Consider the following 230,686-nt stretch of genomic DNA (forward strand, 5'->3'; position numbering starts at 1 on the left):
GATTAACCAACAATAAATTAATAACTAGCATGAAAATTAATACGTTCTTGAACTTCATGTATGTATCACCTCTTAGAAATTGTGTTTAATGCCTCATATGTATGATCTTAAAAAACCTGCATTATTACTTTGGATATCTAAAACTTAAATATATACTTATAATTTCAAAATTTTAACTTCTAGTCTTGAATCAATCCATCCTTTCCTTAATTTCAAGTGAGTCTTCGTGCCTATAAAATTATTAAAAACCATTCCTTAAGACTCATCAATCATAAAGTGTAATGTATTAACAAACAATAAAAAATTTTACTTTGAATTAAATCTTCATCTTGTTATACATTACAAAAAAGCATGCCGTTGATTATCGACATGCTAAAAGTAATACACCAATATTAATCAATTGACTTGTCGCAGTCTACAGTTGAAGTGCCAAGTTCGGTCCATGAACCGTTCCACGTTTCCCTCACATTCTAACGAACCCGAGAGACACTATTCAGCATTTTTCCTGCGTTTTGAAAATCTAACGAACTATAGACTCGTTATTTACTCTTTCTTTGGCGTCATCCGCTGCAAATCGCAGTTTTCTAACCCATTAGCGTGTGTGAGATTCGTTAGATTCCCAACTAACGCCTATATTGCCAAATAAGGTGTTGCAGGTTCGTTAGCGGAAGTTGCTCCATCGGGCCCAGCGCATACTCTCACAAGTCAAAACTGTTCAGCAAGACTTCACCTCTGGTTTTATCTAACGCCGTTCCACCAGACGTGATGTCTGCTTCAGATCCTCAATCCGACCTGCACCAATGCCAAACATGACAGTACGAAGTTCAAACTCAACCTGTTCCAACCGCTCATTCAGCGCATCATCGGAAGCTACTGCGGATTCGAGAAGAGATCGACCAAAACCAGCCAGATCCGCACCGAGCGCGAGGGCTTTGGCCGCATCCACGCCAGTGTACAGTCCACCGCTGCCAATCAGGGCACCAGTAGGATTCAGCGCTCGTACTTCCTGTATACACTCCGCTGTGGGAATGCCCCAGTCGGCAAAAGCTTCAGCAGCTGCCCGGCGTACCGGGTTATTGTTGCGGTACTTCTCTACCTGCACCCAGCTTGTGCCCCCTGCTCCGGCTACATCAATGAACGCGACACCCGCTTCATATAGGCGTTGAGCCGTCACGCCATCGATGCCAAAACCTACTTCTTTCACACCAACAGGTACGTCTAGCTCACGACACAAGTTTTCAATCCGTTGAAATAATCCACTGAAGTTGGTGTTACCTTCCGGCTGGAAAACTTCCTGCAAGGTGTTCAGGTGAAGCACGAGCATGTCCGCACCCGCAATATCTACGGCGCGCTGGAAATCAGCCGTGGTAAAGCCATAGTTCAGCTGCACCGCGCCAAGGTTGGCAATGACCGGGATGTCCGGTGCCCAGCGCCGCACATCGAAGGTACTCGCCAGTTCCGGCTGTTCCACGGCAGCCCGGATCGAACCTACGCCGAGCGCCCAGCCTCTGGCGTTTGCTACTCGGGCGAGGCGCTCATTGATGGCGCCCGTTGTTTTGCTTCCACCCGTCATCGAACTGATGAGCAAGGGTGTACGTACTTTTTTGCCAATAAACGAAGTTTCCAGATGCACCTCTTCAAAATCCAGTTCCGGCAGTGGGTGATGACGAAACGCAAACCGCTCCATACCGCTGGTTACCCCTTCTCCTGCCACATTCTCCTCAAGACAGAGGCGCACGTGCTCTAGCTTCCGTTCTCCCGTAGCCACTTCGGGAAGCAGCCGTTCGCCGGCTCGCTCTTGTTCATTCATGATGAGACCTCCTATGTGAGAATCGTGCGGATCGACAGGATAACCTGCCCGTTCCTTACTTCTATGTATATACGTCTTTTGCAAAAGACAAAAACATTAATCCTATAAGCATTACAGCTCAGCAGTTTAACTCTATCCAGTATAACGTTCCAAACCGGCTATTGAAAGGATGCCCCGACACCAAATGTCTCACTTAAATCCCGGAGCACCACTATCTCATCCTACTCAAAAGCACGGATCATCTGTCGCACCTTCAAAGCTGGTTAGCACGGACGATGCACACGCACATGGATCAACAGAACACATTTCACTCCATCATCCTGCACAACGAACTATCTCAAGATTTCAGATGCCAACTGCTCACCAACAAGCTGTCCGGACAACGTTACAATCGGGGTTCCACCGCCTGGATGTGTCGTTCCGCCGACGTACCAGAGTCCTTGTACATCTTTACTTCGATTGCCCGGTCGCATGAAGGTCTGCTTCACAGAGTTGGACGAGATGCCATAGATCGACCCTTGATGCGCCAAGGTATCCCGTTCGATATCTTGCGGTGTGTACCGGATAAGCACATCGGATTGGTTCAACCCGGTAATTCCCCGCGCCGCCAATTGTTCCAGTACAAACGCACCGTAACGTTCCGTCTGCTGCTCCCAATTCCACGAATCCGACAAGTAGGGGGCATTGACCAGAATGAATAGGTTACTGGCTCCCGCCGGGGCCATGCCTGCTTCCGAATAACCGGAATAACAGATGTAGATCGTGGGATCGACAGGCATTTTACGATCACGGAAAATATGGTCAAACTCCGGTTCATACCGTTCCGGGAAAAAGACCGTATGGTGTAACAACGCATCATATTGCCTTCGCACACCCGCTAGCGTCACAAATCCCGAAATGGACGGCTCATACTTCCGTATGCGCGCATTGCTCATCTCTTTCCGATGTTCCGGTGCGAGCAGCAGTCGATTCACGCTAAGCACATCTCCATTGGCAACGACCTGTTCGGCTTCCCGAAAGCCTTGATCCGTGTCTACACCTGCCACTTTACCATTCCGAACAACAATCTGCCGGACCTCTGTGCCGGTAATGATCTGTACACCTTTTTCCCGAGCCAGCCGGGTCATTCCTTCGATCAGTTGATAGGTTCCACCTTTGACCCCGTAGATGCCGACTTCTGCTTCCACATGCCCCATCATGGCAAAAATGGAAGGCGATTGATACGGTGATGATCCCACATAGGTCGCGTACCGTCCGAACATAGCCAGCGTATGTGGATGTTGAAAATACGAACGCAGCAACTTATCCAGCTTCACCGTTGGCCGCACGCGGAGCAGGCTGCGCAGCATCTGAAGATTGTATTTGTCAGAAGGAGACAGCAGCAACTTACCGAGAAAATGACGATTGGCTTCCGCATATAGCGCAGCAGACTCATCCATAAATGCATCATAACGAGCCGCATCCTCCGGACTGTACGCTGCGATCTGCTCCTTCATCCACCCACGATTACCTGACAAATCTACCACTGTGCCATCTGCGAAAATATTACGTGTGCGCGGCTCTAACTCATATAACTGTACGTAATCTTCCATTGCTACACCCGCATGGTCGAAGACTGAACGAAAGGTCGATGGCATCGTGATTGTGCTCGGTCCCCGGTCAAAATGATACCCGTCCCGCTCAATCTGCTGCAGCTTGCCACCTACGTGCTTCTGCCGTTCCAGAATGGTCACCTGCACACCTTGTGAAGCCAGTCGTATTGCACACGACAGACCTCCAAATCCTGCACCGATTATAATGACGTTACCTCTCAACTGTACCGCCTACCTTTCCATACATACCCCTTGCCGGAGCGGCCTGCCTGCCAGGAAGCAAGTCCGATGGCAATGACACAGGCCATGCTGACCGGTTGCAGAAGGGCAAGCCACCAGGGTTGTCCGCCAGCATGATCCGCTACTCTTTTCACAGCCATACCTAATAAAGTTCCTATCAATCCATACAGAATGAACATCGAACTGCCCATAAGGAGTCCAATAATCAATCCTAGTGGAGGCACAATATACATCAGTGTATACATTAACATCGTGCCAAGCAGCAGCACGTCTTTGCGCCCCATACCTTCGTACATGTTTTTCTTATATCCGTTCCATACTTCTGCACCGTTCTGATACATGCGGGTATTTGTTACGTCATGCACGTCTGTCAGCATAACCGGATGACCTGCACGCTTGACTGCTTTGGCAAGACTCATGTCATCCACCAGATGTGCCTGAATGGCAGCATGACCACCGGAAGCCTCGTAACTGGAGCGATGAATCAGCAAAAAAGCCCCCGTAGCGGCCACAAACATCGGACTGGATGATCTGCGTATCATAAAAATGGGTAGATGACTGATGATGGTGAAGACCATCATGGGCACAACAAGCTTTTCCATCCACGTCTTTGTTACCTGATAAGGAAAACCGGTTACCACCCCCCCGCTCTGCTCACACCCTGCCGCAAGCGTCTGCCGAATGGCACTTGGCTCCAGACGCACATCCGCATCCACGAACATATACCATTCTCCCTTGGCCTCCTGAACCAGCCTGTGACACGCATGGGATTTCCCCATCCAGCCTTCGGGAAGATCAACGCCATGCAGCAAACGCACACGTGCATCGCGATCCGCAATCGCTTGTACCATGGCCGCTGTCTCATCTTCGGAGCGATCATCCAGCACCAATACTTCCATCCGGAATCCTGACGTATCGCTTGCGAGCACACTTTCCAGACATCCTTCGATATGTAGTCTTTCATTTCTGGCTGGAATCAGCACCGAGACCAGCAGATCTGGCGGTTGTATTCGATCTGCTCGGAATGAACGCACTTTGGGCAGACAGGAGACGTTCCATAGAGCGAACAGCAACTGTATGCCCAATATGCAGGTAAGCACAATCCAGAAGATTTCAGATGCATTCATGCTAACGGTTCACCCGCTTTCGTGCCGCATCGTATTTTTCACTTGTCGAACGTACATGACGAATCAGTGGAATCGCATCTGGCAAACTTCCCTGCCCCATCCGTATAAGCTCTGATCTATGATCGTCTAACTGCTGTTCCAGCACATGGCCGAGTCTGGCGGCAATCTCTTCACTCTTCAACGCCTTCCAGTCTTCCATCACAGCTGGGCCCGCCTGCATCGATATTTCCGGTAGATCATGCTGGACCATCCCATGGCACAAGGTTACCGGTACGGCGATGGCATTCGGAGAACGACGAAGCAACAATCCGATGCCTGGACGGAACTGAATTGGTCTGGCCTCCTGATGCAATATTTCTCCTTGGGGAAAAATCCAGACCCTTTTACCTGAATCCAATAATTCACTGGTGTACTGTAGAGAGGTCCGAATACCGGACGCACTCTCCTTATTGATCGAATACGCACCCAATTTACGAAAAAAAGCATATTGCTGAAGCTGTTGCTCCTCCATCATCACATAATGATCACCCCGCGATGTCTGCCTGGCCGCATGATAGAGCAGCAGACCATCCCACCATGAGCTGTGATTCATGAAATAGATCACCGGACGAGTCGCTTCAATCGGGGAGTTGTCCCTGATGTCCACCTGTGGGTCCAGTGACCCTGTGAGCGTGAAGGAGCGGAAGCGCCGACGTAGCAGATAATAGTGATTGTATAAGGCAAAAATACGATTAAACGGTTTTGATTTTACGGCGCGAATCATAGAGCCAGCTCCCTTCGGCAAGAAGCACACCAGCAATGGCGATGATAAAGCTGCCCGTAATCCCTTCCTTTAGAGCAAGCAGGCCGAACAGAAGAATAAACAGCTGATACAACCATTTTGCACGCAGCAATGAGCTACGGTCATTAGGCATGGCCGGAAGGAAAAGGGATAAGAATGCACCCATGATAAACCAGCTTATGTAATTGGTCCACGGAACACCGTAGAATCCACCTGGGGCTTGCCACTCCCAGAATCCTCTTGCATGCGCAACAGGGTCGAGCACCAGATCAAGTACAATCGCCCAGAACCCGGTCTTCACTGCTCGAAGAAATTTGCCAGTCCACGTTGAACCACCGCCACTTAACAGCGCCGAGTTACCCACCACTGCGATCCAGGCGAAACCCAGCGTAACTGGCACACTGAACAGATGAATCCCGAAGAAGTCTGAGTAAGCATACTCACCAAAGGGCCAATGCGTATGAACGCCTACCCACTCTACGCCCATACCTCCAAGCCAGATAATCACAGAGGATATCCAGAGTCCGGGTTTCAGCCAGATGACTGACTGGTCGGACAGGCCTGTCCGATTACGCCCTTGATAGATCAGATCCAGCACATACAATGCGTAGAAGATTAGAAATAAACCATTTGAAAAAGATAATACGTCAGGCACACCGATCGTTAGCATCAAGGTTGCTCCAATGACATACCACGCCCAGTAAAGCCACTGGATCATCAGGATACCGCCGTTCGGGAGGCTTGATAGGCCAGCATCGGGTAACGTTTCACAATCGCACCCAGCATCTCCAGTTTCAATTCATCGCTAACATATGCCCGCTTGGTATATACGTCATAGTCGTTGCGTTCAACGGCGTGTAGAATGGTGGAGTAAAAGGCTGCTGCCAGCTCGATGGAAAACGCACTTTCCGTTGGGTACGTATCCAGACGATCCATGCCAATACGGAACCAGTTCAATGCTGCAGCTTTTAATTCATGAACAATGGCAATAAAACGTTCGTCCACAACCCCGTCTTCAAAGTCCTGCTCGGTGTAACCATGCTTCTCCATGATTTCCAGCGGAACATACCGACGCACTCTGGCCCGATCTTCACCAACATCCCGAATAATATTAACGATCTGCATCCCTTTACCCAAAGCAATCCCGTTCATCGCTACTTCTGCGCCGTTATCATCTCTCAATACAGGCAACAACATCTCGCCTACGGTTCCGGCCACCAGATAACAATAATGCTCCAGTTCCTGCATCGTTGTATAATGTGTTACTTTAAGATCTGTGAGCTGCCCTTCCATCTGACGGAAAAATGGCCCCTTATCCAGATGAGGAAAACTGTTGAACAACCATCTCAGTGCTGGCCAGATAAAATGTCCTTCCGCGTCGTCCAACTGATCAAACAAATCATGGATCTCGTGAATCGTATAGGGCGAATGTTCCGGCTCGTCTACACTGTCATCAATCATGCGGCAGAAGGCATAAATGACATATACCGCTTCCCGACGTGGACTTGGCAGCCCTCTAAAGGCCTGATAAAAAGAGGAAGAACCCTTTTGCATCAACTCTTCACACCTGCTCAAAATCGCTTCATTCATGTTCCCATCTCCTTCATGAGTTGATTGACGGCCATCCGTGCACTCTGCATTACAATCGGCACTCCGCCACCTGGATGTACAGATGCTCCTGCGGCATATAATCCCTTTATATTAGGGAATGGTTTGGGTTGCGGTCGGTATACACCGGACTGGAACAATACAGGTGCTATACCAAAGCTTCCGCCCCCATAGAGCCCGTCTCGCTCTGCGTCAGCGGGTGTACGTACCTTTTTCCACTTGATCGCTGCACGAAGTCCCGGGAATCCACGTTGCTCCGCTTCTTCCAGTACCCGTTCTGCCAATGCTTCACTCTCCTGATCCCAGTCGACACCTTCGGCATCTGGTACGGGAATGAGGAAATATAATACACTCTGTCCTTGAGGCGCTGCAGTTTCATCCAATGCGACCGGATTAAATACGTAAAATGAGGACTTTGCCGGAATGCGTCGCTGATTGAACACTTCCTGCAAACTGCCTTCAAGACTCGGTGGCAGGAAGAACTGGTGCGTCGTTGCATCTTCCCAGGTTTTGTCCACGCCCACATAGAGCAATACACATCCGGAAGAGGGACGATACGGTTTTCTTTTACGTGCTACCTCTGGTGATTGCCCAAGCAAACCTGATAGATGGGGGAAATCACCATTGTAGATAACTGCATCCACATTTTCTGCGCCTGCTGCCGTTTCTATACCTTCACACACACCATTTTTAATCTTGAGTCCGGTCACTTCCGAATTCAGCACGACACGTCCACCACGTGATATCAGTTCCTGTTCCAGAATGGCCGGCAATGCTGCATATCCACCTTTGACCATCCAGATGCCATATTCATGCTCTGCGTAAGGTAAAAGGGAATAGATACCTGGCGTCCCAAACGGTGATCCACCAATGTATAAACTTTGCAGTGAGTATGCATCGAGCAGTTCCTCATGCTCAAAATAATCGCCTACCGCTTTCCGGACACTTTTGTGTGCACGCAATCTGCCCATGAGGGACATGAGCGAAGGGGTGAAGAAATCCCTTTTGCGTGGAAAAGCCCTTTCCAGAAAAGCTGCCCGGCCTGCCGGAAACAACGTGTCCATATCTTTCATGAATCGTGTGAATCCCCGGCTCTCTCCCGGGAACAAACGTTCAATCTCCGCCGTCTGCTCTTCACGTGAGGTCATCTTGGTCATGACACGACCACTGTGGTAATGCACTCTGTATAACGGATCACAGCGAAGTAACTCAATCTTCGAACGATCTACGCCTGCCTCCTCCATGATGCCAAGTAACATCTCCGGCAGCAGTACGATCGTTGGCCCCTGATCGATCCGATACTCGCCTTCCTGCTCATATCCAATGCGTCCGCCAACGCGGGAACCCCGTTCATACACGGTGACATCCCAGCCTTGACGGTTCAATAACAGTGCCGAAGTGAGTCCGCCAATCCCTGCGCCTACAATAGCGGCCCGCTTCATGAATGCCCTCTGGCTTCTGCCGTCTTCACATAAGAGGATGGCTTGGAACGTGTGCGTGCGTCCTCTTCCTGAATCAGTCTGACACTGATCCGTGCCGATTCGAAAATCGTGGGCAACCCGCTGCCCGGATGTGTTCCGCCGCCTACCAGCCATACACTTTTCAACTCTTCAAACTGGTTATGGGGACGCAGATACATCATCTGACCCAGATTGTGTGCCATATTAAACGTTGCTCCGCGATACACATCCAGTTCAGTCTCCCAATCAAGTGGAGTGAACAGCATACATTCTTCAATACGGCTGCGTATGTCTGCCAGCTCAGGAATGCCTTCCATGCGTTTCATCATGGCCTCCTGCACATTCTCCCGTTCTGCCTCCCAATCAATGTCTGCGGTAAGGTTAGGCGTAGGCATAAGAACATACAAAGCGGATTTCCCTTCCGGTGCCAGCGTCGAATCAAGTCTGGAAGGGTTATGAATATATAGAGATGGATCGGCTGATAACATTTTATGCTTTGTAATCTCATCAACGTTTAACCGGTAGTCCTCGGGAAAATAGATCGAGTGATGCGGCAGGTCCACATCACCATCCACGCCCAGATACAGCATTGCTGTAGAGCAGGAATACTTTTTGCGTTTCATTTTCTCCGGGGTATACTTCTTAAGCACGCCTGGTTCAAACAGATGGTTAACCGCATGTGCAAAGTCGGCGTTCACCACCACATGGTCTGCTTCGATGCGTTCACCGTTCTCAAGCAACACACCTTCTGCACGACCATTGCGAACGATGACCTGTTTCACCGGGGTGGAAGTATGTATGCGTCCTCCGTATTCTTCCACGACATCGGCCATGGCTTGGAAGATCCGATTCACGCCGCCAATGGGGTGGAACAATCCGTAGTGATGCTCAATAAACGATAATATGGTAAAGGTACCCGGACAATCCCAGGCAGACATGCCAAGGTATTTGGATTGAAATGTAAATGCCCAGCGCAGACGCTCGTCTGTAAAATAGCGGGACAAGATTCCATAGACTGTATTGTGGACATCAAGCTTAGGTAGAGCTGTTACCGCATCCTTGCGTAGATAGTCAGTCAGCTTGCCAAAAGGACGACGGAGCAGAGGCATGACTTTGCCAAACTTCACTTCTTCTTCTTGCATGAACCGAAGGTAATTGTCTTCATTGCCCGGAAACAATTCCTTAATCTGTGCAGCTGTATCTTCCCGATTACGAGAAGGCGTGAACACCTTATCACCAAAGTTCAGTGCGTACAGCGGAGTTAGCTCTTTCATATCCACATAATCGGATAATTTGCGTCCCACCACATCGAACATCTCTTCGATCAGCTGTGGCATCATCAAAAATGTAGCACCCCGGTCGAATCGATATTCACCCAGTTCCAATCTGGCAGAACGCCCCCCGATGACTGGCTGTTTCTCATACACATCTACCTCGTACCCCTGACCGGACAATAACATCGCTGCTGCAAGTCCACCCGGACCTGCGCCAATGACAGCTGCACGTTTGCGTTGTTGATTCGGTATCATGCCACTCACCTTTCTATGTAGGGAATTCCTATAGTTCTCTAGCCCCTAACCTATTATTAAACCGCCCAAGAACACTTTAAGCGGTAACTAGCAAAAACATTATACAAATATAATACAAATATTATACGAGCTTGTAAACCAAAAAATGACCCGTCGGTCAAAATACCTGGTAATCCATTTATAAACACAAAAAACACCCTTTGATCACTTTCGTCAAAGGATGTCCTTTATACACTAACCTATTCATATCATTTGAGATTATGTTTAATTATTGGCCTGTCCAAACCGTGCACCAGGTGACCGCTCGGAGAGATATTCACGCTCCATCCACGACTGCCAGTCCGCAGAACTCTCCGGCATAATCCATTGCGGATAACGCGCATGCTCTGCACGCTCATAGCCCTTTCCACCAAGTACAAAGCGAATATGCGGGAACTCGTTTTTAATCCGCTCGACGAGTTGATCACATTTAACAAGAAGCCCTGGACTTGTGATCGACAGGCAGACCAACTTGATCTTCTGCTCCCGGATAATCGGGAAGATACCTTCTTCTGGCGTGTTCGCACCGAGATACAGTACTTCCGCTCCATTTTTGCGCATAAAAAGAGAGAACAGCAGCAATCCGACCTGATGGTGCTCCCCTTCCGGACACAACGCCAGAACTTTGGGCAGATGCGGATAGATCGGGAACAGATGGAAAAACTGATAAAAGCGCTGTGATATCAGCTGTGTCATGAAGTGTTCCTGAGCCACCGAAGCCCTGCCTTGCTCCCATGCATCTCCAACCCGAACCAGAATGGGCACCAACACATGATAGAACATCGAGTCATACCCATACATGGTGAACCCAAAATCAATCAAACCATTGGCACGTTCACCCTGAAAGTTGTAGAGCGAGTCATAGATCTGATCTGCCATGCGTGCGTAGGCTTCTTCCATCGTAGGCACCGGAGCCATGATCGGCGTGGGCACAGCCTCGGGCGGATTTAATTTGTTTACTTTCAACATCCGTACCGCTTCCGAAATATTGGTCTGATGTAGCTCAACCTGTTCTTTCAACCAGCGCAGATCCGCAACATTCTCTTCGGTATACATTCGATAACCCGATTCCGTCCGCTCAGGGGTGACCGCACTATATCGATTCTCCCAAGCCCGGAGCGTCACCGTCGGGATACCGAGCATGGCAGCGACTTGTTTGATGGAATACACCTTATTACCCACTTTCTTTCCTAAATGTCCAGATTTCAAAGGTTATATCATTGGTTCCCCGTCCTTGTCAGGCATATGAAAACCCTAACATTCTACAAAAATAATACACTCATTATACACAACGCTCAGACACCTGTCGATTGCATACTGCCAATTTTGCCATATGCATTTTACCACTACATTCGTTATGCTAGCGGGTTCTTCTGCGTCAACGTTATCATCCGTGTGGTAATAGAAGTCAGCAAGTACAGAAGGGGGAGTCCACCGTTGGCCTCATTACGCCGCCATACATCAGACCGCAAGTCTTCACGCGGCAAATTTCCATACATACGAACAGGACTCGTCCTATTGGTCCTATGGCTCATCGCCGTCATGCTCTATCAGACCTACAAACCATTACCAACGGGCATTTCCTACGAAAGTCCGGAGTATCGTGTGGATCAAGTCGAGTTCCTGCATGACCTCACTTATCCTTCCTCCGACGGACAGATGGAGCACGAGCAGCAGATTTTCCAGCGCATGATGCAGATTGTGGAGGAAGCAGAGCAGTTTGTCCTGGTGGATATGTTCCTGTTCAATAATTATCAGCACAAGGGACAAAACTTTCCTCCCGTTAGTACTGAATTCACCGAAGCGCTGGTCGCCAAAAAAAATCAGCACCCGGACATGGACATTTGGTTCATTACAGATGAAGTAAATACCAACTATAACTCAGCACCCAATCCGTTGCTGGAACAAATGAAACAAGCAGGCATTCATGTGGTCATCACGGATGTGGACCCTTTGCGTGATTCAACTCCAGTATACTCTGCGGTCTGGCGGACCTTCTTCCAATGGTTTGGCCAATCTGGAGATGGCTGGATCAAGAACCTGATGGCCACGGATGGTCCGGATGTCACTGTGCGTTCCTATCTCAAGCTGCTCAATGTGAAGGCCAATCATCGTAAAGTTGTTGTTAGTGAGAAGACAGCGATTGTCTCTTCTGGCAATATCCATGATGCGAGTGCCTACCACTCGAATATTGCATTTGAAGTAACAGGTCCAATCATTGGCGATATTCTTCAGTCCGAGCAAGCTGTTCTCGACATCTCAGGCGGAGGCAAGGTTCCTGCCTACACAGCTCCTTCCTCCAATTCAAACACGGGAGATTTGCGAATACGCTATTTAACTGAAGGCAAAGTGAATGACGCTGTACTCCATGAGATCAATCAAGCTGGCAAAGGTGACACCTTATGGATGGGCATGTTCTATGTGGCCTCTCCGAAAGTATTGGAAGCCCTGCTGGAAGCGGCAAAACGAGGAACCGAGATCCGGCTTGTACTAGATCCAAATGAAAATGCTTTTGGTCAGGAAAAGATCGGGATTCCGAACCGTCCTGTCGCCGCTGAATTGCATGATAAATCCGACGGTAAAATACAGATCCGCTGGTATAACACCACCAAGGAGCAATACCATACCAAGATGATCTATCTTGCCAAAGCAACCGGAGATCATATTGTCCTAGGGGGTTCAACCAACTTTACACCACGAAACATGAATGACTACAATCTGGAGAATGATCTATGGGTTGCTGCACCTCCAGACAATAAGTTCACGCTTGATATCGCGAATTATTTTGAGCGCATATGGAATAATAATGATGCCGAGTTCACGTTAGACCTGGATGAGTTCCAGGAGAAGACTACGTTTTTGAAAGGTATCCTATATAAGTTGCAACTGATTCTGGGTCTTACGACCTTTTGATCAGAAACCACATCCATACCTGTTATATCCGCCTGTACTCTACTGTGCAGGCGGATATTTTCATCTTGACAGGTGATGTAAAGTATGGAAATATAATTACCTAACGACCGTTAGGAAGGTGATTGAATGACTGCACAATCCATTCGGGATGCAGCCCTGTTCCATTTTGCCAGAGATGGATATGAGGGAGCTTCTCTAAGAGCTATTGCTGATGAAGTCGGGATTAAAAAACCGTCCATATATGCGCATTTCAGCTGCAAGGATGACTTGTTTTTACACACACTGGACTTTGCATTTCACGAGGTAACACGGCACACACTGGAATATTTCCGTGATCATGCGGATCTGCCATTGGAGCAGAGGCTGAAAGGCTTGTTGATCTGGTTCGAACAAGAATACAATGCCCATGCTTCGGCTCGTTTGATGTTGCGTAATTGTTTTTACCCCCCACTTTCTCTGTATGGCGAAGTGATGGATCAAGTGTATCCATTTATCGATGGTATGGAACGTGCACTGACTCGTCTGCTGCAAAGGGCAATGCGTAATGAAGATATACCGCCCCTTCCCGCGGAACAAGCCGCCATTGCATTTATGACGTTTCTCGACGGTATTACCGTGGAAATTATCTATGGAAGTTCCCGTCGGTACAAGAGACGGTTGGAAGCAGCCTGGCCTGTATTTTGGCATGGCATTCATCATCTGAACGACGAGGCACACAGCGTTGTGCCGGAAGGAGATTTAACAACATGAACCGCAACTGGTTATATGTATTTATCGGTGGAGTTATTGAGATTGTCTGGGTAAGCGGGCTGAAACATGCCTCGAATGCCTGGGAGTGGACTTTAACGGGGATTGCCATCGTGATCAGCTTTGGACTGATCATTGCCGCTTCTAAAAGATTGCCTGTGGGTACGGTGTATGCCGTCTTTACGGGAATTGGTACGGCGGGTACCGTCCTTACGGAAATGGTATTGTTCGGTGAACCGTTCCGCTTGGCCAAAGTATTGCTCATCGGGCTGCTGCTCTGCGGCGTAATTGGACTGAAGCTGGTTACGGATCAGCAAGAAGCCAAAGGAGGTGCAGTATAATGGCTTGGATGGCAATTGTAGGTGCAGGGATATGTGAAATTTTCGGCGTAATCGGTATTAATGGTGCTTCCACCAAGAAAGGATGGCCATACATCGTACTTATGCTGGTGTCGTTTGTGTTCAGCTTCTCGCTGTTGTCCTATGCCATGACGTCCATTCCCATGGGCACAGCGTATGCCGTGTGGACGGGGATCGGGACGGTCGGCAGTACGTTAACAGGCATGTTCCTGTTCGGTGAACGGAAAGAAGCGAAGCGTATCCTGTTTATCGCGATGATTTTGGTGGCAGCCGTTGGTTTGAAACTGATCACATAATGGAACGAAATGAAGTTACACTTTATATCTCCGATTGCAGTACCACTTTCCAATCACCGTTATCGTGTAATTCTTAGCTTCCATTATGATATCTATTAAATCTTGTAATATAAATTAGACGACTTCGATCAGAAAGTCGTCTTTTTTGGGGAATGATATAAATAGGGAACCTCTTTATACTTTGCCACGTAAGAAAGGATGTCGTAATCATGAAAAAATTATTGGCACGCACGGGTTCTTATACAGGATATACCCTTCTGATCGCCATGGCCATTTTCTATCTCATCGCTCTAGTCGCCATTATTATACTCGCCTTGTACGCCTTCACTGGAGGAAACTAACTTAAACGTTCTTGATACCTTATCCATATCGTACATACAAGCTGCGCCTTGTTACTTGCCGTCTCTCCTTCCATTTGATCAGCCACTTTTCCCCATATACATTTTCCAATTTACTCCCATTTGAATTCCTTTAACCAGATCGTTTATACTTATTTCGACCTTAAAGTCAATTCAAGAACTCACAAGTTCCCTGATGAGGTGAATGTATCTTTAATGAACCCTATACATGAGATGAATGAGAAGAAAAAGCTCATCATTACTACAGCACTCAAGTTATTCTCATCCAAAGGCAGTGCTGCAACATCCATGCAAGAGATTGCAGAATTATGCGGGATGTCCAAAGGCAGCCTCTACATCATGTTCAAATCCAAAGAGGAATTAGAAGCCAGTACTCTGGAGTACTGCATGTACACGCTCATGGACGAGATGACACAGATTGAGCATGAAACCAGCCTTACCTCGCGTGAACGTCTTCACAAGCAGATTGAGACACTGTTGATCCATGTTGCCGAGCTCAAGGAATTTTTGCGAGTACAGATGCGCAGCATGATGATGGATGATGAACAGCAACGCAAGGAACAATGCCATCCGCTGCAAAGAGATCTGGAAGTCCGTACCTTACATTGGTTTAAGGATAAGCTGGAGGAGCAGTACGGATCGGAGATTGAACCTTATACGATTGACCTTATTTTGCTGACACAGGGGCTATTCCTTTCCTACGTCAAGATCTGGTTTACAGAGATGCCGTCCCTTACTGTTACCAAAATGGCAACAAATTTACTGCAAATGATGGATTATGCAGCGCACGGATTCCTTAAGCAGCGACCTTTGCCTTTGATTCCTTTGGAGGACTGGCCTGCATGGATTACCGAACCCCATCCGGATTCCACGGTGATGCGGCATCCTATTCATATTATCAAGCAAATGCAGGATATTGCTGCCTCCGAATTGCCTGCTGGGCAACCAAAGAATGATGTACTTGAGACCATTGCCATTCTCCGGCAGGAGATGATGGAATTCACACCGCGACGTGCCATTATTCTGGGCATGATGCACAATCTGGAGAACGTAACTGCCATTCAATCTTTGCACTCCGAGCTTCAGCATATTCTGGATGCCATGTATAGCCGGTTCATCCAGGCTGACTCGTCACACACATAAACAGGAGAAACAGAGAGGAGAAGAAACCATCGTATGAAAGGTATTATTAATTTTTCACTGAACAACAAGTTTGCGATTTGGATTCTGACGATTATCATCTCTTTCGCAGGTTTGTACAGCGGATTGACGATGAAACAAGAGACAATCCCAAACATCAACGTACCGTTTCTAAATGTCACTGCCATTGATCCGGGGGCTGCACCAGAGGGAATTGTTGAGGATGTCACGAAGCCGCTGGAAGTAAAACTACGTAATGTAGATGGCGTGAAGACAGTTACCTCCACTTCCATGGAGAACGCAGCATCGATCACACTCGAATTTGATTATGGAACAGATCTGACCAACGCAACTGCAACCGTTCGTGAGGCACTGAATGAAGTTCAACTGCCTGACAGTGTGCAGAAGCCGACCATTTCCAAGTTCAGCATTAACTCTTTCCCGGTTGTATCTCTGAGCCTGTCCGACAAGGACGGCGGTGACCTGGAACAATTGACACGACTGGTTGAATCGGATATTCAGCCTGCACTCGAAGACATTGACGGTGTAGCTCAGGTTCAGGTGTCCGGTCAATATGTGAAAGAAGTTCAATTGAAGTTTGACCAAGCCAAAATGGCCGAGCTGGGCCTAACGGAAGATACGGTAAACGGCATCGTTCAAGGTTCATCCATTCGTGTGCCCCTTGGACTGTTTGAACTGGATAAATCCCAGAAAGCCGTTGTTGTAGATGGCAACATCATCGACATCGATGATCTGAAAAACCTTGCCATTCCAGTTGTACCCGGCGGTGCCGGTGCTTCCGCAGGCAATGGTTCAAACGCAGCCCCACAAGGCTCTGGAGCACCAACTGGTGAAGCTGGTCAAGGTACCGCTCCAGGTGCTTCACAAGGAACGGACCAAGACGCTGGTGGTAATGCCGGTGTAGGTAGCCCTTCAGGTGCTGCCAATGCAGCTGGTATCCCGACAGTAAAATTAAGTGAAATTGCCAAGATCGAAGTCATCGGTCAAGCGGAATCCATTTCCCGGACAGACGGCAAGGAATCGATTGGTATTTCCATTGTAAAATCCAACGATGCCAACACGGTTGATGTCGTTAACGCAGTCAAAGATAAAGCTGAAGAGTTGCAATCGCAGTTCAAAAATGCTGATTTGACTGTATTGCTTGACCAAGGTAAGCCGATTCAGGACTCGGTGAACACGATGTTGGGCAAAGCCGTTTTTGGCGCCTTGTTTGCCATCCTGATCATCCTGCTCTTCCTGCGTAATATTCGTTCAACCATTATCTCCATTATCTCGATCCCGCTCTCCTTGCTCATGGCATTGACTGCTCTCAATATGATGGATATTACTTTGAACATGATGACGCTGGGTGCGATGACGGTTGCCATCGGACGGGTTGTCGATGACTCCATCGTTGTTATCGAGAACATCTACCGCAGATTAACACTCAAAGGTGAAAGATTGAAAGGCCGTGAACTAGTCCGCGAAGCAACTCGCGAGATGTTTGTGCCAATCCTTTCTTCCACGATCGTAACTATTGCGGTATTCCTGCCACTGGCATTGGTAAGCGGCATGGTCGGTGAGTTATTCACGCCATTTGCACTGACCATGGTATTCGCTTTGCTGGCATCCCTGATCGTTGCCATTACCATTGTGCCGATGCTTGCGCACACCCTGTTCCGTGGAGGGTTGAAGAACAAACAGAATCACGAAGAAAAACCAGGCAAAATGGCGGAAGGTTACAAACGCCTGCTGAACTGGACCCTTTCACACAAACTCATCACAGTCAGTATTGCAGTGATCTTGCTGGTCGGCAGTTTGTTCCTGTACCCGTTCATCGGTGCAAGCTTCTTGCCAGAACAACAGGATAAATACGTGACTATTACGTACAGCCCACAAACCGGAGCTTTGCGTGAAGATGTCGAAAAAGAAGCACTCGTTGCCGAGAAGTGGTTGCTGGAACAACCAGGTCTGGAGAAAATGCAATATTCCATCGGCGGAAGTAATCCACTGAGCAGCATGGGTGGCGGTGGTTCCAACTCGGCTCTATTCTATATTGAATATAACGAAGACACGAAAGACTTTACCAAAGTGAAGGAACAGCTTGTAGAAGGTCTGAAGAAAGAAGTTACCGTAGGTACCTGGAATGAGCTCGACATGTCCGGCGGTCTGGGTGGCAGTGGCTTGAGCCTGTCCATCTATGGCGATAATGTAGAGCAACTCAAACCTGTATCGGACGAAATTCTGAAACTGGTTGAAGCGGATAAGGATAATTTTGAAAAAGCAGATACAACACTTGCTGACACCTACGGGCAGTATACGCTCGTGGCAGATCAGGAGAAATTGAGTTCCCTGGGCCTGACTGCAGGCCAACTGGCGATGACGCTGAGCCCGGCACGGGAACGTCCTGTGCTTACGGAAGTCGATATCGATAACAAAACGTACAAAGTATATGTAGAGACAGACAACAAAACATTCAGCAGCATTAAAGAGATTGAGGATGAAACCGTCACTTCACCGCTTGGCATCGAGGTACCAATCAAAGATGTTGCCAAAGTGGAAGAAGGTACATCCCCGAACTCCATCATGCAAATTGATGGTAAAGTTGTTGTACAAGTCACAGCCAACATCCTGGCTTCGGATGTAACGAAAGCTTCGAGTAACCTACAGGCTGAGATCGACAAGCTGGATCTGCCTGATGGCGTTGAAGTGAAGTTCGGCGGTACAACCGAACAGATTAATGATACCTTTACTCAACTGGGTCTCGCCATGCTGGCGGCCATCGCCATTGTATACTTCGTGCTCGTTGTTACATTCGGCGGCGGATTGGCACCATTCGCAATTCTGTTCTCCCTGCCATTTACGGTCATTGGTATTATGGTAGGTCTGTTCATCGCTGGTGGTACGCTCGACGTCTCCGCCATGATGGGTGGACTGATGCTCATCGGTATCGTGGTCACCAACGCTATCGTGTTGATCGACCGTGTTATTCACAAGGAAAAAGAGGGTATGCCTACCCGTGAAGCCTTGCTGGAAGCCGGTGCAACTCGTCTGCGTCCAATCCTGATGACCGCTCTCGCGACCATTGGTGCCCTGTTGCCACTGGTAACGGGTCTCGAAGAGAGTGCGGGGATCATCTCCAAAGGACTCGGAATCACCGTAATCGGCGGTCTGATCAGCTCCACGCTGCTCACGCTGGTTATCGTACCGATTGTGTATGAGTTCCTGATGAAATTTAAAAAGAAAAGAATCGAAGATTAAGAAGTCGTTGATTGTACTCATGTAACGGTTCGAGTACAACTTAAATGCAGACTATAATATTAGCTTCTCGCCCCTTAGCGCATATTGGAATGGTTGAATTCCGATGTGATGTTAAGGGGCTTTTTTTATTTAAGCATTTTGCATAAATCCCATGAGCGTCCTCCAATCAGCAAGATATAGATCGAAATGATTCTATTCGTCTATATCTTGTACCCGTGAGCGATTGGAATCGAATTATGCAAAATGCTGATGTAAATTTACACGATACATAGACTGACATAGAAATGCTTCATTTTAATCAAAATCACAAAAAAAATAGTTATGTTTGTCATTTGAAACAAATGAGCGTGAGATTTCTGCCCATCTGTTGTAAATCAACTTATAATATGGATTAATTATGCAAGTTGACGGATTCCAGTCTCCAGATAGATCACATGTGATTGGGGAAGGATGGTGGTTGTGTGGGGGAGACAACGCTTCATATTCAAGTCAGAGACATGTTAAAACGTCCTGTGTTTCGCAAGGCAGAAGTCCTGGCCAGTGATCGTGCGCTGGAGCGGTATGTTCGCTGGGTTCATATCATGGAGGTTCCCGAGGTGGGGGACTTGCTCAATGGCGGGGAATTGGTGCTGACAACAGGCATTGGCTGGCAGGAGGGTGAGCAGCAAGGCCTGTCTTTTTTGCGTCAGTTAATTGCACGTGGGGCTGCCGGACTCTGTATGGAACTGGGGGATCACACCAAGTCGCAGCTCAGGGCTATGAAAGAAATTGCAGTAGCAGCGGATTTTCCGTTGATCTGGTTTCACGAACAAGTCCGTTATATCGATATTACGCAAGACCTGCATTTCACCCTGATTCGCAGTCATCAGCGGATGATCGCTGAACTCGATAGTCTCACCACCTCCTTTAACCAACTTCTTCTGAATGGAGATGGCGTACAACCTCTGCTTCGATTATTGTCACGAACAACCGGATGTGCTGTGGCGTTATATCCACTTGAAGGGGAAGCAAGTGCCGTTCCCTACTGCCCTCCAGAGCAGCTGGAGACTCGTCGGCAGGATTGGTTTTTGCAGCGGGAACATTTGGCGGGGGAGGATATTCCGAATTTAATGCAGCTGTCAGATAACACATTGGATGTGATCAGCATGCCTGTTCAGGCGTTGGACTACACCTTTGCCGACCTTGTGCTGATGCATCAAAAGCTGCCGGATCAAGATTCAAGCATACCGATCAAACCCTCGGATGAATTCGTCATTCAGGCACTGGAACGTTGCGCGGCCGCGATTGCCCAGGACTGGATGCGAACCAAATACATGGAAGAGAAACGCCGCTACAAAGAAGATATGTGGGTCATTGACTGGCTTAACGGACATCACTCCATGAAGGAAATCCATGAATATGTATCCACCGTTAATCCCCTTCTCGCAACGAGCAAAGCCACCATAATCTTATTCGACAGCAACCCCGCGTACACAGATAGCCTCAGACTTCAGAAGTTATTGATCCAACGCAACATCGTCGCCCGTTCCGTGTTCGCTCGGGAGAATTTCACCCTCTACAGCACCGTTCTGAACCACCAGATCATTCTTATCATTCTCGACCCACTACCTGGATCTCAGCGTAAAAGCAGTCTCTGGCGCTGCATCGAACAGCTGCAGCAGCACGAGCAGGAACAGACCCACTGCCTCTTCTCAGGCCTGGTCGGAATCGGTCATAACTGCACAGACCTCTCCCGTCTCAAGGATAGCCTGGATTCCGCGAAGGAGACACTGCGAATTCAGAAGGACATCGGTGAGATGCAGCAGCCTTTTTACAGTAACCTTCATTGTTATCGCATCATTGCCAGCATGAAACAGAGCGGTAATCTAGATGATTTTATCGAAGAATACCTGGGGCCGCTCATTCGTTACGATGTAGAGAAAGGAGGTCAGCTGCTGCGCACGCTCAAGCAATATTTGGTCCTGTGCTGCTCCAAGCAAGAGACGGCCACCGCTCTATATATCGTCAGACAGACACTGTATCACCGTTTGGACAAAATCGAAGCCCTTCTGGGAGAAGACTATATCCTCCCCGAGAAAAGGGTCGCGATCGAACTTGCCATCTACGCTTATGAATATGTTCATGGTCCAATCGCGTGAAGAGCTGGGCATGGTCTAAGCGCCCCGCTGCTCCTGAAGCTGACGAATCAGAATATGACTGAACCACTTCCGCCCAGATGCCGTGCCCACGTATTGCTCTTGTTTCTCTTCGGGAAGATCGGGGTGCCCCCATATGACGTGAGCACCCTCCAGATGTTCCCGTACCGAATAGATCCGATAACCCTGTGCAACCATTCGCTCTATGGCGATTCTCTCGGCCTCAAACACATCATGATCCGACATCAGCTTCTCCCTCCATTCACTACCGTCACAGGCTGTTTCACCGGTATGGGTGCGCCTGCATCATACTTGTTGCGCTTCACATATTGGCCTGCCCCTGCTGTTCCGGCATACTGCCGATCTCGAATGACATACTCCCCGCGGCACAACACCGTCACCGGACATCCTTGTACCTGCATACCTTCAAATGCGCTGTAATCCACGTTCATATGATGAGTTTCTGCCGAAATCACCCTGTTTACAGATGGGTCAAAAATAACGATATCTGCATCTGTCCCGACAGCCAGAGTACCTTTCTGCGGGAATAATCCAAATAACTTGCTCGCTCTTGTCGAACATAGATCGACCCACTGATTGAGCGTAATCCGCCCCTTGGCTACACCTTCTGAATACAGAATGCTGAGGCGATCTTCGATGACGGGCCCGCCGTTCGGAATTTTACTGAAATCATCCTTACCCAGATCCTTCTGCCCTTTGAAATTAAACGAACAATGATCGGAGCCAATCGTCTGCAACTGACCGCTTTTCAATGCATTCCACAACACGTCCTGATGAGCCGCTTCCCGCAGCGGTGGTGACCAGACATACTTTGCACCCTCAAAGTCCGGCTGATCCATGATCGACTGATCCAACGTCAAATACTGAGGACAGGTCTCCCCCCAGATTCGGTAACCCATTTCACGCATACGCGCAATTTGCTCCACTGCTTCCGCACAGGTCACGTGCACCACATACAGCTGTGAATCCGCAAGTGCAGCCAGACGCGCCGCACGCCCTGTTGCTTCTCCCTCCAGCATGGATGGACGAGTCAGCGCATGATGAATCGGCTCCGTGCGCCCTTCGGCGAGCGCCTGTCGAACCAGCAGGTCAATGACATCCCCGTTCTCGGCATGAACCATGACGAGTGCGCCGTACTCTTTTGCCTTTTGCAACGTCTGGAAGAGAATCCCGTCATCGGCCTGAAACTGGTTTTTATACGCCATGAACACCTTGAAGGATGACACACCCTCTTCTTCAATGATCTGCGGCAGCTCTTCTAGCACCTGATCATTCATCTCGCCAATCATGAGATGGAAACCGTAGTCGATGGCAGCTTTACCCTCGGCTTTGGCATGCCACTCCTGGAGAGATTCGATTAATGGACGGCCTTTTTGTGTCAGACAAAAATCAATGATCGTTGTTGTACCGCCAAAAGCCGCTGCTGTCGTTCCCGTCGCAAAATCATCCGCCGTTACCGTTCCACCGAAGGGCATATCCAGATGCGTATGCGGGTCGATCCCGCCCGGAATGACGTAACAGCCCGCTGCATCTACAACCTCCATTCGTTCGTCTGGCACCAGTCCGATGCCAATCTGTGTGATTTTACCCTTTTCGATCAAAATATCTGCTTCAAAGGTATCTGACGCCGTAACCAACACACCATTACGAATCAATTTGCGAGTACTCATGATATCGCCTCCTTGGTTGATTGATCTCTAACCGATTGCAACATCGCAATCGCAGACTGCCGTTCATTCCAGGTTACAGGTTCCTGCTCAGGTACAAGTTCAACCATCTCAATCGCCCCATCCACCGGGCAAACGATCGAACACAGATTACAGCCAACACAGTCCTCTTCCACCACTTCCAGATAGGAGCCGGACGGGTCGGTCAACATATCAATACATTGATGCGAGGTGTCCTCACAAGCAATATGGCATTTGTTGCAATTGATGCAGATATCGCGGTTGATGCGGGCGACGACTTTGTAGTTCAGATCAAGATTGCCCCAATCCGAGTAACGTGGAACCGTCTGACCTACCAGTTCTGCTACACTGCTCAGACCCTTTTCATCCAGATAATCGTTCAGCCCATCAATCATTTCCTCCACAATACGGAATCCATGATGCATCGCTGCGGTACATACCTGAACCCCTGTAGCGCCCATGAGCAGAAACTCTGCGGTATCCCGCCAGTCGGATATGCCACCAATCCCTGAGATCGGTACACCAACTTCAGGATTACGCGCACACTCGGCAACCATGTTCAGTGCGATGGGCTTTACCGCTGGGCCACAGTATCCGCCGTGTGCTCCTTTGCCGCCCACATGCGGCACGGTATTCCACGAATCCAGATCCACACCTGCCAGGGAGTTAATCGTATTGATCAGAGAGATCGCATCCGCGCCACCTCGTACAGCTGCCCGGGCAGTTGCCGTAATATCCGTGATATTCGGCGTGAGCTTTACAATCACCGGTGTGGTCGCCACTTCCTTCACCCACATCGTCTGGAGTTCGACCAGGTCAGGTTGCTGACCGGAGGCAGCTCCCATACCTCGTTCGGCCATGCCATGTGGGCAGCCAAAGTTCAGCTCCAGGCCGTCCACACCGACAGCCTCCACCTTTTTCACAATCTCATGCCACTTCTCCCGCGTAGGTTCCACCATCAGTGAAGCGACAACCGCACGATCCGGGAAGCGTTTCTTGGTCTCGGCAATCTCCCGCAGATTCACTTCCAGCGGACGATCGGATATCAATTCAATATTATTAAACCCCGCCACCCGTTGCCCACCAAAATGGACCGCCGCGAAACGCGAGGATGTATTGATAATTGGCTCACCCAGTGTCTTCCACACCGCGCCACCCCAGCCCGCTTCGAACGCACGCTGAACCTGATATCCCGTATTGGTCGGTGGTGCAGAAGCCAGCCAGAATGGATTGGGTGATCGAATACCTGCCAGATTAATGGATAAGTCAGCCATAACGATCCCTCCTTGGTGTTGTTTGAACATATTAGTTACACTGGACACTCCGTACCTTGTCTCGCTCACAACTCACGCCGTCTCTTCCACCTGTCCAGGTAATGCCTTCATGACTGCGCCGGCAGCCAGCTTACCCTGCTGTGCAGCCGAGACAACCATCGCCTCACCCTGGCCCTGACCAAAAATGACATCTCCTGCCGCATAGATCTGAGGATGCGAGGTACGGTACGTATGCGGTTCGATCTCAACGACGCCCCATTGGTGACGCAGCCCAAACGCTTCGATTAATGGTAATAACCGATGCTGCCCAATCGCCCGGATGACCGTATCACATTCAATCATGAACTCCGATCCCTCCACAGGCACGGGCAACGCACGCCCACCACCAGGCGGGGTAATTAGCTCCATTTTCACACATTCCACAGCTTGAACCCGACCGTTCTTGTCTCCAATGATTCGCTGCGGCATCGTAAACCAGCGGAACTCCACACCCTCCTGCTTGGCAAACGTATATTCAAACGCATAAGCCGTCATCTGGCTTTCCCCGCGCCGATATAACATCTGCACCCGCTCGGCACCAAGACGTACCGAACAGGTCGCTGCATCTACCGCCGTATTGCCCGCGCCAATAACGGCAACCTTCAGACCATTCAGCGCGGGCGGAACACCTTGCTTGGTAGACTCCACCAGTTCAATCGCATCATAGACACCTTCCAATGTCTCCCCTTCAATGCCCAGCTTAGGTACTGAACCCATGCCACAGGCCAGAATGACCGCTTCATGCTGCTCCAGCAACTGCGAAGCAGGAATATCCACACCGATGCGCACCCCATAACGGATCTGCACACCAAGTGCCTCCACCTGCTCCACTTCCCATAGCGCAACCGATTCGGGCAAACGGAAAGATACGATGCCATACGTATTCAGCCCGCCGCCTTTGGGTTTGGCTTCATAGATCGTCACCTCATACCCTGCACGCCCCAGTTCACGTGCCGCCGACAATCCCGCAGGCCCGGCTCCCACAACAGCAACGGTTCTCCCATTGGCAGGTGCTGCCTGGAATAACGGCTCATTCTTCGCCCGCGCCCAGTCGGTGGCGTAACGCTGCAAGTCACCAATGCGAATCGGCTTCGACGATTCGTTCAGAACACATGCACCTTCACACAATTCCTCTGTGGGACAGACACGTGCGCAGCTGGCTCCAACCGGATTTGCATCCATGATGGTGCGGGCCGATCCTTTCAGGTGCCCTGTGGATATTTTGCTAATAAAAGAAGGGATATTAATGTCGGTTGGACAGGCTTTGATACAAGGTGCATCGTAACAGTACAGACAGCGGTTTGACTCCTCCATCGCTTCCTTGCCTGTCATGGCGGGTTTCATCTCGGCAAAACGACTCTCCCACCCATAATCGGATAACGTTGTTCCTGAGCTGTTCATCAATGTCATGCACCTCCTGAAGTTTGATCCGCGCAGCTTCCAGCTACTTTTACAGACTAACCAGATGTTCGTACGTTTCCGGCCTGCGATCGCGGTAGAACTGCCACACATTACGCACCTCACGAATCATCTCCGTATCCATCTCGCCAATGACGACCTCATCCTGGTCCCGGCTGCCGATCGCTACCATTCTGCCTCGCGGGTCGACCAGGTACGACTGTCCATAAAATTCACCCATATTCCACGGCGCTTCTACACCGACCCGGTTGATGGCTGCAACATAATAGCCGTTAGCTACCGCGTGAGCAGGCTGTTCCAGTTTCCACAGATATTCCGATGTACCCGCAACCGTAGCGGATGGATTGAACACTATCTCTGCCCCCGCCAGCCCGAGCAATCGTGCCCCTTCCGGAAAATGACGATCATAACAGATGTACACACCCACTCTGGCGTAGGCTGTATCAAAAACCGGAAACCCAAGGTTACCTGGTTTGAAATAATACTTTTCCCAGAAACCATTCGTGCCCTCACCTGCTTCCACATGCGGGATATGATGTTTGCGGTATTTGCCCAGATACGTACCATCCGCATCTATAACGGCTGCCGTATTGTAATACGAAGCAATGCCCTCCACCTCGTATACAGGTAAAATAATCACCACCGCAAGCTCCTTTGCCAGCTCCTGAAAACGTCTGGTCGTCGGTCCTTCCGGCACCGGTTCAGCGGATGCATACCATTTGGGATTCTGCTCTGTGCAAAAGTACGGCCCATAGAATACTTCCTGCAACCCGATGATCTTGGCCCCTCTTGCAGCCGCTTCACGGACCAGCGCAATGTGTTTCTGAACCGCAGCCTCCTTATGTACCTCAACGGGAGCCGAACCTTCAATCTCATGGGAAGCCTGGATTAATCCGATGCTGATTTTGCTCATAACGTCACAACGCCTCCTCAGGTAAAATGATTGGTTGGTTCATTCCACTACACATCCTCCGAATGGTGCGATATAACACTTCCGTGCCGAGTCCAATATCCTCCGGGGAGGAATATTCGCTGGGATGATGACTGATGCCGTCTTTGCTGCGGACAAAGATCATGCCATAATCACACACAAGCGAAAGGGCCAACGCATCATGGAACGGACCACTCATCAGTTCTGGCAAAGTAACCCCGATCTCTTCCGCGGATGAACGAATCACCGACTTGATTGACTCTGCACAATACCTCGGCTCACTATTCGTATCCTCTGTCAGCGAGTAGGTTAGACCATATCGGAAACTCACGTCATCCAAAATGTTCATTAATCGGGCTTCAAGCCGGTTCCTGCGCTCCATCTCCATGTCTCGTAAATCAACCGTGAAGCTGACTTCCTCCGGAATGATGTTCCGTGAGTCTGGAAACACCCTCAAACTTCCCACCGTACCTACGGTTGGGGCTTCCGGGTCTTCTCTCACCATATCGTCAAAAGCCGCAATGACTTTGGCGCTGCCTACCAGAGCATCATGCCGCATTCCCATCGGAACGGAGCCGGCATGACCCGCCATGCCTTTCATCGTCACCGTAAGCCACAACGGACCCGAGATGCCCGTCACCAGACCTACTGGTGCATTCATCGCTTCCAGCACCGGCCCCTGCTCAATGTGCAACTCCAGATAACTGCCTATGGAACCTGGCGGATAGATCGCCTCTTCAAAATCCGAAGGAGAACAGCCAAAGGCTTCCAGTGCCTCCCGGCGGGTCACTCCATTTTTATCCTGCCGCTCCAGTTCGCCTTCTTCCAACTGACCCGTTATGCCACGTGAGCCGAAAAGGCCTTTGTTAAAACGGGAACCCTCTTCGTCGCAAAAGGCAATTATCTCAATTGACATTAGGGGCTGAATGCCATTTTCGATCAGGCATTGCACTGCTTCGAGCGCGCCTAGCACACCAATCGCTCCATCATATCGACCGCCATAAGGCTGAGAGTCGATGTGGGAACCAATCATGAGGATTGGCAGCGCCTGATCCGCACCCTCCAGACGACCAATCAGATTGCCAAACGGATCAAGTCGCGTCGTCAGACCGGCATTTTCCATCCAGAGACGAACTTGTATGATGCCATCCATATCTTCCGGGGTCAGGGCAAGTCGGCAAACACCCGTCTCCGCGATTCGGCCAATCTGTGACAACTGCTCAATGCGCTCATTCAGCCGAAGCTGATTAATGAGTTTGCCTGTTGTGGTCTGCATCCTTCCTCGCCTCCTTGCGCTTATTTTCGCGTAATGATATGAAAATTTTCATCTCGCTTGCTAAACCGTAAACGTCTGTCGTACCTGTGTATGGCAACTAACCTGCGTCCAGACTACGTAGCGCAACGAGTAAACTTCCAGCGATCAGATCCAACTCATCCTCGGTGGTAACAAACGGTGGAGAGATCGTCAAAATGTTTGCAAACCCCGGTACGGTATCGCCGTTCTTGCCAATCAGGATGCCATCCCTTTTACAACTGGCGAGTACCTTCATTACTTTATCCGCCTCCGCAGGAGATCCGTCTGCTTCAATCAATTCAATGCCACAGGCGAATCCGAATGAACGGATATCCCCCACAATGGACAACTCCAGCAAAGGTTCCAGCTTCTCACGAAGCAGGTTTCCCAGTTCCTCCGCCCGGCTGACCAGATTCTCTCGTTCCAGAATCTCCAGATTTGCCAGTGCCACCCGGCAGGATACCGGATTCCCGCCAAACGTATTCACATGGCGAAAATGGGTATCCGGGCCGGGTTCCCGGAACGTGTCGTACAGATCGGCTCGCACCGCCGTTGCTGATAGCGGCGAATACGCACTGGTCATGCCTTTTGCCATCGTCACAATATCTGGCTGTACGCCATAGTTCTGATGACCAAACTTCTGCCCAGATCGGCCAAAGCCGCAGATTACCTCATCTACAATGAGCAGCACGCCATAGCGCTGACAGATCTCTTGCACGGTACGCATATAATCCGGTGGGGGTACAATCATGCCGCCCCCTGTGATCACCGGCTCCATAATTACTGCGGCAACCGTCTCAGGACCTTCCCAACGAATCACCTCTTCATAGATGGTTGCACATTCGAGTCCGCATCCATCCTTGTTTCGTCCAAACGGACAGCGGTAACAATACGGTGGTGGAACATGAGAGAAACCTACGCCGAGTGGCTCGTATTTGATCTTGCGTGCGGCTTGCCCAGTGGCGCCCAGCGCTCCCATGGAGTTACCGTGATAGGCACGGTGACGGGAGATGAATTTGTGCCGAGTAGGCTCACCATTCTGATGGTGGTACTGACGGGCTATTTTGAAAGCCACCTCATTCGCATCTGAACCTGAGTTGGAGAAGAATATTCGATACTCCCCCTCCAGCCATTCATTCAGCTTCTCCGCCAGCAAAATCGCCGGTTCATGACTCTGCGTCATCGGTACATAAGCGAGTGCTTTCATCTGTTCGTAGGCACTCCTCGCAATCTCCTCCCGGCCATGCCCCACATTCACACACCACAGTCCCGACATCGCATCCAGATAACGCGTACCATCCTGATCGGTGATCCAACTACCCTCCCCACTCACTGCAATCATTGGATGATCGTTATGAGGCGAGATGTGATGCCATACGTATTTGCGATCTTTCTCCAGCCATTCTTCCTTCGTACCACCAAGCGGCTGAGGCTGCTGATCCACAGAACTCATTCGTCATCCTCCTCCACGCGCTTATTTCACCGCTTCTTCATAGATGCTTTTCTCCAGCGCTTCATCCAGGTTGGCGGCTTTTTTGATCAAGCCATAGTTCAGTGCAATATCCGCAGTTCGGGTAAATGACTCATCTACAAAGCTGCCGACTTGCTGCTCCGTAAACCCTTCCGGGCGAATCAGCTTTGCAATCTCTTCCAGCATCGTGACCTGATGCTCGCGGGTGGTGCTGCCATCCGTCACATTACTCATTACGATATCGACCGTCTCATCCTGTTGATCAATGGCGTAGTTCCAGCCTTTCAAAATGGCACGGGTCACTTTGACCGCAAGCTCACGGTTGCTGTCTACCCAATCCTTCTTGGCAATTAGCGTATCCTCCAACATGCCAACACCGGCATCTTCAATGTTGAACACATCCAGATCGGATTCCTTCGTTCCACTTTCCAGCACAACGTGGTATTCGTTATAGATCGTCGCCGTAGCTACATCCACCTGATCGTTGAAAAACTGATCCATTGTGAACCCTTGCTTCACCAGTTCAATATCTTTCTTCGGATCTAGGCCATTCTTCTCCATGAACGCGAGCACCTGAAACTGCTGACTGCCAAACCAGGTACTGACCTTCTTACCTTTCATCTGAGCCGGATCAGTAATGCCTAGGGACTTCTTGGCAATCAAGCGATAACTACTCTTCTGCGAGATCTGGGCGAGCGAGACGAGCGGCAGACCGTTATCCCGGCTGACCAGCAAACTGTCTACACCCGTGATTCCCACATCGGCCGCACCATTGACCACCTGCTGCTCAATCACGATATCCGGACCACCCGGAATAATCTCGGCATCAATGCCTTCATCTGCAAAAAAACCTTTTTCCTTCGCTGCATAAATCCCGGCAAATTGCGCCTGCGGCACCCATTTCAGCTGAATTTTCACTTTGGTTAAGGGTTGATCTGCTTCTCCCGCCCCTCCTGAACTCGCAGCGGCAGGTTCAGCCGTCGGCTCGGACTTCGTAGAACATGCGCTCAGCATCGTAACAACCAACAAGACCAACACCAGCAAACCCGGCTTCAACGTTTTGTACATGTACAGAACAACCCCCTGTTTATATACGATTTTTCTATCATCAGTCCGTGTTCAAAAAGTCTGCTTTTCAGTACCGTGGACTTTTTGAACAACCTCTATCAGGTATTAAGATCTATGGATGGATGGTTGTTACCCTGAAGTACGTTAGTGATCTGTGCGTGCACGATTCCATGGAATGAGTCGCTTTTCTGCCAGGACAACCGCTTCATACAACACAATGCCGAGCGCGGCTGCGATGACAATGCAGGACCAAGCCAAAGGCATGTTCGCCAGTCGAATCTGATCCGAGAGCAAGTACCCGAGCCCCTGGGAGGCGATGAAAAATTCACCCACAATGGCCCCGATAATACTGGTCGACATATTGATCTTCAGACCGGCGAAGAGGGAAGGCAGCGCATGAGGCAGTCTCAGCTTCCAAAAAAACTGCATCCTGCTCGCGGCTAGACCACTCAGCAGATCACTGTACTGCGGCTGAATGGAAGTCAGTCCTTTGAACAGGCTGACGGCCATGGCGGCCATCGTAATCACCGTGACGACTGCAATACGAGACCAGATCCCATCACCGAACCAATTGTTCATAATCGGGGCAAGGGCCACGATCGGAACAGCATTAAGTGCAGACAGAACCGTAACCGCGGCCCTGCCGCTTGTTGGAAAGAACGATGCACCCGCTGCCGCCAGAGCACCCAACAATGAACCGAGCAAAAAGCCTCCCAGCATTTCGGTTCCGCTGTACATCGCATATCGAAAGAGCATATTGGCATTTTCCTGAATGGATGCCGCAATCGCGGAAGGCACGGGCAGTTGGTAGCTTTCCAGCGAGAATATCCAATGAAACAACCTGAACTGCCAGAGGGCGAGAAACAACACACCCGCACCCCAAGGAAGCATACTCAGCGCAACCGATCGTCCGCGAACGCCAGAGCCCAATCTGGCCTTTTCGGCTTGTCCCTGTTGTCCATGAATTTCCGATCCTGGGACAGCTGCCGTCTGCGGACCATTGAGGGGCATAGCCGCGCCAGTTACAGCAGCAATCGACACACCTTCATCACTTTTCCGGCTCAACACACTACCTTCACTCATGTGGCCTGACCTCCTTTGGCCCTGAATTCAGGCTGCCAAGGGGTTAGCCAACGTTCAGCCAGACTGATGGCCAGATATGAGATCAGGCCAATACCAATGCTAAGCATGATGGTGGCCCAGAACATGCCAACTTGGGCATGACCGTAATATAACGAACTGACCATCAGGACGCCGAGTCCGTCGGGAGCGCCCATCAATTCCACAACGATGGAGGAAGTCACCGCCAGCGGAGCGGCTATTTTCATACCGGAAAATAGTCCCGGCAGTGCAGAGGGCAGCAGGCATTTGATATATCGCGCAGTCAGTGAAGCTCCACAGGAACGCATCAGTTCCAGGTGCTCTGGTGCTGCACTTTTCAATCCTTTTAACGTATGGATGATGATCGGGAAGAAAGTGACATACGCAGCCATAACAATCCGCGCCCACTCCGCGTTGTGAATGATGCCGTACACGATTGGTGCGAGACCAATAACCGGAACCATCTGTGAGGAGACAACATATGGCGATAACGTGCGCTCTAGCCAGACAGCCCCGCTCATGAGTAGAGCCAGACCCAGACCCAGCAACGTTCCCCCTGCAAAACCAATGGCTGCATTGCCAAACGTGACAGCCCCCTGCTCTGCGAGCGTACTCGAGTAACGAAACAAGGCTGCAAGAACTTCGTGCAGATAAGGAAGGCGAGACGCCGCCTGCTGAGGTGACAGGAACAATTGGAGCATCCAGGCGGCTGCTTCCCACAGTACCAATACCGCTGTAATCCAGATGACAACCCAGGAACGATAACCCGGTTTAAAGAATCGCAGGGACATGAGATTCATCACGCTCCTCGTAGAAGCAATTGCGGATGGTTGTAATCATGTGGTAGAAGGCTTCCGTTTCTCTCAGTTCACTATGACGTTCGGAAGACAGATTGACGGAATGAATGGAATGTACTTGCCCCGGATGTGCCGAGAGCACGATGATCCGGTCGGACAGAAATACGGCTTCGGGGATGCTGTGTGTGACAAAGAGGAAGGTCTTGCCTGTTGAGCGCTTGATCTCAAGCAGCTCCAATTGAAGCTTTTCTTTCGTGAATTCGTCTAAGGCGGAAAAGGGTTCATCCATGAGCAGCAATGGTGGATCAAGTGCAAGTGCACGTGCAATGGATACACGTTGCTGCATCCCGCCACTAAGCTGCCATGGATAATGGTCTGCGAAGCGGGTTAACCCCACCATTTCAAGCAGTTCACTGCTAATGCGGCGGCACTCCTTACGGCGGGTACCCAGCAGTTCCAAGGGCAATTCCACATTGTGACGAACGGTGCGCCAATCGAACAGGGCTGGTGTCTGGAAAACGATGCCGAACTGTCGCTGTAGTCGAGCCCGCTCAGGCTCCTGACCTGCAATGCGTACGGTGCCTGAGGTAGGTTGAAGTAGATCACCCACCAGCCGGAGCAAGGTCGACTTGCCACAGCCGGAAGGGCCCAGCAGAGAGACAAACTCATTGGACTGGATCTGGAATGTAACATCCGACAAGGCAGTGACTTGCTGTGTACCTGTTCCAAAAACAACGGACACATGATCTACATCAATATGGCAGGCTTCGGGGACTGTGGCTGAGGATATGGAGGACATGGGCATTCTCCTTTGTGGGAAGTTGTTTTCATTGCACACCAAGGCTGAATGGGAGATTTATATACACAAACGTAACAGGTTTTGCTTGTTAGATAATACTATATCGCTTTGGGCGGGGATTACATTATACAGTGTGTTTTGAGTATGGGCCTGTTCATGTTACACAATGTAAAATGAGACGGATTCTCAGATACATACATGTGAGTTTTCTTCGTAGATAGCTAACATACATTTCACCTAACAACAAGCGCACGATCATTTGTATTTATTGATTAAATATTCGGAAAATATGACATATCCCCTCGTATTCTTGCTCATTTTCTTGTATAAAGATTGAATAGAGAATCCAGAAATCGGGGTGGTCATGATGTTTGATTGGCTGGGATGGAGAAAAGGATTGCCACTGTGGCGATCGTATCGGTTGAACGCACATATGAAGGAAGATGTGGAACAGATTTTTGAGGGAATTGCCGAAACGAGACGGCAGCTTATGATGGACTGGGCAGATGAACAATGGAACCACCTGGATCGTTTGCTTCAACAGATACAGTCGGTCCAATTAGAGGATGTATTACAAGGTTCACAGCAACTTAGCAAACTAGATGCATGGTTTCAATCCAGTTATATTCGAGCCGTAGACAGTACGGAGCTATTCATGCTGAACGAACAGAATCAGGTGGCATTCTCTACATATAAGAAACATATTGGACAGATCTATGCAGATTACGAAGCTTTGATTGGACCAGGATTGAAGTACTCCAGAGCAGATCGTCATGGCAAAAAATGCTTGTATGGTCCATATTCTGATCCACTGACGTTGGATATTGGTCCACGCTCGTCCGCTTTTCACGATGATGTCACCTTGCTGTTTATCTCCCCAATCCTGCAGGAAGGTCGATATGTCGGTTCATTATGCAGCCGTGTTCCCGGGGATGTACTCGGTGACCTGATCCAACGAGAATCAGGTCATATCTATCCCGATTCCGGTGACAATTACCTCTTTATGGCTGAGTCGATATTACGGCCCCATCTGCAACCCGGCACCGCCTTATCCCGAAGTCGATTCGAAGACCGTACCTTTACACATGGGGAAAATCTCAAAGATGGCGTCACCACCGAATGGGGTATCGTTTCCGTCAAGGAGCATACCGAACTGGAACTCATGTTCACTGATCCGTCGACCGGAGAACTACACCCCGGAGTAGCAAACACCATTCAGAATGGTTCCAATCTGTTTGTAGCTTTTCCCGGCTACTCGGATTATCGCCATATTTCTGTGATCGGCAAAGGCATCACCTTCCAGCTGCCACACTGTCCTGATCGCTGGGGCATGATGTGTGAAGGGGATCTGGAGGAAGTGTATCGGATACGAAGCATCGGCTGGCGCCAGTTCAAGCAACACAGTCTCTTCATGCTTTTGTCAGGCGTTGCAGGAGCAGCTCTTGTCTATGCCTTCACTGGTAGTGGTTGGAGCGCGGTAGCAATGGCCGCTTTTAACGTGTTATTCGGATTCTTCTCTGCATTACAGCTGCATCGTAGCCAATATCAACGAGTTCATGAAGACTTGCGTCGCATCAGCCGATTTATTCGAATTAACGCCGAAGGCAGGGGTGATCTGACCCAGCGCCTGAACACGTCTGCTTTTGCCCAAGATGAATCAGGTGAACTGGCGAAGTGGATCAACAACATGATTGATTCTCTCGAAGGCATTATGCTGAAGGTACAACTTGCCACGGTAGACGTTATGGACAACCAGTATCAGATGCGAACCTCAACAGAGACAACCCAAGGCACGACTGAACGTGTGAACTACAAGCTTGGTTCGATGATTCAGGCCATTCGCACCCAACTGGAAGATCTCGACCAGGCCAAGATCGCTGCTGATCACATGCGCATAACGCTGCAACAACTGGAGACCTCTGCTACCGAACAGATCAGCGTGGCCCAGCAGGAAGTGGAACGAATCGGCGATAAAATGACCCAAATCTCAGGAGCGGTATCCGATACTAACCGTACCATCCTGTCCTTCATGGATACCATGAAAGAGATTTACCGTGCACTGGCTGTCATTGATGAAATTTCAGCTCAGACCAACCTGCTGGCTCTGAATGCTACAATTGAAGCCGCACGCGTGGGCGAACATGGCCAAGGCTTCTCGGTCGTGGCAGGGGAAATCCGCAAGCTAGCCGAGTTATCCCGCTCTTCAACTGAAAATATTCATCAGATTCTGGACCGAATCTCAACGGCAGCAGGAGCTGCATCCCAATTAATCACAGAGGGTGATCAGGTGCTGGCTGAAGGAACAACACTGGTTCAGGCCGCTTCGCAACTTCTGCAAAATGCTACCGCCGAAGAACCTGAACGCACTCAAGTCGTGGATCAAGTGGTCATGTTGATGGAGAATATTGCTGCAATCAGCCATCAGAATCGGGCGACTTCCGCCGAGGTAGAAGCAGAGATGATGGAGCTGATCCGGGATATGTTGCAGGTTCAGCATTCTTCGCATAACGTGGAAGCCATTACGGTTTTTCTGCAACAACTCGTGGGACAATTCCATCTGAATCACCCCGCCAAAAATGCTGTCATCTGACGTCATCGTTGACGCGGATTGGAGAAATAGCTAAAATTTGATGCAACTGTTCCTTTTGAAATTGTCGTATCATTTATAATAGAAGATTTCCAATCTGAACCGATGAAAGGGTGGTCTGCATGGAACTGCTTCAGGATTCATTTGGCCGGATACATGACTACATCCGTATTTCTGTTACGGACCGCTGTAATTTACGCTGTGTGTACTGCATGCCTGCAGAGGGCATGGAGTTTGCTCCACATGATGAGATTATGAGCTACGAAGAAATAGCACAGGTGCTGAAGGTACTTGCCCCGATGGGCATGCGCAAAGTCCGACTCACCGGGGGCGAACCATTGGTACGCAAGGATCTGCACAAGCTCGTCAGCATGATCTCGGCAATTGACGGGATTGACGATATTGCCCTGACTACCAACGCTCTTCTGCTGGACAAACAAGCTCAGGCGTTGAAAGATGCTGGGTTGAACCGGATTAACATCAGTCTGGATTCCCTGCGCGCTGATCGCTTCTCCATGATTACCCGCGGCGGAGATGTGAACAAGGTGCTGAAAGGCATTGAAGCTGCAACAGCTGCTGGCCTTGCTCCGATCAAGCTGAATGTTGTGCTGATGAAGGGTATCAACGATGATGAAATCAAAGATTTTATTGCAATGACGATTGATCAACCTCTTCATGTGCGTTTTATTGAATATATGCCGATTGGACAGGCTTCGGATTCATGGCGCAAATCTTATTTGCCACTGGAAGCCGTGACTGATGTATGTGCTGAAGCAGGCTGGACGGTAGAAAATACAAAAGGCCCTGCGGGCAATGGCCCATCACGAAATATGAAAATTGTGGGCTCCGAAGGCACATTTGGATTGATTCATCCCGTAAGCGATCACTTCTGTGACAATTGCAACCGACTTCGGCTGACCGCTGACGGACATATCAAAGCCTGCCTCTACTGGTCCGATGAGTATAATGTTCGCCGCTTTGTGGATGATCCGGACGCTATGGCGGCACTTTTCCTCAAAGCGCTGGGTACGAAACCAAAGAATCATGAGATGGCTCTGGCTTTGGAACAAAAAATGCAATCGCACACGCCGACGGTACGCCGCATGTCCCAGATTGGCGGATAACAACAGTACGCAATATAACTCAACCGCGTATTCCTGCATATCGATATATATCTTTACCGTCAGGATGACCTCTTCACACAACGGATGAGGTAACGCTGGCGCGGTGACCCCTTACGTAAATCAGCTTTCATAACGTGAAGTGGAGCGTGTCATAAGGCATAGGTGGATAGCCAAAGCAGACAAGAACATGATGTTCTTGTCTGCTTTTTCGTTATATTTTCATAAATTTCTGAAAATCATCAATTCCCCTGTTTCATTTGTTAAAAATTTAATTAATATACGTTATGCCCTTATCAGGCCTTCAAGATTAACCTCATTCTGACGATGTATACAATACATCTAGATGATACACATACATTATAGGAGCTGAACCTTATTGAACATCGTTGAAGCACTCGTTGCAGCAAGTCCATATTTTAAAATTATGCTGAAAGAACACGATATCATGATTGCAGTAACCGATACCGAGAAGTTCTGGTATTATGTACCGAGCAATGAACTCGATCTGGGCATCAAGGCTGGAGACCCCGTTTCCCTCGATGACCCTACACTACGCCGGGCACTTATACATGGGGAAACTTCAGCGAACCGTATTGATGCGAAATTCTATGGCACATCAATCAACTCGGCGGCCACCCCACTTCGGGATGAACAAGGAAATATCGTGGGCACACTTGCCATTGGTTTCTCTCTTCAGAACGAGGAAAAACTGGAGTACTTCACTGAATTGATCGGCGGTATCAGCGGAAAATTAACAGATATGGTGCAGACGGTAGCCGCCCAATCCGAGCAATTGACGGCATCTTCCACGCAGATTTTGGATAATACCCGCATGGCTGTGCAGAACTCAGGCGAAGTCAACAAAGTCGCCGCATTCATCCGTGAAATCTCAGAACAGACCAATCTGCTCGGCCTGAATGCAGCCATCGAAGCGGCCCGAGCAGGTGAAGCAGGCGCCGGATTCAGCGTCGTTGCATCTGAAGTGCGTAAACTTTCTACAGGTACCAAAGAAGCTACGGTGAATATCGAACGTTCCTTGAAAGATGTTCAGCATTCCATTCAGCAGATGGAGCAGGAGATCACATCCATCTCACAGTCTAGCAACCAACAAGCGGTGCTGGTAACCGAGTTCAGCGAGGTCATTGATCAGTTGAACAGTGTAAGCCGTGATCTGAAAGTGTTTATTGAATCCATGCTGCTGAAGGCAGAATAGATCCGATTACGATGACCCTAATTCAAATGACCAACCATATATAAGAGACACAACACCAAAGCGTTATCGAGCACTACAGTTCCAACTCAATAACTTGATCACCAGGCATGCTGATAATCACATTCAGCATCCACATTGAACTCCCTGCGCGATAGACGTCACGGGGAGTTTTTTTATTTTAAATAAAATGCGCCCGCTACATCACGGTCCTTCTATGCATAGATGAGCTTCCACAGCATCATAACCGCCAAACCAACCATGACCACAGCGGACAACCGGTTAAACACCAGACTGATGCGTCCAGTTCGATCCGTTCTGCCAATCACCCTGCCTGCGCCTGCAAGTCCCAAGAACCATATCCACGATACAGCCGCGGCTGTTAGGGCAAAATAAATGCGCTCCACCCCTTCATACTGAAGTGAACTGGTGCCAATCACGGCAACCGTATCCAGCAGAGCATGAGGATTGAGTAAAGATACCGATGCGGCAAACGCAATCTGTCGCCCTGCTGACATTACCGTTTGCGAACCTTCCACAGATTCGGACGACCTCCAAATACTCCATGCCATATATAGCAGAAACAGGCTTCCTACTGCATACAACACATTCGCCAGCAATGGCCATTGCAGCAAAATGAGCGACACCCCTCCAACGGCTGCCCCGATCAACAACGTATCACTGACCCCTGCCGTTATTACAGCAGGCAGGGCATGTATATAACGCCTCTGGCTCATACCTTGGTTAAAAATAAATACATTCTGCACACCCAGTGGCAAGATCAGGCCAAATGCCAGAACCACTGCGTGAATAACAACCTCCATCGCGCTTCCCCCTTATCTCTGTATTCCATAGTAGGGCAGATGATGGCTGACGTAACCAACCACTTGGATGGCATCAGACCCAACCAAATGATATAGTGTTCGTTACAAAGAAAAACGGAGGTGATTCTGCCAGTTATGGAACGTTCTGATTCTCGGCTAAGCATGGGGTGGAAGCCGAACCCTTCTCTCGACTTGCCCTTATATCGCCAGATTGAAGCCTATATCCGGCAGAAAATCACAACGGGCGAATGGTCCGCAGGATATCGTCTCCCCTCACAGCGATTATGGGCTAGGTCCATGGGCGTAAACCGCAGTACATTGGTCACCGCCCTGGATAATCTGGCCGCCGGGGGGCTACTTGAAGGCAGACATGGCGGGGGAACCTATATTTCCGGCTCCGGTTGGCATGGTATGGCTCACGAAGCGATGCCCAACTGGAATGAAGCCATCGAGGAGGGCTGGTATTATCCCAACTTGCCCGAGATCCAGCAGATTAATCAGGCTGAATTCCGGCCTGGCATCATACGTCTTGGTACAGGGGAGCTTGCCCCAGAGCTGATGCCTCATGATGCTTTTAGCGATATTCTACACTCCCTGTCCCATCGTTCTCGTACACTCAACTATCTGGAACCTCAGGGAAGCCTGGAGCTTCGTGAGGCTTTATCCGTTCATTTGCAGACTACCGGCATTCAGGCCTCTCCAGATTCCATACTGATCGTGTCGGGCTCTCTTCAGGCGCTGCACTTGATTTCGGTCGGACTGCTCCCTCGCGGATCAGCAGTTCTGCTGGAAAAACCGTCGTATCTCTATTCGATTCACGCCTTTCAATCGGCAGGGTTGAAAATGAGTGGCATCCCTATGGATGACGAAGGATTGCATATTGCACGTCTGGAGGATGCTGCGCAGCATGTCAAAGATCAAGACCACATCTCGCTTCTCTATACGATCCCGAGCTTCCATAATCCCACCGGCTCTGTGATGAGTGATCACCGCCGGGAAGAACTCATGACCACCGCTCGAACAATAGGCATCTCCATACTGGAGGATGCCGCCTACAGTGATTTGTGGTTGGATAAACCTCCTCCGTCATCGCTGAAGGCGCGTGACCAGGAAGGACGGGTGCTGCATATGGGTACTCTGTCAAAGGCAGTCAGTCCTGGACTGCGCCTCGGATGGCTGGTTGGGCCAGAGCCGGTCATTCGCCGTCTGGCAGATATCAAGATGCAGACCGATTATGGTACCAGTTCACTCGCCCAAGAAGCTGCTGCCCTGTGGTTCGCAGAAGGACATCACGCTGGACATATGGAACGCCTTCGCCCTGAACTACGCAGACGCAGAGATATCATGCTGGAGTTGCTTCAACGTCACTTCCATGGGATTGCGGATTGGGAAATACCCGCTGGTGGATTTTACATCTGGCTGCAATTCACCGTATCCCCTCTCTCTATCCGCCAATTGTTCCATACCTGTCTGGAGCAAAAGGTACTTATACACCCGGGTTATCTGTATGACCGGTTAGATGCGAGTCACATCCGGCTCTCTTACGCGTATGCTTCACCTGATGAGATGGAACATGGGTTAAAATGCCTCGCAGAAGCTGTCCACAGGCTCATGGATTCTGGCTCCTGACTTCGAATGTTGGTTCCTGATTTCACAACCAAAAAACAGCCTTGACCTGGAAGGACCATGTCCTTCAGATCAAGGCTATTTGCGTAAGTTTCGAAAGTTTGGCCGAATAACACAACGGGCAAACACCAGATGCGCTGCGGGATTCCTTTGAACGTTCTATCCTTTGACCGCACCCTCCGCAATACCCTCCATGATGAACTTCTGGAAGAACGCATAGATCAGAATAACCGGAATCGCAGTCAGTACCAGGGAGGACAGAATCAATGGCCATTCCTTGTTATATTCACCAAACAGCATGTTCGTGGACAGTATCAGCGTATAACGATTCACATCGGTCAGCATGAGCAGTGGCAACAAGAAGTCATTCCAGATCCACAGGAAGTCCAGAATCGCGATGGTGACTGTGATCGGCAGCAAGAGTGGGAAGATAATCTGGAAGAATGTCTGGAACTCATTACATCCGTCCATCTGAGCTGATTCTTCCAATTCACGCGGAATGGACTTCACAAACCCGTGATAGAGGAAGATTGCCATGTTCACGCCAAGTCCGATATAGATCAGGGCCAATCCGTACGTGCTTCCCTGTACACCCATGCCTTTGGCTACCCGTGTCAGCGGAATCATGATCGAGTGGAACGGTACCAGCATGGACGCAACAAACAGGAAGAAGATCAGGTTGCTCAAACGGCCTGAGGTACGTGACAGCTTGTATCCCGCAAGTGAGGCACAGAAGACAATTCCCCCGATCCCCAGAAAGGATACAATTGCCGAGTTCATGGAACTGCCCAACAGATTGATTTTGTTAAACGCGTCCGAATAATTCTCCCAGTGCAACGTTGTTGGCAGCGCGAGAAAAGATTGGAACATCTCACCCTGTGTTTTGAAAGAGTTCACCACCGCCATGTAGATCGGCAGCATGGCGACGAGAGAGCCCAGAATCAGCAGCACTCGAATCAGATAACTGTTCAGTCGTTGCATCCTCATGCTTCCACCTCTTTCTTCTTCATGACGGTGATCTGGATGAGTGTAAAGATGAGTACGATGATGAACAGCACAACCGATTTGGCACTCGCATAGCCATATCTGAAGTTGTTGGAGAATGCTTCTTCATAGATGTTCATCGTGATCACCTGCGTGGCCCGACCCGGTCCGCCACCAGTCAGTCCATACACCACTTCGAACACTTTGAATGCTCCGTTCAGCGTCAGGAAGAAACAGATGGTCACGGCATGAGTAATCATTGGCAACACCACATTACGCAGTACCTGGAATGCGTTAGCCCCATCAATAACAGCCGCTTCTTTGAGACTTTTCGGCACACCCTGGAGAGCAGCCAGATAGATGATCATCATATACCCTACACCGTTCCAGAGCGATACGATCAGAATGGAGTAAAATGAAAACTTCGGATCACCCAGCCATTGCTGATCCAGGAACGAAAAAGCCAATTTCTGTGCGAGCTGTGGCAACACCTGAGAGAAGATGAATGTCCACATGAAAGCACTGATGATTGTACTGATCATGTTAGGCATGAAGAACAGGGTCCGGAAGAGCCCTTTGCTGCGCGTTCGTGACTCAATCAACACGGCGAGCAGCAAGGCAATTCCATTTTGCAGAATCAGCATACATATTACATATTTCATCGTGAACCACAGAGAGTTCAGAAAGTCAGGATCTTCTTTGAACAATTCCACAAAGTTGCCCAGACCGATAAAGCTATAATCCCGATTAAGTCCGTTCCAATCCGTCAGGCTATAGAACATGCCACTAAACGTGGGATACAGCAGGAAAATCGCATAGATGACAAAGGCAGGCGCAGTGAACGCGAGCAGTGACAGATACTTCTTGAACACATTCGTAGCCATTGGTTCTCCCCCTTTTCACTCGAAGCGGATGATTGTAAACGAGGGAACAAAGAACGTTCTGCCTGCCGTATCATCTGCTTGAAGACTCTGACGAAACAAAGTACCGCTCATTTGTTGTCAAAACTCTCAGACCGTTGAGATTTGCCAACAAAAGCGGATACTCCATTCCTCACAGCTCCTTACTTGTTGACTTTGTTGTAGGATTTCCACGCCTTGTCGAGCGCATCGATAACCTGCTGTTGATTTAATTGCCCAGAGTAGTAGCCTTGCAACGCTTTGCCTGACTCGTCTTTCACCGCTTGAGGGAGGGATGGGTCCTCATAAGCTTTACCTTCACTTACATATTTCTGGGCATCGTCTACCCACGGGAAGCTCTTGAAGTCATGGATTTTGGCAATCGGATTGAACTTGAGTGCTTCGAAGAATGCACTTGAATCCTTGTCATCGAGAATGTAGTTCACAAAATCGAGTGCCACTTCTTTGTTTTTGCTAGATGACGATACTGCCAGTGAAGTGGAGGTGCTCAGATTGATTTTGGTATCATCCGGATTGTCATTGATCGGCATTGGTGCTACACCAAAGTTCAAGTCCGGGTTGGACTTCAGAATGGTCTCGGCAAACCAGGGTCCCTGAATCCACATCGCGGCGCTTCCTGATGCGAAGGCTGCTGAACCATCATCTCCGCCCACTTCCAGCGCTTTGTCCGTTCCATTGGCATTGACGAGATCAAAGATATCAAACAATGCTTTCATATCGGAGAAGGAGCCCTGATCCTGATTCATCTTCTCCACGAAGTCTTTGTGCTCAGACTGAGTTAATGCACCCACGGTAAGTGGCAGGAATAATTGCGGAATCCAGGCTTCTTTGTAGGACAGTTCAAACGGTGTAATGTTGGCTGCTTTGAGTTTCTCCACGACCGCTTTCATTTCTGTTAACGTCGTTGGCACTTCCAGCCCTTGCTCTTCAAAAATATCTTTATTGTACAGATAGCCCCATGATACTGTTTCCAATGGAATAGCTACGATTTTACCCTCCGCATCCGTTATGGAAGGTTTAACCGAATCCAGCAGCTTATCGACAAAAGGTTGGCCCGAGAGGTCTTCCAGATATCCAGCTTTGCTGAATGGTGGAATCTCATTGACTGCATGTAGGGCGAACACATCCGGTGCATCATTGGAGGCGAGTCGTGTCTTCAGAATCTGAGGCGCATTGTCCGCTGGCGGCATCTCCAGTTGCACGTTCACCTCAATGTTTTTCTCTGCTTTCTCCTTGGCTTTGAACTGTTCTATATATTTATCGTAATGTTCTTTCAGCCGAGGTTGTGCAACGAATACTTTGAGTGATACCGTGCTGCCTGACGCCGATTCCTCCTGCCCATTTTCCGTTCCTGCATTGGAGCCGCAACCTGCGAGCAGAACACTGACCAGTACCGCACTTGCTACGCTTTTCCATACTTTCATCTCTTATGACCTCCCGGTGTGTAACTGGTTTGTCTTTCATAGGCTCATTATATATCAGTAAATGAAAGCGCTTCATTGGACAAAATTAGACTTGTGTATTGGATTATTTTAAACCTTAATCCTGCCGAAAATGCTCTATCAAACGACTCATTCCGTCCTACTGGCTGAATTGCCTGACATACGAGGCTGTCCCTTACGCATCTCCCCTGGGGAAACTCCGAAATGCTTCTTGAAAACACGATAGAAGTAGGACACATCTTCATAACCCGCCATCTCGGCAACATGCTTGAACGGAATCTGTTCATCCATCACCCATTCTTTCGCTCTCGTCATACGTAATTGGATAACATAGTCGGTTACGTTCACCTCATACTCTTTCTTGAATACCTTGCTGAGATATTCCTTGCTGACAAAAAAGATCTGGGCGAGCTGCTCCAGCGTAATCATCTCCATACAGTGCTGCTCAATGTATTGCTTCACCTCATTCAGGTTCAGCTTGTTCTTGAATTTACGCTGCGCAATCAGCTGCTCCAAAGCCTGGTAGTATGGAGTCGAAATCCATGCGATCGTGGATTCAATGGAAGCCAGTGCAGCCGCAGGAGGTAGCGCCGTTGCTTCGGGCCGCTCGTACAAGCCATTGGAGACGCACAACTCATCCAGCAAAGCCTGTAATTCATGAGCCACCCTTCCAAGCTGCCGAGGTCTGTTAATCTCGCATCGTTCCAGCTTCTGCTGTAATTGCTGGAACCACTCACGCAGACTCTGACCGTTCAGGTCATTAAACCGCAGGCGAGCCTGCTGCTGAAACAGGGAGAACTCACCTGCGAACGAAGATGGGTACGATTCCCATGATTCAGGTGCTGATTCAACCTTTTCCAATTCCTTTGCACATTTAGCAAGTACACCATTCAGTTCATCCGGATTCACCGGTTTGAGCAGATAATCTGCAGCCCGATGCCGGATCGCATGTTTTGCATAATTGAAGTCATCATATCCGCTCACCACGATCACCTTGATCTGTGGGTATTGTCCGCTAAGCGTCTGCAACAGCTCCACACCGTCTGTGCCGGGCATGCGCATGTCCGTAATGATAATGTGAGGCTGATGCTGCTTGACCAGTTGAATGGCCTGCTCGCCATCCTCTGCCTCACCTGCAACGGTCATGCCAAGTTCATTCCAATCTCCCAGGTTACGCAAAATATCCCGGTTCCACGGTTCATCATCCACCAACAGCACTCGGTACAGTTCCTTGTTCACAAGGCTTCGCCTCCTGTATTGCAGGGGATTCGTACCGTAACGCTTGTCCCCTGTCCGTATTCACTTTCCATGCTCATCCCATATTCAGGTCCAAAATGCATTACCATTCGTGAGGCCGCATTGACCAGTCCAATACTTGTACCTGAACTCCACACCCGATCTGCCTGCCGGGTAAGCCGCTCCAGTCTGGACCGCATCTCCGTTAGTCTCTCAGCATCCATACCCACGCCGTTATCACAAATTCGAATGGTTACATCTGTAGGTTCACAGACGACCTTAATACCCAGCTTCCACTCGCCCTGTTTCTTCTCCAGACCATGCAAAAATGCATTCTCCACAATGGGTTGCAAAGACAACTTGGGGATATAACACGCCCGAAGTTCTCCGGTGATTTCCAGTGTATATTCAAGCCTGCCGGCAAAACGTTGCTTCTGAATCAGCATATAATGCTCCAACTGATCGAGTTCAGACTGCAGGGGCACCAGTCCATCCGGCGCTCGCACAATATAACGAAACATCTCGCTTAAGGCTCGAATGACCTTGTAACTGTCTGCCGGTTTTTGCGAGTAGACCATGCCGCCAATCATCTGCAGTGTATTTTGCAGGAAATGCGGATGGATCTGGGATTGCAGTGCTTTGAGCTCGGCCGTCTGCTTCTCCAGATTCATCAGGTAGTTGTCGCGAATATGTTCCCGAATACGACTAGCCATGCCGTGCAGATTTTTCTCCAGCAGACCAATCTCATCTACCCGACCGCTTCGTACCACTTCCCTGTCCTTGATCAGCTGGATACCCTTCATGGAATTTGCCAGTCTGACAATGGGCTTTGATGTACGCCAGGCCACGAACCCAGCTATTCCCACAGAAATGACGGTTGCCAGGCCACCCACAACCAGTCCATATTTCATCGTTTCCAAGGCACTTTCATTAATGACGTGGGCAGGTACAATCTTGATCACACGCAGTCCTGACGGCTCAATGGAATGAAAAAATACGTATTCCTTGGCTGTACGAATGAAACCCGAACTTTCTTTTGTGCTTGCCAATTTCTCCAGTGCTTCCGCTGAAGGCTGAATATCTTGGTTTGGCTGATAGACCGGACTCCCCGTGCTGTCAGCAATGTATACCGCATAGTCACCCCGGCTATCCAGCAGCTCCAAGGTCTGGTTGAACTCAGCCCACTTGACCTCCAGACTGATGGCCCCGATCTGTGCCTGATCCTCGAAGCGGTTCATGCTGCGGGTCATGTGAAACTTTTGCGGATCGTCCGGATCATTGATAATCGTAAAATCTTTATGTTGTGCAAAAAGCTCATGATATCCTTCCGGTATTTCCGATACCGCTTTGATGCGAGAATCCATCGAGTTGAAGGTGAACAAGGTGTCCAATTCCTTCAGGTACAGTTCAACGCCAAATACATAATTGCCGGCAGAATAGTATACACTGTTCAGCATATTGAACATGGCCTTCTGTTCATCGAATCGGCTGGCCGCCGGCGCTTCCTCGTTCAACGCCAGATATTGATGCAATTCGTCACTGATCTGAATCGAATAGATAATGTTGTTCATGCGCGCGAACTGTTCACCCAGATAGATGGAGGCCCAGTTCATATTGGCTCGGTTGGTCTCCATAATCTCCTCTTCCATGGAAGAGCGGGTATTCTCAGCAGCCATAGCGGTCATGGCAATGACGGGCAGAACGGCCAGCAGCGTCATGGTAAGAATCAATTTATTGCGAATGCTGCGTTTGAAAGGATCTATCAGCTTCCGATAACATTCGGTAAACACAGCGCATCCACTCCTAAGCTAAAATAGACAAACGCCCCAGCATGGAAGCTGAGGGCGCTTTGGTCTTTATATTCGTTTGGAAATGTTACAACTAATGCTATTTACATGGATACTTCGATGACAGAACAACCTTCGATCGCTGTTATCCCCAGATTTTTTCTGATTCCCTTTTTGAAAAGGGAAAATCCGGGGATAAAGGCGCACGCTTCGCTTCGTTAGGTTATTTCTGTCATCTCCGTTTTTGTGTAAATTTATAGTTCAACATCCATTGCCTACTCTATTATTTTCTATTATTGTTCGACAATCCGTATGCCCCATGGCTCCAGTTCGATCTTCTCTCCAGCAGCAATCGGGGTTCCTGCCAGAAGTTCCGTCCCTTTTCCATAAGCATTTACGAAGGATGTTGCCTCACCTGCATAATTGAAATAATAGCGAATCGTGTTCCCTTGATCGTTCACACCTGTCTTCACAATGATCGGAAAAGCCAGCTCCTGATCCGCTCCCCATACGCCCGCTTCCTTCATGACACGTTCCAACACCTTACGGATCACCGCAGAACTGGTATAACATCCGACATAGGTTGCTTTCCCTTTTCCATAGGCATTCTGGGTAATTGCCGCATATTCACCCCAATGTGGATGATCATACCAAGCGAGTACTTCAGCCGTTGTCGGCGTAATCAGTTCCATCCAGGTGTGAACCTGGTTCTGCTCCTCACCAACCTTGAATGGATCATCGCGCAGTGACACATGTTTCGGCTCTACAAAAAGGTTATAGCTGATCCCGCATGCCTCACTAATTAGCCCGGGCTGGCGGGTAGAGCGTACCTTGATATGCTCATTTGCAAATCCACTTTTGAACGAGTAGACGATATGTCCGCCATCCTGTACGAATTGATTTAATTTTTCCAACAGTGCATCCGAAGCAGCATACAGAGCAGGTACAACGAGTACGTCATACTCCGCATAACTCTCAACCGATGGGTCGATGAGGTCACAGCCAATGTTCATTTTATACAATTCATCGTACATCCAGCGCACCACGTCATTGTAGTTCTTGTCACTGGTGAAGTTAAAACCAAACCACTTGATGGATGTCAGTGCCTCATTGCTGAACAGCACAGCCACTCGATTCTTTTTCTTCAGATTCACGAGCTGCGGACTAAGCCGGGCGAAATCCCTGCCAATGGTCTTCGCTTCGTTATACACCGGATTCGGTTCAAAGTCATGACTGAGCAATCCTTTCCAGTACGTCTCAAACGAATTGTGCAACGAGTGCCAGTGCCAGTAAGCGACCATGTTCGCTCCTGATGCCAGATGACTGAATGCCTGCAAACGCAGCTGTCCCGGATAGGGAACCCAATGCCAGAACGCCTGCGCTTCGGTCTCCAGTACCAGATAATTCGATTGTTTGGTCGAACGCGCCACATCCCCGCCGAATGAAATCTCAATGCCGGTCAGATCATCCTGGGAAGGATGGTAGATGTCCACACTGGTGATGTCAAAAGGTTTCGATGCGGCAAAATGGTCCACATCCCCTTGAATGCCGTAGGAATATCCACGCCAATCGAAGTCAAAATTCTGGGTAACAAACTGTCCTTCCTGTTTGTATTCATTCACGATCCCCACTTGCCAAGCCAAAAAATTGGTTACCAGCAGACGCTGGAACTTGGCAAACTCAGCGCCCAGACTGCCGTTAATCGTTCCTACAACAGACGGGAAGTCTTCCCAGCTATTGATTCGATTGCTCCAGTAGTCGAGGCCAAATTCCTTGTTGAGTTCATCCAGAGAACTGAACTTGTTCCGCATGTATTTGACGAATTGCAGTTGTACATTATCTCCGGCCGTATTGTAATGCTTCGTCTCGTTATCTGTCTGATAACCGATGACCGCTGGATGTGTGCTTACCCGAGAGATCAGCTTGCGGATGATCCGCTCGGCATAGAATAGATAGGTTGGATGTGTAATGTCCATGATCTGTCTTGCGCCATATTTGCCAGGTCCCTGTGAGGTTGTAGCCAGAACGTCCGGATGTTCCTTGACCATCCACGTTGGAACAGCATACGTTGGTGTGCCAACGATAACCTGAATCCCTGCCTCATGCATGGCATCCAACACGCGGTCTACGGAAGAGAAGTCAAATACACCATTCTGCGGTTCATGGGTACTCCAGGTTGATTCTGCAATGCGGACCACGTTAATCCCTGCATCCTTCATCATCTGAATGTCTTTGTCCAATCTTTCGTAAGGCATATATTCATCATAGTAAGCTACGCCATATAATAATTTGTCCATGATTTAATCTCCTTTTTAGGTGGAAAATATAATGATCTTGACGTGTGCAAGAGTTGACATATTCCAATCCATAATGGTAGCGTTTACATTAATGTCGGTTGAAGAACTTGGATTGTTCAGCAACCACTTCAAACGCTGATGTATTCAATGGATTATCCATGCTTGCGTTAAACTGATTATAATGAAGTATACTACGGGTGCCGATTGTATAAGGCAAGTTGTTTTTACCCTTTTCCGAGGTGAATATGATGGATATCCGATCACAGCTCCGAGAAATGCCTCACCATACGCTGGCCCACTGGCTGCCTATTATCGACAGTAACATCAAATTCTATGGTGCGCACAGCCAACAAGTACCCTATGGATGGGCGATGCCGGAGGAATCACATCCGGGCTTTGAGATTATGTTGATCATCGAAGGTACGCAGGAGAGTGTGATTCATGGTTATACCTATACCGTGGAGGAAGGTTCCATTCTTCTCATTCCTCCCGGGTTCAAACATACAAATCAATGTGTATCCACGGAAGGCATGACTTATTTTAGCGCTCACTTTAATGTGGATGATCCGGTCTTCACCCTGAAGCTGATGTCACAGCACAGCCGAATCTACGCAGCAGGTACGGCTGATAATAAGAAGATGCGCGTTGTGCTGGAGAGTTGGATGGGGATGATTAACGTATCTGAAGCCTACACGTCCACTGATAAAATGATCATGCAGGCCCGCATGTTTGAACTGTTCGCCCTGTTGTCCCAAGCCGCTGACAATGAACCGGAGTCCACCACTTCCGTTGCTGCTTCACATGCACCAGCTCCAACAGCCATGCATTATGCGGGAGCTATAGCGGAGGCGATCAAGCAGGCATTCCATGCCCAGCTTCGAACCAAGGAAAGCAGTGTATCCACGGTCAAAGTAGAGCAGATTATATCTTCGTTTGGCATCAGCCCCGGATATGGTCTACAGGTCTTTCGCAAGGTGTACGGGCGATCGCCCAGGGCTTACCTGTCCAGCTTGAAGTTGCAGGAGGCCAAAGTACTGATCGAACAGCCAGAGCTGTCGCTCGGTGAAATTGCGTGGAAGCTCGGTTACACCCATCTGTCCCATTTCAGCAGACAATTCAAACGTTGGACAGGCCAAAGCCCACTTCAATATCGCAATCATCATGCAGATACATCAGGCGCTCCTGTATCCTACAGATCGGAATCGAGTCCAGAATCTTGATTACGGATACGCTCGTACTCTTCCGGCGTGTTCATATTACTCATTTGCATCGCTACTTGATGAACGCCCGCTCTTTCAAGCTCTTCCGCTTCGACATAACAGCAACCGATCTCTTCAAGCCATCGCATGACTCGAAGATGATCCTGTATCAGACGCTGCTCCAGATCAGGGAGCACTCGTATGTGGTAAGCCCCTGCAAGAGGGTGGACATGTCCATCCACGCGTGGAACGATAGCAGAATAAGAGTCATGCGACTCGGCCAGCTTTTTTATCCCATCAAAAAAGGACGTTTGCAGGAGCGGCATATCGCAGGCGCATACCAGATTCCAGTCTGTATCGGAAGCTTCCAGCGCTGCGTGAAGACCGGCGAGTGGCCCCTTCCCCGGATAGTGATCCTGAACGCAGTCGTAGCCCATTGCACCGTAAGTTGTCACATTGGGTCCGGCAGCCACGATGATACGGGATACGGCGGGTCTCATGGCCTTTGTGACATGTTGCAGTACAACGGAACCGTTCAGTTCCAACATGGCTTTGTTGGTCCCCATGCGGCTGGATAATCCTCCTGCCAATATGATGCCTGTCCATTCACGCGTGTTCATGTTGTTATCCTCCCTCCTGGTAACGATATGTGTTTGACTACATCAATTTCAAAACGTTCGCTATGCATTGAATCCCCTTTCAACAAATGATACATTGAACAATATGCATTTGAAAGGAATGGCTTAATTGGACAGACCTGCACCTTCAAGAGGCAATCCCTCATTGGTTTCTCTGAAACTATATAACTTTTTCATATATGGAGCCATCTCCATCTTCGCCGGATTCCTGCAGTTGTATCTGCAAGAGATTGGTATGACCAAACTGGAGATTGGCAGTCTCATGGCGATTGGACCCTTTGTATCCTTGTTTGCCAACCCGTTCTGGGGTTTCTGGAGCGATAAATCTCGCAACATTCGCATCATTCTGATGATTATGATGGGAGGCACATTTGTGCTCGCCCAGGGTGTATTCTATGCGCCCACTTATACATGGATCTATGTAGCCATGATTTTCTTTTATTTTTTTCAAAGTCCATTATTTGCTCAAACGAACAGTCTGATTCTTGGATATATCGATGGTACAACCCAGAAATTCGGATCATTCCGGCTCTGGGGTTCACTCGGTTGGGCGCTGACTGCCGTCGCAGCCGGACCGCTCATTGACCGTTTTGGCATCGGCAGTGTATCCATTATATTTGCGTGCATGATTGCCACCGCCTTTGTATTATCCGTATTTCTACCCAGACAGCCGATCGCTTCGGATACACCGGTGGTTACTTTTCGGCGGTTTGGCAAAGTCATGTTCAATCCGTATTTTATGGCATTTATCGGCCTGGGTGTACTCGTATCGGTGCCTAATGCCATGAACAGTACTTTTATGTCACTATACATAGTAGAGATGGGTGGCGATAAACAGATGGTCGGCTGGGCCATCTTCACCTCATCCATTCTCGAAGTCGGCGTATTCCTGCTGCTCGATCGCTTACTCAAACGCAAAATGAGCATGCTCCTGGCATCTCTCATTCTGATCAGTGTGCTGTTTGCACTTCGCTGGCAGCTCATGGCACTGGCTAACAACCCACTGGAGATTGTATTCATTCAATTGATGCACTCCATTACGTTTGGTGGGTACTTCTATGTGGGTACGCAACTGACCATGCTGTTCATTCCAAGACCTTATCGTTCTTCCGGTCAAGCGGTCTATACGATGGCCTGGGGAGGTCTCTCCGGCGTGATTGCCGGTCTGTTCGGCGGCTGGTTGTTCCAGAGCTTCGGTGCAGAAATCATGTATAGCATTGGCGTATTCTTCTCGCTCATCGGCGCTGTTGGATTTAGCATCATGTGGTTATCGAATCGACGTAACGGCTATCAGCCGGTTGTGTTGACGGAGATGGGCAATATGGATGAGGACAGATAATCTTTTGTTAGAAAAAGTTGAAAAAGATTTCCACTGGAGCACTACGAGGACAGAAGAATCTTTCGATCGCTGTTATCCCCGGATTTTTTTGATTCCCTTTTCAAAGGGTAAAATCCGGGGATAAAGCGGAGCTGTAGTTCGTTCTATCATAATATGAATATGATGCTAGTTTCTCTATAGATTTTAACTAATCATTAAACTGAACAAACACATGCATATACTTATCTAATCCTGGAAAACCGGTTGTACCTTTGATATCCAAGAAATTCAGTTTCTCTTTCCAGTCTACTCTTTCTTGATCGGAGTCATCAGTCGAGAGTTCAAAAATATATGCTAAGACAAATGCATCCATACTCGAGACCCCGTTTTTCAATTGTACCCACTCTTGAGGGAGCACAACTTGATTGTTACCCGCTGTGATTTCTTTGCCAGAGAAATTAAGAATCAGTTCTTGTCCTTCATTTTTAATCGTGGTGATTTTTTTCTTTCCATCCCATTTAAACGTTGCTCCAGATCGTTTAAAAACATCTTTCACTGGGATATAAATGGATTTATAAGTTGTTTTTGTTGCCTTTCCATCCTTTATGACACTTAGTTCAACTTTTTTTAGTGATGAATTGTACACATTCGCCGCACGTTCCTTAAAAGGTAGATCCATTAGGGATTGGTCCAAAGCAGCAGAGGCAACAGAGCCTACACAGACAGCTAAAGTTAACATCAACAATAAAGAAACAAATCGCTTCATCTTGATTCCTCCTTGAAATTATTGTTCACATTAACTTAAACGTCGAAAGTTGGAAAAATGTTCATTTAAGTATCCCGTTGTATTAATAATTATTTTTTGTGTATCCACGCATAACCAGGACTTGTACCAGTACAATCTTCTTTAGCAATTTCAGGTGCACAAGAAAAAGGCGTCTCCATTGGCTTATTGCCCTGGAGACGCCTTTTACGTTCATAGATTTAAGTTTACTGCTAACCTATCGTCCTACCTATGCGCTTCACATTACGCCTTCGGCAGTTGGAATGAGCTTTTCAGGGATACGACCCGGTTAAATACCGGACGTCCTGGCTCGGAATGTTTTGGATCTACACTAAAGTAACCGTGACGGAAGAATTGGAATTTATCCTGAGCGTTTGCTTCCTTCATCTCTTGTTCCACATACCCATTAACAATCTCAAGTGAGTTCGGGTTCAGTTGATCCAGGAACGTTTTCTCCGGTTGCTCTTCCACAACCTCAGCTTCAGCCCCAGCTACTGTCACTTCGACCTCTGCTTCTGGTGCTTCATCCAGGATCAACGGCTCATACAGACGGAATTCAGCAGGTACCGCTTGAGTCGCTTCTACCCAGTGGATTGTTCCTTTGACTTTACGGCCAGTGAAGCCACTGCCGCTCTTTGTCTCCACATCATAGGTACAATGAATCTCAGTCACATTGCCTTCTGCATCTTTGATCACATCGTTACATTTGATGAAGTATGCATGTTTCAGACGAACTTCGTTGCCAGGGAACAAACGGAAATATTTGTTCGGCGGATTTTCCATGAAATCGTCTTGTTCGATATAAATCTCACGGGAGAACGGAATTTGGCGATTACCCATCTCTGGGTTCTCCACATTGTTCTCTGCTTCAAGCCATTCCACTTGCCCTTCAGGGTAGTTGGTAATGACCACTTTGAGCGGATGCAGGACAGCCATCGTACGCGGAGCTTTCAGTTTCAAGTCTTCACGTACAAAGTGCTCCAGCGTTTGCAGGTCGATAACTCCATAGTTTTTGGAGATGCCTGTCTCATATACAAAATCACGAATAGCTTCCGGTGTATAACCCCGGCGGCGCAGACCCGAAATTGTTGGCATACGTGGATCATCCCATCCATCCACATGTCCTTCATCTACGAGCAGTTTCAGCTTCCGCTTGCTTGTTACCATCTGGGACAGATTCAGCCGACCAAATTCATATTGACGTGGTTGGTTCTCCATCTCACACTCGGCAATAACCCAATCGTAGAATGGACGTTGATCCTCGAACTCCAAGGAGCAGAGGGAATGCGTTACACCTTCAATTGCATCTTCGAGCGGGTGAGCAAAGGCGTACATCGGATAGATACACCATTTGTCGCCCGTGTTATGATGGTGTGCATGTGAGATCCGGTAAATAACAGGATCGCGCAGATTGATATTAGGTGCAGACATATCGATCTTGGCACGCAGCACTTTCTCCCCGTTCTTGAATTCACCTGCACGCATACGTGTGAACAGGTCGAGATTCTCTTCCACCGAACGATCACGGTACGGGCTGTTCTTACCAGGCTCCGTCAGCGTTCCGCGCATTTCACGGATTTCGTCGGCGCTTTGGTCGTCGATGTAGGCTTTTCCTTTTTTAATCAACAAGACAGCACGGTTGTACATCTCATCAAAATAATCGGAGGCAAAACGTTTCTCGTTCCACTCGTATCCGAGCCATTTCACGTCTTCCTGAATCGATTGAACGTACTCTACATCTTCCTTGACCGGGTTTGTGTCATCAAAGCGCAGATTCGTTTTGCCGCCAAATTCGCCGCCCAGCGTAAAGTTAATCCAGATCGCCTTGGCATGGCCGATATGCAGATAACCGTTCGGTTCCGGAGGAAAACGGGTAATAACTTCCTGGACTTTCCCAGACCGGAGATCTTCGGTAATAATATTTTTGATAAAGTTAGGTGGGGTTGTACGATTGTCCACAGGTATCAAACCTTTCATGAATGGATTGGAGCCTTAGGGAATTGCAGCAATTCCGGCTATAATTCCTTAATAACGAAGTCATTTCCTGAAAAAATCTATTTTCTTGGAAAGTTTCGTACGCGTTTCATTTAAATATACCTTTAACGGGGGAGGAGTTCAATAAAGAACGGCACCAAAGTCAGGATTAGCCGTGCATAAATAGGCCCTAAACCATTTTGACGGGTTCGCTCGAATCATGTAGCATGATAGTAAAAACAAATTAAAGGGAGGGTTTCCCATTCCATCGAACTCGCTTAAACTGACCAAAGAACAGCAGGATGAAGCCATTCGCACCATCCAGTCGTATTTCGAAGAGGAACGTGGCGAAGAACTCGGCGATCTGGCCGCTTGGGGTGTCCTCGACCTGTTCATGACACAGCTCGCTCCCTACATATATAATCAGGCACTCCGTGACGCACGCACAACGGTCAATCAACGCATGGCCTCAATGGAAGAAGACCTGTTTGCACTGGAGCAAAAGTTACCCAAGACTTCCCGCTAATCCACTACAAATACGTGTTCAAAAAATCTGGTTTCATATTCGATGCTGATAATGCCGTTAGGCATGATTCGTAATCAAAAGTGGACTTTTTTGAACAACACTATACAAAGAAAGAAGGTTGCATTCATGTTTACCTATTCATTGGATGAATATACCGAACTCCGGCCACTGGCCATGGAACATACCAAACCGCTGTTTGAACTGACGGATCGCTCGCGGGATCAATTGAGACATTGGTTGCCATGGGTGGATCATGTGACAGAAGTGGAACACACCTCGAACTTTATTACCAACGCGTTAAAACAAGGTGCCGAGAATGGCGGATTCACCGCCGGAGTATGGTCAAAAGGGGATCTAGCCGGCGTCATTGGATTCCACGAGATTAACTGGACCAACCGCTCGGTAAGCATCGGATATTGGCTTGGCAAAGGTTTTGAGGGTCAGGGCTTGATGACAAGCGCTTGTCGCGTTCTGGTTGATTATGCTCTGGTGACCCTGGATCTGAATCGCGTCGAGATTCGCTCGGCAACAAATAACAAACGGAGTCGTGCTATCCCTGAAAGACTTGGATTTGTTCTCGAGGGTGTCATTCGTCAGGCAGAGAAACTGCCTAAAGGTTACGTGAACCATGCGGTGTACGGCATGCTTCAGCATGAATGGGAACTCTTGCGCTAATTCGCTTACATAATAAATCGGAGTGATCTCTCCCAACATAATGGATCAACACGAATACCCTCGATCTCCACGTAATGTGGTGACAGAGGGTATTTTATTGTATCCATGACTTTTATAGTGCTCGGACCATGCCACCATCCACGATCAATGAGGTTCCGGTAATGTACGTATTGGCCCCGGATAACAGGAACACCACCGCTTTGGCAAACTCCTCTGGTTGACCATAACGGCCCAGTGGAATCTCTTTACGGAATTGGTCAGATACCTCTTCCTCACTGATTCCGTTCTGCTCAGCCCGTGCTGCATCAAGCTCACGTATACGGTCTGTTGCAATACGTCCCGGCGCCACCGTGTTGATCAAAATTCCGTATGGAGCAAGCTCTTGAGACAAGGTCTTCGCCAATCCAAACACGCCGGTACGGAACGTATTGGACAGCACCAGACCCGGAATCGGCTGTTTCACCGAAGTTGAAGCGATATTCACAATGTGTCCTCCGCTTTCTTTCATATAAGGAAGAGCACCGCGAATCAGCCTTACATAACTGAGCACATTTAATTCAAATGCACGTTCCCAATCTTCATCCGTCAGTGACTCAAATGAACCCGATGGCGGGCCACCCGAATTGTTCACCAGAATATCAATCTGTCCGAACATTTCTGCTGTCTTGTGAATCAGAGCCTCAATATCTTCCTTGCGTGTCACATCGGTTGCACAATATTCCACACGTCCGCCACCACCAAGCGCCAGAAGCTCCTGCTTCACTGCTGCGAGCTTTTCTTCGCTCCGGCTGGCAAGCATGACGTCAGCACCTTCTGCTGCCAATTGAGCGGCTACCGCTTTGCCCAGTCCTCGACTGGAAGCCAGCACCAGTGCTTTTTTACCTTGAAGTCCCATGTCCATCGTTGTTCCTCCTCCTCAGCTAGTTTCTATTTGGTCTGGATAAAATAACCCATAAGAATATCGTCCACATACTTGTCTTCGATATAAAACTCGGACACCAGCCTGCCTTCCGTCACAAATCCACACTGTGTATAAAACGTGATGGCTCCCGGATTGCTGGAAAGTACACGCAGCCTGAGCTTGCGAACGCCTTGTTGGGCCGCATGCTGCTTAATGGCATCCATCATAGCTGTGGCAATGCCACAACGCCGATCATGGGGATGAACTGCAATATGAATCTCGTAGACATGACGGTTGACCGGCATACCTGTGGCTGGCTGAAAGCCCACATAACCACATACCCGCTCTCCCTGCACCGCAATCAATTGACTGCCTGGCGGGCAATGTTGCAGATATTGTTGCCTGGAACGCCATTGCATCGGTGCAGGAGAGGTGTATTTGTCCCATACCAGGGCATCCAACTCCATTAGCTGGGCTGCATCTTTAATCTCGGATGGACGAATCGTAAATGTATGGCTGGTAAGCATATTGATTCAACCTTTCGTGCTATAGTCGACAACGCTGTACGTTATAACGTCGGGAGATTTAAGAAATTAAGAGAGTTAAGAAATTTAAGAAACTTAGAAATACGTTGTTCGTTTGCTTCACTGTTTACATATGTTCGTTCTATATATTGTAGCATAGCCTCAGCTTTGACTAAAATTCCACTCGGTATTGAACCTTTTCGCAAAATGAAATAAACACTTAACCTTGCCGTAACGTCATGGTTTATACTGATTCGATAAGGAGGGGGATGCATGATGAACATCAAAGAGGCAGCAAGCAGGCTTGGTATATCGGCGAGAGCCATTCGTTTTTATGAGGAAAAAGGATTAATTCTCCCCGCCAAACAGTCCAGTAACGGGTATCGCACATACACCGAGAATGATATCTGGCGGCTTCAGACCATTGCTGCGCTGCGTGAGATTGGCATGTCGCTACAGGATATTACACATGCGCTCGGAGAGATTGATCAAGGGAATCAGCAGCGGCTGGAAGAATATCTGGAGCTGCAACAGGCCGTCATGTATGCCCAGTGGATTGAGCTCAAACGTATGATGGATACAACCCAGCGCATGATTGACCTGAATCGTCAGGACGGCCCGTTGGATGTCAGCCATCTGCACGATCTCGCAGACAGTGCCCGTCGCCTGCGTGAAGCACGGCAGAACTGGCATGATCGGTGGAATTATGACATGCAGGCAGCCATCCATGATCAGCGAGTGCAGGCAGAAGGCAGAGTCAGTACTGAACACCCCAATTCAGAGGACAGGCATCATTCGGCCAACCCCTCGCCTATAAGCGATGAGAATGAAGTTTCACATCCAAACCATAATGCAGGTCATTCCACGCCGGGCGATTCCAATGATACGGTACAGTCTTCCTTTTATCTGTATCACAACTATGACGAAGCGCTCGAACAGACAGCTCATTGGATCTCTCCCGCCCTTGGTGAGAAAGGACTTGATATTGGTACAGGCACAGGTAATCTGGCTGGGAAACTGCTACAGCACGGCGCAGACATGACTGCAATCGACCAATCCCGGGAGATGCTACGCAGATGTCGTACCAAATATCCTGAGATGCATGTGAAACTTGGTAATTTTCTGGCGTTGCCTTTTACCGATCATTCCTTCGACTTTGTTGTATCCAGCTTTGCTTTCCATCATCTAAGTCCAGATCAGCAACTATTGGCTTTACAGGAGATGCAGCGGGTATTAACCTCGCGTGGACGTATCGGCCTAACCGATCTGATGTTTGTTGATGCGACTCACCGTGATTCCTATATTCGGCAGGCAGAAACCACAGGACACGAGGAACAGCTGCTCGCCTTACGCCAGCGTCACTTCCCTCTGCTGGATGAGCTATGCGGCTGGCTGGAGCAACAGGGCTACGTAACAAAACATGTGGGGCATAACGAGCTGTTACATACGTTGTTGGCGGTTCCACTGCGCTAGTGGATTATGAGCATATGCCAAAAAGGCCATCCCGCCTTGATTAAAGGAGGATGACCTTGGTATACATCATGCTATGAAATTACATATAAATATCAACAACCGTGCGCTCAGTTGCACTGCGTGCTTGTCTGAACTCATCCAGTGAGATGCTTACTCCGCCTTGACGGTAACGGTTCGCTGTACGCTCAGTACGAATGTCTTTGCCATTCACCGCTACACGGCTCACAGCACCTTCGTTCAAGTGATAGATAAACGTCACCGGCTCACCCGCATACTCGAATTCGAATTGCATGCCGTTCAGCTCAGCTGGCAATACCGGGTCAATGACCAGATCGCCGCCCTCTTGACGAATGCCAAGTGCATTAGAGATCAGCTGGTTCATGTAGATTCCAGGGCCGCTGGAGTAGATTCTCCATCCGCCTTTCACCTGTACAGTACCTTTACGAAGCTGGTCAAAATGCTCCTGTGCCTCGTAACGCGTATTAAACTTGCCGTCCGAACTACTAAAGTACGAGTTCGCTTGGCGAATCTCCGCGTTAGGTACAACCTCGCCGATACCAACCGGGTTGATCATCGCGAGACCATTCCACACCTGATCTGTCTTACCGAGCTTCGCCATCGCTTCCACATAACGGATATGAGCATGAACATATTGCAAACCAATCTCACGTCCGAAGTTGGATGCTTGCTCTGCACGTTTGAAGTGTGTGCTTACACCACCAGCATATTGAGCTGGACGATTCATCAGACGCACCCCATCCGGGCATAGGAACTGCTCACGGATCAAGGCATAATGTGATTCTGCTTGCTCCGCATTCAGCAATTCACCGATCATGCTGCGCGTCATTGGCAACAGACGATATTGAATGCCTGTCTCTGTGTCCGTTGGATGAAGCATCAGCTTCGCTTGGTCCGCTTCTTCCATGTATACAAAACCTGGAATCACATCTGTGCCCAGCATGTAACGGTTAAAGTCCTCACGGATGCCTTGAGCCAGCACGTCAAGCTCCTGTGCAAAGTCCGCATCTTTGAATTTCAGCGCTTGCGAGAGCACGTTCACGGACTGATACGTCAATGCCACAGTCCAACTGCTCACCATGTATTGCTTCAACTGTGCATTGGCTGGTTGGAGCGTATCATCCCAGTCACCATCGCCGTAGGAAGACAGGAACGTATCGTGCAGGAAGTGCGAACGGATATATTCAATCTCTTTTTTCGCGTGATCCAGTACAGTTGCCGTCTCTTCCGTGAACCCGAAGCTATGCTTGACGGTATAAGGTACTTTCTCATCCAGGATTGCATAGTCGCGAGTCGCTGTCAGGTAGTCCGCCAATACTTTCAACGGCCATACGATGATGTCGCCATGACTCTCTTCCTGTTGAATCGCAAAGTATTTATCAAACATGAACCATTGCGGCCAGTTGCCATCATCTTCATATTGGTGGGTATACACCATTTTGATGATATCGCGAACTTGCTCATATTTTTGCGTTGCCATAAAGTACTCCACCGGACCTTGGCACACATCTCGTGTACCCCAAGCCGCGCCACCGTACTGCTCCAAACCGTGAGGCACAGAATAGTGAACCAGCATATTGTGGGTGTACCACCAAGCCAGCGCATTTACTTTGAACAGATCCTCTGCACTCTGACCTTCTCCACGGCACAAACGGAACCCGTTCATCACACCTGCGAAGAACTCGCGGTATGCCTGCACTTCCTCTTCAAACGTCAGGCTTGAACCTGCTACCACTCCGCTGTCCGCTTGACCTTCCAATACCCCTTGTACCTTCAGCGTCCATTCAGCACTCGCTTCCAGACTAAGCGTAACCAGTGATGCGGAACCACTGCGGATACCACTTGCCAGCAACGTTTCGTCCCCTACATTCACAGCTGCGCCATCCACCGACATGCGGTATTGCAGATCCGGATATGTTCCAGCACTAATCGCTTGCGGATCAGCCTTGAAGATCAAAGTATCGCCATCCTGCGTCATATGCAGCGGATACTCGTATTCATTCACATTCATCGTAATCTGGTTTGTTACCAGGTAACGGTATGCTGTGCCACTTGTGGAGCGTACGTTCATGCTCACCTCGGTGGTGTGTGCCCCTGTATAGTTCGTTACGATGATCGTATCGGATGCCGTTTTGTAGATCCAACGTACATAGTTGAAGCCAATTTCGAACAGGGAAGGCATCGTCAGCAGACGATATTGTCCGTCCATTTCCACATAGATGCGTTGTCCCGCCGTTTTCGGCACGTTTAATGCATTGCGAGCATTACTGATCATTTTATTAAAATTGGTGTTACCAATAACGAGTTGTGAGTTGAAAATACCGTACATATACGATGTTGTCGTAATAACCTGTGCTCCAAGTTGCACGTTGCCTCCACTCATCAGAATGTGACCGTGCGGACGCTCTACGAGCAATTCTTTTGCTTTCAGAACGATATGTTCATAGCTGCCTGTGAAGAAGGATAACAGTTCCTCACCGCTGTGCTCTTCCTGATGACGATCAGGGAACAGATCATGAATCTCATCTTGCGTCAGATCAAGCGTAACCAGTGGTTCACCAAGGAAGGAGGACAGTTTTACCTGTTCCAACGTGTCACCATTTTCCACAGTTAGAGCCTGTACTTCATTCCATGCTGCTGTAACTTCATCTCCGAATTCCAGTGCAGAGATCCCTTCGGCATGATTAGGCTTCGCCAGTCCATAGAAGACCACCTGAGCTTCTCCGTTCAGATTCAGCAGTTCAGATTGCAATGCCGTATAGGCAAATTCATACTGATATGTCTCATTTGCCAGCGTTGGGCGATTCAAGCTCTCTGGTTGATTCGTTTCCTTGTATGACAGACCGAAGAATTGGAATCCATCTGTGGAGTAACCGACTGCTTTGGTCAGGGAACCTTGTTGTATATAAGGAAATACGCCGCCCTGAGGCTGGTTTTGACGGGAACAAACGACATAACCTTTCGCTTCATCCTCAAACACCGTGTGGTCAATGTATTGTGACAGATAAGCTTCATTACTGCGTACCGCACCTGGATCAGCAAGCCCTACATCCTGTCCGTACACCACGTCTACGTTATCTTGTTGTCCTGTGAGCTTCACATCCCAGAACCATACACCTTGAGGTGTAGCCGTAAATACGACCTGATAGCCAATGCCTTTTTCGCTACCTTCCAGCTGGACTGTGCCCTCCCAGATCAACTGGTTGCTGGATTGTGCCTTGCTTGTAATCACCTTGCTGTTCGAATGTACACCGAGCAAAGGGAACGAGCTGATATTCTCTCCCTCATGTACACGCAGGTACAGGTTGTTCAATGATCCATCAATCTGGTTGCTGAGCAACTGGTTCAACATCGTTGTACCGGATGTAGCCTGGTATAGGTCGCCACTGTTCAAAAAGGTAAAGGATAACTCTCCGGCAATTAACCGGATCGGTTCATTAATCATCGTTGTCATAAGGTTCACTCCTTGAATTAGTTAAAATCGAAACGTTTCGATAATTCTGAAAAAGAATAGGGGCCTCTTCAAACCGGCTTTTTACAGCCCGTCCGGACGATAACCCCATCATTAAACTTTCACTTCAGCATGCAGGCAGTTCTTTTTGTTCAGACTCGGTCTAAACCGAACGTACAGAGCTGCGCTCGATCATATTAATCGTTAACGTATATGAAGGGTCAACCGCTTCGCCATTGAGCATCTGGAATAACAGATGTCCGGCGAGCGACCCGGCTTCATGCTTCGGCTGGCGTATCGTTGTCAGCGGTGGATGCACATATTCGGACAACTGAATATCATCAAAACCGATCACGGAAATATCATTCGGCACCGATACACCACGCTCTTCCAATGCTTTCAGGCCACCAATCGCCATCTCATCGTTACCGTAAAATACCGCTGAGGGAAGATCGCCCTGCATGATCATCATTTTGGTTGCACTGTATCCGCCCTCACGTACAAAATTACCGTTCAGACGCCATTTGGACTTTTCTTCAAGTCCCGCTTCCCGCATCGCTCGCAGATACCCTTGGTAACGGAGCGCGTTGTCATACGAGTTGGATGGGCCACTGATATAAGCAATCTTCTGATGTCCTGCCTGAATCAGATGACGGGTAGCAAGGTAACCGCCCTGTTCTCCATCCACCAGCACGTTGACCAGATGGTCACTCGACAGCTGACGATCCATCACAATGATCGGAAAACGATGACCGGCAGATTCCACCAGAATATCATCATGGATGTTATGCGCCAGGATGATGGCTCCATCTACTCTTTTTTCACGCAAAAATCGCACTGCCGTTGAGTCCCGTCCACCCATGGAGCTACACGCAATCAGGTCATACCCGTTCGCGAGGGCTACATCCTGTACACTACGGATCAACTCCGAGTAATACGGGCCCGACAGATCGGTCAGGATCAAAGCGATCGTGTTTGTCCGGCTCCGTTTCAGGTCCATGGCAAAGCCGTTCTTGCGGTAATTCAGTTCTCGTGCTGCCTCAAGCACTTTAGCCTTGGTCTTCGCACTAACCTTGCTATCCCCGCTCAGCGCATAGGAAGCAGTCGAGAGTGCTACACCTGCCAGCTTTGCCACATCCTTAATCGTTGCCATTCCACGTTCGCTCCTTCTAAACTAAAACAAATTCAAGGTTACCCCACATTTTATACGGTACATGGTTAGAACAACCACTAAATCCTTCATTATCGTTTATTAATCTTTATACATATCATAGCGATGGATGTCAATCGAAACGTTTCGAGGTGTTCTCAAAAAAAATCCTCGTTCCCATCCTTATGGGGCCACGGTTGAATGCATCCCGTTCCAATCCATACCATTAGTGATGGTCATGACACTTCTTTCAATCTGGCGCTCTATAAACAGTTCGTGCCTAATACAATGAAACTGGCAGTAAACGCCAGATTGAAACGTTTCGACATTTTCATTATAGTCGGTGTTGATAGCGATTTCAACCACTTTATCTATTTTTCAAATAAAAAGTTGATTTGTTCAATCTGTCCATCCACGTCACTCCGTTTATAGTATATACTGCATAATAGTCGAGATCCGAGAATTACGCCAGTACACCAGGGGCATGAGACGAATACTGTCCCTGCTGACTTATGTAAGGAGACAGTTATCAAATGAATATTTCCAAGCCTATTTACCATAAAAAATCGCTGTCCCGCTCCGTTTCCTTGCAGAAGATTCAGTCCATCCCCGCTGCCCTGTTCAAGCTGCGCCATCTGGTGCAACTTCATGACCGTGAGGCGTTCTCCCGTACAGATGAGATGTGGAGCACACTTCATGTGCTATACGTCATTACTGCTGGCCAGGCCAGGCTGATCAGTGCAGAGGGTAAACTGACATTAAATGCAGGCTCTGCAGTCGTTCGACAAGCTGGAACCCTACTTCAGCACGAGAACAAACGCGGCTCCCTGTCGCCAGTACAGGGCATTGCTATTGCTTTTGATTCCACTGAAAATGAACAGCTGTTCTGGCCGTTCGGTATACCAGTTCCCATTGCGAGTCGTACTCTCACCGACAGGGCAGTAGAGCTGGTTCAAGCCAGTACGGCAGGCCGTGATTCCAGCCCCTTCAGGCCACATATGCTTTTCTATGAGTTACTGGATATTTTATGGGATCATGTGGCTCATTCTGCTCATGAAGATCACTCCTGGCTTGATGCCGTGCTTAGACATATCCATCAGATGTATACCCATCCGCTGACCCGCGAACAATTGGCTAGGGATGCAAATGTGAGTCCTGAGCATTTTTCACGGGAGTTCAAGAAACATACAGGTCTTACGTTTGTTGAATATGTGACCCGTCTCAGGATCCGGATGGCTCAGGAGCATCTGTTGTTCGCGAACCCTACGCTACAGGAGATTGCACAACTGACAGGCTACAGGGACACCTTTTATCTGAGCCGCAAATTCAAACAGATGGTTGGATCAGCACCAACACACTACCGGAAAATGCCCAAAAAGATTGTATCTTTGACTTACAATTATACGGCCTCACTTCTGGCACTGGGCCACACTCCCCACATGGGCGCCGTAGCAAGCTGGATGGAAGAAAAAATGTGTGCGCATGATCATGATGGTCATGAGCAATTTGAGCAGCATTCCGAATATGAGCTTGTTAAACATACGGATCTGATTGCACACGCTCAGCCCGATGTCATTATCGGGTATGCACCACATCCCGCTTCTGATGAACTACGTCTGATCGCACCAACCATTTTGATGCCCTTTGAGGAAATTGATTGGCAGGAGCAGCTTCTTCTTTTGGGCCGAATTACCGGGCTTGAGTCCAATGCACAGGCGTTGTTAGATCAATATCATCAACTTGAGCAAGAAGCCAATCATACGTTAGACCAACAGATGGAAGGAACACGAGGGTCCGCCGTTTGCATGTTTATGATTGGAGAAGACGGGGCTTATATCTACGGTCATGGCTGGGGCAGAGCCTCTCATGTGCTGTATCAATCGCTGGGCTTCACTCCACCCTCACGTATGGAGCAGGATGGACAGTTACTTACGGGGTACGTTCATGTTCCGTTGTCCGAGATTCACTTGTATGCCGCAGATCACATGTTTGTCGCCTTCCCTGAGGAACCTGCCAAACGAGAAATGCTGGATAACCTGCCGAATCAGGAATCCTGGGGCACCCTATCCGCCGTTCGTGAAGGACGTGTATACGAGATTGATGCCGACATGTTCTATGGATTTGATCCCTTGTCCGTTATGGAGCAGTTGCAGCATATCATGCGTCACCTCACATCATAATTGTCCATGCAGTAGTGATCATAGTTGTCCATGTACAAATATCACATCTTCCTCTATGTTATTAATGAGAATAATAATCATTATTGATTATACACAGGGGGAACAAAAATATGTTTGCTGCAAAAAAACGCTTTTCCGGCTTTCTTCTTATGCTCGCCATCATTATGATTCTGGCTGCATGTAGTAGCGGAACAGGCTCGACTGCCACTGAACAGACTTCGGCAGCGGGAACCGAAACAACAACAGCCTCTTCCGAGACGAACACAGACACGTCGTCCGGTTCAGACAATTCAAATGCTACACGGATCTACAAGTCATTAAGCGGAGATGTTGAAATTCCGGCTGAACCGAAACGAATCGTTACCGATATGTACGTAAGTGATCTGCTCGCACTGGGTGTGAAACCCGTTGGTGCTGTTCAATATTATTTGGAAAACCCGTTCTATGCAGATCAGGTAGCGGGCATAGAGAGTATTGGTGATCGGGCGGCGGTATCCATGGAGAAGGTTGTTGCCTTGAACCCGGATCTGATCATTACCTACTCTGATCAGGCCAGCGAAATTGAGAGTTATCAAAAAATCGCACCGACCGTGGTCATTCCGTATGGTACTTTCACCAATGTACACGACGAAATCCGGGGATTCGGAGAGCTGATGAACAAATCCGAAGCAGCCGAAGCTTGGCTGAAAACGTACGATGAACGGATTGAAGCCGCTCGCGCTAAGGTGAAAACAGTCATTAAACCGGAGGAAACCTTCTCCATCCTTGAAGTATCCGACAAAAGTTATTATGGATATGGAGACAATTTTGGTCGAGGAGGACAAGCGGTCTACAGTGCTTTGCAACTTGCCCCACTCGAAATCACCAAAAAAGAACTGATGGGTGATACCCAATGGAAAGAAATTTCGCGTGAAGTTGTTGGTGATTATGCAGGGGATCATATCTTCTTAACCGTTGGAGAGAACACTAAAAATTACCAAGGTGACTCCATCTGGCAATCCCTGCCGGCTGTGAAAAACAATCAGGTGTATGAGTTGCTGGAAGACCGTTACTGGTACTTCGACCCGATTGCGATTCAAGGTCAGGCTGAAGAATTTGCCGATATGATCGTAGAACGTGCCGAGCAAAACCGTAAATAACATAAGCATGAATACAGGTGTCCGGACAGGCTAATTATCCTGCTCGGACATTTATGTCATATTGAGGAGGACTTACATATGCTTCGCCGTTTTATGTCTTATTATCGTCCTTACAAAAGACTCTTTATCTTGGACTTCTCCTGTGCCATCGCTGCCGCTCTGCTGGAGCTGGCCTTTCCACTCGCCGTTAACCGGGTGGTCGATCAACTGCTTCCGGCTGGCAATTGGTCCATGATCTTAGCGGCGTGTGTTGGGTTGCTCGGCATCTACCTGCTCAGTTCCTTTTTCCATTATGCAGTGACCTATTGGGGCCACAAGCTTGGTATTAACATCGAATCCGATATGCGGCGTGAACTGTTCCAGCGTGTACAGAAACAGTCCTTCCGCTTCTTCGATAACAATAAGACCGGGCATCTGGTCTCCCGCATGACCAACGATCTGATGGATATTGGTGAGATCGCGCATCACGGACCCGAGGATCTATTCATTGCCCTCATGACACTCGCCGGAGCTTTCGGGATTATGCTGGGGATCAACTGGCAGCTCGCTGTGATGACGTTTATCATTGTGCCGCTGATGATCTACCTGTCGCTGTATTTCAGTCGCAAAATGTCCAAGGCGTTCAAGCGCATGTTTGCGGATATCGCCGATTATAACGCACGGGTTGAGAACAATGTGAGCGGCATCCGTGTGGTACAAGCTTTTGCCAATGAAAAACATGAAGTAGGACGTTTCGTTGAGAACAACGAACGTTTCCGGCTTACAAAACTAATCACCTACCGTATTATGGCCTGGAACTCTTCACTCAGTTTTATCCTGATGAAATTTGTATCGCTGTTTGTACTGGTATGTGGAACCTGGTTTGTCATTCAAGGCAGTATGACCTACGGGGAATTCATCGCTTTTGTGATGCTCTCCAATGTATTCCTCGGACCGATCGAGAAGATTAACTCCGTCATCGAGACGTATCCCAAAGGCATCGCCGGATTCAGACGTTACCTGGAGCTTCTTGAAGCTGTACCGGATGTAGAAGATACACCACAAGCGAAACCGATTCCGGATGTCAAAGGAGATATTGCTTTCCATAACGTTACCTTTTCTTATGGAGAACACAAACCTACGCTGTCTCAGGTTAATCTGGATATTCAGGCAGGCCAGACGGTTGCTCTGGTTGGACCTTCGGGCGGAGGTAAAACGACGTTATGCAGTCTGATCCCACGCTTCTACGATGTGGATGCAGGACATATCTCCATTGATGGCATTCCGGTGAAGGACATGACGCTGGAATCAATGCGCTCCCATATCGGGATTGTGCAGCAGGATATTTTCCTGTTTGATGGAACGATTCGAGAAAATATTGCATACGGCAAACTGAATGCTTCCGATGAGGAAATCTGGCAAGCCATTCGCCGGGCCCAATTGGAAGAGCTGGTACAATCCCAGCCAGATGGACTGGACACCATGATCGGTGAACGTGGCGTGAAATTGTCCGGCGGACAGAAGCAACGTTTGTCCATCGCCAGAATGATCCTGAAAAACCCGCCAATTCTCATTCTGGATGAAGCTACATCCGCTCTCGATACCGAGACGGAGGCTGCCATTCAACTGGCGTTGTCCGAGCTGGCTCAAGGCCGTACGACATTGGTGATTGCCCATCGACTGGCGACCATTAGACATGCCGATCGCATCGTGGTGGTGGAGAACGGCAGCGTAGCCGAACAAGGAAGTCATGAAGAACTGCTCGCGCGTAAAGGCTCGTACAGCCGACTGCATCAAGCCCAGTTTGGGTGAATACGTAAATACAACGACAAAACAACCTTCCCTCAAAACTAGAGGTGAAGGTTGTTTTATTCATTTCAGGTATCCTTTGGATTTCCAAAATCGTTTTGCAAATGATTCAGCAGCGTAAGGCAGCTCCCCATTCAGTAAATCCTCATTCGCTTGAATGAGCACTTTGCGTCCATGTTCCAGCAATTGAACGGCATGCAGTAACTGAGAGCCGCCGATGTAATGAAGTTCAAGCAACAATGGATCTTCTTCCTCGTCATCCTGAGCCGAGTATTCGATCAACACACTTTCCGTACCGTCCGCATGCTGATGCAGAGTATAGTAGTATTTCTCCACATGCGTCTCCCCTTGTTTATCCACATACTCTCTTCCAATACGTAGCATGGCTGGCTGAAGAACACCATCAGACATCTGACCTGCTTGTCGAAATGCATAATATAACTCTCCAATCCACAGCCCGTGCCGATCATCATCATAATAATCGTCATATGGCTCCACGACAGGCAGTGCTAATAAATCGTGGATCAGTTGATGCGAAATTAAGGAACGGGCATACTGATAATTCGATACAGACTGCAACAAGGTGCTCCATCCTTGCTCGCTTAACTGCTGAATATCAGCAGGTGAGTTCTCCGAAAATACGTTCCATTCCGACTTCTCATTGTTTAGATAACGATATGCTCCTGAGATCATCCAGACAGGTTCACCCGGTTGTACGATATGTTTATCAGGAGAGTTGGAACCTTGATCTGATGGCTCCATCTTAAGCAACAATGCACAATTGTGGTCATCCTGAAAATACAGACTACGGAAATATCCCTCCGTATGCTCATCTCCATAGACCGATACTCGGCAAAATTGCTCGTCCAACCAAAATTCATAGCTGTTCAGTAACTCATCCTCCTCTCTTACAGGTAACAAAGATGGATGAGTAAGACGCTCTATGTTCTCAGCGGTAATCCGATGATCTTCGAACCAATCCGGCGCATCTGGCTCTGATTCATCAGCATGAATGTACTTTCGGTTGATTACAGGTTGTCCTTGTTGCAGCCTCTTTAACATTTCTTCTCGCCAAGGAAACGGCTCTGTATCTTCATCAATCACACATTCAGGAACCAATAACGCCAACATGTCAAAGCCCCGCCATGGTCCGAGATCCTCCCATTCTTCAAGCTGACGCTTCACATTACGCTGTCCTTGAACCTGAATCGTATATTGATCGGTACTTACCAGCAATCCACCTTCTACATTCCCTCTCACTGTCAATTCTCCATGGTTATAATCCCCCCAGAACATATCCTCCACATAGAGATTACCTGTAATATATATTTCCTGCCCACCCACGATCATATAGGGCGTTATGAGATTCCCAAGTACAACCAGATTTGAACTGGCCGCGTCGGAACTTGTATTTCCAATATAACGATCCACTGTCAGATTTCCTTCAACTAAGATCAAAAAGGGTCCTTCATCCAACAACAGTTCACTGATATGAAGATCACCAGAATGTAACCATACTTCCTCGGCTTCAAATTCACCGTTGTGCGCTTCATTCTGAGTGTACATCCAGCTCTCCTGAGGCAACTTCGTTTTCATATCGGCAAAAGACACCTTGTGACCTATCTGATGTATGGACATGTCCTGACACTCCTCATCCATTAATATATGGATAGAATCTATCTAATCTACAGATAGGACAACTACCCATTTTCATTATACTAGAGGAAATATACACCATTCCATAACAAAAACCCTCACCCGAGTAGAATGAAGGTTGAGCTTGTGAACGACAACAGCCCCAAGTCCATTAAATGCATATATGATCTAGTCCATTCTTATAACTACCCATCCAAAATGGCATTCGCCCGTTCACGAAATTCCACCGCCGCCTGCTCAGGCGTAATTTTGCCAAACAGTAGAAGATCATACAACTCACGTAACACCGCGGTGACCTCTGGCGCACCTACGGGATCAGGCGGGTCCATCTGAGTGCTGTTATCCGCAACCCAATCAATATAGTCAAACACCTGCGCCAGCTCCGGTTCAACCACCAGCTTCATCCGCTCTTTGACACTGGATGAGACGGGCACACCCCGCTCCCCTTTGAGCAGCAGATTGGCATCCAAATCATTCACAAAAAAGCTGATGAACTTGGCCGCTTCCTCCTTATGTCTGGAATTACCCGCCATGGAGAAAAACATGCCTGGCTTCAAGAACAATCCATCCTGGCTGTTTGGCCCAGGCATTGGGGAGATGGTCAAGGGTTTGCCATAACGCTGAGCGGTGCTGATAAATTGGTTGGAATACCCCCAGCTAAACAAAGCCTCTCCCAGATAAAACGGGTCGTTATCAGGCTGGCCAATGTCTGATGTCCAGATATCCGGTGCAAAAATAAGTTTCTTTTCCGCGAGCTTCTGCATCCTGCCAAAGTATTCAATAAATAGCCCATCATCCTCATAACCCAACCTCTTGCCATCCTCCGCGTATAGCTTGGAACCATACTGTCTCAAGTAATACGCGAAAAACTGTTCCGGCGTAAAATAGGTTCCCAGATAGATGCCTTTCCCGAGTAATTGCTCGCCCATCCGGTCAAAATCCGCCCATGTCCACGTATCCGTTGGCAATTCAATATCATTGGCCTTTAACACTTCCGGATCATAGATGCTGAGCATGGCGTTAACCCCCAAACTGAGACCATAGGTTTTTCCATTCAGGCTACCACTCTCCAGCTGTTCCTTCTCAATATCTGTCGCGTCAATCAGTCCGCTCTGCATGTACGGCGTCATATCCTCCAACAGTTGCAGCGAGCTGTACTGGGACAGATAGGAGATGTCCATCTGGATAATGTCGGGCAACGCATTGCCTGCTGCATGTGGGGCAAGTTTTCTCCAGTATTCGTTGAAACTGCTATATTCGTATTCGATGTTCACATGTGGATTCAACTTCTCATACAGGTTGATAACGGCTATCGTTGCATTGTTACGGAACTCCCCACCCCACCAAGCGATGCGCAGCGTTATCGGCTCTTCCTCCACAATCATGCCTGGCCTTTGATCCAACTGGTTCACGCAGCCAGGAAGAGTCAGCATAAGGCAGAGCATGCCTATCATTCGCATCCATCTTCCCATAACTTCTCCTCCTTACCTGGTAATGGGAGTGGCAGCAGCACCGTTACTCTCGTTCCACGCCCCGGCTTGCTCTCCAGCAGAACATCATATTCTTCACCAAAAGCCAGACGTACCCGCTCCCTGATATTCAGTAGGCCAATACCTGTGCCTCTGGTTTTCACTTCACCGCGCAGCACCTGTTCCACATATTCGGGTTCCATGCCGGGACCGTGATCCTCCACGATAAGGGCCAGCTTGCCACCTGATATCTCGGCATACACTCGAATCAGACATGATCCAACCTGTGGTTCCAAACCGTATTGAATGGCATTCTCCAGTAGTGGCTGTAGGGTCAACTTGGGAATGGCACACCCCAGATAAGGAGCGGGCACATCCATACGGAAATCCAGCCGTTGCCGGAAACGGTAGGTCTGAATGGTGATGTAATGATTGACGATCTCCAGCTCTTCCGCAATGGTAATGATATTTTGTTTGAAACTGATGGAGGAACGCAGCAAATATCCGAGTGATAACACCATACTGGAGATTTGCTCCTGCCTGTTCTTTTTGGCGAGCCAATGGATCGAATCCAGCGCATTATACAGAAAGTGGGGATTGATCTGCGCCTGTAGCGCCTTGAACTCCGTTTCTTTAATGACCAACTGGCTTGCATAATTTTCTTTAATCAATGTATTAATATGTGTAATCATCAGTCGATACGTACGCTGTAGTAACCCCAGTTCATCCATGTACTGGTGCGTTGGAATGGACAGATTGGCGTCTATATTCTCCAGATCCCCATACTGAACCTCCTTCATCTGACTGATGAGCTGCCTGATCGGCCTTGTCAGACTTCGTGCGAACACCATACCAAGCGCGAGAACAACCAGAATGGCGATAAGATAAACGACGATCAGTATATTTTTCAACCATATAATGCGTTCAAAAATTTCATCATAAGAGGCCATATTATAATACACCCAGTCGGTGTATGCGGATTTCTTCTGGGAAAGAAATATCTCCCTCCCATTCAGATTTTTGATCTCATATCCCCCACTGCCTGGAAGTGGATTCAGTCCGGCGGACACCGCTTCTGGAAGCTGGCGATAAGGATACACCACATCACTACCTGCTTTTAAAATAATGTCACTGTCCTGGCTATCGATGCCCGCATACTCCTCGACGAGTCGCTCGATATTAATACGCAGAAACAGTATGCCTACTGGTTCCAGGGTCATCGGTTCATAGGCTCGCACTTGACGCACCATAACCAGCATCGGGTCATCGTCATCCGGGTATAACCAGCGCACTGCACCATTGGCCTGCTCCGCAGCCGCAATCATCCGATCATATTTTTCCTGAGATACGGTCAGTGTCTCGCCATATTTATTGACTCTTCCCCTGGAATCAATCAGATGAACGGACTGCACATATCGTGCAGCCCCACTAATATGCTCCCATAGCCGATCCGTGATCTTTTTTCGTTCAATAAAGCTTGAATATGCGCTATCGTCATCCAGCAACGACTTCAAGGCTCTTTGAATCTGCGTATCGGAGATCATGTTTAATGATAACGCTTCCAACTTCTGAAGTTCAACATCCACTGTAGACGAAGAAAGGTTCAGAAGTCGGGACGACTTATCAAACAGCTGTTTGTCATACACCGAGTACGTATAATACAAGGACCCAAACGCGAGGATGATGACAAACGCCATCATGAACATAATCATCAGAAACATTTTCATTTTGATGCTGAGTTTGCGGTAGGCTGTCATGACCAAAGCGCTCCTTTGAACCACGTGATACTACTAGGTATATCACATACAGGAAGGTTTCCCCAAAGTTTTAGCGCTCGATTTCTCACGTATTATTTGGACTGATATCGATCATACGCAGCCTGATGAACCTCAATCGCCCGGTCAATATCCATGCTCTTGATTGTTTCGGCCATCTTGTCAAATTCGGTGATCGGCTTCTGTCCGCTAATAATGGCAGTCATCGTCTCATTCAAATACGTATTCACCTGACTCATGATGGATGTACTTGTGGTCACCTCATCTGTTGACAAACGAATTGGAGGAAGCGTTAATGCTGAGCTTGCTTTCATCCATTCCGCATTTGCCGCACGCTGTCCATCGTCAAATAATAATGCATCCAGATAACGACTATCCTGATTGATTGGACCGTCCATAATGGATAAGGCATAGGAAGCCAGTGCCTGGTCATACGTTAGACCGTTCGGATTATCAATGATGGTATCTGTGAATTTGACACCTTCCCCGTCACGAACATAGCTGTCATTTTCGATACCAAAGTTGAACAGATCACTACCCTCTTCGCTATAGTTGTAGTCCATCCACTGAACAATATATTTTAATTTGTCTTCGTCTGCGGAAGCCGTAATAGCCTCACCATAAGACAACACTTTAGCGTCCAGATTAAATGTCGCATACGAAGTTCCATCCGGAGATACAGGCCATGGTACACCCGTCACGTTAAAGTTCGGATCCGTATCTCTCATCAGATTGAAGTATTTCCCCATGCCGCTGAACACACCACCCTGATATGCGCCTGCCAGATTGCTGGTGACCTTGTAATCGAAAGCTTTACCGTCATTGGTCATGATCTCGGGATCAATCAGCCCTTCTTTGTACCACTTGGCCATGGTCTCCAAGAAATCACGGTAGCCCGGCTGAATCGGTCCAAACTCCACCTTGTCTCCATTCATCTGGAAACCACCAATTACACCAAATGCCGCGGCAAAATCATGGAGCTTGGTCAGGTTACCCGGTCCCCAGTTTCCGGTGAATGGTAGCTCATCTGGCTTGCCGTTGCCGTTAGGGTCCTGTTCCTTAAATGCCTTAAGCACCGTATACCACTCATCAATGTTGGTAGGTACTTTGAGATTTAATTTATCAAGCCAGTCCTGGCGCATAATTAAACCTGAAGTGGCATTCAGCTTCAATGCATCCAGCTTCAGCAGCGGGAACATATAGATCGTTCCATCGTCGAGTGCAATCTGCTTTTTCACATCCGGATCGGATTCAATAATCCGCTTTAAGTTTGGTGCATAACTGTCGATCAATTCATTCAACCGGATGATCCGGCCGTCCTTGATCATTTTTTCCGGTCCGCCAACGGCATCCGCCCAGTTATAATAAATGACATCCGGCAGCTCCTTCGTGGAGATCAGCAGATTGAACTGGTCACGCTGTTGTCCAAGCGGAGGATGTGTGAACTTCACTTTTATGCCTGTCAGCTTCTCCTTTTCCTTATAAGCCGCCATATCGCCAAAATTGTTCAAGGAAGCTGTCAGTTTGGCATCATTGGCGCGCCAGTAATCAATGGTAAATGGCTCACTTGTAATCGGTAGCGGAATCTCGGTCAACGCCTGAACCGCAGGTTCTGTTCCTTCTGCTGGCTCTGCGGTACCTGGTTCATTATCACCCGTACAGCCCGCCAGTAAAGATATGGTAAGTAGCGATGACAACAGGATGGACCCCATTCTTTTTTTCACGTAATTCGCCTCCATAGATTACATTTTTTATTGTTTCACAGCACCGATTAGAGCGCCCTGAACAAAATAACGTTGGATGAACGGATATACCAGCATAATCGGCAGCGTGGAGATAATAATAGTCGCATATTTGATGTTCTCCCCAATGGCAAAGCCGGTATCAGCGCCAGCGCCCATGGCCTCTGTACTGCTGCTGATCAGAATATCACGCATAATAATTTGGATCGGATACAACTCCTGACTACGCAGGTAGAGCATCGGTCCGACATAATCATTCCAATGGTCAACCGCATAATACAGCATCATGACCGCCAGGATCGGTTTCGACAAAGGCAGTACAATTCGGAACAAAATCAGAAAGTCATTGGCACCATCAAGCTTCGCCGATTCGATCAGACTGATCGGAATGCCCTCAAAGTTTGTTTTCATAATGAGGAAATAAAACGTGCTGATGGCACCCGGAATAATAAGCGCAAAACGGGTATCCACCATGCCCAGATTCTGAATCAGCAGAAAAGTCGGAATCATACCCCCGCCGAAGAACATCGTGAACGTAATTAATTTCATCAGCGTTTTTCTGCCCATCAGATCACCGCGTGACAGCCCATATGCAGCCAGTGAAGTCATGAGCAGATTAATGGCGGTACCCACCACAACATAGAACAAGGTGTTCATATATCCCGTATAGATGCGAGTATCCTGAAATACCGACTTGTACGCTCCCAGCTGAAAACCTTCAGGAATGAGCATCAGTGAACGGGAACGCAGCATCTGGTCCGGGTCGCTGATTGAAGAATTGAACACGTACAGCATCGGGTACAAGCATAAAACCATGATCACCAAGAGCAGCAGTGTATTAAATACATCAAAAAGTCGTTCCCCTATAGACTGTTTCATCGCTTCACCTTCCGATTACCATAGACTGGTTGAGTTAAGCTTTCTGCTGATCGCGTTCGCGATAATGAGCAGCGCGAAATTAATGACGCCGTTAAATAGTCCGATGGCGGTTGAATACGTATAGTTCCCCTCCAAAATACCGGATCGATAAACAAAGGTGGATATGACATCCGATGTCTCATAGGTCGGTGCCGTTTGCATCAGCAATATTTTCTGAAAATCCGCGTTCATGACCGCCCCCATACGCAGAATTAACATGATCACAATCGTGGGCATAATGCCCGGCAGTGTAATATGTAACAGCTGTCTCCAGCGGCCTGCACCGTCAATTTTGGAAGCCTCATACAATTGAGGATCAATACCACTGAGCGCTGCCAAAAAGATAATCGAGGCCCAGCCTGCGCCCTGCCATATGTTGGACAGGATGTACATCGGACGGAACATATCTTTTTCCGCCAAAAACATAATCGGCTGCAGATCAAAAAAGTCACGAATGACGTTAAATAACCCACCGTCCAGAGATGAGAACGTTTTCAACATTCCAACCACGACGACAACCGAAATAAAATGCGGCATATAACTGATGGTCTGTACTGCACCTCTGAACCACTTCTTCCGGACTTCATTCAGCAACAGTGCTAGTAGAATCGGAGCCGGGAAACCAAATACAATACTGTAAAAACTCAAAATCAGTGTGTTCTTAATCAGTCGCCAGAAATAATAACTTTCAAAAAACATGGTGAAGTTGTCAAATCCAACCCATTCGCCGGCCAAGATTCCTTTGATCGGGTTGTAGGATTCCTGAAATGCCATCAGTAGCCCGTACATTGGCCCATAGCTGAAAATCAGATAGTAGGCTACCACAGGAACGAGCATCAGATAGACGTATCTGTTGCGGACAAGTTCCTTTTTCACCGAACTCCATTTGCCAGCTGGCTTCAAACGCCCAGGTTCGATCCCCCGGCTTCGATTCAGCTCCATCCACTCAACCTCCACTCGATGTTCATTACTTAACATGACACTTCTAATGATAGAATCGAGCGCCTTTTCTTCCCATGCTCATTTCCGATAAATGGATGTTCAAAACCGAGTTCCGTCCGACAAAAAAAGACCCTGCTGCCGATGAATGGCATACAGGGCCCGATCACAGATTAGATGCAGATCGGATATAAAGATTAGCTATGTGGAAGCGACAGCAACGCTGTCTTAAGGTACTTTTTTATACTCGGAAGGGGAGAAACCCGTGTATTTCTTGAACATTTTGCTGAAATACGGCCAGTTGGCACCAAACCCTGTCTGCTCGGCAAGCGAGGATACAGTGTAGTTCCCGTCCTGCTCCAGAAGCTCCAACGCTTTACGGATGCGGTAGCTTAACACATAGTTCGTAAATTTCTCACCAGTTTCTTTTTTGAACATTTTGCCGATGTAGTCTGGATTCATGTATATTTCCCCAGCGATGGACTGGAGTGTTAATGTCTCGTCCTTGTAGCGTTTCTCTACCAACTGTTTCACACTGCCTACCATCTGCGATTGTCTGGAGCGATGTTGATCATAGCGGCGCAAGGTGATTTCTTTGGCGACGGCAAGCAGAAACTGTTGAAAAGAATGCAGGGTGCTGGATTCAATCATGCCTGGCAACTGGTCCATATACCTTTTCATCTCGGCAGAACCACTAAGTCGAATCATCTCCATAAACATCTGAATAAGATAGGACTTCGTTTGGGATATATCGTATCGTAAGCTGGCAAGCAGCTGAAACATCCGGTTCAGCTCTGATCCAACTTCCTGCCAGTGTCCCGCCTTGATTGCAGTAACCATCCGCTCCGGATCGTATTCGAATTCAGGAAGAATGCGCTCTCCGGGAGAGTAAATATCCCGCTCCATAATAAGACTGCCCTCACCGAGGTAAAAGCGGTAATTGAGATACACCAGCGTCTGCATGTACAAATGGCGTGCCTGCGAAAGATCTCCTGGCTCGCTCAGCGCAATGGTGAGATCATCATGATAATATCGGGTAAATGTGGCACGAATCTCATCGATATTATGGAACAACTGCGTTTCAGACAACTTGTCCTCCATGATTAGTAGCACATGCCTTCCAACCGTGGCACTTAAGATTGGATTGTGAAAAATATCTTCGGCAATGTTCTTCACCGCGAACAAGTGCAGATACTCATGATCCCCCTCAATCTCTACCAGTAGCAACCGTACACGTTGATCCTGAAACTGTACATCGAATAATTCCTCGAAATACTTCCATTCCTTGACCCCATATGTTCTGTTCGTGACTAGCTCTTTCAGAAAATATTCCTTGGCATGTGGCAGTACACGCTCCAGATTATATTGGATCGACTGCACAAAACGCTCCTGATCGGTTAACTCTCGCTTCTCACTGACCAATTCACTGATAGCCTGTACAAGATGCTCCTCGCTGCAGGGCTTAAGCAAATAGTGCTTCACCCCATACTGCATGGCCGTTTTCGCATATTCGAACTCCGTAAAACCCGTGAGCATGATAAACGAGATATGCTGATACTTCTCTGCCACAGCTTCAACCAGCTGTAACCCATCCATTCCCGGCATGCGGATGTCCGAGATGATGATATCCGGGCGTTGCCGCTCGATTGAAGCAAGCGCTTCCAATCCATCTTGAGCAATGCCAATCAGTTCTGTTCCTAATCGGGACCAGTTCACCACACTGGAGATCCCGTCCGAGATCATAAATTCATCATCAACCAACAAAACCTTGTACATCGTGTGCATCCTCCTGCCTTTAACCAGTTCCATTCTATTATATGGGCATTATGCACAAATAGAGGGGAGGACATTGAATGACATGGAATTGCACCCTAACAAGTCTGATTGTTGAACATTCATGGCTCATCTCATCGGAAAAATCATTCGCTGGCAAGCTATTGGAGTTTGTCTCTGCAAAGACAAAACAACCCTCACCCCGCTACTGGGGTGAAGGTTAGCCTCGCTTCATTTTACAATATCATCAGGGTATGGGTACGGTACAGGAAAAGAAATTACGAAACTGCGTTACGTATCCATCCCATACTCCTTTACCTCACGATTACGGTTCAACACCGCATGCAACACAAAACCAAGTACCGCAATAGCTGCTGTGCCTGTTGCCAGCCACGCTACCGGAATAAGTCCCTGTTTGTCATACATGACCCCCATCGCATAGGGGCCGATAACCCGTCCAACCGCACCGATCCCACCCGATATCCCGATGTAAAAAGGTGCCGCCCTGCCGGCATGCTCCGAGATAAACGCAGGTGTTGCAGGGGAGATCAACATCTCTCCAAACGTGGCAAGTACCATTGCAAGCACCATGCCTGGATAGCTGTACATGGTAATCATCACAATGTAGGCCATGCCATAGAATACCGCACTCGCGGTCATCTGGGCAGTGGAGGTACGGGCCATGGTCCGTTTCACCCAGCTGGTAAAAGGTTGGCCCACAAAGATCAGCACCCCGTTCAGGGTCCAGAGCAGACCGTACATTCTTTTTTCCATACCCTCAGAGATGATATACGGGGAAACACCTGTGTTCCAGATGGAGTTGCCGAATAACAGGAAGAGTACGCCCAAGCTCATAAACAGATATAGTCGGGTATTCCCCAGCAATGCCCAGACGCCCGGCCCATCGGGGACGGTTTTCCGTTTGGTCAGATGTACTTCCCCCTGATCCGGTTCAACCCGCGACAGATAATACCAGAAGAAAATTGCAAATCCGGCTGAGGTCACCCCGTTCAGTACAAAGCTGAGGTGATAGGAAAAGTCAGCCAAAAAACCGCTCAACGCCGTACCAATCGCCACCCCGATATTGTTCGCTACATAGATAATATTGAATAATTCACCGCGTCGCTCCGCAAACCGGAAGCCAATAAAGGCTTGAATCGCTGGCAGCGACAATGAACTGAACAGCCCAATCCAGCCCATGGCACATATAAATACGACCCAATACGCACTAATCCACGGCAACGCAAACAAACCTAACGCATTAAGCGCCAGTGAACCAATGATCAGCTTCTTCACGCCCACCCGATGGTACAACGAACCACCCAGCAATTGTCCAAAGATGCCACCCAGGGACTGAATGAGGATCACAAAACCGGCGTTGGCCATCGTTCGTCCAAGCTCATCAAACACATACATGGTGGTCAGCGGCCACATCAAGGCACTGCCTGTTGCGTTAACCAGACTTGCTAATAAAAATATTCTCACTTCTTTTGGATAGTTATCCAGCCATCTCATCATCGTTAATTCATTCTCCTTAGTACCTCTGCACAAACAAATGGCCATAAAAAATAGACCTTTGCCCTGACGGCATAACCATAACCAGCCAGAGCGAAGGTTTTATGAAGTGTTGCATCTATTGCACTATAATCCTGCTCAAATTCTAGCCTTTGTTCATCTTACCTCAAAAAAATCATGCTGCAAGCACACTCATTGACGCTTCACTTCAACAGTGGTCGAGAAGAAGGTAGCACCGTTACCCATGTCCGACAACCGATTGGACGTCAGTGAATTCGCCCGTTGCTTCTTCCCGTCACCATCCCACCATAAGCCTTGGCTGATGACAGTTCCCGGCAACATGGCTTCACAAAAAAATCATTAAATGACCTTGTATTTAATATTCATGTCAGAAACGTAGATTTGAATTTTAGGCCTAACTCAAACAACGCGCACCGACTGAATATCGATACGCGCTGGAAGCAAAGGTTTTAACTTAAATTCTACTCAACAGGGTATAACTAGTTCATTAAGAAATTTTTTATTATTTTTAACATACATCCCACAGAAATCCCACTAAGGTGCATCATTTTTTTTTAACTTTTTAAACTTTTTGACTTCATGAATTAATCTAATTATAAAAGCAATTTCAAGAGGCATACAAATGATAATTGCCACCACTAAAGAGGCCTCTAACGCCATATAAAATAATATTAAGACACCAATAATATAAACAATGGACATAATGATATCTCTCTTCGCTGCCTCGTATTCGGTTAATTGCTTCATATCATCATTCCTTTATAGCTTCTGGAGTACTACATTATATACCCCGATATCAATTAATTCATCATAAGTTCTTTCATCCCCGCCATCATTCACCTGTGCTGTTTTGCCATTAAACGTAGCTTTTACTATATATCTCTCTGAGGCCAATCCTAGCATACCCTGAGAATAGACTTCCACTTGTGTTAAATATCTAGTTGCATCCATGGCACCAATCATTGAATCAACTGTAACTCCTAGAATCGTGATCCCCATTGCCTTCAAGAAGGTAGTGAACTTACCCTTAGTATAATAAATATCTATTATTGTAATTACCGTTGCTATAGCAGTCCCAGCGGATATATTCAGCTTATAATGCTTATCTTGCAGAACAGATTGCTTTTGATATATAGAACCGTATTGCTTCCAAGCCGTATTATACTTTTGCTTAACAAAGTTAAAACCTGGAGAAGCATTCAAAACAGCGCTTTGTGTTTCTACCGCTCCTGTGATTTGATTATCATATTCATTAGAAAGTGCATTACCATCTGACTCACTAATCATTTCACTTGCTTTTTGTGTAACGACCTCACCATCCGCCGTAGTAGTTACTATTTCGTCAGAACTTATATCGTAAATGGCTTCAGCTACGAGTTTATTGTCTATAAAATGCTTAACAGTACGTATTCCGTTTTCTTCTTTTATATTAAAATCTATTACCTCTCCTGTTTTAGTCTCTTCATAGCTCGCGTCAATATCAATTAACCCGTCCTGCTCAGAATAATTATAGTTCAATTCTTTAATTTGATCATCTTCTACCCCAACATTATCAGCGTAAGTGTTAGCAGAAAAGGTTGAAAGTACTAATGTTAACATCAGTGTCAGAGAAGTAATTAAAGCAATTCTTTTCATTATATACCTCCTTATTAAGTTAAATAGATAACAACAAATAATCCATTTACTGGTTCAAGTATGACATACAGAGGATATAATGGAACCCTTTTTTTGAATATTAATACAAATTAACTACATTATTTCGGGAGATTAGGTCTATTTACTTATATTTAACTTTAGGCAACTAATAAATTAATACACCTGACAAAGAACCTACCGCCCTATCGTATACTATTTTTAACACATTTAAAGTACAGCTTCTTATAAAAATAGGCCTTTACTCTGACAGCATAACAGTCAGTGCAAAGGCCATTGGAGTTGTTCATCTTACCTCAAAAAATTCACGCTGCAAGCACACTCATTGACGCTTCACTTCAACAGTGGCTGAGAAGAAGGTCGCCCCGTTCCCCATGTCCGACAACCGATTGGACGTCAGTGAATTCGCCCGCTGCTTCTTGCCATCACCATCCCACCATAAGCCTTGGCTGATGACGGTTCCCGGCAACATGGCTTCACTTACCTTGGCAGTAAGTTCGATGCGCCCGCGTTCATTCCATACGACCACTGCATCGCCATCCTCCACATTTCTACGGATGGCATCCTCGGGGTGTATCTGCAATAGAGGCATCTTTTCCAAACGTTGATGTTTGGCTGAATTGCCAAAGGTGGAGTTCAGGAAATTATGGTTTGGCGGCGACAGGAACATCAATGGATACGTATCGGCAGGTCCAGCCGGATGCTCCCCATCATATCCTTCAACCAGAGCACTATAGGTAGGGAGCGGCGGAAGCCCTCTCTGTTCCATCGTCTCGGAATACAATTCAATTTTGCCTGAAGGTGTGGGCAGCTGATCCAGATATGTAGCATGTGGCGTCATATCCAGCTTCACGAATCGGTGTTCCTTCAGTCCCTCCAACGTGACCCCATTCATGTAGGGGTTGCCTGTGCCCTGAAGTGCGTCCTCAATCATCTGTTCCGGCGTTTCTCCGAAGATTGCAGGATCGTACCCCATAGCCTGCCCAAGCAGTGAGAACAGTTCCACGTTGCTCTTGCTCTCCCCAATCGGTGCAATTACCGGCTCTTGCAGATGAACGTACTGATGCCAATAAGAGGTGTACAGGTCTGTCGCTTCAAATGAAGATGTGGCTGGCAAGACGATATCTGCATATTTCGCCGTATCCGTCATGAACAGATCATGCACAACCGTGAACAGATCCTCCCGTGCAAAACCTCGCTCCACCCGCTCGGTATCCGGTGCCACCACCAGTGGATTGCTGCAGTAGACCATCATCGCCCGGATTGGCTGCTCTGCTTCCAGCAACGCTTCACCAATCCGGTTCATGTTCACCACTCGCGGCTCCGGATTCTGCCGCAGCTCCGGACGTTCGAGCGCGTCGCTATTTGTGCTCGCGTAGCTGTTGGTGCGAACGGCACCGCCGCCTTGCTTCAGCCATTGCCCTGTAATAGCAGGCAGACATGCAACGCTGCGCACGTTCATGCCCCCATTATCATGGTGCTGGAGGCCGTTGCCGATGTGAATATGAGCTGCTTGTGCGTTGCCGTATAGTTCGGCCAGCTCCACAATGGTTTCCTCCGGCACGCCCGTAATACGTGCAACACGTTCAGGGGTGTAACTGTGGACATGATCACGTAGTGCCTCATGACCTATCGTATACTTTTGCATAAACGCTTCATCCGTTAGTCCCCGTTCGAACAGCACATGCATTAATCCTAGCGCCAGTGCACTGTCCGTGCCCGGATACAGCGGAATAAACCAGTCGCCCCATTGGGCCGTGCGATTGCGATGAACGTCGATGACGACGATCTTGGCGCCTTTCTTGCGGGCTTTCTCCGCCAAAACGACCTGGTGCATATTTGTACTGACGATATTGCCTCCCCACACCAGGATGAGATCCGCATGCTCCGTATCTTCCGGCACCGTTCCCCGATTGGCACCCATCGTATATTTCCAGCCGGTATTTCCAGCGGAGTTACAGATCGTCTGCTCCAGTACACTCGCACCAAGCGCATTGAAGAAACGCCGATCCATACCGTCTACGCCGAGAATGCCCATGTTACCGTAAAAGCTGTAGGGCAGGATGCTCTCCGGGCCGTAGGTTTCGGACAATGCGGTGAATTTGGTCGTAATCTCGCGAATCGCTTCATCCCAACTAATTCGTTCGAACTTGCCTTCACCTTTGGCTCCTACACGTTTCATCGGATATTGTAGACGCTCGGGGTGATACACCCGCTCAGTCATATTTCTAACTTTATTACAGATGGCACCCTTGGTTATGGGATGATCCGGATTGCCTGCCACCTTCACAATTTTGCCGTTCTCTTTATGTAATAACAGACCACAAGTGTCCGGACAGTCGAGCGGGCACACCGCCGCAAATATACCATTCTCCTGATCGATCATCGTAAGGCTCCCCTCTTTAAAAGCTATCCCTATATCATATCTTCTTCGAGGTTATCGCGTAAAGAGAACAGTATGTTTTTGCTTCATATTCGCCGCTATAGCGGCTTTAAATTATTTTCAAAAAAATGTTTTTGAGTTTGATTCAACTTCAGAATTCAGGGGTAAATTAAAAATAAGGCATTAGGCTAGTGTTTCCCCACTTCCTCCTCATGCCATATCATGGACCACTCCCGAAATTCGCCATGAACAGGTTTCGTTCCCCCGAACCTTGTCATGGCGAATTTATTTTGCGTTAAACTCCAACAAGAACCCCATACAAAAAAACGATCCCACCCTGCTCCATCACAGCATATTCGCCATGAACCGAGCGAGATCAGAATCGTCTTCACTTCTAATATACGTGTATCCATACCTCGCTGTGCCCTCTATGCTTGTTTGCTCAACATTACTCTAGCCTCCGTCTCCATAGGTTCGATCGACGTCGCCATCTCTGGTTTCACTTTTGGCTCGGCTTGGCGCAGGTACACCACCCAATAGGCTGCAGCTACAAACAGAGCACCACCAGTCAGATTCCCGAGCCATACCGGAATGAAATTCATCACATATTGACCCCACGAATAATGTCCTTCAAAGATTGCCGCCGGGATGAGGAACATATTGGCCACAACGTGCTGGAATCCAATCGCCACAAATGCCATCGTTGGAAACCAAATGCCCAGTACTTTGCCACTCATCGTATCGGATGCATAAGATAGCCACACGGCCAGTGCCACCAGCCAGTTACAGCCGATGCCAGAGATGAAAGCTTGCAGGAAGCCGTCATGCAGCTTATGCCCAGCCATATCCACCACTTTTGCCAGATATACACCCTCTCCGGTCAGACCAAGCACATGTCCAAACGCATACGCGACAAACAAAGCTCCAACAAAATTACCAATCGTCACTAAGGTCAGATTTTTCAACATACTACCCACGGATAATTTTCGTGCAATCGTTGCAAGCGGAACGGCCATCATGTTACCTGTCAGTAGCTCTCCACCACCGATGAGTACCAAGATTAATCCAACCGGGAACACTGCTGCTCCAATCAGATTGACCAGACTCCCCCACTCTGCTGGCGCAGAAGCAATTACCCGAATATCCAATAGAAACCCCAGCGCAATAAAAGCCCCTGCCAGAAAACTAAGCACCAGTACAGAAGACACCGGATATTGAGCCTTCTTCTTGCCTGTTTGCGCCGTATATTGTGCAACCTCAAGAGGTGTTTTTGCTGCCATATCATTCATCCTCTCCTTCATTGTTCATCATTGGATAAAACCATCTGAAATTCATTAGTTATGCGTTGAATACCACATCCTAATTGTATCTCGGTCCTAAACATAACTTTGTGCAAATTATCACAATGTTACTTAAAAAGATACTTTAAGAGTGTCTTGGTATAGTTATGACAGCAAGAGTGTAGTAAGGCCTTTTGTAGCTAAAAAAACAACAAAAAAGACTGACGATATACTCGCCAGTCTTCTCTTTCCTTTATAATCGTCCGCCTTGTTTCGTAATCTTGGCAGTTATCGCACAGCTCTTATTTACGGACAAGCATGACTTATCTTTGTATGGCGTTTATCAAGATCGCTGTTCAACCATCTATTCTGCTTCCTTACACCATTGCTGGTGCTTTTACTTCTATTGGAGGCAGTGCTTGCAGACCCGCAGTGTTCAGGAAGTTCCATGGTTTGTTGTAATGCGGCTGGAAGAAAAAGTCGATGAAGGCCAGCTCATCTACGGTCATGTTGTTTTGGATGCAGACCGAGATCGTATTAATCGATTGGGTCAGATCAACCTGAGACATCACCTGTGCTCCGACAATTCGACGAGTAGCCTGCTCATATACCACTTTAAGCAACAGTTTCTCAGCCGTTGGCATGAACTCCGGACGGTAGCTGTCTTCCAATACGACAGATTCAACAATCAGACCTTCGTCAGCCGCAGACATTTCCGTCATCCCTGTACCCGCGATATTTTGCTCATAAATTTTGATACCCGATGTTCCTTGTGTACCCATATACGGTGTCGTAGGACGAACCAGGTTACGGGCTACGAGTGTACCCATCCGCACGGCGTTGGTTGCCAGTGGAATGTACGCTGCTTTGCCTGTTGGGTTGTAATGAATAGCACAGCTGTCACCCGCAGCGAAGACGTCTTTTTGACTCGTTTGCATATATTTATCCACGATGATTGCGCCGTTTGGTAGCATATCCACTTGGCCTTTGAGCAGCTCTGTATTTGGACGGAAACCAATGCACAGAATAACCAGATCGGTTTCGAACTCTCCTTTGGACGTGATCACCTTAGTCACTTTGCCATTTTCACCAGTAAACTTCTGTACCGTTTGACCAAGAGCCAGTTTGATGCCGCGTCCAGTCAACGTATCTTCAATCGCATCCGTGAATTCAGGGTCCAAGTATTTGTTCAAAATACGGTCCACACTGTCGATCAGGGTAACTTCCTTGCCGTTCATCTGGAAAGCCTCAACCAGTTCTACGCCGATATATCCTGCACCTACAACGGTAACACGTTTGGCATCTTTGGCTTTTTCAATAATCGTGTTGGAATGATTGTAGTTTTTGCAAAGTAAAATGTTGTCCATCTCGATGCCTTCAAGCTTCGGAACGACAGGCCATGACCCCGTTGTCACGATCAGTTTGTCAAACGTATCTTCAAATTCTTCCCCGGTTTGCAGGTTTTTAGCCTGAAGGGTATGGCCCTTGGCATCTACTGCTGTTACTTCATGAAGCATCTTGGTTTCAACACCAAGCTCTGCCAGTTGATTAGGCGAAGAATAGAACAAACCGTCAGGGTCTTTCACAACCCCACCTACGTAGAGTGCAATGCCACAAGATAGGAAGGAGATATTGTCATTGCGCTCATACACCGTGATGGTAGCATCCGGGTACAATTTGGCGGTATTTACGATGGCTGCGGTTCCTGCGTGTGTACATCCGATAACTGCGATTTTCATTAAAAGTTCCTCCTCGAAATATATAAATGAGTTTGAATATAAGGTTGTTATGGTTGTGAAACATTTCACTTATTGTTCGAAACTGTGTATGTGATTTATTTCACTTTATACACTCATTATAATGTGATATTTTTCACATTGCAATAGGTTGAGCAAAAAAAGTTTGTCGAAGGAGGTCATTTCCCTGTATTTAAGCCTTTCTTCCCTTCATTGTATTGATTTCATTGTCCCCGGATTTGGGCAGGTTTATGCTATGTAATGGCTTCCGTGATCCCTGTATGAACGCAGTGTGGACGTATAAAGTTATAGGCGTCTCCTGCCTCATGTTTGACTTATACAAAAAATAAATGGCTTCAATTTTCATTACAGAGTTGATTTCATGGATCCAACTCCTACCTGTGAAGAGAATAAATCTGCGTATATAAAATAATCAAAGAAGCCCATCTTTGCTTATGCAAGGACAGGCTTCTCAAACGTTCTTGTATTAACCGAGCAATTTCTCGATATCTGCAATCATTGTCTCCGGAGATTCTTTCGGTTCAACACGACCTACCACTTCACCTTCGCGGTTAACAAGGAACTTGGTGAAGTTCCATTGGATGTCGCTTGTTTCACCTACGCCAGGTTGTTGCTCCTTCAGGTATTGGAACAGGGGATGAGTGCCCTCACCATTCACGTCTACCTTGGAAAACACCGGGAAATTCACACCATAGTTAATCTGGCAAAATGATTCTGCTTCCTCACTTGTACCTGGCTCCTGCCCTCCAAACTGGTTACAAGGGAAACCCAGTACAACCAAGCCTTGATCACGATAACGATCATAAAGCTTTTGCAATTCACCGTATTGCGGGGTCAGCCCACACTTGCTGGCTGTATTGGCAATGACCAATACCTTACCTTGATACAGATCCAGTGAGACTTCTTGGTTCGCGGTGGTTACCGCCTGATATGAATATACGGACATGACTGATTCCTCCCATGACATATGTTGGTTTGGGCTGTTGCGAGCATGTTGGCATAACCAATGAACTCACAGCCTGTCTTATTATTATAGACCTGATCCGATGCGATTACCAAATCCAGGGTCTACCCGTCCCCTTTGCTCCCATGCATTGCAAATCCCCCATGAATGCAAAAGAGCCGCGTGCGATAGCGCACAGCGGCTTCATTCTATAATGTAAGGACCACATGTGGCCCATTTCGTTAACTTCCTGTCGCTTGGACACGTGGTTCTGTCCGTCCTCCAGCATGAACCATCGCACTGTTCATGACCAGTTGCTCTGGCGTCTTCGATTGCTGACGTTCGCCTGCAAGAGCGTAAGGCAAGCAGAGCGGTACACCGGAACGCGGATCAATCACGATATCTGCTTCAATGTTGAATACTTCACGAAGTACATCTGAGTTCATAACTTCTACAGGTGAACCATGAGCGATGGCTTTACCTTTTTTGATACCAATCATGTGATGTGCGTAGCGGGAAGCATGATTCAAGTCATGCACAACCATAACAATGGTACGGTTGGCTGTGGCATTCAGTTGCTCCAGTAATTGCAATACTTCGAGCTGGTGAGCCATATCCAGGAATGTAGTCGGCTCGTCCAGGAAAAGGATATCTGTTTCTTGTGCAAGTGCCATGGCAATCCAGGCACGTTGACGCTGTCCACCGGACAGTTGATCAATCGGACGATCATGGAATTCAGTCATGGCTGTCACTTCGATAGCCCATTCAATCATACGTTTGTCTTCCGCACGCATGGAGCCAAATCCTTTTTGATAAGGAAAGCGACCATACGATACCAATTCAGTAACGGTAAGACCTTCAGGGGCTGTTGGATTCTGTGGCAAAATCGCAAGTTGCTTGGCAACTTCACGCGTGGACTGTTTATGGATGGACTTCCCGTCGAGCAATACATTACCTGCTTTTGGAGCCATAATACGTGCCATCGTTTTCAGGATGGTCGACTTCCCTGAACCATTGGCTCCAACAAGTGCTGTAATTTTTCCTTGGGGAATCTGAATATTCAGATCCTCTACAATTAGTCTTTCCTCATAAGCGATATCCAGCTTGGTCGTCTCCAGACGAAACATGCGATCATCCCTCTCTCATTTATCCCGGTTATGTAATCCGGCTATGACAACAAAAACGAAATTGTAATTCTGTGATTTCCGACGCAAATATCTTCTACACTAAAGATACTGATAATCATTATCATTTGTCAACATAAAAAACCAAATTTTCTTCTCTTTTCGTGCTTTATTTGGTCTTTCTGTAGCAGAGTTCCCGCTCTTTTCCCAAGTACACATGAGATCTTTTCTCATTCATTCCGCGCACTTTATCACTTCTGACTGTTTTTCAAACTCTTGAATCGCAAATTTTGTGTCTGAATTGTGAATGTGTGAGTTTTTTTCATGTGTTTGCTATATCCGCCATTTCAAATAAAAAAAGATGACCTTGAAATCTAAAGTTCAAGGTCATCTCACATACGCTCGTTTAATAAGGTATGAAGTCAGCATTTTTCATTATTGGGTCAAAAGACACTTTATGAATCTATGCAACATGCTCATATAAAATAACTTACAGCTTCGGCTGAGGCATCAATTGGATTACAGTCATACTGCCCTGCGTACTCTTCACACTGACAATGCTCTCGGCATCCATATTCGCTGGAAGATCAATCTGCAATCCATACGGATAGAGGCGATCCACCGCTCCAATAGACATCTGTGTAGAAGTAGTCGCATCCGCATCCTGTTCATTGGATACAGATGTGTCAGGCGATGTCGATCCTGTAGCCTGATCTGAATCGGTCCCTTGATTCGTATCTCCACTCGCAGCATTAGACGATGCATTCGTCCCTGTATCCGTTGTTGTATCGGTAGCAGGATCTGAAGTGGAATCACCCGATGTTGAAGGATCGGCCTGCTGATCGCCATCCTGCGTCTGCTCTGTGTTCCCCGCGTTTCCCGCTGAAGAACCATCCGTGCTTCCTTCGGAAGTACTTCCTGAGCCACCATCGGAGGTATCTTGGGTATCAGGCTCTTCATTCCGATTAAAACTCTCCCACTTACCTGTAGCATCCAACTCCTGCGTGTTGCCATCTTTCATCGTCAATTGCAGCGGGCCTTGCTCAAACTCAGTGCTTCCCGTATCATTCCTGAAACGGATCACCAGTTGAGCAGGTAATTCCGTACCCTCCTGTTCACTCGCAGGAATCATATAAGCAATCTGCTCCGCGAGCTGCACCTCCGGTTCAGCCGGTATGACAGGCTCCTGGGTAGATGGAGGGGATGCCGCTGGCGGCTCTACAGAATCTTTCATCCATGCATATGTACCGCCAGCAATACCCAGAACCAGGATCAAGAGGATTAATCCGAACAGATTTTTCCTTTTACCCGTTAGCATCCGCACCAGTGGAGAGGACAATTCCGTCTTCGCACGGTCATAGACCGGCTTCATTGTCTTGCTGGCTCTCACGTAATACGGTTTGAAAGCTGACTTCGACTTGAAAGCTTCACGGTCATGGGCTTTGAAATACGCCACGATGGCATCCGCATATCCTTTATGCGCATTGGAACCCCGGACAAACATCCGATGGTCTCCTGACCATTCGAAGAATGGATACAGCCCTTCAGCACGACTTGCATTGGTGCGGATGAATTCAATCAGGCCAGGATAATCCAACCGATTGCTGCCGCTTCCTCCCCTATAAAAAGCCATCGGCAAAGCTTCATATGCCGCAATCCCCGGATGAGCCTGCAGCTCTCCGGCAAGCCAGCGACGCGTCCAGCGTTGAAGTTCATTGCGTTCTGCCAGGGAAAGTGCCTCCAATGCCTCTTCTTCATTCCCCTCGCCACTAAGCCACACTCTCGCAGCCAGCATCATGTTCGTTCGAGCAGATACATCAGAACCCTGACGTGCCGCCCAATCCCGAACCTCATTACCATGCTGCAAAATATCAATGCTTAATAGCTGTTCACGGTTAACCCGCTCCAGATCCAGATCCTGAATCATAAACAGGTTAATGACATAAGCAAGCTTGTCTGCAAGGCGGGTTAACTCCTCCTGATATGCCGGATCTTGACTGGCAGACGGAGATCCCCCTTTGCGATTAGGGCGGGCTGTAGCTCCAGATTGACCAATTCGTGCCGTAATGCCTGTATCATAGGTGACATCAGCGGATACCCGATCCAGTATGTTAACACGCTGGAGGGCTTCATTCGCAGACTGTACCGGATTAGGCGCAGAACATAACCGTTCACGCAGCTCATTGGCTGTGCGCTCCTGCAAGAAGCTGTAGTGGATCGCAGATGGATGGGACGTAACCCATCTTCTTATCACTTCCACAACGTTCGCTGCCGATTCCGTGCGTTTCAGCTGATTGTCCAGATAAGGCTCGAACAACAGCTTAGTGAGCGATTCATTGGCCAGCACTTTATCAAAGAAAGCCCGATTCAGCTGCGGATCCCGATCCAGCACCGCATACAATTCCTGCACAGCACGCATACGCTTCTGGGCGCGGGCATTATTCACACCGTAGATAAAATAGTCCACAATCCGGGATTGCACCACGGGCGTGGCAACACTGAAATATTCGCCAATCCGAGCTGCGACGTCTTCTTCGGGTACGTTCTCACGCTTCACGCTGTCCAGTTCCCTGCTGAGCAAGGTCAGGAACAGCTCGTTCAGACGGGAACGTTGCTGCAATCCACCATCCGGCTTCAAATAGGTCAGCAAGCCACTCAGGACATGACTTTTGTTATCCAGATAGAGGTCTTCCATGCCTTGTTCAAGACCATAGAACACCGCAAGTTCGCCATAGGCTTCAATGGAAAGTTCCCGTCCAGGCTCCATGCCAGACAGCATCTCATCCGCAAACGTATAGAACGCATCCGCCACACCAGGTTCCTGCAATAAGGCCCAGGCGAACTCCGCATAAGGTAACTTCGCCACAGATGCATCCGCATGTGTCACTCTGCCTGATACGAGGTCAAAGGTGAAATCCTTCTCTGTATTCCGGTCTTTCGGACGTAACGTTCCTCGCTCTACAAACTGGACGTGAATGCCCTTCTTGGCCTGTGGCTCCTTGGCAAACGTCATGAATCCCAGCTGCCGCCGGAATGCGTAGGGTAAAGCCGTGTACAGCAAACGTAACAATCCTTTGGCCCCTACGGTCACTTCCTCTGCGGGAAGGTCCAGCGCAATGTATACTTTTCTGCGTGTCGCTACAGACTGCATTACCGCATAGAGCAGGCGCTTGAACAGCACTTCGTTCATTTTCAAAGCGCTCAGCACTTGGGTTGGTGATCCTACGCCAGCATCGGTCGCCCCACCCTGTCCGCTCCGAGGTGATATAGGCAATTCAGCAAGCGCCGGCAGAACTGTACCTTGTTCGATGTCATAGGACGTGGCGAACACGGCATCCAGCCAGCCGCCTTGTTTCATCTGCTCTTCCGAGCGTTCGGGAGACAAGACGTAATTATGTGCAAAAAAGGCACTGCGTAGCCCGGTGAAATCTGCAGACTGGTACACATTTTGCCCAAGAATCGTCTCTCCACTCTCCAGATGAAGCAGGTGAATGGAAGCCGGAAACTTCGTCTCGTCCTTCTCGCTACGGCCTGTTAGCTCCGCTGGAGCGTCATAGACACAGTAGGGGTGAAGCACTTTTTTGATAAAAGAAGGGTCCAGTCCCGGCGATGCCGCAATCGTATCAAACCCCTCTGTTGTGCGAAACACCCCGCGCCGCTCTCGGGTATACAACTGTTGTTCAATGGGCGGGGTTACGGAAGAACGCATCATCCCACTCTCCCCTCAATGTACTTCAGCTTGTACAATAGCCATAAGAAGGGTTCATCCACGCGAATCGGACTAACCACACCCTGCAATTTCATATCCACCGGATTGCTGCCCAGCGCAGAGACTGCGAAATAGGCTGTATCCTTGAAGTACACATCCATCGTGCCCTTGAACGGACGATCCACCTTCTCAATAAAACGCCGGATCTCCCCGTCGATATTCTCGAACTCGGTTAAGTCGAACCAATCGCGGTGCACCATGTTGCGGAAGACATTACTGTTGGATTTGATATAATCCCCCTCTTCATCCTTGAGGGAATGCAGCATGTCGCTTTTCGTGAGCACAACGGCTGTTGGAATATTCGTTTTGGCTTTGTCCTGATACGCGATAAAATCTCCGAACATCGTCAGCACCACATCACGCGGCTCATCGTATCGTGGCGTCCACTCTCCCGGCTCGTTGCCGAGGTTAATACGAATTTTGTCCCGAATCGAACGAATCTGAAGCGGGTCCACCATGAACAGGATACCTGCCGAGTTCTTGATGTGCTGCCCGTGAAGTCCGAGATAATCCTGCTCCACCATACCTTCGCCCGCAACGTCAAAGAATACCAAGGTCAGCGGCGCTTTATCTTCGTCCTTGAACACAAACTGGAAGATAAACGGCTCTTGCAACTTCTCCTTCTGTGTGGAATCCAGCAAATCGCCCCGTTCGAACAACGGTTCTTCATAATCCGCACGGAACCGTCGGCTGATCTCCGCATTCAGTGGCATGCAAGCCGCGTCAAAATGATCCGCTGTATAATGCTGCAATGTATGAATTAATGAAGTCATGTAGACGGATTTACCCACCTGGGACGCACCAATAATGGAAATGATGTTGCTCGGTGCTTTACCAGCCGTAACAGGTAGCTCGTTATGACATTGCGGACACAACCGGCGGCGTGTAACGACACCGTATCGATCGTTCAGACCCATCACGATGTTATCGGAATAAATACGATGTTCCTCCGGTACATCATGCGGAGCCAATACGGCCTCCATATCAAATACCGTGTCGAGTCCGAACCTTTCACGATACCGATTCAACTTCGCATCTTCCCCGAGTGCGTAGTCCTCATCATCATCGCGGTGATGGGCGGCGCGGAACACCACCTCTTCCGGTGAAAACTTGCTGAAACAATAAGGGCATACAATATCGTAAAACAGCGGACGTTCCTCCGGCTGTTGTCTCTTCAAAAACCGACTAAAAAAGCTCATAGCCACTCCCCTCCCCTGATCAGTCAGACTAAGGTGATTTACACTTGCACTACGATGACAGAGTAACCTTCCAATCGCTAGTCCAACTATCTAGTCTGATATAAGCCGATAGGCGACTCCATATTTCGGTCCGTCCGTGAAGAATAATCGCACATAATCATCCTTGGCAACTTCAACGGGCGGCATCTCATTTCTTCCGGGAGCAAAATCACTCACAAAAGGATACACCGTACCATCTTCCTTATTCAGCGGAACCCCGCCCTGTTTGCGAACATAACAGAGTGCTTCCTTTGGAACAGGTACTTCCGCTGTGACGGTGATCAATACACTTTTTCGTTTCTGAAAAAAACCGCTCTTGTAGCGAATGGAAAAGCGGATATCCGCCTTCCCTGCGCTTGCAATCACCATATTGTCCTCGTCTCGTTGACGGATCAGTACAGGCCCGTCTTCCTCCATCTGACACACATATACCGTGTACTTGATGGCACCAAAACCTGTGATCCGATCCGTGTAACCATTGCTCGCCTTATATTCCTCTCTCGTGTACAGCTTCAGCTTGCCCTGTGCAGGCTCTTCCCCGTTACGATCCTTGCTCATCATATCCAGCTCCAGCCGTTCCACATACACAGCTTCTACCCGTTCCGGCCAGAGCCAGCGAAGTGTACAACGCCCTTCGTCCACCGCAAGTGTCAGCTTTCGAATCAAGGGTGTCGAAGGGTCTGCATCCGTAAACCGCATTTCCATTGACCTCCCGACGTTAGAATCCTTTGCTGCGTGTATCTCTTGGTCTCTGACCAAACCCTTCGGCAGAAGAAGTTCCGCCGCCAGCTTCACGACGCCCCCTGCTCTTCCGCGGCATGTTCTCCTTAATCGGAACAATCCAGGAGAAGAGGGTCAATACGCCAGACAAAATGAGCATCGCACCGAGTCGTACAAATGTATCACCCACGTTCGAACCGTCGAGACCCCATTCGAGCAAAAACCCTGCCAGTAGACCCGACACCGCACCACCAATACCAAAGCTGAGCGCGAGATGACGGTTATCAAACACAAGTCCGAGTGACACACCCAATGCTACTCCAATCAGTAACACGGCTGCTACACGGAAAATCGCCAGATAAACGCTATGCTCCATCTTACCTGTACGCTCCGTCACAAGCGTCCGTTCATCAATCGTATCGTAGATCTGCTGGAATGCCAGATTCAGACCACCGGAATCCGGTACATCATAGTACATGCCACCCGTTTGCTGGGCAATATTACGTAGCAAATCCGTTCCTGATGGGTCCACCAGGCTTAGGCCGACTGTATTAATAGAGATCTGTTCGTTGTTATATTGGGACAAAATATCGGTCGTGTCCGCTTCACTGAAGCCATCAGATAACAAGATGACAACTGTACCGCGTTTCGGGTCCTGTTTGCCCTGAATCTGTTCCATGCCTTCCCGCAGCACGGCATCAAAATTGGTGCCGCCCGAAGTTGTAACAATGCCATCGATTTTGCTATAAACCTCATTCTTGGCCGCTTCACTATCCAGCCCAATAAACGGCTGTAACAACTGGGGTTGGTCATCAAACGTAATGACAGCTACCTGTTTGTCACTCTCCATTTGGCTAATCAGTGTCTTGGCGGCTTCAAAGCGTCCGTTATCCGGATCTGTCTCGCTCATGCTGCCCGAGTTATCGATCATCAGTACGATGTCTTTCACTTGCTTCACACCGCCTGGATTGATCTGATACAACAATTGCAGAGCCAGTCCAACAACAAACAACAGAGCGAGTGTTGCCGGAACAAGCAGTTTCCACGACAGTCCCAGATACCGGAGCTTCCATGAAGCGCCATTCAGCTTGGGTGAGATCATCTCTGCGATCAAACAGAACAATCCCACACTCAGCGCCAGTACGCCAAAGTATAATCCCATCAGCAACAGACGTGGCATCTCCCCAAGCCATTGACGCAGCATGATTTCTCCTGCCGCAAAACCCACTGCCCCGCCAATCAGGCTGAACAGGACCAGGAGAAGATTGATTTTTCGCTGCATGTCTACATGCATCCTTTCCATACCAGCCGTAAGCAGGCTGAGTTAATACAAAATTGGTGCTGGGTATAGGACACCGCCAGACGTCGTCTTAACGGATGGGTGACAACTTCTCCACCAGACCTGCGGGGTGAAGTTCATAGCCATTTTCCGTATACGAGTCGTAATATACCTTACCGTTCCGATACACCATGAGATCCTCCAGATGGAAACCTCCCATCAGATTCAGCTTCTCTACACCACTGCTGCGTTCTTCGTACACCACACCCAACTTGTAGATGCGTGACGTCTCTTCGGCATGTGCCGCGTAGTCCATGAAAGCACTATGATGATCACCAAAGAAATACTTCTCTTCATACCGATGTTCCTGCGTATAATCGAATACGCGTACCCGAATAACCGCCTGATCCTCCAGCGTGTGGTACAACCTGCGGAACAGATCATCGCGGGTTAATACATCTTTATCTCCGTAGGCAATCGTGACATTCGCCCGCTGCAACAGTTCTTCTTCAAATGGCAATCGCAATGGCTCGGCCGTAAGCAGCAACGAGTGACATACCTCCATCAGTCGTTTCAACAGACGGTCATCGCCTTCTGTGGCAAGCCGGTTCATGTCTCCCATGTAACGGTCCTCAAACCATACATCCCGTCCGCGTTTGGCTTCCAGGTCGATGATTAGCTCTTCCGTCACTTTGCCGTAGTACTCCATCACGTTCTGGCCGATGTATTCATCGGCAGCAGCGATACTTTGGGCAGCTGTCTCTCGCAGTGTGCGTTCCAGCGCTTCAAGTGCTGCTGTGACGTGGCGACTAAAACGGTGAAGTTCTTCCATCTCCGTATCGTAGATACGCAGCAGATGTAATTCATTTTCCAGTCGCAGTAATTCTACCTTTGGTACATACACTCGCTCCAGCATGCAGTCAATCAGATTGCGCACATTCTGTTTATCACGGAACAACGCTCGTTTGAACGACTGATCTTCCACTCGCTCTTGCTGACGTTGCTCCAGCAGAGCACGTGCCGATTCAAGCTGCATCGATTTATCCCGAATCAATCCGAGCAGCGCTTCACGCACACTGCCAGGCTCACTGTCACTCCAGGCCGCCCACTGGAAGTAACCAACCTCTGGATGCTCCGCGCGGGAATGTTCAGCATGACGGCGCAGGGAACCGCTAGAGCTGCGCTCGCGCACACGCTCTTCGACAAGACGGACAACGTTATCGCGGAAGTACGCTTCAGCTCCTTGTCCAAACAACGCTCTCTCCGCTTCACGAAGTGAGAGCGGCTTCAGATCAGAGAAACTGACGTTATGCGTCATGATGCCACTCATGCCACTAACCAGATCTTCATCGGGCAGCAGGCCTTCGACTTTGCGTTCCACCGAGGCTGCGTCCAGTCCAAAGAAAGCGAGCTTGTCCTTGATGCTCCAATCCGGCTCCTGCCGCATGCGTGCAAGCAGATACCGATACATGTGATATAACACCGCCAATGCAATCGGCTTGTTTGGCCGCCTGATCTCGGCAAAACCCGCGCTGGCATAACCATGCTGATCAGAGGTAGTACGAATATTGTTTTTAAAAGATGTATTGTTGTACGTGTTCGCTCCCGTGCTTGAAACGCTACCCGAGTGATCCACATCCTGCTTCCTGTTCTTCAGCAGGCAGATGCGGCAGATGATCTCGGCATTTTCGATCCAGCCACCGGGAACGCCGGTTCCACGCTCATTTTTGTCGGACAACAGATATACCAGATCAAACAACGGTGACGCGGGATGTGTAACCGGAATGGAGATCCCATCCTCCGTCACCAGCAGTTTACCGCTGAACGTGTAGTCCAGCGACTGCATATAATCCAGTTCCCGCAGAAAAGCGAGGCCTGCTGCGCTGGCATACCCGAAGGAATCCACCTGTTCCATCTCGCTGACCAATACATGCAGATCCGTCTGCACCGACTTGAAGGCTTGGGACAAAATGGTCTCCGTCAGCTTGGTGAGCTCTGGCAACAATACATTCAACGGATCATCCGCTCTGGTTACCACCGTAACGTAAATCCGATCAAATGACGAGTATAACCGTCCATATTCGGCAATTCGGTTACTGACCCGACGAAGCGTACGATTCAGATCGTAGAGCGCCTGATCCGATTCGTGGAAACTGCGGTGTACATCCTTGCGCCGTGTTTTGGACGGTCGCTCCGTCTGCCCAGCGGACAGAGGCAAGCGGTGACAAGTCACCTGCCCATCATCGGACGAGCCAATATTCCTCTTTTCACCCGGATGCTCTTTCTGATCTTCTGTACCAATCTGAACGTAGACCACACCGTCTCCGTTATCCCATTTTAGCCGATTGATCTCCTGCACAGCAGACACTGCAGGTGCAACCAGATCACCCACAAACAGGAACAGCGCCGGGTAATGGATACTGCTGCGTCCATCACCCAGGCTGCCTTGACGCTCCTGCTCTATTGCATACTGCGCTGCATACTTCTCCAGATCACGCTTCAGGGTATTGTTCGAATTGAACTCCATCCCGACCGCCATCTTACTTCAGCCTTCTGCGAATGTCGTTCAGCTTGGACGACATCGTTCTGTAGAACTGATAGATGTCTTCTCCGTTAGCCAGTTCTACCCGCTCGTATTCGAGACGATCACGCGATTCCATGAACAGGGCAGCCAGATCATCCAGCTTTGTCAGCAGTGGGGTGATATCCTCAGAAGCTGTAAGATCGTTATCGCGGCGGGAGGCTTTGCGCAGCAATGTACTGCGATCCTTCTCCGCCAGACCGCGGAAGTTGCCAAACACCTCATACTCGGCAAAGTTACGGCTCTTCATCAAGTTTGCGAACGGCTCCCATGCGTCTTCTTCCGGGTCACGGTCATAGACGTAGAGCGCACCTTTTTTGACGATGGTGTCGGTATATAACGCTTCGATGAAGCGGTCATACCATTGCTCTTCGTCCTGGTACTGGGCAAGAATGCCTTCGAGTTCGGCGACTTTGGCCGAGATGGCATTCATCTTCGCCAGTTCCTCACGTACGCGCGCGATCAGCTGCGGAGAGCGTACCAGGTTTTCTTTGGCCATATCTTCATTAATACTGCCGAAAATATCCTTAACTCCCACACGTGGCAACCCTTCGGATTGCAGACGTTTTAGCTCGATCACCGCCCGCTTCACTTCGCCGAGGTTCGGCGTGGTGGACGTGAGACGCATGTCGTAAGCTCCCAGTTTGGCAGACAAATCAAACGCTTCTGTTGTCACAATCGCATACCGATTGCTTGTATTCTCATCAATGGATTTGGCTGTCAAAATGTTGTATACAAGCGCCTGCTCAAATTCGTTACGCACACGGGCGTTATACTGCTTCACGCGGGCGTTCTCGTACACATCTCCCCATGATTTCTCCGGAATCGGAGACGGCAGATAGGTCCAGTTGTTTTTCTCCGTTTGCACCAAGTGACGACCAATGCCTTCTTTGTCCAAAATGGTACGTTCATAACTTTCCTCATATACTTTGAGCGGTGTATACACAAAGAGTGGTACCCCGTTGCGGGTGTTCAGCCAGAATATCCGGTTACGCACTTCACTTTCCTTAACGGTAAAATGAGATTTGCCTACCGCATTGTTCTGATAATTGCGAATCCCTTTCAGAATGCCCGGCGCCTGTGCCGGTACCGATACAAATCCCCATGAAGGGAAATGCAGACTGCCTGTACTGTTGCTCAGATTGAACACCGGAACAGCCTCATCATCCAACTTGCCAGCAATGAAACGTTCCACGAATTTCTCGACTGACTCATCCTGACCGTATTTGATCACCAGGAAATCTTCCATGGAACGGGTAATCAGATCACCGAATTTCTCACTCAGGAAGTCGGAGATGGAGCTGACGATATCAATCTCGTTTTCTTTCACCCATTGGCTGGAGTTTTCCAGCAATTCACGAGAGAAGTCACGGATCAGATCATCTGTATCACGCTTATCCAACAGCCCGTCCACCACACTGACGATATCCGGTACACTTACAACGTTCCAGTAATATGTTTTGTTGCCTTTGTGATCGGCTTGTTCTTCGCCACGTGTCAGGAGGTCACCGTTCTTCGTGAATATCGAGCTAAGGGCATTCAGCGTTTCGGTAAATACGTTATAAATGCGGCTGTTTTCCTGGTTCAGCAACTCATACAGATCTTCATAGAACTCGATCATCTGATCGTTGCGTTCCACGTCGGCGTGCAGCCAGTACTCATGAATTTTTGCTTCAATATAAGCATTCTTTTTCTTCTCTTTGGAGACAAAAGCACTCTTCGCATCGCCCAGTTTCTCTTCGGACTGCTCCTGAGCTGCTTCAATATCACGCGGAATGCGGAAGGCATTCTCACGCAGGGTTTCGATGTACGACTGAATCATCTTCAGTACACAGAAACCTTTTTCCGTATAAATCAGACGGGAGACATAAAACGGACCTTGTTCGGGATGCAAAAACATACGCCGGATCTGTTCGGTGAACTGACCCGCAATCTCACCAGGCAGTTGTTTCTTCGCTTTAATATATTCTTCACGAGCACGAGCCAGGAAGTTCTGCTCCAGTTCAGTATCCATATTCACAACCTGTGATTTCACCACGTTGCCATAGGATAAACGCTCGCTGTTCTGATAACCAGGTAGCGGCTCAGGAACGCGGGCTTCAAAGGACTTGACCACACTTTCGAGATCAATGCCCAGCTTGCGGGCAAACTTCTCGGTATCCTCCTGGTTTGGCGCTTTGGAGAACATGGTGTTCATTTTATCGAACATGCGATACGCCAGATATGTGGTCATCTCTTCGATCGGCAGGACAGCCGAAGATGCACCGATGATGTTGTAATCATAGTTTGCCGGGTACACCTTGTTCATCTGTGCAATGTTGGTGCGAATGTTGCTGATATAGTCATGGATCGCAAACTCCTCACCAGACTGCTTCTCCTCACTTGCCATGAAGTTGGTAATGTTCTCGGCCGTGACGTTCATGCAGTAATCGTAGGCGTTCTCCAGCAGTTTGCCTTCGGTGTTCGTCGCAGAGATCAGATGACACAGGTTAAATGGCGGCAGTGGTGAGTTAACTGTTAAAATATTGCCGTACTTCTGTGTAAATCGCTCACCGCGGCTATCCACGTTCATCCAATAATCCAGCTCTTTGAGCGCAGCATATCCATTCTTGCGAATGTATTCGCGAGTGTGTTCGCTTAAGCTTTTGTTGGACAGGTTCACGTCTGGCGTGAACAGGTATCCAAGCGTATTGACGCGGTCAATCCCGGCAGAGCCGTGATCCCGTTCGATAATACCGCGCACGATATAGGAAATATCGAGGAAACAGCCGCTGCCTGTACCGCCGGACAGACCTGTCAGCAGGAACACCATCAGTTTTTTGTTGGTGCCTACGGATAAGGTTTTGATCTTTTTGTCGATGGCCTGCACGACCTGATTAATCTTGGTGAACAGGAGCAGACGTCCAGCCTGACGCACCCCTGCGGCGCCGTTCATGCCGTCCGTAATGCTCAGTTCGGGAGACAGCCAGTCCGTAATATACGGTTCAAGCACGCTCCGGTTCTGTAGAAGTCCGCCAATCTCGGCATTGGACAGCAATACGAATTCATTGATCGGATCAAGTCCGATTCCTTTATACTTTTTGGCACGATCCTGTTCGTTTGTCTCAAAAGCCAGAAACTCCACATTGTCCGGCTTGTCCATTTTTTTCTTGGATACCGGGTCCTGTGGCAGCTTGAAACGACGGTTGATCTGATATTTGAGACGCAGCAACGCATCAATTCCCGTTCCTCCCAAACCAATAATCAGAATGGGATTATCAATCGTATCAACTCTGATCTTCTCACTGACAATACCTCCGCCAAGTGATACATCCAGTTGCTGTATATGTTCTCTAACAATCGGTTTCATTCCATGTCCTCCTTAGATTAACGCACGTATGCTTCAATCTATATAATTAAACTAAAGAATATTTACACTTGCCACTTCGTTGACAGAACAACCTTCCGATCGCTGTTATCCCCAGATTTTTTGATTCTCTTTTTCAACGGTGAAAATCTGGGGATAGCGTATGCTTCCGATGCAGCTTTCTTTCAGAAAGCTTTTAGGCGAACGCTTCGCTTCTTCAGGTTTTCTCTGTCCTCTGCGTTCTCGTGTAAATGGATTAGTTCAACTTATATAGCTTACATTCATTTAGCTATAATCCTTCACACCAAATACTCGATCAAAATGGTCTTGTCCGCCTGTTGCAGCGGGATGCTCAGTCGGTCACCGTTCTTCAGTTCAACGCCTGAGCTTGCATCGACTGCACGACCGGATTTCTCCAGCGTACCGCCTGCGGTGTTACGGATTATAATTCGATCCCCATTGCTGGGCGTAAATACATATTTTTCGGTTTCCTTCAGCTCAGGGTCCAGTTGCAACAACTGATGCAGATGGAATCTGCCCCGGAAGGATACCAGCTTTTTATATTGTGGATATGACTTGTCTCCCGTGTTCTCATCACGAATCTCCACAACCATCTGGCCTACAAATCCCCGGTTTTTGCGTTTCAGCCAGCCCATCAAGAACCAGGCACCAACACCGACCACAATCAGAGCTATAACACCCAGGATGACAGGCAACCAAGGAAACGGCTTGTCCTGTTCACCGCCTGACGTTGTTGGTTGAGATCCACTTCCGGCTGATCCACTCGCGTTGATCGTGATTGGCTCACTTTCACGGTAGAAGCTGTCTTCTTCCGCACGGATGACTAATTCATAGTTATGATTGTCTGGTACTTCAAACGTTCCGGCAAAACCAGAACCTGTGTTTTCCAGCGGTTGTTCCTCGCTTTTACCTGTATCTACATCTTTCACAACCAGCGTGGCCTTCATATCTGTATACAGATCATTATCCTGAAGTGGCTGACCGCCATTCTCCAGTTTGGCTGCAAGATCAACCTTGTCCTCTTTGGTATAGGACTTGGTCTTAATTGGGTCCACAACGAGCTGAAGATCATAGTTGAACAACAGGTTGATATCGATGCTGTCTTTCGGAGCCCCTTTTACCCGAAGTTTCCAGTCTCCTTCTTGGGGTTTCAACAGCTTCACGAGTGAATAACTCTTCGACGTCGAGAGCTTGGCTGCATCCGAGTTCAGGTCCACGGCTTGTCCGGAAGGGTCCGTCAATTGCACTTCCACCGGCTTCGAAGACATGATCGAAATGTTTGCTTCCAATACACTGTCATTCGGTACATTCACGGTAACTTCCTGATAACTGCCGTTTCCCGTTACAGAGGGCAGCTTTACCACATTCAGTTTGGCATGATCCGCGAAGATCTCACTCAGAATCTGTGGCAGATCATCCGGCGTATCGGTAATGAATGATTTACCTCCAGTCTGCTGAGCCAGGTCTGCGAGTGCATTCTTGTTCAGCTTGCCATCGGCGTTCAATCCAATCGTATACACCGGAATACCCTGATCCTGTGCTTCCTTCACGGCTTTTGCCAGGTCAGCATCAGATTGTGCCTGTGTACGGCCTTTGGTTTTGTTAAAGTCATTGTTGCCATCCGCCAGCAGCACGATCATTGGCGAGTGGGATGGGTCTGCACCATGATTCAGTATGTTCACGGCTTCGGCGACACCAACTGAGACATCGGTATATGGCCCCCGGCCAAGCTGATCAATAAAATCCTTCAGGCTGCTCTTGTCCGCATCGGACTGAATCTCCAGCATAGCCTTTTCCCGCTCTACCTGATCGGTATAAGCAACAATCCCTACCTTGTCCCCCTGGACCGGCAGCATATCAATAAACATTTTCATGGCTTCATTACTAATCTTGTCACGGTCACTTGTATTCATTGAGTTACTTACATCGGCTACAAGTACCGCATCGATTCCGCTTGTCTGTGCCTGAGCCGCTGCAGCTTGTGGCAGCAACGCTTGAGGTAACAGTAGCGTTAGAATTGCCAGCAGAACCATCGTTCCACTAAGCCAGCGTATTTTGCGTGTCCGCAGCATTGGGTGTACTCCTTCACGTTTGAGATTAAAATGGGAATAGTTTATTATAGGCGTCAAGCCTTAAGGAAATCTTAACAGTCTACTAACAAATTCTGAAAAGCACCCCTATCTTGAGTTACAGTTTTGTAATGACTGACAAAAATCGACGATTTCATGCCTTGAACTGGCACAAAAGTACCAACTATGGAAATATGATATAGTTATTGCCAGCAAACTGCAATATAACAGCGCTTGTTCACCAAGCCATAGAAGGGAACGGATTATGGTTACATACGGATGCCTCGCCATATTGTTTCTTTTTGTCATTATAAAGGTAACTGCACTCCAGCTTCATCGGCGGAAACCAATCTCCCGCGAAGACACGGATCGTACCCTCTACACTATTCTGAATGGTGAGCGTGATTAAGCATGAGTACTAAACTAGTTGTATCCATAAGACCATTTCATCGAACGACCTATGCCTATGAAAAGTTGCAAGTCTGCTCACGTTGTGGAAAGTACACCTGCCTGTGGGAAGATGAGTGCACGGCCTGTGGCCGGGGTACCCTCAATTCCGTTCAAGCGAAGGCAACTTCCCGTGTAAAACGTCGGATTGCACGCGACTTGTTCATTACGATATTGTTCGGTGTAGCTGCTACCTATTTCGGTGAGACCATAGATCAGACCATGGCGGCAGCCAGCGTTTCCCTGTTGCTTCTGGCCTTACTGATCTTCATGCAGAAACGTTCATTCGAGGTAGAGCAGCAGCGCGAGTTGAAGCGCACGTTACAACAGGATGAGGAACTCATCCGCCAGGGTATTAACCGCAATTGGGCTCTGGTCGCCGAAGCTCGAAAACAGGATGAAGCACTTGCCTATGAGATGCTCCGCGAGATCGGCTCACTCGTCTACAATGACCGGATTCGACTGCAACAGGTTGCGCTGTTACAATCCTTTGTCCTACGCAGTGATATGGATCTGCAGCTCAAGCCCTTGCTCTTACGTAGCTTCGAGCGGCTGCTGGCTGAATATATTGGTGAGATTGCTCGGCTTAAGCCCGATTTGATCCGTGAAGATGCGATTCGTTATATCGCAACCTATGAAGTGAACATTTTACAGCTCCACAATGGAATTCAGATACTTACAGCCGTAGCTGCTGCTGCCGTACGCAAGAGCAAATATATTGAGTTATTCCCTAGTCTTATTACCCGCTACGCCCGCTTTATGCCCAAGGATCGCTTCATGAGACTTTATCACACGATTGAACGCTATCCGAGCAAGGCACGCGGGGGTCTGGCGGAGTCGGTAGGCCGGGTGTATAACGAGAAATATCGGGATCAATACGCAGATGTTCAGCTGTAGGGATGATATATTGAGAAAGAAAAACGTAGTTTAGTGCAAACTCACTCCCTGTATATAGACGAATGCAATTTCATCCATCCCTGCATGCGCGTCAGCACCACAGATCGAAGGTTATGCTTCTAATGATATAAGAATTAATCCAAAAACACCCCATCCTTAGGTCTAGGATGAGGTGTTTTGAATTTTATGGCAGTCTGCCACGTGCTATACGCAGTACACGAAAAAAAGGAAAAACTACATGGGGAATACCTAAATGGCATCTTCCATGGATCAAGTAGGCACGCAAACAGGTACTCACAGATGACAAAAAGAATAAGCGGAAATGATCATCTGTCCTGGTGAAAGGGCCGCGACGTGGTTCCGTCGCGACCCTTGATCTGAAGGTTCGGTACATCTGTACCCGAACCCTCTCATATGTGCCATGCCCATCACTGTGGCATGGCATGGTGCCTGCGCAATTGCGGCTGCATCGCCGCTTGCGCCAAGGCTTTACCGTCCGCGACGAGAATCGCGACGGTCACCCTTCGCCGGTCCGCGTCCTGCGGATTCCGGACGGCGAGAGCCTTCGCTACTGCGCCCGGAGGTGCGCTTGTCGGCACTACGGCCAGCCCAGCCGCTGCTAGCTGCGCGGCCGCTTTGACCCGTTGCTCCGCGACTGCTGTCGCTGCTGCGCGCGGAACCACGACCTGCGCTGCGCTCGTCGCCACTGCGACCCGCACCGCGTCCACCTTGACCCGCTGCACCACGACTGCTGTCGCTGCTGCGGCCACCGCTACGACCACCACTGCGTCCGCCTTCACTGCGGCCACCTTCGCCACCGCGGGAACCACGTCCCCCACGTCCGCCATCTCTGCGATCGTTACGGCCTGCACCGCGACGGGCACTACCAGTTCCGGAAGAGCGTCCGCCTGAACGTTCGTCATCCCCTTGACTGTTGATGGAACGTCTAGCTGCTCCAGTTGAAGCAATTGGACCTTCGCTTGTCCACTGGATACGGGACAGCTTTTGGTCAATACCTTGTTCAATACGTGCAAGTTCCGGTCTGTCGTGCTCTGTTGCAAACGTTACAGCAAGACCTGTACCGCCTGCACGGCCCGTACGACCAATCCGGTGGATATAACTTTCCGCATCATGCGGCATATCGTAGTTAAATACATGCGTAACGCCTTCAACATCAAGTCCACGTGCAGCTACATCTGTAGCAACCAGCACTTGCAGTTTGGCATCGCGGAACGCTTTCATTACGTTCTCACGCTTGGATTGGGACAGATCTCCATGAAGTTCATCACTTGCATAACCTGCTTCACGCAGATCTTGGTTCAGCTTGGATGCACGACGTTTGGTCCGACAGAAAATAATCGCCAAGTATGGGCGATACGTATCAATCATGCCGCGAAGCGCTTCTAATTTACCACGATCCGTACATTCCAGCACTTGCTGGCGAATTTGTTTGATCGGGATAACAGATTGGGAAGATACTTTTACATCTTCCGGATCTTTCATGTAGGTCTTCGCCAGGTTGCGAATGCCCTTAGGCATCGTTGCTGAGAACAGCATTGTCTGACGTTTATGTGGTAGCTCGCTAAGAATCGTCTCCACATCGTCCAGGAAGCCCATGTGCAACATTTGGTCGGCTTCATCCAGCACCAGTTTTTTCACATTATCCAGCTTCAGCGTGCCACGGCGCAGGTGATCCAGGAGACGACCTGGTGTACCAATAACGATCTGGGTACCGTTCTGCAATTTACGCAGTTGTTTGTCCACATCCTGCCCGCCGTATACGGCAAGCACGTGCAGTTTATCGTCGTTAGCAGTAAGCTTCTTCGCTTCTTCCGTAATTTGCAGCGCAAGCTCACGCGTAGGCGCGATAATCAGCGCTTGTGGCGAACGGTCGGATACGTTAATTTTCTGAATAATCGGCAGCAAAAATGCCAGCGTTTTCCCTGTTCCTGTCTGTGCCTCAGCGATAATATCGCGTCCACCCAGCAGTACCGGAATCGAACGCTCCTGTACCGGAGTCGGCACGGCGATTCCCTGATGTTTCAGGATCTCGCACCATTCCGGGCGAATGCCCAGTTGTTCAAAGTTTGCCAATCGTTACACCTCTGTATATTCATTTAGATAAGTCCATTTCATAATGACTCAGTATCAGTATCTGCCATCAAGACTAGTTTTCCTTAGTTCAATCATGATTATGAAATGAATTTTTTAAAAAGCAATCCACTCGTTGCTCTTCTTCTCCATACCCTGTAGTTTACACGTTAGTCAAGCAAAACAAAAGGGGATACAGCGTTACACCCCCAACTTGTAGCACAAAATTCCAAGATCAGCGTAACTTGTATCGACCAAGTGAGTTTGAGGATGGTTATGAGAGAGAGTGTAAGGATGATTTTGACAGTAACCATAGGAGCCCCTCTGAAAATGATGATGAGTGGAACATCCCAAGGTGTTGGCTCGAAGTATGACTCTGATTCTGTGAATTGGTTGAGGATTGAACTGCATGCAAATCCCACGTACCACCAATTCTAACGAATCCAGGACACCCTATTACGCCAATTAAAGCCGTTTGGATTTTCTAACGAACTCCAGTCACTTAATTACTCGGAATACCCGCGAAACGGCATCAGTATGGGTGGAATCAGCAAAATAAGATGTCTGAGATTCGTTAGAATAACGAAAACATGAAATAACTCCATATAAGACGTGCCAGGTTCGTTAGAGTTTACACACACTGAAGAACACAAGCTTGAGCACAATAAGATCAGCTAGAGAAATAACAACATTTACTAGAACCAGAACACCAACTACAAATACTAGAACTAACAACAACCAGCACTACCTATACTTCTACTAGAACTATTACTACAACTGCTACTCCAACTTCTACTACAACTTCTACTTCTATTTCTATTTCTATTTCTACTACAACTACCACTACCACCATTAGAACTACTACTACTTCTTCTTCTTCGTTCTTTTTCTGTTCTCTTCTTCACTGTACACACCACACACTCTAATAAAAACAACGACGCCCTCTCCCCAATTTATTTTAGGAAAAAGTGCGCCGCTGATAGAAAGTATCTTTTTATGTTATCTACTACACAGGGCTGTCGCATGTCTACTCAACACTACTTTAGGACAGTAGCCTTCATAACTTTACTTTATTACTTGTTTAGATCCTTAATTCCAGATTTACTAAACCGTTCATTTTTCACCTTGTCTGCGTAACTACGTTTCGACATTGCACCTTTGGACAACAACCTTCGTTGCAACCAAGTTACGAACCGTGCCCTCCAGCTGTAGCAAACCCACTCCGTTCAAGAATGCGAGTGCTCTCCTCGTTCAACCCGCGCAGGTGCACGGTTTTGCCTAGCTTCGCGTATTTGAACTTCAATTTGCCGATAGCAACAACCGCAGTGTTATCCCAGATATGTGAACCTCCGAAATCAATCGTGATCTCCTTCGGATCGGCCTCTGCATCGAACTCATCCACGAATCGGGATGAAGAGCCAAAGAAGAATGGTCCGTGAACCCGGTATACCTTCTGCCCTTGTTCCTGGCTCGACTGTACGCGAATCTTGGTCTGTTTCCAGCCAAAATGCAGCACACTGAGCACAACGCCGACCATGACCCCGATCGACAGATCGTGAGTATAGACCACAATTGCCACCGTCACAATCATGACAAAGGCTTCCGCCCGCGGCACGCGAGTTATATTTTTGATGGAACTCCAGTCGAATGTTCCGATACACACCATAAACATCACACCGACGAGTGCCCCCATCGGTACCTGTTTCACCACACCGCTAAACAGCAACAACAGGATCGCGAGAAACGCACCCGCAGTAAACGTAGATAATCTTCCACGTCCGCCAGACTTCACATTAATGACCGACTGCCCAATCATCGCACAGCCGCCCATGCCGCCAAACAAACCGTTCACAAAATTCGCGATACCCTGACCACGCACTTCACGGTTCTTGCTGCTCTTGGTCTCGGTCATCTCATCCACGATGGTTGCGGTCAGCAGAGATTCCAGCAAACCAACCAGTGCCATGGTGAATGAATAAGGCAGCAGAATCATCAGCGTGTCCCAAGTCCACGCAATATTGGGCAAGTGGAACATCGGCAGAGTGCTCGTTATATTTCCCATATTGCCTACCGTTCTTACGTCCAGGTGAAACACCACGGTAATAATCGTCATTACGACGATTGCAATCAGTGGAGCTGGAATGCCTTTGAAAAACCGTGGCAAAATATAAACGATCGCCAGCGTGCCCGCTACCATCGCATACATAATCCAGTTCGCTCCCGTGAAGTGGGTTAACTGCGCCATAAAGATGAGTATAGCCAGTGCGTTAACGAATCCGGTCAGTACCGAATGAGGCACAAACGTAATAAACCGTCCAACCTTAAATATGCCCAGTAGAAACTGGATAATGCCCGTCAAAATCGTCGCCGCAAAAAGATATTCCACGCCATAATCCTTGACGAGTCCAACCATCAGTACCGCCATGGCACCGGTTGCCGCCGAGATCATGCCTGGTCTTCCACCAGCAATCGAGATCACAATCGCAATCGTAATCGAAGCGTATAATCCGACCATCGGATCAACACCCGCAATGATGGAGAACGCAATGGCTTCCGGAATTAACGCCAGCGCTACCGTAATGCCTGCCAGCACGTCTCCGCGAATGTTGCCAAACCATTGTTGTTTTAAAGTATTCATATGTTCTTGCCGTTCCTCCTACGTGTATTCCTTATAATGGACAATCCCGCTGAACAGTAACGGAAGCCGTTCACACTAACCATCTACCCAGGACAGCACAAAACAACGGATTCCTCTCCGCGTCATTCACCTATGCTCATCCCTGAGTTGCATCATTATTTACCATCCATATTGCTTTGAAGGGTTAATATGCACTCATGTCTTTTCCGTTCCAGTGTGTACCGCTGGTGTTCCATTACTGCCTCAGTTGTCTTACTCGTGCGACATCAGGAGCTGATCCTGATGCCAATAGGTTTTCCCCTCTCAGAAAAACCGGGTCCGTTAATGTACTGACCTATTATTATAGTCACAGGACCGGATATGTACTAATACAGTTAAGACGAAAAAACAGAACCTTTTCTTCTATTATCTTAATCTTTCTATAATTTACTCACCAATTCTCTATTCACAAAAAATAACCCGCAAAGATCCTTTGGAGAAAGTCTCTTTACGGGTATTCTTGTGATGTAATGCTGTTGCTAGAACCTTCCCGATTTGAATATCGAATAGAGCAGGAAAGCCACCATCAGAATCGCCACCAGGAAACCAATCTCAATGACCGGAATATCCCACAGCATCGTGGACTGATGACTGATCGACGAACCGATAATCAATCCCACCATAATGATACAGAAGGCGAGTAACACGATACTGAAAGACAGCCGATTACTAATCTGGTCCATTCTACGCATGAGTGCATCGAGTTCAGGGACACTGATCTCCAGCCTCAGCTTGCCTTTGCTAATGATGGATGATAACTGCCTTAACTGCCCTGGCAGACCAATGACACTCTCGGCCATATCAGCCGCACTGCGGAACAAGCGATTCTTGATTCTTCCTGCGCTAAAACGTTCCTTGATCAGCTTCCGCCCAAAGGGTTCGGCCATATCTACAATGCTCAATGAAGGATCGAGATGTTCGATTACACCTTCCATCGTCAGCAACGATTTACCAAGCAGTAGAATATCCGCAGGCATGACAACCCGGTGCCTCTGAGCTACGCCGAACAAGTCATTCAATGCCTGACCCACACTGATCTTGGAAAAGGGAATATCGTAATATTTGGTACGCAACTTGTCCAAATCCACATGAAGACCACGCAGGTCCATGTCATCTGGCATCATGCCGAGCTTCTCAATCGCCCGGATCATACTGTCCGTATCTTTGCGCATTAACCCAATAATAAGTGAAGCGAGCTGTTGTTTCATCTCGTCGCTCAGACTGCCCACCATACCGAAGTCTATAAAAGCAAGACGTCCATCCTTCAATACCATCAGATTGCCCGGATGTGGGTCAGCGTGAAAGAAACCCTGAATAAAGATCTGATTCAATAATGAATCCACCAGCCGCTCGGCAATGTTGTTCAGATCATGGCCGCGTCTGACCAGTTCTTCACGATCATTGAGTTTGATACCTTCGATATACTCCATAGTGAGCACACGGGACGAAGTCTGATCCCAGTAAATTGCCGGGATTTTCACCTTGTTGTCCTGTTGGTACTGCTGTGCAATCTTTTCCGTATTTCGGCCTTCGACCGTATAATCCAGCTCGGCCATCAACGCCTGAGCATATTCTTCGACCATTTGCGGAATCTGATATTGCTTCACCCAGTCCCAGCGCTTCTCGGCCATGGCTGTCAGTTCACGCAAGATATCCAGGTCACGCTGCACAATACGCGATATACCGGGACGCTGAATCTTGATGGCTACCGATTCACCGCTTTGAAGTTTGCCCAGATGCACCTGTCCAATGCTGGCCGCAGCTACAGGGGTATCCTCGAACCGGGAAAAGATCTCCTCCAGCGGTGTATCCAATTCCTGTTCCAAAATACCCCGTGCCGTCTCGGAAGAGAACGGCGGGACCTGATCCTGTAACTTCACCAGCTCACGAATGACAGACTCAGGCAACAGATCTGCCCTTGTGCTTGCGAGTTGCCCCAGCTTAACGAAAGCTGGCCCCAGCTCCTGCAGCACAAGCCTAATACGTTCACTCAGCGTTTTGGTGGTGTGTGCTTCACGCGACATCCACCGTCTGGGCAGAGCCAGCAACTGGAACAAACCCAGCTCCTCGACCATATAACCGAAGCCATGACGCACTAGCGCCATGGCAATTTCACGGTATCTGCCGACATGTTTGATTCGCACTGCCATCTACTCGATCTCGTTTCCTTTGAGAGGAGGAGGAACTTCAAGTGGAGCTGGGGATTCATCAGGTTGAAGCTGTGGTGAGTGGCCCAGTTCGGCAAGTTTTTTCTCCAGAACGGCAACGCGCTGTTCCAGACTGGTTACATCACTTTCGGATGCCACACCAGCTTCCTGAAGCACACGCTTGACCTGTTCTTGAATCACTCTCTTGAACTGGCCTTGCTCTTCATCGCCCCGTTCCAGCAGACGTTCAACCAAAGCTTTGGATTCACCGGGCGCAAGTTCCCCGCGCTTGACCAAATCATCCACGGTTTTCTCAATTTTTTCTTTGCTTACGACAGTAAGACCAAGCCCTAACGAGATCGCCTTTTTGAACAAATCGCTCATTTTTGTCATCCTCCTCTTCGTTGATCTCTATATTATACCCCTTATACTCTGCATGCAAAAATGTCAGTCCGATCAGACGTAACGCGCAGCCCATTTGCCTGCTTGCAGAAGTAACTTCCGGTACGTTTCGTGTGCAAAAGACGGCACATGGTGACCCGGCATCAGATAAACAATACGCCCAACACCATATCGATGAGCCCAAACCGCAGGCTTTGGTCCTTCTTCGGATTGATATTCAAGTAATATTTTCGTTTCGGCAAAAGAACCAAATTCGAACTGATAAGGCTCTTCTTCCATTGTGAAATTCGAAATGCCCTCCGTCACGGGATGGCTTTCCGCCGTTACAGTGAATTCAAGCGGTGCATACGCCGGATGATGCAGGAACTTGGCACCGATCATCTGTTTGAGCTCATAACGATTTTGGAGCGAAATGCCGTTATGTATAATGACCAGTCCACCCCCATTACTTACATAGGACAACAAACCTGCTGTCTGCTGTGGAGAGACTTTACCCTTCCAATCGTCCATGTATGAGATACATACATCAAACCCGGTTATATTTTCTTGCAGCAGCATATTCCGATTCTCACTGCACTGCACAGTCATAGTATCATGGAAAATTCGGCTAATCTCCGCATCCACCCCCTGAAGCGGGTGCCAATCCGGATGTGTATAATCGCCAAGTAATAATGCTTTTTTACGATGATCCATTCAATTAATCTCCTTTCTTGTTCACCTCACTGTATAAAACCAACTACCAGGGGAGCTTCTCTCCCTTGTAGTCCACATATGCGGGCTGATCTCCTTTAAACTGTTCATGGCGGTCGATAAGTACTGCGATATGCTGTGCAGATTGCTCGGGCGTGAGATCCGCAGCAACATCCAATTCGCCCCTCATATAACTCTGTACCCAACCGGGATGCACAAGCATCACTTGTCCGCCTTCATCCTTCAGACCATTGTGCACAAGACGGGCCTGCATGTTCAAAGCAGCTTTGGACATACAATAGGCATACCACCCATCCCGACTGCATTGTTCTATACTTCCAGCCTCGGAAGAGATATCAACAATCAGCTTGACCTGTCCTTGAAGAAGGAGGGGTAACAGGGAATGAGTCACACGCAGTGTACCTAAGGTGTTCACATTAAATACTTCAGCCATCTCCGCCATATTCAACGGCCCGCGGATATGATCCGTAATACTTCCTAGTATAGCCGCATTATTGATCAGCATATCCAAATGATTCGTATCCAGCTTCAATGTCTCCGTGAACAGAGCTACCGACAGGTCGTCCGCGATATCCAGTTCGATGGCGCGCAGATGGTCAGGATATCCTTCTGCAAGCATACGAATTCCCTCGGAATCTTCCACGTCCAGACCGGCCGCATACACGAGATACCCTCTCTTCAGCATCTGTGCCGTCAAAGCCAATCCCAATCCCCGGGCAGCTCCCGTTACACATACGGTTCTCATCATGATGTCCCTCCCTCGCATAATGATTCTGTCTTTTATTCATTCCACATATTCATCTGAAAACCTTTAATTCAGAATAGGATCGCCAACTTCACGACCAAAGACTCAGGAGGTAAAAGAAAGATTAGAGCCATTTTGCTTATTGAATTCAGCTATCTATTTGAGCTATAAATAGTTGTTGTTATCCCTGCATATATCGCTCCTGCCGATAGGCTAAACAATGTTCCACCCATCTTCGAGCGGCTGCCGGATAAGAGCCCAGATGAACGTGCGTATACCCCGCCACGATGTTGCCTGCGGCATATCCCTCTTGCTTCAAGCCACGCATCCCCTTGGTCTCATACGCATAAGGAATCGTTTCTTCATCACGATAGGTCATTGTCGAATAATGAAATTCATGACCCCGAAGTACTTCACCCTTTTTCAGCAAAAAGGAATCCCGAACGCTACTTGCTTCACGGTAGCCAAGCGCAGCGCGCTTCTTCTGCATCTGCACCTGTGCGGGGATAATGCCCGCCATGTCGAAAGTAACTCCCTCTCGGTCGGTCAACGTTTCTCCAAGCACCATGTAACCACCACACTCGGCAAATAAAGGCATGTTGGATTGTACTGCCTGTCGAAGTCCTTCCAAGAACCCTTGGTTACCGGCAATCTCTGCTGCAAATTCCTCTGGAAACCCGCCGCCCAAATAGACGCTATCCACATCCGTTGGAATACCTTCGCCAGCAAGAGGACTGAAGTATTGTAATCGGGCCCCGGCTGCTTCGAGCAATTCCAGATTATCGGGATAATAGAAATTAAATGCCGCATCGCGCGCAACGGCAATGACAGGCTGTACCGCATATGATACATGTCGATTATTAACGTGGATCACTGAATTGGAAAGTGAATCGTAACTTTGACCTAATTCAGCATTAGCAGGATCAGCGTGGGCAGTAGCCACAGGACTCACTTCTTCTGCATTCAAAGGCGGGGCGCTTGCCGCCAGAGCCAGAAGAAGATCCAGATCGGTGCCTTCCATCAGCACATCGGCAGCCCGCTGAAATAATGGCTCCAGTTCACCGCGCTCAATGGCAGGTACCAGCCCCAGATGTCTCTCCGGGATGGACATTTCTTCGTCCCGCTTCAGCCAGCCAACCACCGGAATTCCGCACATCTGCTCAATGGCTTTTTGCACAATGGTATAGTGACCCGCACTTCCACAACGGTTGATGATTACTCCGGCAATATTTAATTCAGGCTCCAATTGTTGAAAACCCAGGACAATCGCGGCCGCACTGCGAGCCATGCTGCGTACGTCCACAACCAGAATCACAGGGGTCTGCGTGACCAGAGCAATCTCTGCAGTTGAGCCTGTATTGTTGAGCGGATCTTTGCCATCGTAGAGGCCCATAACGCCCTCGATAATGGAAATATCATGTCCCGCCGATGCCTTCTCGAACGTATCTCTCACATACTCAGGCGATGTCATCCATGCATCCAGATTACGTGACGGTCTGTCCGTGACAGCAGTATGGTATGTCGGATCAATATAGTCCGGGCCGCATTTGAACCCTTGTACACTCAAGCCACGCTGAGCGAGTGCTCTCATTAGCCCCAAAGTTACTGTCGCTTTCCCTGCACCACTTCCGGTCCCTGCAATGATAAGTCGGGGTCTGGCATTACGATCTGAAATGGTCATCGTCATTTCCACCTTTTCGTCAATATAACAAAAGCCTCTGATCGAAGCACTATCAAGGATGTACATTCGTGTTTTAGTTGTAACGTATAAATTCTATAATCTAAACAAAACCGCATCATATAGCGATGCGGTTAAGATTAATGCACACTTTTTATTCATGAAGCGACGCCAAAAGCTTTTTGTCGAACTGATCTAAAAGCAGGCCACTAATCTCTAATCTTGGCCGCACGCCCTGCTGCAAAGTAACGCCCAAGCTCAACGATGAGTGCTCCCATCTTCTCTTCCTCCGGAATGACCAGTGCCTCAATGCCTTCTTCACGCATAGAGTTTGCTGTAACTTTACCTACAGACGCAGGAATTACACCTTGTCTGAAGGCTGCAAGCATCGGCTCAAGCTTGTCCTGGGAAGCCGCATATTGCGTCAGAAATCTAACCTGCGGTCCACTTGTGAACGCAACAGCATCTACCTCGAAATTTAGAATTTCATTTAATAACTGTTCCAGTTCTGCCTCTTCTGGCGGTACATGGCGGTAAGGAAGCACTTGTCTGACGATGGCACCTTGTTCTTCCAACCATGCAACGAGTTTGGGAGCTGTCTCCCCATGAAGCTGCAACATAACCTTTTTCCCTGCGAGATCATGTGGGGTGAATTCTCGGATGAGCCCGTCCGTGCTACCGTCATCATCTCGTACCAGCGGTGTTAACTTGCGCTTTTTGAGCGCATTCACCGTCTTGTATCCCCTTGCCGCAATTGAGGATTCTGATAATACATCCAACAATTGGCCTGCCACTTCCATATCCTCAGCCATTTCAAACAATGCATCCAATCCCATACCCGTCGTTAATACCGCCCAATCTGGCGGGTCTGAGATCCAGGATACCAGCCCATCCCTGATACTCCGATCATCCAGGAATACGGTCCCCTGTGCCGGTCGCACAAGCGGGATTCCACCCATTTTTTCAACCAGTATGGACATTTCTTTCGATTTTCGTGGTCCTGTCAATGCTACACGCACACCTGCCAAATGTTGAGCCATTCATGTTCCCCCCGTTAGTTCAGCCGAATGTTCATCAGTCTGACTACAGTATACAGGGTACTTCTGTGGAGGGAAACTGTACTTTCCCTCTTTTTGCCCGTTCATCTATAAGGATTTTTGATGGAATGCATCAGGAAGGCTGGAGTTCTCCGCCATGAGAATCTTTCCGTCTTTTCTCTCCGTCCTTCTCCGAATCAGCCGATTTTTGTTCCGGCTCATGTTTCTCTTTCTTTGACTGTTCTCCCGCTCTCTGTTGGGTAGATTCTTTTTTATCCTTTTTGCGAGGACGAAGGAAAAGAAACAGCACAATAGGGAACAGCACTTCAAATACAATGGCAACCCATGTCCATTCCCGAGTAAAACGATTGAGCTGAATGGCATTTCGGAAGAACCAGAATGCACAGACAAATCCGACGAGGGCAATCGGGCCTGTCAATACCTTCCCCGATACGTTCGGAATGATTCGCTTCAATCCCCAGCAGACAAAGTACAGGTCAAATGCAATCTTCGTGATCATGGTAGGCAAGGTTGCCGCTGCCAGCGCAAGGTCAAACCGATCCAAGAAATCACTGATTTGCAATTGTCTTGCCAGTTCATAGGAGGGATACACCAACCTTGAAGCGATAGGAACTCCAATGGAGGTAATGGTCTCCACAAGGATTAGCATCATCAGGAGCGCAGAGAGGATAATACCTGACACAACCGATTTATATCGAAAATCACTGCCTTTGATAACAAAAGGTAATGCAATCATCTCTCCGTAAAACGAAAATATGTACCAACTCCCCTTGCCCACTCCCGTAACATCAACGTGAAAATACGGCATCAAATTATCCATATTGATCTGTTGAATGAGCATGAAAGGCACAATCACGGAGTTTAAGAGAAACAATGTCACATACAACTCCGACATACCGATTAAGGAGCCGAGCCCACCTCTGACGATAAAAACTCCCATAACGATCAGTGATAACACAATGATGGAGATGGGCGTGGTCTCTAACAAAGTTATGCTGATATAATCCCCCGTTAACCGGATATCCCTCGCAAACACAAAGAAAAAAAACAAAATGTACATCAATCCTGCGAGCCTTCCCAAAAAGGGGAATCGCCCAGCAAGGGCTTGAAATAGATCCTGATCCGGAAATCTCCGCTGGACCCGACTTAACATCCACATGGATGCAAGCATCACTACGACTACAGGTATATACGAGAGATAAGCGTGTTGTTCCGCATAGTAGATAGCTTGCGCGTGAGGCTGAATTAACGTTCCTGAAATACTGAGCAGCAGCACGAGCAGGATCATCTGACGGTGTGTCACTCTCTGATTCATGATATACCTCCTTTCCCTCTCGCGATCTCGCAAACTTAATGCATCCTGTCCACAACCTAGGGCAGTGGCAGTAAGCGCTGGATAACGTGGCTTATCCATACCGACACAAATAAGGTTTTGCTTAGATTAGTCACATAGAACCAAATGCCTGTAGCCACTGCTATCAAACTATAGGATAGCCAGCGATTAATGGCAGCTGCCTGTTTTAAATGTCTGAAATCCATCAAAATGACCACGATTACCATGGCCAGGAAGGTAAATAAGAGTGGTTTAATCATGTACAACTTCATCCTCTCCGACGCCAATTGGTTTATTGCTCACCCCAACGTTTTCAATAATGACATGAGGAGTAACAGTCACCTCGACTTCAGGGTATATGTCATCCCAGCGATCCTTCATCGTGTCCCACTTGGCCGGCAGATGTTGATGAATGGATCGACCGATTCCAAGAATGTCCGCATGATATTTCCCCTGAACCAACCGGACACCTTCCTCGATATCCAATTTTATTTTCTCGTGAATGGCTTCATTTATCTTCTGAATCTCATTCTCACGTCGGTCACCATAATTGGATTCGTTATCTACGAGAACTCCCTTGGCATATAATTCAATATTCACGGTGACCTTATCAGCCTTGATACTGGGATGTAGTGAAGCGTTGTTCTCGTTTAACTTGATGAACATATCTCCATCTCCGCCAGGAGCTTTAACCATAATCTCCGGCGCATTGGCTTCGCCCATAGCAAGAATGAGCGCATCAGCTGGAGCTTTGTCAATCATGCCAACCAACTTATCTTTCTTGAAGATGGCCAATCCATCCAGCTTGATGTTTGTTTTGGCGTCCTTCCACCCTTTTGGAACATTGGTCACTTTCGAAGCGACCGGCAGGAATGGATCCACACCTTCACTAAGAATGGCATCGATAAACGTTTTAAGTGAACGTGGATTACGCATATTGAGGAAACACAGTTCCCGCACCATCTCGGATGGAAACTTCTCTATAGGTGCATCCGTATCCATGACCTCATATGCTGCACCTTTTGTGACCACTGGCAATGCAGAGAATCGGTTCAGCGGATAACGCGTAAACAGATCAAGCATGGAGGCCACGCCATCCCGGGCAAGCTCCTCACCAATAAGCATCGTACGGCGATGCGCATAATAGATTCTTCGTGAGAGTTCCTTTTGACCTTCAATAGATGTACCATGCAATGATTTGGCTGTATTGGATAACATGAACCAGGATTTATCCCCACTCGTGCCGCCTCCGCCTCCTTCACTACCGGAAGAACCGGATTGTCCCGGCAGAGCAATCTGAAGACTGGATCTGTAATTGTCCCCCTCCTTATCAACAGCAATACCAATCACAAAGGCAACATCGTTAATCTCCTTACGATCCCAGCAACCTGAAATAAAAGTGGTACATAACAACAGCGCTATCACTGCCCGGTACTTATATATGAACTGCATGGGTTCACCACCCTTCCTCAGCTTCAGGGGAACCGTTGATCTTTTCGGTCATCCGTTTCTGATCCCGATGTACCGTAGAAGGACGATTGATCATTTTCCACCATGGCACACGAATGAGAATGTCTTTGGTATCTGTTTTACTGTACGGGCTAAGACCGGAAAGATATGGGACACCGAACGAAGTCATCTGTGTCAGATGCACCGAAATCAGGACCAAACCGATTACAATCCCGTATAGTCCGAGCATACCTGCCAGTAACATGATCGGAAATCGCAGCAGACGCACCGTAATCGCGAAGTTAAATCGCGGAATCGTGAAGGAAGCTATACCTGTCATGGATACGATAATAACCATCGGTGCGGATACAATCCCCGCTTGAACTGCGGCCTGTCCGATCACGAGTGCACCGAGGATACTGACAGCCTGACCCACTGTCTTGGGTAACCTGACCCCCGCTTCCCGGAGAGCTTCGAACGACAGCTCCATAATGAGCGCCTCAACCAAAGCCGGAAAAGGAATGGCTTCCCGGGCACCTGCGATACTTAGAATCAGCGTAGTTGGCAGCATGTCCTGATGAAATGTTGTAATAGAGATATACAAGGCTGGCAGGAACAGAGCGATGGCTACGAATAGGAAGCGAATCCACCGCACCAGATTACTGATGAAGAATCGCTCGTAATAATCCTCGCTGGCTTGCAGCATCTGCCACATCGTGACTGGAGCAATCAGCGAGAATGGGGTTCCATCTACCATAATGGCAAAGCGTCCTTCCAACAGATTGCCTGCAACGGTATCCGGCCGCTCCGAGTAGTGCATCTGAGGAAAAGGGGAATACGGATGATCTTCAATCAATTCCTCGATATAACCCGTCTCCAGGATGCCATCAATATTGATTTTTTCCAGACGTTTCTTAACATCTTGAATCGTTTTTGGATCGGCAATACCTTCCAGGTAGGTCAGCACAATATCTGTCTTGGTGTCTGTTCCAAGGGTCATACTCACCATCTTGAGAGCAGGTGTTTTCAGCTTGAACCGCAATAAGGCCGTATTCACACGGAGCGTTTCGGTAAATCCCTCCCGCGGTCCCCGAATCACGGATTCTGTCTGCGGTTCCTCCACACCACGTCTGACTCCACCTTTGACATTGAACATCCAGGCTTTGTTACTTCCGTCGACCACCAGAAGGGCAGAGGATGCCAGCACCCCTTCTGTCGCAGCAGCCCAGGTATCCACTCGCTTCACCTGTGTTAGCTCAACGGTTGTATCATCCAGTGGAACATCAGGTTCATCTGTTCGCTGCTGCACCAGCCCTCGAATAATCGGTCGCAGCATGTGTTCCTGGATATCAGCCGAATTGACAATACCTTCAATATAGACGAGAAGTCCTTTCACTTCAGGCGTAATCATGACGTTGCGAAAAACCACATCAGAACAATCGGAGAATATCTCCTTTACCGCCTTAATCTGAGTTTCATGTACTGCACTAATTGGCTGCCGAAGAAAAGGCGGGGACGGCAGTCCCAAAGGAATATGTTTTTTTTCTTCTGAAGCTCGTCCCGGTTGTCCGGACTTGTCTTTCCCAGATGTTTTGTCTGCCATATGCCGCCCCTCCGTTCTTGTTTTTATACAAGGTAGCTTGTGCCAGACAGCAGGGAATTATGTGGTCTTTTTTGCAAAATTACGATTAAATTCTCTGAGTTTTCAGACAGCAAAAAGGCCTCTGTATTTAACAGAGACCTCTGGGATGTTCCAAGTTCTATAGTTACTTATAAGTTAATCCGCAAAATAATCTTCAGGCACATAACGAATCTCCGACTTCGCATAGATGCTTAGCGTGTGACTCTCCCTGTCGTATACTACCCGTTCACCATCTACGTAGTACCAGTGTTTCAAAAGGGGCTGATCCTTGCGTTGGACAAATCGAAATACGTTCAGTTCCTGTCTAAGCTCCATAATCTGTTCCACAATCTGCTCGTCCAGACCCGTAACGGTAAATATGAAACCTGTACCCTCCTGTTGGAACCGATAGGACAGCGAATCTGTTTTGCTATTAGCTAACCCTCGCCCGGTCACCGCATGTTTAACCATAAACCATTCCTGTTGCGCCATACGTGTATATCCTCCTTCATCTTGGAGTTCATTTCATCAGCCATCTACGGCAAATCAATAATCATATAGAACGTATCTTCGTTTCCTTGCAGTTCGATTGAATCCCGCTGTTCCACACGAGCCGTGTCGCCTTCGTTCAACAGGTACTCTGCGTCCAATCCCAGCTTGCCTTCGATGGAGAAAATGTACATACGACGGCCCGAATCCTGATTAAAGGTTAACGTTTCGTCTTTGGCTAATCGGCCAAGGTAGATCGTCATATCCTGATGAATGGTCGCAACTCTTGGTCCCCCATCTGGGGATACAATCGGCACGAGTGCTCCTGCCAATGCCGCTGGATCAAATGATGTCGTCTCATAGGAGGGCTCCAACCCTTTTGTCTGTGGCATGAACCAGAGCTGAAGCAAACGTACTTCTTCGGTATCGGATGCATTATGTTCGGTATGAATCATGCCACTGCCTGCTGACATCCGCTGGATACCACCAAAGCCTGTAACGGCTACATTGCCCAGATTATCTTCATGTCGCAACTTGCCGTTCAGTACGATCGATACAATCTCCATATCACTATGCGGGTGAGCTCCAAAACCGCGACCAGGCGCAATCACATCGTCGTTCGCTACCCGCATCGGTCCAAACGCCGTATTCTCCGGGTCTTGGTATTCTCCGAAAGAAAAGCTGTGACTACCACGGAGCCAGCCTCGATCGAAGCTGGAGCGGGCATCGGATGGAATGACGTTAATCATAAAATGCATCCTCCTTATTTTTTCTTAGTAGCATACTTATTCTCATTGTAACAAACCATAGGCATGTCGTCCAAACAAGGTGAAACGGCTGTCGCGTCCTCTAGCGGCTCAGCGTGTTTCATTCCGAAGAAATATAGAGAAGGATGGTGAAATAACATAACTCCCTATATTTCGAAAAAAGTTCTCTACTGATCAGCCCGGTTCGCAAATCAATTCCCGAACCGGCCTGGCCAATAAAGAACCTCGTTACAGGACTCATCCTGCACTTCATTATTTTTTAGCGATCGTTAGTCAATTCAAGCACTCACATTCTGGCGAGCGTTCCCCTGTCTGGAGAACAGATAATCCACGGCCAGGAGGCGGCTTCCTGTGAATAGCAGTGTCAGGGAACCCGCCAGCAGCAGGTAATCTAACTCGGTACCACTCAGGAACGGCTCACCCACTTTGGCTGTAAACAGAACGCCAACCATCACGATGGCAAACAGGGCAGCAAACACACGTGTTCCCAGACCCAGAATCATCGCTGCACCACCTACCAACTCAATGATGGCTACAACGGATGCAAGAAATCCGGGAATACCAATGCTTTCGAAAAAACCTACCGTACCGCTGATTCCACCTTCGAATTTACTCCAGCCGTGCAATACAAAGATCAAACCAATCATAATCCTTGAGAAAAGCAATCCAATCTCTACACTTTTATTATTCATGTTCATCTTCCTTCCTCATTATATTCGACTTCACATTTAGCCCAATTAATCTATCCGATGGACCAAACAAACAAGATAGACAGCAATAGAAAAACAGTAGCCGACATCAGAACAGCATAACGTGGCAACCTCAGCGTTACGTCCTGTTCCGGGTCCAGCAGACGTGAAATTCGGACATTCACCGACGTATCCGCAAATGAGGATTGAACGGTCAGTTCTTTGGCCCCCCAAGGTTCAGGACAAGCACGGAGCAGCTTGAGCAAAGCACTGCCAATGCCTGCCACATTGCCTGTACGCTCGATGGCCTCATTGTCTGCCAGAATTTCTCTCACAATATTGTAATGTTTCGAAGTATGCTTCAATACGGGAATATACGGCATCATGATTGCAAATACCGATAACAGTGTTGTCTTCAGTGGGTCACGGTGCCACAGATGATGAACTTCGTGGTACACAACTGCAGTCTCCTCTTCTGCATCCAGCATCGTCAGAAGTCCCGTGGAAAGTACGATACAAGGTCTCCATAAACCAATTGTAAATGCAACCGGAGAATGCTTGTCCACCACAATGAATCCCGGCTGTCCGAGATGGTGATACTTGGACTCCAGTTCACGAGACAATGCACGCACTTCCATGGAGCGAAGTTTACGTACGGCTGCTCTGGTTTTCATCATACGCACCATTAACAACCAACCTGTTCCCGCAAATGTCAGCAATACCAGTGCCAGCAGGAAATGTCCCACGGATAACCATCCCAGTCGACTCATCCAATGATTGCAGAGCCAGAGCAGGTTAAACGGGATATCCCAGCCAAAAATTTTGTACATCGCGTACATGAACATCTGCATGAACACGAGTAGCGGAATGCCAAACCCGACGGTAAACAAAAGTTTCGAGCGGGTCTTCCACATCTTAATCGCTATCCTTTTTCCATTGTTTGATCTTCTGTTCCAAGCGTTCAATCAGACCCGCATCTGCTTCGTCCAGCGCATCCAGCATATGATTCAATGCCAAAGCTCCGAATTCATCCACCAACTCATGTGACAGTTCCTTGGATTGGTCGTTCATAAACTCCTCCTTGCTCTGTACCGGTTGGTACAAAGATGTTCTGCCCTTTTGTGACTTTCCGAGAAGTCCCTTGTCTACGAGCCGGTTCATCACGGTCATGACTGTATTAAAATTGACGTCTTTGTCTTGTTCAAGTGCGGTCTGCACTTCACGGATGCTGCTGCCAGGACGAGCCCATAAAATGTCCATGATCTTGGCCTCCAGCGGACCAAAAAATCGGTTGAGCCCACGCTCACCCACTTTGAAATTGTGTATTCTCATTTTCTGACACCCCTCACACTACCCATTGTAGTGCCATCAAATGAGAAGTCAACCTCTATGTCAGCTATTTTATGTAAATGATTTGTAAATTTGTTTTCCATTTCAGTAAAAAAGGCCAAAGACCGGGAGTTCCGCACGTTCGCGGTTCTGCCCGGTCTTCAACGAATATTAGTCCGTATGATGTTGTAGAACATGGTCAGAATGTGCTTTATTTTCCATCCTGTGACGGCATATGTGCAGAAATATCCACGCCGAGTCCATGAGCCAAACGTCCGCCAAGCTGCCCATCCGCCCGGAAGAAGTGGCACAGGGCACGCATTTGAATATCAACAGATACCCCCTTAAGGTCATTGATCAGATTATCAAGCAAATGCTGCTGCTCTACAGGAGTAAATGAACGGAAAAGCTCCCCTGACTGCGTATAATCATCCGTCTTCTCGATTTTCTCGCGTGTAACATGCCCTTGCAACGGAACCTGACTGTCCCGGTATGCCGGATCTTCTTGCGGGCTGTTTCCTGAACTGTTGGGTTCATAGTTCACCGGAGATGGGTCCTGATTCACATTCATGAGTCCATCACGCTGATGATTACGAACGGGTGCGTACGGGCAATTCACCGGAATTTGCAAATAGTTCGGTCCAAGCCGGTGACGCTGTGTATCTGGATAGGAGAATAGGCGTCCTTGCAGCAATTTGTCTTCGGAAGGCTCAATTCCGGGTACAAGCGCACTAGGAGAAAAGGCCGCCTGTTCCACTTCAGCAAAGAAGTTTTGTGGATTCCGATTCAGGGTCATGGTCCCTACCGTATGGAACGGCAATACATCTTCAGGCCAAGTTTTGGTTGGGTCGAGTGGATCAAAAGCAAAATCATCCATTTGCTCCGGCTTCAAGAGCTGTACCTGAAGCTTCCACTGCGGGTACTGCCCGTTCTTGATATGTTCATGCAGGTCCCGGGTAGCATGATTAAAGTCTTGCCCCTGTACCTCGGCAGCTTCCTGACGAGAGAAGCCTCGCACGCCTTGTGCAGACTCCCATTTGTATTTCACATAGTGGACCTGTCCCTGTGCATTAATCCATTTGAAAGCATGTACGCTGAAACCATCCATCTCCCGATAACTTGCTGGTGTGCCCAGATCAGAGAACAACCAGGTCATCATATGTGTTGATTCCGGTGAGAGGGTCATAAAGTCCCAATATCGGGCAGGTTCCTGAATGTTTGTATCCGGAGCCGGCTTCAAGGAATGCACCATATCAGGGAACTTCATCGCATCACGAATGAAGAAAACGGGCAGATGATTACCGACAATATCATAGTTGCCTTCCCGTGTGTAAAATTTGACGGAAAATCCACGTGGATCTCGTGCAGTCTCTGGTGATCCCGTACCATGAATAACGGTTGAAAAACGAACCAGCACATCCGTCTCCGTACCTGGATCTTGTAGGAAGTCAGCTGTTGTATACTCCTTCATACTTTGCTCTAGCGTGAATACGCCATGAGCACCTGCTCCTCTTGCATGAACCACCCGTTCTGGAATACGTTCACGGTCAAAGTGGGCTATTTTCTCAATGAGATGGTAGTCTTCAAGCAATGTCGGCCCTCTTCTGCCTGCTGTGCGGGAATTCTGGTTGTCACCTACAGGTGCTCCCTGATTTGTTGTCATACGTTCTGTCATCATGTCGTCCTCCTCTAATGGGTCTCACGGCTGTTATATATCTACTATTAAAATCATGTTCGGCTTCGGTTTAAATATACATTTAGACTTGATCTAACTGTTAAATTGATTCTAACATGTCCCACTCTACTCTTGCATGAGGTTCACATGAGATTAAGATGAGGTTCTTCAACATTCATGAATGAACTATGAACATGTTTTAAGGGAATGATTCTGATCTGCCTCTCTATTAGGTAGTACCCGAAAAAGCATGAAGTGAAAGATAAAATTTGGGCAAAAAAAAGCGGACTAATCCGCCAGGCGGTAGCCCACTCCTCTTACTGTTACAATATATTGCGGCGAAGACGCATTATCGCCCAATTTTTTGCGCAAGCTTTTGATATGAACATCGACCACATTACTTCCACCCGTAAAGTCCGTCTCCCAGATATCGCTGAGCATTTCCTCACGGGAAATGACTGCACCTTTGGCATCAATCAGCTTGAGTAACAGATCATATTCGGTCTTGGTTAGATGAATCCGGTTATTATCGCGCTGTACACTCATCCGTTCACGATCGAGCCACAGATCTTTAAATCCGATACGGTGCCCTTCCTCAGGCAAAAAACCACGGTTGGGCAGAGCAGGGCTGTTGCCAATCATGCGCTGCACTCGGTAAAGTGCTTCCTGCGGGCGTGCAGGCCACACCAGCAATTCCTCCTGAAGCATCGGTCCACTTGCACTGCCAATCATCTTCTCACCAACCAGATACAAACAAGGGGTTGTATGCTCAGCCTCACGATTCAATCGGCTGCTAATGCCGGCAAATGCATCGATAGTTCCAGCAACAGACAGATCATAGATCAACAGATCAAAGACAAGACGCTCATGCAGGTCCGGTTCCCAGCGATGGAAGACCAGTACATCAAAGCAACTATCCGTTAAGGCCTTTACCAGTTCATGAACCTGCCCCGGCATCGGGCTGATCAGAATAACACGCCGTGTAACCGGACAATTGTCCACAAGGGGTGTTGAGTCAGACAAGGCTGGTTTAACCCTTAGGGGTAAACGGCGGCCAGGCAGTTTTATTTTTACTTGATCCGTTTGTTTCTGCATTCCCCGCAGACACCTCCAAAGACCACATGAGCATGATCGATTGCATATCCGGTTTCTTCAGCTACCTGTTTCATCCATTGTGGAGGAACCTCTGTCATCACCTCGTCCACTTTGCCGCACACTTCACACATAATATGCTGATGATCATCCATACGGGCATCGTACCGGCTTGCTGTCTCTCCGAGTTTAAGTTCCCGTATCAATTCTTTGTCCGTCAGATAACGAAGAGAATTATACACCGTACCATAGGCCAGATTATATCCTTGTTCCACGAGTCGATTCATGACATCAGCAGCTGTCGGATGATCCTCTGAATGGCGCACCACATCATATACTGCTTGTCGTTGTATCGTCAGATTTAAAGTTCTCACAACCATTTCTCCTTTATTATTGATCCATTTTATATGAAATCAGACACTGATCTTCTACTTATGATGGTCTTCCCAAAAAGAAGGAATATATTTTGATTTAGATTAAGTATAAATCTTATTGCATATTGAAGTCAATATCACTCTAACATCCTGTATATGCAAATAAAACATCTTTCCCAGCAATCCCCTCATAAATTTGGGATATTATGGTTCGCTACAGCACCACTTTTCAGATAAAATATAGGGATGTGCGTAAAAAGGGGGAATGTCGGTTGTTTAGCACTTTTTTCATTAATATCTGTGTCATGATTACGTTTATGTATGTATCCGGGATCATCGCAAAGTTCTATAGTATCCGATTGCCTTTTCCCTCGTTACGTGTTCAGTTGATCGGCGGCTTATTATTCGGTATATATGGCACAGTACTCATGAACTATTCATTCCCTCTGAACGAAACTACAATTGTAGATCTACGGCATCTGGCCATCGTTACCGCAGCGGTATATATGGGAGGATTGGCTTCGGTCATTACGGGACTCATGATCTCGGTCATTCGTATTCTGATGTTCGGCTTATCATCCTCTGCCATAGATGCAGGTTTTGTCATGACTCTGATCGGACTGTCCGGTGTATACTTCGCCTATGCTCCTTGGTCCAGACTGACCAAAATAATTACAATGAATCTGCTTGGCATGACATTAATCTTTATCATCCTTATGTTGAATACAGACAGCATGAATTCATTAATGAAGATATATCCGTTACAAATGACCATTTCTTTTGCCGGTGGAATATTTATCTATTTCATTGCAGAATTCATTAATAAATCTAATGAAATGTTATTTCTATTGGAAAAAAGAGCTTCTACCGATCATCTTACCAACCTGAGCAATCGACGACAGTTCGAAAAATCACTTCAACTGGAACTTCAGCGTGCGCGGGATTACCAACAGAAGCTTTCCTTGCTTGCCATTGATATTGACCGATTCAAAAAGGTAAATGACACCTATGGTCATTCCGCTGGCGATGCGGTCCTGAAGCAACTTGGACGACTGCTTGTTGAGCATGCACGTTCTGCTGATATCGTGTCACGAAACGGTGGGGAAGAATTCGCCATTCTCTTGCTCGACTGTGGACACCGTCAGGCCGTGGCTACCGCCGAATCTATACGACAGGCTGTAGAGAAATACCATTTTGCTCTGCCTGACGGGCACACGACACGTCTAACCATCTCCATTGGTGTAGCCGTGTACCCCGATCATTGTGATGATCATGACGATGACGATTTCTTCGAACAGGCCGATCGTGCTTTATATGAAGCCAAGAATACAGGGCGTAACCGTGTGTGCGCCTTAACTTTTCGTTCCTTGCCTCTTACGCTTTAAAGTAAGATCTAACCCTTCATTAATCTAACCTTTCAACGCTCCAAAAAAGGGATGTCTCGTTCGCCTATTCAGGCGCACAGGACATCCCTTTCTTTATAGATCATTGCATATCATCTCAGCTTGTTTGCTGACAGGAGATCAAGCAAGGATGCTCTCAATCTCCTCCACAATGGCAGCATCCAGCTTCACGCCAGATGCAGCCGCGTTCTCTTTTACCTGCTCGGGACGACTCGCCCCTACAAGTGCACTGGATACATTGTTCTGGCGCAGAATCCAGGCAAGAGCCAGTTGGCCAACCTTCAGATCCAGCTTGTCCGCCACTTCAATCAGTTGACGAACTTTCCCGATACGATCCACATTGATCTTTCCTTCGTCCCATCCTAGCTTGGCAGCACGGCTATTCTCTGGGATATCGGAAACGGACGTATATTTCCCGGTCAATAGACCTTGAGCAAGCGGGGAGTATACAACTTGTCCGATGCCTTTACGCTCACCGAGCGGAATAATTTCATTTTCGATATAACGGTCAAACATGTTGTACACCGGCTGATTGACCACGATACGATCCAGAAGCAGACGATCTGCTGTACCCAACGCAGCTTCCATCTGAGCCGCTGTCCACTGGCTGACGCCTACATATAACACTTTGCCTTGGCGTACCAGATCATCGAGAGCACGGAGTGTTTCTTCAATTGGTGTTTCGGTATGATAACGATGGCAATAATAGATATCCACATATTCAACGCCTAGGCGCTTCAAGCTGGCTTCACATTGCTCCTTGATATGTTTGCGAGATAACCCCTGGTCATTCGGACCATCACCCATTTTGCCAAATACTTTGGTTGCAAGTACATAAGAGTCACGGGAATATGCTTTGAGCGTCTGCCCAAGCAGTTCTTCTGCTGCGCCCCGTTCGTATACATTGGCAGTATCAAAAAAGTTAATGCCTTCATCAAATGCAGTTTCAATTGATTTCACCGCATTCTCACGTTCCACATACCCTCCGTACGTCAGCCAGCTTCCCAGGCTAATCTCGCTTACTTTCAGTCCGCTTCCACCTAATCTGCGATAATCCATTGATTGCATATCCTCCTCTATTGGTTATAAAGATGAAGTTCACTTTCTATTGTAACGTAACCAGCTCGGAATAAAAGGGCTTTGGCTCAGAAAATGGAAAATGAAAAAAAGCGCACCTATAAGGTGCGCCGAATAAAGATCTATGATCATGATCTAAGGCAAAGTAATGCTCAATGCATTCAAAAGATCAGCCTGTCTGACCGGCTTGGTCAGAACAGCATCAAAGGCTTCTGCTTCATGCAATTCAATGTGCATACCATAAGGAACAAGAACAATGACGGGCAGATTCTCCAGTCGCTGTTTCAGTTCATGTACAAAATCAACCGCGCCGCCTTCCATTAATCCCATATCCACAACGGCTACATCCGGCATGAATCCTTCCTTGATCCAATCATGCGCTAATGTCACACCAGAGGTCATGTGTACATCCATCTCCCACCTACGCATCAGGGAAGAGACACCTTGCAAAATATCAGGGTCCTTGGCAAGCAACACCTTTTTCCCTTTTAACCGTTGCTGAACACTTGCGAGTTGAGGTAACTCCCAGTATCTGCGCAATGGAAGGGAGATGTTGAATTCCGTCTCATTTTCCTTCACACTACTCACCTGAATACGGCCATGCATGAGAATGGCAAGATTCTGGCTTACAGCTAAACCTAGATTGCTTCCGATCAGTTTTTGGATATTCAAATTTTCATCTTGGCTGTTAAAGGTTGGTGTCTTCTTGTCCGATAACATCTGACCCGTGTACTTCACCTTGAGCTGAAGTGTACCGGTCTCCTCCAATTCTTCTCCGTTCACCACTGCTGTAATCAGAACGGAACCTTCACGCGTTGAATCGAGAGCATACTGAATGACGTGTGCAAGCAACTGTCCAATCTTGACTTCATCACCAACGAACACTTGAGATACATTCAGTTCAAGATTTAATCCCAGCTCAATGTTCTTGCCCGTCGCAATCCCGGCATAGAGATACACGGTATTCTCAATGGTGCCTACCAGATCAAACGGATCATCATGTATAACCGTTTTACCTGCTTCATTAATGTTGAAATTCATCATATTATTCAGCAAGGAAAGCAGAATATTGCCGCTTGTCTCAATCATGTTCACATATTCGGACTGCTCCTCAGGCATATCCGGTGTGCGCATCAGATCTGTCAGTCCCAAAATACCGTTCAAAGGATTGCGAATCTCGTGACTCATTAGCTTCAACATCTGTGTTTTGGTCATAGCCTCAGATTCGGCACGTTCTTTCTCTGCCTGGAGCTGTTCTTGCATTTGTTCCGAATCACTCAATTTCTGCTCCTGAACATGCAACGTGCTTTCCAGATCAACAACATAACCCAGGAATACAGCCATCGCCTTCAGTGTCTTCATATCGGTTTCGCTGATCACATAACCAGGATCATCCATCAGACAGATGGTGCCAAATGTTTCGCCCGATCTTCTCATAATAGGCACGCCCACGAAGAAGCGATTGCCAAGTCCGCTCGTAACGCCCATGGATCGTGTCATCGGATGTTCACATGTATCCGGGATCGTAAGAACGCTACCGTTGTCTCTTAATACCAGGCTGCAATATGAATCCGTAAATGGAAGTGCACTGCCTTTAACAATTAACTCTTCCGTACGATTAAAGGCTTCCAAAATGACATTGGTCACCCCGTCATTCGTCGCAACAAAGATGGTATTGACCTTCAATATACCACTTAATACGTCTACGATATGGGCCGCAGCTTCCTTTATATCTTCATAGAAGCCTCTTGTAATGCCTTCTGCCGTCCCCATGATTCACCCCTCTTATCTAAGCTGCACTTTCAAATCTGTATTTCAGAATGTTTAATCACGTACAGGGGTCATCAAAAATCCGAATAGCTGTCACAATCTATACTTATATGATTAACACCGTAGAAGTATAAGAGAATCATACTCCCTGCCTATTGCCCATTTGTGAACAAAAGCAGGTCTTAAACGGATGGTTTAACGACCGCGAATTCATTGCAACTCGCCTTTTCAGCTCGATTAAAGTCCATCTTGTCCGACTTCGGATATTATACTTGCAGAATAACTAGAAATTATACGCTTCCGCTCAGACTTTGGGAACCTTTATCCGCAGCAATTAAAGGAAAGTCCACTTTGTTCAGTAAGCTGTGTGATCATTATCACACCCAAAAAACCACATATAGTTTATAAATGGATAAGACGAATCTACATATAGTATTTAACGTGAATTGAATGATAACCAAAATCATTTTAGGAGGAACCTTACATGAACATGCTTGAGTATGCCACCCCACCGGCATCCGATCTATTATCCGACCTGGGAAGACGAATTATTGGCGCAGAAGACGCCGATACGCTGAGGGAAAATGCGAATCTGAACGGGGATTCCTTCAGTGGTAAGATGAGCAGGCTCGGTTCGGAGACCGCCAAGTGGCATGCTCTGCGTCATGTGTTGCCGGAAGAGCTTGCCCAAGCTGTGGAGAATGGGGATCTGTATGTACACGATCTGGATCAGTATGCACTTGGAACGACCAACTGTATCTTTATCCCGTTTGACCGTCTCCTTGCTGCGGGTTTCAACACAGGTAACGGATCGGTTCGCACACCTCAGACGATCATGTCTGCCATGGCTCTGGTTGCGATCATCTTCCAATCCCAGCAGAACAGTCAATATGGCGGTGTATCGGCCAATAAAATTGACTGGGATCTGGCCCCTTATGTACAGCGATCGTTCCGCAAACACTACCGCAAAGGGCAACGGCTCTTTGGTGAAAATGTTCTGATCGGGGATGAACAGCTTCATCTGGATAGCATCGAAGCGAAGAATCAATGTCCGCGGGCATATGCCTTCGCCTATGAAGAGACTGAATTGGAGACAGGACAAGCTGCTGAATCACTGATTCATAACCTGAATACGATGAGCAGCCGGGCGGGTGGTCAGATTCCATTTACTTCACTGAACTATGGATTATGTACTTCTGCGGAAGGACGGTTGGTATCACGCTCGTTGCTGGAAGCAACCATTCGTGGTCTGGGCAACGGGGAGACTCCCGTGTTCCCTCAACATATTTTCCAATGTAAACAGGGGATTAATCAGGCTCAAGGAGAGCCGAACTATGATCTGTTCCGGCTCGCAGTCACCTGTTCATCCCGGCGGATGTATCCTAACTTTGTCAATGTGGATGCCTCTTTCAATCTGCCCTACTATCATCCGGAAGATCCGGATACGATCATCGCAACCATGGGATGCCGCACACGTACACTGGCTGACCGGTTTGGTCGCAATCGTCAAAGTGGTAAAGGTAATCTGTCCTTCAACACCATTAACCTCGTGAAGCTCGGCATCCGGTTTGGCATCTGCCAAGGTGCAAGAGCTGTCGCTGACCGAGCCGGATTCTATACTGCTTTGGAGTCAGTTATGCATAATGCCGCTTCCGGCCTGTTACACCGCTACCGAATTCAGACATTGCAGCCTGCCAAGGCATCGGACTTCATGATGCGGGAGGGTGTATGGGAAGGTGGAGAACAGCTTGGCCCGAACGAGCCGGTTGCCGAGCTTTTAAAGCATGGAACATTATCTCTTGGTTTTATCGGTCTCGCGGAATGTATGACAGCTCTCTATGGGCGCCATCATGGGCAGGACCCTCATGTACATCGCGAAGCGCTCAACATTATTCGGACCATGAGAGAGTTCTGTGACCGGATGAGCGAGCAGCATAACTTGAATATCACACTGTTTGCCACACCTGCTGAAGGGTTGTCCGGCAAATTCACGAAGATCGACAGAGAGCGTTATGGCATTATTCCCGGAGTGAATGATAGGGAGTATTATACGAATTCATTCCATATCCCGGTCTACCACACGCTTCCAGCATATCGGAAGATTGAACTGGAGGCCCCATTCCACACTTTATGTAACGCGGGTGCGATCTCCTATGTGGAGCTTGACGGAAACGTTCGGGCCAACACCGCAGCTTTCCTGCGAATTGTACAGTATGCACTGGCGCAGGATATCGGTTATTTCTCCATTAATCATCCAATTGATCGCTGCCCTGCATGTGGTTATGAAGGCGTCATTGGGGATGTATGCCCAAACTGTGAAGCCCACGAGAACCATGTACACTTCCAGCGGTTACGCCGCGTAACTGGCTATCTGACCGGAGATTACAAAGTACGCTTCAATGCTGCAAAGCAGGCCGAAGTGCGGGATCGGGTGAAACACCGGTGAATCTATATGGTTACATCCCGGAATCGGTGAATGAAGGAATCGGCCTGCGTGCCGTGTTGTTCATCAGCGGATGCCGTCACGCCTGTCCGGGCTGCTTCAGTCCGGATTCATGGAGCTTTCGAGCGGGTGAGCCCTTTACAGAGGAGCGGCAGCAGCAGATTCTGCATGAAGTGACGACCCATCCATTGCTGGATGGCGTTACGTTGTGTGGTGGTGATCCCTTTTTCTCGGCAGCAGAATGTACGTCTTGGGTCCAGCAGCTCCGCGCTGCACGTCCTGATCTGACGGTATGGGCCTACACGGGATTCGAATATGAAGAACTGATTACCGACCCTGCAAGAGCGGAGCTTGCCCGGTTGTGCGATGTGATTATTGACGGTCGATACGTTGAAGCGGAGCGTGATGTTTCCCTTCCCTTCCGCGGCAGCCGGAATCAGCGTTTGATTGATGTCCGTGCAACACTAGCCACTCGAACCATCGTTACAATGCAGCTCAGTATGCTGTAAAACATTGGTTTTATTCCCCTCACCAACTAACAAGGCACGTGTCCCCAGCGGACTCGTGTCTTGTTGGCGTATAGCGGTCTTCTTTAAGAAATAGGTTTTATCCATTCTCTCTATTTTCTTCTCTATTGCATGACGATATATAATATAGGTAGTTATTAAGTTAGCATTTAAAATTTAACCGTTTACATAAGGTAACCAGGGAGGAATCATCTTTTATATGGATATTGTTCAAGCATTAATTACATGTATGCCTTTCTTTCGAGATACGATTCGTCAGGATGTAACCCTCTCCGTGATTGATCATGAGAAATTCCTATATTTCTCAGCAGGGGAATCGTTAAAACAACTGAATTATCAACCCGGCGACCCTCTATTGGATGGAAATCAAAATTTTGCTGATCTCAACGGCGGTACAGTCAAACGATTCGATCACTACCCTAAAGATTTATTCGGTGTTCCTTTTGACGTGGCTTTTATCCCCATTAAAAATGAAAAAGGTGAAGTCATCGCCCTGTTTAATCTGCTCTACAGTATGGATGACCAAGACCAGTTGCAACAGCTCATGGATGCTACCGAAAATCTGACTAACCAGTTAATTGACAGTGTACAGCATGTAGCTGCACACTCCGAGGAACTCAGTGCCACAACCGAAGAGATCCGGAACAATTCCAAACAAGCCGTACAGAAATCAGGCAATGTCACTCAGGTCGCCAGTTTCATTCGTGAAATCTCCGAACAAACCAATCTGCTTGGCTTGAATGCTGCCATTGAAGCTGCTCGTGTAGGGGAAGCTGGTGCAGGTTTTGGCGTTGTTGCCAAAGAAATTCGCAAACTGTCTGTGGATACCAAAGAAGCGACGGCACGTATTGAAGATTCTCTTCTCTCAGTTCGGCAATCCATTCAAGGCATGGAGAATGAACTTGGTGAGATCACTGCAAGCTCCCAAGAGCAGGCTGAACTCGTAAACAATTTCATGAGCACAATTGAACAATTGAATGAAACCAACAAACAATTGAAGCAATTTGTGCAAAAAATGATTACGTTTGACGGTAAATAAAAATACGTTTAATGAAACAAACGCGGTTCATATCATAGAAATTTGCATAATTCGATTCCTACCGCTCAGGGGATTTATGCAAAATGGTCATTAAACAACAAACTAAGCCTCCGAATGTATTCGGAGGCTTTTTCATTAGCTATTTGACTTAACGGATCTCGAAGTGACTGATGCGCACACCTGCTGACAGCACAATGTATACATCCTGCGCACCTGATGCACCTGTGAGTTCCGCCTTCACGGTAGACCACTGCTGGGCTTCACCTTGCGCCAGTTCCACAAGTCCTGCGAGCGTACCGTCTGGTGAACCGAGTCGAACTTCCAACACAGCGCCTGCTTGTTCTGCGGATACACGCGCTTCAATTGCTGTTGCCCCACTACCCAGATCGGCATCCTTAAAGGCAATCCATCCTTGCTCACCAACTACACGGACAGCACTTCCGCCCTCTTTGCTTTCATCCAGATCAACACCCAGGTAAGCATCATAATTCTCGGCACGAGTAGCCACACCCAGATTACGCGCAGGGATCGTCTCTCCTTCTACCGTCAGGTCTGCAACCAGCTGAACATCGGAGGATGACTTGGCAACCATGATGGAGTATGTTCCGCTTTCCACGACATAACGATCACGAGTCACATCCCAGATTGCCAGTTCATGCACAGGCAAGGTGAAGCTGACTTTTGCTGTAGCTCCCGCTTCGATATGAAGACGACGGAATCCTTTTAACGTTTTGAGTGGACGTTTTACCCGAGATTTTCCTGCACGAACGTACAACTGTACAACCTCGTCACTAGCACCTGAACCGGTATTGGTTACATCTACAGTTACCGTAACGTTGCCCTCTGTACCCACTTGAGCTGGGCTAAGTTCCAAATTGCTGTATTTAAACGTTGCATACGTCAGACCATGTCCAAACGGATACAATACATTGCCTTCAAAATATTGATACGTACGACCGGATTGAATGATATCGTAATCCTTGATGTCGGTCAGTTGATCTGCTGATTGTACCCATGTCATGTTCAAACGGCCTGCTGGCGCATAGTCGCCATAGAGTACGTCTGCTACTGCGTTACCCAGTTCCTGTCCTGCGTGTGAAGTATACAATACCGCCGGGATGTTCTCCTGGACCCAATTCGATGTGAATGGATAACTGCCCACGATGACCACAACCGTATTCGGGTTCGCGGCATAGACCGCCTCAACCAGACGTTGCTGGGATTCGGCGAGATCCAGACTTGGACGGTCAATCTCTTCTTTCCCGTTTACAAGGGGATTATTACCAACAAAAACAATCGCCGTTTCCGCAGCCTTAGCCGCTGCTACCGCTTCCTCCAGTCCATTCACAACCACATCCTGCTTGAATGTCTCTGTGGCACCAAAGGTTTTCAGTTCTTCGGACACTACTAATGCATCGTTTCCACCATTAGGTGCAGTCACCGTTTTGCCATTCCAAGTAGTCAGACCTACACTGCCATCCTCTTGTGGCAACAGGTGGAATACTTCCTTCACGAACCAGCCGTATACTTCATCAGCGGAAGCCGTTACGGTCTCTTCATCTGTGGTCAGATATTTGCCGTTGCTTTCGGCCTGCAAGGTATAACTTCCGAAGCCCCAGTCGGACACCATAAACGTCTCCGCTTCTCCCGAAGCAATCACAGGTGATTTTTCACCTTCTGCCAGTCCAATTTTCTTCCCACTGGCTACGGAAGTTAACGTAATACGGTCATTACCATCCTTAAACGATACTTTATCGTTGCCTACTTTGCCACGGATCGCCTCAAGCGGGGATACGTTATACGGCATGGTACCTGCATACCAGTCACGATAGACCGTTCCACCCAACTGACCAATCACAGCCACTTTACCAGCTTTTGTTTTGTCCAGCGGGAGCGTGCCTTTGTCGTTTTTGAGCAATACCACTTGTTCTCTTGCAGCTCTGAGCGACAGTTCTTTTGCTTTCTCTGTCATCATGGACTCTTCACCAATAGAAGCGTACGGGTTGCCTTCTTCCGGATCGAACTCGCCCAGACGGAAACGCACACGGAACGTATTGAACAACGCCTTATCGATGTCATCCATCGTGAGTGTACCTTGTTCCAATCCTTCACGCAGTGCCTGTTTGGACAGCTCAGCATCATCGGTGATGCTATCAATTCCGGCCTTCACGGATTCTACGGTACCTGGTGTGTGGGAATCATAGTATTTATGATCATTCATGATGCCCATTACGTCGCCTGCATCACTGACAATGAAACCATCCATGCCCCATTCGCCTTTGACAATCTCGTTCACAAAAGGATGCAACAACGCTGGCGTACCATTAATGGAGTTGTACGCCGTCATCATCGACTGTGCGCCGCCTTCCTTAAATGGCTTCTCAAACGCCTTTAGATAATATTCACGCATGTTGCGCGGATCAATGCTGGACGAACCACTTCCGCGATCCACTTCGTTATTATTGGCGAGGAAATGCTTCAAGGTAGCGACCGCTTTGTAATACTTTGGATGGTCACCCTGAATTCCTTTGACCAATGCTGTTGTCAGCTCGGCTGTCAGTTCCGGGTCTTCACCATACGCCTCTTCATTCCGTCCCCAGCGCGGGTCACGTTCCATATCCACTGTAGGTGCCCACAGCGTAAGACCGTTCACTGCCGGATTGCGTTTATAAAATACACGCGCCTCGTCTCCAAGTACGGAGCCAATCTCCTTCATCAGATCCGCATCCCATGTGCATGCAAGCCCCACCGGTTGTGGGAAAGATGTTGCTTCTCCAAGCCAGGCCAAGCCGTGGGCCGCTTCTGTTCCGTGTTTGTATGCAGGCACACTCAGGCGGTCTACTGCCGGCTGATATTGCAGCATGGATTCAATTTTTTCATCTTCCGTCAAGCGGGATACAAGGTCCTTCACACGGGTGTCTAACTCTAGTGCTGTATCTTGAAACGGATATTTCGTTTGGTTGGTCGTCATATAGAATCTCCTTTGGTTATCGGTAGTTAATTAAAATGATAGCGAATACATATCTCAAGAAAAAACGAGGGTTAATTCGGAGGAAATATTTCTTCCGATGGATGGATTAGTCCTTTTATAATCAACGTTTATAGGTGTAAAATTTTATCTTCTTATCAAAACCTAAAACGATTTCGGTAATCTTATCATATAGCATGTTTAACAAAAAAAACAGAGGTTCTGCGCAGGAAATTGTGAACATCCCCTCTGCAAAATCTGAACAACACCGTTTTTTCCTGGCATAGTCTGGCAATCATGAATAAGAGTACAACGATGTGCGCTGAACGACAATCGCATCAACCGAATGAAGATGATTAAGGAGGAAGACAAATGAACGACAATCAGCAGCCCGAGACGGGTCTGCCCCCGGTCCCAGAATCACTTTGGCGTGCTACGCATGAATTCGATAGCTATCCGAAACTGACAGAAGATATCACCGCGGATGTAGCGATTATTGGTGCCGGTATTGCCGGCATTACTACAGCCTATCTGCTCGCGAAGACGGGTATGCGTGTAGTCGTGCTGGAAGCTGGAAAAGTATTGGATGGCACAACCGGTCATACCACGGCCAAGGTATCTGCACAGCACGGCGTCATATTTGATGAAATTATGCATCACTTCGGAGAAGAACAGGCTCGGATGTACTATGAAGGCAATGCCGATGCCGCGAAGTGGATGCGCAATCTGGTGAAGGAAAAACAGATTGATTGCCAGTGGGCAGAGGAAGATGCCTACGTCTACATTCAATCAGAGGAAAACATCAAAAAACTGGAGATCGAGCTGACCGCCTATGGCAAACTCAATATCCCTGGTGAGTGGGTAGACCCACTCCCTATTCCAGTTCCCGCAAGGGCAGGCATTCGCATGCCGGGTCAGGCACGATTTGATCCGTTGGCCTATCTTCACTACTTGCTTGATTCCGCTGTGAAACAAGGGGTTCGTATCTATGAGCATACCACCGTAACCGATGTGGAGGAGGATGCTTCCCTGCATGTCAGAACTTATGGAGATGGTCCATCCGTAACAGCGGAACATATTGTCGTGGCTTCTCATTTTCCCGTCTATGATCCCGGATTTTATTTCACACGATTACACGCCGAACGATCCTACGCTGTATTAGTCGAACCGGAGAAACCTTATGCGGGCGGCATGTACATCTCGGACGATACACCGTACCGCTCCTTGCGTACCGTCTTACATGACGGTAAGGAACTTATCCTCTTTGGCGGCGAAAATCATAAAACCGGACAAGGCATCTGCACCTTCGGTCATTATGAACGCCTGGAGCAGTTCGCAGCGGAGACATTTGGCATCCGCAACATCCCTTTTCGCTGGTCAGCCCAGGATCTGATCTCCATCGACAAGGTGCCTTACATCGGACCGATTACCGGAAGACATGAACGAGTCTATGTGGCGACCGGGTTTGCCAAATGGGGAATGACAACGGGTACCATGGCCGGTCATATTCTCGCAGATCGCATCACCGGACGTGACAACCCTCATGCTGCCATATTCGATCCGGCAAGATTCAAAGCTGATCCTGGCATGAAACACTTTATTGTGGAAAATATGAATGTAGCCAAGGAATTAATCTCCGGTAAAGTAGGCATTGTGCACAAAAAGGTTAGCGATATTGGTGAAGATGAAGGAGCCGTCGTTCGTCATAATGGCAAACGTGCTGGCGCCTACAAGGACACCAGTGGCAAGCTGTTTCTCGTGGATACCACCTGCACCCATCTGGGTTGCGAAGTCGAATGGAACGAGGGCGAACGTTCGTGGGATTGCCCATGCCATGGTTCCCGCTTCGATTATGCAGGCCATGTCATTGAGGGCCCTGCTGTGGAAGACCTTAAAGTTCTGGATACACAAGAATAACCGACATTTAGCGATTAACCTGTAACCAAAGAAACAAAAGTTCATCTCATAGACCGGATCGGAATCCGCCTTCAGACGGAAGTAACCGATCCGGTTTTTGCGTATGCTGAATTATAGCTAAACAGACAGCTTCAGCTGATCATCAGTATTAAACGAACTTATTATCGATCAATCGTGATACGGAACTATTTTAAAGTCACTACCTTGCATTAAACAGTACTGGATGCTATGATGACTTCACCACTACTGAACAATATACACTAGCGATAAATGAAGCTACGAAGGAGGAACCTGTGTGAATGTGAACATCCAGTTCAAAAAAGGAGTATTGGAGCTGTGCGTCCTGGTATTAATTAACCGCCAGGATCGGTATGGCTACGAACTGGCTCAGGCGGTCTCCAAACATATCGAAGTTGCTGAAGGTGCACTGTATCCCTTGCTTCGCCGGCTTGTGAATGACGGTTACTGCACCACCTACCTGCAAGAATCAAGCGAAGGACCGCCGCGCAAGTATTACCGACTATCCGATACAGGTCGCGACTACATGACGGCACTGACGACAGAATGGAATGAATTTGTGCGCAATGTCGCAAATCTGATTGAGGAAGGAATCCCCAATGAATAGACAACAATTTATGAAAGCCATGGAAATTCATCTACGGCCGATGGACCCATTCGAACGGGCTGAGTTGCTCGCCGACTATGATCAACATTTCGAGCTTGGACTACGAGAAGGCAAGCTGGAAGAAGAGATCGCTCGGGAACTCGGACAGCCGGAAGAAATCGCCAAGGAAGCACTCGGTGATCGTTATGACATGCATACGCCGGGTTCAGATGCGTTCTATGCACCGACGTATCGCGAGCTGCGGTCACCCAGAAATAACACCAGCGCCACTCGCAAATTTTTCACAGCTATCGGCCTGTTATTCCTGAATCTGATCCTTGGCATTCCTCTTGGTCTCATGATGTGGTCGGTATGGCTTGTTATTGCCAGCCTTTCCTTGCTGGTAGTGGCTCCTGTAGCAGCAGTTGTGGACTTTGTATTCCTGGGCCAACTCGATAAACCGGAAATTTTCGTTGCGATTGGCGCTTTCGGTGTCGGCATTTTGTTTGCCATCGCATCGAAGTATGTCTTTAGAGCCTTCAAAATCGTCACTCTTCAATATATTAGATGGAATAAAAACACGATGAAAGGGGATGTTTCTGCATGAGTACCAAGAAGTGGCTTGCTTTGGCTGTGATATGTATCGGAATAGGTTTGCTTGGGACATCCATCTATGGCGTTCAGTTCGGGGATGAACGGGAGCATTATTCTAAACGATGGGATTTCAAAGCAGATGAATTGCAGAACATTATCATGAATGCTAATTTCAGTGCAGATATTGAATTTGTCATAAGCCCCGATTCGAATGGTTATATCGAAGTGGATGGTAAATGGGACCCTACCGTAGTCAAAAGCTTCGAACAAGCCACTTTATCCAAAGGCACATTCCAACTGTCTCAGACAGCACGTGAACGATTGCAATTTTTCACCTTGTACTGGAATGATCAAGACTCCACAATAACGGTTGCTCTGCCTGAAGGACACCAATTAAATGAGGTTAAGCTGGACTCCTCTTCAAGTGACTGGGATCTGACAGGTCTGAATGCCAATCAGCTTGAGCTGAACAATACCTCAGGTTCCATACGTCTGGAAAATATTAAGGCGCCCAATATTGAATTGGTTCTAACTTCTGGTGACATTAACGCTTCCATGATTGATGGAGACATGACCGTGAAACAGACATCCGGAAGCTTCACTGCTGATCAGATAGTCGGTCAAGTCAACAGTGAGATTAAATCAGGAGATATTGAGATCACTGAATTGAATGGTGCGGCCGATGTTAAATTCACCTCGGGTAGCATTCATATTGAACAGTCCCATGCTGCGCCAATCAATGCATCCGGAACATCTGGAGATATTTTCATTCAAGCTGCACCTGATTTTGACGGAATCTATGATGCTAAGGCTACTTCCGGAAGTGTCGATGTACCTGAATCGCCAATGGTGAGCCGCGAAGTGATCAAGGCCCGTACTTCTTCTGGTAGCATCGAGATTACCAGATAGTGATGAAGCCAATTTCCGAACTGTGGGTAATAATAGTATAATTGAATGCTAGTCCATTTCTAAGGAGGAATTACCCACATGGAACTTAAAAATAAAACAGCGATCATCACAGGTGCCGGAAAAGGTATCGGCCGTGCGATCGCTGAAGCTCTTGCCAAAGAAGGAGTGCACCTCGGCCTTATTGCACGTACCGCTTCCGATCTTCAGGCTCTGCAACAGTCTCTGAGTCAAGAATACGGTGTGAAAGTAACCAGTGCAGTAGCAGATATCTCGGATCGCACGCAGGCCGAAGCCGCTGTAGCAGCCATCGAGATGGAACTCGGTGCGGTGGATATCCTTATCAATAATGCGGGGATCGGAAAGTTCGGAACGTTCATGGAGATGGAGCCGGAAGAGTGGGAGCGCATCCTGCATGTTAACGTTATGGGTACATATTACGTTACACGCGCTGTCCTTCCGAGCATGATCAAGGAAAGTAGCGGCAGCATTATCAATATTGCTTCCACTGCAGGTGAGCGCGGATTCGCTACAGGTTCGGCATACTGCGCGTCCAAGTTTGCATTGCTTGGCATGACCGAATCTCTGATGCAGGAAGTGCGCAAGTCCAACATTCGTGTAACGGCACTGACTCCAAGCACCGTTAATACGGAGCTTGCGACCAATGCCGGACTGAAAATTGGCGACGAAGATCGCATGATGCAAGCGGAAGATGTAGCTGAACTTGCACTCGCAACGCTCAAGCTGTCCGACCGTGTCTTCGTTAAAACAGCAGGCATCTGGACAACTAATCCACAATAGACAGGTGCTTCTGACCTTTCTAAGGAATCTCTCGCACCTTATTGTACTCTTTTGCAGGAAATGAGAAACGTAACGAATCACTGCGAGGTTATCTCGCCAGAATTCTGTGGAATGTAGCCAAATTACACACACAGCAGTGAAATAAAGCGCCTGAGATTCGTTACATCTCGAGATCTGCTTAAACTCATCTAATAGGGTTCGCTCAGTTCGTTAGAAATATAAAAGGACGTTTCCCATTGTACATGTATGCAGGTTCGCATGTTCATGACTTGGGAGCCGTCCTTTTTGTATTTTACAGATGATCCAGACCCAATTCTTTGGACACCGCAATGAGCACCACCGCAGGTTCCTCACCGATATTGGTCACTTCATGGGGCACGATCGCATTCCAAGTAAACGAATCACCCACTTCAAGAACTTCCACATCTTCGCATTGCTCCGCACGAATCTTGCCCTGCAACACCAGATGGCTCTCCTCCCCAGCATGTTTGCTGATCCCGGTCGAAGCACCTGGCGGTAACTCCACAATGGACATACGCATCGCACCTTTGGCTGTAAGCTGCTGCACTTTGATCTGTCCGCTTCCTGCTGTCGTCTCCTTACGCTCGTTCTTACGTACCACATTCATCCGTTGCTCCGGTGTCAGCAGCAAATAGGGAAGTGGCACTTCCAGATAATCCGCAATACTTTCCAACGTAGCAATGGAAGGTGACGTTTTGTTATTTTCTACGTTGCTGATAAAACCTTTGGACAACCCCGTGCCCTCGCACATCTGCATGATCGTAATCTGTTTCTGTTTGCGGATCGTACGAATAGCCAAGCCAATATCCATATCGCGTCCCTCCCTTCTATTGATTTTTAAACACTAGACGTCCGCTTCGCTTCTTCAGGTTATCTATTCGGCGCTTGCCTCAACAAATATAATTCGATTACCAAACGGATCAGTCACGGTCATTTCTCTTGATTGCCAAGGGGTCTCCTCTATACCGGGTCTCGCATGTTTGTACTCTTTCTGACGAAGTGCATCATGGAATGTATCCAAGTTATCCGTCTCCACGCGCAAGGCAGCTCCAGGTGTACAATCTCCATGATGTTCGGAGAGATGAATCACGATGGAATCGAGTGAAATCTGCATATATAAGGGCATTTCTTGCTCAAATCGATGTTCCCAATCCAATTGGAAACCCAGGTATTCAAGGTAAAACTCTCTAGCTTTATTTTCATCAAATATTCTCAAGATAGGCACGATACTCTTTAACATCCTAATCACGTCCTCGGGAATAAGATATGAACATGCACAACGGCATTTATTGTAGAACCATTCAAGATTTTTTATAAACAACATATATTCATCATACAAAAAAAGTATTGACCCTACAATGAAACCGTGATAAATTTTGTTCATAAATAAGAATATTTATTTTATATTAGTAAACTTTATCATCAAAGCGATATATTAACTCAATCCTCATCAGGTGGTGTTTTCAATGAATTCTCCTTATATACATGAAGTCCGATTACCGTCTCATTACAATTCAGATCAGCGTTATCCCGTAATCTTCGCCTTACATGGTATGGGATCAGATGAGCAAGATATGCTTCGTTTGATGGAGCCTATGCAGTCTGATTTTATTATTGTTGCCATCCGTGGACCTATCGTTCAGGGTAGTGGTTTTGCTTATTTTCAGATTAAAAGCATTGGCAACCCCATCCGTGAATTGTATGATGCCTCCGTTCAGGGACTGCAACAATTGATTGTTGATCTGTCCGCCAAATATGCTATTGATCCCAAGCGGCGTTATATCGCCGGATTCAGCCAGGGCGCCATTATGGCAATGACCCTATCGCTGGTGATGGGAGATGCAATTAAAGGCATTGTAGCGATGAGTGGGTATATCCCGCAATTTGTGAAAGACGAGTACAAGCTGCAACCCGATTCGGAGCTGTCTGTGTTCATCTCGCATGGAGATCAAGATCATCTATTCCCGTTACAACTGGGCGAAGATAACGCCAATTTCTTCCGTCAACACACCAATCACGTCACATATGTACCTTACAACGGTGGACACCAGGTGACCCCCGATCTATATCAAGAATTTCAACACTGGCTTCGGACGGATGCAAATCTGACTACCGAAGACCCGAAAGGACTGAATTCATAATGATGCCATCTCTTTTTATTGCTCACGGTGCCCCATCACTGGCACTGGAGGAGAATGTGTACACCGAATTTTTGCAAAAACTTGGACAGGAACTGCCGAAACCTAAAGCAATCGTATTGTTCTCTGCTCACTGGGAATCCACAACTCAGCTTGTATCCTCGGTAGCCAACTATGAGACCATTTATGATTTCGGCGGTTTCCAGCCCGAGCTGTATCAGATCAAGTACCCGGCTCAAGGACAGGCAGAGACCACAGCCGAGGTAGAACGTTTATTCACAGAAGCCGGGATTCCGGTACAGACCGATGACGTTCGTGGACTGGATCACGGCGCTTGGGTCGTTCTACGCCTGCTCTACCCAGATGCGGATATTCCTGTAATTGCCTTGTCCGTGAATCGCTATCTGACAGGTGAGCAGCAATATCAGGTCGGACAAGCGCTCGCTTCCTTGCGTGAGCAAGACATTCTTGTCATTGGTAGCGGAGGAACCGTCCACAATCTACGTCGATTGAACTGGGAAAGTAACGGCGTTGACCCGTGGGCATCAGAGTTCGACAACTGGCTGCATGACAAGCTGGTGAGCTGGGATACGGAGTCTCTCTTCTCCTATGATAAACTGGCACCTTCAGCTCAAGCCGCCGTGCCTACGCCGGAGCATTTTGTACCGCTGTTACTCGCCATGGGTGCGGGAGATCAGAACAAACGTGCATCGCTCCTGTTTAAAGCCTATCAGTATGGCAATCTGAGCTTGTCCTGTTGGAAGTTTGATTAAAGAGGACTATGTAAAAGGTTAGTTTCACTTATATAGTAGATAAAAAATAAAGCATGTGTTACAGGGATTGCCCCTGTAACACATGCTTTATTTGTTGTTAGGAGTGACTGCCATGATGGATGTACATAATCGATTGGGATGGAGACAGGTGTGCTGATATGCAACAACCACCTTTAAATAATGAGACCATTGTTGCATGTAAGCAAGGACTCCGGTTTCTTGTGTGCTTTTTCGGATTATAACTATAATATGAGGTGAAATTAGGCACAGTTTGCTCGCATATCACTCACCATATTATCTGAATAGCTCATGCGGAGGGAATTGGATGCCAGAACAGCGTATATATGAATTGATGGAAGAACTGGATATGTTGCTGGAGGAGAAGGTACAGGATGAGGAAAACCGGGAGCTCTTGGAGGCTTATCGCGAGTTTGAAGGCGTGACGGATGAACAGCTCGACGCATTCGAGCGTGAACAAGGTATTCGATTACCTGCTGATTTTCGTGCGTTTTATAAACGTAAAAATGGGAGTGGTTATGGCTTTCACGTCTTGTACCCAAGCCTTGAGGAAGGACGGGAATCCGAGCCATTTTACCTGTTATCCCTGGAAAAAATTCAAAAGGAGCAGTCCACGCTGGTGGAGAACCGCATGGATGATTATTTTACCGAAGAAGAGATCCGTGAGCTTGATCCCCGAATCAAACCCTACCTTTTTCAAAAGAAATGGATCACGTTTGGCATGCTTGGAGGTGGTTCGCTGTATCTGATGTTCGACTTTGATCCGACAGAGCAAGGAACGGTTGGACAGATTATTATGTACGTGCATGACCCGGATTTTGTATATTATGTCGCTGGGACGTTTACGGAACTGTTGGAACAATCCAACCGCAATTTACGTGCCTTGGAAGCCATTGAGTACTGAAATGCGCATAATGATATGACCTTTTTTGCATAATGCTGGGATATGTCAAAGCGGTTATAATAACATTTAGTGGAAATGCACATGCTGTATAGATAAGACTGCCTTTTCTACACCTAATACATTGATCTGGGAGGAACATACGAAGTGGCTGAACAACCGAAGTCTGAGAGCTTTATGTCTCTCATCAAAAAAGGAAATACATCCTCCGCCGTAGCGATGGCAGGTAATGCTGTTCTTGCTGTGTGCAAAGGGGGAGCCTTCCTATTCAGTGGCAGTGGTGCCATGTTCGCTTCGGCGATGCATTCACTCGCTGATGCCATTAACCAAGGGTTTGTCTTTGTCGGAAGTGTGTTGTCCGAGAAAAAACCTACACGCCGCTTCCCGACCGGATTCGGACGGGTCATTAACATTTTCTGTATGATCGCCGTTATTGTTGTTACCATTATGGCGTATGAAACGATCCATGAAGGCATCCATCTTTTGCAGCATCCTGTTGGTCATACCGGCGGTCTCTGGATTAACATCGGAGTGCTTGTTCTGAACATTGTCATTGACGGGGCCATCCTGATCAAAGCCATGAAGGAAATTCTAAAAGAAGCACGCGCACCCAAAGCCGCCGGATTTGCCTTGGTCCCTGCTGCCATTAAAAATGTAGGCCGTGCGGCGCCACCAACCCGTCTCGTATTCTACGAAGATGTTGTAGCAGTACTCGGTGCTCTGCTTGCATTGATCTCTGTCGTGGTGATTGCCTTGACCAACTTTGCATTGCTCGATGGCATTGTGACGACGATTATTGGATGTCTGATGATCGCTGTAGCCTTCCGGGTCGGTTACGATAATATGATTGGATTGATCGGGGTAGCGGCTCCGCAGGATATTGAGGACAAAGTGTCCCAGACTATTCTCGCAGACACACACGTTGCCGATATTCAGATGATGCGTATCATTCAGGAAGGCCGTTATTATCATGTCGAAGGTCTGATTGAGTTGACTAAAGGACTCAGTCTTGCCGATGCGGATGACATCAAGTTCCGTATTCAGGAGAAACTGATGACAAACCCCGACATCGCCGACGCTGCCATCTCCATTATTGAGGATGACGGTGTGAACAGCTGGGGCAAGAAACATTCGGATGTGGTGAAATAACAAGCTTCGTTTTGGATAAAAAGAATGACAGAACCCACTCTTCAACAGAGTGGGTTTTTAGTATGTTCAACTACACCCTCATCTAGGGAGAGGTAGTTGCCCAAAATGCTTACCTAGACTTTGGTCTAGGCTCATTTTAACTCCAAAGACGGAGGATATACTTTTCCAGTTCATGGTATGCTGTGAGTAACGAAAGTAATTGCTCTACATACAACCGTTCGGAAAATTGATCTTGTATTAAGAAGGAGAGATATTATGGCTAAACGTACGATCCTTGCGCCTGTTCTCATTTTGCTGGGCGTGTACCTGATTCTGAACCAGGGAGGTTCACTCGGTCCAGGTACAATCTTCGCTACATTCTGGCCCACGTTGTTCGTGATTCCACTCGGGCTGTTCTTCCACTGGCTGTACTTCTCCATGATTGGGAGAGGGGTTGGACTGCTGGTTCCTGGTGGACTGCTGCTCACCGTCGGTATCGTCTGTCAGATCGCCATGCTGTTCAACAATTGGAGTACAATGTGGCCGGGCTTCATTCTGGCTGTTGCTGTTGGTTTGTTCGAATTGTATTGGTTTGGTGGTCGGAACAAATGGTTGCTGATTCCCATCAACATTCTAACGGTGATATCGTTGCTATTCTTCGCTGTGATGTCGATTGGCACGATGCTGAGCAGCTTGAGTTTTATTCAACCGTTCGTGGCGATTGTGTTGATTATGGGTGGGGCATGGATCATGGTGGGTCGCAAAAAACGCATGTAGTGGCAATTATATAAGATGAATGGGGTGCGATTAACTGAGTCACTGCGGTGACAGCACAACTTCGGATCGCTGTTATCCCCGGATTTTTTTGAATCCCATCTAGCAATGGGAAAATCCGTTGATAAAGGCGACCGCTTCGCTTCCTTCGTTTGTTCTGTCCCCTCCGTTAACGTGTGATCTTAAATGTTCATCTTATATGGCACTTCAAGCGCTATTGCTCTGAAGTAAGTAATAAAAAAGGGGTGCTGCTCGTCATCAATTGATATGACGAGCAGCACCCCTTTATTTTTTTCAGATCTAACGAACTGTGCACACCCTATTGGCGGTTATTTGCTGTGCATTTTAAACTCCAGGAACAGGTCGTTATAATGCGAGAGCATTTTTTTACCCAGATTATCGTAGACCTCCAGCTTACCTGTCAGTGTCTCGTCTGGATAGAAGCGTTCATCCTCCGAGATGTCCTCTGGCAGCAGCTTAAGTGCCTCAGCGTTCGGAGTGGAGTAACCAACATACTCCGCATTACGAGCGGCATGATCCGGGTCCAGCATAAAGTTGATAAACTGGTGTGCCCCTTCAATATTACTCGCTGTTTTTGGAATAACCATGTTATCGAACCAGAGGTTCGAGCCTTCTTCAGGCACCATGTAATCCAGCTTGTCGTTCTCATCCATAATCTCGGACGCATCCCCGGACCATACAAGTCCAACTGCTGCTTCCTCATTCGCGAGTAACATTTTGATCTCGTCTCCGACAATTGCTCTGACGTTTGGTGTCAATGTAGACAGCTTCTTCAGCGCTTCTTGCAGATGGTCTTCGTTGGTATCATTCAGAGAATAGCCGAGACTGTTCAATCCCATCCCAATGACTTCGCGTGCACCGTCAAGGAGCAGGATTTGATTTTTCAAACGCGGGTCCCACAGGTCATTCCAGCTATCAAACGTCAACCCATCCACCAGCTCAGGATTGAACACAACCCCCACTGTTCCCCAGAAATAAGGGATCGAGTACTTGTTGCCTTCGTCAAAGGACAAGTCCAAGAACCGCGGATCGATGTTGCTCAGGTTAGTCAATTTGCTGTGATCAATTGGAACGAGCAGGTCTTCCTCTTTCATTTTGCTAATCGCATATTCGGAAGGAATCGCCACATCGAACGTAGTACCGCCCTGCTCAATCTTGGTCAGCATCGCTTCATTGGAGTCAAACGTCTGATAGATAACCTTAATGCCTGTCTCGTCCTCAAACTCCTTGAGCAGATCAGGGTCGATATAATCGCCCCAGTTATAGATGGTCAGCGTGTTGCCGCCAGAATACCCCTGACTCTTATTCAGATACGAAGCCAGGATCATCAGGGCAAAGGCGGCCACAAAAACAATCGCAAATGTCCGTACCAGTTGCTTCATGGACGCAGCCCCTTTCCTCCGGGTGGTATCCGTGTTGCACGGCGGTTAATGAAGTAATATCCAACCACCAGCAACACCGTGAGCAGGAACAATAGGGTGGACAAAGCGTTGATGGACAACGAAACGCCCTGCCTTGCTCTGGAGTATATCTCTACAGAGAGTGTGGAGTATCCATTACCCGTGACGAAGAATGTTACTGCAAAATCATCGAGCGAGTACGTCAATGCCATGAAGAATCCGGCAAAAATACCCGGTTTCACGTATGGCAACACCACACGCGTCAGAATCTGCCATGAGCCAGCACCCAGATCGCGTGCCGCGTCCATCAGAGTTGGACTCATCTCCTGCAGCTTCGGCAGTACCATGATCACGACAATTGGTACGCTGAATGCAATATGAGACAGCAGAACCGAAGTGAAGCCCAGTTTGATACCAATCATGGTGAACAGAATCAGGAACGATGCACCAATGATGACATCCGGACTAACGATGAGCACGTTATTGAGTGACAGTAGCGTGTTCTTGGTCCGTTTGCGACGCACATGGTAGATCGCCAGTGCTCCTGCTACACCAAGGATCGTCGAGATCGCTGATGACAGGAGCGCAATGATAAATGTATTCAGCACAATGATGAGCAGCCGAGTATCAGCGAACACCTCTTTGTACCATTCAAGCGTGAATCCTTCGAAGCTGCGCATGTGGCCGCCACTATTGAAGGAATAGAAGATCAGATACGCAATCGGTGCGTACAATATGGCGAATACAACGGCTAGATAGACGTTAGACAGCTTTCCGTTTCTTCCCATTACGCACCTCCTTCTTGCCTGATCCAGTCAGGAACATAATAATCGCCATCGCAATAATCAAAAAGACGGCAATCGTTGAACCCATCCCCCAGTCCTGGGTGACGAGAAAATGCTGTTCGATCGCTGTTCCCAGCGTAATTACACGGTTCCCCGCAATGAGGCGGGTAATCATGAACAGAGACAGCGCAGGAATAAATACAGCCTGACAGCCTGATTTCACTCCACTAATCGTCAGTGGAAAGATAACTCGGCGGAATGTCAGCCACGATGAGGCTCCCAGATCACGCGCCGCATAGATCAACGATGGATTCATCTCTTCCAGCGCATTGAAGATCGGCAGGATCATGAATGGAATGAAGATGTACACCGAGACAAAAATAAAGCTGAAATCGGTGAACAAAATCTGCTGTGTACCAATACCCACCACTTCAAGCAGGGAGTTGGTCAGACCGTACGTTCCGAACAGACCGATGAAGGCGTACGCTTTTAGCAAAAGATTGATCCAGCTTGGCAGAATGATCAGCAGCAACCATAGCTGCTTGTGCTTCGTCCGGGTCAGCATATACGCCGTTGGATACGAGATCAGCAGTGAGAACGCCGTAATCAGAAATGCATACCAGAACGAACTGAGCGTCATCTGCAAGTACACCGGTGTGAAGAATCTGGCGTAGTTGCCAAACGTGAAGTTACCCTCCACATCGAAGAACGAATAATAGATGACCAGCAGAACCGGCGCCACAACAAACAACACCATCCATAATACATATGGAATCAGATACGCATTGCGTGTGCTGGCCTTAGTCTGCATGAGCGGCCTCTTGGTAGGCTTCGAGTCGTTTGTCGAACTCTTCTTCGGTCTCGTTAAAGCGCATGACGTGTACTGCTTCCGGGTCAAAATACAGTCCAATCCGTGCGCCGACAACGGCTTTCTTGGTTGAATGAACAAGCCACTCATTGCCCGCATCATCGTACGTGGATATCTCGTAATGCACCCCGCGGAATAACTGGGAATCCACATTGACCTTGAGTTTGCCTTGGTCTTCGGTTGTAATCTCCAGATCCTCTGGGCGAATGACAATCTCTACCGGCTCGTCCCGCTGGAGACCCTGATCAACACACTCGTGCTGTGCGCCAGCGAATTCCACCACAAAGTCCTGCTTCATTTTGCCCGATACAATGTTCGATTCACCGATAAAGTCTGCTACAAAGCGGTTAATCGGCTCATCATAGATATCATTCGGTGTACCGCTCTGTTGAATCACGCCGCCATTCAGGACAAAAATCTCGTCGGACATCGCCAAGGCTTCTTCCTGATCATGCGTAACAAAGATAAACGTGATGCCCAGTCGCTGTTGCAGCTCCCGTAGCTCGTACTGCATTTCAGTCCGTAATTTCAGATCAAGTGCCGAAAGCGGCTCGTCCAGTAGCAGAATTTCAGGTTCGTTCACAATCGCGCGTGCAATCGCGACACGTTGTCGTTGTCCGCCGGACATTTCGCCAATTTCCCGGTTTTCATACCCGGATAGATTGACGAATTTGAGGGCTTCCAACACTTTGCTGCGAATTTCAGCCGTTTTCATCTTTTTGATCCGCAAACCAAAGGCTACGTTCTCAAATACATTCAAATGTGGAAATAATGCATAATCCTGAAATACGGTATTCACCTGCCGCTGGTGGGCAGGCACTCTGTTGATGAGCGCACCGTTAAAATAAATACTGCCCTGTGTCGGCTCCGCAAAACCGGCAATCAGCCGCAATATCGTTGTTTTCCCGCAGCCCGATGGGCCAAGAAGCGTATAAAATTTACCCCGCTCAATCTCAAAGCTGACCGCCTTCAATACGGCTTCATCCTGGTCGTATTGCTGAGTCACCGCTTCGAAGCGGATAATCGGTTGTTGTTCTGACATGCTTCACATCGCCCCCTTATACTTGAGGTACCTCTTAAGTCTGTACACTTTTCGTTCATGCATCCTTATAGATAACCCATCTATTATATATGATTCAGGTATATCCGCAATGGTTTTGATGTAAACGCCGCGTGTCATTTCTTCTTATTTTCAAAAATTCTGCATACATTACGGGTAATGTCGATAATACGTACCCATATGGAGTAAATGAAGGATTTTAGGATTCCATTTTATGTGTGAGAGGAGTCTTGGCTCTTGGATATTCGTCGTAACCTGCCTTTGCTGATGACCATTTGTTTCTTAAGTCAGATGGGCGGATTCATGATCCTGCCCCTATTTCCTTTGTTTATTGAAGAATTCGGCCTGTCCGGCTGGATGATGGGGGTTATTTTTGCACTCTTTTATGTGGGGAAAGTAATTGGTGGCGTTCCAGCAGCGGCAATTTATAAGAAACTAGGTGGTAAAAAGGCTCTCATCCTGATGCTGATCCTGCTGGCTGTCTGTATGGGCGGCTTCGCGCTGTCTACTGCTGCGGTGTTATTCGGCCTGCTCCGACTTCTACAGGGGCTCGCTTCCACGGGCCTTACCGTGGTCGTACGTTCCATCATCGGAGATGAGGGTAATGTAGACAACCGCGGCCTGTACAATGGATATATCAGCAGTAGTGAGGGCGGCGGCATGGTGCTCGGTCCGGTCATAAGTGGCTGGCTCGCGCTGCACTGGCCATTGTCGGTGCCTTTTTTACTCGTTACCGTATGTTGTCTGATGGCCGTGGTCGCTGCGATGGGGATGAAGACGACTGCGCAAGCTAGAGCTAGTCATGAGTCTGGGGATACGCTAAGTGATCCTCTATTAGAAGGTCCTTCGGGTGTTGTTAAGCAGGAACCTCTGGTCAACTCAGCACACCCGGTGCTCCACACGGATGACACCCCTCCTTTACCTTCAACAACATCTGATGCACTGCATACGCAAGCTGCGGATACCTCCTTAACCTCCCAATCCAACCAAGCTCCCGAATCAACAACAACTGGCCCATACACAGGGTTCACCAGGCGGCAACAGCTTGTTGGCTACGGTACGGTACATTTTCTGGAGATGAGCGCCTATGCCGTATTTCTCACCTATTTTGCACTGTATGCAGCTCACATCATGCATTGGGACCCGTTTGCCACCAGTCTCGCCTTCACCGTCTCCGGGATCTCTACGCTCGCCGCTGCTCCCTTTGTTGGTCATCTCTCTGACCGGTTAGGCGATCGTCTGTTGCTTTGCATGCTCGGCATGTTCCTGATTGGAATCGAAGTTGTTGTATTTCTAAGCACGTCCTCCCATCTATGGGTCTACGTTGGCATGCTGATTGGCGGGGTTGGCGGTGCATGTTACATGGATTCGTTCTTTGCTCATATTGGTGATCATATTCCGGACGAGAGTCGAAGTTCTGTCATAGGCAAAATTGTCTCTGCTGCCGAGATCGGCTCCATCGTGTCTCCACTGGTTGCAGCGCTACTTATGGAAGTTGGCTCGCTGTACTCCGTGTTTGTGTTCAATCTAGTGCTGATTGCTGTTGCCATTGTAGTTCAGGCTGTGATGCGCAGTCGATATCGATTGAAAGAGGGGTAGTTCTTCCTTTGATACAAAAGGATCACAAAAAATAACCCGTCTGCACAATTTAGTGTGCAAACGGGCATTTCATTGGTGCATCTCCGGCCTGCGGCTGGTGATTCTCTACCTGTGCATTCTGCTGCTCACTGCTTCGCAGTTCTGCGGCAGATGCCACGCCATCTTTCAGGGTATACGCCTGATCCTGACGGAAAAAGTTCGGCTTCACGATCTCATTACGATAGGAGCTGTGGAAAATATGTGTTGTCGCCGGGGATACTGGCGGAATCAGCCACACCCAATCTCCGGTTAGCTCACGTCCAGCCTTTTCCTCCCGCTGTTCAAACATAGCAAATTGCGTTGCCGCCGTGTGGTGATCCACAATGCTCACACCTGCTTTTTTGAACGAATGCAGCACAGCCACATTCAGCTCAACTAACGCACGATCTTTCCACAATGTCGTTTCACTCGACGTATTCAATCCAAACGCTTCCGCCACCGCAGGCAGCTTGTTATACCGGAACGTATCCGCCAGATTACGGGCGCCGATCTCGGTACCCATATACCAACCATTGAATGGTGCTGCTGGATAAGATATACCGCCAATCTCCAGTCGCATATCAGCAATCATCGGCACACCGTACCAGCGCATGCCCAGCTCGGCAATTTCCGCTTGCTCCGGATGTTCAATAAGAACTTCCACAATCTCTTCTTCTGGCACAACATACCACTCTGGGGCTTGTCCTTGTGCCTGAATAATGAGCGGTAACACATCATAGGGGCTACCTGCCCCTTGCCAGCCAAGTGACATCGCCGCCTTGGTCAGCTCCACCGAAGCAGGATCTCCGATAATACCTTGCTCTGTCTCATATCCCGCATAACGAATAAGCTGATGATTCCAGAGGCGTACCGGAGTTCCATTCGGCCCATCCGCTGGAAGGATGGTAATCATCGGGATTACTTTGCCAGCGTTGGATGCCACATGGATATGATTCAGCACAGCTTCCGCTGCCGTTCCTGCCGTATCAGCATGACGGGCGTCCACGATCCGCAATTTATCCCAAAACAGACGCCCGATGCAGCGGTTGCTGTTCCGCCATGCCATTTTACAACCCTGCTCCAATTCCTCTGTGGTATGCACATAAGTACCAGTTACTTCGATCTCTCCCATAACGGCAACAAGCCGGGCCTCTGCGTCTTCACGCGAATGGCCCAGCTCTTCATAACATGTATATATAAACCGTTCAGCTTCTTCCTGCAATTGTTCCAGGTCTGACCGCATCGTTCATTCCACCATTCTGTACATCTTGAATGCCATCATTATACGGCAAGCGCACCGGATTTGTAAGCGAACGGACACTTTGTTCACGGACTCTACATATCGTTGTCAGGATGTAGGGTGACTTTGCTTATTTGCCCAGAAATGCGGTTAACATCCAGACCTCTTTATCCAGCGCAGCGGTGAATCCAATCAGCATATCTTCCGTTGCGTTATCCTCTGCTTCTCCCGCTTCGTGAATGCCTTGATGAATCACTTTCACCATTGTACGCAGATCAGCAACCACCGACTCTACCATACGCTCAGCAGACAACTGCCCTTGTGCCTCTTCAATTGGAGAAAGACGCAGCTGTTCAGCCATCGTAGCCACCGGACGTCCACCAATAGCCAGCAAACGTTCTGCAACTTCGTCCATATTCGCCGTAGCCAAGTTGTACAACTCTTCGAATTTGGCATGCAGTGTGAAGAAATGAGGTCCTTGGACATACCAGTGGAAGTTATGCAGTTTCGTGTATAGTACGGACCAACCTGCGATCTGACGGTTCAGGACCTCTTGAAGTGCTGTGGCATTGTTAGCAAAAGTGTTGTTTCTAGTTTGGATTGTGCTCATGGAATTTATCCCCTCTCGAATATAAAAATAGAATTTGAATTTTATAATGGATTGCTTTGATTCGCTTATTTTAATTTAGACTTAATCTAAATCTTGTTTTAATTATAACACCGCATATCCTGTTTGGGAAGGCTCTGAACTACTCTTTCAAATGAAGATTTCATGAAGCACAGCTTCATAGAAACATTGGCGCAGGCTAATAAAAAAGATGATTTTAAGCAAACTCTCCCCAACCTATTGGAGTTATGATAGACTCATCTGATCGGATTATCCATAAATTAGTGAAATAGGATGATACCCATCATAAAGATAGTTACCATTATAGGAAGTTAACTTAGTCACTATTGCGGAGGTAAACATGAGAATATTTCAATTTAAACAAGAGTCAGGGAAAAAGATTACCAAATTCGATTCTAATTTCGTAATGTCACGTATAACGCAGACCAACAAAGCAGCTCATATCGGATGTATGCATTTAGCTGAGGGTGGGGTCATAGGTTATCACCAAGCTGCAGTTCCTCAACTCCTTTTAATAGTAAGTGGAGAGGGTTGGGTTAGAGGGGAAGCAAATGAATACATCAAAGCTCGTTGTGGCGAAGCGGTTCTCTGGGATAAACATGAATGGCACGAAACCAAAACAGAAGCTGGACTCATGGCAATTGTAATTGAAAGCGAAGAGTTAGACACCTCATTAATGATGCCTTTATAGAAGGTATAATATAAAAAAGCAGACCTGCACCTAAGACGGTAACAAGACTGCTCCTTTAAACATAAATCTCCTTAAGCTTGAACACACTCAAAAGTCAGAATACGACTGATCTCTTCATAGCTCGATGCTACAAAATGAGGTTGATGATCGGACTCCGGCAGCGCCTCCCGATGGTTGAACCAGATGACTGTCCAGCCTGCATCCACTGCACCTACCACATCATTACGCCACGAGTCTCCGATGTAATAGCTGGAACGGGCATCTGTCCCGGACTGCTTACTCACATATTCAAACAACCTGCGATCCGGCTTCGCATAACCAGTCGTTCCGGAGATGAAGACCAGATGCTTGTCCACGAGACTGAGCACATCCAGTGCTTCAAGCTTGCGGCGCTGATGCTCTCCTTCTCCATTGGTGATTAGACCAACGGTATGGCCTTCTGCCTGAAGCCTTCTGATCAGCTCATACGCTCCTTCAAAAGGTACAATCTCAAACTGTCTGCTCAGATACTGTGCTTGTAGTTCTTCAGCCTGTCCCGATTGTAGGGGGAGTCCGAACTCTTCCATCGTCAACTCAAACCTCCGACGGCGCATTCGCTCTACTGCATCCGCTTCTGGTACAGCGGACAGATCTTCTTGTGCAGACAGCCAGTCACTATAATAACGAAAACGATGATAGGCCTCAGCATAAGGGAACTCATCGGGCAGGCCGAGAACGTCCTGCAACGCGCCACGAAGTGGCTGCAAGTGATCATATAACGTATCATCCACATCGAAAAATATCGTTTTAGCATTATTTATTTCACTCATAATGGTTGTCTATCCTCCTGCTTTTGCGTCCAAACACTCTTTTCTTACTACTATATATGTATTCCTATGCCTCGTCCAAAAGGGATTTGTTGCGTGATCATCTCTACTCCAGAACAGTGCCCATAATAACGCTTAGACCAGAATTGATCGGACGGCTTTATATGTTAAAATAAGGATGATTAAATCTGAGGTGATGACGATGTTCAACCCAAAATTCTTCTTCTATTAGTTGTGCTCAAGGCACTGGCTACTCAAGCCAAAATCTAGCCCGGTACAACGGGGATGAAGATGTTCACACAGGAAGAGATTCAATCATGGGAAAATGAAACAGCTTTTGCACAGAGACACAACAAGAAGTTCATTGATCCAAGAAAAGAAAAGCTGAAAGATCACCGTAAAGGAATCAAGAGCACGCATTACAACAAAGAAAGTAAACCCGATCGTAAACATGATTATCGTCTGTATAGAACCAAAATGAAGCGTCTCATGCACCACGAGCAATACGATCTTCTGCACAACTATAAACGAACGAGCGGTTGGCTAACTTGGTAAACTGGAGTTAGAAGAGTAGTCCTTACATAACATTACTGCGCTACATCAAAATCAGTAGCCTTTTAAGTTAAGAAGGACTTCTTTTTTCAATCAATTACATACCGTTTCATTCGTTACTGACAGTTAGAATATATCGAGGAGGCCTTTATTCATGTGGAAAGAGCATCTACATAGCATTTCGAAGGAGTATACGTTCAGTCCCCCTGCATCTGGTGATGACATTGCAAAGGTGGAAGACTCCTTACAGGTTACGCTCCCTCGTGAATTAAAAGAAATATTGCTCGAAACCAATGGAGTCAGAGCTATTTACGATTTGGGACTTATCTGGTCAGAAGATCAAATTAAGAATGAAAACAGACATTATCGGGATGACCACTCCCAAGATTACTACATGCCCTTTGATCACCTGCTCTTCTTCGGGGAAAGTGGGATTGGGGATTTATTTGCTTTTCCTGTGACAGGGGATGGAACGTGTAGAGATGACGTGTTTGTGTGGAATCATGAAAATGACAGCCGAAAATGGGTCGCACCTTCAGTGTCCAAATATTTGGAGTGGACTTTAGAAGGCAAAATAAAAATTTAGGTTACACGGACTAACGGACCCTAATCTACGATGAATAATTAGATAATTTTGTATTTCCATTTAATGAATATTATATTAATGAACACATTACAAATGAATAAAAGGTGGAATGAACTTATGAGTATATCAGAAAAGAAATGTCATGATTGCGGAGGAACATCTTTCGTAGAAGCATCGGATTACATCAACCTTCGTCCATTGGATAAGAAAATGACTCTCGGTGTGGAAAAAATGTACACGGTTTGTCTGGATTGCGGCGAAGTTGTTTCCATTAAAGTGAAGAACCCAGAGAAGTTGCTAAAATAATAATTCCAACAAGCACAGACAAAAACACCCTAGCTCACAATTGTGAAATAGGGTGTTTTTTCACGACATATGTGTCTTCAGTCTATACAATTAACGATACAACCTTACCTGCATTCACATCAATCAGGCCATAGTCCGTAATCTTCAGCGCGGGACTTACCGCAAGGGAGTGCGTGCTAATCGACATGATCGGATTGTAATGCACGTACCCAAGAGACAACATCGCTGCTCTCAGTTCCTTCACTTGATGGGATACCACTGCAAGTGGTTCCTCCGTCAAAATGCCACCTACGGGAAGTTCCAGATGGGACAACACCTTGCCGTCTTCCACCACACAGAACCCACCCTGGCTCGAAATCACTGTGTTAGCTGCCAATATCATATCTTCACGATTACGTCCTACAACCAGCAGGTTGTGATTATCATGTGAGTATGTCGTTGCAATAGCTCCACGCTTGATGGTGTCTCCACCGATCAGACCATGTGCACGATTGCCGTTCACGCCATAACGTTCAAAGGTCGCGATCTGCGCATATCCGCTTTCTTCCCAGCGTAATTCACCATCCGAGGACTGAACCGGTGCAATATGCTCTTCCACAAAAGTAGAACCATCCTTCACCATCATGACACGGCATTGGTACTCACCTTCACCAGCGAGATCAACCCCTGATCCACTGACTTTTGGATCTGACAACTGAATTGCAAAATCTGTTACGCCCAGCTTCTCCAACTGTACACTCTTATAGAAGTGAGGTGGGAACTGCCCGGTTATGCGTTCCTGCTTATACGGTTCGTAATCGTCATAAACTTTGCGGCCGTTTTTGTACACCTGGTCAATAGCGAGCTCCTCCAGGTTAGATAACAACACATAATCGGCTACTTTGCCTGGGGCAACGCTGCCACGATCGGTCATTTTCATCCGGGAAGCAGGGGTTGATGTTGTTGCATAAATCGCGTCTTCCGGACGCATCCCCATCTGAATTGCCTTGCGCACGATATGATCCAGATGACCATGCTCCACCAGTGAATCCGGCATCACATCATCCGTTACGAAGCAGAAATGCTGCGCCACATCATGTTGAATCAGGTACTCCATGACTTCTGGGGTCATTGATTTCTCTTGAATTTCAATAAACATACCTGCCGCAATCCGAGCCTGTAATCCCTCAATGCTCTGATGAGTATGATCGGAATCGATACCTGCGTAGATCAGTCGATGCAGATCGAGTCCAAGCAGTTTCGGTGTATGTCCTTCGATCACAAGATCCGGATAGTTTTTGCGAATATGCTGTAAAATCTGGTTTGTCTTGCATTCCGGATCACGGATGACATCGACATAGTTCATGATCTCTCCCAGACAGATGATCTCGCCAGTGGCGAGCAACACGTCCATATCTTCAATTTCGATCGAACCGCCTGTTGTCTCCATCGGGGTTGCCGGAACGGAACTTGGGATCGCATAGAACATATCCACGGTGGTGTCCCGACTCACAGCCATCATCTCCTGCACACCCTCCAGCCCGAACACATTTGCCATCTCATGCGGTTCTGCGACAATAGACGTTACCCCGCAGCCAATCAGACCATGAGAAAAGGTTTCCGGTGTCACCATCGTACTTTCGATATGCAGATGGATATCGATCAAGCCAGGAATCATGTATCTTCCCCGCGCATCAATGACTTCGTCTGCCTGAATCAACTCAGGTCCACCGGGTCCAACATACAGGAATCTGCCGCCCAACACAGCGACGTTGTTCATTTCAAACCGTTTATAATAACTGTTATACACATGTACATTTACAATCAGTTGATCTGCACGCATGGGGCATAATCTCCTTCTTCACAAGCATTTCACCATGATGCGAACCGGACAATGAACCTGCACTTTAATCTGCTGTACTGCACATGACTGCGCACCACTGCCATCGTCCGGGAATCATCGCATGAATTGCCTTCTTTACTGCTCTTATTTCTTAATGCTACTCGCTACATTCACGACTACTCTACCAATACAAGCTTGTCCTGTGGGAAGATCAGGCTAACACGTTGCCCGCTAAGGTATGGTGTTTCCATCTCCTGATTTGCTGTAAAGTCACCGAGTTCCGTCTCGATCACATACTGATAACTACGTCCCAGATAGGTGCTAACTTTGATAATGCCCGGCAAGGCGTTCATCACATTCGCAGAGGTATCTCCACTAACGATCAGATCATCCGGACGAATTGCGCCTTTACGAGCACCGGGACGTGCTGTTCCGGGATGCGCAGTTGCTGTAAATGTGCGTCCACCTGCGCTCAGTGTGATTAATTCACCTGCATCACTGCGCTCCGCGAATTCAATGAAATTATGGAACCCGATGAATCGTGCTACAAACTCCGTTGCCGGATATTTGAAAATGGTTTCCGGGCGGTCGAGCTGCTCAACCACGCCTTTGTTCATAATCGCTACTTGATCCGAGATCGAGAAGCACTCTTCCTGGTCATGAGAGACATACAGCGTTGTGATGCCCAGCTCTTGCTGAATGCGGCGAATCTCCACCCGCATGTTGAGGCGCAGGTTGGCATCCAGGTTACTGAGCGGTTCGTCGAACAAGAGCAGGTCAGGTTCAATGACCAATGCACGAGCAATGGCTACACGCTGACGCTGTCCACCGGACAGTTCTTGTGGAAAACGTTTCTCAAATCCATTCAGGTTAACGACTTCCAGGATTCGCATCACACGGGAAGAGATATCCTTGTCTCTCACCTTGCGCATCCGCAGGCCAAAGGCCACGTTGTCATAGACAGATAGATGCGGGAATAACGCATAACTCTGAAATACAAATCCGAAGTTCCGCTTGTTCGCCGGAACCTTCGTATAATCCTTGCCGCCGAACATAAACTTGCCCTGTGATGCTTCCAGAAATCCGGCGATGAGGCGCAGCGTAGTTGTTTTGCCGCAACCGCTCGGTCCGAGCAGGGAGAGCAGTTTACCTTTTTCCAGCTCCAACTGAAAATCCTTCAGGATTGTCTGCTTATCGTATGCCACGGATACGTGGTCTAATGTCAGCAATGCCATAGCGTTCTGCGCCTCCAATTAACGTTTAGTAAAGTATGAAAATCCGCCCATGATCCGTTCGATCACGAACATTAAGAGTCCGGTCAGTACCATCAATAGCACGGAAATCGCGGCAATCGTTGGGTCAAAATAATTCTCCACATACGTCAGCATCTGGATCGGTAATGTGCTTACCCCTGGTCCGGTCATGAACACCGAGATGTCCACGTTGTTGAAGGACTCCAGGAAGGCAATCAGCACGGCAGCGATAATTCCTGAGCGGATGTTAGGAAGCACGATCGTGAAGAACGTTCTTACCCGTCCCGCACCAAGACTCAGCGCAGCTTCTTCCACTGCAAAGTCAAAGCTCGACAGACTCGACGCGATAACCCGAATGATGAATGGAAGCATGATAATCGTATGACCGATCAACAGTCCGAGATACATCGGCAGATGGTAGATTACGATCAGGTATTTCATCAATGTAAAACCAAGCACGATTCCCGGGATCAGTACCGGGGACAGGAACAGTGCGTTCAGCACGGACTTGCCTTTGAAATCGTAACGACTAAGTGCATACGCAGCCGGAACTCCGAGCACCAGTGCCAACAAGTTTCCCAGTAAGGAAATGATGATGGACGTCTGGAATGTGCGGAGGAAACCGCCTGTGTTGAAAATATTCTCATACCAGCGGAAGGAGAACCCTTCCGGCGGAAATTTGAGTACCGTTCCCGGTTCAAACGAAGTGACCGATATGATCAGAAGCGGGCCCAGCAGAAAGATAAAGACCAGCAGACTGAACAGGCCCAGCCCGATATGTTTCTCCCGCATATGTCTACCCCTTCGGATTTAAAGTTTTGGCCATTTTGTTCATGACACCAACCACGACAAATGTAATCACAATCATAATCGCGGCAACAACCGAGGCCAGATACCAGTCGTTGAGGGTCATGGCGTTCTGATACAGGAACGTAGCAATTACACGCTGCTTGCCTCCAAGGAGGGCAGGTGTAGTATACGCCGTCAGGCTTCCGACAAAGACAAGCACGGCTCCGATCACAAGCCCTGGCACAGCAAGTGGAAACACGACCCGGCGGAATGCCGTAATGCGCGATGCACCCAGACTTTGTGCTGCTTTGAGCAGGTCACCGTCAATGTTCTCAAGCACACCGACCAGAGAGATAATCATCAGTGGCAGGAACAGATGCGTCAGACCGATCATCATGGCTGCCGGCGTGTACAGAATGTCCAGCGGCTTGTCCACGATACCCAGGCCAACAAGGGTGTTATTGATCAGCCCTTTGCGTCCAAGTATAATCATCCAGCTAAACGAGCGCACGACCGGGCTCGTCAGCAGTGGGAAGATCGCCAGTGCCAGCAAAATGCCTTTGCGGCGCGGCGCTTTCTGCGAAATATAATAAGCTGTCGGGAATCCGAGCACCACACAGACGATGGTGGTGACCACGCTGACTTGCAGCGTCGTAAGCAATATTTTCAAAAAGTATGGGTCTCTGAAAAAATGCATGTATCCTTCAAACGTGAAGGAGTTTTCTTGGAAAAACGTCGACCCGATCGTCAGGACAATCGGAATGATCATAAATGCCGCCAAAAACACGAATCCCGGCAGCAATAGCCAGTAGATTACTGATTTCTTCATCGCGATACTCCTGACTTTTAAAATGGTTTTATTCACACGTTTCACTGGCGCACATTTCAAAAATAAACGTTCACTCATCGCACCAGCCGTTCCGGTTACGAATCGTTCTTACGATCGCTGTTATCCTTGGATTTTCTTGATCTCCTTCTTAGTAGAAGGAAAAATCCAAGGATAAAGGCGAACGCTTCGCTTCTTCAAAATCGATTTCGTCCCCTACACTACCAGCGAATTAGGTGGGTTGATTTTAGACTGAACTCCAATGCCGTGAAGTTCATAACTACGCGTTTAATGCGTTGATAAACAGTTCAAGGAATGCTTCCGCATCTACGGTTTCGCAGACGAGGGTGTTGGGCTGCTCGCCCAAACGGTTTTGGAAGTCACATACCATCTGACCATCGCACAGGCGGCTGGCGGTTTCTACATCCACGTAATATGATTTACGTCCTACCAGTTCAGGGGCAAGAACTACGCCCACGGCTAGTGGATCATGTAAAGCGCAAGCGCGGACGCCGTTCATTTGTTCGTAACGGTTGATGTAAATCTCCGTGCTTTGAGCAACGTATGCGCGCAGTGCAGGATCAGTGAGACGCTCAATCGTTGCTTCATTCAGCAATGTTTGACGCGTCACATCCAGTCCGACTTGAGTAAGCTTCTCGATGCCTGCGTGCAGTACGATGCGTGCGGCCTCTGGATCAGCGTAGGTGTTGTACTCGGCGGTTGGTGTAATGTTGCCATGTCCACGAACTACGCCACCCATGAAGATGACTTCCTTCAATAAAGAAGGCAATTCAGGACACTTCATCAGCGCGAGTGCCAGGTTAGTTAAGGGTGCGGTCATGATCAGGGTCAGTTCGCCGGGATACAACTTGGCTTGCTCCACGATAAAGTCTGGCGCAAAACCTTCCTCGGCTTTCTTAGACACGGCCGGATCAGGCAGCGCACCGCCCAATCCGTCCTGTCCATGTACCCGGTGTTCATAATGAGACTTGCGAGTGAGCGGCCCAGCTGCTCCGGCAAAGACCGGGATCGTTGGTGCACCCGCGAGTTCAAGAATTTTGCATGTATTCTCTGTTGCCTGCTGGAGTGATACGTTCCCACAGACTGTGGTGATGCCGAGAATGTCCAACTTCCGACTTTTGACGGCCAGCAAAATCGCCAGTGCATCGTCAATCCCCGTGTCCACGTCCAGAATGATGCGATTTTGCGCTTCACTCATCCGTTCTCAACTCCTATACGGTAATTGGTTGCTTGCTGCAAATGATAAGTTGAACTAAAGAATATTTACACTTACCACTCCGATGACAGAATAACCTTCCGATCGCTGTTATCCCCAGATTTTTTTGAATCCCTTCTTCAAGGGGAAAATCCGGGGATAAAGGCGAACGCTTCGCTTCTTCACATTATTTCTGTCCTCTCCGTTCTCGTGTAAAAAGTTTAGTTGAACCTATATAGATCAGAGATAACTTTTAAGAAACTCGGTTTTTTATTGTGCAATCTCGCGGTTCCAGCGATCTGTCCAGCCTTTAACCTGTTGATTCACAAATTCCATATCCAGCTTGTTCAGCTTCTCAACAACTTCAGCGCCGTATGTTACGCCTTCTGCTTCTTCAGCAGTCAGTTCAACCTTTGTGTTAACCGGGGAATCGACTTTGGCTTTAGCAGATTTCGCTTGTACATCTTGGCTGAGCTGCCAGTTGATGAACTCTTCAGCCAGCTCTTTGTTTTTGCTACCCTTCACGACATTGATTGTGTTCATTACGGCATATGCACCTTCGCTAGGTGTAACAAACTTCGCATTAGGCACGGCTGCTTTCAGATCTTTGAAATACATTTCCATGATCGGTCCGCCTGCAATCTCTTCTTGGGAGAACATGTTCACGAATTCGGATGTTTGACTGTAGAATTTCACCACATTGCCGCTCAGTTTTTTCAGTTCAGCAAATGCCGCATCTTCATTAAACGTATCGTTACCGGCTACACGGGAAGCTGCATCCACAACCATTGGGCCTGCTGTTGCCGTAATATTCGGGATGGTCAGGTTACCTTCGAACGCCGGGTCCCACAGGTCACTCCATGAAGTCACTTCTTTGGATACGAGATCCGGGTTATAAGCGATACCGAGCTGTCCAACCGTGTAGGCTGGGCCATAATCTTCACCAAGTGGTGCTTTGGCAATATCATAAATGTCATTTATATTTGGAATTTTGGAGCGGTCGATTTTCTCAAACAGACCTTCATCGATACCTTGTTGTGCATAGTAATCAGACAGGTAGATAACATCGACATTGGATGTACCTTGACGAATTTTATTCAGACGTTCAGCGTTATTGCCGACTTCGAGCACGATGTCTACATTATGTTCTTTTTCGAATGGACCAAATACTTCTTCATTAAAGAAATCTTCGGAGAAGCCCCAAGTGGAGATAACCAATTTGTTCGCTGCGGTTCCCCCACTCCCTGATCCGCCTGTTGCATCATCCGTGCTGCTGCCACAACCTGCAAGTAATACCGATGTCATTGCCACTGCTGCCAAACCGCTAATCCACTTTTTCATCATGATCCTGATTCCCCCTGATATATGTGATGTGTATGAAAAAACAAAAAGAAAAGTGCTCTTGTATAAACAAGAACACTTTTCTTCGTAAACAAAGGAAAGCGACACCCGCTGCCGGTACATCATCGGTTTCTGCTTCAGAATCAATCCAAAGACAGACGCCATCATATGAAATTGTACGGAACCTGATCATGAATCCGGGCCATAACCTCTGTATACATCAACAAGAATCAATCCTGCCGATCCATCCTAGGCCTGTTCCAGAATCACATTTGTGATCGCCCACTGAGTGGACGCATCATAATCCCGTAATATAGCTTCAATTGGCAAACCCATGTGTTGCTCGAGCTTCTCCCGGAATTTCTTCTTATATAAGACAGACATGCGGAAGTCCACTTCCAGCTTTAAGCCGGGGGCCTCCCCTTCCAGGGCGTCAGAGCGCGGTGAACGTCGGTGCTTCGCGTAGAAGGTCACAATATTCTGGTCAATGGTCACTCTCAGGAGAGTGGTGCCAAATCCGAACAGTTCCTTCGAAATTTCGTTATAATACTGGCACATCTTCTTCTTGCTCTCATTGCTGTCCAGTAGTTCCATGAACTCACCCACATCTCTTACTACCGTACATTCGACGTGTTAACACGATTGATTATACATAAATATACGATCATAGGCAACCCAAAAGATATAGTTAACATGAGAATAACACATAAAAGCGAACGATGAGACATTAACAGCTAAAAACAATTCGTCTTAAACCACAGTGAATTTACATTAATATGCCTGCATGTCATTCCTATACTATTGTTGCTTCTACACTCCGTTTTCATACACAGGATTCGAGGCTTTGTTTCAACTTTCCCCAAATGGGTACTAATTCCTGCGAAACATAGACAAACTTCGTCACTAACCGTTAAAATGAGACACAATGTTGACATGTTTTTATTTTCTAGAAATTGGAGGCTTATACCATGAAATGTCCAGTATGCAATCACGAAAATGGAGATGCCCATTTTTGCGAGAGGTGCGGCTCTAATCTAACGCAAACAACCTCATCACCAACTCCTGTACCGAACTCGGAATCTTCTGTTTCCGAACCCGAATATACCCGTTGGTCCAGCACGCAGGCTACCTCTTCCCAGGCATCCGTTCCATCCAACACACCATCCGTCTCCATTCACAAGGAACAGGCGAGAGAATCAACAGGTACCAATGACCATGCTTCTGCAGGAGACAATAGCTCCAATCAGTGGAATAATATTGTGCAGAATGAGAAAGTTCAGCAAGCCAAAGAAGTAAGCAAACAGTATCTATCCTATTTCCTCAGTGTATTGGCCCGTCCTTATCAGACGATGAAAACCGTTGGTGACCAGCATTCCCTAAACGGATGGCTAACGATGGCGCTAATTGCAGTTCTATCTTCTACATACTTCTTAATTACCTTTAGTCGCATAGGCATGGACGGCTTGTTCATTGGTGGATTTTTAAGACCGTTGTTGTTCACCGTCATTATCCTGATTGCCTCTATTGCACTGATGTACGCTATTCTGAAGATTGAAAAAATAACCTTCCGTCCCAAAACACTGGTTGCCCAGTTCGGTACATTGCTTGTTCCTGCTGTCGTATCCCTTGTTCTGGCGAATCTGTTTATTATCATCTCGTATTCCATCGCGATTTCATTGCTTGCTGTCTCGTATATCATTATCTTTGTTGCGCTGAACTCGGTGCTGTTCCAATATCCACTGAATCGTACCCAAGCAGCCATCGACAGCATGTACAGCGTGCTGATCGCCAATGTGGTCGTGTTCTTTATTCTGTATCGATTGTTGGGTGAGATTATCATTGGGCTGATCCGCTTGATGCTTTCGCCGTTTGGACGTCTGTAAACTATATCAGTTGGAATAAAGCTGTTTACACTCGTTACTTCGATGACAGAACAACCTTCCGATCGCTGTTATCTCATTAGATTATATTAAGACGTTCCCTGCTCACACGGGGAAGGTCTTTTCTAGTTTTATAAGGCAGCATTGCGCCGAGCATGTTTCATACACTATAATGTGTAGTGCAAGAGGTATGTTCTTATTTACGTAACAAACACGGAACCAGCAACTCCCGTTACGTAATGAGTGGATTCACCATTGCCACTAACACTACATTGTGTAGTGTATTAATCACTCATTTTACAAAGAAAGCAGAGGAACTCTCTATGGACATGACTCATATGAATCATATGCAAATGGAGCACGAGGCAGATACATCCTACCTGTGGCTCATCGTAGGTGTAATTGTATTGCTGTTCTCCATCGCCGCCTATATCTGGGCATCACGCACACAGGGCAAAATTCTGGGCCACATGAAAAAGAAAGAGCGGGCGGACATTCAGAAAAAAAGTCGGTCCCTTCGGCTGGCTGCACATGTAATGATGGCTATGTCGATTATTACGTTTGGCCTGTTCTTCATGCAAGGAGCAGGTAAAACATATAATGTAGCCGATCTGAAGTCCAACGCGACAATCGACGTAACGGACGATAAATATTACGGGGCAGACCATACGGAGGACCCCATTCAGTATGAGATGACAATTCCAACATCGGGGCCGCATAATCCGCATGATATCAAGTTTGGATTTTACACCGACTTCCCAGGCTATAATTATCTGGTACACAATCTGGAGCACGGGGACATCATCATCTATTATCGTGAGAACGCCAGCGAGGATTTGAAGGAACATCTGAAATACCTCGCCAAATTCCGCGAAGCTGGAGCAGGTATTCTGGCTGTACCCAACAAGGATATTCCCGAAGGCAGTGAAGTCGTGGTGACCGCATGGACCAAAACAATGAAGCTCGACCAATTCGACGATGCCAAAGTAGGTACTTTTATCAATAAATATATTAATCAGGGACCTGAAAAGATTCCTGCCTCTGTTCGCCAGGGCGGCGGAACGATGTAATGACGTAATCACTCAGTCATGTGAAGCCCCTCTATGTAGTGACAATGAGGTGTGTTCCAATGATGAGCATGGTCAATATAGGATTGAAACGAAACTAGCTCCCGGATCAAATTGACTCGGGAGCTAATTCTTTATGGACCGGATGCCGATATTTCAAGGTAGAAAACTGTATATTTGATATACAATACATACGAACCAAAGAAGAACGACAAGCACCAAGTAAAGAGACAAAAAGACGATTGATTTAACAGATCAAGGGGGAACAATTTTACCAATGAACAGTTTGTTTATGAGGATCTTTTTATTTTTTTCCTGTCTGATGCTGGCCGCGGGTGCGGTTCTTGGCATTACCATGTACCGTTCATCGGCTCAACTGGTCGAACAATCCATGGGTATGCAGGCACAGGCTGTGGGTGAACGGGCAGTTGCATTAATTGACACCTCTCTGTATGCACCACTCAGTACCGGACAGGACGAGACAGCGTATTACGGCATATTGCGTGAGCAGCTCAGTCAGCTGCGCGAGGCCAATGGACTCAAGTATCTGTACACCCTTGGTACACGCGAAGAAAATGGAACAAATACATATTTCTACGTTGTGGATGGGGCTGCTGCCGATGTGGCAGAGGATGACTTCTCCCCTTACGGTTCCGCAGAAGAGACCCATTATGAAGGAATGCTGCAAGCTTTTGAACAGAATGAGCCTATTCGGGGCGAACTCACACAGGATGAATATGGCGCTACCATTACAGCATATGTGCCGATCCATGGGGCTGACGGGAAAGTACTAGGATTGGTCGGTGCGGATCTGGATTCCACTGCGGTCTATGAACTGATGTCCCGCAACCGTATGACCATGATCTGGACAGCCTTGGCTATTGTTTTGTTGAGTGTCTTGCTGGTATATGGATTCGCCCATTACTTGACCCGACCATTGGTGAAGTTGAAGAAGTTAATCACCCAGGTAGGAAAAGGCGACCTGACCGTCAACGTTGAACTTAGTCGCAAGGACGAGGTGGGACAGCTCGCTTCCGAGTTCAAACATCTGGTTACAGGTACCCGTGATGTCATGACGGGCATCCGTCAAAGCTCCGACTCTCTGCTACAAGCTGCAGAAGGAGTATCGAAACATTCACAGGCGACTGCTGAAGCCAGCCAGCGCATTGCCGAACATACCAATCATACGGCCAGTGGAGCTGCTGAACAGGTGGCTCGTGCGGGTGAAGTTACGGTAGCGATGGAAGAGATCACACGCAGCATGCAGCACATTGCGAATTCTTCTTCTATGGTCGCCGATGTATCACAGGAAACGACCAATAATGCGGTGCAAGGTCAAGCCAACATCAACACGGCGATGGACAGTATGGACAAAATTCATCAGGCGAATGTGCAGATGGTGGCCTCCACCTCTCAGCTGGAGCAGTACTCAGGTAAAATTGAGTCGGTGGCACATCTGATGAAAGGCATCGCTTCACAGACCAATCTGCTCGCACTTAATGCAAGTATTGAAGCGGCTCGTGCAGGAGAGTATGGCAGCGGGTTTGCGGTGGTTGCCTCAGAGGTTCGCAAGCTTGCGGGGGAATCAGAGCAATCGTCCCAGCATGTAACCGAACTGATCGCCGAGATGACACGCCAGACTGCCCTGTTGTCAGAACATATGTCTGCCAGCACATCAGCAGTCCAATCCGGTCTCGCTGTTGTTCAGGAGGCAGGCCGTTCATTCACATCCATTCATACCGGGATTGAGACGATGAATGAACGTCTGCACGAAGTATCCGCAGCATCTGAGCAGCTGTCTGCCAGTGCAGAAGAAGTGTCCGCTTCCGTCGAGGATATGGAACATATCTCACGCGAATCCTCTTCGAGCATCCAGAAGGTATCGCACGCTACCGGAAGCCAACTGCAATCCATGGATGAGATGAGTGCATCCGCCGAATCGCTGCGGGTATTGTCCAGTGAGCTGAACGGATTGATTGGTCGATTTAAAATATAGCGGGCAGCTAGATTACTATATAGATTGAACTAAAGAATATTCACACTTGCCACTTCGATGACAGAACAACCTTCCGATCGCTGTTATCAATCTATATAAATCAGCCCAAAACAAAAAGCCGCACGGCAGGGACGGGATTATGGGGTTCAACCCCATATCCAGACCACTGCCTGCGGCTTTATTTTTGTTGTACCTTTAATGTTGGCAAGCCTTACGGCTGCCTGAATTAGTAGCGCTGCGGAGCAGCTTTTTTACCCAAATCCGTCATATACTTAAAGAACGCTTCCGGATCGGTATCATACACCAGTTGTACTGGACGTCCGTCTGCTTGCTCCACCGTGCGGCCTTGGCTAGGACCATCCGGGATGACAATACAGTTTACGGTTTTTTTCTTCACGATGTCCTCGCGTCCAACGGAAGCCGTTGTCAGCACATCCCACAGATAGTATGTGGAATTTGTCTCACTGTACACCAGTGGCGGACAACCTGCGTAACAGTTACCCAAGAAGTCAACGCCTTCGAAGCGACGCTCTGCTGCCCAGCGGTTACGAACGGCTGGAGTCAAAGGTACTTTGTTCGTGCTTTCCAGTGCAACCAGATCGATCTGGATACCACTCTGCCATACACGGTAAGCCGCTTCCGGGTCCCAGAATACGTTCCACTCTGCTGTGCCATCATGCTCAGGTTCTTCTACGTTACCACGCTCAAATGTACCGCCCATCCATACCAGCTTGTCAATTTTCTCTTCAATGTCTGGTGCTTCGTCCAGTGCACGCGCAAGGTCTGTCAGTGGGCCTGTGAACAGGAGCAACGTTTTGCCTTCGGTATTGCGCACTTTCTCGATCAGATGCTGGTGTGCCGGAATGGCAGAGAGTGGTGCTTCCATTTTGCCGGACTCGTTCAGTACAGGAAGTGCATCTACATAGAAGGAATGCAGTCTCCACGCCGCAGGAAATGGATTTTTCCCTCTGGAGTTGGATTTGGATACCTCTACGGAATATGTACCGAAACGATCGATAATTTTACGGCTGGCATCTGTTGCTGGCTCCAGATATCCGTCTGCCGGAATAACCGATACGCCGGTTACATGTACATTGTCCATTTGCAGAAGCATGAACAGCGATACGAGGTCATCCACGCCGCCGTCATGGTTAAAATACACATTAAGTTGGTTCGTCATGCTTGCTTTCATCCTTCCCCTGGTTGTCCCATTGATGTTGATCATCCGTCTGCTCAAGGCCGACGCTCTCTCTATTATGTCCCATAACCCTTGGCTACGTAAACCTTCCCCATGCAAAGAAAACAAGGATCACGCCTCATCCTGCGGATATTTTACAGTTCCACCATTCCATCTCAGGAGGACAACTGGTAGAGGTCATCATCGTTAGGAAAATAAAGAAATGGACAGCAGGCTTGAAGCCCCGCCGTCCATCTCACCCAATCCATGCATTACATGGACTGGTTTTGTTTCTCCTCATTCTTCTCTGCAATCGGAACATACTTGCCTGGCCAGAAGGCCCATTTACCCAGCAATGCGGTGATCGCCGGTACCATGAACGGGCGAACCAGGAAGGTATCCAGCATCACACCAACGGCTGTGATTATACCAAACTGCACCAACACCTGAATTGGCAATGTAGCAAGTACCGCAAACGTTCCTGCCAAGATCAGACCTGCAGATGTAATAACAGAGCTTGTCTCGCCAACACCTTCTCTAATCGCTTGACGAAGCGGCATCGTTTTGCGTTTCTGCCAGATGCTAGAGATCATGAAGATGTTGTAGTCTTCACCCAGTGCCACGAGGAATACGAAGGAATACAGCGGAATCGCTCCCTGAATGGCATCTGCGCCAAGTCCGTAGTGAATGATGATCCAACCCAGACCCAGTGCAGAGAAATACGACAGAACAACCGTTGCAATCAGATACGCCGTAGCTACAACTGAACGCAGGTATAATAGTAATAACAATGTAATCATGCCGATGACCACTGGAATAATGATCTTGGCATCCCGTTCTCCGGTTACTTCAATGTCATACTGTTCAGCCGTCTGACCATCGATCCAGACCTGACTGTCCACATTAGCTACTCCAGCGTCTTGAAGCGCCTGTTCCGCAGTAGCTCGCAGATCTGGAATATGCTGCATTGCCTCCATGGAATATGGATTCAGATTAAATTCCACATCAAAGGCGGTAATGTTGGCATTCTCGGCACCCTGCTGAGCATCGCCTACTTTGCTAATGTAATCCAGCGATTCGAGACGTTGCTTCAGATCAGTTTCTTTGCCTTCGGCATCAACGATCACTTTCACTGGAGCCAGCTCACCTTGGGAGAATTGTTCGCCGATGACGGTGAAACCTTCGCGGGAAGGCACATCCTCCGGGAAGGAAGACAATAGATCATACGTGAATTTTACCTGAGTAGAGAATGCCGCCAGTCCTCCCAGCAATACCAACGTAATTGCAAGAACGGTCCATGGCTTTGTCACTACAACACGGCCAATCCAGCTTTCCTTCACTTTGCGCGGGGCAGGAGCCGGTTTGCCTTTTTTCTTCGCACGCCCCACTTCCATCTCATGTGTACGTGGTACGAACGGATAGAATGAACCCCGACCGAAGATCGCGAGGAGCGCCGGAACCAGCGTCAGACTTGCAATAAACATAATAAAGATGGACAGACTGAATGGTACGGCAAAGCGATGATATGCACCGTATTCAGCCAGCAACAGTACCAGTAGTGCTGCAACGACCGTGAATCCACTCATGGCAATGGCGCCAGAAGATCCGGTGATTGCCTGGAAGATGGCTTTCTTTTTGTCCGGCTCATGATAGAGAATTTGGCGGTATCTGGAGATCATGAACAGGCAGTAATCCGTTCCTGCTCCAAATAACAACACGGTCATGATCGAAATGGACTGTGCATCCACTGTAATCCAGCCCTGATCCGCCATGAATCCGAGAATGGGGCTTGTCACCATATACGCGAATCCAACGGCAATGATCGGGATAATCGCCAATACCGGCGAGCGGTAGATCAACAGCAACAGTACTAATACCAGTACAACCGTAGCGATCAGCAAGGATACATCGGCGGAGGAGAATAGCCCGCTCGCATCAATGGATATCCCTACTGGCCCTGTCACACGGGCAATCAGAGTATTGGTATCATCTATGGCTACATCGAACGGATTTGCCCCGAAGATGTCTTGTGTTTTTTGCTCAAGTGCTTCAATAGCTTCCTTCAATTGTTCTGAATCGGCACCTTCATTGAAGAAAAGTGGCATAACCAAAGTACTTCCGTCTTCCGAAAGCTGACCTTTCAATGCCTGTGGTGGTAATTGATAGAGTGGCACAACGGACTGTTGTTGTTCTACCGGATCTTGATCCAGTCGCTCCGTTAATGCCTGAATGTTCTGAATCTGCTCATCCGTCAGACCGCCAGCTTGACGCCATACGATCAGCGCGGGCAATCCTTCACCACCAGGGAATTCCTTCTCGGCAAGTGCAGCTGCCTGAACCGATGGTTTGGATTCACTCAGATCCTGTGCGTTATTGGTTTCACGATCACCTACAGCAGGCCATACCATGCCAAGCACAACGGCGATAATGATCCATACCAACAGCGTAATCCATTTGCTTCGTTTGCCGGCAACCCAGCGGCCGTAACCCGAACCTTCCTGCATTGTCTCTTCATCTCCCTATTCTGTTTCTATGAAGCCCTAATATATATGATGGTGTAGTAATGAACCACGGGTCATAGTATAATCGAGTTAATTATATATACCGGAAGGTTAATTTTGCAATGCCTAATTTTGTGAACACTTCTAACAAGCAATTAAATACGTAAAGAGGTATGTACTTATGAGCAAAAAAACAAACATTCCCCGTTCACCGGGTAGACCCAAAACAGCTGTGGATCAAGCATCTGTGCAATCCAACATATTGATGACCGCGTCACGTCTGTTTATGGAATACGGTTATGAACCCGTCTCTCTCCAGCAGATCGCTTCGTTATGTAATGTGACCAAAGCATCAATCTATTATCATTTCACCAGCAAAGCCGACCTGTTCACCGTTGCCATAACCCGCATGATGGCGATGGGCATGCAGCAGACTTCGCTACGCCTGGATGAACCTGGTACGTTGCAAGAACGACTGGTTAAGGTTGCTGAAGCGAAGATGCAGCATTCCCATATTGAAACGGAGACCATGATGCGAGAAGCCGAGAAACATCTGGACACGGAGCAACTCGCTCAGATTCGGGAAGCAGAGGTTCGCATATTCGAAGTACTAGCTACCCATTTTCAGAAGGAGATGGATAATGGTTATTTGCGGGTCGGGAACCCGATGCTGCTTGCCCATGCATTTACGTCACTGCTGATGCTCGCAAACCGCGAAGATGTACGCAACATGAATGGCGGCAGCATTGAGGAACTCGCGCAGGAACTGGTGGCACTATTTCTGGATGGAGCGGTTAAGCGGAACTAAAATATATAGCTGTATCTCAAAAGCAGTTATGTCAAAAAAACCATCGGGCGATGCAATGAACACACCTACCGATGGTTTATTGGTTGAAATCTAATCATGATTATAGGACTCTGCTCCTGAAAATTTTGAATTGTTCCTGTAATTACTTCCCTGTTACTTAGTCGACAGTGATATAAATAGATATATTAGGACCATCACTACTATTCTCCGTATAGAATTTACCTTCACCCGTTGGTCTTCCGTTTTTAAACATGCCCACATAGACTAACTTACCGTTTAAGTACCCTTTACCTTTGCCGGTAATAGCTCCATTTTTAGCCTGCCCATCATAGATGATTACACCATCTTCGTACAATTTAATTTTGCCAGAATACGTGGGTACTCCTTTATCAAATGCACCAACATAGGCAATTTCTCCATATTGATATGCTTTACCTTGTCCCTGTGGCAAACCATTCTTAAACGTACCCTGATAGAACATTTCACCATATTCTGTATACCACTTACCTTGACCATGAAACGAACCATTCAAAAAATCGCCCTTATATTTAACCGTTCCATCTGGATAATATTCGGTACCCTTACCTGAAGGAAGCCATGTTTCCTTATCCACCTTACCAACATAATTAAACTTTCCATTTGGGTAATAAGTCTTTCCCTGTCCATTAGAAATATCCGAGTACAGCTTTCCATCTGCGTTATACCTTTTTCCTTCATGAGGCCTCCCCGCTACAAACTTACCTTCAAAGCTCTTCTTCCCATTTGGAAAGTAGGATATTCCTTTACCATTAGGAACACCATTTTTGACTTCTCCTACATATCTGTGTTTTTCTCCAGAAAGAGTGATATAGATCTCTTTTTTCGCTGCTGAGACCTGTCCAGGTGAAGTAAACAGCGGTGTAACCAAAATTAAAAAAACAGTAAACCACTTCAAACAATTCTCTAACTTTCGCATTTCGTTAAATCCCCATTTCTATTCTTATAGAATCTATCGTCCTGCTAAGGTAAACTGATACGTCTCTTTAAGACTATGAATGTCTGGTTTACTACAACGCAGCTATGTATACAGTACAGCAAATCAAAATATGTAATTCGAGCAGAGTAATACGAATCTTCAAACTAGGTTTCTCTTCGACTTAGCAAGCACGACAATACTTATATCGACCATTATAGCTACAAGCATGAGAAAATATGGTAAAGTGTTGTTAATTATCTATTTCCCGTTGATTAATACGATACATAACATGAATAACACTAGCCTTGAACTCATAGGAGGAAACAACAATGTCACCACCAAAACCATCCCCACGCATCCCCCGTCTGCTGGAAACAAAGCGCATATACCTGCGTCCTTTCGAGATTACAGATGTGGATACTTACTTCCCTGGCCTGTTTGATGCCGAAATGCGTAGGCTGACGGGAACACAGAACAGTTTCACACGCGCTCAGGTCGAACGTTATGTTGAGAGCGCTGCACAAGATGACACCAGACTCATGCTACTTATTGCTTTACAGGAAAATGACCAGATCATTGGAGATGTCGTCCTCATGGACATGCATACCAAGAATCGCAGTGCACATATCCGGGTTGCCATCGATCAGGCGGAGCATCAAGGAAAAGGTTACGGTAGCGAGGCGTTGCTACTTATGCTGGACTACGGCTTCGGAATCTGTAACCTGCATCGAATCGAGCTTGAGGTGTACGCCTTCAACGAGCGAGCCATTCGCACTTATGAGAAGCTTGGATTCCAGCGCGAGGGTGTGAAGCGGGATGTCTTGTTCTACAATCATCAATACCATGATGCCATTCAGATGAGCATGCTGGAGGATGAGTTCAGGCAACGTCATATGAGAGATCAGCCAGAGAGTGTTTAAGTTTTCGATCAGCTAAAATCAAACCAAAAAACCGGGGGATTTAATAACCCTCCCCGGTTAGAAACTTCAGATGACCCGTCAGCACCGAAAGCTCGGCGGGTGTCTTCATATACAATTCGCCATCCGTATCGGCTGACATCGGCGCATCCGTCTTCACTTTTAACGTAGATGCCTTGAAGTATGAAATACTCTCACTCTGAGGTTGCCATTCTCCCTCTGGCTTGTGCGACAGAATCTCTCGCAGCAGCGGAATGCCTGTCTCATGAATAATGAGCACGTCCAGTTCGCCATCCTGCAACGCATCCGGTGCAAAGGGTAATGCATTTGTTCCCAGAAAACGGCCATTGGCTGCATAGATCATCACCGCTTCGCCTTCCATCTCTTTCCCATCCGCCTCCAGTTGGTAACGAAACGGCTCTGTATGACTAATTGTCTGTAAAGTGCTGATAAAATAACTGAGCTTACCCAGCGCGCCTTTCAGATTCTCGTTAATATTCTGCGATGCATCACTGATCAAGCCAATGCCGAAAAAGTTCGTGAACACCCGATCATTAGCTCGTCCAACATCAATGGATACCACCCGACCCGCCAGCATTTCTTGTGCCGCAATCTCTGCATCCGGTGAAATCCCGAGTGAACGGGCAAAGTCATTACAGGTGCCTCCAGGCAATATACCAATCAACGGAGGATGTTTCAGATCGGCCAGTCCATTCACGCATTCATGCACCGTGCCATCCCCACCCAGGATAAACACCACATCGAATTGCTCCCCGCGTTCACGACACAACTTCTCTCCTTCACCAGCTTCATCCGTACGCACAATGACGAGTTCATGGACAGCAGGAGCCAGCACACCAGCCACAAGGCCTACTGTATTCTCACGACTGGCCTTGCCCGAATGATGATGATGAATTAACAACGCTTTGTTAAACTCCATCCCTCTTCCTCCATTCCAATGTTTGTTAACCTTTACCCACAAAGGTTGAAGCCGTAAACAAGCCCTTCGCTACACACTCATCATGATTCCAAATAGGTTTCCCAATCAGGTATGCATCCTAATCCTCATTCATTCGTAATAGCTAGATGACCCGTTTATCCATAAACCATTTCCTTGTTTAACCAGATGTATGCATGGAAAAAAGGTTTCTCCGCACCTTAATGTCATAAGGCTGCAAATTTTGCTGGTGAGAACCCATTCAAATTGAGTCAAAACGGTTATATCTATACCATATACGAATGGAGGGATTCCCTATGATTCCGGCAACGTTGGAACAATTGGAGCAAGTTCGCAAGGAATGCCGTACCATGGTTCGCAAAAGAGCTACCGCATCTGCCGGTACAACACTCGTTCCGCTACCCGGTACAGACGTACTGGCTGATGTGGGGATGCTGATGCAGCTGTTGCCTGCCATTAACAATAAATTCGGATTATCACAAAAACAGCTGGACGGCATGGACCCCGAGACCAAATCCATGATCTATGGATTCGTGATGTCCATCGGAAGCAAAGTCATTGGTCGTATGATCACCAAGGAATTGGTTGTCCAGGTTCTGAAAAGAGTCGGCGTACGCGTAGCCACCAAATCCGTCGCCAAATTTGTCCCATTTGCAGGACAGGGATTGGCTGCCGCACTCAGCTTCACAGCCATGCGCTATGTGGGTAACAAACATGTGGATGACTGTTATGAGGTTGTCAAACGCATGATTGAGCAGCGCGAATTAATCCCGGGTGAACCCGCTCCGTCTGCGCTGGAGGAAGCTAACAGCGACGACGTGAAGGCAGAAGTAAAGTCGGTCTCTAGCAATGACACTGATGAACCTGCGAACGATTCTAAGGATCAGTAAAATGCGGGTCATGCCCTGTTCAAACAGAGGCATACAAAGTATCTCATGACCAATCTGGATGTCCCAATCGGTGATCTTATGCCCGTGTGGTTGTATCTCGATTGGTGTACGATGAATTCAAAATATAAACAAACGGGACAAAGCAGTGTAGTTACACCGCTTCGTCCCGTTTTTATTTTTGCAGCATGGCATATGTAAGACAATTATGACTAAGGTTTATTAGAATATTTTAACGAACTCAGCACACTCTAATAGGCACAATTCCACAATACCGGCGTTCTAACGAATCATAGACACTTTATTTCCGCATTCTGCAGTTTATTTTACCGCTTTGTGTTGCTTATCAGAGAAATAACATGTCTCAAGTTCGTTAGAATTGGGAGTGCTTGATAATCCTCCATATAAGGTGTCTACGATTCGTTAGCATGGACGAAGGATGAACCCTCATCCTGTCTGCACCTCACGCAAACAACTGAAAGGCTGACGAGCACCACAACCCAATTACTATGCCAACGTTCCTTCATACCTTATAGATCCATCGTATCCAAACGAACACATTAGAATCGACTCCTCTGGATACACGACAAATAGCCGGGAGCACCCCTAAGAGTGCTCCCGGCTATTCTAGTTAGTTACAGTGTAATCAGATCGCCTGCGGTTGTTGCTCCGCAAACTGACTATTGTACAGATCGGCGTAGAAGCCCTGACTTGCCATCAATTCATCATGATTACCCTGTTCAATCACGTTACCATGATCCATAACAAGGATCAGATCGGCGCCGCGAATGGTAGACAAACGGTGTGCAATGACAAAGCTCGTGCGATCCTTCATCAGATCATTCATTGCTTTCTGGATAAATACTTCGGTCCGTGTATCCACGCTACTCGTCGCTTCATCCAGAATGAGGATGGCCGGGTTCGCCAGAATCGCTCTTGCAATGGTCAGCAATTGTTTCTGCCCTTGAGAGATGTTCGACGCCTCTTCATTCAGCACCGTATCATAACCATCAGGCAGTGTACGAATAAAGTGATCCGCATGTGCCGCAACGGCTGCCTTGATTACATCCTCTTCCGTAGAACCTTCTCGACCATAGGCGATGTTGTCCCGAATCGTTCCGTTGAACAACCAGGTATCCTGAAGCACCATGCCGAACAGACTGCGCAGCTTACCACGCTCCATGTCCTTAATGTCTGCACCGTCAATCGTAATCCGACCATCCTGAATTTCGTAGAAACGCATTAACAGGTTGATCAGGGTGGTTTTACCGGCTCCCGTTGGTCCAACAATGGCTACCGTCTGTCCCGGTTTTACATCAATATTCATGTTATGAATGAGCAGTTCATTTTCTTTATATCCAAAATTAACACCTTGGAATGCAACCGCACCTTTAGGCTGCTGTAATTGCACGGGTTGTTTGGACTCCGGAACTTCTTCCTCTTCATCCAACAACTCGAATACACGTTCCGCCGAAGCAATCGTTGATTGAATAATATTCGAGATATTTGCAATCTGGTTAATCGGTTGTGTAAATTGACGGGAATATTGTGTGAAGGCCAGAATATCCCCGATAGAGATCGATCCGCGTGTAACAAAAATCCCACCAACCACACAGATCAGCACATAACCCAAGTTACCCACGAAACTCATGAGCGGCATAATAATACCCGAGATAAACTGGGCTTTCCAGCCGGATTCATACAGTTCTTCATTGACCTTCTCAAATTGCTGTACGGATTGTTCTTCGCGTCCAAATGCTTTGACGACCTTGTGTCCCGTGTACATCTCTTCGACATGACCATTCAGTTCCCCAAGGGATTTCTGTTGACCCGCAAAGTGTTTTTGCGAACGAGATGCAACCAGCATGACAACAACTACACTGAGTGGCAACGTCAAAATCGTGATCAGCGTCATCCATGGACTAATCGTCAGCATCATGATAATTACGCCGACAATTGTGACGATAGACGTAATGAACTGTGCCAAACTTTGCTGAAGTGTATTACTGATATTGTCCACGTCATTCGTGGCACGGCTAAGTGTCTCCCCAGTTGTGCGGGAGTCAAAATATTTCAAAGGAAGACGTCCAACCTTCGCACTGATCTGCTCACGCATGTCATACACAACACGTTGGGCCACACCGGCCATCAGGTATTGCTGAACATACATAAATGCAGCACTGAACAGATAGAGTCCGCCAAGCAGGTATAATACTTTTATTAATGCAGGAAAATCAATCCCGGCTCCCTGTACACCCTGAAGGATGGCGATGGCGCCTTTACTGAGAATATCCGTTCCTTCGGCCATAATTTTTGGACTGATGATGCTGAATACGGTACTCAAAATGGCTGCAACCAGCACACCTAACAGACGAGAACTATGGGGCTGGAGATAACGAATCAAGCGACGCAGTGTGCCTTTAAAATCTTTTGCTTTCTCAGCGGGAGGTCGCATGCCCATTCCGGGACCTGGACCCGGCCCACCATGGGGACGAGGCGACTTACGTTCTGTACGTTCACTCATGCGATCTCCTCCTCTGTCAGCTGGGAGGATACAATCTCGCGATACACTTCATTGTGCTCCAGCAGCTCTTTATGTGTTCCTGAACCGACAATTCGGCCCTCATCCATAACCAGAATGCGATCTGCATCCATTACTGTACTTACGCGTTGCGCAACAATCAGCACAGCCGCTTCTGTCGTTTCGGACTTCAGCGCAGCACGAAGTTTAGCATCCGTTTTGAAATCGAGAGCAGAGAAACTGTCATCAAAGATATAAACTTCCGGACGGCGAACAAGTGCGCGAGCGATGGACAGACGTTGCTTTTGTCCACCAGATACGTTGTTACCACCTTGAGCGATAAGGCTGTCATATCCCTCTTTCATCTCGGTAATGAAGTTCTCCGCCTGAGCCGTGCGGGCCGCATGAACAACTTCATCCATTGTGGCATCATCTTTCCCGTGACGAATATTCTCCGTAATCGTACCCGTAAAGAGGACTGCTTTTTGTGGTACAAAGCCAATTTTGGCACGCAGATCTTCCTGCCGAATTTCACGCACATCCGTACCATTTACCCGAACACTGCCTTCGGTCACATCATAAAATCGTGGAATAAGGCTGAGCAATGTCGATTTCCCAGAACCCGTACCACCGATAATGGCTGTTGTCTCACCTGAGCGAGCTGTGAAGGAGATATTGGACAAAGCTGGATTCTCTGCGCCCGGATAACGGAAAGTTACATTGTCAAACTCAATCATACCCTGCATGGATTTCATACCACGAGGCTGCTCGGGATTGCTAAGATCCGGCTGCATATCAAGCACTTCGTTAATCCGTTCTGCCGATGCTGAAGCTCTTGGAATCATGACAAAGATCATCGAAACCATAATAAGTGAGAACATGATCTGCATTGCATATTGGATGAAGGCAATCAATGCACCGATGTTCATATTACCAGTGTCGATCCGCATTCCACCAAAATAAAGGATGGCAATCATCGAAAAGTTCATAACCAGCATCATCACAGGCATGATGGTCGCCATGAGCACATTAACTTTGATCGATGAATCTCTCAGTTCTGTATTGGCCCCGTTAAAGCGCACTTTCTCATGCTCCCCACGGTTAAAGGAACGAACAACCCGAATCCCTGTTAACTGCTCACGCAGCACCAGGTTGAGTCGGTCCAGCTTTTTCTGAATGGTTTTGAACAAAGGTAAACCCTTGGCACCAATCAGCGCAATAGCTCCACCGAGTACCGGAAGCACGACCAGGAAAATCGTAGATAATTTGGCGTCCTGAGATACCGCCATGAAGATACCCCCGATACACATGAGCGGAGCCATAATCATCATGCGCAACATCATCGTAAGTACATTCTGTACCTGTGTGATGTCATTCGTCGTACGCGTAATCAGCGAAGCAGTACCCATCTTATCGAACTCTTGGAGAGAGAAGTTCTCCACATGGCGGAATACTCTGCTACGCAGTTGTTTGGCAAATCCACCCGCTGTTCGAGATGAGAGATAACTGGCAATCACCGAACACGCTGTTCCGCCAATCGCGATGACCAACATCCATCCACCAATCTGCCAGATATACGGGATATCCCCTTTAATGATGCCGTCATTCACAATATCTGCCATTAACGTAGGCAGGTACAATTCAGCAAGCGACTGAAACAGTACCAACACCAGAATAAAAATAATCGGAATTTGGTATGGCTTCAGCATGCGAAACAGTTTCATCATGGCTTATCATCTCCTCTTGTCGAATCATCCTTTTGCAAGGAAGTTAATGTATCAAAAAAGGTGTATACCTTTGTCAACAACTCAGCCAGCTGAGTACTGTCTTGCTCACCCAAATGCTCAACTAACTTATTGAATATTTCCATGCGTTCTTGGTGAGCAGCCCGAATAATTTCACGACCTGCTTCAGTAATCGTGATGCGGACAGCACGGCGATCCTCCGGGTCCATCGTCCGTTTGACCAGCCCCTCATCTTCAAGGCCACGAATAACAGGTGTAATGGTCGGTGACTTCACTCGTAGCAATGCGCTGATTTCCGAGACTTTCATCCCGGGGTGATTGGATTCGATCGTGTCATTGAAATCAGGCGGATTGTCCTGCCAGTTCAATTGTTCTCCCGGATGCATCCCGTGGAGTAAACAACCCAGCACCATAATTTCATTGTGATTGCGCCCATGAGGTTTATGTTGCCTCCATTTGCCTTTATTAAACTGCATAATGGAGTACAAAAGCTTCTGAGCGACCGGATCTATACCAGTCATAATGCGTCCCTCCTTCTTTCTTTATCATTCCATAGACATCCAACATCATAGGACATCTATTAAATAGTAATACAATTAAATAGATGCACAATTAATTAGGTGTACTAAGTATATTATCGCAAGAAGCCATTGTCAAACATCTAAAAATAACCAACATAAACCCATAACCAAGAGCATACACGCGCTTGATTATGGGTTTTGTCATATGGCCTCCATTGGAGCCCACTATAGTTATTATGTACAATTCCATGAATTCAACTTATAAAGAAACTCCCGTTCATTACTCCGGTGGATGATGGCCCGGAGGTAAGGAAGGGGAGCATTTTATTACGATTGAAAAGTAGACACAAAAGAATCTTCTTATTGCATAACTTGCATGATTAGGTGCGTTTGTTACTCGTCAGGACTGTGAAGCAGAGACTGTTTTAGGCACTGAGGCAAACGGGAAATACTCTTTTGCATTGTTGTAGGCAATACCCTGTACGATCTGACCAAGCAGATCCATATCCTGCGGTGCCTCCCCTTGTTCGGCCCATTCACCAATTAGGTTGCAGACCAGACGACGGAAATACTCATGCCGGGTGTAGGACAGGAAGCTGCGTGAATCGGTCAGCATGCCAACAAAACGGCTAAGCAGACCAACATTCGCCAAGGCTTTCATCTGAGCGAGCATGCCATCCTTCGTATCATTGAACCACCAGGCGGCACCAAGCTGGATTTTGCCCGGAATGCCCCCGCCCTGGAAGCTGCCGATGATCGCCGCGAGCACTTCGTTGTCCCTTGGATTCAGAGAATACAGAATCGTTTTGGGCAGTGCTTGTTGCTGCTCCAACGCGTCGAGCAATCCAATCATCGCTGCGGAAAGCGGCGTATCATTCACGGCATCGTAACCAGTATCCGGCCCAAGTTTGGCAAACATCCGTGTGTTGTTGTTACGGGCTGCATTAATGTGGAACTGCATCACCCAGCCCCGATCTGCATACAGTTTGCCAAGGAACGTCAGCGTTACCGTCTTGTACTTGTCCTCTTCCTCACGAGTTACCTTCTGACCCGCAAGTACCTTTGCAAAGATGGCAGCTGCTTCTTCGCGTGTAGCCACGCCGTAAGGAACATAATCAAGTGCATGGTCAGAGACTCTGCCGCCGACGGAATGGAAAAATTCCACACGTGACTCCAGCGCAGCAAGGAAGGATTCATAATCTGAAATGGCAGTGCCAGATGCCTGCGACAGCTTGCCCACCCATTCCACGAAGGTATCCCGGTTCAATTCCAAGCCTTTATCCGGGCGGAAAGAAGGTAATACCGCCGTATCAAAGCCTTCGATTTCCTGAATTTTCAGATGATACTCCAGAGAATCCGTTGGATCATCGGTTGTGCACACAACAGTGACATTGGATTTGGTAATCAGATCGCGTGCACCGAATCCGTCACTGTTCAGTTTGGCATTTACTTTTTCCCAGATGGCCGGTGCGCTTGTCTCATTCAATACTTCGTAGACGCCGAAATATCGCTGTAATTCCAGATGAGACCAGGCGTACAGTGGATTACCAATCATCATCGGTACCGTTTTGGCATAAGCCATGAAACGATCGTAATCGGTTACTCCCTCGCCGCCGGTCACATATTGCTCTTCAATTCCGTTTGCGCGCATGAGCCGCCACTTATAGTGATCACCGTATAACCAAGCCTCTGTAAGATTGCCAAAGGTTTTGTTCTCGTAGATCTCCTGAGGACTGAGGTGGCAATGATAATCAATAATGGGCATGTCTTTGGCATAATCCTCATATAACTTGATCGCCGTTTCATTGTGCAGCAAAAATTGTTCATCCAGAAAAGATTTCATTCGCCTCGCACGCTCCCTTTAGGTGAGTTTACGTTCATATGGGTTCACTTCCCATCTTTACGCTACACTGTTTATCATCAAAGTTCAATATAAAATGATAGCGTTATCAAAAAAGGTTGATTTAGGCATATATTCGGGAACAAGGTATACTGGATTTAACGCAAGGATGCTGATCTGAAGATCACACAAGGAGATGAAATGAATTGAAAATCACTTTTCTCGGCACTGGAGATATGTTCAGCGTGGAGCAGCACCACAATAGTATGTTGGCTGAATTCGGAGACACGCATCTTGTCATTGATTTTCCAGAATCAAATGCTAAAGCACTCAAGGAATATGGATTCGCCATGACCGATATCCACAACGTGTTCATTACGCATCTACATGAAGATCATATTAATGGTGTACAGATGCTAGGTTATTACGCACAGATCGTAGGCGACCGCAAACCCCGTCTGTTCATCCACGAACAATTGGTAGATCCGCTCTGGAACATTCTATCCCCCGGCATGCGCTACACAACGGATGGTGAACGTACCATGAGCGATTACTACGATGTCGTCCCCCTGCCAGATGGAGGCACATTTGAACTGGGCGGCGTGACGTTTGAGACGTTTCGGACACAGCATGTTCCCGGTATGGTCAGCAATGGGCTACTCGCCAAACCTTACTTCTATTACAGTGCTGACAGTACACTCGACCAGGAACGGGTGGAGCAAGTTGCCGCTGATGTGCAGCTGATTTTCCATGAATGTCATATGCACGATCTGGTGATCAAGTCACACACTTCACTGAATGATTTGGAACAACTGCCTGCCGAAGTGAGACAGAAAACCGTACTGATGCATTATCATGACGAGTACGCGGATGCGGACAAACGGAAACAATTCAACCGCGAGCATGATCTGCGGATGGTTGGCACGTTGGAATCATTTGAACTGGAGTAGGTAAAACCACAAACCCGAAAAGCCTGGAGCATTTTCAATGGAACGAAGTGAGTTCAATCGAATGTGGGATACGATGAATCAGTATTTTGAAAAGTAATAACCTTACTATCTCAAATAGATAACCGGCAGCGTCTACTCAGATTCCTCATACGGAACTGGCGGATGCTGCCTTTCTATTAATCTAATCTCTCTCCAATGACTTCATATACTCAATCGTCCTTGGAGACGGCTCGGCCTGAACATGAAAATAATCTTCCGTTCGCTGATCATTTGGGCCATAGGAAATTTTGATATACATATCTGCATAACGCTGGAGGATATTGCTGTCGATCTCCGCCTTTGGTTTCAAGACGTAACTTCTGCTCAAACTCAATCCAAGCGGTTCCTTGTCAGACTCTAAACTAATCTCGTGTGTATTGCTCACATTGGAATGAAATAACTCTCCAGCATTTATTCGATTTATCATGTTGGTATCGAGGGTGAAGGACTGAATGACATTAACCATGGGCACCCGAGCCTCATTCACCAAAATCTCATAAGTAATCCGATCAACTCCGGATTGATGACTCACATCCACCGTTGCTGTCAAATTATAATCATCTGGCGAGTTCGTCTGAAAAGACTCAAGGTTCTTCGTAACCCGCTCATTCAAATCTCTTCGCTCCGAATTCAACGTATACTCATCGGTTCGCTTCGGTTCACCCGCTGGCCCCTGGTTTGGTCCCAAACTGCAAGCCCCCAGACACACGGCTATTACACATAGGTACATGACCAACGGGAAGAAACGGTTCATCTCTCTTTTGGGGCTCATGCCATCCCTCCTCTTCTCCAATCTTCTGCAAAGAATATCGCTTATTACGTTCTCTCATTTTGTTTTCTAACACTCCATATTTGGATTATTGTACCATGTATTAAGATGTGGGACCGAACTGTTTCTTTCTCATTTCATGTTTTTAATTGTAGCAGTGATTCGTTTGCGTATGGCGGGACAGGTTACTGAGATTCGTTAGAATTCCAATAACGCTAATTCAGTGCAAATAAGGTGCCCTCGGTTCGTTAGGATGGAGTTTTAGTTGTACCTAGATAAATGCAAAAAAACCACCTGAACACAGGTATGTGGTATTATCCCCTTTAAGTAGACACTTGAAAAAACCTTCATGTTATCATGAGGGTTCAAGTGACACTTGGAGGGGATATTTTTATGGCCAAAAAAGGACAAACATTTCACACGTATACCGAAGAATTTAAATTGAATGCTGTTAGATCCTATGTCGAAGGTTCTTCAAGTTACAAGGTGGTCGCTGATCGCGAAGGAATTCGAAACTGTTCACAACTGAAGGTGTGGGTAAAAAAATGGAAAAACGGGGAAGCATTCGATGAGCGAAAAAACAATGTTCCGAATCCACTGAAAGGACGGCTTCGTACTGCCTTTAGCAGTGTAGAAGAGGAACGGGACTACCTTCAAGCACAGGTAGATTATTTAAAAAAGCGGTATCCAAATCTAGTAAAGGAGAAGCACTGAGCCAACGGGAGAACTACGATATCATAGACGAATTGCGTTGCTCGCATGGCATTACACGCCTATTATCGATTACAGGAATACCCCGTTCCAGTTACTACAAATGGCGAGCAACACAGCCACAGCGAGACGCAAGACAAGACCGTGAGCGTGAGATCAAAGAGCACATGATGGCTATTCATTTTGCAAATCGAGAGTTTGGTTATCCTCGCATGACAACGGCGCTCTGGGAGTCTGGTCTGAACGTTAATCACAAGAAAGTATGGCGAATCATGCGGGAACTATCGATCCAATCGGTAATTCGCAAGAAGCGGAAGAAGTCCAGCTATACGCCATCTGTGATTTATCCGAATCGCCTAAAGCGCAAATTTCATGCCACAGCACCTCAGCAAAAAATGGTGACGGATATAACTTATATTTCGGATGGAAACACATTCGTTTACCTGTCTGTGATTCAAGACTTGTTCAACAACGAAATTGTCGCTTGGCAATTATCTAAACGGAACGATGTTCAGCTCGTATTGGATACGGTGGAACAATGGACACAAAAAAGAGACGTTTCGGAAGCCGTGCTCCATTCGGATCAGGGCTTCCAATACACGTCTCAGGTGTACAACTCACGATTAGAAGCATTCGGCGTCAAAGGCAGCCACTCTCGCAAAGCAACCTGCCTGGATAACGCATGCATCGAATCTTTCTTTTCGCATCTCAAAACAGAGAAGCTGTACCTTATCCAGTGTAATTCAGAAGCCGAGATTCGACAAGCCGTGGAAGATTACGTGTACAATTACAACTACCGACGCTTTCAAGCCAAACTCAAACAGCGCGCACCGATTGAATATCGATGCGCGCTGGCAGCATAGCTTTTTTCATCTGTCTACTTGACAGGGGTATGACCAATGCTCGCTCTCCTGTTCAGATGGTTTAACGATAACGATCTATCTATATACTGTTTTTATGCGGTCGGTGTACCTTTTCTTATCCTGCCTGGCACATGCCGTTACTCAGCGTCACCGCAGTCCTCATTCTGTTCAGGAAGAGCCCATACCGAGACGCCTCCACCACACACATGGAAGGTGGCCCAGCCGTCTTCCTCAATGGTAATCTGATCATCACAGCTCTTCGTCAGATCCACCCAAACTTCACCAGCACGATGCTCTCCGATGAACATTCTCTTCTCACCGTCATCCCCGTTGGAGATGACCACTGCACAACCGGAACCTTCGATTTCCTCTACGCCACGACGTACCCAGCCAATCGTATTGGCGTGATCGAAGTAATCTTCCTGCTCTCCATACGCCTTGTTGCAACGGGCAGACAGCAGAATGTCCAAAATCTCTTTTTTGCCATCCACAGGTTCAGGTCCACCAATGCCATAATAATCCCCGTAAAATACAACCGGATAACCATCCCGACGTAATAGTGTCAACGCATAAGCGCTTGGCTTAAACCAGTCACCAATCCATGATTCCAACGCTTCATGAGGTTGGGAGTCATGGTTATCTACGAAGGTTACCGCATGGGTAGGATGTGTCTGCACCAAGGTATCATCAAAAATTTTGGAGAGATCAAAGTCTCTACCTGCAAGCGAAGCCTCATGCAGCTTGTAGTGAAGAGACACGTCAAACAGGTCGATCTGATAGTCTACCGTATCGAGGAATTCACGACATGCATCCAGGTTTGAATTCCAGAACTCGCCTACGATGTAGAAATCCTGACCGCGTTTGCGGATCATCTCTGCTGCGAATTCCTTAATGAATTCATGGTTGATATGCTTAATCGCATCCAGCCGGAACCCACCACACTGGAGGGTATCGATCAGCCATTTCCCCCAATCGATCATCTCGCGCCGAACATCCGGGTGGTTATAATCTATATTGGCGAACATCAGATAGTCATAGTTACCAAACTCATCATCGACATTCTCATTCCATTTTTTATTCTCTCCTGCGATGCGGAATACACCTGTTCGTTCTCCCTTGGCATCAAAGTCCGTGCCATTGAAGTGTTCAGAGTTCCATTTAAAAGAGGAGTATTGATCCCCGCGACCCGGGAATGTGAATTTGGTCCAGCCCTCAATCTCAAACGGCTCAGAAATTTCCTTCGTTCGATCATTGGGATCAACCTCGATCACTTTGAACACTTCCGTCTCATCTGCTCCGGCCTTGTGATTCATGACCAGATCCACATAGACGGCGATTCCGTTCTTCTGACACTCGGCAATGGCCTCCACCAGTTCCTGCTTGGTGCCATATTTGGTCCGTACGGTACCCTTTTGATCAAATTCGCCCAGATCGTACAGATCATATACACCATAACCTGTATCTTCTGCTGACACTGCCTTGGTTACGGGTGGCACCCATACCGAGTCAATGCCTTTGGCTTTCAATTCCGGGGCCATTTCAGCCAGTCGCTTCCAATGATCTCCGTCTGCAGCCAGGTGCCATTCAAAAAACTGCATCATGGTATGATTTCTCTTCATTATAACCGACCTCCTTGATTGCTTTCGAAGCGGACCGCGGAACGGATAGGGTAATCGCCGTTGTTCGTTCGTTGCTAACCAAGTTATAACCCTTTCACCCTACCCTTCAATCATATAAAGGAAAGAAAATCAAAAAATATATGCTGTATAAGCTTAACAAAGATTATTTACACTGACACTACGATGACAGAATAACCTTCCAATCGCTGTTATCCCCAGATTTTTTGATTCCCTTTTTCGAAGGGGAAAATCCGAGGATAAAGGCGAACGCTTCGCTTTTTCAGGTTTTTTCTGTCCTCTCCGTTATCGTGTAAATGATTAGTTCAACTTATATACATGCATCATTTCATTCATAGTTCTTTCATCAAATTCGCTTGTAGTCCCGCCACTCCTCGGGCAGCAGGGAACGATACGGTTCCTGGATAAAACGATCGTCGACAAGCACCAACACACCCCTGTCTTCCTCCGTCCGAATCAGCCGTCCACCCGCTTGCAGCACCTTGTTCATACCCGGGAAAATATAGGCATAATTGAATCCGTTGCGTCCTGTCCGATCATAGTAATCACGTAATACGTTGTTCTCCAGACCAATCTGAGGTAGCCCCGCACCTACCACAACGACGCCATTCAAGCGGTCTCCCGGCAGATCGACACCCTCCGAGAATACGCCACCCATGACGGCAAATACCAAGCGTGTTCGTTCAGGATTCGGCTGAAATCCATCCAAAAACTGCTCCCGTTCCAGTTCGTTCATGCCTTGCTTTTGTATAACCGTATCCGCTTCATTCGGAAGCTGTGCATAGGTTTCGTATATCTCCCGCATATAAGGATAAGAAGGGAAGAAGACCATTAAATTGCTGCGCGGCCACTCACTTACTAGCTGTTGCAGCATCTCCGCAATGGGGCGCCGGGACTGTTCCCTGTCCTTATAACGCACGGATAAGGGCAGGAGTCTCACATCCAATTGTTCACGCTGAAACGGCGATGGAATCTGCAATGTATAATCCTCTTCCTCTGCACCCAGCATATCCCGATAATAGCGAAGGGGTGACAATGTGGCCGAAAAATGAATGAGGGAGCGGAATCCTTTGGCCGTCTGACGAAGCAGTACCGAAGGATCGAGACAAAATAACTTCACTCTCACTTCACTTCGAACACACTCTGCATACGTAATAAAACGTTCATCATACAGCTTGGCAATACGCAGGAAATTCTGTGCCGTGAAGTAGGCATCCAACAGCAGCTGATCCGTCTCGGCATTCCCTGAACCACCTTCAACAAGACATTGCTCCGCAACCATGACAAAAGGCTCCAGTCGTTCAATCAGTTCCTCCGGTGCTTCCTGCTGGATGATCTTTCCTTCTTCTCCACCGTTTTTCCGAAGGGTAATCAGATACTTATCAATGGCCCCGGTGTAGTCAACAATGGCTTTGGCAGCAGGCACACTGCTGTCCAGCGACTGGAACTCTCTTTTCACATCCAGAAATACTGCCTTCTCCAGCTCAGCGGAAAACATCATTCGGCCACGATCGACCAGATTATGAGCCTCGTCCACCAATAACACCGTCTTGCGTTTCTGCTCCTCCAACATTCTTTTCAGAGAGATCCTTGGATCGAAAATATAGTTATAATCGCAGATCACCGCATCGGCTGCATACGCCGCATCCAGTGAAAACTCAAACGGACACACTCGATGTTTGCGCGCATACTGCTCGATGACCGGACGTGTCATCAACGTCTCATGTTCCAGCATGTCCAGCACAGCACCGTTAATACGGTCATAATACCCTTCACACATGCCGCATTGCCCCGTATCACAAGCTTCTTCTTCCTTAAAACAAATCTTGTCCTTCGCGGTCAGACTGATCACATGCATCTTCAATCCTTCTGATTGCATCCGGGCAAAAGCTTCTTCTGCCGCCACCCGTGTCGTCGTCCTCGCGGTCAGATAGAACAATCGGCTCGCTTCGCCTTCGCCAATCGCTTTGACCGTGGGGAACAGTACGGACATCGTTTTACCAATGCCTGTTGGTGCTTTGGCCATCAATCCCTGACCCTCACGGATTGTTTTGTAAACGGCTCCTGCCAGCTTTCGCTGTCCCTCCCTGTATTTGCGAAAAGGAAACGGCAGCTCTTTCACACTGATATCACGCTTTTCTTCATATGCAGCGATCATCTCTGCATATGGCGCATAACCGGCAATCACTTCTGCCGCAAACTGCTCCAGTTCCTGTCGTTCTGCCATTCGGCGAAACCGTCTTTCTTCATGGGTAACCGAATGCACATACGTCAACTGCACTTGCATACGTGGTTCGTCTTGCTGAACGGCGTACATATAGGCATACATCATGGCCTGCGCCCAATGCACGGGAAGCCCCTCACCCAGATCATCCAGATTGCCCGCAGTTGATTTGATCTCATCCACCGTCAACTGACCCTCCAACCGGATCAGGCCATCACATCGTCCCTCCACCACATAGGTCAGATCCCCATGTTGAATCTCAGCTTCGAGCACAATCTCTTTCAGATCCTCTTCCGTGTACTCCTTCTGTACCCGCTGATGAATTCGAGTTCCCTCCTGCATCGAGGCATTGGTACGGAACCCTGGACGTATGCTGCCGCTGCGGTACACATACTCCACCAAAGGTCTAACCGATATCCGAATTGTTGTTGTCATACGATCACCCGTTCTGTTTGTAGTGATTATACTTTATCATGAAATATGCTTTTGGACACAGCATCACCTCGAAGAAGTGGAAAATATTATAAAGAGAGATTGACATTCCATCGTCGCATAAGTAAAGTTAACTTTACGTAAAGCGAACTTTACTTATGGGAGGATATACTTGCAAAATCTAATCAGAGACAAACGAATACATATGCACATCACACAGGAAGAACTGTCTCAACGGCTTAAGGTCTCCAGGCAGACCATCATATCGTTGGAATCCGGAAAGTACAAACCTTCTCTTGTGCTTGCTCACAAGCTTGCCCAATTATTTGGCTGTCAGATCGAGGAATTATTTATTTTTGAAGGAGATGAGAATATTGAGTTCTGAATTACTGAATCGGATGATCGGGATCGGTGGAATTGTAGCTGGTTTGTTATTTGCAATACTCATTATTTTTTTCACAAGGTTGATTGCAAAAAAGCACAACGGACTGGATGAGCGGTACCTCTATTGTATCACGAGAGCAAAAGCCTTCTCCTGGAATGCGACCACTATCAGTCTTGCTCTGGCATGGATCCTCGTAGTTATGCTAGACGGAATATCGCTTTCCTTTTTCATTATTACTGCAGTGTTTGTCATTCATTGTTTATCTTCTATTGCGGCAAACCTATACTACTCAGCTCGGAATTAGCCCACCTGTCCGATACATGTGAACCGATTGGACTCGCACAATCCCATATGCTATGTTGAGTTAGAATGTACTTAATAAGGAGGCAGCTTCTATGTATATCTATTTGGTTCCTTCACCGATTCCAGATGCACTTGCTGCATACCCGCATCTGACATTGCGAAGCGAAGAGCACGTGCGTCTGGCTATTGAATCCGCAGAACGCCTGATGAATATTGAGTCTGATGATAAAGTAGCCGCATATGAAGCTTTTGATGCCGCAGGCTCCTGGACTGGCGGTGGTTACGCTGTTCTCAACAATATCCCTGTCACAGAGGATGGTCGTAACGATTTCGAAGAACGGTTTAAGAACCGTGCCCGTAAGGTTGAAGACGAGCCTGGTTTTGTCGGTATTCGTGTGCTTCGCCCTCTCAAGGATGATACGTATGTTGTACTTACACTCTGGCAATCCGAAGAACATTTCAAAGGCTGGCAGGAATCCCAAGCCTATAGTCACGCTCACCGAAACCGCAGTACAAGCGAAGGGCTGACTGCACAAAAGCCCACCATGTTCCCCAGACCTTCTTACGTCACAACGTACACGATAGAATAACGGAATGGATCGCATCTGGCTTTTATCGCGGTAACCCACGTTTTTTCAAACCTCTTCCTGCATGGAAGAGGTTTTTTGCCGTCAATTATAGAAGGCTCTCATTTTTGACACAGCCATGCTGAGATAGGATAATACTTGTTAAATGAAACTTCGGAAGGGAAGGCGGTACCTTGTCACGCAGTTCACTCACCCGATTTCTAAGCGGACCGTTTATATTCTTTACCATTATCATGATGATCAAAAGTTCACTGGCCTGGATTGTTATCTTCGATGACATCCCTGTCTGGAAACCACTGCTGACCGAATTGCCGCTCATCTGGATCGGCTTCTGTCTAATTGAGTGGTTTGCTGCCAAGCGACGAATGTGGATGTACCTTGCCGTGGATCTGCTGCTTTCAGGGATTTTTTTTGCAGCCATCATGTACTACAAATACTATGGCGTAATCGTTAACTATCATGCGCTGGCACAGGTGAATCAGGTGACCTCAGTCAAGAGCAGTATGTTCTCTTTACTTGATCCCTATTATTTGTTTATTTTTGCAGACGTTTTGATCATTGGGGGGATACTCACTCGTCGTCGGATCAAGCTCGGGAGTACAGAACGCCCAAACCGTATTCCACTTGAACGACGTTCCAGAAGACGGGTCGCTTCGGTCATTCTGATCCTGTCCATGATCCTATGCATGCTTAACATCTATCCCAATCGGGCCAGCATGAGTGAGCTTACACAAGCAGAACAGATGGGCATCCTCGGTTACGAGGCGTATACCATCCTGGATCGACCTGATAAACCTGTGCCCATTGCTCAGATTGATCAGACTGACATCGACCAACTGAAGCAAACGACCGAACTTCCTGCAATTTTGGAGAAGGGTGCCGCGAGCGGACGCAATGTGATTATGCTCCAGTTGGAATCGTTTCAGAACTTTCTGATTGGATTAGAGGTAGATGGACAGGAGATCACGCCCAACCTGAATCAATTGGCTAGAAAGAGCCTGTATTTTCCGAACTTCTATCAGCAAGTGGGACAGGGAAATACATCAGATGCAGAATTTGTTGTGAACACGTCGTTCTACACCCCGCCGAACGGGGCAGCAACAACTGTATATGCGGATAAAGCTCTGCCGAGTCTACCCAAGTTGATGTCAGCAAACGGATATCAGACAGCTACATTCCATACAAATGATGTTCGTTTCTGGAATCGGGATCAGTTATACAAGGCACTTGGATTCGACCAGTATTATGATATTAATTATTTCGGCACACAGGACTCTATCGCCTTTTCGGCCTCGGATGAAGTACTGTATTCCAAAACACTGGATAAGCTGGAATCCATGCAGTCTTCGGGCGATCCCTTCTATGCCCATATCATCTCCATGTCAGCCCACCACCCGTACACTTTGCCTAAAAACAAGGTGAAGCTGACGCTGCCAGAGCGTTACAAGGATACATTGCCCGGTGATTATTTGATATCACAGCATTATGCGGATCAGGCGGTTGGACAGTTGATTGCTGGATTGAAAGAACGGGGATTATGGGAAAATAGCTTGTTTGTCTTGTACGGGGATCACCTGGGACTTCCCATTTACTCACTGGATCGGGATGACAAAGTCCTTATGAAAGAATTGTATGGTCGGGAATACACATCAGCAGATATGATTAATATTCCACTCATTATCTCGGCCCCGGGCGTTACCCCCGGTGTACAACTGGAACAGATCGGAGGCCAGGTGGACATTCTGCCAACGATTGCGGGACTCACCGGTGTATCGCTGAAGGACCAATTACACTTCGGACAGGATTTGTTACACGAAGGTGGAAATCTGCTACCCGAACGTTATTACCTTCCCTCCGGGTCGGTGCTAAACGATGCTTCTCTCTTCATTCCGGCGAAAGGATACGGGGACGGAACACATTATTCCCTAGCTGATGCGGGCAGACAAGATGCCGAGCAACAGCAGACGGGTGTTCCTTCAGAAGAGATATCGAAGATTTCGGGAGATGAGGAATCTCCAGCTATAGCCACACCCAATTGGCAGTCTTCTTCACGGTTTATAACGAAGGAACAATATGATCGAGCATTGGATCTTGCACACTTGTCCAACAGTTATTTGAGCCAACTACCGGATCGAAAGGACGCGAACTGATTTTATTTTTCTAATATTCTAAAAAGAGCTTCATAGTGAATCACCAAATACTGAAGTTTCTTCAAGATTACACATCTATAACGTACATGATCAATCCTGCAAGGATGAACATGTGCGTTATTTGAATTACACACAATCGGTATTCAACCCTTTTCCATTTCAGAAGGCTACAAGAGCTGATGAATCAATATTCTTTAAAATATTTCAGTAGTTCCGATTGGAAACTTTCAGCAGTAAAACTACGCTCTCGATTTTTATGAACAATCAGACCATGCGTAAAGCTTATTTTAGAAGTAAAAGGAAGAATTTTTAATCTACCCATCTTTAGTTCGTTTTTGATCGCTATTTTAGGGACCAAGGCAAAACCTTTTCCACAGCATACAAGTTCCTTGATCATCTCAAGACTTGAAAGCTCTAACGCATCCTTAACCACAATCCCTTCATTCTTTAGAACATCTACAGCAGTCGTATGATACAAACAAGATGTGCCGTTACTGATAAACACCTCGTCATTTAGAATCTGCGCCCCTACACTTTCCACTTTCCGAACCAAATCCTCAGATGCAACAAAAACAATAGTCTCTTCCATAATCGGATAAAAGAGAATGTCATGTCGCTCAGGGTTTTGAGGAACAATGCCAAAATCCAGGGCATAATCCAGCACACTTTTTAGAATATCTTGATGCGCCCCTTGTTCAACACGTAAATTTACGCTTGGAAAGTTTCTCGTATATTCCTGTACAAATGGAAGCATGCGTGTAAGAAAAAAGGATTCCTGTAGTCTAATATTTATTGTTCCGCACGGCTGATTCATATCATTCATACTTTCTTTAAGGGATTCACTTAAGTGGACATACTGATAAGCATATTTGGAAAATACTTTTCCAGCTTCCGTAGGTTCCACCCCTCGTGGAAATCGATGAAACAACTTCTGTCCGCAGATCTTCTCCAGCTGTTGAATATGAGTTGTTACTGTGGACTGGACATAACCTAAGCGCTCCCCAGCTCGGCTGAAACTCTTCTCTTCAAGCAAAGCAATAAATGCCTGAAAATAACGACCCTCTAAGGAATTTATCATATCTTTCACCCTTTTATATTTTGATTTGAAATAGCTAGTATTCAATCTATTCGTTATTCAAATGAATAGTTTAATTATACAATAAAAACACGTCATCACCAGTTCTACAAGTAAGTAAGAGAAATAATATTGGACTTCTTAATGAATCCAGAAGGAGATGTAAAAAATGAAGATTAGTTATCAGCACCAGAAAGTTGGAGATGTCGAAGTTTTTTATCGTGAAGCCGGGCCTAAGGATGGCCCAGTTATTTTACTATTACACGGGTTTCCATCCTCTAGTCATATGTTTCGCGACCTTATTCCCAAACTGGCAGAACAATACCGTGTCATTGCCCCTGATCTTGCTGGGTTTGGTCGTACAACAACTCCACCCCGTAGTCAGTTTGACTTCACATTTGACAGCCTGTTTCGAGTTATTGAAGGTTTCACTGAAGCATTAGCTCTTAAGAAATATGTAATGTATGTGTTTGATTATGGGGCACCTGTCGGTTATCGCTTGGCAGTGGCTCACCCGGAACAAGTTCAAGCCATTATTAGTCAGAATGGCAACGCATATGTCGAAGGGTTTAGTGACGCATGGGGACCTTGGGAGATGTATTGGCACTCTCCAACACCTGAAAATCGTGAAGCATGTCGTGATTCCTTAACCCCCGAAACTATCCGTAACTTTCAGTATCTTCATGGAACTGATGCTAGCCTTGTTTCACCAGACGGATATTCACTGGATATTGCCTACATGTCACGCCCGGAAGCTGAAGAAATCCAACTGGATTTAATCCTCGATTATAGAACAAACGTGGATCTTTATCCTGAATTTCAGGCTTATTTCCGCAATTATCAACCTCCTCTTCTAGCTGTATGGGGTAAAAATGATCCTGCTTTTCTTCCTGCTGGAGCTTTAGCTTATAAGCGTGATATCCCATCTGCAGAAGTGCATTTACTTGATACTGGGCATTTTGCTCTCGAAACACATGTGACAGAGATCCATGAGCTCATTCACCACTTCTTAAAGAAAATATTTTAAAACCAACTTACATTGGCTCAATCTCAACCTCGAACTAAATAGAAAAAACCCGTAGAAAGCAGGTCCAATAATGGCCTGTTCTACGGGCTTTTTGCATCTGTCATCATTCTTCAAGGTACTTGCAACGCCACTATGATTTAATGTTCTATCCCGTCCAGTTTACAACGGCAGTAGCGCAACCGACTTGCGAGCAGTCAATTGCTCTACCATGGCAAGCCATTCCTGCGGTTTGTTAGGAAGCACAGCATAATATCGATTCAGGAAATCAGCCACCAGACTGGCTGGCAGTTCATCAAGCGACTCATCGCCTGGCATGAAACACAGATCCAATCCGCCAACTGCTTCACCGTCACCTTGCCAGGATGGATGAACATACGGGAAGTCCAGACGCTGATATCCCAGATGGGACAGCACTTCGCGACGCACATACGGGTCCATCGGCTTGATGCCGCCAAACTCATGATCCTGACTCAGATAAGGGTTATAGATTTCGGCAAACATACCGAACAATTCTTTCCCGTTTGCTGCAGCCAGCTTTTGCAGATCACGCTTGCGGTGATTCGCCAGGAAACTGCCGATCCCCAGACCTTCACGCCCAATAATCGTGAAGTCCGTCATGGCTACGTTCCAATCCTCGTAATAACGGTACTCTGTCGCTCCAACAACCTGTCCCTCATGCACAGCCACGAACACCCGAATACCCGGATCTTCCAGCGGTTCTTCCCACAGGGGGAAGTCAAGCACTTCTTCCCGCGGGAAAATCTCCTGCATCAACTTGTGCATTTGGGCAAACAATGGATCTTTAATGGATGTAATACGCGTGAATTCCATGAATAAATACCCCCTCGATTGATGATGTATTTCGTTTAACATTTCTTTATCTGAACGGATTCCGCCACTCCATCAGGGCTGCATAATTGCAGGATTCCTCATCGTCCAGATAGTCCGCTGTCACACCAACTGGCATGCGCCCACAACGAAGCAGGAACGATATCACCGGATCACGTCTTTCTCCCGCTGCCACCTGGTTCAGATATTCCTGCGCAGACAGTTGGTCTGCAACCAAATGATAACCGGGCATTCTACCAGCACCCAGTAACCGATCCATCCCCTGAGCGATGACAAGGTGGTACATCGCCTGCATCATAAGCTGAGCCAGTCCCCATTTGCGGTACTTTGGACGAACACAGAGATCAACAATATACAGCGTGTTGCCATCCGGCTGGTGGTTACGAATATAACCGTCATCCGTTACTTGGGCCCAGGTATGACTTGCTGGATGTGCAGGGTCCCACTGCATCCGTAGCGAGGTCATTGATCCGGCCAACTCTCCATCGACTTCAATACAGATGGCGCCCTCCGGGTAATGCTGTACATGACTGGTGAGCTGCTCGTGACTCCAGAGCAGTTCTTCCGGATAAGGAGGAGGGAAACTCTCCGCCTGAATGCGAATGAGTTCCTCAAAGTCGGCAGTAACATAATTGCGAACGACTGCTTTTACCCTTTTGCCACTTCGCTCCGGGTCGGTAATCAGCATTTCTTTGGTATACATGTTGCCGGTTCACCCCTTTCCACTGACAAAATGAATTCCCTACTCTGTTTCGCTTCGGTTTTAATTATGTGTTCAAAAAGGTCGGTTTTCAGTACCGAGAAGATGGGATGAAGCTAGAAATGGAGTAGCGGAGCGTAGGGAAGACTACGTGAGCAACGGACATTTCGGCTGAATTCCATATTCGATGCTGATGATGCCACTAGGCATCCTTCGTAATCAAAAGCGGGCTTTTTGAACAACCTCTATAAGGTTGCCTACTCCCAATCGGTATACAGATCAGTACGGCGGTCACGCCAGGTCGTTACCGATCCACGTTCACGTACCTCATACAACAAGTCCAGATCCAGATCGGCGGTCACGATCATATCGTTGTTAATCTCACCCTCGGCCAGAATGCCACGTGGCGGGAACGGAATATCATTCGGCGTAATAATTGCAGCCTGTCCATAGTTGGCACGCATGAAATCAACGGTCGGCAGGTTACCCACTGTTCCGGTTAACACAACATACACCTGATTCTCTACCGCGCGGGCATGACTCGTATAACGCACACGGTAGAATCCGTGACGATCGTCCGTACAGGAAGGACAGAAAATTACGTCTGCGCCTTTGGCTTTGGCCATCCGTACAATTTCCGGAAATTCAATATCGTAACAAGTCAGCATCGCAATACGGCCTTTATCCGTGTCGAACACCTCAAGTCCCTCTCCGGGAGCCATGTTCCATTCCTGGACTTCGGTTGGTGTAATGTGAATCTTGTCCTGCCGCGCGATGCGACCATCCGGGTAGAACATGTGGGCTGTATTATACAGCTTCCCTTCACGGCGAATGACGTGGGTTCCCCCGATGACGTGCATGCTGTACTTGGCAGCAAGTGACGTGAACAGTTGTTCATATTGCTCCGTAAAGTTCGGCAGATCCTCAATTGTCAGAGCATTGCCTTGTTTGTCCCCAATGGACATTAATTGCGTTGTGAAAAATTCCGGGAACAGCACAAATTCGGTTCCGTATTCGCTCGCTGTCCGTATGTAATGCTCAGCCTGAGCGGCGAACTGCTCAAACGAGCTGATTGTGTGCAATTGGTATTGTACAGCGGATACCCGCAGTTTCATGTTCGTACACCTCCATCAAGATTATGCTTCCATTGTAACAACGATCCGGGGTCAACAAAAGAGTATTTACACTGGGCACTACAATGACAGAATAACCTTCCGATCGCTTCCCTTACTCACCCAGCATCGACTGTGTGAATCCGATCCACTCTCTTGTGGCAAAAGACAGATAGCGGTCCTTCCGCCAGATCATGCCGAGCTGCCATGGAATCACCGGTTCCACCACGGGTATAATGCGCACGCGCATGTTGTCTACCTCACGACAGATCGTTTCCGGTAGTAGAGCTACACCCAGATTGGCGGCAACCATTGCGCTGAGCAGATCCCACTGGGAGCTCTCATATACCACACGGGGCTGGAACCCAGCATGCTGACAGGCCACAATAATCCGGTCATGCAATGCAAAATCCTCCCTAAACAACACAAAGGCATCGTTTTCCAGTTCATGCAGCGCAACCGACTCTTTCCCCGCAAGTGGATGTGAAGGGTGTACAAGCAGGTTCAGCTTCTCTTTGACAAACACAAAATGATCCAACAGTTCATCCACGGTTGGCAGTACGGCAACGCCAATATCCAGTGCACCACTGATCACATCGGCCTCCACTTTTTTGGCACCATCCTCAAACAGCTGAATGGTCACCTGCGGGTAGGCTTTGTGAAATTCACCAATGATCATGGGGAAAAAGCTTGATCCTACCATTGGCGGCAAGCCAATCCGCAGATGGCCTTTCTTCAAGTTCATCAGATCGTCCAATTCGGACGACAGACTGCGGAATGATTTTTCAATCTCCAGTGCCTGCCGAAAAAACACATGACCTGCATCGGTTAGTTCCACCTTTTTACCATAACGGTCCAGTAAAATGATACCCAATTCCTCTTCAAGACTCTTGACCGTCTTGCTGATCGTGGGCTGAGTGATATACAGGACTTCGGCGGCTTTAGTGAAGCTCTGCTGCCGGGCAACTTCCAGAAAATATTGCAAATGGCGGATATCCATCGGTTGATACTCACCTCTCATAGACAAATGGAATAGTAAACATTCTTAATATGCATTTTACTCATGAAAGAATGCCATGTAAAATTTGTGATATCAAATGAATCATTTTCATTTTCATAATAACTTAAACGATTACGTTGATTATACAAGGAGGGATTGAAGTGAAAAAATGGGGCCTTGGTATTGCACAAGTTGCGCTCTTAATGGTTTTTTCACTGCTCATGGACCTGCTGGCCCGTACTCTCCATCTTCCTGTACCAGGTTCAATACTCGGTATGGTTGTGTTATTCATTCTGCTTCAGACTCGTGTCGTGAAGTTGCGCTGGATTGAAGTTGGAGCTGCCTGGCTGCTCGGTGAACTATTGTTATTTTTTATCCCGTCAGCCGTTGGCATTATGAACTATATGCCCATGCTGGAGCATGACGGATTGCAAATTTTATTCATCGTACTACTTAGTACATTCCTGGTCATGTCCTGCACAGGCCTGGTGGCTACACGAATTGCCAAACGAAAGGAGCGTCACACCGGATGATTGGATTCCTCTGCCTATTGTTAACCGTCGGTATCTATTGGGTTACCAAACGAATGTATAGCAATCTGCCTAAAGTATATCTGTCTCCGTTGCTCATTACACCGCTGCTTGTTGTTGGCATATTGCTTGCAACCGGAACGGATTATGCCACGTATAGCAGTGGTGGCAAATGGCTGAGTCTGCTTCTTCAACCGGCCACGGTGGCTTTTGCCGTACCGCTCTATACCTTTTTCCATGTACTCAAAAAACATATTTCCGAGATTGTCTTCAGTGTCATGACCGGCTCGGTCGTTGCCGTACTTTCTTCTGCCCTGCTCGCCAAATGGTTGCGCCTGGATTCCGGTCTCATTCATAGTCTGATCCCAAGATCGATCACCACCCCAATTGCCATGAACGTATCCGCCACTATCGGTGGCATACCCGCAGTGACAGCTGTTTTTGTTATTATGACTGGTCTGCTCGGAGTAATTATGGGCCCTTCCATCGTCAAAATGCTGCGCATCGATGGGGAGATTGCACGAGGCACACTGTTTGGAACCGGTGCCCATGGCACAGGGACATCCAAGGCGTTTGAACTGAGTTCCCTGACCGGTACCATCTCCAGCATCTCCATGGTGCTCGCTGCATTGTTCACTTTAGCGGTTGCACCCGTGCTTTCTAAACTTATTTTCCCATAATGGATGGAATTATCCACTTTTTTGAAATATTATTGTTGTATTAAAGCCCTTTCTTCCTTACAATAAGGACAGGTTTTTAATTGTGAATATTGCGGGGGAGATGCGATGAAAAGAACCGGAATGAAGAGATCTCTGGACCGTCTTGGACGAATTGTCCTTCCCAAAGAAATGCGGGATACGATGGAAATCCATATCGGCGATCCGCTTGAGTTTTTCATTGAAGGAAAAGAGTTGATTTTAAGAAAGTACAAATCAACATTATGTATTTTTTGCGGTGATGTAGATACGGAAATGTATTTCAAAGAACAATTCATCTGCCGGACTTGTGCAATTCAATTAAAACACCCGGATGACTCTCCCAACTGGTTCGTACCTCAGAACAAACAGGCTCCTGCACCCGTGGAGCGTCCTGCTTCCAAATCCGCCCCAGTCTCATCTCCCGCTAGGGAAGAAGGGACCACAGCTGACAACCAAGAATACCCGGACCTGCGGCCAAAGACGGCACGTATGCTGCAACAGATGAAAGAAATTGTTGAACAGAATCCCGGTTTGGCTCAACAGCAAATTGCGGAAAAGCTTGGCATCAGCCAAGGACGCGTCTCTCAATTAAAAAAGTTACTATAATCAAAATGGCATTTGATCATTTATAGTCAGAAGACCTTCCGATCAGGAAGTCCCGCTGCAAGAGAACCCGTTGTTTTTCGTGGGTTCTTCTTTTTTTTATATTCATATTGTAATGGAAAGGAGTTCTATGGATAAAATTCTGTATTTATCACAATTCGACCTCATGTCCTCCTTATCCGAGGCAGACCTGATTGAAATGGATGGGATGACTTCTATTACGACCATACCTAAAAACAGACAGATCCAGACACCCGATACGTTTACAGAAGGTTTCTATTTTGTAAAACGGGGAAAGGTTCGTTTATATACATTAAATCCGGAGGGCAAGCAGTTCACTCTCGATATTTTGACGGAAGGTAACGTGTTTGGAGAAATGAACGGAATCTCACTCGGAACACGCGCCGTTTATATCGAAACGATGGAGGAGTGTGATATTTGCCTGATGAACAAACAACGTTTTGAACAGTTTCTGATTGAACATCCAGAATTTATGATGAGACTGATGAACGTACTAAGCGAGCGGATCAAACGAATGAGCGAGTTGACACAGACGCTTGCACTCGGAAACCTGCATGAAAAGGTGATACATAATCTCTTCCGGCTGGCTGAACAGATGGGATGCATCGAAGAAGATGAGTACTGCCGGATTCAACTCGGGCTTACCCATCAGGAGATTGCCTGGATGGCAGGAGCCACACGGGAATCGGTTACGATTGTCATGCAAGACTTGGCAAAATCTGGCCGTATTCGTACCGGATTCAAATCAGTCTCCCTTCATCGTGACGAAATCGCTAACCTCCGGAAAATCACTGACCACTTGTAAGATGCCTTACATCCCTGTTCTCCAGCAAGTTGTACTGTATAACTCATGATGTTATACAACCAAGGAGGAGTATACCGTTGGATGCTAAACCAGATCTATTTATCCCTGAAGACATTTTTCTTCGCAAAGGTGCCCGTAAAGCAACGGAAATTCCTGAGCATATCCGCAATTGGCTACAAGCAGGACATATCGAATCGGTCAATCTGACCGAATGGCTGGCTGTAGATCATGTTTCTCTTTTTCAGAAGGTTACCCATGAATGGGGAATGGATGCCGAAACCAGAGCAATTACAGAGCAGTTAACACAGATGGATGAGCAGCGGATCATGAAAATCATCCCGGCCATAGCCATGCAATGGCTTGATCTGTTGAAACGTCCATCAGTCAATGAAAAAACGAATCTCTTTTGTTCCATTGCAGAGCATCGTTCAGACAGTGTTCGTTGCTGGGCGGCTTATATCATTGGGCTAGATTCCGGTCTGAACCTGACTGAAAAGTTGGAGCATATTCGGCCCTTTGCAGCAGATCATCACTTTGGTGTAAGAGAAATCGCCTGGATGGCTGTACGGGAGTCCATCTCTGCCGAATTATCCTTAGCCTTGCAGCAGTTAATCCCATGGAGCGTTGACCCTGATCCACTGATCCGTCGATTTGCCATAGAATCAATCAGACCTCGTGGCGTCTGGGCCAAGCATATTCAGGAGTTAAAAGAAAATCCGGCCATGGCCCTTCCCTTGCTTGACGCAGTAAAATCCGATGCCCATAAGTATGTACAGGATTCGGTAAGTAACTGGCTGAACGACGCCAGCAAGACCAATCCAGAGTGGGTGCGGCAGGTCTGTGCCACTTGGACTCAGCAGTCGGATACCAAACATACGCGGCGAATCGTTACACGTGCCACGCGAAGTCTTACATAAAAAAAGATGACCACCGCTCTCTGGCAGTGGTCATCTTCTGTATAGCATCCGCGTTTACATTCCTTGTGACAGGAATACCTTTTCCTCGGTAAATAGCCCAATAACGTTCCCTCTTATCTTTAACTTACGCCTGAATCGCGTCCATCTGGCCTTCTTCTTCCGCTTCCAATCTGCGCATACCCACAACCAGGACAATGATGTTAGCTACCAACAACACAGCCGGGAACGGAACAGCAGCGTATTGTGCATAGATCAGATGACTTCCCACGGCCCCAATCAGAATGAAGGTCAGTATGCCAGAAGCCAGGATGCGAGTCCGTGGAATCAGCAGTCCTACAGCACTAAGCAACTCCGCAGCGCCCAGCAGATACATCGTCCATGTCGGATAAGAGAAACTTTCGAAGGTCTGAATCATCATATCTGCTCCACTAATCTTGTTAAACCCCGTCATGACGAAGACACCTGCTAACACAACCAGAAAAACGTAACCCAAAATCTTGTTCATATGTAGATCCTCCTGTAACAAATTATATGTTCCTACTATGTAATGATTATTTTTGCTGCACATTGTAAAAAAAGAATCTATGTAAAAGTTCCCAAAGGTCACTCTGTTTTCAACCGTTCAGCCCCGTTCAATTTTCAGAATAGTACGCGTTCATATTATACGTATTATTTATCACCAACTTACTTTTGTGAAGTTAGTATATAATAATAATATAATTTCTTCAAGTAATTTTTCACTGTATGATGTATAATACATACAAAAGGTATGTTACAGTATATTTTGTAGTAACCCTCATTTACTTGGATGTCCTATATTCTTAAAGCGGCAGAAATCATGTCCTTTCATATACAACTTTGAAGAAAATCATTATGAATCGAGGTGAACACGTTGAAGCTGAAAAAAGTAAAATCACCAAGTCCCTGTATGATCACTCAAGCCATAGACATCATAGGCAAGAAGTGGGTACTGTTAATCATGTACCAACTGTTGTCCGGACCCAAGCGGTTTACGGAACTTGAAGCAGAGATGGCGATCAGTGGACGACTTTTATCGGAGAGATTGAAGGAAATGGAGACGGAAGGTATCGTAACCCGACACATGTTTCCCGAGATACCTCCCCGTGTAGAGTATGAATTGACACCGAAAGGCAGAGCCATTGAACCTGTCATTGATCAGATCTACAGTTGGTCATCCGACTGGTTGAAACAGCAGAAATCCGAGTAGTTGAATTGCTACTTAATAATCTCTACTCAACACAAATACGCCTGAATCAGGCTGATCTGCGGATCATTCCCTGATTCAGGCGTATTTATATTACCTTCAACCTTTTAATGAGAGAGATGTTTTGAAGGCTGAAGCTGTACCGGCAGACCGGAATCTGCCGATGCCAGCGCCGCCGTCGTAATCTCCTGTGTACGGCAGGCATCCGCATAATCGGACAGAATTCGTGAACGGTCTCCCGTACGCAGAGCGTGAATGAACGCTTCATTCTCACGCTCGTATGGGTTATGTCCTGCCGGAATCTCCAGACCTGCCATCGCATGTTTTGCGGCACTTGGCAGAAGCAAACGTTCTGGCGTCCAATCCCACACACCTGCATCCGTGTAGAACTGGAGTCCTGCGCCGCCCTCTCCGTCTGGCAACAGACATGTATTGGCGATACTGGCAATCGCTCCACTTTCCAGCTTGAGCGTCACATTTGCCACATCGGCTACGGTCACATGCTCATGCTTCTCATGCATGCTTCGCTGAGCTGCTACAGCATATACCTCCGTAACTTCTCCTGCACAATACCGAAGCAAGTCTACAATATGTGTAGTCTGCTCTACGAATTGTCCTCCTGAACCGTCCTGACGCCGCCACCAGGCGACCCCTGGCATTCCGCCCATCCAGCGGCCAAGAGCCATGCCGACCGTCTGATCTTTCATCGCTTGCTGCAGGACCTGCGCAGCCTCCTGATAACGGAAATGGTATCCTACAGAGGTTAACAATCCACTCTTTTGCACCTGATCCAACACCTGACGCGGAACATCCATTCCGGTGCTCAACGGTTTCTCCACCAGGAATGGAATACCGCGGCGGATTAATTCGGATTCAATCGATCCGTGAGACATCGGAGGCACACAGATATACACCGCATCCAGCTTCTCACCATCCAGCATATGTTCAAGTTCCCCGTAACCAACAGCATCATAAACGGAGGCCATAGCCTCTGCCTTTTCGAGCGATGTTCCACAGACACTCGCAACACGAACACCTTCCATCCGTGCGAGAATATCCGCGTGTACCTTACTGAACCAGCCTGTTCCAATGATTCCGATCTGTAATGTCATGGATGTAATCCCCTCTCTATGTTACACGCTTACATGTTCCATTCGACTCTCGATCTTGAAATCCTGCCTTAGATTTTGCCGGATGCTTCCAGCAACAGCTGATCCAGTTCCTGTGTATGTTTAACCACTTCCTCTTCAGACCAGTTCAAACAACCTGCCATATATGAGATAACCGCTGCTTTATAGGAACGAACTTCATCAATACGGAAGAATAAATCACCTGTTCTTCGTACTAAAAAGTCAGACGGGGTTACAGCCATCTCTTCATCAATCGCGTAACGTAGCATAAGCAATAACTCCTGTGGCATGCCATGAAGCTCGGACTTGGTGCGTGGATCGGGCATTCGCTCATACAGTGCCTCCACATTGGAACCATACGTGCGAACCAGCCGCTCCGCAGCAGGTCGAGCAAGTCCTAAGGCAACACCATCCTTGATCTTGCGCTCCGCATACGATACAAATCCAGCCGATCCCCCTACATCACCGCCGGAAATCGGCATCCTCTTCGTTACGCAAGGGCCTATAGAATGTCCACTCTCCTGCTCCATCTGGCGTGCGACCAGATCAACAACCATCTCGGCCATTTTACGGTATCCGGTTAACTTGCCCCCGGCAATCGTAATCAGATTGGATTCGGATACCCAGACTTCATCTTTACGTGAAATTTCGGAAGGATTCTTGCCTTCCTCATGAATTAGTGGACGTACACCCGCCCATCCGGATTCCACGTCCCCGGTACCAATGTGTACATCTGGAAACATGCCATTAACTGCATCAATCACATAATCGCGATCCGCGTCGGAAATTTGCGGGTGTGCAGGATCATCCTGATATACAGTGTCGGTTGTTCCTACATAGGTTTTGCCATCACGTGGGACAGCAAACACCATTCGACCATCTGGTGTATCAAAATAGACAGCCTGTCTTAATGGGAATCGTTCACCATCAAAGACCAAGTGAATGCCTTTGGTCATCTGCAGCGTTTTCCCCTGGCGCGAACCGTCCAATTCCCGCAGACCGTCCACCCATGGACCGGAAGCGTTGATCACCTTGCTTGCTTTTAGCGTATACATCTGCCCATCGATCTGATCCATAGCTTCAATACCTGTAATCTTGCCATTCTCCTTCAGGAAACCTTTCGCCTTAACGTAGTTCACTGCCTTTGCCCCACGTTTGACAGCTTCTTTCATGACTTCTATGGTAAGCCTGGCATCGTCAGTCCGGTACTCCACATAGAGTCCACCACCCAACAACCCCTGTTTGCGTAACAGAGGTTCACTATCTGACACCGCTCCAGCATTCAACATTTGGCGCCGTTCACTGCGCTTCACCCCGGCGAGCCGGTCATACACCATCAGTCCAATGGATGTGCTGAAGCGGCCAAACGTGCCAGCCGTATAGATCGGTAACAACATCGGTTCCGGTGTTGTGACATGTGGCCCATTCTCATAAACTACAGCCCGCTCCCGTCCTACCTCAGCAACCATCTTCACTTCATATTGCTTCAAATAACGTAATCCGCCATGGACAAGTTTGGTCGAACGACTGGATGTACCTGCTGCAAAATCCTGCATTTCTACAAGCGCCGTCTTCAACCCACGCGAAGCCGCATCCAATGCAATCCCTGCGCCTGTAATCCCGCCACCAATAATCAATACGTCAAAATGTGCATTCGCCATATTTTGCAAATATTCGGTCCGTTGTGCTGACGAGAACGTTTCTGTCATTCTTGAACCTCCCATTGATTTCCTTAATATTTCCGTAAAAAAACAAAAAAAGGACCACGTCATTCGCTCAGCAATTGCTGAGCGGCACGTGGTCCCTCCCGATCTCCAGACATCATTTTTTTAACTTGTGCCTTTATCCTATCACAGATTTTTGACGGCGTGAAGTCCTGAAATGACACATTATTCAAAAAAAATTCAAAAAGTTGTTCTGCCAAAGGATGGAATTTCAAATGAATCCACTAACCTTATTTTTTTCCTTATAGTGGGTATATATTTTGCCTCCTCCAGGAAGAATAACCCTGTAAATCATGCATCATTTTCCACCAGTAAATATCATTTATAACATATGTTTAGTTAAAAAGTACAAATACCCACACCAAGAAATATTCATTTCATTTCTTTTATTTAAAAGCCATTGCTGCATTCACTGCACGCTTCCAGCCTGTATACAGTTCTGTTCGTTGTTGCTCAGCCATAACAGGCTGGAAGACACGCTCCGTATTTTCATGATCCGTCAATTCATCCGCACTCGTCCAATATCCTACTGCCAATCCTGCCAGATAAGCCGCACCCAATGCAGTCGTTTCATTCACCGTTGGGCGTTCGACAGGAATGCCCAGAATATCACTCTGGAACTGCATGAGGAAATCATTGGCCGCCGCTCCTCCATCCACACGCAGAGCATGCACGGGAATACCCGAGTCGGATTCCATTGCCTCCAGTACATCTTTGGTCTGATACGCCAACGCCTCAAGCGTAGCACGGATAAAGTGTTCCTTTGTCGTGCCTCGTGTCAGGCCAAACACCGCACCCTTAACCTCACTATCCCAATACGGACTGCCCAGTCCCACAAATGCAGGTACCATATAAACGCCGTCTGTCGAAGGCACACGTGAGGCGTAATCCTCACTATCTTTTGAAGAGCGAAGCATTCTTAATCCATCACGCAGCCACTGAACCGCTGAACCTGCAACAAAAATGCTGCCTTCGAGCGCATATTCAACCTTGCCATTCATCCCCCAGGCAATCGTTGTAATCAGTCCGTGATTGGATTGTACCGGGTTCTCTCCCGTGTTCATAAGCATGAAACAACCGGTACCATATGTATTTTTCATACTACCCTTGGTGTAACAGCCCTGACCAAACATCGCTGCCTGTTGATCTCCTGCCGCTCCCGCAATCGGAATCCGATGACCGAAGAAATGATAGTCTGTTGTGTGTGCATACACCTCGGACGAACCCCGTACCTCTGGCAACATGGCCTTAGGAATGTCGAGGATATCCAACAATTCGTCATCCCATTGCAGATCATAGATGTTATAGATCAGAGTACGTGAGGCATTGGATATATCCGTGACATGTGTACCCCCGCTCAGTTTCCAGATCAGCCAGCTATCAATCGTACCAAACAGCAGTTCACCCTTCTCTGCCCGCTCCCGGGCACCAGGGACATGATCCAGAATCCACTTCACCTTTGTTCCCGAGAAGTAGGGATCGATCAGTAATCCTGTTTTACGGCGGAAAAGGTCCCCGAGACCCTGTGTCTTCAGTTCTTCACAGATATCCGCGGTCTGTCTGGATTGCCATACCACTGCATTATAGATGGGTCTGCCTGTTTCTTTGTCCCATACCACAACGGTCTCACGTTGATTCGTAATTCCAATTCCGGCAATCTGGACAGGCTTAATTCCGCTTTCTGCCAGACATGAAGCCATCACGGCAAGAATGGAACTCCAGATTTCGTTGGCATTCTGCTCTACCCAGCCCGGTTTGGGGAAATATTGAGGGAATTCCTGCTGTGCAATGTGCACAATCTCCCCGCCACGGTTAAATAGAATAGCTCGGGAGCTTGTTGTTCCCTGATCCAGAGCCAATATATATTTTTCCATACAGCCAACCTCCTGTTGTGGGTTCTTTTTAAGGTGTAAGCGATTTCTCGAAGTGTCGGATCAGATCTGCGTTGGATGTGGTCACTGCCGTAGCCCCGACGCCAAGCGCAAGTTCAACCTCTTCCGGTGAACGGATCAATCCCCCTGCAATAATGGGTATCCCTGTACGCACAGATACTTCCGCAATAATATGCGGAATGACGCCAGGTAATACTTCAATATAATCCGGTTGGGTTTTGGCCAGCAGCAGATAACTTTTCTCCAGTGCATGGGTATCGAGCAGAAAAATACGTTGAATCGCTGTAATGCCTTTCTGCTTTGCCTTCTGAATGACACTCGCTCGCGTAGAGATCAGTCCTGCTGGGCGAATGTGCTGACACAGATACTCTGCCGCATACTCATCATTCTTCAATCCTTGGACCAGATCTGCATGCAAAAGTATCTTTTTGTCGTACCGCCGAGCCTCGTCCATTACACTCTGAAGCTGTGCAATATGCGTTTCCAGCATCACCCCATAGGTATAAGGGCCTTCAATCATCGCTTCAAACTGCTTCATGCTCTTTGCAGCCGGCAATATACGTTGTCCCTCAAATGGCACCTTGGTTCCTCCCGCATTCATCAGATGACTATATTGTATAATCCGCACTGCGGGAACGGCAAGCCATTCCGTGAATCAGGAAAACCTGATCGCTACCCTATCATCCATAGTAAAAAGCCGCTGTTGTACTTCTCCATAACAGAGAGTACAACAACGGCTAGCCATCTATTCGTATACGTCTATAAATAATGATTAACCCTGCGCATGCGGAAGTAGCGTCTCTGCCCCAGCCCAACCATCACTTTCTGCCAAATGACCGGAACGGTTCACTTTCGTTTGCAGATATTTCTCGTTGAAAGCAGAGCGATCTCCCCATAGTGGCACACGTCCGCCCACATTTAATCCCGCTTCCTGCAAAGCAGCCAGCTTCCGTGGATTGTTGGTGATCAATGTAACCGGTGCGGAGCGAAGCGCACGCAATACGGCAATCGCATCGTCATAATTGCGGGCATCGTCTGTGAATCCGAGTTGCAAGTTTGCATCTACCGTATCCAGACCTTCTTCTTGCAAAATGTACGCCATCGCTTTGCTGAACAGACCAATGCCACGTCCCTCATGGTTCGCAAGATAGAATAGTGCGCCTGCTCCGTGAGCGGCGATCATTTTCATGGATTGCTCCAATTGGAAGCCGCAATCACAGCGTTTGCTGCCAAAGATGTCGCCTGTATGACAGATACTGTGCATGCGAATGAGCGCATCCTGTGCTTCGGCAAAGTCACCATAGACCAAAACACTGGATTGTTGACGCTCTGCCAGTTCAGCCTCAGCAAGAGATTCGATTAACTCGCCGCTCTCCATCGCTTTGTCTGACTTCATCCAGCTATACCACTGGAATGTCTTGGTCTCCCCATCGAGGTTTACCGGGAGTTTGATTGGCCCCACCAGGTATATGAACTCTTTTCCACTCGGAAAAGTCTGAATTTTGGGGGCAAGCAGTTGAATAATATGTGAATTGATCATTGTCGTTCCTCCTGTTTAGGCCAACTTGTCTGTTGATTGATTCGCATCCAAAGCGAAAATGGATCACTTGGATGTTATATAGTACGTATCTATATTATTCTCATCATCATTAGTTACTTTATGTAAGTTAGTTTAGAATAAAAATTATAATGTGTCAAGTAACTTTTATTTTTAAAGTAACTACCCAATTTATGTTACGTAATCGACACAAATATGTGTTTCATTTTAGGAATATTGGGTATGAGTTTATAAACTGCTCATACACTAATGTTGTAGTCCAAAGCACTTCATGCCTCGAACTTAATGATGAGGGGGTAATACACATGATCCGCCGGAAAAGAACATGCTGGACAGCCATACTGATGGTCTGCGTCCTGCTCATAAGCGGATGCTCCATCTGGCCCGGACAGGACGATTCAGCGAACAACAAAAAGGTAGCGCTTACATTATGGTACTGGAATCGTTCCATCGATGATAAGTTGATTGCCAGGGCTAAGGAAAAGTTCCCCAATATCGAACTGACAGCTCAGAAAATCGGCGGTGATTTCAAAGCAAAACTCAAAACAACACTCGCTGCACGCTCAGGTGAACCAGACATTGTAGCATTGAACGACTGGATCATGGAGCTATTCCCCAGTGAGGACCGTTTCTATAATCTGTATGATCTCGGTGCAGGAGATATTGAAGACCAATATCTGCCGTGGAAATGGAAGCAAGGCGTTACGCCAAGCGGACAGATGATCGGTTTCCCGATGGATACGGGCCCAACAGCCCTCTTCTACCGAGAAGATCTGTTCAAGGAAGCCGGATTGCCATCTGATCCCGAAGACGTTACACGCCAGATCAACAGTTGGGATGCATATGCTGCTGCCGGAGAACAGCTCAAGGAAAAATTCGGAGGCAAGGTTTTTCTAACCGATAATATTGCAACCGTTTACAATCAAGTCATATCGCAGTCTGCGGAGCGTTATTTCCGGCCGGACGGGTCCTTTATCGGCATGGGTTCCCCTATTGTGGGCAAGAGCTGGGATACGGCCGTTGCTTTCAAAGAGAAGGGACTGCTAGCCAATGCAGATGGCTGGACTCCAAGCTGGAACGCCGCGATGAATAATGGCGAAATCGCCTCTTTCGTGGGCGCTGTCTGGATGAAACAAGTTCTTCAGGAAGCCGCTCCGGATACATCCGGGAAGTGGCGGGTCGCTCGGGCACCAGGGGGAGATGGCAACAACGGGGGATCATTCCTGTCCATCCTGAAGTCGAGTGAACATCCTCAGGAAGCCTTTGAACTGGTTCGCTGGCTGCAAAGTCCCGAAAATCAACTGGAGCAATATCAGACACTGAACCTGTTCCCTTCTGCACCAGGTGTGTTTGATGATCCTGCCATGAAAGAAAAAGAACCTTTCTTCGGTGGACAGGCGACAGGGCCTGTATTTGCCGAATCGGCACAGGATGTGCCGGATGCTTTCTTTGGCGAAAGATACCCTTCCGTACACAACATTATCACCCGGCGGCTGAATGATGTCGCGAAGCAAAATGCCGATCCACAGCAGGTCTGGACAGATACAGTACACCGCGTCGAGCGGGAATTGCAGCGTTAACCTGAACAACGTGTGGTTTCGTTATCCGCAAAGGAGGAATTCATATGGCTGTAACTGAACCTCGTCTTACTCCCGATCCCGGACATGAAAGACCTGATCTGGATCGGCAGAAGTCACTATGGGCGAGAATGTGGGAGCATCGTGCACTCTATGTTGCGATATCGCCGTTTTATATTCTGTTTGCGGTATTTGGGCTGTTCCCAATCGGGTTCTCACTCTATCTGGCTTTTCATAAATGGGATGGCATCGGTGTCATGACGTTTAACGGACTCAACAATTTCAAATACATGCTGACCGATGCCGAGTTCTGGCAAGCCGTGGGCAACACGTTCATGATCTGGATCTATTCGACGATTCCGATGCTCTTCTTCGCCCTGATTATTGCCTTTTTGCTACATGCACCATTTGTGAAGTTTCGTACCCTGTTTCGGGTCGGTTATTTTCTGCCAAACGTCACATCCATCGTGGCGGTAGCCATTATCTTCGGTGCTTTATTTGCCAACAATTATGGCTTTCTCAATTATCTGTTGCAGTCGGTCGGACTACCGGTTGTGGAGTGGCTTAATGCACCATGGGGCATTAAAGTCGCAATCTCCTCCATGGTGGTCTGGCGCTGGACCGGATATAACGCCGTCATCTATCTGGCCGGACTTCAGAGTATTCCGCAGACATTATACGAAGCGGCCAAGATTGATGGCGCATCAGCGATACAGTCCTTTTTCCGAATTACAATTCCGATGTTGCGTCCTGTGATCCTGTTTACGGTCATTACATCAACGATTGGCGGTATGCAACTGTTCACCGAGCCACAAGTATTGGTAGGCAATGATGGTGGCGCAGGTGCAGCAGGCATGACGATTGTATTGTACCTCTACCGTGAATCCTTCATTAACAATTACTTCGGATATGGCGCTGCCGTTGGTTGGGGCATGTTCCTCATTATCGCCCTGTTCTCGATTGTGAACTGGAAGCTTGTTCAAGGCAAATCATCCTGATGTGATAAGGGGGAGCGCACATGGCGACCAAACACCTCAAATCGCTGGTGTTGTATACCGGTCTTATCGGGGGCATGCTCATATCCATGTTCCCGTTCTATTGGCTGATTGTAATGTCTACCCGGACAACGTCCGATATCTACAAGTTTCCACCCCAGCTCTGGTTCGGGGGCGAACTGTGGAATAATATCACGCGGGTGTTGCAGCAGATTGATTTCTGGGGCGCCTTTCTGAATACGTTGTTTGTGTCAGGCCTCGTGACCATTCTGGTGCTGTTTTTTGACTCACTGGCGGGGTTTGCGTTTGCGAAGTTTGAATTTCCCGGCAAAAAGTGGCTCTTCATCTTGCTGCTCGCAACCATGATGGTACCTTCCCAGCTGTCGCTGGTGCCTTCCTTCGTACTCATGGCTACGTTCGGTTGGGTCGGTTCCTTCAAAGCTCTCATTATTCCGGGCATGGTGAACGCCTTCGGCATCTTCTGGATTCGCCAGTATGCCACAGAGTCCATTCCCAACGATCTGCTGGATGCGGGCCGCATCGACGGCTGTAATTTCTTCCGACTCTATTGGAACGTGGCGCTGCCAATTCTGCGACCTGCCTTTGCTTTCCTCGGCGCGTTCACCTTTATCGGCGTATGGAATGATTATCTGTGGCCTTTGATCGTCCTGACGGATGAACGCAAGTATACGTTGCAGATTGCGTTGTCTCAATTAAACGGACTGTATAACACAGACTATGCCATGGTTATCGCTGGTACGTTGCTTGCCGTCATTCCGCTCATCGTTATGTTCCTGTTCATCAGCCGCCAGTTTATTTCGGATATTGCCGCAGGAGCAGTGAAGGACTAAGGTTGTGGCATTTTGATCCATCCCTCAAGTCTGATATTCTTATCTATAGTTGAAATAACAGATGCCATATAAGTTGGATGAATAGCACCACGTGCACGAAGGGGACAGAAAGGGCCTGAAGAAATGGAATGTTCGCATTTATAACCAAATTTCTCCCTTTGAAGAGGGAATCGAGAAATTTGGGGATAACGGCGATCGGAAGGCTTTCTGTACCCGAAGTGTTAACGTGTAACAGCATTCATTCACTTATATATTCAAGAAAGAGGGATGACAAAATGGCTTCTTCACCCTATATGATCGGCGTAGATATCGGCACGACCTCCACCAAGGCCGTCTTGTTTGAACAGAACGGAACCATTGTGGCTCAAGGCAGTGCCGATTATCCGCTGCACACCCCCACACCTGCGATTGCGGAGCAGGATGCGGAAGATATTTTCAAAGCAGTCATCGAATCGGTCAAACAGGCCACTTCCAAAGCGGGGGTTAAACCAGAGGACATCCTGTTTGTATCCTTCAGTTCGGCCATGCACAGCATTCTGCCAGTCGATCAACAGGGCACACCGCTGATGCGGGCCATGACTTGGGCAGATAATCGCAGTGCAGAGTGGACGGAAGTACTCAAATCGGAGATGAATGGTCACGAAATCTATCTGAGAACAGGTACGCCGATTCATCCGATGTCCCCTCTCACCAAGATCATGTGGCTCACCCGGGATCAGCCTGAATTGTTCAGACAGACGCACAAATTCATATCCATGAAAGAATATGTTTTCTATAAATTATTTTCTGAATACGTCATTGATCACTCCATGGCCTCCGCAACCGGACTCATGAATCTGGAGAAACTCGACTGGGATGCTGAAGCGTTGCATGTAGCGGGCATTACGCCGGAACACTTGTCCCGATTGGTCCCAACCACACATGTGCTAAAACATGGGTTGCACCCGGAGTATGCCAAGGAGATGGGCATTGCGGTCACCACACCATTTGTCATCGGTGCAAGTGATGGTGTGCTCTCCAATCTGGGCGTGAACGCCATTGATCCGGGCGTCGTGGCCGTGACCATTGGTACCAGTGGAGCGATTCGTACAGTCGTAGATAAACCGGTGACCGATCCCAAAGGACGCTTCTTCTGTTATGCGCTCACGGAGGATGCCTGGGTCATTGGCGGACCGGTGAACAATGGCGGTGTTATTTTCCGCTGGATTCGGGACGAGTTTGCAGCTTCCGAGGTGGAGACTGCGAAACGACTTGGCATCGATCCATATGAAGTGCTTACTCGTGTCGCAGAAAACGTACCTCCGGGTTCGGAAGGTCTCTTGTTCCATCCGTATATGACAGGTGAGCGGGCTCCGCTCTGGAATCCCAATGCACGGGGTTCGTTTTTCGGCCTGACGCTGCATCATAAGAAAGAACATATGATTCGCGCCGCGCTCGAAGGTGTGTTGTTTAACCTGTACACGGTCATGCTGGCGATCGAAGAAAAGATTGGCCGTCCGAAAAAAATTCAGGCGACAGGCGGCTTCGCCCGCTCTGAGTTATGGCGCCAGATGATGGCCGATATTTTCGATCAGGATGTCATCATCCCCGAAAGTATTGAAAGCTCCTGTCTCGGCGCAGCCGTACTGGGCTTGTACGCCCTTGGCCGCATCGATTCCCTGAGTGCCGTCTCCGGCATGATCGGATCAACACATCGGCACCAGCCTAATCCAGAAAGTGTCCGCGTGTACCGGGAGCTGTTGCCGATCTTCATCCGCATCTCCCGCAAATTCGAAGAAGAGTATGCGGATATCGCTGCTTTTCAGAATAAGACGATGCAGGGGTAGGGAAGGCGTGGGATGTTACACGTCGGAGGGTCAAAACGTTGAACATGGAATACGCTAACGAATCGTAGACGTCTTATTTGAAGCTTTTAGCATGTTTTCAAAATCTAACGAACCTGAGCCACCTTATATCGGCTTACATGGGCACAAAACTGCTCTAGAACCTAATATGTAGCCAATTAACTTGTCTGTGGTTCGTTAGAAAATCACTTTTGCCAAATACCCTCCAATAGCATGTGTACAGTTCGTTAGAATTAATACGAGATACCGTAAGTTAAAGAGACCCACCCCGCCATGGTTATGTCCATATGGGAATGGGCTTTTTTTCATGCACAGACTATATAAACTCTATTTAGATTGGATCAAATTTATCTCTCATCATACTTGGAGCTTCCCTTTATGTTCTATTAAAGTATCCAGGGGTCGCCACAGCAACCGTCCTAAAATAGAAAAATCTCTTTTCCAGTTCCTGATTCTCTGGCGTAAACTCGGTCAGAAACTCAACTGAATTCATCATTTCTTCGGTCATCACGCTAGGTCTCCACAAAGCCAATTGGATGTCTTTGAAAATAAAAGAAAATCCCAACTCCGCATCGATGTCTCGAGTATATGGTGTCTTACTATCTATTAGCTTAACGAGATCATCAGCCTTTGTTCGAAAAACATCAATATTATCATATGTAAGGACAACATCAGATTCATCAGGTGGATAATCGTGTGGATTAGTTACTTCAATGAAATAGAGTTTATGTTCCGAATCATACTCCATTTGGTTGTAGAGCTGACTAATCTCCGGGGTGATGCACTCAATGACCCCTTCTACCTCTGGTTTACTCATTCCCAACTTAAATGGTCCAATACCGACCATCGGTATGACCTCTAAAGGTTCCATGACGTTTCGGTTCCCAACTTCGTTCATGTAGTTCACTCCTCTTTATTCCAATAAATAAGAATTATAACGTCCATCCCTTTATTCTAATCCTACCCTAAAAAGAATGATTGAGCATGTTGGGTATAACAAAACCCCACAGCATGAAAAAGCGGTGGAGTTAAGTTTTCCTATCTTTTATTGATTCAGATTTCTAACAACTATAAAACTGAAATCCTAGATTTTAATTACTGATTATACTTGCTGAACGCATTCTGATCGGCCTGTACATTCTCCAGATATACAATCTGCCCCGCATCATTTACACGCGCGATATCGATGCCTGTTTTGGCATATACCGTTCCGTCTGCCGCTTGTCCACATACCGCCCAGTTGGTCTGGTAGCTGCCGTCAGGCTGTTGCACCCAGGCGTCCCACATATGTTTTACATCCTTATTGTACTCGTAGAAAGCTTTCATGAAACCATCGAATCCTGATCTGCTGGTGCCGTTAAGCACAATCTCTGCGTCCGGTGTAAACAGGGACAATAAGTCCTGCATGGCACGCTCGTCTGTACGTGAAGCATCAAATAAACGGAAATAGTTGTTCAACAGTGTAGTGGTACTCATAGTACTCATTTATATTCCTCCTAGAATAAAAAGCCGTTTTCCAATCTTTCAGTTCGAATATTTTCGAACTAACTGAAAAGAAATGTAACACACTTCTTATACTGCCCGCAAGAAATATATAAGTTGAGACCGACTTTTACACTAAAACGGAGAGTGCAGAACCAATCTGAAGAAGCGAAGCGTGCGCATTTATCACCGGATTTTTCCCTTGGACCAAGGGAATAAAGAAAATCTGGGGATAAGAGCGATCGAAAGATGGTACTGCAATCGGAGTAACCATGTGTAATAGTTGTAGTTCAACTTATATAGTTCGAAATTCTTCAAACATTGAAAGACAAAGCCGAATATGCTAACGTCATAGATATGAGAACTCCAACGATACCTGTGGCTTCGGAACTGAAGCTGACCACGGTCTGCAATGCATTGGGTGATCCAATCCGCATGAAAATTGCACACTGTTTGGCCAGCTCTGGCGAGAAAAACTGTTCCGCTTTCGAAGTAGACCATATTTCCAAATCCACGTTGTCCCATCACATCAAAATTTTACGTGAAGCTGGCGTGATCCAGCCACGCATTGAAGGTAAACAGCACTTTTATTCCCTACGAAAGGAAGAATTAAACGTACGTTTTCCAGGCCTCGTCGACATGATTCTGAATACAAACGAGGAATACGTAAATTAAAGTAAGCAGGTCTAAGATTGAAGAATCACATTCATCATAATTGCAATTCCCATAAAGGAGGCTAACCATATGGACAAAAAGGCAGCAAAGATACTGCTGAGCACCTTCTGGGGAGGTGGTGGCTGGAAAACAACCTCTCTACCCTTCTCCGGGGAGGAATTTGAATATGCCAAAAGCAAAGGTGTTATGTTCGATCCACTCACGATCACGCATGACGAGATTGTCCAGCGTCTGTACGACATGCATCAGGATGACTCGTTCAAGGAACGGGTGATTTCGGCATTTTTACATAGTCTGTCCACCAAAAAAGTCTATCTGCGCAGCGCATTATCCAGCTGGGCTTTAACATCAAAGATGCCTTTACACACCTATGCGGAACGCCCTGCCCTTCACCCTAATACGAGTGCCTGTGGGGATTGTAATTTCCTGCGTTTGCAGTCAGACAAGGAATATACCAACGTCGATTTAAACGTCCTGAACTTTGAACGGATCAAGTGGGGCGGGGTTCGCCATGGTTGGTTGCTCTACTGCCTAATGGATTTGGAATTACTGCTTCAGGACAACGATGCGAACTATGAAGTAACCCCTGAAGACCAAGCCATCCTGGTCAACCTGCTTGAAGCAGCTCAGACGGAAGACCCCAAAGACAGTGCTCGCTCACTTGAGAAAAAGTGGAAGGATCTCTTTCCTTCCAGCAAACAGGAGCGCGATGCCCTGCTGGAAATCTGGGCGGCAGCCGGCATACTGGCTCCTGGAGATAAACCGAGAAAACGTAAAGGTGGTTCCAGTGATTTTGTCTTTGCAGCAACCTGGCAAGGTGATGATGGCTATCATACAGAAGCCGTAAAACATTATTTCGGCTCCTATCTTCCTCAAATGTGATAAAACCTGAACTTTTGCTCACCTTTGCATACATCTGGTTACAATAATGACATCGACAGATTTCCTGTTTAACTCGTATAATAAGGGGAAATTGGTAGATGGGAGTGAAACAAGCGAGTTTATGGTATACATACTGGCTTTTATAGTGTCTTTTGCTGTCGTGGTTCTGCTTATTCCACCGCTTGGTCGATTGGCTCACCGGCTCGATTTTGTGGACAAGCCTCGGGAAGATGTGGAGCGTAAGCTACACAGGCAACCTATCCCGCTCACGGCGAGTTACGCGATATTTACTGGATTTTTCCTGACATACATTGCTCTGACGAAAGAAATCACATGGGAAACAGCGGCTCTTGTCGCTGGTGGTATGCTTCTGCTAACGATTGGTACCGTCGACGACTGGTACAAAACAAAAGGCAAAGATTTTCCTGCCCTGCCCAAAATGCTCGTACAAGTCTCTGCAGCAGTACTCGTATTTGCTTCTGGCATTGCGTTCACCGGATTTGTGAATCCCTTCAACGCGGAATATGTCATGCTTCCGATCTGGCTGCAATTCATTCTCACGATCCTGTGGATCTTCGGGGTGACAACAGTCATCAACTTCTCGGACGGCATGGACGGACTGGCTGGCGGGTTATCGGCCATCTCGGCAATTACCCTGTTCATCGTGGCGCTTGCCAAAGGTCAAAGTGATTCCGCACTCATGTCGATCATTCTGGTCGGTGTAACGATTGGTTATCTGAAGTACAACAAAGCCCCTGCCAAAGTGTTCATGGGTGATGCAGGCGCTACGTTCCTTGGCTTCATTCTGGCGGTTATCGCTCTGGATGGTGCATTCAAACAAGCAACCATGTTGTCCATCTTCATTCCGATTCTGGCGCTGGGTGTACCGATCTTCGACAACATCTTTGTCGTTATCAAACGTTTCATTCAAGGTAAAGCGATCTATCAGGCCGATGCAAGTCAAGCTCATTATCGGTTGCTGCGTGCCGGATTGAATCAAAATCAGGTGGTGGGTGTGCTGTATCTAGTCAGCACATGTCTGTGTCTATCCTCCATTATTCTGATGTTAGTGGAGTTATAAAACCAAAATAACGATGAAAATAATAGAAGCCACCTTCATTGCGTTGAGGGTGGCTTTCTTATGATGTTTTTTTGGATCGCTTGCCTTTTTTTCGTTTCAGTTAAAGCGGAGTGATTCTAACTTACGATTTAACAGCCCCTGCCATAGCACCTCCAACAATGAAACGTTGCAAAGCAACATACAGGACAACCAGTGGCAAGGTAACAATCAGAATGCCACAGGCGAGCAACGGCCAGTTGTTCATGTACTGTCCATAAAATGTAAAGAGTCCTTTGGTTACCGGCTGATAATTCGGATCAGATAAATAAATGGTCGGCCCGATAATATCGTTCCATACACCAATCGCGGTAAGAATAATACCTGTTGCCAGGATCGGTTTCATTAACGGAACAAGGATAGTGAACAGATAACGTGTATATCCACTCCCGTCCATGGCTGCCGCCTCATCCAGTTCACGCGATATTGATTTGATATAACCCACAAACATGAGAAAGGCAATGCCCGTACCTGTCGTCTTCAATAAGATGTACCCGATTTGGGTGTTGTAAAGACCCAGATTATTGATCAGGGAAAACTGCGGAATGAGCGGGTTGGGAAGGTACATGGAAATTAGAAAGAAAATATAAATGATTGTGCTGAATTTAACATATCTGCGTGCGAGCGGGAATGCAGCAAATATAGATAAAATCAACGTCAGCAGGGTGGACATCCCTGTATAGAGCACACTGTTCCACATATACTGAGAGAAGTTCCCTTTGTTCCATGCTTCGGAAAAGTTCTCAAGCCGAATCCCTTCAGTAAGAGCTACAGGATCGAGCAGATACTCTGTCTGTGTCTTCATGGATACATTGAACAGATAGAATAGAGGGAAAACGTACAACGCAAGCATGAGCAGAACGATAACGTAGCTGACCATTCTGGACGTTTGGCTCTGTTTCATTACGCTTCCACCTCTCTTCTGCGAAGGTAAAATAAAGCGACCATCGATATGGTAAATACAAAGAGGAACTGAATCATCGCCACAGCAGAAGCCAAACCATAATCAGCCGTTCCTGTGCCAAATGCCGTAGCATAAACATCAAACGCAAGCGTCGTTGTATTGAACTTGCCGCCTGTAAGTACATAGATAATATCAAAGGTTTGCAATGCCCCTATGATAGACAAGAGCATGTTAACCGTGAATGCAGGAGCAATCATGGGGAATGTAATGTTCGTAAATGCTTTCCATCCCGAAGCACCATCCATGTAACCCGCCTCATACAGATCGCTCGGAATGGACTGCAGACCTGCAAGAAAAATCGTCATGGAGTAACCCATGTACATCCAGATCTGAACAAAAATAATCAGTTCGAAGGCGATATTATAATCGCCAAAAAAGTTGGAACTGGTACCCAAGAAATTCAGAAAGGACTGGGCTGGTCCGCCCAGCGGATTTGCAACGAGTTGCCAAATGAGTCCAGACACAGTAACCCCCAGCACCACTGGCAAAAAGAATACCGCGCGATATAATTTATCGCCTCTAAGTTTTTTATTGATCAAAATCGCTATAAACAAACCCACTGCATTTTGTATGATCACAACAGCAAACGCAAAGTATAAGGATCGCCCAATAGCATCCATTCGGTCTCCAGCATTGGATGCACCAAAAAATGTTTTATAGTTTTCAAAGCCGATAAAGCTCCATTCCTGGCCCCGAACACCAGTAGCATCTGTAAACGAAAACAGTATCGTCACAAGTGATGGACCGAAGCCAAACACGACATAAAGTAACAACGGAATGCTCAAATACAGATAAGGAATAAGTCTTGCCTTACCTTTCCCAAACGGATACATCGTCCTCACACCTTTCATGGGGTAAAACTAAGACATAAGAAAACCGGAATAACAGCCTTGTCTGGCCTGAAGGCTCAGACCCGAGCGCTATTCCGGCGCATGCGGCCAACTTGTGCCATGAATATGAATGATTATGAATTACTTTGGAGCAGCAGCATCCCAGTCCGCTTGGGATTTACCTGCAAGCTCTTCCGGTGTTGCAATCGGTCCGGCTGGCTTGAGCATCTCTGCGTGAACGCTGGCCTCCGAAATGTACTGTCCTACATTCTGACGGTTAATGAACAACTGATCCCAAGAAAGTTTAAAGTCCTCCAGGTAAGGCTGAATGCCTTGGATAAACTCACTTGTCATCTCCACATCAGGCTGTGTAGGCAGGAAGCCGGCTGCATTCACAAATTCCGTGTAGTTCTCTTTCTCCGATAACATATCAAGCCATTTCATTGCGTAATCCTTGTTCGGTGAGTTATCCACCACCATCCAGGTCATATCGTATTTACCCGCCAGATTTTTGTTCTTGGCTGCATCATTGCTACCTGGAATTGGGAAATATCCAAACTTCAGATCAGGGTTGGCCGTTTGAATTGTTGTTGCATCCCAAGTGCCGTCAGCAATCATAGCCACCTTGCCTGTAGCGAACAAACTGGGCAATGTTCCGTAGTCAATACCCATGAAACCAGGCATTGCATTGTTCATCAGATCCTGAGATTTCTGCAAGACTTCAAGTTGAACCGGATCAGTCAGCTTGGTTTCACCAGTCCATAGACCTTTGATATAAGCAAGCTGATCTTCATGAATAGAGGCCTGAAGCCCTTGCACCGCAAGACCTATTGGCCATACATCTTTACCCGCCAGACCCAGCGCTTCGACACCATTGTCTTTGAACACTTTGATAACATGTTGCAATTCATCCCAGGTTGTAGGGATTTCCAGATTATATTTTGCGAAGAGTTCCTTATTGTAGAACAGTCCTGTGAATGCCACCTTGCCCATGTTTACACCGTACACCTTATCGTTATACGTCATTGCGTTCTGTACATCCGCTTCATTGTAGTTTTTGATAAAAGATTGATCAGACAGATCACTGATTAACCCGGCATCGATCCATTGCTTCCACATCGGATCAGCAGCACCACTGGACCATTCCTGCGGAGCGCCTACAAAGCTTGATTTGAGTGGAATGATATCTACGTCCCCATTACTTCCGGCGTTCATCCGTGTTTGCATCAACTGATCGTATGTCGCGTCTGCCGGAACCGTAGTATATTCCACCTTTACGTCCGGATATTTCGCTTCAAATTTCGTATTAAACTCTTTGATGTAGTTGTTAATATTCTCTTGCTGCCAGTGAATGATCTTCAAGGTAACTTTTTTGCTGCTGTCTGTAGCCTGAGTTCCTTCTGATTCCGAAGAGCTGCTACTACAAGCGGCGAGCACACATAATAAAGCGGTTACAAGTACAATGGCTAAAGTCATTTTCTTCATTTTCGTTGTCCCCCATATTTTTGAATTAAATCTACGAAATCAGTTTCGTTAATTTCACCCTTATTATGACTTCAGATCTTTATTTTGTAAATAGTCATTTTGTTTTTTTGATTTCTATGCTCCAACCCGCTTGATAAAAGCTTTATTTATTGCTGTATACGTTGAAATCAAGGTACCCTTTACGATAGTCACGAAAGTTACGAAACACAGCACATGACATAATTTCATATACAGCCCCAGATAGCCCGGTTTTCCTTTAAATGGACTAAAAATCTGTAAAACAATTAAGATTACGAGCTAAAATTAGTCTTTATTTTCGCAACAAACATCCTTGATCACTTAATACCTATGGATGCATATCATTTCAAGTGTGAAACCCTCTCTCTGCTGTTGACTCTCCGGTCTATGTAGCATAGAATACTTGCAAGAAAGCGAAAAAACCGATACAGCCCCAGTTTACGAAACCAGTTTAGGAATCCGAGGGATGTTTATGAATATCAAAACGATAGCGAGTTTAGCCGGCGTGTCTGTAGCCACGGTGTCCAAGATTATCAATAACTATCCAGATATTAGCGAGGAAACGCGCCAGCGTGTGCTTAAAATTATGGAAGAGACAGGCTATCGTCCATCTTCTTCAGCCAAAACACTGGCAACCAAAAAATCCAGCCTCGTTGGCGTTGTGTTTGCAGGGAAGCTGAACGTGGATTTCAGCCACCCTTTCTTCGTACAGGTTATCAATGCGTTTAAGAAACAAATTGGCTTGCTTGGATACGATCTACTCTTCTTCTCGAATGAGAAGTTTCTGGATCAGGGTGAGGACTACTTGGCGAGATCCAAGTATTTTCAAGTGGATGGCTGTATTATTATTGCGGGGGATGAGGTCGAGAGCAGCATATTCGACCTGGATGCCAGCCCGATTCCTTGTATCGGAATAGATATCGAGCTAACAGGACAAAGCTCCTGTTACATCATGTCCGATAACGATAAGATCTCAACCAAAGTTGTAGAACAATTTTATATGAACGGTTATCGAGATGTTGGTTTTATCGGGCTGGAGCGCGCCTCTCTTGTGATGCAACAGAGAGAGATGGCTTTCAAACGTTCACTAAATCAGTTTAGTCTTGATGAAAAGCCCGAGTGGGTTGTATACAGCAAAGATTATGCCGCAGCGGATGGATACGAAGCGGCCAAGAAAATGCTCGCCTGCAAAACTCTTCCACGTGCCGTGTTTGCAGCCACAGATCTACTTGCCTTTGGAGCTATTCGCGCCTTTAAGGAAGTGGGGTTGCGCATTCCAGAAGATATAGCTGTGGCAGGTTGTGATGACATCGAAGCCTGCCGTTATACCGATCCACCGCTAACAACCGTCAAGCAGGATACGGACAAAATTGGCCGCCTTGCTGCCATGATTCTGTTTGATCTGATGAACAAACAAATGGATAATCGTTGCATTAAAGTAGAGCCGGAACTGGTTGTACGTCAATCCTGTGGCACAGCCATGCTGCTGGCACAGGAAATCTGAGCGTTAAGTCTTTGGGACTGGCTACTGCAGATCAATTCACATCATAGACATAGCGATTTTTTATAAAACTCCACATCAAGAAACGAAAAGGGGATGTCCCATAAGTCATGAATATGACAGGTGACGTCCCTTGTTTGTGTTATTTTGTTTTAATGAACCTGAGACACGCTATTCGCTTCCATTTGCCGAGAAAGTTCCTGCTATCTGGAAGCGGCAGTAGGCAGCTTGCCCTCTACTGTCTGCAAGTCAGACCATCCGGGTCGATCAAGTTCAATGAGACGGCGGTATCTCTCTTCCCCAGCCAGCAATTGTTCGTGAGAACCTTGCATGGCAATCTTTCCATTTTCCATAAAAATAAGTTCATCCATCTGTTCCGCACCAATCAGGTGATGGGTGACCCAGATCATCGTTTTGCCTTGCAAGTTGTCCAGGATGGTGCGCATCAACTC

Annotated in this window: 196 protein-coding genes (2 of these 196 running past the window's edge); 71 read left to right on the forward strand and 125 right to left on the reverse strand. The window is 47.6% G+C overall.

Features of this window, described 5'->3' with window-relative positions; translation table 11 throughout:
• The 10 genes from C161_RS00835 to C161_RS00880 form a co-directional block, all read right to left on the reverse strand.
• A protein-coding gene (locus C161_RS00835; RefSeq protein ID WP_036667779.1) for an S-layer homology domain-containing protein crosses the window boundary here: on the reverse strand, positions 1-58 show its start. 3,191 nt of this gene lie to the left of the window's left edge; 58 of the gene's 3,249 nt are visible here — the first part of the coding sequence; its start codon is at positions 56-58; its stop codon lies beyond the left edge, outside the window.
• A 684-nt stretch (positions 59-742) separates the two neighbouring features.
• Positions 743-1,810 (reverse strand): type 2 isopentenyl-diphosphate Delta-isomerase, encoded by a 1,068-nt coding sequence (gene fni, locus C161_RS00840; RefSeq protein WP_036667780.1) that lies wholly within the window; start codon positions 1,808-1,810, stop codon positions 743-745.
• A 332-nt stretch (positions 1,811-2,142) separates the two neighbouring features.
• The gene (locus C161_RS00845) at positions 2,143-3,624 is read right to left on the reverse strand and encodes a phytoene desaturase family protein (RefSeq protein WP_036667781.1); all 1,482 of its coding nucleotides are present in this window, start codon (positions 3,622-3,624) and stop codon (positions 2,143-2,145) included.
• Positions 3,621-4,769, reverse strand: a complete 1,149-nt coding sequence (locus tag C161_RS00850) for a glycosyltransferase (protein ID WP_036667782.1) — start codon at positions 4,767-4,769, stop codon at positions 3,621-3,623. The genes C161_RS00845 and C161_RS00850 overlap by 4 nt, the downstream gene beginning before the upstream one ends.
• 1 nt (position 4,770) lies before the next feature.
• Positions 4,771-5,532, reverse strand: a complete 762-nt coding sequence (locus tag C161_RS00855) for a lysophospholipid acyltransferase family protein (RefSeq protein WP_036612609.1) — start codon at positions 5,530-5,532, stop codon at positions 4,771-4,773.
• Entirely contained in the window at positions 5,501-6,268 is a 768-nt protein-coding gene (locus tag C161_RS00860) for a carotenoid biosynthesis protein (protein ID WP_036612610.1), read from the reverse strand. Before C161_RS00860 ends, C161_RS00855 begins: the two co-directional genes overlap by 32 nt.
• Entirely contained in the window at positions 6,268-7,140 is an 873-nt protein-coding gene (locus tag C161_RS00865; RefSeq protein ID WP_036612612.1) for a phytoene/squalene synthase family protein, read from the reverse strand. Before C161_RS00865 ends, C161_RS00860 begins: the two co-directional genes overlap by 1 nt.
• Complete coding sequence (locus tag C161_RS00870) at positions 7,137-8,600, reverse strand: phytoene desaturase family protein (RefSeq protein WP_017691907.1); 1,464 nt, start codon at positions 8,598-8,600, stop codon at positions 7,137-7,139. The genes C161_RS00865 and C161_RS00870 overlap by 4 nt, the downstream gene beginning before the upstream one ends.
• Complete coding sequence (locus C161_RS00875) at positions 8,597-10,147, reverse strand: phytoene desaturase family protein (RefSeq protein ID WP_036612615.1); 1,551 nt, start codon at positions 10,145-10,147, stop codon at positions 8,597-8,599. Before C161_RS00875 ends, C161_RS00870 begins: the two co-directional genes overlap by 4 nt.
• A gap of 264 nt (positions 10,148-10,411) precedes the next feature.
• Positions 10,412-11,395 (reverse strand): MerR family transcriptional regulator, encoded by a 984-nt coding sequence (locus C161_RS00880; RefSeq protein WP_235193702.1) that lies wholly within the window; start codon positions 11,393-11,395, stop codon positions 10,412-10,414.
• A gap of 228 nt (positions 11,396-11,623) precedes the next feature.
• On the opposite strand from C161_RS00880, the gene C161_RS00885 reads away from it, so the two are divergent.
• From C161_RS00885 to C161_RS00915, 8 genes are all read left to right on the forward strand, one after another.
• On the forward strand, positions 11,624-13,099 hold the full coding sequence (locus tag C161_RS00885; RefSeq protein ID WP_036612621.1) for a phospholipase D family protein: 1,476 nt from the start codon (positions 11,624-11,626) through the stop codon (positions 13,097-13,099).
• Between the two features lie 126 nt (positions 13,100-13,225).
• Positions 13,226-13,849, forward strand: a complete 624-nt coding sequence (locus C161_RS00890) for a TetR/AcrR family transcriptional regulator (RefSeq protein ID WP_036612623.1) — start codon at positions 13,226-13,228, stop codon at positions 13,847-13,849.
• Positions 13,846-14,187, forward strand: coding sequence for a DMT family transporter (locus C161_RS00895; RefSeq protein WP_036612625.1), 342 nt, complete (start codon positions 13,846-13,848; stop codon positions 14,185-14,187). Before C161_RS00890 ends, C161_RS00895 begins: the two co-directional genes overlap by 4 nt.
• Complete coding sequence (locus C161_RS00900) at positions 14,187-14,501, forward strand: DMT family transporter (protein ID WP_017691901.1); 315 nt, start codon at positions 14,187-14,189, stop codon at positions 14,499-14,501. The genes C161_RS00895 and C161_RS00900 overlap by 1 nt, the downstream gene beginning before the upstream one ends.
• A 209-nt stretch (positions 14,502-14,710) precedes the next feature.
• Complete coding sequence (locus C161_RS33285; RefSeq protein WP_268745198.1) at positions 14,711-14,842, forward strand: hypothetical protein; 132 nt, start codon at positions 14,711-14,713, stop codon at positions 14,840-14,842.
• A 213-nt stretch (positions 14,843-15,055) separates the two neighbouring features.
• Positions 15,056-16,003, forward strand: a complete 948-nt coding sequence (locus C161_RS00905; RefSeq protein ID WP_036612627.1) for a TetR/AcrR family transcriptional regulator — start codon at positions 15,056-15,058, stop codon at positions 16,001-16,003.
• Between the two features lie 33 nt (positions 16,004-16,036).
• On the forward strand, positions 16,037-19,261 hold the full coding sequence (locus tag C161_RS00910) for an efflux RND transporter permease subunit (protein WP_036667783.1): 3,225 nt from the start codon (positions 16,037-16,039) through the stop codon (positions 19,259-19,261).
• Between the two features lie 461 nt (positions 19,262-19,722).
• Positions 19,723-21,399, forward strand: a complete 1,677-nt coding sequence (locus tag C161_RS00915; protein ID WP_036667784.1) for a PucR family transcriptional regulator — start codon at positions 19,723-19,725, stop codon at positions 21,397-21,399.
• Between the two features lie 15 nt (positions 21,400-21,414).
• On the opposite strand, the gene C161_RS00920 is transcribed toward C161_RS00915, so the two are convergent.
• The 11 genes from C161_RS00920 to C161_RS00970 all read right to left on the reverse strand — a co-directional run bounded on the left by C161_RS00920 (position 21,415) and on the right by C161_RS00970 (position 33,298).
• The gene (locus tag C161_RS00920) at positions 21,415-21,642 is read right to left on the reverse strand and encodes a hypothetical protein (RefSeq protein WP_036667785.1); all 228 of its coding nucleotides are present in this window, start codon (positions 21,640-21,642) and stop codon (positions 21,415-21,417) included.
• Complete coding sequence (gene hydA / locus C161_RS00925) at positions 21,642-23,087, reverse strand: dihydropyrimidinase (RefSeq protein WP_036667786.1); 1,446 nt, start codon at positions 23,085-23,087, stop codon at positions 21,642-21,644. The genes C161_RS00920 and hydA overlap by 1 nt, the downstream gene beginning before the upstream one ends.
• Positions 23,084-24,379: an NAD-dependent dihydropyrimidine dehydrogenase subunit PreA gene (gene preA / locus C161_RS00930; RefSeq protein WP_036612641.1), complete on the reverse strand. Its 1,296-nt coding sequence runs from the start codon at positions 24,377-24,379 to the stop codon at positions 23,084-23,086. Before preA ends, hydA begins: the two co-directional genes overlap by 4 nt.
• 72 nt (positions 24,380-24,451) lie before the next feature.
• A complete protein-coding gene (locus tag C161_RS00935) occupies positions 24,452-25,819 on the reverse strand; it encodes an NAD(P)-dependent oxidoreductase (protein WP_036612645.1) in 1,368 nt (455 codons plus the stop codon).
• Positions 25,820-25,868: 49 nt separating this feature from the next.
• The gene (locus C161_RS00940) at positions 25,869-26,750 is read right to left on the reverse strand and encodes a nitrilase-related carbon-nitrogen hydrolase (RefSeq protein WP_036612648.1); all 882 of its coding nucleotides are present in this window, start codon (positions 26,748-26,750) and stop codon (positions 25,869-25,871) included.
• A gap of 4 nt (positions 26,751-26,754) precedes the next feature.
• Positions 26,755-28,044 (reverse strand): M20 family metallo-hydrolase, encoded by a 1,290-nt coding sequence (locus C161_RS00945; protein ID WP_036612651.1) that lies wholly within the window; start codon positions 28,042-28,044, stop codon positions 26,755-26,757.
• A 97-nt stretch (positions 28,045-28,141) separates the two neighbouring features.
• Entirely contained in the window at positions 28,142-29,515 is a 1,374-nt protein-coding gene (locus C161_RS00950) for an aspartate aminotransferase family protein (protein ID WP_036612653.1), read from the reverse strand.
• Positions 29,516-29,536: 21 nt separating this feature from the next.
• Complete coding sequence (locus tag C161_RS00955; protein ID WP_036667787.1) at positions 29,537-30,601, reverse strand: ABC transporter substrate-binding protein; 1,065 nt, start codon at positions 30,599-30,601, stop codon at positions 29,537-29,539.
• 144 nt (positions 30,602-30,745) lie between these two features.
• On the reverse strand, positions 30,746-31,684 hold the full coding sequence (locus tag C161_RS00960; RefSeq protein WP_051449520.1) for an ABC transporter permease: 939 nt from the start codon (positions 31,682-31,684) through the stop codon (positions 30,746-30,748).
• Positions 31,681-32,502: an ABC transporter permease gene (locus C161_RS00965; RefSeq protein WP_235193703.1), complete on the reverse strand. Its 822-nt coding sequence runs from the start codon at positions 32,500-32,502 to the stop codon at positions 31,681-31,683. The genes C161_RS00960 and C161_RS00965 overlap by 4 nt, the downstream gene beginning before the upstream one ends.
• Entirely contained in the window at positions 32,474-33,298 is an 825-nt protein-coding gene (locus C161_RS00970; RefSeq protein ID WP_051447273.1) for an ABC transporter ATP-binding protein, read from the reverse strand. Before C161_RS00970 ends, C161_RS00965 begins: the two co-directional genes overlap by 29 nt.
• A gap of 364 nt (positions 33,299-33,662) precedes the next feature.
• On the opposite strand from C161_RS00970, the gene C161_RS00975 reads away from it, so the two are divergent.
• The 3 genes from C161_RS00975 (at position 33,663) to C161_RS33405 (ending at position 38,222) form a co-directional block, all read left to right on the forward strand.
• Entirely contained in the window at positions 33,663-35,888 is a 2,226-nt protein-coding gene (locus C161_RS00975) for a methyl-accepting chemotaxis protein (protein WP_327196645.1), read from the forward strand.
• Between the two features lie 119 nt (positions 35,889-36,007).
• Entirely contained in the window at positions 36,008-37,009 is a 1,002-nt protein-coding gene (moaA, locus tag C161_RS00980; RefSeq protein WP_036612663.1) for a GTP 3',8-cyclase MoaA, read from the forward strand.
• A gap of 376 nt (positions 37,010-37,385) precedes the next feature.
• A complete protein-coding gene (locus tag C161_RS33405) occupies positions 37,386-38,222 on the forward strand; it encodes a methyl-accepting chemotaxis protein (RefSeq protein ID WP_036612668.1) in 837 nt (278 codons plus the stop codon).
• A 212-nt stretch (positions 38,223-38,434) separates the two neighbouring features.
• On the opposite strand, the gene C161_RS00990 is transcribed toward C161_RS33405, so the two are convergent.
• Positions 38,435-39,043 (reverse strand): LysE/ArgO family amino acid transporter, encoded by a 609-nt coding sequence (locus C161_RS00990; RefSeq protein ID WP_036612671.1) that lies wholly within the window; start codon positions 39,041-39,043, stop codon positions 38,435-38,437.
• Between the two features lie 135 nt (positions 39,044-39,178).
• Here C161_RS00990 and C161_RS00995 point away from each other — a divergent pair, with 135 nt between their 5' ends.
• Positions 39,179-40,672 (forward strand): aminotransferase-like domain-containing protein, encoded by a 1,494-nt coding sequence (locus C161_RS00995; RefSeq protein ID WP_036612673.1) that lies wholly within the window; start codon positions 39,179-39,181, stop codon positions 40,670-40,672.
• A 156-nt stretch (positions 40,673-40,828) separates the two neighbouring features.
• On the opposite strand, the gene C161_RS01000 is transcribed toward C161_RS00995, so the two are convergent.
• From C161_RS01000 to C161_RS01025, 6 genes are all read right to left on the reverse strand, one after another.
• A complete protein-coding gene (locus C161_RS01000; RefSeq protein WP_036612676.1) occupies positions 40,829-41,656 on the reverse strand; it encodes a carbohydrate ABC transporter permease in 828 nt (275 codons plus the stop codon).
• On the reverse strand, positions 41,653-42,537 hold the full coding sequence (locus C161_RS01005; RefSeq protein ID WP_036612679.1) for a carbohydrate ABC transporter permease: 885 nt from the start codon (positions 42,535-42,537) through the stop codon (positions 41,653-41,655). Before C161_RS01005 ends, C161_RS01000 begins: the two co-directional genes overlap by 4 nt.
• Positions 42,538-42,716: 179 nt before the next feature.
• Entirely contained in the window at positions 42,717-43,997 is a 1,281-nt protein-coding gene (locus C161_RS01010) for an ABC transporter substrate-binding protein (RefSeq protein ID WP_036612682.1), read from the reverse strand.
• 147 nt (positions 43,998-44,144) lie between these two features.
• Positions 44,145-45,254 carry a response regulator gene (locus tag C161_RS01015; protein ID WP_235193705.1) on the reverse strand — a complete coding sequence of 370 codons (1,110 nt, stop codon included), beginning with the start codon at positions 45,252-45,254 and terminating at the stop codon, positions 44,145-44,147.
• Positions 45,251-47,041: a sensor histidine kinase gene (locus C161_RS01020; RefSeq protein ID WP_036612684.1), complete on the reverse strand. Its 1,791-nt coding sequence runs from the start codon at positions 47,039-47,041 to the stop codon at positions 45,251-45,253. Before C161_RS01020 ends, C161_RS01015 begins: the two co-directional genes overlap by 4 nt.
• Positions 47,042-47,331: 290 nt before the next feature.
• Positions 47,332-49,335 (reverse strand): beta-galactosidase, encoded by a 2,004-nt coding sequence (locus C161_RS01025; protein WP_036612686.1) that lies wholly within the window; start codon positions 49,333-49,335, stop codon positions 47,332-47,334.
• A 245-nt stretch (positions 49,336-49,580) separates the two neighbouring features.
• On the opposite strand from C161_RS01025, the gene C161_RS01030 reads away from it, so the two are divergent.
• The gene (locus tag C161_RS01030) at positions 49,581-50,555 is read left to right on the forward strand and encodes an AraC family transcriptional regulator (protein WP_327196646.1); all 975 of its coding nucleotides are present in this window, start codon (positions 49,581-49,583) and stop codon (positions 50,553-50,555) included.
• Here the strand turns inward: C161_RS01030 and mobA are convergent.
• Positions 50,525-51,154: a molybdenum cofactor guanylyltransferase gene (gene mobA / locus C161_RS01035; RefSeq protein WP_051447275.1), complete on the reverse strand. Its 630-nt coding sequence runs from the start codon at positions 51,152-51,154 to the stop codon at positions 50,525-50,527. The genes C161_RS01030 and mobA overlap by 31 nt on opposite strands.
• A 163-nt stretch (positions 51,155-51,317) precedes the next feature.
• On the opposite strand from mobA, the gene C161_RS01040 reads away from it, so the two are divergent.
• Positions 51,318-52,511 (forward strand): MFS transporter, encoded by a 1,194-nt coding sequence (locus tag C161_RS01040; RefSeq protein ID WP_036667790.1) that lies wholly within the window; start codon positions 51,318-51,320, stop codon positions 52,509-52,511.
• Between the two features lie 187 nt (positions 52,512-52,698).
• Here C161_RS01040 and C161_RS01045 read toward each other — a convergent pair whose 3' ends face one another.
• Positions 52,699-53,256, reverse strand: coding sequence for a stalk domain-containing protein (locus tag C161_RS01045; protein ID WP_036612690.1), 558 nt, complete (start codon positions 53,254-53,256; stop codon positions 52,699-52,701).
• A gap of 261 nt (positions 53,257-53,517) precedes the next feature.
• Positions 53,518-55,251 carry a glutamine--tRNA ligase/YqeY domain fusion protein gene (locus C161_RS01050; protein ID WP_036667792.1) on the reverse strand — a complete coding sequence of 578 codons (1,734 nt, stop codon included), beginning with the start codon at positions 55,249-55,251 and terminating at the stop codon, positions 53,518-53,520.
• 280 nt (positions 55,252-55,531) lie between these two features.
• On the opposite strand from C161_RS01050, the gene C161_RS31855 reads away from it, so the two are divergent.
• A complete protein-coding gene (locus C161_RS31855; protein WP_244988428.1) occupies positions 55,532-55,774 on the forward strand; it encodes a DUF2164 domain-containing protein in 243 nt (80 codons plus the stop codon).
• Between the two features lie 126 nt (positions 55,775-55,900).
• Positions 55,901-56,449 (forward strand): GNAT family N-acetyltransferase, encoded by a 549-nt coding sequence (locus tag C161_RS01060; protein WP_036612698.1) that lies wholly within the window; start codon positions 55,901-55,903, stop codon positions 56,447-56,449.
• A 112-nt stretch (positions 56,450-56,561) separates the two neighbouring features.
• On the opposite strand, the gene C161_RS01065 is transcribed toward C161_RS01060, so the two are convergent.
• Both C161_RS01065 and C161_RS01070 read right to left on the reverse strand, forming a co-directional pair.
• Positions 56,562-57,350 (reverse strand): SDR family oxidoreductase, encoded by a 789-nt coding sequence (locus C161_RS01065; RefSeq protein WP_036667794.1) that lies wholly within the window; start codon positions 57,348-57,350, stop codon positions 56,562-56,564.
• A gap of 26 nt (positions 57,351-57,376) precedes the next feature.
• Positions 57,377-57,877 carry a GNAT family N-acetyltransferase gene (locus tag C161_RS01070; RefSeq protein ID WP_036667795.1) on the reverse strand — a complete coding sequence of 167 codons (501 nt, stop codon included), beginning with the start codon at positions 57,875-57,877 and terminating at the stop codon, positions 57,377-57,379.
• A 270-nt stretch (positions 57,878-58,147) separates the two neighbouring features.
• Between C161_RS01070 and C161_RS01075 the strand changes: the two genes are divergently transcribed.
• Complete coding sequence (locus C161_RS01075; RefSeq protein WP_051449521.1) at positions 58,148-59,347, forward strand: methyltransferase domain-containing protein; 1,200 nt, start codon at positions 58,148-58,150, stop codon at positions 59,345-59,347.
• A gap of 79 nt (positions 59,348-59,426) precedes the next feature.
• Here the strand turns inward: C161_RS01075 and C161_RS01080 are convergent, their stop codons facing one another.
• Together C161_RS01080 and C161_RS01085 are read right to left on the reverse strand one after the other, a co-directional pair.
• Positions 59,427-62,819: a GH36-type glycosyl hydrolase domain-containing protein gene (locus C161_RS01080; protein ID WP_036667796.1), complete on the reverse strand. Its 3,393-nt coding sequence runs from the start codon at positions 62,817-62,819 to the stop codon at positions 59,427-59,429.
• Positions 62,820-62,979: 160 nt separating this feature from the next.
• The gene (locus C161_RS01085) at positions 62,980-63,969 is read right to left on the reverse strand and encodes a LacI family DNA-binding transcriptional regulator (RefSeq protein WP_036667797.1); all 990 of its coding nucleotides are present in this window, start codon (positions 63,967-63,969) and stop codon (positions 62,980-62,982) included.
• A 530-nt stretch (positions 63,970-64,499) separates the two neighbouring features.
• Here C161_RS01085 and C161_RS01090 point away from each other — a divergent pair.
• The 3 genes from C161_RS01090 to C161_RS01100 all read left to right on the forward strand — a co-directional run bounded on the left by C161_RS01090 (position 64,500) and on the right by C161_RS01100 (position 69,076).
• Positions 64,500-66,146 carry an AraC family transcriptional regulator gene (locus C161_RS01090; protein ID WP_036667798.1) on the forward strand — a complete coding sequence of 549 codons (1,647 nt, stop codon included), beginning with the start codon at positions 64,500-64,502 and terminating at the stop codon, positions 66,144-66,146.
• A 110-nt stretch (positions 66,147-66,256) separates the two neighbouring features.
• The gene (locus C161_RS01095; RefSeq protein ID WP_036667799.1) at positions 66,257-67,285 is read left to right on the forward strand and encodes an ABC transporter substrate-binding protein; all 1,029 of its coding nucleotides are present in this window, start codon (positions 66,257-66,259) and stop codon (positions 67,283-67,285) included.
• 78 nt (positions 67,286-67,363) lie between these two features.
• Positions 67,364-69,076: an ABC transporter ATP-binding protein gene (locus C161_RS01100; protein WP_036667800.1), complete on the forward strand. Its 1,713-nt coding sequence runs from the start codon at positions 67,364-67,366 to the stop codon at positions 69,074-69,076.
• A 60-nt stretch (positions 69,077-69,136) separates the two neighbouring features.
• Here the strand turns inward: C161_RS01100 and C161_RS01105 are convergent, their stop codons facing one another.
• The 7 genes from C161_RS01105 to C161_RS01135 all read right to left on the reverse strand — a co-directional run bounded on the left by C161_RS01105 (position 69,137) and on the right by C161_RS01135 (position 79,348).
• Entirely contained in the window at positions 69,137-70,711 is a 1,575-nt protein-coding gene (locus tag C161_RS01105; RefSeq protein WP_036667801.1) for a hypothetical protein, read from the reverse strand.
• 203 nt (positions 70,712-70,914) lie between these two features.
• Positions 70,915-72,201: an ABC transporter substrate-binding protein gene (locus C161_RS01110; protein WP_036667802.1), complete on the reverse strand. Its 1,287-nt coding sequence runs from the start codon at positions 72,199-72,201 to the stop codon at positions 70,915-70,917.
• The gene (locus C161_RS01115; protein WP_036667804.1) at positions 72,180-73,955 is read right to left on the reverse strand and encodes a sensor histidine kinase; all 1,776 of its coding nucleotides are present in this window, start codon (positions 73,953-73,955) and stop codon (positions 72,180-72,182) included. Before C161_RS01115 ends, C161_RS01110 begins: the two co-directional genes overlap by 22 nt.
• A gap of 92 nt (positions 73,956-74,047) precedes the next feature.
• Positions 74,048-75,697 carry an extracellular solute-binding protein gene (locus C161_RS01120; RefSeq protein WP_036667807.1) on the reverse strand — a complete coding sequence of 550 codons (1,650 nt, stop codon included), beginning with the start codon at positions 75,695-75,697 and terminating at the stop codon, positions 74,048-74,050.
• Between the two features lie 27 nt (positions 75,698-75,724).
• Positions 75,725-76,594: a carbohydrate ABC transporter permease gene (locus C161_RS01125; RefSeq protein ID WP_036667808.1), complete on the reverse strand. Its 870-nt coding sequence runs from the start codon at positions 76,592-76,594 to the stop codon at positions 75,725-75,727.
• 15 nt (positions 76,595-76,609) lie between these two features.
• On the reverse strand, positions 76,610-77,470 hold the full coding sequence (locus tag C161_RS01130; protein ID WP_235193717.1) for an ABC transporter permease: 861 nt from the start codon (positions 77,468-77,470) through the stop codon (positions 76,610-76,612).
• A 330-nt stretch (positions 77,471-77,800) separates the two neighbouring features.
• A complete protein-coding gene (locus C161_RS01135; RefSeq protein ID WP_036667809.1) occupies positions 77,801-79,348 on the reverse strand; it encodes a response regulator in 1,548 nt (515 codons plus the stop codon).
• Positions 79,349-79,425: 77 nt separating this feature from the next.
• On the opposite strand from C161_RS01135, the gene C161_RS32250 reads away from it, so the two are divergent.
• Positions 79,426-79,569 (forward strand): hypothetical protein, encoded by a 144-nt coding sequence (locus C161_RS32250; RefSeq protein WP_156946070.1) that lies wholly within the window; start codon positions 79,426-79,428, stop codon positions 79,567-79,569.
• A gap of 67 nt (positions 79,570-79,636) precedes the next feature.
• Here the strand turns inward: C161_RS32250 and C161_RS01140 are convergent, their stop codons facing one another.
• From C161_RS01140 to C161_RS01215, 16 genes are all read right to left on the reverse strand, one after another.
• On the reverse strand, positions 79,637-80,860 hold the full coding sequence (locus tag C161_RS01140; protein WP_036667966.1) for an MFS transporter: 1,224 nt from the start codon (positions 80,858-80,860) through the stop codon (positions 79,637-79,639).
• A 192-nt stretch (positions 80,861-81,052) separates the two neighbouring features.
• Positions 81,053-81,202, reverse strand: coding sequence for a hypothetical protein (locus C161_RS32690; RefSeq protein ID WP_179086528.1), 150 nt, complete (start codon positions 81,200-81,202; stop codon positions 81,053-81,055).
• Between the two features lie 213 nt (positions 81,203-81,415).
• Positions 81,416-81,628 (reverse strand): hypothetical protein, encoded by a 213-nt coding sequence (locus C161_RS01145; protein WP_036612733.1) that lies wholly within the window; start codon positions 81,626-81,628, stop codon positions 81,416-81,418.
• A gap of 12 nt (positions 81,629-81,640) precedes the next feature.
• Positions 81,641-82,516 carry a hypothetical protein gene (locus C161_RS01150; RefSeq protein ID WP_036667811.1) on the reverse strand — a complete coding sequence of 292 codons (876 nt, stop codon included), beginning with the start codon at positions 82,514-82,516 and terminating at the stop codon, positions 81,641-81,643.
• Positions 82,517-82,856: 340 nt separating this feature from the next.
• Positions 82,857-84,920, reverse strand: a complete 2,064-nt coding sequence (locus C161_RS01155) for a molybdopterin-containing oxidoreductase family protein (protein WP_156946071.1) — start codon at positions 84,918-84,920, stop codon at positions 82,857-82,859.
• A gap of 425 nt (positions 84,921-85,345) precedes the next feature.
• Positions 85,346-86,197, reverse strand: a complete 852-nt coding sequence (locus C161_RS01165) for a formate/nitrite transporter family protein (RefSeq protein ID WP_036667815.1) — start codon at positions 86,195-86,197, stop codon at positions 85,346-85,348.
• Between the two features lie 377 nt (positions 86,198-86,574).
• Positions 86,575-87,936 (reverse strand): FAD-dependent oxidoreductase, encoded by a 1,362-nt coding sequence (locus tag C161_RS01170; protein ID WP_036667816.1) that lies wholly within the window; start codon positions 87,934-87,936, stop codon positions 86,575-86,577.
• 484 nt (positions 87,937-88,420) lie between these two features.
• Entirely contained in the window at positions 88,421-88,900 is a 480-nt protein-coding gene (locus C161_RS01175) for a glutathione peroxidase (protein ID WP_036667818.1), read from the reverse strand.
• Positions 88,901-89,139: 239 nt separating this feature from the next.
• Positions 89,140-90,024 (reverse strand): ABC transporter ATP-binding protein, encoded by an 885-nt coding sequence (locus tag C161_RS01180; protein ID WP_036667819.1) that lies wholly within the window; start codon positions 90,022-90,024, stop codon positions 89,140-89,142.
• Between the two features lie 487 nt (positions 90,025-90,511).
• Positions 90,512-93,733, reverse strand: a complete 3,222-nt coding sequence (locus C161_RS01185) for a GAP1-N2 domain-containing protein (protein ID WP_143781455.1) — start codon at positions 93,731-93,733, stop codon at positions 90,512-90,514.
• Entirely contained in the window at positions 93,730-94,989 is a 1,260-nt protein-coding gene (locus C161_RS01190; protein ID WP_024632789.1) for a TRAFAC clade GTPase domain-containing protein, read from the reverse strand. Before C161_RS01190 ends, C161_RS01185 begins: the two co-directional genes overlap by 4 nt.
• Before the next feature lie 90 nt (positions 94,990-95,079).
• Positions 95,080-95,727, reverse strand: a complete 648-nt coding sequence (locus tag C161_RS01195) for a hypothetical protein (RefSeq protein WP_036667821.1) — start codon at positions 95,725-95,727, stop codon at positions 95,080-95,082.
• Positions 95,728-95,746: 19 nt separating this feature from the next.
• A complete protein-coding gene (locus C161_RS01200; RefSeq protein WP_036667822.1) occupies positions 95,747-97,030 on the reverse strand; it encodes a vWA domain-containing protein in 1,284 nt (427 codons plus the stop codon).
• Between the two features lie 88 nt (positions 97,031-97,118).
• Positions 97,119-99,566, reverse strand: coding sequence for a hypothetical protein (locus C161_RS01205; protein WP_051449522.1), 2,448 nt, complete (start codon positions 99,564-99,566; stop codon positions 97,119-97,121).
• Between the two features lies 1 nt (position 99,567).
• A complete protein-coding gene (locus tag C161_RS01210) occupies positions 99,568-102,957 on the reverse strand; it encodes a tubulin-like doman-containing protein (protein ID WP_036667823.1) in 3,390 nt (1,129 codons plus the stop codon).
• A gap of 296 nt (positions 102,958-103,253) precedes the next feature.
• On the reverse strand, positions 103,254-105,047 hold the full coding sequence (locus C161_RS01215; RefSeq protein WP_036667825.1) for a vWA domain-containing protein: 1,794 nt from the start codon (positions 105,045-105,047) through the stop codon (positions 103,254-103,256).
• 262 nt (positions 105,048-105,309) lie between these two features.
• Here C161_RS01215 and C161_RS32695 point away from each other — a divergent pair, with 262 nt between their 5' ends.
• Together C161_RS32695 and C161_RS01220 are read left to right on the forward strand one after the other, a co-directional pair.
• Positions 105,310-105,453, forward strand: a complete 144-nt coding sequence (locus C161_RS32695; RefSeq protein WP_179086527.1) for a hypothetical protein — start codon at positions 105,310-105,312, stop codon at positions 105,451-105,453.
• A 2-nt stretch (positions 105,454-105,455) separates the two neighbouring features.
• Positions 105,456-106,388: a hypothetical protein gene (locus C161_RS01220; protein ID WP_036667826.1), complete on the forward strand. Its 933-nt coding sequence runs from the start codon at positions 105,456-105,458 to the stop codon at positions 106,386-106,388.
• A gap of 489 nt (positions 106,389-106,877) precedes the next feature.
• Here the strand turns inward: C161_RS01220 and C161_RS01225 are convergent, their stop codons facing one another.
• The 20 genes from C161_RS01225 to C161_RS01320 form a co-directional block, all read right to left on the reverse strand.
• A complete protein-coding gene (locus C161_RS01225; protein WP_036667827.1) occupies positions 106,878-108,482 on the reverse strand; it encodes a DEAD/DEAH box helicase in 1,605 nt (534 codons plus the stop codon).
• 1,183 nt (positions 108,483-109,665) lie between these two features.
• Positions 109,666-111,117 carry a SulP family inorganic anion transporter gene (locus C161_RS01230; RefSeq protein ID WP_036667828.1) on the reverse strand — a complete coding sequence of 484 codons (1,452 nt, stop codon included), beginning with the start codon at positions 111,115-111,117 and terminating at the stop codon, positions 109,666-109,668.
• Between the two features lie 518 nt (positions 111,118-111,635).
• On the reverse strand, positions 111,636-113,306 hold the full coding sequence (locus tag C161_RS01235) for an ABC1 kinase family protein (protein ID WP_036667829.1): 1,671 nt from the start codon (positions 113,304-113,306) through the stop codon (positions 111,636-111,638).
• Positions 113,307-113,687 carry a phasin family protein gene (locus C161_RS01240; protein WP_036612779.1) on the reverse strand — a complete coding sequence of 127 codons (381 nt, stop codon included), beginning with the start codon at positions 113,685-113,687 and terminating at the stop codon, positions 113,307-113,309.
• 72 nt (positions 113,688-113,759) lie between these two features.
• The gene (locus C161_RS01245; RefSeq protein WP_036667831.1) at positions 113,760-114,398 is read right to left on the reverse strand and encodes a ThuA domain-containing protein; all 639 of its coding nucleotides are present in this window, start codon (positions 114,396-114,398) and stop codon (positions 113,760-113,762) included.
• Between the two features lie 43 nt (positions 114,399-114,441).
• Entirely contained in the window at positions 114,442-115,164 is a 723-nt protein-coding gene (locus C161_RS01250; RefSeq protein ID WP_235193706.1) for an SDR family oxidoreductase, read from the reverse strand.
• A gap of 178 nt (positions 115,165-115,342) precedes the next feature.
• Positions 115,343-116,842: a cobyrinate a,c-diamide synthase gene (locus tag C161_RS01255; protein ID WP_036667835.1), complete on the reverse strand. Its 1,500-nt coding sequence runs from the start codon at positions 116,840-116,842 to the stop codon at positions 115,343-115,345.
• A 206-nt stretch (positions 116,843-117,048) separates the two neighbouring features.
• Positions 117,049-117,879, reverse strand: a complete 831-nt coding sequence (locus C161_RS01260; protein WP_036667837.1) for a uroporphyrinogen-III synthase — start codon at positions 117,877-117,879, stop codon at positions 117,049-117,051.
• A 130-nt stretch (positions 117,880-118,009) separates the two neighbouring features.
• Positions 118,010-119,212 (reverse strand): GerAB/ArcD/ProY family transporter, encoded by a 1,203-nt coding sequence (locus C161_RS01265; RefSeq protein WP_051449523.1) that lies wholly within the window; start codon positions 119,210-119,212, stop codon positions 118,010-118,012.
• 56 nt (positions 119,213-119,268) lie between these two features.
• The gene (locus C161_RS32255) at positions 119,269-119,490 is read right to left on the reverse strand and encodes a hypothetical protein (RefSeq protein WP_036612790.1); all 222 of its coding nucleotides are present in this window, start codon (positions 119,488-119,490) and stop codon (positions 119,269-119,271) included.
• A complete protein-coding gene (locus tag C161_RS01275) occupies positions 119,483-120,682 on the reverse strand; it encodes a Ger(x)C family spore germination protein (protein WP_051449524.1) in 1,200 nt (399 codons plus the stop codon). The genes C161_RS32255 and C161_RS01275 overlap by 8 nt, the downstream gene beginning before the upstream one ends.
• Before the next feature lie 4 nt (positions 120,683-120,686).
• Positions 120,687-122,282: a spore germination protein gene (locus C161_RS01280; RefSeq protein ID WP_051447282.1), complete on the reverse strand. Its 1,596-nt coding sequence runs from the start codon at positions 122,280-122,282 to the stop codon at positions 120,687-120,689.
• 174 nt (positions 122,283-122,456) lie between these two features.
• Positions 122,457-122,792, reverse strand: a complete 336-nt coding sequence (locus tag C161_RS01285; RefSeq protein ID WP_036667838.1) for a hypothetical protein — start codon at positions 122,790-122,792, stop codon at positions 122,457-122,459.
• A 44-nt stretch (positions 122,793-122,836) separates the two neighbouring features.
• Entirely contained in the window at positions 122,837-123,538 is a 702-nt protein-coding gene (locus C161_RS01290) for a pirin family protein (RefSeq protein ID WP_036667840.1), read from the reverse strand.
• A 296-nt stretch (positions 123,539-123,834) separates the two neighbouring features.
• The gene (locus C161_RS01295) at positions 123,835-124,248 is read right to left on the reverse strand and encodes a DoxX family protein (RefSeq protein WP_100528505.1); all 414 of its coding nucleotides are present in this window, start codon (positions 124,246-124,248) and stop codon (positions 123,835-123,837) included.
• Between the two features lie 50 nt (positions 124,249-124,298).
• The gene (locus C161_RS01300) at positions 124,299-125,159 is read right to left on the reverse strand and encodes a M56 family metallopeptidase (RefSeq protein ID WP_036667841.1); all 861 of its coding nucleotides are present in this window, start codon (positions 125,157-125,159) and stop codon (positions 124,299-124,301) included.
• A 1-nt stretch (position 125,160) separates the two neighbouring features.
• Positions 125,161-125,577: a BlaI/MecI/CopY family transcriptional regulator gene (locus tag C161_RS01305; RefSeq protein ID WP_017691824.1), complete on the reverse strand. Its 417-nt coding sequence runs from the start codon at positions 125,575-125,577 to the stop codon at positions 125,161-125,163.
• Positions 125,578-125,785: 208 nt separating this feature from the next.
• Positions 125,786-127,249 carry a catalase gene (locus C161_RS01310; protein WP_036667842.1) on the reverse strand — a complete coding sequence of 488 codons (1,464 nt, stop codon included), beginning with the start codon at positions 127,247-127,249 and terminating at the stop codon, positions 125,786-125,788.
• A 288-nt stretch (positions 127,250-127,537) separates the two neighbouring features.
• Positions 127,538-128,344 (reverse strand): winged helix-turn-helix transcriptional regulator, encoded by an 807-nt coding sequence (locus C161_RS01315; protein ID WP_036612804.1) that lies wholly within the window; start codon positions 128,342-128,344, stop codon positions 127,538-127,540.
• A complete protein-coding gene (locus C161_RS01320; RefSeq protein WP_036612807.1) occupies positions 128,320-128,715 on the reverse strand; it encodes a Fur family transcriptional regulator in 396 nt (131 codons plus the stop codon). Before C161_RS01320 ends, C161_RS01315 begins: the two co-directional genes overlap by 25 nt.
• Positions 128,716-128,987: 272 nt before the next feature.
• Here C161_RS01320 and C161_RS01325 point away from each other — a divergent pair, with 272 nt between their 5' ends.
• Positions 128,988-130,100 carry a GGDEF domain-containing protein gene (locus C161_RS01325; protein ID WP_036667843.1) on the forward strand — a complete coding sequence of 371 codons (1,113 nt, stop codon included), beginning with the start codon at positions 128,988-128,990 and terminating at the stop codon, positions 130,098-130,100.
• Positions 130,101-130,238: 138 nt separating this feature from the next.
• Here the strand turns inward: C161_RS01325 and C161_RS01330 are convergent, their stop codons facing one another.
• The gene (locus C161_RS01330; protein WP_036612812.1) at positions 130,239-131,177 is read right to left on the reverse strand and encodes an aldo/keto reductase family protein; all 939 of its coding nucleotides are present in this window, start codon (positions 131,175-131,177) and stop codon (positions 130,239-130,241) included.
• Between the two features lie 153 nt (positions 131,178-131,330).
• The gene (locus C161_RS31290) at positions 131,331-132,968 is read right to left on the reverse strand and encodes a hybrid sensor histidine kinase/response regulator (protein ID WP_051449525.1); all 1,638 of its coding nucleotides are present in this window, start codon (positions 132,966-132,968) and stop codon (positions 131,331-131,333) included.
• Positions 132,969-133,449: 481 nt separating this feature from the next.
• Between C161_RS31290 and C161_RS01340 the strand changes: the two genes are divergently transcribed.
• The 3 genes from C161_RS01340 to C161_RS01350 all read left to right on the forward strand — a co-directional run bounded on the left by C161_RS01340 (position 133,450) and on the right by C161_RS01350 (position 136,974).
• Positions 133,450-135,411, forward strand: a complete 1,962-nt coding sequence (locus tag C161_RS01340; protein ID WP_036667844.1) for an anaerobic ribonucleoside triphosphate reductase — start codon at positions 133,450-133,452, stop codon at positions 135,409-135,411.
• On the forward strand, positions 135,408-135,917 hold the full coding sequence (gene nrdG / locus C161_RS01345) for an anaerobic ribonucleoside-triphosphate reductase activating protein (RefSeq protein WP_036667845.1): 510 nt from the start codon (positions 135,408-135,410) through the stop codon (positions 135,915-135,917). The genes C161_RS01340 and nrdG overlap by 4 nt, the downstream gene beginning before the upstream one ends.
• Before the next feature lie 217 nt (positions 135,918-136,134).
• The gene (locus C161_RS01350; protein ID WP_036667846.1) at positions 136,135-136,974 is read left to right on the forward strand and encodes a methyl-accepting chemotaxis protein; all 840 of its coding nucleotides are present in this window, start codon (positions 136,135-136,137) and stop codon (positions 136,972-136,974) included.
• A 148-nt stretch (positions 136,975-137,122) separates the two neighbouring features.
• On the opposite strand, the gene C161_RS01355 is transcribed toward C161_RS01350, so the two are convergent.
• Positions 137,123-139,945, reverse strand: coding sequence for a glycoside hydrolase family 3 C-terminal domain-containing protein (locus C161_RS01355; RefSeq protein ID WP_036667848.1), 2,823 nt, complete (start codon positions 139,943-139,945; stop codon positions 137,123-137,125).
• Positions 139,946-140,314: 369 nt separating this feature from the next.
• Here C161_RS01355 and C161_RS01360 point away from each other — a divergent pair, with 369 nt between their 5' ends.
• From C161_RS01360 to C161_RS01380, 5 genes are all read left to right on the forward strand, one after another.
• Complete coding sequence (locus C161_RS01360) at positions 140,315-141,859, forward strand: FAD-dependent oxidoreductase (protein WP_036667850.1); 1,545 nt, start codon at positions 140,315-140,317, stop codon at positions 141,857-141,859.
• Positions 141,860-142,154: 295 nt separating this feature from the next.
• Complete coding sequence (locus tag C161_RS01365) at positions 142,155-142,484, forward strand: PadR family transcriptional regulator (RefSeq protein WP_036667851.1); 330 nt, start codon at positions 142,155-142,157, stop codon at positions 142,482-142,484.
• A complete protein-coding gene (locus tag C161_RS01370; RefSeq protein WP_036667852.1) occupies positions 142,477-143,070 on the forward strand; it encodes an HAAS signaling domain-containing protein in 594 nt (197 codons plus the stop codon). The genes C161_RS01365 and C161_RS01370 overlap by 8 nt, the downstream gene beginning before the upstream one ends.
• Positions 143,067-143,966, forward strand: coding sequence for a DUF4097 family beta strand repeat-containing protein (locus C161_RS01375; protein ID WP_036667854.1), 900 nt, complete (start codon positions 143,067-143,069; stop codon positions 143,964-143,966). The genes C161_RS01370 and C161_RS01375 overlap by 4 nt, the downstream gene beginning before the upstream one ends.
• A gap of 78 nt (positions 143,967-144,044) precedes the next feature.
• Positions 144,045-144,764, forward strand: coding sequence for a 3-ketoacyl-ACP reductase (locus C161_RS01380; RefSeq protein ID WP_036612827.1), 720 nt, complete (start codon positions 144,045-144,047; stop codon positions 144,762-144,764).
• Between the two features lie 292 nt (positions 144,765-145,056).
• On the opposite strand, the gene C161_RS01385 is transcribed toward C161_RS01380, so the two are convergent.
• Together C161_RS01385 and C161_RS01390 are read right to left on the reverse strand one after the other, a co-directional pair.
• On the reverse strand, positions 145,057-145,596 hold the full coding sequence (locus tag C161_RS01385; RefSeq protein WP_036667855.1) for a helix-turn-helix domain-containing protein: 540 nt from the start codon (positions 145,594-145,596) through the stop codon (positions 145,057-145,059).
• Positions 145,597-145,659: 63 nt separating this feature from the next.
• Positions 145,660-146,025 carry a glyoxalase superfamily protein gene (locus C161_RS01390; RefSeq protein ID WP_036667856.1) on the reverse strand — a complete coding sequence of 122 codons (366 nt, stop codon included), beginning with the start codon at positions 146,023-146,025 and terminating at the stop codon, positions 145,660-145,662.
• A 226-nt stretch (positions 146,026-146,251) separates the two neighbouring features.
• On the opposite strand from C161_RS01390, the gene C161_RS01395 reads away from it, so the two are divergent.
• The 5 genes from C161_RS01395 (at position 146,252) to C161_RS01415 (ending at position 150,520) form a co-directional block, all read left to right on the forward strand.
• Positions 146,252-146,926 (forward strand): alpha/beta hydrolase, encoded by a 675-nt coding sequence (locus C161_RS01395; protein WP_036667857.1) that lies wholly within the window; start codon positions 146,252-146,254, stop codon positions 146,924-146,926.
• Entirely contained in the window at positions 146,926-147,696 is a 771-nt protein-coding gene (locus C161_RS01400; RefSeq protein WP_036612835.1) for a DODA-type extradiol aromatic ring-opening family dioxygenase, read from the forward strand. The genes C161_RS01395 and C161_RS01400 overlap by 1 nt, the downstream gene beginning before the upstream one ends.
• A 325-nt stretch (positions 147,697-148,021) precedes the next feature.
• A complete protein-coding gene (locus C161_RS01405) occupies positions 148,022-148,618 on the forward strand; it encodes an SMI1/KNR4 family protein (protein ID WP_036667858.1) in 597 nt (198 codons plus the stop codon).
• Between the two features lie 144 nt (positions 148,619-148,762).
• Positions 148,763-149,764: a cation diffusion facilitator family transporter gene (locus C161_RS01410; protein ID WP_143781100.1), complete on the forward strand. Its 1,002-nt coding sequence runs from the start codon at positions 148,763-148,765 to the stop codon at positions 149,762-149,764.
• 255 nt (positions 149,765-150,019) lie between these two features.
• Positions 150,020-150,520, forward strand: a complete 501-nt coding sequence (locus C161_RS01415; RefSeq protein ID WP_036667859.1) for a hypothetical protein — start codon at positions 150,020-150,022, stop codon at positions 150,518-150,520.
• Positions 150,521-150,846: 326 nt separating this feature from the next.
• Here C161_RS01415 and C161_RS01420 read toward each other — a convergent pair whose 3' ends face one another.
• From C161_RS01420 to C161_RS01435, 4 genes are read right to left on the reverse strand one after another with little or no spacing between them, the layout of a single operon-like run.
• A complete protein-coding gene (locus tag C161_RS01420; RefSeq protein ID WP_036667861.1) occupies positions 150,847-151,920 on the reverse strand; it encodes an ABC transporter substrate-binding protein in 1,074 nt (357 codons plus the stop codon).
• Entirely contained in the window at positions 151,917-152,726 is an 810-nt protein-coding gene (locus C161_RS01425; protein WP_036612847.1) for an ABC transporter permease, read from the reverse strand. The genes C161_RS01420 and C161_RS01425 overlap by 4 nt, the downstream gene beginning before the upstream one ends.
• Positions 152,701-153,534: an ABC transporter permease gene (locus C161_RS01430; protein ID WP_017691799.1), complete on the reverse strand. Its 834-nt coding sequence runs from the start codon at positions 153,532-153,534 to the stop codon at positions 152,701-152,703. Before C161_RS01430 ends, C161_RS01425 begins: the two co-directional genes overlap by 26 nt.
• Positions 153,524-154,633, reverse strand: a complete 1,110-nt coding sequence (locus C161_RS01435) for an ABC transporter ATP-binding protein (protein WP_036612848.1) — start codon at positions 154,631-154,633, stop codon at positions 153,524-153,526. The genes C161_RS01430 and C161_RS01435 overlap by 11 nt, the downstream gene beginning before the upstream one ends.
• A 255-nt stretch (positions 154,634-154,888) precedes the next feature.
• Here C161_RS01435 and C161_RS01440 point away from each other — a divergent pair, with 255 nt between their 5' ends.
• Positions 154,889-156,250, forward strand: a complete 1,362-nt coding sequence (locus C161_RS01440; RefSeq protein ID WP_051449526.1) for an MFS transporter — start codon at positions 154,889-154,891, stop codon at positions 156,248-156,250.
• 49 nt (positions 156,251-156,299) lie between these two features.
• On the opposite strand, the gene C161_RS01445 is transcribed toward C161_RS01440, so the two are convergent.
• Complete coding sequence (locus C161_RS01445; protein ID WP_036667863.1) at positions 156,300-157,511, reverse strand: nitric oxide synthase oxygenase; 1,212 nt, start codon at positions 157,509-157,511, stop codon at positions 156,300-156,302.
• 127 nt (positions 157,512-157,638) lie between these two features.
• The gene (locus C161_RS01450; RefSeq protein WP_200869383.1) at positions 157,639-158,118 is read right to left on the reverse strand and encodes a Dps family protein; all 480 of its coding nucleotides are present in this window, start codon (positions 158,116-158,118) and stop codon (positions 157,639-157,641) included.
• Positions 158,119-158,476: 358 nt separating this feature from the next.
• On the opposite strand from C161_RS01450, the gene C161_RS01455 reads away from it, so the two are divergent.
• Complete coding sequence (locus C161_RS01455; RefSeq protein ID WP_036667865.1) at positions 158,477-158,827, forward strand: hypothetical protein; 351 nt, start codon at positions 158,477-158,479, stop codon at positions 158,825-158,827.
• Between the two features lie 71 nt (positions 158,828-158,898).
• Here the strand turns inward: C161_RS01455 and C161_RS01460 are convergent, their stop codons facing one another.
• A complete protein-coding gene (locus C161_RS01460; protein ID WP_036667866.1) occupies positions 158,899-159,636 on the reverse strand; it encodes an HAD family hydrolase in 738 nt (245 codons plus the stop codon).
• Between the two features lie 282 nt (positions 159,637-159,918).
• Here C161_RS01460 and C161_RS01465 point away from each other — a divergent pair, with 282 nt between their 5' ends.
• The 3 genes from C161_RS01465 to C161_RS01475 all read left to right on the forward strand — a co-directional run bounded on the left by C161_RS01465 (position 159,919) and on the right by C161_RS01475 (position 161,077).
• Positions 159,919-160,188 (forward strand): hypothetical protein, encoded by a 270-nt coding sequence (locus C161_RS01465; protein ID WP_081745983.1) that lies wholly within the window; start codon positions 159,919-159,921, stop codon positions 160,186-160,188.
• Between the two features lie 151 nt (positions 160,189-160,339).
• The gene (locus C161_RS01470) at positions 160,340-160,771 is read left to right on the forward strand and encodes an SMI1/KNR4 family protein (protein WP_036667867.1); all 432 of its coding nucleotides are present in this window, start codon (positions 160,340-160,342) and stop codon (positions 160,769-160,771) included.
• Between the two features lie 117 nt (positions 160,772-160,888).
• Positions 160,889-161,077, forward strand: a complete 189-nt coding sequence (locus C161_RS01475) for a hypothetical protein (RefSeq protein WP_036612861.1) — start codon at positions 160,889-160,891, stop codon at positions 161,075-161,077.
• A gap of 82 nt (positions 161,078-161,159) precedes the next feature.
• Here C161_RS01475 and C161_RS01480 read toward each other — a convergent pair whose 3' ends face one another.
• From C161_RS01480 to C161_RS01510, 7 genes are all read right to left on the reverse strand, one after another.
• Positions 161,160-162,899, reverse strand: coding sequence for an adenine deaminase C-terminal domain-containing protein (locus tag C161_RS01480; protein ID WP_036667868.1), 1,740 nt, complete (start codon positions 162,897-162,899; stop codon positions 161,160-161,162).
• A 176-nt stretch (positions 162,900-163,075) separates the two neighbouring features.
• Entirely contained in the window at positions 163,076-164,134 is a 1,059-nt protein-coding gene (locus C161_RS01485) for an ABC transporter ATP-binding protein (RefSeq protein WP_036667869.1), read from the reverse strand.
• 18 nt (positions 164,135-164,152) lie between these two features.
• The gene (locus C161_RS01490) at positions 164,153-164,944 is read right to left on the reverse strand and encodes an ABC transporter permease (protein WP_017691790.1); all 792 of its coding nucleotides are present in this window, start codon (positions 164,942-164,944) and stop codon (positions 164,153-164,155) included.
• Positions 164,945-164,948: 4 nt separating this feature from the next.
• Positions 164,949-165,770, reverse strand: coding sequence for an ABC transporter permease (locus C161_RS01495; protein WP_036612869.1), 822 nt, complete (start codon positions 165,768-165,770; stop codon positions 164,949-164,951).
• 277 nt (positions 165,771-166,047) lie between these two features.
• Complete coding sequence (locus C161_RS01500; RefSeq protein WP_036667870.1) at positions 166,048-166,986, reverse strand: nucleoside hydrolase; 939 nt, start codon at positions 166,984-166,986, stop codon at positions 166,048-166,050.
• A 267-nt stretch (positions 166,987-167,253) separates the two neighbouring features.
• A complete protein-coding gene (locus C161_RS01505) occupies positions 167,254-168,324 on the reverse strand; it encodes an ABC transporter substrate-binding protein (protein ID WP_036667975.1) in 1,071 nt (356 codons plus the stop codon).
• Between the two features lie 249 nt (positions 168,325-168,573).
• A complete protein-coding gene (locus C161_RS01510) occupies positions 168,574-168,918 on the reverse strand; it encodes a Na-translocating system protein MpsC family protein (RefSeq protein WP_017691786.1) in 345 nt (114 codons plus the stop codon).
• A gap of 374 nt (positions 168,919-169,292) precedes the next feature.
• On the opposite strand from C161_RS01510, the gene C161_RS01515 reads away from it, so the two are divergent.
• From C161_RS01515 to C161_RS01525, 3 genes are all read left to right on the forward strand, one after another.
• Positions 169,293-170,207 carry a zinc ribbon domain-containing protein gene (locus C161_RS01515; RefSeq protein ID WP_036667872.1) on the forward strand — a complete coding sequence of 305 codons (915 nt, stop codon included), beginning with the start codon at positions 169,293-169,295 and terminating at the stop codon, positions 170,205-170,207.
• 335 nt (positions 170,208-170,542) lie between these two features.
• Positions 170,543-171,274: a DUF3105 domain-containing protein gene (locus C161_RS31295; protein WP_235193707.1), complete on the forward strand. Its 732-nt coding sequence runs from the start codon at positions 170,543-170,545 to the stop codon at positions 171,272-171,274.
• Positions 171,275-171,548: 274 nt separating this feature from the next.
• Positions 171,549-173,267 carry a methyl-accepting chemotaxis protein gene (locus C161_RS01525; RefSeq protein ID WP_036667873.1) on the forward strand — a complete coding sequence of 573 codons (1,719 nt, stop codon included), beginning with the start codon at positions 171,549-171,551 and terminating at the stop codon, positions 173,265-173,267.
• Positions 173,268-173,493: 226 nt separating this feature from the next.
• Here C161_RS01525 and C161_RS01530 read toward each other — a convergent pair whose 3' ends face one another.
• Positions 173,494-174,447 (reverse strand): nucleoside hydrolase, encoded by a 954-nt coding sequence (locus C161_RS01530; protein WP_036667874.1) that lies wholly within the window; start codon positions 174,445-174,447, stop codon positions 173,494-173,496.
• A 269-nt stretch (positions 174,448-174,716) separates the two neighbouring features.
• Complete coding sequence (locus C161_RS01535) at positions 174,717-176,948, reverse strand: MMPL family transporter (protein WP_036667875.1); 2,232 nt, start codon at positions 176,946-176,948, stop codon at positions 174,717-174,719.
• A 178-nt stretch (positions 176,949-177,126) separates the two neighbouring features.
• Between C161_RS01535 and C161_RS01540 the strand changes: the two genes are divergently transcribed.
• Positions 177,127-177,753, forward strand: coding sequence for a TetR/AcrR family transcriptional regulator (locus C161_RS01540; protein ID WP_036667878.1), 627 nt, complete (start codon positions 177,127-177,129; stop codon positions 177,751-177,753).
• A 157-nt stretch (positions 177,754-177,910) separates the two neighbouring features.
• On the opposite strand, the gene C161_RS01545 is transcribed toward C161_RS01540, so the two are convergent.
• A complete protein-coding gene (locus C161_RS01545; protein WP_036667880.1) occupies positions 177,911-178,708 on the reverse strand; it encodes a hypothetical protein in 798 nt (265 codons plus the stop codon).
• Between the two features lie 329 nt (positions 178,709-179,037).
• Between C161_RS01545 and C161_RS01550 the strand changes: the two genes are divergently transcribed.
• Positions 179,038-179,628, forward strand: a complete 591-nt coding sequence (locus tag C161_RS01550; RefSeq protein WP_036667881.1) for a GNAT family N-acetyltransferase — start codon at positions 179,038-179,040, stop codon at positions 179,626-179,628.
• 40 nt (positions 179,629-179,668) lie between these two features.
• On the opposite strand, the gene C161_RS01555 is transcribed toward C161_RS01550, so the two are convergent.
• Positions 179,669-180,565 (reverse strand): diacylglycerol/lipid kinase family protein, encoded by an 897-nt coding sequence (locus C161_RS01555; protein WP_036667882.1) that lies wholly within the window; start codon positions 180,563-180,565, stop codon positions 179,669-179,671.
• 314 nt (positions 180,566-180,879) lie between these two features.
• On the opposite strand from C161_RS01555, the gene C161_RS01560 reads away from it, so the two are divergent.
• The gene (locus C161_RS01560) at positions 180,880-181,473 is read left to right on the forward strand and encodes a hypothetical protein (protein ID WP_036667883.1); all 594 of its coding nucleotides are present in this window, start codon (positions 180,880-180,882) and stop codon (positions 181,471-181,473) included.
• Between the two features lie 45 nt (positions 181,474-181,518).
• Complete coding sequence (locus tag C161_RS32865; protein ID WP_235193708.1) at positions 181,519-181,671, forward strand: hypothetical protein; 153 nt, start codon at positions 181,519-181,521, stop codon at positions 181,669-181,671.
• Positions 181,672-182,116: 445 nt separating this feature from the next.
• Here C161_RS32865 and C161_RS01565 read toward each other — a convergent pair whose 3' ends face one another.
• The 4 genes from C161_RS01565 to uxaC form a co-directional block, all read right to left on the reverse strand.
• The gene (locus C161_RS01565; RefSeq protein ID WP_036667884.1) at positions 182,117-183,994 is read right to left on the reverse strand and encodes an ABC transporter ATP-binding protein; all 1,878 of its coding nucleotides are present in this window, start codon (positions 183,992-183,994) and stop codon (positions 182,117-182,119) included.
• Entirely contained in the window at positions 183,991-185,718 is a 1,728-nt protein-coding gene (locus C161_RS01570) for an ABC transporter ATP-binding protein (RefSeq protein WP_036667885.1), read from the reverse strand. The genes C161_RS01565 and C161_RS01570 overlap by 4 nt, the downstream gene beginning before the upstream one ends.
• Positions 185,715-186,257 carry a MarR family winged helix-turn-helix transcriptional regulator gene (locus C161_RS01575; protein ID WP_036612904.1) on the reverse strand — a complete coding sequence of 181 codons (543 nt, stop codon included), beginning with the start codon at positions 186,255-186,257 and terminating at the stop codon, positions 185,715-185,717. Before C161_RS01575 ends, C161_RS01570 begins: the two co-directional genes overlap by 4 nt.
• A 400-nt stretch (positions 186,258-186,657) precedes the next feature.
• Positions 186,658-188,100: a glucuronate isomerase gene (uxaC, locus tag C161_RS01580; protein ID WP_036667887.1), complete on the reverse strand. Its 1,443-nt coding sequence runs from the start codon at positions 188,098-188,100 to the stop codon at positions 186,658-186,660.
• Between the two features lie 203 nt (positions 188,101-188,303).
• On the opposite strand from uxaC, the gene C161_RS01585 reads away from it, so the two are divergent.
• The gene (locus C161_RS01585; RefSeq protein WP_036667888.1) at positions 188,304-189,047 is read left to right on the forward strand and encodes an MBL fold metallo-hydrolase; all 744 of its coding nucleotides are present in this window, start codon (positions 188,304-188,306) and stop codon (positions 189,045-189,047) included.
• A 181-nt stretch (positions 189,048-189,228) separates the two neighbouring features.
• Here C161_RS01585 and C161_RS01590 read toward each other — a convergent pair whose 3' ends face one another.
• Positions 189,229-189,858 (reverse strand): hypothetical protein, encoded by a 630-nt coding sequence (locus C161_RS01590; RefSeq protein ID WP_036667889.1) that lies wholly within the window; start codon positions 189,856-189,858, stop codon positions 189,229-189,231.
• Positions 189,859-190,248: 390 nt separating this feature from the next.
• Here C161_RS01590 and C161_RS01595 point away from each other — a divergent pair, with 390 nt between their 5' ends.
• The gene (locus C161_RS01595; protein WP_036667891.1) at positions 190,249-190,569 is read left to right on the forward strand and encodes a transposase; all 321 of its coding nucleotides are present in this window, start codon (positions 190,249-190,251) and stop codon (positions 190,567-190,569) included.
• A 23-nt stretch (positions 190,570-190,592) separates the two neighbouring features.
• A complete protein-coding gene (locus C161_RS01600; RefSeq protein WP_235193718.1) occupies positions 190,593-191,429 on the forward strand; it encodes an IS3 family transposase in 837 nt (278 codons plus the stop codon).
• 137 nt (positions 191,430-191,566) lie between these two features.
• Here C161_RS01600 and C161_RS01605 read toward each other — a convergent pair whose 3' ends face one another.
• Positions 191,567-193,048 carry an alpha-amylase gene (locus C161_RS01605; protein ID WP_036667895.1) on the reverse strand — a complete coding sequence of 494 codons (1,482 nt, stop codon included), beginning with the start codon at positions 193,046-193,048 and terminating at the stop codon, positions 191,567-191,569.
• A 364-nt stretch (positions 193,049-193,412) separates the two neighbouring features.
• A complete protein-coding gene (locus tag C161_RS01610; RefSeq protein ID WP_036667896.1) occupies positions 193,413-195,725 on the reverse strand; it encodes an ATP-dependent DNA helicase in 2,313 nt (770 codons plus the stop codon).
• A 169-nt stretch (positions 195,726-195,894) separates the two neighbouring features.
• On the opposite strand from C161_RS01610, the gene C161_RS01615 reads away from it, so the two are divergent.
• The 4 genes from C161_RS01615 to C161_RS01630 all read left to right on the forward strand — a co-directional run bounded on the left by C161_RS01615 (position 195,895) and on the right by C161_RS01630 (position 199,147).
• Positions 195,895-196,107, forward strand: a complete 213-nt coding sequence (locus C161_RS01615) for a helix-turn-helix transcriptional regulator (RefSeq protein ID WP_036612923.1) — start codon at positions 195,895-195,897, stop codon at positions 196,105-196,107.
• Positions 196,097-196,411, forward strand: a complete 315-nt coding sequence (locus C161_RS01620) for a hypothetical protein (protein WP_051449528.1) — start codon at positions 196,097-196,099, stop codon at positions 196,409-196,411. The genes C161_RS01615 and C161_RS01620 overlap by 11 nt, the downstream gene beginning before the upstream one ends.
• A gap of 91 nt (positions 196,412-196,502) precedes the next feature.
• Positions 196,503-197,000: an antibiotic biosynthesis monooxygenase family protein gene (locus tag C161_RS33410; RefSeq protein WP_036612926.1), complete on the forward strand. Its 498-nt coding sequence runs from the start codon at positions 196,503-196,505 to the stop codon at positions 196,998-197,000.
• A gap of 230 nt (positions 197,001-197,230) precedes the next feature.
• On the forward strand, positions 197,231-199,147 hold the full coding sequence (locus tag C161_RS01630) for an LTA synthase family protein (protein ID WP_084649995.1): 1,917 nt from the start codon (positions 197,231-197,233) through the stop codon (positions 199,145-199,147).
• Positions 199,148-199,331: 184 nt separating this feature from the next.
• Here the strand turns inward: C161_RS01630 and C161_RS01635 are convergent, their stop codons facing one another.
• Positions 199,332-200,270, reverse strand: coding sequence for a LysR family transcriptional regulator (locus tag C161_RS01635; protein WP_327196757.1), 939 nt, complete (start codon positions 200,268-200,270; stop codon positions 199,332-199,334).
• Between the two features lie 121 nt (positions 200,271-200,391).
• On the opposite strand from C161_RS01635, the gene C161_RS01640 reads away from it, so the two are divergent.
• The gene (locus C161_RS01640) at positions 200,392-201,249 is read left to right on the forward strand and encodes an alpha/beta fold hydrolase (RefSeq protein WP_036667906.1); all 858 of its coding nucleotides are present in this window, start codon (positions 200,392-200,394) and stop codon (positions 201,247-201,249) included.
• A gap of 159 nt (positions 201,250-201,408) precedes the next feature.
• Here the strand turns inward: C161_RS01640 and C161_RS01645 are convergent, their stop codons facing one another.
• The 4 genes from C161_RS01645 to cidR all read right to left on the reverse strand — a co-directional run bounded on the left by C161_RS01645 (position 201,409) and on the right by cidR (position 204,910).
• On the reverse strand, positions 201,409-202,080 hold the full coding sequence (locus tag C161_RS01645; protein ID WP_036612933.1) for a hypothetical protein: 672 nt from the start codon (positions 202,078-202,080) through the stop codon (positions 201,409-201,411).
• Between the two features lie 46 nt (positions 202,081-202,126).
• Positions 202,127-202,801: a GNAT family N-acetyltransferase gene (locus C161_RS01650; RefSeq protein ID WP_036612936.1), complete on the reverse strand. Its 675-nt coding sequence runs from the start codon at positions 202,799-202,801 to the stop codon at positions 202,127-202,129.
• 254 nt (positions 202,802-203,055) lie between these two features.
• Positions 203,056-203,913: a carbon-nitrogen hydrolase family protein gene (locus tag C161_RS01655; RefSeq protein WP_036667907.1), complete on the reverse strand. Its 858-nt coding sequence runs from the start codon at positions 203,911-203,913 to the stop codon at positions 203,056-203,058.
• Positions 203,914-204,025: 112 nt separating this feature from the next.
• A complete protein-coding gene (gene cidR / locus C161_RS01660) occupies positions 204,026-204,910 on the reverse strand; it encodes a cidABC operon transcriptional activator CidR (protein ID WP_036667909.1) in 885 nt (294 codons plus the stop codon).
• A 161-nt stretch (positions 204,911-205,071) separates the two neighbouring features.
• Here cidR and C161_RS01665 point away from each other — a divergent pair, with 161 nt between their 5' ends.
• The 5 genes from C161_RS01665 to C161_RS01685 all read left to right on the forward strand — a co-directional run bounded on the left by C161_RS01665 (position 205,072) and on the right by C161_RS01685 (position 208,484).
• The gene (locus C161_RS01665; protein WP_017691758.1) at positions 205,072-205,443 is read left to right on the forward strand and encodes a CidA/LrgA family protein; all 372 of its coding nucleotides are present in this window, start codon (positions 205,072-205,074) and stop codon (positions 205,441-205,443) included.
• Positions 205,440-206,120, forward strand: coding sequence for a CidB/LrgB family autolysis modulator (locus tag C161_RS01670; RefSeq protein WP_036612968.1), 681 nt, complete (start codon positions 205,440-205,442; stop codon positions 206,118-206,120). The genes C161_RS01665 and C161_RS01670 overlap by 4 nt, the downstream gene beginning before the upstream one ends.
• 105 nt (positions 206,121-206,225) lie before the next feature.
• Entirely contained in the window at positions 206,226-206,744 is a 519-nt protein-coding gene (locus C161_RS01675) for an AbrB/MazE/SpoVT family DNA-binding domain-containing protein (protein WP_036612972.1), read from the forward strand.
• Between the two features lie 127 nt (positions 206,745-206,871).
• Positions 206,872-207,567: a Crp/Fnr family transcriptional regulator gene (locus C161_RS01680; RefSeq protein ID WP_036667910.1), complete on the forward strand. Its 696-nt coding sequence runs from the start codon at positions 206,872-206,874 to the stop codon at positions 207,565-207,567.
• A 77-nt stretch (positions 207,568-207,644) separates the two neighbouring features.
• Entirely contained in the window at positions 207,645-208,484 is an 840-nt protein-coding gene (locus tag C161_RS01685; protein WP_084649982.1) for a DNA alkylation repair protein, read from the forward strand.
• Positions 208,485-208,608: 124 nt separating this feature from the next.
• Here the strand turns inward: C161_RS01685 and C161_RS01690 are convergent, their stop codons facing one another.
• Positions 208,609-208,989, reverse strand: a complete 381-nt coding sequence (locus C161_RS01690) for a DoxX family protein (RefSeq protein WP_051447288.1) — start codon at positions 208,987-208,989, stop codon at positions 208,609-208,611.
• A 423-nt stretch (positions 208,990-209,412) separates the two neighbouring features.
• Between C161_RS01690 and C161_RS01695 the strand changes: the two genes are divergently transcribed.
• Positions 209,413-209,712 (forward strand): winged helix-turn-helix transcriptional regulator, encoded by a 300-nt coding sequence (locus C161_RS01695; protein ID WP_026081419.1) that lies wholly within the window; start codon positions 209,413-209,415, stop codon positions 209,710-209,712.
• Between the two features lie 104 nt (positions 209,713-209,816).
• On the opposite strand, the gene C161_RS01700 is transcribed toward C161_RS01695, so the two are convergent.
• From C161_RS01700 to C161_RS01720, 5 genes are all read right to left on the reverse strand, one after another.
• A complete protein-coding gene (locus tag C161_RS01700; RefSeq protein ID WP_036667914.1) occupies positions 209,817-210,821 on the reverse strand; it encodes a Gfo/Idh/MocA family protein in 1,005 nt (334 codons plus the stop codon).
• Between the two features lie 68 nt (positions 210,822-210,889).
• Positions 210,890-212,548 carry a glycerol-3-phosphate dehydrogenase/oxidase gene (locus C161_RS01705; RefSeq protein ID WP_036667916.1) on the reverse strand — a complete coding sequence of 553 codons (1,659 nt, stop codon included), beginning with the start codon at positions 212,546-212,548 and terminating at the stop codon, positions 210,890-210,892.
• A 401-nt stretch (positions 212,549-212,949) separates the two neighbouring features.
• A complete protein-coding gene (glpK, locus tag C161_RS01710; protein WP_036667919.1) occupies positions 212,950-214,437 on the reverse strand; it encodes a glycerol kinase GlpK in 1,488 nt (495 codons plus the stop codon).
• A 28-nt stretch (positions 214,438-214,465) separates the two neighbouring features.
• Entirely contained in the window at positions 214,466-215,035 is a 570-nt protein-coding gene (locus C161_RS01715) for a glycerol-3-phosphate responsive antiterminator (RefSeq protein ID WP_026081418.1), read from the reverse strand.
• Positions 215,036-215,227: 192 nt separating this feature from the next.
• A complete protein-coding gene (locus C161_RS01720) occupies positions 215,228-215,995 on the reverse strand; it encodes a GTP cyclohydrolase II (protein WP_036667921.1) in 768 nt (255 codons plus the stop codon).
• Between the two features lie 323 nt (positions 215,996-216,318).
• Between C161_RS01720 and C161_RS01725 the strand changes: the two genes are divergently transcribed.
• The 4 genes from C161_RS01725 (at position 216,319) to gntK (ending at position 221,262) form a co-directional block, all read left to right on the forward strand.
• Positions 216,319-217,593 carry an ABC transporter substrate-binding protein gene (locus C161_RS01725; RefSeq protein WP_051449529.1) on the forward strand — a complete coding sequence of 425 codons (1,275 nt, stop codon included), beginning with the start codon at positions 216,319-216,321 and terminating at the stop codon, positions 217,591-217,593.
• A 128-nt stretch (positions 217,594-217,721) separates the two neighbouring features.
• A complete protein-coding gene (locus C161_RS01730) occupies positions 217,722-218,588 on the forward strand; it encodes a carbohydrate ABC transporter permease (RefSeq protein ID WP_036613110.1) in 867 nt (288 codons plus the stop codon).
• A gap of 20 nt (positions 218,589-218,608) precedes the next feature.
• Positions 218,609-219,436 carry a carbohydrate ABC transporter permease gene (locus tag C161_RS01735; RefSeq protein WP_036612996.1) on the forward strand — a complete coding sequence of 276 codons (828 nt, stop codon included), beginning with the start codon at positions 218,609-218,611 and terminating at the stop codon, positions 219,434-219,436.
• A 275-nt stretch (positions 219,437-219,711) separates the two neighbouring features.
• Complete coding sequence (gntK, locus tag C161_RS01740) at positions 219,712-221,262, forward strand: gluconokinase (protein ID WP_036667923.1); 1,551 nt, start codon at positions 219,712-219,714, stop codon at positions 221,260-221,262.
• A gap of 394 nt (positions 221,263-221,656) precedes the next feature.
• Here the strand turns inward: gntK and C161_RS01745 are convergent, their stop codons facing one another.
• Together C161_RS01745 and C161_RS01750 are read right to left on the reverse strand one after the other, a co-directional pair.
• Entirely contained in the window at positions 221,657-222,178 is a 522-nt protein-coding gene (locus C161_RS01745) for a hypothetical protein (RefSeq protein WP_051449530.1), read from the reverse strand.
• Positions 222,179-222,375: 197 nt separating this feature from the next.
• Positions 222,376-222,765, reverse strand: a complete 390-nt coding sequence (locus C161_RS01750; RefSeq protein WP_051449531.1) for a nuclear transport factor 2 family protein — start codon at positions 222,763-222,765, stop codon at positions 222,376-222,378.
• A gap of 354 nt (positions 222,766-223,119) precedes the next feature.
• On the opposite strand from C161_RS01750, the gene C161_RS01755 reads away from it, so the two are divergent.
• From C161_RS01755 to C161_RS01765, 3 genes are all read left to right on the forward strand, one after another.
• On the forward strand, positions 223,120-223,437 hold the full coding sequence (locus tag C161_RS01755; RefSeq protein WP_036667982.1) for an ArsR/SmtB family transcription factor: 318 nt from the start codon (positions 223,120-223,122) through the stop codon (positions 223,435-223,437).
• A 69-nt stretch (positions 223,438-223,506) separates the two neighbouring features.
• On the forward strand, positions 223,507-224,319 hold the full coding sequence (locus C161_RS01760; RefSeq protein WP_036667925.1) for a hypothetical protein: 813 nt from the start codon (positions 223,507-223,509) through the stop codon (positions 224,317-224,319).
• Between the two features lie 121 nt (positions 224,320-224,440).
• A complete protein-coding gene (locus C161_RS01765; protein ID WP_036613004.1) occupies positions 224,441-225,400 on the forward strand; it encodes an MraY family glycosyltransferase in 960 nt (319 codons plus the stop codon).
• Between the two features lie 121 nt (positions 225,401-225,521).
• Here C161_RS01765 and C161_RS01770 read toward each other — a convergent pair whose 3' ends face one another.
• The 3 genes from C161_RS01770 to C161_RS01780 all read right to left on the reverse strand — a co-directional run bounded on the left by C161_RS01770 (position 225,522) and on the right by C161_RS01780 (position 228,715).
• A complete protein-coding gene (locus C161_RS01770; protein WP_036667927.1) occupies positions 225,522-226,340 on the reverse strand; it encodes a carbohydrate ABC transporter permease in 819 nt (272 codons plus the stop codon).
• Positions 226,340-227,233, reverse strand: a complete 894-nt coding sequence (locus C161_RS01775; protein ID WP_036613007.1) for a carbohydrate ABC transporter permease — start codon at positions 227,231-227,233, stop codon at positions 226,340-226,342. The genes C161_RS01770 and C161_RS01775 overlap by 1 nt, the downstream gene beginning before the upstream one ends.
• A 138-nt stretch (positions 227,234-227,371) precedes the next feature.
• Complete coding sequence (locus C161_RS01780) at positions 227,372-228,715, reverse strand: ABC transporter substrate-binding protein (protein ID WP_036667929.1); 1,344 nt, start codon at positions 228,713-228,715, stop codon at positions 227,372-227,374.
• Positions 228,716-229,205: 490 nt separating this feature from the next.
• Here C161_RS01780 and C161_RS01785 point away from each other — a divergent pair, with 490 nt between their 5' ends.
• Positions 229,206-230,237, forward strand: coding sequence for a LacI family DNA-binding transcriptional regulator (locus C161_RS01785; RefSeq protein ID WP_036667984.1), 1,032 nt, complete (start codon positions 229,206-229,208; stop codon positions 230,235-230,237).
• Between the two features lie 200 nt (positions 230,238-230,437).
• On the opposite strand, the gene cydC is transcribed toward C161_RS01785, so the two are convergent.
• Positions 230,438-230,686 carry the final stretch of a thiol reductant ABC exporter subunit CydC gene (gene cydC / locus C161_RS01790; RefSeq protein ID WP_084649984.1) on the reverse strand. It continues 1,689 nt past the right edge of the window, so only the last 249 of its 1,938 coding nucleotides appear in the window; its start codon lies beyond the right edge, outside the window — the gene reads right to left on this strand; its stop codon occupies positions 230,438-230,440.

Source organism: Paenibacillus sp. FSL R5-192, assembly GCF_000517845.1.
GTDB classification, from domain to species: Bacteria; Bacillota; Bacilli; order Paenibacillales; family Paenibacillaceae; genus Paenibacillus; species Paenibacillus amylolyticus.

Coding starts and splice junctions, on each gene's coding strand:
- fni (WP_036667780.1), bottom strand. CDS start 1,810: ATGAATGAACAAGAGCGAGCCGGCGAACGGCTGCTTCCCGAAGTGGCT.
- C161_RS00850 (WP_036667782.1), bottom strand. CDS start 4,769: ATGAATGCATCTGAAATCTTCTGGATTGTGCTTACCTGCATATTGGGC.
- C161_RS00855 (WP_036612609.1), bottom strand. CDS start 5,532: ATGATTCGCGCCGTAAAATCAAAACCGTTTAATCGTATTTTTGCCTTA.
- C161_RS00860 (WP_036612610.1), bottom strand. CDS start 6,268: ATGATCCAGTGGCTTTACTGGGCGTGGTATGTCATTGGAGCAACCTTG.
- C161_RS00865 (WP_036612612.1), bottom strand. CDS start 7,140: ATGAATGAAGCGATTTTGAGCAGGTGTGAAGAGTTGATGCAAAAGGGT.
- C161_RS00870 (WP_017691907.1), bottom strand. CDS start 8,600: ATGAAGCGGGCCGCTATTGTAGGCGCAGGGATTGGCGGACTCACTTCG.
- C161_RS00875 (WP_036612615.1), bottom strand. CDS start 10,147: ATGATACCGAATCAACAACGCAAACGTGCAGCTGTCATTGGCGCAGGT.
- C161_RS00890 (WP_036612623.1), top strand. CDS start 13,226: ATGACTGCACAATCCATTCGGGATGCAGCCCTGTTCCATTTTGCCAGA.
- C161_RS00895 (WP_036612625.1), top strand. CDS start 13,846: ATGAACCGCAACTGGTTATATGTATTTATCGGTGGAGTTATTGAGATT.
- C161_RS00900 (WP_017691901.1), top strand. CDS start 14,187: ATGGCTTGGATGGCAATTGTAGGTGCAGGGATATGTGAAATTTTCGGC.
- C161_RS33285 (WP_268745198.1), top strand. CDS start 14,711: ATGAAAAAATTATTGGCACGCACGGGTTCTTATACAGGATATACCCTT.
- C161_RS00905 (WP_036612627.1), top strand. CDS start 15,056: ATGAACCCTATACATGAGATGAATGAGAAGAAAAAGCTCATCATTACT.
- C161_RS00910 (WP_036667783.1), top strand. CDS start 16,037: ATGAAAGGTATTATTAATTTTTCACTGAACAACAAGTTTGCGATTTGG.
- C161_RS00920 (WP_036667785.1), bottom strand. CDS start 21,642: ATGTCGGATCATGATGTGTTTGAGGCCGAGAGAATCGCCATAGAGCGA.
- hydA (WP_036667786.1), bottom strand. CDS start 23,087: ATGAGTACTCGCAAATTGATTCGTAATGGTGTGTTGGTTACGGCGTCA.
- preA (WP_036612641.1), bottom strand. CDS start 24,379: ATGGCTGACTTATCCATTAATCTGGCAGGTATTCGATCACCCAATCCA.
- C161_RS00935 (WP_036612645.1), bottom strand. CDS start 25,819: ATGAACAGCTCAGGAACAACGTTATCCGATTATGGGTGGGAGAGTCGT.
- C161_RS00940 (WP_036612648.1), bottom strand. CDS start 26,750: ATGAGCAAAATCAGCATCGGATTAATCCAGGCTTCCCATGAGATTGAA.
- C161_RS00945 (WP_036612651.1), bottom strand. CDS start 28,044: ATGCAGACCACAACAGGCAAACTCATTAATCAGCTTCGGCTGAATGAG.
- C161_RS00950 (WP_036612653.1), bottom strand. CDS start 29,515: ATGAGTTCTGTGGATCAGCAGCCTCAGCCGCTTGGTGGTACGAAGGAA.
- C161_RS00955 (WP_036667787.1), bottom strand. CDS start 30,601: ATGTACAAAACGTTGAAGCCGGGTTTGCTGGTGTTGGTCTTGTTGGTT.
- C161_RS00960 (WP_051449520.1), bottom strand. CDS start 31,684: ATGAGTGAAGGTAGTGTGTTGAGCCGGAAAAGTGATGAAGGTGTGTCG.
- C161_RS00965 (WP_235193703.1), bottom strand. CDS start 32,502: ATGAATCTCATGTCCCTGCGATTCTTTAAACCGGGTTATCGTTCCTGG.
- C161_RS00970 (WP_051447273.1), bottom strand. CDS start 33,298: ATGTCCTCCATATCCTCAGCCACAGTCCCCGAAGCCTGCCATATTGAT.
- C161_RS00975 (WP_327196645.1), top strand. CDS start 33,663: ATGATGTTTGATTGGCTGGGATGGAGAAAAGGATTGCCACTGTGGCGA.
- moaA (WP_036612663.1), top strand. CDS start 36,008: ATGGAACTGCTTCAGGATTCATTTGGCCGGATACATGACTACATCCGT.
- C161_RS00990 (WP_036612671.1), bottom strand. CDS start 39,043: ATGGAGGTTGTTATTCACGCAGTGGTTCTGGCATTTGGCCTGATCTTG.
- C161_RS00995 (WP_036612673.1), top strand. CDS start 39,179: ATGGAACGTTCTGATTCTCGGCTAAGCATGGGGTGGAAGCCGAACCCT.
- C161_RS01000 (WP_036612676.1), bottom strand. CDS start 41,656: ATGAGGATGCAACGACTGAACAGTTATCTGATTCGAGTGCTGCTGATT.
- C161_RS01005 (WP_036612679.1), bottom strand. CDS start 42,537: ATGGCTACGAATGTGTTCAAGAAGTATCTGTCACTGCTCGCGTTCACT.
- C161_RS01010 (WP_036612682.1), bottom strand. CDS start 43,997: ATGAAAGTATGGAAAAGCGTAGCAAGTGCGGTACTGGTCAGTGTTCTG.
- C161_RS01025 (WP_036612686.1), bottom strand. CDS start 49,335: ATGGACAAATTATTATATGGCGTAGCTTACTATGATGAATATATGCCT.
- C161_RS01030 (WP_327196646.1), top strand. CDS start 49,581: ATGATGGATATCCGATCACAGCTCCGAGAAATGCCTCACCATACGCTG.
- mobA (WP_051447275.1), bottom strand. CDS start 51,154: ATGAACACGCGTGAATGGACAGGCATCATATTGGCAGGAGGATTATCC.
- C161_RS01045 (WP_036612690.1), bottom strand. CDS start 53,256: ATGAAGCGATTTGTTTCTTTATTGTTGATGTTAACTTTAGCTGTCTGT.
- C161_RS01050 (WP_036667792.1), bottom strand. CDS start 55,251: ATGAAAGGTTTGATACCTGTGGACAATCGTACAACCCCACCTAACTTT.
- C161_RS01060 (WP_036612698.1), top strand. CDS start 55,901: ATGTTTACCTATTCATTGGATGAATATACCGAACTCCGGCCACTGGCC.
- C161_RS01065 (WP_036667794.1), bottom strand. CDS start 57,350: ATGGACATGGGACTTCAAGGTAAAAAAGCACTGGTGCTGGCTTCCAGT.
- C161_RS01070 (WP_036667795.1), bottom strand. CDS start 57,877: ATGCTTACCAGCCATACATTTACGATTCGTCCATCCGAGATTAAAGAT.
- C161_RS01075 (WP_051449521.1), top strand. CDS start 58,148: ATGATGAACATCAAAGAGGCAGCAAGCAGGCTTGGTATATCGGCGAGA.
- C161_RS01080 (WP_036667796.1), bottom strand. CDS start 62,819: ATGACAACGATGATTAATGAACCGATCCGGTTAATTGCCGGAGAGTTA.
- C161_RS01085 (WP_036667797.1), bottom strand. CDS start 63,969: ATGGCAACGATTAAGGATGTGGCAAAGCTGGCAGGTGTAGCACTCTCG.
- C161_RS01090 (WP_036667798.1), top strand. CDS start 64,500: ATGAATATTTCCAAGCCTATTTACCATAAAAAATCGCTGTCCCGCTCC.
- C161_RS01095 (WP_036667799.1), top strand. CDS start 66,257: ATGTTTGCTGCAAAAAAACGCTTTTCCGGCTTTCTTCTTATGCTCGCC.
- C161_RS01100 (WP_036667800.1), top strand. CDS start 67,364: ATGCTTCGCCGTTTTATGTCTTATTATCGTCCTTACAAAAGACTCTTT.
- C161_RS01105 (WP_036667801.1), bottom strand. CDS start 70,711: ATGTCCATACATCAGATAGGTCACAAGGTGTCTTTTGCCGATATGAAA.
- C161_RS01110 (WP_036667802.1), bottom strand. CDS start 72,201: ATGGGAAGATGGATGCGAATGATAGGCATGCTCTGCCTTATGCTGACT.
- C161_RS01115 (WP_036667804.1), bottom strand. CDS start 73,955: ATGACAGCCTACCGCAAACTCAGCATCAAAATGAAAATGTTTCTGATG.
- C161_RS01125 (WP_036667808.1), bottom strand. CDS start 76,594: ATGAAACAGTCTATAGGGGAACGACTTTTTGATGTATTTAATACACTG.
- C161_RS01130 (WP_235193717.1), bottom strand. CDS start 77,470: ATGCTCGTTCCTGTGGTAGCCTACTATCTGATTTTCAGCTATGGGCCA.
- C161_RS01135 (WP_036667809.1), bottom strand. CDS start 79,348: ATGTACAAGGTTTTGTTGGTTGATGATGAATTTATGATCTCGGACGGG.
- C161_RS32250 (WP_156946070.1), top strand. CDS start 79,426: ATGACATGGAATTGCACCCTAACAAGTCTGATTGTTGAACATTCATGG.
- C161_RS01140 (WP_036667966.1), bottom strand. CDS start 80,860: ATGAGATGGCTGGATAACTATCCAAAAGAAGTGAGAATATTTTTATTA.
- C161_RS32690 (WP_179086528.1), bottom strand. CDS start 81,202: ATGTTGCCGGGAACTGTCATCAGCCAAGGCTTATGGTGGGATGGTGAC.
- C161_RS01145 (WP_036612733.1), bottom strand. CDS start 81,628: ATGAAGCAATTAACCGAATACGAGGCAGCGAAGAGAGATATCATTATG.
- C161_RS01150 (WP_036667811.1), bottom strand. CDS start 82,516: ATGAAAAGAATTGCTTTAATTACTTCTCTGACACTGATGTTAACATTA.
- C161_RS01155 (WP_156946071.1), bottom strand. CDS start 84,920: ATGATCGATCAGGAGAATGGTATATTTGCGGCGGTGTGCCCGCTCGAC.
- C161_RS01165 (WP_036667815.1), bottom strand. CDS start 86,197: ATGGCAGCAAAAACACCTCTTGAGGTTGCACAATATACGGCGCAAACA.
- C161_RS01170 (WP_036667816.1), bottom strand. CDS start 87,936: ATGAAAATCGCAGTTATCGGATGTACACACGCAGGAACCGCAGCCATC.
- C161_RS01175 (WP_036667818.1), bottom strand. CDS start 88,900: ATGTCCGTATATTCATATCAGGCGGTAACCACCGCGAACCAAGAAGTC.
- C161_RS01180 (WP_036667819.1), bottom strand. CDS start 90,024: ATGTTTCGTCTGGAGACGACCAAGCTGGATATCGCTTATGAGGAAAGA.
- C161_RS01185 (WP_143781455.1), bottom strand. CDS start 93,733: ATGATGCGTTCTTCCGTAACCCCGCCCATTGAACAACAGTTGTATACC.
- C161_RS01190 (WP_024632789.1), bottom strand. CDS start 94,989: ATGAGCTTTTTTAGTCGGTTTTTGAAGAGACAACAGCCGGAGGAACGT.
- C161_RS01195 (WP_036667821.1), bottom strand. CDS start 95,727: ATGCGGTTTACGGATGCAGACCCTTCGACACCCTTGATTCGAAAGCTG.
- C161_RS01200 (WP_036667822.1), bottom strand. CDS start 97,030: ATGCAGCGAAAAATCAATCTTCTCCTGGTCCTGTTCAGCCTGATTGGC.
- C161_RS01205 (WP_051449522.1), bottom strand. CDS start 99,566: ATGGCGGTCGGGATGGAGTTCAATTCGAACAATACCCTGAAGCGTGAT.
- C161_RS01210 (WP_036667823.1), bottom strand. CDS start 102,957: ATGAAACCGATTGTTAGAGAACATATACAGCAACTGGATGTATCACTT.
- C161_RS01215 (WP_036667825.1), bottom strand. CDS start 105,047: ATGCTGCGGACACGCAAAATACGCTGGCTTAGTGGAACGATGGTTCTG.
- C161_RS32695 (WP_179086527.1), top strand. CDS start 105,310: ATGGTTACATACGGATGCCTCGCCATATTGTTTCTTTTTGTCATTATA.
- C161_RS01220 (WP_036667826.1), top strand. CDS start 105,456: ATGAGTACTAAACTAGTTGTATCCATAAGACCATTTCATCGAACGACC.
- C161_RS01230 (WP_036667828.1), bottom strand. CDS start 111,117: ATGAATACTTTAAAACAACAATGGTTTGGCAACATTCGCGGAGACGTG.
- C161_RS01235 (WP_036667829.1), bottom strand. CDS start 113,306: ATGGCAGTGCGAATCAAACATGTCGGCAGATACCGTGAAATTGCCATG.
- C161_RS01240 (WP_036612779.1), bottom strand. CDS start 113,687: ATGAGCGATTTGTTCAAAAAGGCGATCTCGTTAGGGCTTGGTCTTACT.
- C161_RS01245 (WP_036667831.1), bottom strand. CDS start 114,398: ATGGATCATCGTAAAAAAGCATTATTACTTGGCGATTATACACATCCG.
- C161_RS01250 (WP_235193706.1), bottom strand. CDS start 115,164: ATGATGAGAACCGTATGTGTAACGGGAGCTGCCCGGGGATTGGGATTG.
- C161_RS01255 (WP_036667835.1), bottom strand. CDS start 116,842: ATGACCATTTCAGATCGTAATGCCAGACCCCGACTTATCATTGCAGGG.
- C161_RS01260 (WP_036667837.1), bottom strand. CDS start 117,879: ATGGCTCAACATTTGGCAGGTGTGCGTGTAGCATTGACAGGACCACGA.
- C161_RS01265 (WP_051449523.1), bottom strand. CDS start 119,212: ATGAATCAGAGAGTGACACACCGTCAGATGATCCTGCTCGTGCTGCTG.
- C161_RS32255 (WP_036612790.1), bottom strand. CDS start 119,490: ATGATTAAACCACTCTTATTTACCTTCCTGGCCATGGTAATCGTGGTC.
- C161_RS01275 (WP_051449524.1), bottom strand. CDS start 120,682: ATGCAGTTCATATATAAGTACCGGGCAGTGATAGCGCTGTTGTTATGT.
- C161_RS01280 (WP_051447282.1), bottom strand. CDS start 122,282: ATGGCAGACAAAACATCTGGGAAAGACAAGTCCGGACAACCGGGACGA.
- C161_RS01285 (WP_036667838.1), bottom strand. CDS start 122,792: ATGGCGCAACAGGAATGGTTTATGGTTAAACATGCGGTGACCGGGCGA.
- C161_RS01290 (WP_036667840.1), bottom strand. CDS start 123,538: ATGATTAACGTCATTCCATCCGATGCCCGCTCCAGCTTCGATCGAGGC.
- C161_RS01295 (WP_100528505.1), bottom strand. CDS start 124,248: ATGAATAATAAAAGTGTAGAGATTGGATTGCTTTTCTCAAGGATTATG.
- C161_RS01300 (WP_036667841.1), bottom strand. CDS start 125,159: ATGTGGAAGACCCGCTCGAAACTTTTGTTTACCGTCGGGTTTGGCATT.
- C161_RS01305 (WP_017691824.1), bottom strand. CDS start 125,577: ATGAGAATACACAATTTCAAAGTGGGTGAGCGTGGGCTCAACCGATTT.
- C161_RS01310 (WP_036667842.1), bottom strand. CDS start 127,249: ATGACAGAACGTATGACAACAAATCAGGGAGCACCTGTAGGTGACAAC.
- C161_RS01315 (WP_036612804.1), bottom strand. CDS start 128,344: ATGCAGAAACAAACGGATCAAGTAAAAATAAAACTGCCTGGCCGCCGT.
- C161_RS01330 (WP_036612812.1), bottom strand. CDS start 131,177: ATGGATTATCGCAGATTAGGTGGAAGCGGACTGAAAGTAAGCGAGATT.
- C161_RS31290 (WP_051449525.1), bottom strand. CDS start 132,968: ATGGGGACGGCAGAAGGCATTACAAGAGGCTTCTATGAAGATATAAAG.
- C161_RS01340 (WP_036667844.1), top strand. CDS start 133,450: ATGAACATGCTTGAGTATGCCACCCCACCGGCATCCGATCTATTATCC.
- C161_RS01350 (WP_036667846.1), top strand. CDS start 136,135: ATGGATATTGTTCAAGCATTAATTACATGTATGCCTTTCTTTCGAGAT.
- C161_RS01355 (WP_036667848.1), bottom strand. CDS start 139,945: ATGACGACCAACCAAACGAAATATCCGTTTCAAGATACAGCACTAGAG.
- C161_RS01360 (WP_036667850.1), top strand. CDS start 140,315: ATGAACGACAATCAGCAGCCCGAGACGGGTCTGCCCCCGGTCCCAGAA.
- C161_RS01370 (WP_036667852.1), top strand. CDS start 142,477: ATGAATAGACAACAATTTATGAAAGCCATGGAAATTCATCTACGGCCG.
- C161_RS01375 (WP_036667854.1), top strand. CDS start 143,067: ATGAGTACCAAGAAGTGGCTTGCTTTGGCTGTGATATGTATCGGAATA.
- C161_RS01380 (WP_036612827.1), top strand. CDS start 144,045: ATGGAACTTAAAAATAAAACAGCGATCATCACAGGTGCCGGAAAAGGT.
- C161_RS01385 (WP_036667855.1), bottom strand. CDS start 145,596: ATGGATATTGGCTTGGCTATTCGTACGATCCGCAAACAGAAACAGATT.
- C161_RS01390 (WP_036667856.1), bottom strand. CDS start 146,025: ATGTTAAAGAGTATCGTGCCTATCTTGAGAATATTTGATGAAAATAAA.
- C161_RS01395 (WP_036667857.1), top strand. CDS start 146,252: ATGAATTCTCCTTATATACATGAAGTCCGATTACCGTCTCATTACAAT.
- C161_RS01400 (WP_036612835.1), top strand. CDS start 146,926: ATGATGCCATCTCTTTTTATTGCTCACGGTGCCCCATCACTGGCACTG.
- C161_RS01405 (WP_036667858.1), top strand. CDS start 148,022: ATGCCAGAACAGCGTATATATGAATTGATGGAAGAACTGGATATGTTG.
- C161_RS01415 (WP_036667859.1), top strand. CDS start 150,020: ATGGCTAAACGTACGATCCTTGCGCCTGTTCTCATTTTGCTGGGCGTG.
- C161_RS01420 (WP_036667861.1), bottom strand. CDS start 151,920: ATGAAGCAACTGGTACGGACATTTGCGATTGTTTTTGTGGCCGCCTTT.
- C161_RS01425 (WP_036612847.1), bottom strand. CDS start 152,726: ATGGGAAGAAACGGAAAGCTGTCTAACGTCTATCTAGCCGTTGTATTC.
- C161_RS01430 (WP_017691799.1), bottom strand. CDS start 153,534: ATGCAGACTAAGGCCAGCACACGCAATGCGTATCTGATTCCATATGTA.
- C161_RS01435 (WP_036612848.1), bottom strand. CDS start 154,633: ATGTCAGAACAACAACCGATTATCCGCTTCGAAGCGGTGACTCAGCAA.
- C161_RS01445 (WP_036667863.1), bottom strand. CDS start 157,511: ATGCGGTCAGACCTGGAACAATTGCAGGAAGAAGCTGAACGGTTTATA.
- C161_RS01450 (WP_200869383.1), bottom strand. CDS start 158,118: ATGAGCACAATCCAAACTAGAAACAACACTTTTGCTAACAATGCCACA.
- C161_RS01455 (WP_036667865.1), top strand. CDS start 158,477: ATGAGAATATTTCAATTTAAACAAGAGTCAGGGAAAAAGATTACCAAA.
- C161_RS01460 (WP_036667866.1), bottom strand. CDS start 159,636: ATGAGTGAAATAAATAATGCTAAAACGATATTTTTCGATGTGGATGAT.
- C161_RS01465 (WP_081745983.1), top strand. CDS start 159,919: ATGAAGATGTTCACACAGGAAGAGATTCAATCATGGGAAAATGAAACA.
- C161_RS01470 (WP_036667867.1), top strand. CDS start 160,340: ATGTGGAAAGAGCATCTACATAGCATTTCGAAGGAGTATACGTTCAGT.
- C161_RS01475 (WP_036612861.1), top strand. CDS start 160,889: ATGAGTATATCAGAAAAGAAATGTCATGATTGCGGAGGAACATCTTTC.
- C161_RS01480 (WP_036667868.1), bottom strand. CDS start 162,899: ATGCGTGCAGATCAACTGATTGTAAATGTACATGTGTATAACAGTTAT.
- C161_RS01485 (WP_036667869.1), bottom strand. CDS start 164,134: ATGGCATTGCTGACATTAGACCACGTATCCGTGGCATACGATAAGCAG.
- C161_RS01490 (WP_017691790.1), bottom strand. CDS start 164,944: ATGCGGGAGAAACATATCGGGCTGGGCCTGTTCAGTCTGCTGGTCTTT.
- C161_RS01495 (WP_036612869.1), bottom strand. CDS start 165,770: ATGAAGAAATCAGTAATCTACTGGCTATTGCTGCCGGGATTCGTGTTT.
- C161_RS01500 (WP_036667870.1), bottom strand. CDS start 166,986: ATGAGTGAAGCGCAAAATCGCATCATTCTGGACGTGGACACGGGGATT.
- C161_RS01505 (WP_036667975.1), bottom strand. CDS start 168,324: ATGAAAAAGTGGATTAGCGGTTTGGCAGCAGTGGCAATGACATCGGTA.
- C161_RS01510 (WP_017691786.1), bottom strand. CDS start 168,918: ATGGAACTACTGGACAGCAATGAGAGCAAGAAGAAGATGTGCCAGTAT.
- C161_RS01515 (WP_036667872.1), top strand. CDS start 169,293: ATGAAATGTCCAGTATGCAATCACGAAAATGGAGATGCCCATTTTTGC.
- C161_RS31295 (WP_235193707.1), top strand. CDS start 170,543: ATGAATCATATGCAAATGGAGCACGAGGCAGATACATCCTACCTGTGG.
- C161_RS01525 (WP_036667873.1), top strand. CDS start 171,549: ATGAACAGTTTGTTTATGAGGATCTTTTTATTTTTTTCCTGTCTGATG.
- C161_RS01530 (WP_036667874.1), bottom strand. CDS start 174,447: ATGACGAACCAACTTAATGTGTATTTTAACCATGACGGCGGCGTGGAT.
- C161_RS01535 (WP_036667875.1), bottom strand. CDS start 176,948: ATGCAGGAAGGTTCGGGTTACGGCCGCTGGGTTGCCGGCAAACGAAGC.
- C161_RS01540 (WP_036667878.1), top strand. CDS start 177,127: ATGAGCAAAAAAACAAACATTCCCCGTTCACCGGGTAGACCCAAAACA.
- C161_RS01545 (WP_036667880.1), bottom strand. CDS start 178,708: ATGCGAAAGTTAGAGAATTGTTTGAAGTGGTTTACTGTTTTTTTAATT.
- C161_RS01550 (WP_036667881.1), top strand. CDS start 179,038: ATGTCACCACCAAAACCATCCCCACGCATCCCCCGTCTGCTGGAAACA.
- C161_RS01555 (WP_036667882.1), bottom strand. CDS start 180,565: ATGGAGTTTAACAAAGCGTTGTTAATTCATCATCATCATTCGGGCAAG.
- C161_RS01560 (WP_036667883.1), top strand. CDS start 180,880: ATGATTCCGGCAACGTTGGAACAATTGGAGCAAGTTCGCAAGGAATGC.
- C161_RS32865 (WP_235193708.1), top strand. CDS start 181,519: ATGACCAATCTGGATGTCCCAATCGGTGATCTTATGCCCGTGTGGTTG.
- C161_RS01565 (WP_036667884.1), bottom strand. CDS start 183,994: ATGAGTGAACGTACAGAACGTAAGTCGCCTCGTCCCCATGGTGGGCCG.
- C161_RS01570 (WP_036667885.1), bottom strand. CDS start 185,718: ATGATGAAACTGTTTCGCATGCTGAAGCCATACCAAATTCCGATTATT.
- C161_RS01575 (WP_036612904.1), bottom strand. CDS start 186,257: ATGACTGGTATAGATCCGGTCGCTCAGAAGCTTTTGTACTCCATTATG.
- uxaC (WP_036667887.1), bottom strand. CDS start 188,100: ATGAAATCTTTTCTGGATGAACAATTTTTGCTGCACAATGAAACGGCG.
- C161_RS01590 (WP_036667889.1), bottom strand. CDS start 189,858: ATGAGCCCCAAAAGAGAGATGAACCGTTTCTTCCCGTTGGTCATGTAC.
- C161_RS01595 (WP_036667891.1), top strand. CDS start 190,249: ATGGCCAAAAAAGGACAAACATTTCACACGTATACCGAAGAATTTAAA.
- C161_RS01605 (WP_036667895.1), bottom strand. CDS start 193,048: ATGAAGAGAAATCATACCATGATGCAGTTTTTTGAATGGCACCTGGCT.
- C161_RS01610 (WP_036667896.1), bottom strand. CDS start 195,725: ATGACAACAACAATTCGGATATCGGTTAGACCTTTGGTGGAGTATGTG.
- C161_RS33410 (WP_036612926.1), top strand. CDS start 196,503: ATGTATATCTATTTGGTTCCTTCACCGATTCCAGATGCACTTGCTGCA.
- C161_RS01630 (WP_084649995.1), top strand. CDS start 197,231: ATGATGATCAAAAGTTCACTGGCCTGGATTGTTATCTTCGATGACATC.
- C161_RS01640 (WP_036667906.1), top strand. CDS start 200,392: ATGAAGATTAGTTATCAGCACCAGAAAGTTGGAGATGTCGAAGTTTTT.
- C161_RS01645 (WP_036612933.1), bottom strand. CDS start 202,080: ATGGAATTCACGCGTATTACATCCATTAAAGATCCATTGTTTGCCCAA.
- C161_RS01650 (WP_036612936.1), bottom strand. CDS start 202,801: ATGTATACCAAAGAAATGCTGATTACCGACCCGGAGCGAAGTGGCAAA.
- C161_RS01655 (WP_036667907.1), bottom strand. CDS start 203,913: ATGAAACTGCGGGTATCCGCTGTACAATACCAATTGCACACAATCAGC.
- cidR (WP_036667909.1), bottom strand. CDS start 204,910: ATGGATATCCGCCATTTGCAATATTTTCTGGAAGTTGCCCGGCAGCAG.
- C161_RS01670 (WP_036612968.1), top strand. CDS start 205,440: ATGATTGGATTCCTCTGCCTATTGTTAACCGTCGGTATCTATTGGGTT.
- C161_RS01675 (WP_036612972.1), top strand. CDS start 206,226: ATGAAAAGAACCGGAATGAAGAGATCTCTGGACCGTCTTGGACGAATT.
- C161_RS01680 (WP_036667910.1), top strand. CDS start 206,872: ATGGATAAAATTCTGTATTTATCACAATTCGACCTCATGTCCTCCTTA.
- C161_RS01690 (WP_051447288.1), bottom strand. CDS start 208,989: ATGAACAAGATTTTGGGTTACGTTTTTCTGGTTGTGTTAGCAGGTGTC.
- C161_RS01695 (WP_026081419.1), top strand. CDS start 209,413: ATGATCACTCAAGCCATAGACATCATAGGCAAGAAGTGGGTACTGTTA.
- C161_RS01700 (WP_036667914.1), bottom strand. CDS start 210,821: ATGACATTACAGATCGGAATCATTGGAACAGGCTGGTTCAGTAAGGTA.
- C161_RS01705 (WP_036667916.1), bottom strand. CDS start 212,548: ATGACAGAAACGTTCTCGTCAGCACAACGGACCGAATATTTGCAAAAT.
- glpK (WP_036667919.1), bottom strand. CDS start 214,437: ATGGAAAAATATATATTGGCTCTGGATCAGGGAACAACAAGCTCCCGA.
- C161_RS01720 (WP_036667921.1), bottom strand. CDS start 215,995: ATGATCAATTCACATATTATTCAACTGCTTGCCCCCAAAATTCAGACT.
- C161_RS01725 (WP_051449529.1), top strand. CDS start 216,319: ATGATCCGCCGGAAAAGAACATGCTGGACAGCCATACTGATGGTCTGC.
- C161_RS01730 (WP_036613110.1), top strand. CDS start 217,722: ATGTGGGAGCATCGTGCACTCTATGTTGCGATATCGCCGTTTTATATT.
- C161_RS01735 (WP_036612996.1), top strand. CDS start 218,609: ATGGCGACCAAACACCTCAAATCGCTGGTGTTGTATACCGGTCTTATC.
- gntK (WP_036667923.1), top strand. CDS start 219,712: ATGGCTTCTTCACCCTATATGATCGGCGTAGATATCGGCACGACCTCC.
- C161_RS01745 (WP_051449530.1), bottom strand. CDS start 222,178: ATGAACGAAGTTGGGAACCGAAACGTCATGGAACCTTTAGAGGTCATA.
- C161_RS01750 (WP_051449531.1), bottom strand. CDS start 222,765: ATGAGTACTATGAGTACCACTACACTGTTGAACAACTATTTCCGTTTA.
- C161_RS01755 (WP_036667982.1), top strand. CDS start 223,120: ATGAGAACTCCAACGATACCTGTGGCTTCGGAACTGAAGCTGACCACG.
- C161_RS01760 (WP_036667925.1), top strand. CDS start 223,507: ATGGACAAAAAGGCAGCAAAGATACTGCTGAGCACCTTCTGGGGAGGT.
- C161_RS01765 (WP_036613004.1), top strand. CDS start 224,441: ATGGTATACATACTGGCTTTTATAGTGTCTTTTGCTGTCGTGGTTCTG.
- C161_RS01770 (WP_036667927.1), bottom strand. CDS start 226,340: ATGAAACAGAGCCAAACGTCCAGAATGGTCAGCTACGTTATCGTTCTG.
- C161_RS01775 (WP_036613007.1), bottom strand. CDS start 227,233: ATGTATCCGTTTGGGAAAGGTAAGGCAAGACTTATTCCTTATCTGTAT.
- C161_RS01780 (WP_036667929.1), bottom strand. CDS start 228,715: ATGAAGAAAATGACTTTAGCCATTGTACTTGTAACCGCTTTATTATGT.
- C161_RS01785 (WP_036667984.1), top strand. CDS start 229,206: ATGAATATCAAAACGATAGCGAGTTTAGCCGGCGTGTCTGTAGCCACG.